Here is a 163,399-nt window from a genome sequence, read left to right as displayed (position 1 = left end):
CCGCCGGCACCAGCGGTAACACCGGAGGCGACGCCTAACCCACCAACCCACCACCACGACGCCCCCACACCGCGCGGCACAGTGACGTACCGCCGCGCGTGCACCGTGTCCGGGCCGTGATGGGCCGGCGAGAAGCACCCCGTATGACTGCCCGATGAGTCGATTGGTTCGACGACGCAGCCCGCAGGCTAGGGCCCCGCCCGCGTGGCACCGTGATGCGCAGCCGAATTTCATCTGCGAATCGTCCATTGGAAATTTTCAGTTTGACTAGTGGCGATGTCCGGGATCCAGGCTGTGGTGCACATCAGCACACTTCCGGGGGCCTGCACATCATGGAACTCAATCGCCGAAATCTGGTCGCGGGAACAGCAAGCCTGGGCGCGCTGGCGGCGGGCGGCCTCGTCACCTCCCCCGCCCACGCCCACCAGGGTGGGCGCCATGGTCGAGACCCCTCCGGACTGCCCACTGCACCGCGGACCCCCGCAGGCCGCCTGGCCCGTGACGAGAAGTACTGGCGCACCGTCGCACGGCATTTCCGCATGGACATGCCCGTCACCAACTTCGAGAACGGGTACTTCGGAGCGAACCCTCAGAACGTACGAGATGCCTATGCCCACGCCAACCGGACCATCCAGGAACAGAACTCTTGGTTCCTCCGCAACGCGTACGAGGAGCGCATCACAGATGTGCGGGCTCGACTGGCGGAAGCTGTCGGGTGCTCCGTGGAGGAGATCGCCATCACGCGCGGCGCTACGGAGGCGCTACAGGCCCTGATCGGTGGCTACAACAAGCTCAAGCCCGGTGACGCCGTGGCCTACGCCGATCTCGACTACGACTCCATGCAGTACGCCATGAAGTGGCTCAAGGACCGCCGCGGGGTGGACGTGATCGCCACCGCGATCCCGGAACCCGCGACGTACCAGAACGTGATCGATCATTACACCAAGCTGCTCCGGGACAATCCGCGGATCACATTGCTCCTGCTGACCCATATCTCCCACCGCACGGGTCTCAAGCTGCCAATCGCGGAGATCAGCCGGATGGCCGCGCAGCACGGGGTCGACACGATCGTGGATGCCGCGCACTCGTGGGGCCATGTGGATTTCAGCGTCAGGGATCTCGAGAGCCCCTTCGTGGGGTTCAATCTGCACAAGTGGATCGGCGCACCGCTGGGCTGCGGCTTTCTCTACATCAAGAAGGATCGCCTTCCCGATATCGATCGTCATTTTGCGGACGAGGACCACGACGCCGATGACGTGCGATCACGGATTCACACGGGAACCGCCAATTCGGCCAACTACCTGGCAGTCCCGGCGGCTCTGGACTTCCACCGAGCCGTGGGAGCCGCCAACAAGTTCGCGCGCCTGCAGTACCTGCGTGATCGCTGGGTGCACCAGGTCTTGGACGTGTCCAATCTGACCATCATGACTCCGGAGGATCGGCGCATGTACGGCGCACTGACGTCCTTCCGGATCGACGGGAACACGACCCGGGAACGCAGCGTGGCCATCACGGACTACCTCACCAAGGCGTGGGGGATATTCACGGTGCGTCGCGGCGGTGTGACGAACGGCGAGGTCATTCGTGTGACCCCCGCCCTGTACAACACACCGCAGGACAGCGACCGCTTGGCGCGGGCATTGAGGGCTGCCGCCAGGCGGTTCTGAAGCCCGTGGACCAAACGGTACCGGGACCGACGCGGCGTCGAGACTCGGACGAAGGCGTTCAGCCGGCCTGGGCCAGCTGTCCGCACAGCCGCTCGGCGGCCTCGCGCAACAGGGGCACGGCGCGGTCGCCGAAGTCCCAGTCCACGCGGGACGTGGGCCCGGACACCGAGATCGCAGTGGGTGTGGGTGCATCCGGCAGTGCCATGGCAAAGCAGCGCACGCCGATCTCCTGTTCCTCGTCGTCCACGGCGTAGCCGCGTTCTCGGATCTTTTCGAGATCGGCGAGAAGCTCGTCCACAGTCCCGAGGCTCTTCTCGGTGGGGGTAGGCATGCCCATGGACGCCACGATGGACACGACCTGCTGTTCGGGCAGGGTCGCCAGGATCGCCTTGCCCACACCGGTGTCGTGCACGTGGGCGCGCCGGCCCACCTCGGTGAACATGCGCATGGAGCGGGAGGACTGCGCCTGACCCACGTAGACCACCATGTGACCGTCCAGCACCGCCATGTTGGCAGACTCCCCCAGCTCGTTCACGAGCCCCTGCAGGACTGGTTGCGCGTAGGTGCCCAGTTGCAGGCCCGCCGCATAGCCGAGGCGGATCAGTCCGGGGCCCAGCGCGTAACTGCGGTTGGGCAGCTGACGCACGTAGCCCAGCGGGATCAGGGTGCGTAGCAACCGGTGGATGGTGGGCAGTGGAAGATCCGCCCGGGATGCGAGCTCGCTGAGGGAGGACTCCCCTCCGGACGCGGTGATGATGTTGAGCAGGTCGAAGACCCGCTCCACCGATTGCACGCCGCCCGCACTCTTGCCTTCGGCCATGGCCGTTCTCCCTCTGCTGCCGGAGCGATCACCGCCCCGCGTGGGGTCGCGTACGGTGACCGCAATGTGAAACAAGTCTCACGAAGACCTTGTCATGCCTCGTACTCTACGCCTAGGATTCAATTAATGAAATTTATTTTCCACAATACGGATAGGTAGCGGGCCACCGCGGTTCCGCTCGACTCGGAAGGAAACCCGTCACATGGCGGCTCCCCACCCCGGCTACTCCATGGTTCTGCGCATGGAAGCGCCCGCGACCTTCAACTCCACGAGTGAGATCACCACGGCGGCCGCCGCCGGTGCCCAGGTGACCGCACTGGACATCGTGGAGTCCTTCCCCAACAGCGTCGTCGTGGACATCCGCTGCAACGTGTCCAACGCCGAGCACCGGGACGAGATGCGCGACGCGCTCAACGCCCTGGACGGCGTCAAGGTCCACAAGATTTCCGACCGCACCTTCCTGATCCACCTGGGCGGCAAGATCGAGGTCACTCCGCGCGTGTCCCTGCGCAACCGTGACGACCTCTCCCGCGCCTACACACCGGGCGTGGCCCGCGTGTGCATGCCCGTCCGAGAGAGCCCCAAAGACGTCCGGCGGCTGACCGTCAAGCGCAACACCGTGGCCGTGGTCACGGACGGCACCGCGGTACTGGGCCTCGGTGACATCGGACCAGCCGCGGCCCTGCCAGTCATGGAGGGCAAGGCCGCCCTGTTCAAGGCGTTGAAGGACGTCAAGGTGGTCGTCTCCGGCGTGGGTGCCGCGGACGTGTTCATCGGCGTCTCCGCCCCCAATGTCCTGGACGGCAACGACATCGCGACCATGGCCGACGACGCCATCGTCTTCGCCATGGCCAATCCGGAGCCCGAGGTCCACCCCCGTGGAAGGTGCCGAGCACGCGACCGTAGTGGCTACCGGTCGGCCGGACTTCCCGAACCAGATCAACAGCGTGCTGGCCTTCCCCGGGCTGCTGGACGCGGGCGCTTGCGAGATCACCTCAGAGGTGCTCGCGGCCGCCGCGAGGGCCATCGCCGACTGCGTGCACGAGGACGAGCGCAACGCGAGCTTCATCATCCCCAGCGTGTTCGACCAAGAACGTCGCCCCGGCCGTGGCCGAGGCCGTGAAGTCCGTGGCGGAGGCCCCCCAGGCCGGCTGACGGGAACGACCGGGTGCGGCGGCGTCGTACCGAGTGCAGGGCCTGCCGCACCCGCAATGAGCAGTACAAACTACACCGAAAATCCAGGAGGCAACCCATGAGCATCACCCACAACACACCCGACAACATCCCCGCCGCGAACGAGATCCTCTCATCCGACGCCCTCGCATTCGTGGAGGCGCTGCACGAGAAGTTCGCGGACCGTCGTGAGGAGCTACTCGGCAAGCGCGAGACCGCCCGCGCGAAGGCCGCCGAGAGCGGCACCATGGACTTCCTCCCCGAGACGCGCGAGGTCCGGGAAGGCGACTGGAAGGTCGCCCCGGCCCCCGCAGCCCTGCAGGACCGGCGCGTGGAGATGACCGGACCGGCGTCGCCCGCGAAGATGGCCATCAATGCCCTGAACTCCGGCGCCAAGGTGTGGCTCGCGGACCTCGAGGACGCCGCCTCCCCCAGCTGGGCCAACCAGGTGGACGCGATCGCCAACCTGCGCGACGCCGCCCGCGGCACCCTGGGCTTCACCTCCCCGGAGGGCAAGGAGTACAAGCTCCGCGAGGACGTGCCCCTGGCCGTGGTGGTCATGCGCCCGCGCGGCTGGCACCTGCCCGAGTACAACATCACGGTCAACGGGAAGACCGGTTCCGGTTCCCTCACGGACTTCGGGCTGCACTTCTTCCACACGGCGAAGCAGCTGATCGAGAACGGCCAGGGGCCGTACTACTACCTGCCCAAGATGGAGTCCTACCTGGAGGCGCGACTGTGGAACGATGTGTTCACGTTCGCGGAGGACTACCTGGGCATCGAGCACGGCACCGTCCGCGCGACCGTGCTGATCGAGACCATCCCCGCCGCGTTCCAGATGGACGAGATCCTCTACGAGCTGCGGGACCACGCCTCCGGGCTCAACGCCGGACGCTGGGACTACCTGTTCTCCATCATCAAGTACTTCCGCGACGCCGGGGAGAAGTTCATCCTGGCGGACCGCTCCGCCGTGACCATGACCGCTCCCCTGATGCGCGCGTACACGGACCTGCTGGTGCAGACGTGCCACAAACGCGGCGCGTTCGCGATGGGTGGCATGGCCGCGTTCATCCCGTCCCGCAAGGATGAGGAGGTCAACCGGGCCGCCTTCGAGAAGGTCCGCAACGATAAGACCCGTGAGGCCAATGACGGCTTCGACGGCTCGTGGGTGGCCCACCCGGACCTCGTGCCCGTGTGCCAGGAGGTCTTCGACGGCGTGCTCGGCGAGAAGCCCAACCAGGTGGACCACCAGCGCCCCGACGTGGACGTGACCGCCGAGATGCTGCTGGACGTGCCCTCCGCGGGGGACCAGCGCACCGAGAAGGAGCTCAACGCCAACCTGTACGTGGCCATCCGCTACGTGGCGGTGTGGCTGTCCGGCAGCGGCGCGGTGGCCATCCACAACCTGATGGAGGACGCCGCCACCGCGGAGATCTCCCGCTCGCAGATCTGGCAGCAGATCAAGAACGGCGTGGTCTACACGGACACCGACAACACCGCCACGCGCGAGCTCGTCTCCGACGCACTGGACACGCAGCTCGAGGTGCTGCGCGGTGAGATCGACCAGGAGAACTACGAGAAGTGGTTCGTGCCCGCCGGGCGGCTCATCTCGAACATGGTGCTCAGGGAGGACTACCCGGCGTTCCTCACGCTGTCCGCCTACGACCTCATGGAAGGCAGCAAGTAACACCGGCGCACCTGGACGCCACCCCGGCCCCCGCCACGACCGCCCCGCGCGGCGGGGGCCGCACCCTCTCCGCCAGCGGGCTTCGGTCACCGCGCGGACCTGCTGCTCGCGGGCACGGACGCTGACCTCGCACGGTTCCTCCCCGGGGACTCAGGGACCCGCCAGCCCGTGCACACGTGCTACGTCCTGGCGGACCTCGTCACGGAGCGGACGCCCGCCGAGTGGGGTGCCGCGGCGTCGTCGGCGGCCGGGCAAACGGGTGGTCTCGCGGCCCTGGCTGAGCTCGCCGGGATCGACGCCTCGGTCGGTCGCACCCGATCTCGTGGCCCGCGTCCACAAGAAGCTGCGCACCGAACCGGTCGAGGACACGAACGCCTCCGCTTCCGGGTGCCTGCTCCCCCGTGAGCTGAAGGTCCACCGTTTGTTCGGCGAGCAGGAGACCACGCTGGCGATCGTGGTGGCGATGAGCAGCGCAGTGGTGGGCTTCTTCTCCAGCACCGTCCACTTGAGGAGGACGTTGATGCCGATGGTGGTGAGGTAGCAGATGCCACCCACCGTCAGGAACCGCATCTGACGTTTGCCCCGGGTGGTCGAGGTCGATCCGGTGCCGGCGGACTGCGTCGTGGTGCCTTCCCTGTCAACGTGTCAGGCCCGTGTTCAGGGGTGCTTTCAGCGGACGGGAGCGGCTCCACAATCTACACGGGGGCGGGACACGGCCCGTGCACGCACAACGCCCCGGACCGTAGTGGTCCGGGGCGTTGTGCGTGCTGCGCGGTTGCTCAGATGGTCTTCGCGTCGATCACGAAGCGGTAGCGGACGTCCGAGTCCACCACGCGGTCGTAGGCCTCGTTGATGTCCTCGGCGCTGATCAGCTCGATCTCCGCGGTGACACCGTGCTCGGCGCAGAAGTCCAGCATCTCCTGGGTCTCGCGGATGCCGCCGATGTTGGAGCCCGTGAGGGACTTGCGGCCGCCGATGAGCGAGCCCGCGCTGACCTCCAGGGCCTCGGTGGGCAGCCCCAGCAGGACCATGGCACCGTGCGGGCGCAGGGTGGCCATGAACTCCTGCACGTCTACGTGGGCGGAGACGGTGTTGATGATGACGTCGAACTCGCCCTTGTGGTTCTTGAGGGCCTCGGGATCCTCCTTGCGGGCGATCCAGTCGGTGGCGCCGAAGCGGCGGCCGTCCTCCTCCTTGGAGCGGGTCTGGCTGATCACGGTGACCTCCGCGCCCATGGCGGCGGCGAGCTTCACGGCCACGTGGCCCAGACCGCCCATGCCCACCACGGCCACCTTGGAGCCCTCGGTGACGCCCCACGTCCGTAGCGGGGAGTACGTGGTGATGCCCGCGCACAGCAACGGCGTGGTCGCGGCCGGGTCCAGGTTCTCGGGGATGTGCAGCGCGAAGGCCTCGGAGACGAGGATTTCGGTCGAGTACCCGCCGTCGGTGGGGCGCCCGTCGAAGCGGTCCTTGCCGTTGTAGGTGCCCACGGCCTTCGGACAGTTGTTCTCCTCGCCCTTCAGGCACCACTCGCACTCGCGGCAGGAGTCGACCAGGCAGCCGACGCCCGCGCGCTCGCCGACCGAGAACTTCGTGACCTCGGAACCGACCTCGGTGACGCGGCCGATGATCTCGTGTCCCGGGACCATGGGGAACTCGATCGGTCCCCACTCCTCGCGCACGGTGTGGATGTCGGAGTGGCAGATGCCGGCGAACTCGATTTCGATGCGGATATCGTCCGGGCGCAGGTCCCGGCGCTCGATGGTGCCCTTCTCCAGCGGGGCGTCGGAGGCGACGGCCTGGTAGGCAGCAACATTGGTAGTCATGGGCCGTGACTCTAGACCCCCGCCGTGGCCTTGTCACGTCACTCCTCTCACAGGGGACCATATCCGCAGACAGAACAACATGGACCCGGCCGTTGCTCGCCCAGCCCATCCTCGAATGCCCCACCGTGCGGGGCGTTTCGAGGAGCCGGGAATATCCGCGGACACCTCCCCGCTGTTATTGATGAGTTTCATCGAGATGAGTGAGGAGTCATCATGGCTTTCCGTACGGAGAATCCCGCCACCGGCATTGTGGAGCAGGAGTTCACCTCGGCCACCGATGCTGATGTCACCCGCGCGATCGAGCGCGCCGACACCGCATTCGCTTCCTGGCGCAAGACCCCGGCCGCTGACCGCGCCAAAGCGCTGGCCGGTGTCGCCCAGGCGTTCCAGGACCGCGGGGACGAGCTCGCGCGCGTGATCAGCACCGAGATGGGCAAGCCCTTCGCCCAGGCGCAGGGAGAGGTCGCACTCTCGGCATCGATCTACCAGTGGTACGCCGACCACGGCGAGGGCCTGCTGGAGGAGGAGAGCCTGGACGTGGGTGACGACGCCAAGTCCGTGGTCGTCGCCGAGCCCATCGGTGTGCTCATGGGTGTCATGCCGTGGAACTTCCCGCAGTACCAGGTGGCGCGTTTCGCGGCCCCGAACCTCATGTTGGGCAACACCATTCTGCTCAAGCATGCCTCCATCTGCGCCCGGACGGGTGAGCTGATCGAGGAAATCCTGCACGCCGCGGGTATCCCGGAGGACGCCTACATCAACTTGTTCGTGAGCACCGACCAGGTGACCACGATCATCGAGGACCGGCGGGTGCGGGGCGTGTCCCTGACCGGCAGCGAGGGTGCCGGTGCCGCGGTGGCCACCACGGCCGCGCAGAACCTGAAGAAGAGCGTTCTGGAGCTCGGCGGGTCCGACCCGCTGATCGTGCTCGACGACGTGGACGTGAAGGAGACCGCCACGACCGTGGCGACGGCGCGGATGAGCAACGCAGGCCAGGCCTGCAACTCGCCCAAGCGCATCCTGGTGCCCGCCGGCATGTTCGACGAGTTCGTGCAGACGGTCGTCGAGACCGTCGAGGGCATGCCGGTGGGGGACCCGCTGTCGGAGGACACCGAGATCGGCCCCCTGTCCTCCGTGCAGGGCCGCGACGACGCCGTGTCCCAGGTCGAGCGCGCGGTGGAGCAGGGTGCGACCCTGCACACCGGTGGTAGGGCTCTGGATAAGGACGGGGCGTGGATGTCCCCGGCGGTGCTGACCGGTGTGACCCGGGAGATGGATGCGTTCAAGGAGGAGATCTTCGGTCCGGTGGCGGTGATCTACTCCTACGACTCGGTGGACGAGGCGGTGGAGATCGCCAACGACTCCGACTTCGGTCTCTCCGGCTCCGTGTGGAGCAAGGATGAGGCGAAGGCTGAGGAAGTCGCGCGTCGTCTGGAGGTGGGCATGGCCTACGTCAACGAGCACGCGACGACGAAGGCGGGCCTGCCCTTCGGCGGCGTGCGCCGCTCCGGCTACGGCCGTGAGCTGGGCCGCTGGGGCTTCACCGAGTTCGCCAACACCAAGCTGGTGCGCGTCGCCGGCTGACACCCGCCCGGCGCCCACCACGAGAGAGGTTTGCACTATGGCTCGCATTACCAAGGCTCTGCAGTCCCTGACCGCACCGTCTCCCAAGCCCACTGCGACGGAGACGGCAGCGCGCCTGGCCCTGGGAGCGTTCATGTCCACCGCGGGCATATCCCACCTGACCTTTGCCCGGGAGGACTTCCAGGCACAGGTTCCGGACTGGTTCCCCATGGACAAGGACACCGTGGTTCTGGCCTCCGGTGTGGTGGAGATCGCCTTTGGTGCCGCACTGTTGGCGCTGCCCAGGCAGCGCGCAGCCGTGGGCGCCGGTCTGGCCGCGTTCTACGCCGCGATCTTCCCCGGCAACATCAGCCAGTACGCCGAGCGGCACGACGCATTCAATCTGGACACTGATGCCAAGCGGCTGGCCCGGCTGTTCGGTCAACCGGCCTTGATCGCCGCGGCCCTCCGGGCCGGGGGCTTCCCCCGGAAGTAGTCGGAAAGCGCAGGACGCGAGCCGACCTCACCGCCCGAACGGGAAACCCTTCAGGTCCTTCGGCAGAGGGTTCGCGTATGTGCGGACCTTGGAGGTCCTCAGCCCCAGCCACACCAGCGACTGCGCCACGGTGACCGCAGCAGCCACGCCGTCCGTCACGTGCACGCCGCACCACTCGAGCACGGCGTGCTCAAGGGCGGCCATCCCGCCGCAGCCGAGGACAACCACCTCGGCTGCGGCCCTGTTCGATGGCCCGCTGCGCTTCAGCGACGATCGTCTCGACCGCCGCGTTCTCATCCCGCTCCAGGTCCAGCGCGGAGGTGTTCGACGCCCGCACGGACGCGCAGCGCTCCATCAGCCCGGCCAGCCGCAACCGGTCCTCGATGAGCGGCACGGTGCGGCCCAGGGTGGTCACTCCCGGTGTAGCTGCGCCTCATGAAGATGGCGATGGAAGCGGCCGCCTCGGGATGTCCACGACGGGCTGGTCGAGGAGCTCCTGCAGACCTTCCCGCCGGTGCTCGCCGAACCTGGCCTGGATCACAGGGTCGAAGGGCGGGTCGTAGGTCAGCACCGCGTCCATCACCCCCCACCGCGGCGAGGTAGGACTCCACGTTCCCTTCGCACGACGACGCCGTGCTCCACCCTGCGGGGCGAGCGGGAGGCAGCCTGCGGCGGCGTCGTTGGGCGCGATCTCGTGCGAGACGCAGGGTCGGTGCGAAGTGGCGACCACGATGGCTTCACCGTGCTGGTCGCTGCACTCGAGCTCGCGCTTGGCGGTGACCAGGTAGCACCGGGCGCCCAGGTCGGCCCCAATGAACTACGAGAACTCGCCGACGGCCTGGAAGACGGGCAGCAGGGCGACCGCCAGAGAGGGCAGTATCGTGGGGACGAACGCCCCGATTGCCCGGGGGTCACGCCGCCGCGGTAGACGTACTCGCCGTCGTGGGTGTCCATGGAGAGCTGGGGCACGTTCACGCTGGAGCGGCGGATCAGCCAGTAGTCCACCATGATGATCCCGAAGAGCGACCAGAGCAGCGGCACCCAGCCCACCCAGGAAGCACACGATCACCACGGGCGAGGTGTAGAGGTTCCACGGCAGGATCAGCAGCGCTAGGGACGCGAGCACCTGCAGCGCGCCCACACCCAGGACCGTGAGCACCTGCCCCGCACCGAGTCCGAGGGCGAAGAGGCCGATGGCGAAGCCGTAGTTGCCCAGGGAGTGCACGTCGTTGGCCCTCATGGTGAAGATGCTGTACGCGCTCCACGTGCGCCCGTAACGGCTGGTGGGAGCGAGGTCCACGTTGTAGAGCCTGTCGCTCGTGTCCGAGCGCGGCTCGTGGGCGACGCCGGGCGGTGCGTGCGGGCGCCCGGGCTCGGGGCGCCCGCCCGCCTGCTCCGTGGTGCGAGGGAAGTCCTGGAGAAAACCGTGAGACGACGTCGCACCGTTCAGCTCCCAAATCTCACACCACGGGTTGACGCGCATCACACCCCGTCGATAACTTTTTCATTCATCAGAACTTGAATTTCACGTCATGGAATCAAGGCGTAAGAAAACGGGGCGGCCGCGCCACCGCCCCGGGGAGAGCCCACCGTGCGGTACACCGTGAACGCCTCGATCATGCTGACCGACCTGCCCGTGCTGGAGCGCCCCGCCGCCGTGGCGCGCGCAGGCTTCTCCGCGGTCGAGTTCTGGTGGCCGTTCCCCGCCACCACCCCGTCCGAGAGGGAGATCGAGGACTTCGCCCGGTCGCTGGAGGACGCGAACGTCCAGCTCACGGGCCTGAACTTCTTTGCCGGGGACATGCCTGCCGGTGAGCGGGGAGTCCTCTCCCACCCCACGCGCACGGATGAGTTCCGGCGAGGCGTGGACTCCCTGGTCCGCGTGGCCCGGGCCACGGGCTGCCGGGCCTTCAACGCCCTCCACGGCAACCGCCTGCCGGACGTGCCCGTGGCCGAGCAGGACGACGCCGCCATCGAGAACCTCCGGTACGCAGCGGACGCGGTCGCGGTCTTCGGCGGGACGGTCCTGGTGGAACCGCTCTCCGGCGCCTCGACGTATCCTCTGCGCACCGCAGCGGACGTCATGGCCGTGCTCGACCGCGTGAACTGCCCGAACGTGAAGCTGCTCGCGGACTTCTACCACCTGGCGGTCAACGGGGAGGACGTCGAGGCCCTGATCGAACGGCACGCCGCGGAGTTCGGGCACATCCAGCTCGCGGATGCACCCGGCCGCCACGAGCCGGGCACGGGCGATCTGCCGCTGCTCCGGTGGGTGGCCCGGGCCCACGAGCACGGCTACCACGGACCGGTGGCGCTGGAGTACGTCCCCTCCCAGGACGACCCCTTCGCGTGGCTCCCCCGCGACCGGCGCGCGTGAGGCCGCACGCTTGTTCGGCACACCGACGCCGCACAGCTGCGCACCGCGCGGCCGGGCCCCGAGCGGGCGGGCACGCCGGGCGGGTGCCACTTGAACAGGTGCCGAGCGAGCGCGTACCGCGCGGGTGGCGTTGTGCTGGAATGGTCCCGGAACCGGACATCCCCAGAAGGAGGGCACCGTGCGCGTCGTCGTGGCACCGGACAAGTTCAAGGGGTCGGTGACCGCCCACGAGGCGGCGGCCGAGCTTGCGGCGGGCATCGCCGAGGTGCGCCCGGACGCCGTCGTGGAGGTCCTCCCGGTCGCCGACGGCGGAGAGGGGACGCTCGACGCCGCCCTGGACGCGGGCTTCGAGCGCCACGACCTCACCGTCACCGGACCCGCGGGAGGTCCCGTCCCCGCCGCGTGGGGTCGACGCGGAGACGAGGCCGTGGTGGAGATGTCGTTGGCTTCGGGCCTCGCTGTCCTCCCCATCCAGGACGGCCGCCCCGTGCTCGCACCCCGCACCGCCACGAGCCGCGGCACGGGCGAGCTCGTGGCCGCCGCGCTAGATGCCGGCTGCACCCGCGTGCTGCTCGGCGTGGGCGGCAGCGCGACCACTGACGGCGGCGCGGGGATGCTCGCCGCGCTGGGGCTGCGCCTGCTGGACGTGAACGGCCGCGACCTGCCCACTGGCGGCGCGGCGCTCGCCGAGTTGCATCACGTGGATGCGGCACAGCTGCACCCACGCATCCGGGACGTCGAGTTCGTGCTTGCCGTGGACGTCGACAACCCTCTGCTCGGCCCGCACGGTGCCGCCACGGTCTTCGGCCCGCAGAAGGGCGCCTCCGAACGAGATGTCTTGGACCTCGACGCCGCCCTGGCCGTGTTCCGCGACCGCCTCGCGGACGTGCTCGGCGAACCGGCCCGCCAGGCCGCGGATGCCCCCGGCGCGGGGGCCGCGGGCGGCGTCGGATATGCGGGACTCGCGGTGCTGGGGGCGCGGCGCAGGCCGGGGATCGACGTCGTGCTCGACCTTGTGGGGCTGGATGCCGCCGTGGCCGGCGCGGACCTGCTGCTCACCGGCGAGGGCAGCCTGGACGAGCAGAGTCTCGGCGGGAAGACGCCGCTGGGCGTGCTGCACGTGGGGCGGCGCCACGGCGTGCCCGTGGTGGCCGTGTGCGGGCGCACCACCCTGGATGCCGCGACACTTCGCGAGGCGGGGTTCGCAGCCGTCCACGAACTGCGTGCGCTTGCAGCGGATCCAGAAACGTCGATGCGAGAGGCACCTCGCCTGCTCCGGGAGGTCGGTCGCCGCATCGCCTCGCAGTGACGGAGCTTTCCATTTCCACGGGCACTCGAGAGCGAGCAGCCCCTCACGCACCGCACCGCCCGGCCACGAGCGCCGGAACGCGCCAGCGGAAGGGCACCACTTCCATGAATGCCTCCCCGCAGCACGGTTCACCTCAAAAGAAGACCCCCGGCCCGGGGCGACCGCAGACCCGGAGGTCGACGAGGAGCGCGCGAACGAGCGGGTGCGGGCGACGGTGGAGCAGGCGCATGCCCCTGAACTCCGTGCCCGCCACCGTGAACATGCCCGCCTTGGAGTACGAGCGACTGTTCGCGGCGCAGAACGCGTTCGTGGACATCGGCTTCCGGGGCGGCGCCGTCCCCGGCAACAAGGAGGACCTGCGCCCCCCGCACGATGACGGCGTGTACGACTTCAAGTGCTTCCTGCTGCACTCCGGGGTGGACGAGTTCCCCCACCTGGAGGCGGACGAGATGGCGGAGGCGCTCGCGGAGATCAAGACGTTCAACTCGCTTCTGATCGTGCACGCGGAGGACTCCCGCACGATCGACAAGGCGCCCCAGCCCAACGGGGACGTGTACGAGAACTTCCTGAAGTCCCGCCCGCGCGGTGCGGAGAACATCGCGATCGCGGAGGTCATCGAGCGCACGCGCTGGACCGAGGCGCGCTCGCACATCCTGCACCTGTCCTCCTCGGACGCCCTGCCCATGATCGCCTCCGCCAAGCGGGACGGCCTGGACATCACCGTGGAGACGTGCCCGCACTACCTCACGCTGCTGTCCGAGGAGATCCCCGACGGCGCGACCGCGTTCAAGTGCTGCCCGCCCGTGCGCGAGGTCTCCACCCGGGAGAAGCTGTGGGAGGGTCTGTTGGACGGGACCATCGACTTCATCGTCTCGGACCACTCCCCCTCCACGCTGGACCTCAAGGACCTGGGCAACGGCGACTTCGGCGTGGCGTGGGGCGGCGTGTCCTCCCTGCAGCTCGGGCTGTCCCTGATCTGGACCGAGGCACGACGCCGCGGCGTGGGTCTGGGCCGCGTGTTGCAGTGGATGTCCACGCGCCCGGCCGAGCGCGTGGGTCTGCGCTCCAAGGGCCGGTTGTCCCTGGGGTACGACGCGGACATGGCCGTGTTCGCGCAGGACGAGAGGTTCGTGGTGAACGCCAAGGCCCTCAACCACAAGAACCCCATCACGCCGTACCAGGGCAAGGTGCTCTCCGGGAAGATCCGCAAGACCTTTGTGGGCGGCCAGGAGGTCGACTACCAGACCCCCACGGGTCGTCTACTCGGCCGCGGCCAGGTGTGAGCCGATCGCCGGATTGTTGACAATAGGCGGATTTTTTTCAATCATGAACCATGAACTCGTGGGATGAGACCGAGAATCATGGTTCCCCCGATCCGGTGTCCACGGATGCCGGATCGGGCTCCCCCGACGTCCGTGAGCCCCTCTTCTCCGAGCAGGAATACGCGCACCGTCTGCACCGCGTCCGCGAGAAGATGGCGCACCAGGGACTGTCCGCCCTGATCGTCACGGATCCGGCCAACCTCTTCTACCTCACCGGCTACGACGCGTGGTCCTTCTACGTCCCGCAGATGCTGTTCGTCCCCGCCGAAGGCGACATCCTGTTGTTCCTGCGCGAGATGGACGCCCGGGGCGCCTTTCGCACCTCCTGGCTGCCCGAACACCAAATCATCGGGTACCCCGAACGCTACGTGCAGCGCCCCCACCTGCACCCCTTCGACTGGGTGGCCTTCGCCCTGCGGCGCCGCGGACAGATCGCCCCGTCCGCGCACGGCTGCGTGGGCCTGGAGATGGACGCCCACTTCTTCTCACCCAAGGGCTACCGGGCCCTGGTCAATGCCATCCCCGAATGGTCGTTGGTCGACTGCTTCGAACTGGTCAACTGGGTTCGCTCCGTGAAGTCGGACGCCGAGATCCACTACATGCACGTGGCCTCGCGGGTGACCACCGCGGCCATGACCGCGGCGATCGACGCGATCGAACCCGGGGTCCCGCAGAACAGGGTGGCCGCCCGCATCGCGGCCGCCCAGGCGGAGGGGGACGGCGAGGCCTGGGGTGACTTCCCGGCCATCGTGCCCATGCTGCCCACCGGTGCGTCCGCGGACACACCCCACCTCACGTGGTCCGACCGTGTCCTGCGCAGCGGCGACGCCGTGGTGGTCGAGTTGAGCGGTGTGCACCGGAGATATCACGTCCCCCTGGCGCGCACCGTGACCCTCGGTCCCCCGAGCGATGCGATGGACCGCTTGGAGGAGGCGGTCGCCGACGGTCTGCGTGCCGTCCTGGACGCGACCGCCGCGGGCGTCCCCATCCGTGAACTGGCGAGCGCCTGGAACTGGAAACTGGCCTCGTACGGGCTCGAGAAGCCCAGCCGTCTGGGGTACTCCGTGGGCATCGGGTACCCGCCGGATTGGGGCGAGCGCACCATCAGCATCCGCTCCGAGGACGAGACGGTACTCGAGGAGAACATGACCTTCCACCTCATTTGCGGCATGTGGATGACGGGATACGGCTACGAAGTTTCGGAGACCATCCGAGTGACCAGCACGGGGGTGGAGACCTTCACGTCCTTCCCCCGCCAGATCATCAGGAAGTGAGCTCATGACCATGACCCCGCACGTCACCACCGTCCGGTCCCTGGACCCCTGCCCCACCGCGGGTGTCTCGGGACCGGCCACCCAGGGCCTGCTCCCGCTCGCGTCCCGCTCGGACGGGCTCGTGGGCTCGGTCATCGATTCGTCCACCTCGCTGCTGGCCGCCCAGACCCACGACATCGTGCGTTTCGCGATGGGCGCTCCCGCGGCGGAGGTGATCCCCACGGAGGAGTTCCGACGGATCGCCGGGGAGATCCTCACGGACGCCAGTTTCACGTACGGCGCCACCGAGGGTGAACCGGACCTGATCGACACGGTCGTGAACCACTTCTCGGACAGTGCCTCCGATCCGGAGCGCATCGTGATCACCTCCGGCGGGATGCAGGGTCTGGATCTCGCGTTCAAGCTGTTCGTGGACCCCGGTGACCTGGTGGTCGTGGAGAGCCCCACCTACACCAACGGTTCCGGCACGGCGCTCAGCTACGGCGCGGACGTCCTGGAGGTCCCCGTGGACGACGACGGCATGGACGTCGACGCCCTCGAGACGCTCGTGGCCGATACGGGCCGCACGCCCCGGATGATCTACACGATCCCCAACTTCCAGAACCCGTCCGGCACCACCCTGAGCGAATCCCGACGGCGCCGCCTGCTCGATCTCGCGCACACGTGGGGCGCCATGATCCTCGACGACGACCCGTACGGCGAGCTGCGCTTCTCCGGCGATCCCGTCCCCGGGTTCCGCGAGCTCAGCCCGGACGACCCCCTGGTCTTCTCGGTGCGCACGTTCTCCAAGATCCTGGCCCCGGGCCTGCGGGTGGGCTGGGTCGACGCCGATCCCCGGCTGCGCGAGCTGCTGATCGCCGGGAAGCAGGCCATGGACACGTGCGCGAACGTCCCTGCCCAGCACATCGTGGCCGAGTACATCGCCCGCGGCGGCTACGACGAGCACCTCGCCGGGTTGCGCACCGAGTACAAGCGCCGCAAAGAGGCCATGGACGCCTCCATCGCCGCCCACCTGGGCGATCGAGTGCGCACCACGGACCCGGACGGCGGCTTCTTCCTATGGGTCACCCTGCAGGGCGACGACGCACGGGTGCCCTCCTCGCGGTTGTTCGAGATCGCGTTGGCCGAGGGGGTCGCGTTCATCCCGGGCCCGGCGCTTTCACCCTCGGGGCGGTTCCAGGACGCGTTCCGGCTGTGTTTCGCCTCGAGCACCCCCGAACGCATCGAGGAGGGACTGCAGCGACTCGCCCGGGCCCTGGACACCGCCCGGGGAGAGCTCGACCGATAGCTCCGACCCGGCCACCTCGGCGCAGCGCCACCCGTTCGGACTGGATAAGGAGACCCATCATGAGCCACGACGGCGTGCGGTGCAGCCCGCAGGAGCAGGCCGTGCTCGACCTCATCGACACGGACGAGCTCGTGGACCTCACGTGCGCCCTGGTGAATGCCGCCGGCGAGAACCCCGGGGGCACCGAGGAGGACACCGCCCACGTCCTGGAGCGAGCAGCGAGCGAGCGCGGATTGACTGCTCGCAGCGACGTCGTGTCCCCCGGTCGGCCGAACGTGGACGTGGATCTGCCCGTGGGCGGTCCCGTGGCGGACGGGCCGGGGCTGCTGTTCCTGGGCCACTCGGACGTCGTGCCCGCGGGGCCCGGGTGGACGCGGGCGCCGTACGACGCGGTGGTCGACGGCGACCGGCTGTACGGGCGCGGGGCCACGGACATGAAGGGCGGGCTCGCCTCGGTGCTGTGTGCCATGGACGCCCTGCGCCGCTCGGGTGTGTGCCTGTCCGGACCCGTGAGGCTGTCGTCCACCGTGGACGAGGAGGACCTGGGTCTCGGGATCCGGCAACTCACCGCGCGGGGGCTGGGGCGTGCGTTCCTCGGCTGCGTGGTGGCCGAACCGACCGACCTGCAGACCGTGATCGCATGTCGTGGGGACGCGTACCTCGAGGTCGAGATCACCGGGGTCCCGGCGCACTCGGGGCGCCCCGCCGACGGGCGCAACGCGATCGATGCCGCGGCGGCCCTGCTGCGCCTGATCCGGCGGGACCACGAGGAACACGCCCGCCGCAGCGATCCGCTGCTGGGGTCGCCCACGTGGAACGTGGGCAAGATCGAGGGCGGCCGGGCCACCTCCATGGTGGCGCCGTCCTGTCACGTGTGGTTGGACCGGAGGCTCATGCCGGGTGAGGACCCCGAGCGCATCGTCGCCGAGCTGCGCGCGGCGGTGGACCGTGCGGGGATCACCGGCGACGGGATCTCCCTGGACGTGGAAATCACCATGTCCATGCCGGGTTTCCGCACCGACCGGGAGCACGAACTCGTCACCACCGTGCACGACGCCGTGGCGGACGCGGGCGGCGCAACGTCGATCGGCGGGTGGACGGCCGCGTGCGACGGCGGGTTCATCGCGCGGGACCACGGCGTGCCCACGGTGGTCATGGGACCCGGAGGACTCAACGACCAGGCGCACCAGGTGGACGAGTCCGTGAGCGTGGAAGAACTTTCGCAAGCGGCCAGGGCGTACACCCTGACCGCGTTGCGTCTGCTGTCCCGCTGAACGGACCGGCTACCGCCGGGCGACCACGGGCATCTTGCCCGTCTCCGGGATCTCCGTGCCGCGCAGGGACGCCCCCACGGTCTCCTTCATGAACTTGGCGGCGATCAGGCCGATCACGCATGCGCCCATCATGTAGAACGCGGGGATCAGCGGGTTGCCGGTCGCCTCGATGAGCGCCTCGTTGACCAGCGGGGCGGTGCCGCCGAAGATCGCCGTGGACACGTTGTAGGTGATCGCGAACCCGGCGTAGCGCACCTGCGTGGGGAACATCGCCGGGAACGTGGCGGAGATGCACGCCAACTGGGGGATGTAGAGCAGCCCCAGCACCGCGAAGCCCAGCAGTGCCCACCAGAAGCCGTTGGCCATGAGCATGTACATGGGGATGGACATCACGATCAGACCAATGAGCGAGAAGTACCACATGGGTTTGCGCCCAAGCTTGTCGGAGAGTTTCCCGGCGAACGGGATCACGAGCATCATGGCGAACTGCGCGATGAACATGATGGTCAGCACCGTCTGTGAGGACATCTCGGTCTGACCCTCGAGGTAGGTGGGCATGTAGCTCAGCAGCGTGTAGTTGACCACGTTCACGGACACGACCAACCCGGCCATGATCAGCATGGGCTTCCAGTAGGTGGTGACCAGTTCCTTGAGGGCCATGCCCGCGGATTCCTCCGAGTGGCCGGCTTCCTCGAGCTCCAGGAACACGGGCGAATCCGCCAGCTTGGACCGCAGGTACAGGCCGATCAGGCCCAGCGGGCCGGCCAGCAGGAAGGGGATCCGCCAGCCCCACTCCATCATGGCGTCGTTGCCCAGGGTCACCTCGCCCATCAACACGATCAGTGAACCCAGCGCGAAACCGCCCAGGGTGCCGAACTCCAGGAAGCTGCCCAGGAAGCCGCGCTTCTTGTCCGGGGCGTACTCGGCCATGAACGTGGCGGCACCGCCGTACTCACCGCCGGTCGAGAAGCCCTGGATCACACGCAGCAGCACGAGCAGGACGGGTGCCACGAAGCCGATGGTCGCGTGGGTGGGCAGGATGCCGATGCAGAACGTGGCACCGGCCATCAGGATGATGGTCAACGCAAGGATCTTCTTGCGTCCCAACCGGTCACCGAGCGGGCCCCAGAACAGTCCGCCCAGAGGGCGGACCAGGAACGACAGGGCGAACGTACTCAGAGCCAGCAGCGTGCCGGCCTCCCCCGGGAAGAAGTTCTGGGTGATGTACACGACCGACACGGCGTACACGCCGTAGTCGAACCACTCCGTGGCATTACCGATCGCGGAGGCGGCCACCGCGCGGCGCACGGTACTCGCGTCCGGTTCCGGGTGTGACGACGCCGCGGGGGACGTCATGTCGCGCGGGTCCCGCGATTCGTGGGGCAGATCGGATTGATGTTGCGAATTCATGGAAACCTCCATGGTGCAATCGGTGGGCGTCGGCGCGCCCGGGATCGGTCCGGCATCGAGAGATCATGGAGCCTGGCGGCCCGTGGACCGTTTGATTGTCGACAATCCTACCCATAGGCTGTGCGATACGTAAGACTTGGATGCGCGGACCTTCGGGTCTGCCAGGACCGGAGGCGGCCATGCCCGGCAATCTGCTGCGACCCGTGGTACAGGAAACCACCCCGTCCTTGTTGGCCCGGCAATTGCGTCAAGCCATCGGTGCGGGCGAGCTGGCCCCCGGCCAACAACTCAACGAGATGGAGTTGAGCCGCGCCCTGGGCGTGAGTCGGGGTCCGTTGCGCGAGGCCATGCAGCGCCTCACCCAGGAAGGCCTTCTGCTCAGCGTGCGCAACCGCGGGGTGTTCGTCACGCAGATCACCGACGACGACGTCCGGGACCTCTATCTCGCCCGCGGCGCCGTGGAGCGCGCGGCGGCCGCCCGGGTGATCACGACCGATCCGGAGGCTGCGGCACAGCGTCTGGGTGAGAAGGTCGAGGCGATGTCCCGGGCGATCGATCACGGGGACACCGCCTCGCTCACGGAAGCGGACGTGCAGTTCCACGCGTTGCTCGTGGAACTCTCGGGCAGTCCCCGTCTGATCCGCATGCACGACACCCTCATGGTCGAGACCCGCATGTGCATGACCGCTCTGGAGACCCGGTACGCATCGCACAGTTTCCGCCTGGAGGAGCACCGCGAGATCACGGAGGCCATCGGGGCGGGTGACGCTCCCCGCGTGGACACCCTGCTGCTCGAGCACATGCGCGATGCCGTGATGCGGTTGACCTCGAGCGACGACTGACCCGCCCCCCGACTCAGCCGCGCGGCACGGCCACGTACTTGTACTCGAGGAACTCCTCGATCCCCACGCGTCCGCCCTCGCGTCCGAGCCCGGACGCCTTGACGCCGCCGAACGGTGCCGCGGGATTGGAGACGATCCCCGTGTTCAGGCCCACCATCCCGACCTCGAGGGCGTCGCTCACGCGGAAGCTGCGATCCACGTCCTGGGTGAACAGGTAGCCCACGAGTCCCCACGGCGTGTCGTTGGCCAGCTCGAGCACCTCGTCCTCCGAGTCGAACGGGATCACCGGCGCCACGGGACCGAAGATCTCTTCACTCATCAGTTTGGAGTCCGGGTCCACCCCCTGCAGCACGGTGGGCTTGTAGAAGAATCCGGGCCGGTCGGGGCGGGAACCACCGCACTCCACGGTGGCGCCGCGGGCCACGGCGTCGTCCACGAGTTCCTGGACCTTGTCGAGCGCCTTGGCCTCCACGAGGGGCCCGACGTCGGTGCCGTCCTGGGCGCCGTCGCCCACCGAGAGTGCCCCGAGCCGTTCGGCGAGCTTGCGGGAGAACTCGCTCATCACCGAGCGGTGCACGAACAACCGGTTGGCCGCGGTGCACGCCTCCCCCATGTTGCGCATCTTGGCCGCCACGGCGCCGTCCACGGCGCGATCCAGATCCGCGTCCTCGAAGACGATGAACGGCGCGTTGCCACCCAGTTCCATGGAGGAGCGCATCACGTGCTGCGCCGCTTGTTCCAACAGCCGCACGCCCACCTCGGTGGACCCGGTGAAACTGACCTTCCGGGCGATCCCGCTGGCCATCCACGGGCCCACGACCGAGGACGCCTTCTTGGTGCACACCACGTTGAGCACCCCGCGGGGCAGTCCCGCCTCGATCAGGATGTCCACGAGGGCCAGCGAGGACAGCGGAGTGAGGTTGGCGGGCTTGAACACCATGGTGCACCCCGCGGCCACGGCCGGGCCGATCTTGCGGGTGCCCATGGCCAGGGGGAAGTTCCACGGCGTGACCAGGACGCACGGCCCCACGGGCTCCTTGGACACCATGATCCGGTTCTTGCCGTCCCCGGTCATGGTCTGATCACCGCCGATCCGCACGGCCTCCTCGGAGAACCACCGGAAGAACTCGGCGGCGTACGCCACCTCGCCCTTGGCCTCGGCGAGCGGCTTGCCCATTTCCGTGGTCATGACGAGCGCCAGTTCGTCCTGACGCTGCATGATCAACTCGTACGCCCGGCGGAGGATCTCGCCGCGCTCACGCGGCGGTGTGGCCGCCCACTGCTTCTGCACGCGCCCCGCGGTCTCGATCGCGCGCCGGGCGTCCTCCGGGCCGCCGTCCGCGACCGTGGCGATGACCTCCTCGGTCGCGGGATTGACGACGTCGAACCGGGCACCGGAGGCGGCCTCACCCCACTGGCCGTCGATGAACGTGCCCGTGCTGACCTTGGCCACCGCGTCGAGGGCGGCCCGGGAGGTGCGGTATTCGGTGGTGTGTGCGCTCATGAGGATTCCTTCGTCGGTCGTGGGTACGTGTCGGAGAGCGTCGGTGGGCCTGATCACGCGGTGCCCGATGGTTGGGGTCCGGTCGCTGCGGGCCCGGGGTCCAGGATCTGTGCGATGTGCAGGCCGCGAGCGCCGGGATCCACGTGGCCCACCTGCATCGCGCACGAGAACCCGTCCGTGAGAACGGCGGTGTCCGGTGCGGCCGCGCGCAGCGCCGGCGCCAGGGACGTCTCGGCCACGAGCATGCTGACGTCGTAGTGCTCGGCCTCGAAACCGAAGTTGCCCGCGACGCCGCAGCACCCGTTCGCCTCGCTCACCTCCGCCACTCCCGCGACGGCCAGGGCCCTGCGCTGGGTCGCTGGGCCGAACACGGAGTACTCGTGACAGTGGGTCTGGACCACGGCGCGCCGCGGTACCGGCGCGGCCGGTGGGGCCACGTGCCGCTCACCCGCCCACGATGCGACGTACGCGGCGAAACTCGTGACCCGGCGTGCCACCCGCCGCGCCTGTTCCGTGGGGACGAGTTCGGGCAGGTCCTTGCGCAGTGCTGCGGCGCAACTGGGTTCCACGACGACGATGGGGCGCTCGGACCCGTCGTCCAGCGCGGCCGCGGCGCGGGTCAGTAGCTTCTTGGCGGTGCCCAGTTGTCCCGTGGAGATCCAGGTCAGTCCGCAGCACACGTCCGCCGAGCACTCCAGTGCGTCCCCCGCCCCGGCGAGGACCCGCGCGGCGGCACCGGCCACCTCGGGCCGGAAGCCTCGGGTGAAGGTGTCCACGAACAGCACGACGTCCAGTCCGCCGGGCGCGTCCGCGTCGTGGGCCCCGGCGGGAGCCAGGACACCGGTGCGCGGAACGGGCCGAGCGGCGTCGTCGACCTCCCGGCGCCACTGCCCGGCGCGCGCGAACCGCGGCAGGGCACGGTGCGGGGTGAGGCCACCGAGGCGTGCGGCGAATCCGCCCAGCGGCGTGGCCAGGACCGCGTTGACGAGCGGTGCGATCCGCCCCGCGATCCCGAGCCACCGCGGCAGCCAGCCCAGGGAGTAGTGGGAGCGCGGCCGGATCCGACGCGCGTAGTAGTGGTCGAAGAACTCGGACTTGTAGGTGGCCATGTCCACCCCCGCGGGGCAGTCCGTGGCGCACGCCTTGCAGGAGAGGCACAGGTCCAGGGCCTCGCGGGCGTCCTGGGAGCGCCAGCCCTCGGCCACGGTCGCGGCGCCGCGGACCATGTCCTGCAGCACCCGGGCGCGCCCGCGTGTGGAGTCCTTCTCGTCCCGCGTGGCCCGGAAACTGGGGCACATCACGCCACCGCCGTCCGCGCGGCACCGCCCCACACCGATGCACCCCTGGACGGCGTGCACCCAGGGGTCGGGCTGGGCGTCCCGCCCCGATTCGCGGGCGGTCTCCGCGGCGCCGACCGGTTGCAGGTCGAAGCTCGTGCGCCACTGCCGGTCCGGGACACCCTCCAACGCCAGGTGAGCGTCGATCGGTGCCGGATCCACGATCGAGCCCGGGTTCAACAGCCCCTCGGGATCCCATGCGCGCCGGAACGCGGCGAAGGCCTCGAGCACCTCGGGCGAATACATGAGGGGCAGCAGCGCGGAGCGGGCCCGGCCGTCCCCGTGTTCCCCGGACAGCGAGCCGCCGTGGCGCACCACCAGGCGGGCGGCGTCCCGGGTGAACTCGCGGTACACCTCGCGGCCGCGTTCGGTGCGCAGGTCGAACGTGATGCGGATGTGCATGCACCCGGCGCCGAAGTGCCCGTACATCACACCGTCCAGGTCGTACTCGCCCATCAGCGTGCGCAGCTCGGCGAGGTAGGCGGCCAGGTTCTCGGGGGCCACCGCGGAGTCCCCCCACCCCGGCCAGGACTCACCTCCCGTGGCCAGCCGCGACGAGAGCCCCGCGCCGTCCTCGCGGACCCGCCACAGGTTCGCACGTCCCTCGGGATCCGCGACGGCGATCCCCTCCACCAGGCGGCCGTTCCCACCGAGTCGTGTGAGCAACTCGTCCGCCTGCCCGGCCACGGCTTCGCGCGTGTCACCGTCCAGGTCCACGAACAACCACGCATTGCCATCCGGCAGTCCCGTCACGGAATCCGGTCCGCGCCGCCACCGCATGGTCTCCACGATGGCCTTGTCCGTACCCTCCACCGCTGCGGGTGAGAACTCGAGGATCGTGGTCACGTCACGAGCGGCGTCGACCACGGTGTCGTACCCCAGGCAGACCAGCAGCGCGCTCGCGGGCTTGGGGACGAGCCGCATGCGCGCGCCCACGATCAACGCGCACGTCCCCTCGGACCCCACCAGGGCGCGGGCCATGTCGAAGCCCTTCTCGGGGAGCAGGTTCTGCAGGTGGTACCCGGACACCTGGCGCGGGATCCGGCCGAGCTCGAGCCGGAACGCCGCGAGGTGCTCACGGGCCAGCGCACGCAGCTCGCCGCTCAGCTCGCTCGCCCGCAGCACCGAGGCGCGGTCGTCGGGGTCCGTGGCGCGCAGTCCGGTCGCGGTGGCAGTGAGCCGTGCGCCGTCCGCGGTCACGACGTCGATCTCGACCGTGTGATCGCTCGTGCGCCCGTACCGCACGGAGTGGTTGCCACACGCGTCGTTGCCGATGGCCCCGCCCACCGTGGCGCGGTTCTTGGACGAGGGGTCCGGCGCGAAGGTGAGCCGCTGACCGGTCGCGGCCTCGACCTCGCGGATGAGGGTCGCAAGGACCACACCGGGTTCCACGGCGACCGTTCCCGCGCCCGGGTCGATCTCCAGGATGCGGTTCATGTGCCGCGAGAAGTCGACGACGACGCCGCTGCCCACCGCATTGCCCGCCATGGACGTCCCGCCGCCCCGACTGACCACGGGGGTGCGGGTGTCCGCGCACGCGCGCACCGTGGCCACGACGTCGTCCACGGTGCGCGGGAACACCACGGCCAGCGGACGCACGCGGTAATTCGAGGCGTCGTAGGCGTACTCGGAGGTGCGGCGCTCGGACGCGTCCACCTCCACACCCGAGCCGCGCAACCGGGAGATCACGGCGTGCTCGGTGACCGGCGCGGCCGTCATCGGCTCCCTCGGTCCCCGGTGGTCGCGCCGGACGGCGACGTGACGGCGGCCAGAGCGGCGTCGAACCGCTCGAGACCCTGCTCGATCTCGCGTTCGGTGACCACGAGCGCGGGGATCAACCGGACCACGTTGCCCGCGGGACCGCACGTGAGGGTGAGGAGGTCCTGGTCCACCGTGGCCTGCTGGACCGCCGCGGCGATGGCGGCGTCCGGTGACCCGTCCTCGGCGGTGAACTCGATGCCCTGCATCAGCCCCAAGCCGCGCACGTCCCCGATGACCGGGTAGCGGGTCTTGATCTCCTCCAGCCCGGCTCGGAGCTGCTCACCGCGCACCCGGGAGTTCTCGACCAGGCCCTCCTCCTCCACGACCCGCAGGGTGGCCACACCCGCCGCGGCGGAGACCGCGTTACCGCCGTAGGTCCCGCCCTGGGAACCGGGCCACCCCTGGGACATGAGCTCGGTGGAGGCCGCGATCACGGAGATAGGGAAGCCGGAGGCGATGCCCTTGGCCATGATCTGGATGTCCGGGGAGGCGGTGGAGTGCTGGTGCCCCCAGTACTTGCCGGTGCGGCCCACGCCGGCCTGCACCTCGTCGAAGATCAGGAGGATGCCGTGGCGGTCCGCCCGTTCCCGCAGTCCCTCGAGGAACCGCGGGGGCGTGGGGATGTAGCCGCCGTCCCCCAGCGCGGGTTCGATGAGGAACGCCGCGGTGTCCTGGGGCGCGGTACGTGTCATCAGCAGGTAGTCGAGTTCCTGCAACGCGAAGTCCACGGCGGTGTCCATGTCCCAGCCGTAGCGGTAGGCGTAGGGGAACGCGGACATGTGCACGCCGGCCATGAGCGGCGAGAAACCGGCGGAGAACTTGGTCCCGGCGGTCGTCAGGGATGCCGCCGCCACCGTGCGGCCGTGGAACCCGCCCTGGAACACCACGATGTTGGGACGACCGGTGGCCATGCGTGCCAAGCGGATGCCGGCCTCCACGGCTTCCGACCCCGAATTGGCGAAGAACAGGGAGTCCAACCCCGCGGGCAGCACCTCCCCCAGGCGCTCGGTGAACTCGAGCAGCGGCGGGTGCATCACGGTGGTGCACTGCGCGTGGATCACCTTGCCCACTTGTTCGCGTGCGGCCTCCACCACCCGGGGGTGGCAGTGACCGGTGCTGGTCACGCCGATGCCCGTGGTGAAGTCCAGGTACTCCCGCCCGTCGGTGCCGTGGATCCAACTCCCGGACGCGTGATCGACCACGACGGGAGTTGCCTGCTTGAGAAGAGGGCTCAGGGATGCCATGCGTCACATTCTCCGAGCCGGATCGAATGATTGTCAACAATCAGCGGATTGGCCTAGGGTGCGATGATGACGCAGCAACGTCCACTCGCCCAGCCCTCCCACGACATGCACGCATTCCCCGATGCACCCCGCGCCGAGGCCGGTCGTCCGACTCGCGATCACCGAGGGTCCGGTGACGACGACGCCGCAGCGCACAGGGCACGACGCCGCCCCCGCCTCGTGGTCCTCACCTCCCCCGACGCGCCTCCCCTACCCAATGCTGCACGCATCGAGGACATGGTGGAGGTGGTCTACACACACGCGGAGGATCTCGAATCCGCACTCCCCGGGGCCCGGGCGTTGCTGGTGTGGGACTTCTTCTCGTCGGCACTGCGGGACGCGTGGTCCGGCGCGACCGACCTCGAATGGATCCACGTGGCCGCCGCTGGCGTGGACTCGCTGTTGTTCGACGAGTTGCGCGCCTCGGACATCACCGTGACGAACGCGCGCGGCGCCTTCGACGTACCGATCGCGGAATTCGTGCTCGCGTCCGTCCTGGCCCACAACAAGCAGCTGCACCGCAGCAAGCAGCTGCAGAACGAGCGGACGTGGCAGCACCGCGAGCTGCAGCAGACCGGCGATCAACACGCCCTCGTGGTCGGTACGGGTGGGATCGGCAGGGCCACGGCCAGGCTCCTGCGGGCGGTCGGCCTGCGGGTCACGGGGGCCGGACGCACCGCCCGCGAGCACGACGAGGACTTCGGCTCGGTGGTCGACAGCAGCCGGCTCGCCGAGCACGTGGCCGATGTGGACCACCTCGTGCTCATCACGCCACTGACGGATGAGACACGAGGACTCCTGGACGCCGCGGTCCTTGAGCGCATGAAACCCACGGCGCACGTGATCAACGTGGGCCGTGGAGCCGTCGTGGACGAACCCGCACTACTGGACGCCCTGCGCGACGAACGCATCGCGGCGGCGTCCCTAGACGTGTTCGACCAGGAACCCCTCCCCCGAGACCACCCGTTCTGGAGGATGCCCACCGTGCACGTCTCCGCCCACATGAGCGGGGACGTTATTGGCTGGCGGGACACCCTGGCGGAACAGTTCGAGGCCAACGTGATCCGCTGGCTGCGCGGCGAGGAGTGGAAGAACGTCGTCGACAAGCAGCTGGGGTACGTGCGGGGACGCTGAGGCGGGGGCCACCCAGACGTATCAACCCTTCGGGAACGCTGGCCACACGGTGATGGCCGCCCCTGCACCACGCCGAGGCCGCCCCCGAACCCGGACCCTCGGACCCCGGATCCCGGATTCCGCAGGACATCGCAGGCACACCACACCGTTGTCATGTCCCGAGAAATTTGCCGTCCACCCCTTGACGCGTGATGTGGATGACAGAAGATTTCATATCTCGCATCTTCGCGCGCTGAACCACGCCGAACCTCAGCGCCGCAGCCCGTCCCCGACCCACGAGGAGCCCACATGTCACGCGAACTCTCCACCGGAGACCCCGCCCCCGCGCTGCGACTGACCGCCCACGACGGCAGCACCGTGGACCTTGCCGACGCCACCCACAGCGGCACCGTGGTGTACTTCTACCCCAAGGCCTTCACGCCGGGGTGCACCACCGAGGCATGCGACTTCCGGGACAACCTGGCCGCCTTGAAAGGCCAGGGCTACGACGTCTACGGCGTCTCCGGGGACGACCCCAGGAGCTCCAGCGCTTCGTCACCGAGTACCACCTGCCCTACACGCTTCTCTCCGACGCCTCCTGAACCGGGACGCGTCCCTCATACTCCGCGCGGGCAGTGGCCTCCTGGTCGCACGGTGACAGCGGCAGCCACCTCCGGGTGGCTGCCGTCCTGTCGTCTCCCGTCGGGTCGGCGCGAGGGCACGCCGCTGGATCACCGCGGGCTCCTGTTCGTCCCGTCATGACGACGACGCCGCGGGCCTGGCGAGGACGGCCCCGCCCCGCTCACGTCACCACGGCGCCGCGTGATCAGGCCCTGCGAGACCATCAAGTCGAACGCGACGTCGCCGGGCACGTGGACCTCGCCTCCTGGGTAGACGCGCTGCTCGCCTTCCTGCTGGGCACCCAGATCGCGGCGGTCCTGGACCCCGCGAACGTCACCCCTGCGCACCTGGAGCGCAGCTGACGGCGCAGCTGGCGCTCGTGCGCGTTTCCGCCGGGGCCACCGGTGGCGGGCAGGTCACGTACCCTACTGGGATGCGCTCGCCCCGCCCGCTTCCCGCCCGCCCCGACGACCACGACGACGGGCCACCGCCCGAGAGCCGCTACCAGCACCTGGACGACCAGGCCGTGCGCGCGTCCGCGGCCGCCCTGCAGCGCCGGATCTACTCCCGCTTCCCCCAGCGCAGCCTGTGGGAGGTCTGCGGTGAGCTGATCGCCCTGGTGGACGAGGTCACCGAGGGCGGTGGCATCAGCCGGCGCCGGATCCGCACCGCCCGCGCCCTGTCCCGGCTGGGCGTCCTGGTGGTGCTGCTCGTCTTCGGCACGGCCATCACCCTGGCGGCGCTGAGCATCTGGGCGGACCCGGACGCCCTCGGCCCGGTGGACTGGCTACCCCTGCTGGAGACGGTGGTCAACGACCTCGTCTTCGCGGGCATCGCCATCTTCTTCCTGCTCGCGGTGCCGCAACGCCTGGAGCGCGCCCACGTGCTGCGCGTGGTGCACCGACTGCGCTCGCTCGCCCACGTGATCGACATGCACCAGCTCGTGAAGGTCCCGGAGCGCCTGCCCGCCGCCAGGGTCTACACCGAGGACGCGCGGGAGGACGAACCGGCACTGACGCGCGCACAGATGACCCAGTACCTGGACTACTGCACGGAGATGCTCTCGCTCGTGGGCAAGACCGCCGCACTGTTCGCAGAGGACACCACAGACGCAGACGTGCTGGACGCCGTGGAGGGCATCGAGGCCCTCACCTCGGACATGGCGCGGAAGGTGTGGCAGAAGATCGCGATCATCCAGGAGCAGGGCAGCTGACCACCCACCGCGGGGGTGCCCGCCACGCCGTGAAGACCCGTAGAGCCGGGAGCACCACACAGGCCACGAGGCCCGCGACCGAGGAGCGGACCCCGAAGCCCAGGACGCACGCCAGCAGCACCATCCGACCGATGGCAGGTGCCCCCTCGCCGATGCCCGCGGCCACGAGCGCGGGACGCCCGAGCCGATGCAGCGGGCCGCGGGTCAGCGCAAGACCCAGGGAAAGGACGAACACGAGGGCTCACCGTGGCCACCGCCGTGAGGCCCAGGTGCTGCCAGCAGGCGGCGAGGAACTGCTCGGGGCGCCGGTCCAGAAACTCCCCCACGGGCCTGCCCCCCTCTCTGCTCGACACATCCAGACCCGTGGGCCAGGGCTCGGACGAGTGGTCAGGTTCGGTTGGCCGCCCGAGGGGCGACGTGGTGATTGCCCATTACAAGGTGGCTGCTTGTTGACATTGCATCCATGTTTCCGTCCGGATATACTTGCGGCAGTAACTATTTCTCAGGTAATGTGTTGAGTATTCCGGCGGCCTCCTGGGCCGTCCCCCGACAAGGAAGTGGTTCCCGTGTCCCTGCTCACCCAGCGCCCCGATCCCCGCAGCCTGCGCCGCCGCCCGGCGGACGACCTGCTCTCCGACGGCACCACCATGGGCGCCGTGGAGCTGCTCGTGAAGGACCTGGACGGGATGATCGCCTACTACTCCACCGGCGTGACCCTGGACGTGCTGCAGCACTCTGGGAACACCGCCGTACTGGGCCACGACGGCCGCATGGTCCTGCGCCTGCGCCGCGTCACGGACCTGCCGTCCTGGCGCCCGAACCAGGCGGGCCTGTTCCACACCGCCGTGCTCTTCGACGACGACGCCGCCCTGGCCCGCGCGCTGGCCTCGATGGCCCGTTTCGCACCGGGCACCTTCACGGGCTCCGCGGACCACCTCTACAGCCAGGCGTTCTACTTCACGGATCCCGAGGGCAACGGCGTGGAGCTCTACGCGGACCGCCCCCGTGAGACGTGGCAGCGCGAGGCGAACGGCCTGCTCAGCCTGGCCTCCAACTATCTGGACCCGAACGAGTTCCTGCGCACGAATCTGTCCCGGGAGGCGCCACAGCCGACCACGGCACCGGCCTCCACGCTGGGTCATGTCCACCTGCAGGTGGGCGACATTCCCACCGGGCGCGAGTTCTACGTGGACACGCTCGGCTTCGAGGTGATGAGCGACGCCGGGTCCGCCCTGTTCGTCTCCGCCGGCGGCTACCACCACCACATCGCTCTGAACACGTGGAACAGCGCGGGCGCCGGTCCGCGCGCCGCGTCCCTGGGCCTCGGTCAGGTCAACATCGACCTCCCCACCGGCGAGGACATCGCCGCGCTGGAGGAGCGCCTCACGGACCACCGCGTGGCCACCCGCCACGACGGCGCTGTGCTGCGCTTCGAGGACCCCTGGGGCACTCTCATCCAGGTCGCGCAGGCCCCCGAGCCGGGCGTCGCCTGACACTGCCCGCCCCGTAATGTCGGCTTGCTACAGTCGCCAGGGAAAAGGCCCCGACCGGCCACCACACCACCACCGCAGGAGGTTCCCATGAGCCAGCACGCACCCACCACCGCACGGATCGCCGGGATCGAGCAGGAGATCTTCCGGCTGAACCTGGGAGGGAACACGTTCGGGTGGACGAGCGACGAGCAGCAGTCCTTCGACGTCCTGGACACCTTCGTGGCCGCGGGCGGAAACTTCGTGGACACCGCGGACATGTACTCCGTGTGGGCCGAGGGCCACGAGGGCGGGGAGTCCGAGACGGTTCTGGGGCGCTGGTTCGCGGCGCGCGGCAACCGTGACTCCGTGGTGCTCGCGACCAAGACCGGTGCGCACCCGCAGTTTCGCGGCCTGGCCCACGACACCGTGGTGGCTTCCCTCGAGGCGTCCCTCGACCGGTTGCAGACCGGCTACGTGGACCTCTACTACGCACACTATGACGACGCGGACACGCCCATCGAGCAGCAAGTGGAAACCTTTCACGAGCTCGTGGATTCCGGGCGCGTGCACGCGGTAGGGCTGTCCAACTACTCGCCGCAGCGCATGCGCGAGTTCTTCACGGTGGCCCGCGAGCGCGGCATGGCGGTGCCCGCGGCCATCCAGCCGCAGTACAACCTGGTGCACCGCCGCGATTTCGAGCGGGACTACGCCGCGATCGCCCGGGAGTACGACGCTGCCGTGTTCCCCTACTTCGCCCTGGCCTCCGGCTTCCTCACGGGCAAGTACCGCACCACCGAGGACCTCGAAGGAGCGGCCCGCGAGCAGATGGCCCGGGAGTACGTCTCCCCCGAGGGTTTCGCGGTTGTGGAGGAACTGGTCTCCGTGGCGGACAGGCACCGCGCCGAGCCGGCCACCGTGGCCCTCGCATGGCTGCTCGCCAAGGGCGTCACCGCACCCATTGCTTCCGCATCCTCCGCCGCGCAGCTGTCCTCGCTGGTGGCGGCGCCCGCACTGCACCTGGGCGCGGACGACATCGCCGCACTGGACCGGGTGTCGCACCCCTTCGCGTGAGGGGGACGCTGGGTGCACGCAGCACACGCCGCGCGGCGGCGTCGTGATCGTGTCGCTGACAGCGGAACCGGCGGGGGCGCCCTTGCCAGGGAAAGTGCCGCGGTGCCACAGTGAAACCACGACCCAAGAGAAAGGACTCTCGACAATGGCTGAACTATCCGGCAAGAAGATTCTCGTTCTGGTGACCAACCAGGGCGTGGAGCAGGACGAATTGAAGGTCCCTCTGGAGAAGTTGCGGGCTGACGGGGCGGAGGTTACGGTGGCCGCCCCCGAGACCGGCGAGGTGAAGTCCCTCGTGGGCGACTGGGACCGGGGAGAGACCTTCCCCGTGGACCAGACCATCTCCAGCGTCAACGAGTCCGAGTACGACCTGCTCCTGCTGCCCGGCGGGACCCTCAACGCAGACGCCCTGCGCTTGGACCAGGACGCGCAGAAGACCGCCAAGGCCTTCGCGTCCTCCGGCCGCCCAGTGGCCGCCTTGTGCCACGGCCCGTGGCTGCTCGTGGAGACCGGCCTGGTGGACGGAAAGACCCTCACGTCCTACCCGTCAGTGAAGACGGACATCGTCAACGCTGGCGGCAACTGGGTGGACCAGGAGGTCAAGGTGTGCCCCGCCAACGAGTGGACCCTGATCACCTCCCGCGACCCCGGTGACCTGGAGGCCTTCGTGGGTGCGATCAAGGAGCAGTTGAGCATCTGACCCCGTCTTTGCACCGACGCACAGTGGGCCCCGCCGGATCCGGCGGGGCCCACTGCGTCGTTGGGGGCCGGGTGCGGTGGACCGCTGTCCGTGGGGGTGGTGTCGGGCCGGCGAGGGTGCCTGCGGATGAGAGTGTCGGCGGGTGCGCACACCATTTATGCTGCGCCGCGCACACCAGAGCCCCGATTTCGCCTCTTATCGCAGCACAGATGCCCCCTTGTCCAGGGCGGGTAGCGCCCGTTACCGGCCCAGCACCTCCCGCAGCGCACCCAGGATCAGCGTGACCGACTCCGGGGCGGCGTTCGGACCCATGAGCCCGATGCGCCACACCGTGTTCGTGTACTCCTTCACACCGGCGCCGATCTCGATGTCGTACTTCTCGAGCAGTTCCTTGCGCACCGCGGCCGAATCGACCCCCTCGGGCACCTTGACCGTGGTCAGCTCCGGCAAGCGGTGTCCCTGCGCCGCGAACAGTTCCAGGCCCATGGCCTCCAAACCGCCCTGCAGCGCGCGGCCGGCGGCCTCGTGACGCTCGCGAACGGCGTCGAGCCCCTCGTCGAGGACACGGCGCAGACCCGCCTCGAGGGACGCGACCATCGCCACGGGCGCGGTGTGGTGGTAGGTGCGACTGGAACCGGAGGCCTCCCCCACGTAACCGCCCAGCATGCCGAGGTCCAGGTACCACGAGCGCGGCTTCTCGACCCGGCGCTGCCACGCCCGCTCGGACACCGTGAACGGCGCGAGCCCCGGAGCCACGCCCAGGCATTTCTGGGTCCCGGCGTAGCCGATGTCGATACCCCACTCGTCCGCCTTGAGCTCGATGCCGCCGATCGAGGTCACGGCGTCCACGAGCAGCAGTGCGTCACCCTTGATCCGGCCCAGGGCGGCGATGTCCGAGCGCACGCCCGTGGAAGTCTCCGCGTGCACCGCCGCGATGATCTTGGGCGAGGGGTGGGCCGCGGCGACCTTCTCCGCGTCCACGGCTTCGCCGAAGGGGAAGTCCACGCGGATCACGTCCGCGCCGCACCGGCAGGCGACGTCGCACATGCGCTCCCCGAACAGACCGTTGACCGCGATCACCACGGGGTCTCCGGGGTTCACGAAGTTCACGAACGCCGCTTCCATCCCGGCCGAACCGGTCGCGGAGAGCGGAAGCGTACGGCGGTTCTCGGTGCCCCACACCGCGCGCAGACCGTCGCATGCACTGTCCATGATCTCCAGGAACTGCGGATCGAGGTGGCCCAGCAGCGGCCGTGCCAGCGCCTCGGTGGCTTCCGGATACGGGTTGGTGGGGCCGGGCCCGAAGAGGTGACGGATGAGGATCTGGCTCATGACTGGGTCTCCTTGCTGGCACCGCCGCGGCGGACCGGGGTTCGCCCGCGGAACGTGCGGGCCCATCGGACGTGTTCCGGGTTACGTCCAGCGTAGGCCCAGGGCCCCGGGCCGCGCGATTCACCACCCGGTGGGTATCACACGACGACGCCGCTCGGGTTCCGTCGTACATTACCCGGCGGCACACCTCAGTTCCCGCTGGGTACCACCGGGCGGCGTGGCAGGAAGATGGCGGCCAGGACGATCGCGATCACGATCAACGCACCGATGCACAGGGCCGCCCCGCCCCAGCCCGCGCCCGTGAACGCGATGCCGACGGCGTACCCCAGCGCGGAGGAGCCGCCGTAGTAGAAGAGCGTGTAGAGGGAGGACGCCTGGGCCCGCCCCTCGGTGGCCATGGCGGGAACCCATCCGTTGGCCACGGAGTGCGCCGCGAAGAATCCGGCGGTGAACACCAGCAGCCCCGCGACGATCACCGGCAGCCACGGGACGACCGTGAGCAGCAGACCGCCCAGCATGATCAGGGCCGCGGCGATCAACACGGGGCGGCGGCCGAAGCGATCGGCGAGGCTTCCCGCCCGCGCGGAGGACCACGTCCCGGAGAGATAGGCCAGGAACAGCAGGGACACCACGCTCTGGGGCACGTTGAACGGTTCATCCCCCAGGTGGAAACCGATGTAGTTGTACACCGCCACGAAACCACCCATGAGCAGGAACCCCTGCAGGTAGAGGGTTACCAGGCGCACGTCCTTGAGGTTGACCCACAGGTGCGCGATCATCCCCTGCTCCCCCGTGAGCCGCACGGGCTGGGGCGTGAAACCGCGCTGACGCGGGATCAACAGGATGAAGGTCACGGCTGCGGCGGCGGCGATCAGCGCGACGACGCTCGTCCCCACGCGCCAACCGAAGAAGTCCGCGAGCGGGGCGGCCACGATGCGCCCGGAGAGCCCTCCCAGACTCGTCCCGGAGATGTAGGTCCCGGCTGCCACGGCCCCGTAGCGCGGATTGACCTCTTCCGCGAGGTACGCCATAGCCACCGCGGGAATCCCGCCCAGAGCCACGCCCTCCAGGAACCGTAGGCCCACGAGGGATTCGAACGTGGGCATGACGTTGATGAGCACGCCCAGGACGGCGGCGCAGCTGATCGCGGCGACCATGGCGCAGCGTCGTCCCCAGCGGTCCGAGACGAGCGACCACGGGATCACCCCCACGGCGAGACCCAGCGTGGCGGTGGAGACGGCGAGCGCGGCCTGGGCGGCGTCGATGTCGAGGTCCTGGGCCATGATGGGCAGCACGCCCTGCACGGAGTAGAGCTGGGCGAACGTGGCCACGCCGGCGCACAACAGAGCCACGAGGATCCGCTTGTATCCCGGACTGCCCTTGTCGTACCCCTCCCACACCCTGCGTGACGATCCCATACCCGGGTGCACCTCCTGCTGCGACTGTCCTGCCCGGGCAGCTGCGTCTTCCCGGGCCCGGCCGTACCATGCGTGCACGACCTCGGCCAGGGTACGCCCGGTGCGCGCCCGGGCCCGGGCCGCTCCCGCGCGAGGTTTCCGTGCGGCGTCGTGCGGGAGTCACGCGGAAGCGGCGGCACCGCGCCCGGACACGACGACGCCCGCGTCCTCCCTCGGGAGGACGCGGGCGAACGGTCATTCTGGCGCGGGGCACACCGCTCCGCGGGGTGTCAGGAGCCGGCGACGGTGGAGGCGAGCCGCTCGAGGGACTCCTCCAGAACCTTCTCGCCGAAGAGCGGGAAGCTGATCTTCTTCGTCACCTTGGGGTTGGCGTGCTCCCACGAGTAGGTGAGGGTCACGGTGGTGGAGTCCGAGCCCTCGGGCTGCAGCTCGTACACCCATTCCCAGCCGTTGTCCTCCACGGAGGTGCCCTCGGGGCAGGGCTTCCACGCGATGAGCTTGTTGGGGTCCAGACCGGTGACGTGGTTCTCCGTCTTGTAGTCCCCGCCCATCATCTCGGCGTTCATGTTCATCACGAAGACGTCGCCGACGTTCTGGATGCGCTGGTCCGTGCCAGAGATGACGGTCCCGGAGGCGTCCAGGCTGGGGTGTTTGGCGGGCAGTGTCAAGATCTCGAAGATCTCCTCCGCCGGGGCGTCGATGAGACGGCTGACGGTGATGGACTTCTCACTCATGGCATACCTCCTGATTGACGATGCTGATGGTTTCTACGTTAGCCACGGGAGAGGGAGGCCCTTCAAGCGTTTTTGCGATGGGCGAAGCGGGCGCACGCCACTCCGATTCCTCCCGCGGCAGTGAGAGCGTCCGCAGGTGATGCGCGAACCCGAGCTCCGCACGTCCTTCGAGCCGCCCCGACGTCACCGCACGGATCCGGTCCGTGGCCTCGACCCGTGCGCCCACTCGGTGCAGTGCAGCCAGCAGGGCTTCGTCCTCGCTGCACGCCAGGGGCGGGAAACCGCCCGTGTGCTCGTAGAACGAGGCGCGCACACCCATGTTCGCCGCGTGGATGTGCGGGTGGCTCTCTACGAGCGTGTGTTCGCGCTGCCACAGCTCGTACACGTGCGGCGGGCACTCCGCCGGGTCCGGTTCCACGGTCCCGAGAATCGCATCCACACCGTCGCCCGCGCGCTGCACCTGGTAGCGCAGCCAGTTCTCGGGCACCATCGTGTCCGCGTCCGTGGAGGCGATCCACTCCGGGTCCGACGCCGCGAGCGCCTGCCGGGCTGCCGCGGCGCGCGCTCCCCCGGCGCTGTGCCATTGCCCCGAAACGATCTCCAGTCGGGCTCGGCCACCGTCCCGGTTCGACACCGCCCACGCCTGGCGCGCGCGCTCCACCGTCCGGTCCGTGCAGCCGTCCGCGGCGAGCACGACCGTGACCTCGACGTCGCCCGTCCCCACACCGCGCGGCGCCCCCCGCAAGGCCCGCATGGCATCGATTCGGGACGTGCCGGGAGCGGGCCCGGCGACGTCGTCGGCGGACGCCCACTCGGACCGTGCGAACGACGGATCATGACCCAGCCCCGCGATCGCACCGGCGACCGACTCGAGGCACCGGCCCACGCGGTCCTCTTCGTTGCACGCCGGGATGATCACGGCGATCCGGCGGATCATGTGTCCCCCGCGGGAACGGGCGCGAAGACCTCGATCACGAAATCGGTTTCGCGGTGGCTCAGCACCCCGCGCAGCCCGGGAGTGCGCCGAGCCTCGCGGTGGACGTCCGCGCCGTCGAGCGGCCAATCCGCGATCGGGTGCCGCCAGTGGCACAGCACGAGGTGCCCGCCGTCCGCGAGCGCCGCCACGCAGCGCCGCAACAGCTCGCGCCATTGCTCGGGCGAGCAGAAGTACCCCATTTCGCTCACCACGATCAGCTCTCGCGGGGACCAGTCCTCGTCCCAGTCGCGCGGCAGCACGGCGCTGACGAGTTCCACGTTCGGCACGCCCTTCCGTTCGAGCCGGGTGCGGGCGGCGCTCAGGGCGACGTCGCTTGCGTCCACCGCGGTCACGGAACGCGCGCGCCGGGCCAGTTCCACCGTGAGGGCGCCCGTGGAGCACCCCAGATCCAGGACGCTGCCGTAATGCTCCCGCGGCAGGCACGCGAGTAGCACGTCCCGTTTGCGCCGCTCGTACCACGAGGTGTCCACGGCCCAGGGGTCCGCGCTCGCGGTGTGCACACGGTCGAACACGGTCCGCTGATCGGGCGTGCCGAGCACGAAAAACTCGACCGAACGATCGAAGTGTTCGAGCACGTGGGGGCCTAGGAGCACTTCGTCCCCCCGCCGGTCGGACAGCGGCTGCACCTGGGTCACGTGGTGGGCCAGGGCGGAGCGCTTGGCGGCGCGAGCGGCGTCGTCCAGTGGGACCCGCACGAGCCCGCGCGGCAGGCGCGTGGGGGAACCCCAGTGCCAGAACCACACGGGGTACTGCAGGCAGCGCACCCCCCACGCCCCGGCGGCCGCGACGACCGTGCGGGCCAGGACCTCGTGGTCGGTGTGCCCGTCCTCCTCCCACGTGACGATCACCAACGGCTGCTCCCCCTGCTCGAGCCATTCGAGATGACGGGCCACCGGCTCGGACAGTTCATCCTCGGACAGGCCGCCGTCGGTCAGGGCGAGGTACTCCGGCGGGGTGTCCGTGCTGGTCAGGGTGTGCACCGCGGCGGCGAGCTCTTCGTGGCGCAATGCGGCCAATCGTTCGGGCGTGTGGGTCGGTGAATCCGGGTGGGAGTTCTCCCCCAGGGTCGCCACGACCACCCGCACATCCGCTCCCGCGTCCGCGAGCCGGTGCACGGTGCCGCCGGCCCCCAGGGTCTCGTCGTCCGGGTGGGCCGCGAACACGACGACCCGGTCCACGCCGGTCAAGTCCACCTCGGGGGCGCGGTGCAGAGCGCCGCAGCGGGCCCAGTCGGCCTCGGGCGTGCCCGGATCACGGTGGTCGAAGCTCACCACGGGGTCTCCTCCGACCCATCCTGGACCAGCTCCAGCAGGGTGCGTCCGAGGGCGGCGGTGTCCCGCTCGGCGTGGTCCTGGCGGATGTAGACCTGCAGGGACTCGACCCGCCGCACGTGTGCGGGGTCCCCCGTGAGCGGACCGGGCCCGGTGGCGCGGGAGACCACGCGGATCACGGTGTCGGCGGCGTCGGCCACCGTGCGGCGCACGCGCAACGCCCATGCGGCGCCGTGCTCACCCGTGGCCTCGCCGCGGTCCACCGCCGCGGCCGCACGGTCCAGGACGGCCTGAGCCGCGCCGAGCGTGAGGTCGAGCTGCCCGAGGGCGGTGCGAGCGGCGTCGTCGACGGGGCGTGCGGGGCGCACGAGTTTGCACCACAGCAGATCCGCGACGGACTGTGCGCCGCCGAGCCACACGGCCGCCACGCCCATCCCGCCCCACGCGAAGCCCGGGCGGGTCAGGTACCACTCGTCCGCGCCGAGCGGTTGCGCCGGAACGCCCCCGAAACGGACGGGTACCGTGACGACCTCGGCGAGACCGCGGGACGTCCACCCCGCGGCGGCTTCGGGCCGGAATCTCGGGTGGTCCGTGGCCACGACGAACGCCCGACGGTGTCCCGTGGGTTCCCCGACCTCGTCGGTGACGTGCGCGGTCACGACGGCGCGTGAGACGGAACCCGCGAGCGAGCACCAGGGCTTGGTCCCGGTCAGGGTCCAGTGCGGACCGTCGGCGGCGTCATCATCGGCCGAGTGCGCAGCGGACGACGGCGTGGCCAGCAACGGCTCGCCCGACCCCTCCGCGGCCCACACGCCCCACGTGTCGCGGTCGGTGATCAGGTCGGTGCGGCCCGCCTGGCGCAGGATGGCCAAGGCATCCAGGTGGGGTTCGATGATCCTCGCGTAGGCGAGGTCCATCCGACCCAGTGCGCTCAGCTCGCGCCACAGTTCACGCGTGGCGCCCTCACCCGGGGCGGGCAGGTCGCGTCCGAGTACGCGCGCCCGGCCCAGGGCGTGATCGACGAAGCGTTGCACGGCCCGGGGATCGGCCGGAGCCGCGGCGGGGACGGGAAGTTCTGGGTGGTCGGACACCCCATCAGCCTACGTGTCGGGGCGGACACCCACCCCACCTTTTCAGCGGTAGGCCACCTACCATGAGGGGAGTCGATCGAAGGGGACAAGGCATGTTCACGGTGGATCCCGCCGCTTCCACACCGGTGTACGAACAGCTCGTGGAATGCGTCCTGCGGGACGTCTCCTCCGGGGAACTCATGGTGGGTGACCGCATCCCACCGGTGCGCGCGCTCGCGTCCGAGCTGGGGCTGTCCGCGGGCACCGTGGCCAAGGCCTACCGGGAGATGGAGACCCACGGCGTGATCGAGACACGCGGGCGCAAGGGCACGTTCATCGCGCAGGGCCGGGACGACCGCGACGCCGCCGCGGCACGCGCCGCCGCCCGGTACCTCGACGAGGTGGCCGGGCAGCTGCACTACTCCCCCGAGGAGTGCATGGCGCTCGTGCAGCACGCGCTACGCGCCCGTTCGGAGGGGTGACAGCGGCGTCGTCGTCCATGCCTCGGACAACGACGCCGCCAACCTCACTTCTCGGCCTTGCGCCCCCCGTGCCGGACCACCAGTGCCAGCAGGAACGCGGCAAGGCAGAACACAGCGAGCAGGGTGAGCCCCACGAAGTAGGAGTTGCTCTCGGGGTCGTAGGTGGCACCCATGACCAAGGGCGGGAAGTAGCCGCCCAGACCACCGGCCGCGGCGATCACGCCGCCCACGGTGCCCACGTTCGCCGCCGGCGTCGCCCGGCCCACCCACGCGAACACGCCGCCGGTGCCGAGGCCCAGGAACAGTGCCATGAGCAGGAACAGCGGACCGTACACGTGCTCGCCGCTGGGCTGGAACGCCACGAGCACCGCGCACACGATGGTCCCGGCCAGGGACAGCAGCGTGATGACCTTGGGCCCGAGCTTGTCCGCGAGGGTGCCGCCCACGGGGCGGGCGATCACGGCCGCGACCGCGAAGCCCGCGGTGCGGGTGCCGGCGGCGGTGGGGTCGTACGAGTAGACGTTGGCGAGGTACGTGGGCAGGTAGTTGGAGAACGCCACGAACGCGCCGAAGACCACGGCGTAGAGGAAGCACAGCTGCCACGTGACCTTGAGCTTGAACGCCGCCTTCAGCTTCGGCACCACCGGCTCCACGGGGACGCCCGCGCGCGCCGGGGAGTCACGCAGCATGAGCCAGCACAGCACCGCGCTGACGGCCACGATCGCGGCGATGATCACGTGCGTCGTGAAGTACCCGGTGGCCGCCACGAGCCGCGGGGTGAAGAACGCGGAGACCGCGGTGCCCACCATGCCGGCACCGAACACGCCCGTGGCGAAGCCCTTGCGGTGGGACTCGTACCACGCGGAGCAGAACGGGATGCCGATCGCGAAGACCGTGCCCGCGATGCCCAGGAAGAACGCGACCACCACCAGCAGCGGGAAGTTGTGCATTCCCCCCACCACGCCGGTGAGCAGCACGAGCGGCGCGGTGACCCCCAGGATCACCGTGAACATCAGCCGCCCGCCGAACTTGTCCGTGAGCGCCCCCACGGGCACGCGGGCGATCGAGCCCACGAAGATGGGCATGGCCACCAGGATGGCCGTCTGCCCCGGGCTCAGGTGCATCTCCGTGGCGTAGCGCTTGGACAGCGGCCCGATCACGGTCCACGCCCAGAACCCCACGGTGGAGGCCAGGGTGGCCAACACGAGGTTCCTGAGCTGGCCCTGCTTCAGGTTCGGTGTCGCCGCGGCGACGGGGGCGGTGGACATGGTTCTCCTCGCTGGGTGCGGTGGGACAGGGCGGGTGTGGTGCTACTTGGCGCGCGTGGAACCGGAGCCTGTGGAACCGGAGTGCTCGCGCGGAGGGCGCGTGCGGCGTCGTGTGCTCGCGCGGTCCTGGGTGCCGATGGGCTCCCAGCCGCGCCGGTAGTTCACCGAGCCCGCGCGGAGCGAGTCCCCCCGGGAGCGGTAGACGATGTACGGGCGGAAGAGGTAGTGCAAGGGCGCGGTGAACGCGTGCACCAGGCGGGTGAAGGGCCACACGGCGAACAGCGCCATGCCCCACAGCACGTGCACGTGGAAGCTCGTGGACGCGGCGGCCATGGCGCCCACGTCCGGCTGCAGGATCCACAGCGAGCGGAACCACGGGGAGACCGTCTCGCGATAGTCCACGGTGGAGGGGTCGAACACGGAGAGCACCGTGGTGGCGAGCCCTGCCAGCAGGGCGCCCACGAGCATCACGTACATGAACTTGTCGTTGTTGGTGGTGGCCATGAACACGGGACCGGTCAGACGGCGGCGCACGATCAGCAGCACCAGGCCCACCAGGGTGCCCACACCGGCCACCGAGCCGATGGACAGCGCCAGGAAGTGGTACGCGTGCTCGGACATGCCCACGGCCTCGGTCCAGGACTTGGGGATCACCAGGCCCATGATGTGTCCCGCCAGCACGGCCAGGATGCCGAAGTGGAACAGCGGGGACGCGATGCGCAGCAGACGGGACTCGTAGAGCTGCGAGGAGCGGGTGGTCCACCCGAACTGGTCGTACTTGTAGCGCCAGATCAGCCCGCCCACCAGGGTCAGCATGACCACGTACGGCAGGACTCCCCAGAGCAGGATGTCGATCACGTTCACGGGTTTCCTCCGGTCATGGGCAGCAGGCGGGGGTCGTAGGCGTCCAGGCCCACTTCCTCGGTGGGCGGGCCGTAGCCGGCCATCCGGGCCACGGCGGACTCGTCCTCGGGCGAGGGCCCGGGCAGGGTGGAGCAGATCAGCTCCACCGCGCAGGCCTGGGGCAGCTCGTCCCGGACCAGCGCCAGGCGCAGCAGCTCCAGGGACGGGCGGTAGCGCTGCAGCAGCTCGAAGCCGTCCTCCGCGGAGACGCGCGCGGCGAACTCGAGCACCACGGGGAGGTGGTCCGGCAGTTCCTCGTCCCCGAACTCGCACCCGTGCGCGCGGTAGACCTGCTTGAACGCGGACAGCGCCTCGCCGCGGCGTCGGGTGTCCCCGTCCGTCCAGTAGGTCAGGTGCAGGCTGTGGCGGCGGGAGAGGTCGAACTCCTGGACGTACTCGCCCTGGATCTCCCGCAGGTCCGGCCCGCGCAGCCATGCGGTCAGCGGCGCGATCCGCTGCGGGTCCACGCCCACCTCTTCGAGCGCACTCTCCAGCAGCGGCAGCTGCGCCACGAGCTCCGGGCTCGGGTAGCTCAGCAGTAACCCGGCGCACTGGCGCACCACCGCGGAGCGCTGCGGCGTGCGGTCACGGTAGCCGGGGACCTCCACGGTGCCCTTGCCAGGCTTGCCCAGCAGGTTCGCGAGCAGGCCCATCACCGCGCCCCGTCCGCGCCGGCAGTCCCCTGGTCCGGACGGGAGCCGGGGTTCGACGACGTCGCCGCGAGGCTCGCCGCATCCTCCCCGGCCTCCGAACCCTGCCCGATCCGGGCGGGGAACAGGCCGGAGGGTGTGCCGTTGCCGTCCCAGTTCAGCAGGTTCACACGCCCGGCCAGCTGGTCGTTGCCCGTGGGGTCCTCCCCACGCTGGCGGGCCTTGAGCGCCGCGAAGTTCTCCACCGCCACGGGGGCGGGGCGCCCGGAGGCCTCCCCGAACACGCCGGTCTGGCCCATCCCGGGGCCGCCGTCCACGTCCAGGGAGCAGCCGATCTCCTCCAGGTTGTGGGCGTCCTCCACGTGGGCGGCGGGGATCACGTAGCGCTCGTCGTACTTGGCGATCGCCATGAGCCGGTACATCTGCTTGATCTGCGCACCGGTCATGCCCACCGCCTCCGCGATGCTCTCGTCCGGCTCGTCCCCGAGCGTGATGTCCCGCATGTACGCCCGCATGGCCGCGAGCTTGCGCAGCACGTCCGTGATCAGCTCGGTGTCCCCCGCGGTGAACAGCTCCGCGAGGTACTCCACCGGGATCCGCAGGGACTCGATCGCCCCGAAGAGGTTCTCCGGGTCCTCGCCGTCGTGGCCCTGTTCCTTGAGGAGGTCCACGATGGGCGAGAGCGGCGGCACGTACCAGACCATGGGCATGGTGCGGTACTCCGGATGCAGCGGCAGCGCCACCCGCAGGGTCTTGGCGAGCGCGTACACCGGCGACTTGCGGGCGGCGTCCAGCCAGTCCTCGGGGATCCCGTCACGCCGGGCGGCCTCGATGACCTCGGGGTCGTTCGGGTCCAGCATGAGGTCCAGCTGCGCCTCGTACAGGTCCTGCTCGTTCGGGGTCGCGGCCGCCTGGGTGACCTTGTCGGCGTCGTACAGGAAGATGCCGATGTAGCGCATGCGGCCCACGCACGTCTCCGCGCACACGGTGGGGATGCCCACCTCGATGCGGGGGTAGCAGAACGTGCACTTCTCGGCCTTGCCGGACTTGTGGTTGTAGTAGATCTTCTTGTACGGGCAGCCGGTGATGCACTGGCGCCAGCCGCGGCAGCGGTCCTGGTCCACCAGCACGATCCCGTCCTCGGTGCGCTTGTAGATGGCACCGGAGGGGCACGAGGCCATGCAGGAGGGGTTGAGGCAGTGCTCGCACAGCCGCGGCAGGTAGAACATGAACGTCTGCTCGAACTCGAACTTGATGCGGTCGTTCGCGTCCTTGCGCAGCTTCTCCACCACGGGGTCCAGGTGACCCATCTCGGTGGCGCCGCCGAGGTCGTCGTCCCAGTTCGCGGACCACTCGATCTTGGTGTCCTTGCCCGTGATCAGGGACTTGGGGCGCGCCACGGGGAAGTCGTCGCTCGCCGGAGCGTTGACCAGGTTCTCGTAGTCGTACGTCCACGGCTCGTAGTAGTCCTTCAGCTCCGGCTGCACCGGGGACGCGAAGAGCTGGGCCAGCTTCTTGAGCCGCCCGCCGGACTTGAGCTTGAGATTGCCCCGCTTGTTGAGCTCCCAGCCGCCCTTCCATCGGTCCTGGTCCTCGTAGCGGCGCGGGTAGCCCTGCCCGGGGCGGGTCTCCACGTTGTTGAACCACACGTACTCGGTGCCCGCCCGGTTGGTCCACGCCTGCTTGCACGTGACGGAGCACGTGTGGCAGCCGATGCACTTGTCCAGGGTCATCACCATGGCAACTTGCGACATCACACGCATCAGTACTGAACCTCCTGGGAACGTTTGCGGACCACGGAGACGATGTCCCGCTGGTTTCCGGTGGGCCCCATGTAGTTGAAGGCCCAGGACAGGTGGGCGTAGCCACCGATCATGTGGGTGGGTTTCACGAGGATGCGCGTCACGGAGTTGTGGATGCCGCCGCGCTTGCCCGTGGTCTCGGACTTGGGGACGTCGATCGTGCGCTCCTGCGCGTGGTGGACGTAGACGACGCCGGGCGGCATGCGGTGGGAGACCACGGCGCGTCCCACGAACACACCGTTGGTGTTCACGCACTCCACCCACTCGTTGTCCGAGACCTCGATGGCCTGGGCGTCCTGCGGCGCCATCCACACCGTGGTGCCGCCGCGCGAGAGCGAGAGCATGAACAGGTTGTCCTGGTACTCGGAGTGGATGGACCACTTGTTGTGCGGGGTCAGGTACCGCACGGCGATGGACAGCTCCCCCTTGTCGCCGAGCTGCGGCTCGCCGAAGAGCCGGTGCATGTCCAGCGGCGGGCGGTAGACGGGGAGCATCTCTCCCATGTCCTTGAGCCAGTCGTGGTCCAGGAAGAAGTGCATCCGCCCGGTCAGGGTGTGGAACGGCTTGAGGCGCTCGATGTTCACGGTGAACGGCGCGTACCGGCGCCCACCGGTCTCGGAGCCGGACCACTCCGGGGAGGTGATCACGGGCACCGGTGCCTGCTGGGTCTCCTTGAAGGTGATGAGCTTCTCCTCGGAGCCGCGGGCGAGGTCCGCCAGCGGCTTGCCCACCCGCTTCTCGAGGGTCTCGAAGCCCTGCGTGGCCAGCGCGCCGTTGGTGGTGCCGGACAGGCTCAGGATGGCCTCGGCCATGCGGGCGTCCGAGTCCAGGGCGGGCCTGCCCTCCGCCGCACCGGAGTCGAAGACGCCGTGCTGGCGGCCCAGCCGGTCCACCGTGGCGGAGACGTCGAACGTCACGTTCTTGGTGGTCAGCCCGAGCTTGTCCGCGAGCGGGCCGAGGGCCACGAACTTGTCCCCGATCGCCGTGTAGTCCCGCTCCACGATCTTCATGGGCGGCAGGTTTTTGCCCGGCACCGCGGGGATGTCTGTGCCCTTCCAGTCAGGGACGTGACCGCCCGGCTGGGCGATCTCCCCGGGGGTGTCGTGCTGCAGCGCGGTGGCCACCACGTCCTTGCGGGTGTCCAGGTGCCCGGCCGAGAGCCTGCCGACCTCGTCCGCGAGCAACTGGAACAGCTTCCAGTCCGTCTTGGCCTCCCACGGCGGGGTGATCGCCGGGGTGAACGCGTGCACGTACGGGTGCATGTCCGTGGAGGAGAGGTCGTACTTCTCGTACCACGTGGCCGCGGGGAAGACGACGTCGCTGAGCAGCGTGGAGGACGTCATGCGGAAGTCCGCGGAGACCAGCAGGTCCAGCTTCCCCTCGGGGGCCTCCTCCCGCCAGCGCACGTCCTGCGGCTTGGCCTGCGCGTGGTCCTCGCCGCGCACGCTGTGGTGCGTGCCCAGCAGGTGCTTGAGGAAGTACTCCTCACCCTTCGCGGAGGAGCCGAAGAGGTTGGAGCGCCACAGCACGAGCGTGCGCGGCCAGTTCTCCGGGGCGTCCGGGTCCTCGACGGCGAAGTTCAGCTCCCCGCTCTTGAGCTTCTGTGCGATCCACTCGGGTTCCGACGCCGCCTCGCCGCGTTCCACACCGGCGATCGCCGCGTCCGCGACGTCCAGCGAGTTCTCGTGGAACTGCGGGTAGAACGGCATCCACCCCAGGCGGGTGGACTGGGCCACGACGTCCGCGGTGTGCATGCCTCTCAGGTGACCCTCCGCGAGCGGCGACTGCAGGGAGTCGGAGGAGTACCCGTCCGAGCGCCACTGGTCCGTGTGCATGTACCAGAACGCGGTGCCGATCATGAACCGCGGGGGACGCATCCAGTCGTTCGCGGACGCCATGGCCGCCCACCCGGTGATGGGGCGGGCCTTCTCCTGGCCCACGTAGTGCGCCCAGCCGCCGCCGTTGCGGCCCTGGCAGCCGCACAGCATGAGCATCGCGAGGATCGCCCGGTAGGTGGTGTCACCGTGGTACCACTGGCAGATGCCCGCGCCCAGGATGATCATGGACCGGCCGTGGGACTTCTCCGCGTTGGCAGCGAACTCCCGTGCCGTGCGGATCACGGCCTCCGCAGGGACGGAGGTGACCTCCTCCTGCCACGCGGGGGTGTAGGGGGTGGCGGCGTCGTCGAGGCCCGCGGACCACTCACCGGGCAGGCCGTCGCGGCCCACGCCGTACTGCGCGAGCATGATGTCGAAGACCGTGGTGACCGTGCGCCCGGCCACCGTGGTGGTGGGAACGCCGCGGTGGATCACGGAGCCCACACCCGTGGGGTCCGTGAACGCGGGCAGCTCCACGGCGCTGACCCCGCCCTCGTAGCCCGCGGAGTCCGCCACGGACAGCGCCGGCAGGGTGTCCCCCAGGTCCAGGTTCCAGCGGCCCTCGTCCTGCTCGTTGTAGCGGAAGCCCATCGAGCCGTTGGGCACCACCGGGCGGTGGGTGTGCCGGTCCAGCAGCACCGTCTTGAACGCGGGGTCGGCCTGCCCCGCGGCGTCGTCGTCCCCCGCGGCCGCGAGGTCCTCGGCCGTCACGAACTTGTCCGGGACCACCGTGCCGTCCGCCCGCTGGTCCAGCGAGACCAGGAACGGGAGGTCCGTGTACTGCAGGACGTACTCCTCGAAGAACCGCACCCGGCGGTCCACGAAGTTCTCCTTGAGGATCACGTGGCCCATGGCCATCGCGAGCGCGGCGTCCGTGCCGGCCTGCGCGGGCAGCCACTCGTCCGCGAACTTGGTGTTGTCCGCGTAGTCCGGGCTCACCGAGACCACCTTGGTGCCGCGGTAGCGGACCTCCGCGAGCCAGTGGGCGTCCGGGGTGCGGGTCACCGGGATGTTCGAGCCCCACATCATGAGGTAGGTAGCGTCCCACCAGTCCCCGGACTCCGGGACGTCCGTCTGGTCCCCGAAGACCTGCGGGGAGGCCACGGGCAGGTCCGCGTACCAGTCGTAGAAGCTGTTCATCACCCCGCCGATGAGGTTGATGAACCGCGCGCCAGCGGCGTGGGAGACCATCGACATGGCGGGGATCGGCGAGAAGCCGGTGCAGCGGTCCGGGCCGTAGGTCTTTATGGTGTGCACGTGCGCGGCCGCGGTCATCTCCACGGCCTCCTGCCAGCTCGCGCGCACCAACCCGCCCTTGCCGCGGGCCTGCTGGAACTCGCGACGCTTGACGGGGTCGTTGACGATCGACTCCCACGCGAGCACCGGATCGTGGTGGAGCTGCTTGGCCTCGCGGTACATCTGCAACAGCACGCCCCGGATGTACGGGTAGCGCACGCGGGTGGGCGAGTAGGTGTACCACGAGAACGCCGCACCGCGCGGGCACCCGCGGGGCTCGTACTCGGGGCGGTCCGGACCCACGGAGGGGTAGTCCGTCTCCTGCGCCTCCCACGTGATGATGCCGTCCTTGACGTACACCTTCCACGAGCATGACCCCGTGCAGTTCACACCGTGGGTGGAGCGCACCACCTTGTCGTGGCTCCAGCGGTTACGGTAGAAGGCGTCACCCGCGCGACCACCCTCACGGAAGACGGCGCGGCCGTCCGGCGTCTCCTCCCAGCGGGAGAAGAAACGTCCCATTTTCAACAGCGCATCTGATGCCGGTCCGTCGATCCCGGCGGGGGTCTCGGTGGTTGCCATACCGGCATGCTAAGTCGATTTGGTATCGAAAATGCGTATTTTGTTCGGCGTGGCTCGGACATTGCGGTGAACCTGTGTGACGTGCGGGAATACGGCATATTTAGCTGGACTAATAAGCCTGGGTGCTGCCGCTGGTTCCCGAGGTTTTCTGGAGCGGTCTCGCGGTTCGCCGTCCCGGTCCCGACGGCGGCCGCACGGACGGTCCCCCAAGGCTGCCGGGCGATTCCCGACGGCGTCCGCGCACCGGTTCCCGGGGGCTCGCGAGGCAACCATGCGACGTCGTTCCCGGATGTCCGTGCGAACGGCTCCAGGCGCTCGCGGGTCGACCGATCGACGTCGCCCCCTCCCGGCCGACGGTGCCCGACCCGGTCGCGGAGGGCCGGGGCCCGCGCCCGTAGACTGGTGCCCCATGAAGTCGTTCGTCGCTCCCGTGCTGCTCGTGATCACCGCGCTCGTCCAGGCCATGGGCATCTACCCCTACGTCCAGGACGGCATCACGCTCACGGGGCAGCTGCTGTTCCCCATCCTCTTCGCGCTCGCGGCCATGTACCTGGCCCGCAAGGGTCGCCCCGGCGCGTTCGGCACGGCGCACATGGTCATCCTGGTGCTGTCCGTGGTCCTGGTGGTGCTGTCCCTCGTGGGCATGAGCCAGCAGCTCCCGTACTTCTACCCCACCATGATCCTGTACTACATCGCGTTCGTGCTCGTGGCCGTGGAATGCGCGCTGCGCATCGCCGGGTTGCCCAAGAAGTCGAGTGCCGTGGGTGCGGAGTCCGACGACGCCGCCCCCACCCACTGAGCCGTGCCCTCCTCCCCGAACGCGTCCTTGCAGCTGCCCTTCGACACCGTGGTCGTGGCAGGGGGCCGCTCCTCCCGACTCGGAGGCGCCCCCAAAGCCCAGTTGTCCTTCGAGGGCTCCACGCTGGTGGCCCACACGGTCGCGGCGGTGCGCCTGTTCGGCGCCGTGGTGGTCGTGGGGCCCGAGGATCCGCGGCTGCCGCCGGACGTATTACGCGCCCGGGAGGATCCGCCCTTCTCGGGACCGGCGGCGGCGGTGGCCGCGGGCGTCATCGTCCTGGACGGCGTGAGCGGACGTCACGAGTGGACGGCGGTGCTCGCATGCGACATGCCGCATGTCGACCGCGCACTGCCCGCGCTCGTGCGGGCTGCGCAGGACGTCCCCCCGGAGGTCGACGGCGTGATGGCGTTGTCCGACGAGGGCCGGACCGAGAACCTCGCCGTGCTGATCCGTTCTGCGGCGCTGAGCGCGGTGCTGCGCGAGGTGCCCACGGTGGACGTGTCCGTGCGCTCGGTGTGGCGTCATCTGACGCTGGGCTCCGTCCCCGTCCCCCACGCCAGCACGAGCGACGTGGATACATGGGAAGATGTGCGTAGATTCGACCTGCACTGAATCGCCACGTCGAGGAGACATCATGCCCGGACTTCCGCACCAGCACGATCCCACCGCTCATGAGGACGACGACCAGCGCGAGAACCGTTCGGCGGCGTCGGAACCGACCGTGCGCTGGGCCTCGTGGGACGAGGCCCGACGGATCGCCTACGGCACCCCGCACTCCCTCCCCAACATCCTGTTGCCGCTGGCGAAATGCCTCGACGAGATCCTCGCCGAGTCCGTGACCGCCGAGATGCCCGTGCCCCACTACCCCTCCGCCGCGGCGGACGGCTGGGCCGTGGCCGGGGAGGGCCCGTGGCGGATCCGCATGCCGCGCCCCGCCGAGACCGACGAGCGCCTGCTGCTGACCCTGCCCCCGGACCAGCGCATCCTCCCGGTGGTGGAGCTCACACCGGGTGAGGCCACCCACGTCAATGCCGGGGACGCCGTCCCGTTCGGGACCCGCGCGGTTCTCGAGGCCCACCGGGGCCACGTGGTCCCCGCCGACCCCGCGGCCCGCGACATGCCGACCGGTGAGCACGGCCGCGGACCCGAGGAGGGCGACACCCTCGAGGACGCCACACCCGCAGCGACCCTCGTGAAGAACCAGGACGTCCGGGCCGTGGGCGAGGAGATCGAGCAGGGGGACCTCCTGCTGCGCGCCGGTCGCAAGCTCAACCCCGCCCACCTCGGTCTCGCCGCGAGCGCGGGCCACGACATGCTCCCCGTACGACGCCGCCCGCGCGTGACCGTGCTGCTGGGTTTCGCCAACGTGGTCGAGGACGGCATTCCCGGCCCCGGTGAGGTGCGCGACGTCCTCGGACTGCAGCTGCCCGCCGCGCTGCGCGAACTGGGCGCGAACGTGGATCAGGTCCGGCGCGTGGCCGACGGCGCGGACGGAATGATCTCCGCATTCACGGAAGCCCCCATGGGTGCGAGCTCGCTGCTCGACGCCCGTGCGGAGATCGTGGTCTCCACCGGCGGCACGGGTCACGGGGAGGACGATCACGTCCGTAAGGCCCTCGAGGATCTCGGGGCCCACCTCATCATCGACGGCGTGGCGCAAGAACCCGCCCACGGGGTGATCGTGGCCCAGCTGCCTGACGACGGTCCCGTGGTGCTCGCGCTTCCCGGTTCACCGCTGTCCGCGATGACCGGTCTGCTAAGTGTGGGGCACGCCCTGATCGCCGGGGCCAAAGGTGAGGCCATGCCGTTCACGCGCCGCGTCACCGCGGGTCAGGACCTCGAGGCCACAGGCCGCACCCGCGTGATTCCCGCCTACCTTCAGGACGGCCGTGTGTTGCCGGAACCCACCGTGGGCCCCACGATGCTCTCGGGTCTCGCCCACGCGGATGTGCTCCTGGTGGTTCCGGAGGACGGCATGAGCGCGGGCCAAGACGTGGAGGTCATCCCCCTCCCCTGGCGGGGCTGAGGCGGGGGCGTCACGGGGTGGGCCTACGGGGTGCGTCCGGCCCGCCAGGGACTTTTGGGTGCCCTGACGCCCCCGCGCAATTTTCAGGCGCCGTGAGGCCATGGAGCCCAGCCGATGGTGGCTCCAGAGTAACTCGGAATTCGCGGGTGGCCTTGGAATGACTGATATGTCCAGGACGGCTTTGGAACGCCTGGGAGTTCCTCAGCGGCCCGGGCATGACTGAGAGTTACCGCGTGGCCCGGGGTGACTCATAAATTCGCCCGCGGGCGGGCACCGGGGCGGACCTCAGTTCACGGTGACGAAATAGACGATCGCCCCGATGATGAACGTCAGCGAGGCCAGCAGGGCGCACGACAGTTCCACCAGGATGCCCACGCCCATGGCCTTCGCGGCCACCCAGGATGTGCTCAGTGCGGTGTTGAAGTCTTTGTTGCGCACGGTCTCGGACAGCAGGAGCCCCACCACGAAACCGATGAACAGGCCTACCACGGGGATCACGAACATCCCGATCACCGCGCCCACCACACCGAAGAGCAGCGTGCGGTTCGGGATGGCCCGGCGTTTGAGCTTGCTGCCGGTGAGCACGAGACTCGCGGACATCCCCGCGAGGAGGAGCGTGCCGCCCAGGGCGAGCACGACCCACCCCTCAGGGGCACGCACCACGAACGCCCAGCTGATCAACCCGATCAACGCGGTGATGGAGCCCGGGAGCACCGGGACCACGATCCCCACGCAGCCGATGACGATGAGGACGGCTGTCGCGATGGTGGCGATAATGTCTGCGGTCACGCCCTCATCGTACGGGCAGGGCCGCTGACGAACGGCCCGCCGCGGCGGAACGCGGCGCGCGCGGGGGTCGTCATCGACTGCGCGACCCATGCACAACACCCGGTGGCACCAGTGGTTCCGCAGACCCATGGCCCGTGAACCGCGATCCGAACAGCGGTCCCCGTGGCGCTCCGGGCGGCGGTTCGGGCGGAACCAGCAGCCGCCTATTATGGTATTTCGTACACCAATTATGGAACGGATTCAGCGTGCCCCCCATCAGTGCCCCGCAGCGGCCCAGCACCTCCACCGCCCGCAGGGGCCGCTCATGGCACCGCACCGCGGGCAAGCCCGTGCGCTGGTGGCTCGTGGCCCTCGTGATCGTGATCGCAGCGCACCGGTGGATCCCGGACACCCGATGGCTCATGGTGCACATGGTCACGCTCGGGCTGATCACCACGTCCATCATGGTGTGGTCCCAGCACTTCACCGAGGCACTGCTGCACCACAAGCTCCCGGACTCCGGCCGTCCGCGGCAGATCGTGCGGATCTACGGGGTCACGGTGGGCACCGCCCTGTTGATCGTGGGGATGCTCGCGGGGTGGTGGTGGCTCACTGTGGCCGCGGCCACCGTGATCGGCGTGATGCTCACCTGGCACGGCCTGGCCCTGCTGGCACAATCGCGCACCGCACTGCCCGCGAGATTCGGACTCACCGTGCGCTGGTACGCCACGGCCGCGTTCTTCTTACCCGTGGGGGCGGTGTTCGGCACGATCCTGGCCCGCGACCTCTCCGCGACGTGGCACTCCCGGCTCCTGCTGGCCCACCAGGCCGTCAATGTCCTGGGTTTCGTGGGCCTCACCGTGTGCGCGACCCTGCTGACGCTGTGGCCCACGATCCTGCGCACCCGGATGCGCGACGACGCGGTGCGGTTGTCACGCATCGCTCTGCCCCTCATGGCCGCGGGCAGTCTCCTCGCTGCCGTGTTCGCGGTGCTCGGAACGGCCCCGCTCACGGCCGCCGCGTTGCTGCTCTACGCCGCCGGCGCGGCCACGGTGGGGTGGCTCATGCTGCGCACCGGGATGCAGCGCCGCCCCGAGGGTTACATGGGATGGTCCGTGGCCTCGGGCATCGCCTGGCTCGTGATGACCACGGTGCTGGCCGCGTGGCTCGTGCTGACCCGCGGGGTGGAGACCTCCGTGGCGCAGTCCCTCACGATCCCGTTCGTGGCGGGATTCCTGGTGCAGACTCTCTTCGGCGCCATGAGCTACATCCTGCCCTCGACCATGGGCGGCGGCCCCGCAACCGTGCGCGCATCTCTGGCCGCCATGAACCGTGCCGGGGTCTACCGCGTCACGGTCGCCAACCTGTGCATCGCGTTGTTCGCCCTGCCCGCCGGGGTCCTGCCCTCGTGGGTCCGCGCGCTCGTGTCGATCGTGGGGGCCGTGGTCCTCGCGGCCTTCATCCCGCTCATGATCTCCTCGGCCAAGGTGGCCATCGCCGCACGACGCCGCGCCGTCGCCGAACGCGCGGCCGGCACAGCACCCACGGACCGCACCGGGGCAACCGCTGCCGAGTCCTCCCGCCGCGGGATGGGAACGGCCACCCAGTTCCTGGCCGGGGTACTCACGGTGCTGCTCGCGATCGCGGCGGGGATCGCCGTCGCACCCCAGTCCGCGGGTTTCTCTCTCACGGGCAGCAACAGGTCGAGCGCGGAGGGCACCGGGGAAACCACCGAGGTCAGGATGCATGCCCAGCAGGACATGCGTTTCGACCCGTCCGAGATCCGGGTACCCCAGGGAAACCGCCTTGTGATCCACCTGACCAACGACGACCCCACCACGGTGCACGATCTCGTCGTCGCCAACGGCGCCACCTCCGGCCGCCTGGACCCGGGAGCCTCCGCGACCGTGGACGTGGGAGTGATCACCGACAGGCTGGAAGGCTGGTGCTCGGTGATCGGTCACCGCTCCATGGGGATGACCGTCGACGTGATCCCCGTGGACGCACAGGGCCAAGAGGTCACCGCCACCGGAACAGATGGCGCCCACGGTTCACACGGGCACGCGGAGAACACCGGAACGGACCCGGCGCAGGCGGCGGATCTCAACGCCGCCCCCGGTGAGGGTTTCACGACCCGTTCCCCCGAGCTGGCCCCCGCATCGAACGAAACCGTGCACCGGATGACGCTGGACGTCCAGGAAGTGGCCCGCGAGGTGGCCCCCGGCGTGACCCAGGACGTGTGGACCTACAACGGTCAATACATGGGGCCCACGCTGCGCGGGAAGGTGGGTGACACCTTCGAGATCACCCTGACCAACGGCGGCACCATGGGTCACTCCGTGGACTTCCACGCGGGGGACATCTCCCCCGACCAGGCCATGCGCACGATCGCCCCCGGCGAATCGCTCGTGTATCGGTTCACGGCCCTCCGTTCCGGGATCTGGCTCTACCACTGCTCCACCATGCCCATGAGCAGTCATGTCGCAGCGGGCATGTTCGGCGCGGTGATCATCGATCCCCCGAACCTGCCGAGCGTGGACCGTGAGTACCTGCTCGTGCAGAGCGAGACGTACCTCGCGGCCCCGTCCCCGGATCAACCCGGTCTCCCGGAGGGGGTCAACGCGGTTCTGGATCCGGAGAAGATCGCCGCGAAGCAACCCTCGTTCACGATGTTCAACGGCCATGCCACCCAGTACATGCACGACCCGCTCACGGCCCGCCCGGGAGAGCGCGTACGAATCTGGGTGCTCGCGGCTGGCCCGTCCGAGGGGTTGAGCTTCCACGTGGTGGGCGGCCAGTTCGACACCGTCTACGCGGAGGGCGCGTACCAGCTCTCTCCCGATGGACCCGGTAATCCCGGTGGGACGGGTGGCGCTCAGGCCCTGGATCTCGCACCAGCGCAGGGCGGCTTCGTGGAACTCCACTTCCGCGAGCCCGGGACCTACACGTTCGTCAATCACTCGTTCGCCGAGGCCGAGCGGGGCGCCCGGGGGCTGATCCGGGTCCAGGAGTGAGCGGGGCCCGGGCGACGTCGCATCGTCACCCGGACCCCCGGTCACGTCCCGACTCAGTCGGTCAGTGCGCTGCGCAGCGTCCGTAGCGCCACGGACAGTGCGGCGAGTTCGGCGCCGGCGTCTCCGCTGTCGGCCATGGACTCGATCTCGTCCAGGACCTCCCGCAACCGCTCGAGCCGGTCCGCGTCCTCCTGCTCCCACGCCTGGATCTTCTCCTGGGCGTTGTCCCCCGGGGAGTCCAGGGCCTGACCCGCGAGCGCCACGAGCGTGGAGTACAGGTCCTCGCGCATGGCGATCCGGGCCATGTTCTCCCACCGCGTGGTCTGCGGCAGGGCCGTGATCCGGTTGAGCAGGTTCTCCAGGCCGTAGCGGTCGAACAGGGCGAAGTACACGCGGGCGATCATCTGCACGGTCACGCCCTCGCCGGAACCCTGCGCGGTGTCGTCCGACGACGCCGCGGCGTCGCCGGGCTCGTACCCCGCGATGCCCTGCGCCTGGGTGAGCCGGGCGACGTCGAGCAGCGCGAACGCGTCGAGCAGTTCCGCCCATTCCACGGCGAGTGCGCGGGGCACGCCCTGGCGCTCGGCGAGCTCGGCCTCGGTCCGGGCGCGCTCGGCGGATTCCTCGCCCAGCAAGCGGTCGTTGCCGAAGCGCAGTGCCACGATGGGCCGGTACATCTCCACGAGCTCCTGGATTCCGGAGTCGGTGTCCTGGCGGTGCAGGAACCAGCGGACCACGCGGTCCAGCAGCCGCCGCATGCGCAGCGACATCCGGTTCCACAGCTCCAGGGGCACGTCCGCGTCCAGCTGGGCGTGGCGGGTGGCATAGCTCTCGAGCTCGAAGATCTCCATGGCCACAGTGAACGCGCGGGCCACGTCCACGAGGTCCGAACCGGAGTCGTCCACCACGCGGTACGCGAAGGCGATCCCGCCGTAGTTGATGATCTGGTTGGCCACCACGGTGGCGATGATCTCCCGGCGCAACGGGTGGGTGTCCAGCTTGTCATCGAAGCGCTCCCGGATCTGGGCCGGGAAGTACTGGGACAGCGTGCGGTGGAACCAGGGGTCGTCCGCGAGGTCGCTGTCCACGAGTGCCGCGGAGAGCTGGATCTTCGCGTACGCCGTGAGCACGGACAGCTCCGGGCCGGTCAGGGGCTGGCCCTGGGCGGCGCGCTCGCGCAGCTCGGAGTCGGAGGGCAGGAACTCCAGCTCCCGGTTGAGGTCCGCGTGCTCCTCCAACCAGTGCATGAGCCGGATGAACGTCTCGGTGAATTCCACACCGCGAGCGCGCTCGGTGGTCAGCAGGACGTTCTGGGCCACGTTGGTGCGGAGTACGAGTTCGGCGACCTCGTCCGTCATGGACTCGATGAACTCCGCGCGCTCGTCCGTGGAGAGCAGGCCGGCCTGGACCATGCCGTCCACCAGGATCTTGATATTGACCTCGCGGTCGGAGGACTCCACGCCGCCGGAGTTGTCGATCGCGTCCGTATTGACCAGGATCCCGTTCAGCGCGGCCTCGGTGCGCCCGAGCTGGGTGGCCCCCAGGTTGCCGCCCTCACCGATGACCTTGACGCGCAGGTCCTCGCCGTTGACGCGGATGGCGTCGTTGGCCTTGTCCCCGACCTCCTGGTTGGTCTCGGTGGACGCCTTCACGTAGGTACCGATGCCACCGTTGTACAAAAGGTCCGCGGGCGCGAGCAGCACCCTGCGCACGAGTTCCTGCGGGCTGAGCGACTCGACGTCGTCCTCGATCCCGAGCGCCTCGCGCACCTGCGGGGTGAGGGGCACGGACTTGTCCCGGCGCGAGTACACGCCGCCGCCCTCGGAGATCACGTCCCGGTCGAAGTCCTGCCACGAGGTGCGCCCGGCGGTGAACAGCCGTTCGCGCTCCTGGTAGGAGGCCGCGGCGTTCGGGGTGGGGTCCAGGAAGATGTCCCGGTGGTCGAACGCGGCGATCAGGTGGATGTGCTCGGACAGCAACATGCCGTTGCCGAACACGTCCCCGGACATGTCGCCCACGCCCACCACGGTGAACGCCTCGGACTGGGTGTCCACGCCGAGCTCGAAGAAATGGCGCTTCACGGACTCCCACGCACCCCGGGCGGTGATGCCCATGGCCTTGTGGTCGTAACCCACGGACCCACCGGACGCGAACGCGTCACCGAGCCAGAAGCCGCGTTCCAGGGAGATCGCGTTCGCGGTGTCGGAGAACGCGGCCGTGCCCTTGTCCGCGGCGACCACCAGGTAGGAGTCGTCGTCGTCGCGGCGCACCACGTTCTCGGGGTGCACCACGGTGTCCCCGGCCACACCGGAGGTCTCGGCCGACTCGCTCGCACCGCCCTCGGAGCCCGGGGTGGAATCACCGCGGGACGACGACGCCGTGTCCCGCGCGGTCCCGTCCTGCGCGGTGCCGGTCTCGGCCTCGCGCTCGATGTTGTCGGTGACGTCCAGCAGGGAGGCAATGAACAGCTTGTAGGCCTCCCGACCCTCGGTCAGCCAGCCCTCGCGATCGGTCGCGGGATCCGGCAGCTGCTTGGGGAAGAACCCACCTTTCGCACCCGTGGGCACGATCACCGCGTTCTTGACCATCTGCGCCTTGACCAGCCCCAGCACCTCGGTGCGGAAGTCCTCGCGCCGGTCGGACCAGCGCAGACCGCCGCGGGCCACCTGGCCGAAGCGCAGGTGCGTGCCCTCCACGCGCGGGGACCACACCCAGATCTCGAAGGCCGGGCGCGGTTGCGGGGCCGCGGGGATGGCCTCCGGGTCCAGTTTGAACGCCATGGTGGGCCGGCTCTGGAACACGTTGGTGCGCAGCGTGGCCGTGACCACGTCCGCGAGCGCGCGGAACAGCCGGTCCGCATTCAGGCTGGGGACCTCGTCGAGCACCCCGGCCAAGCGCTCCAGGGCGCCGTTGCGCGCCTCGTCGCGGGCGGCGTCGTCGTCGGTGAAGCGGGAGGGGTCGAAGCTCGCCGAGAACAGCTCCGCAAGCTCCTGGGTGGCCCGCGGGTAGTCCACCAGAGTGTCCGCGATGAACTCGAACGAGTTGGGGTAGTTCAGCTGCAGCAGGTAGCGCACGTAGGCGCGCAGCACGGCCACGGTGCGCCAGCCCATGCGCTCGGTGAGCACCAGGCGGTCCAGGCTGTCCGACTCGGAGCGGTTGGAGAGCACCGCGCACAGGGTGTGCTCGATGAGGTCCTCCGTCTTGGCGTCCTCGGGGCCCTGGGGGTCCACACCCTCGGGCAGCTCCACACCGAAGTCGTAGAGCTGGAACTCGCGCCCGTCCGCGGGGGTGACCGTGTAGGGGCGCTGGTCCAGCACGGTCAGGCCCATGTTGTGCAGCAGCGGCAGCAGCTCGGTGAGGGACAGCGCCTGGGTGAGGTAGATGTTCAGCCGGACCTGGCCGTCCGCGGTCTGCGCCACGCGCACCTCCGCGGGCAGGTCAGGGTCGCGGCCCCACAGCTCCTCGCAGCGCTTGAGGTCCTGGATGGCCTCCTCGATCTCGTAGTCCTCGCGGTACGAGCCCGGGAACGCGTTCTCCCACACGGGGCCCAGCGCACCGGCCTTGTCATCCTCGAACTCCAGGCCGATCGCCCGGCCCAGGGACTCGGGCCAGGAGCGCACCGCCGCGCGCAGGCGGGCTTCGAGGTCCTCGTGGTCGAAGTCCCGCACCTCACCCGTGTAAGGCAGCCGGATGCGGAAGAACAGGCGGGCCAGGGAGGAGGAGGTCAGGCGCACCTCGAAGTCGATGGCCTCGGCGTCGAAGACCTCGAACAGCTGGGCCTCGATGCGCTGGCGCACCGAGGTGTTGTAGCGGTCCCTGGGCAGGAACACCACGGCGGACATGAAGCGCCCAAAGGTGTCCTGGCGCAGGAACAGACGGGTCTGGCGGCGTTCGTTGAGCCCCAGCACACCCCCCGCGGTCTCGTAGAGCTTCTCCGCGGACATGTGGAACAGCTCGTCCCGTGGGTAGTCCTCGATGATGCCCATGAGGTCACGGGCGGAGTGGGAGTCCGGGAGGAAGCCGAAGCGCTCGACCACCCGTTGCACTTTCTCGCGCACCAGCGGGGTCTGCTGCGCCGGGACGGAGTAGGCGTGGCGGGAGAACAGCCCGAGGATCAGGTACTCGCCATCCACATCCCCGTTCTCGGCGAAGGTGCGCACCCCGATGTAGTCCAGGTGCTCGCGGCGGTGGATCGAGGAGCGGCGGTTGGCCTTGGTCACGAACACCACCTGGTGGTCGCGCGCGTGGGCGCTGCCCAGGCCCGTGAGCTTCTGGGCATGGCCCTCGGTGCCCTGCTCCCGCAGTAGCCCCAGGCCCGTGTCCGGTCGCGAGTGCAGCACGGCGTCCTCGCCGTCCACCTCGAGGTCGTAGCGCTTGATGCCCATGAACACGAAATTGCCGCCGCGCAGCCACTCCAGGAACTCCTGGGACGCGCCCACGTCCGGCAGCCGCGAGCCGTCCTCGAACGTGATGTCCTCCAGGGGCGCGAGGGAGTCGGCGATGCGTCGGGCCTGCTCCAGCATGGCCTCCTGGTCCTCCGCGATTCGGCGCACGTCCGCCACGAGGGCCTCGATGTGGCGTGCGAGCTCCCCGCGGGCCTGCTCGTCCAGGGAACGGTGCAGCTCCATGCGGATCCAGGACTCCACGGCGGTGTGTGAGCGCCCACCGGCGGCGCCGCCCACGAGCTCGTCCGTGATGGGGATCGAGGTGGTGTCCCCGGAGGAGACCGCGGAGATGTTGGGGACCTCCCCCAGGGATCTCAGCACGTCCTCGGAGTCACGTGCGGCGAGCAGCAGCGGGTGCAGCACGAGCTTCGCGCCGCCCCAGTTGGCGGCGATCTCCGTGGTCAGCGTGGACACCAAGAACGGCATGTCCGTGGTGACCATGTACAGCACGGTGTCCCCGTGGTCCTCCCGGACCTCGATGCACAGTTCGTCCGTCCGGCGGCTGCGCCCGACCTCCCGGTGGCTCTCCGCCCGTTCCGTGAGCACCTGCTGGTCCGTGCCCGCCATGTCCGCGTCCGGGACCGAGCGGTAGTACTCGTTGAGCCACGCCTGCTCTGCACTCCATCGCGGCCGCTGCCACACCGTGGGGATGGCCTGGGTGGTGGCTTGAGGAGAGGTCACTGCTGCATCACGCCTTAGCTGTCGTTGAGTTGGGATGTCACTCCACGGCGTGGCTCGTGGTGCCCGGTGGGGCACGGCACACAGACCTCCGCCGGACCGCTCGCCCCGGAACCCATGACGTCTGCCTAACCCACGGCCACACTGCCGCATGTTCCACCACCATAGGACCCCGCGAGCACCGGGACCAGACGCCGCGCGTGTTCGCGGGAGCGTTGCACGGCCCTACACTCATGCAGTTACGGTTTTCCCCTCGCACCCCGCCCACCGGCGACTGCGGGTGCCCGTGACCCCGCAGCCAGGGTGACCCCGCAGCCGGGGCGCAGGCCCGCCCCCCCCACGACAGAAAGCAGAGCAGTCATGACCAACGTGAACCCATTGGATGTGGTGGCGGACGCCGTCACCGCCGGGGAGGCCAAGGCCACAGCGCCCTCCGGCGCCCTCGTGCTGCGCGGCGTGCTGGGCGGTGCCGTGCTCGCGGCCACCACCTCGTTCGCAGTGTCGGCCACCGTGAGCTCCGGCTCGCCCGTGGTGGGCGCCCTGCTCTTCCCCGCCGGCATCACCATCGTGATCCTCATGGGCATGGAGCTGCTCACCGGCGGCTTCGCCCTGACCCCCATGGCCGCGCTGCGCGGACTCGTCCCGTGGTCGGCCGTGGCCCGGTACTGCCTGATGGTGACCATCGGCCACATCATCGGGGCTGCGCTGTTCGCCCTGCTCTACGCGGGCACCCTCACGGGCTTCGGCTCCCACGACGCCGGCGCGCTGGGCAAGAAGTTTGCCGACACCTCCGCGGCCAAGACCACTGCCTACCAGGCCATGGGCTTCGCGGGCATGGTCACGGTGTTCGTCAAGGCCGTGCTGTGCAACTGGCTCGTGGCCCTGGGCGTGTTCATGGGCATGGTCTCCAAGGACACCATCGGCAAGATCGCCGCCATCTGGCTGCCCATCATGGCGTTCTTCGGCCTGGGCTTCGAGCACGCCGTGGTCAACTTCTTCATGATCCCCATGGGCATGCTCATGGGCGCGGACGTGGGGCTGGGCGACTGGTGGATCTGGAACCAGATCCCTGTGCTGCTGGGCAACCTGGTGGGTGGTTTCGTCTTCACCGGACTCGCGCTGATGTACGCGCACCGTCCGGCCCGCACGGAGGCCACCGAGACCGCGGCCGCTCGCCCCGGCGCAGAGCAGTAGTCCGGTAGGTCGGTCAGGGGGCGGCAGCCAGCTGCTGCGTGGTCACCTCGACCACTTCCCCGTTCTGCAGGCTCGGCAGCTCGACCCCCAGGATCCGGCCCGCAGTCAGGCGGATGAACGTCCCGTGGGCCACGATCATCACGTCCTGCTGCGGGTACCGCGCGGCGATCTCGCGCAGTACCGCGATCCCCCGCTGCACCACGTGCTCGGCCGCCTCACCGTGCTCCTCCATGAACGCGTGCCGCTCGTCCTCTGTCATCCCGGTGCAGTCGTAGCCCTCCGCGTCCCCGAAGGAGCGCTCCGCGAGGTCCGCATAGGTCCCCGCCGGTGCGAGTCCGAGCTGCGCCCCGATGATCCGGGCCGTCTCCCGTGCGCGCTGCAGGGGAGAGGAGACCAGCGCATCCCAGTGTCGCCCCGACGCCGCGAGTTCCCGGCCCACCGCGCGGGCCTGTTCCCTGCCCGTGTCGTTGAGGGGGATGTCCGTGCGGCCCTGCAACAACCGTTGCAGGTTCCAGTCCGTCTGGCCGTGGCGGATCAGGGTCAGGGTCGTTTCGTTCACCCCACCAAACTACCCCGCGGGCACCCTGATGCCGCAGCGGCGTCGTCACCCTGTGACGCGGACGCGGACGACGCCGCATCCACCGCGGGTGCCGCTGGCCGGGGGTTCCGTCGCGAGGGCGGACGACGACGGACCGGCACCCCGCTCGGAGATGCCGGTCCATTGGAAGCTCTTGCCGCGGGCGACGCCGCGTAGCTCAGTGCGCGGGGCGCTCGTCCGTCTCGATGTCCACGCGCTCCTTGCGCAGGGTCTCCTCGATCACCTCGGTGCGCTCGACACGCTCGGCGACCAGTCGGACACGCTGGTACGGGACCCGCATGGTCTGCACCACGGGCTCGGTGCGGTACAGGATCAGTTCGTCCTCACCCACGGGCAGCTCGCGACCGTCCAGGAACGCCTGACGCTCCTCCTCGGTGATGGGGGTGCGCACCACGTTGGCCTCCTCCGAGGCGAGGGTGACCTCCTGGCGGACGGGCTCACTCACCACGTACTTGCGCAGCCGGGCACGGCCGGTGACCTCCTCCTCGCGGTTGATCACCAGACGCTCCTCGTGACGGATCACGGAAGCATGCTCGTCGTCCGGGGCTGCTGCGTGGCGGGGATCGCGCGAGTCCTGCCCCGGTGCGGTGTTCTGTACTGCCATCCTGACCTCCTGGGAGAGTGTGGTTTTGAGATTAGCAGCCGGGTTCCGAATCGGCCCACCATGTAGCATCCTTAGATTCTTACTGGGTCCCGGGAGGTTGATCTGATGAATTACTCGGATGACGGCAACGGTTATTTCACGCGTGCTCTGGACGCCGAGGACCGCGGTGAGCACGCCCTCGCGGAGACCGCGTACCGGCAGGCCATCGAGCTGTTCCACGAATCCGGCGACACCGCCAAGGAACTCGCCGCGTGCCACTACAACCTGGGCCACATCTACGTGGTCATGGAACGCACCAGCAAAGCCGTGGCGGAATACCGCACCGCGCTCAAGTACTTCTCCCAGCTCCCGGGCAGTGGCAAGCATAAGGCCCGCGCGCACCTGATCCTGGGGTCCCTGCTGGTCGAGACCGGGGAGTTGCGCGCGGCCGAGACCCAGTTGTTGGACGCCCTGGGCCAGTACCTGGACGCCCCCCACGAACCCCGCGACCAGGCCGACTGCTACAGCAACCTCGCACGGGTCTACCGCGAGACCCAGCGCAACGCCCAGGCCGTGACCGCGTACAACCGCGCCGTGGACTTCTACGAGGAGGTCCCCGATTCCCTGCGCGACCGCTCCGACTGTTTCACGGAGCTCGGAACGGTCTACGAGAGCACCGGCAAACTCGACGAGGCCGCCGCCGCGTTCGCCGAGGCCGCCCGCCTGCGCCGCGGCGCCGAGCAGCAGGGCGGGCGCCCGTGAGCACTCCCCTGATCTACGGGTGCATGACCCTGGGTGGCTCCTGGGGTCAGGAGTCCGTCCCGGCGTCCCAGTACGACGTCGCTCGCGAGGCCGTGTACGCCGCGCACCGGGCCGGGTTCGAACTCTTCGACCACGCGGACATCTACATCGGCGGCGCCTCTGAAACCCTGTTCGGTCGCATCCTGGCCGAGGACGCCCTGCTGCGGCGCGCGGTGCGGATCCAGACCAAGTGCGGGATCAAGCTGCCGGGTAACACCGGGCCCCAGGGCTCACCCGTCCACTACCGACTCGACCGTGACTCCGTGCGGTCCTCCCTGGAGGGGTCCCTGCAGCGGCTCGGCGTGGACCACGTGGAGCGGTTGTTCCTGCACCGCCCGGATCCGCTCACACCCCTGGGCGAGACCGCGCGGGCCCTGGACGAACTGCACCGTGAGGGCCTGATCGGTTCCGTGGGGCTGTCCAACATGACGCCGCATCACGTGGCCGCGTTCCAACAACTGTTGAGCGTGCCCGTGACCGCGGTGCAGATCCAGATGAGCCTGGCGCACCGCGATTTCGTGGAGTCCCAGGTGCTCGCCAATCACCCGGAGGGGACCGGGGTGTCGTTCCCCGGTGGGCTGCTCGCCCAGTGCATCGCGGACGAGATCGAGTTGCAGGCATGGGGTGCCATGGCCGGCGGGATCTATTCGGGTGCACCCGCGCCCGCGTCCGGAGCTACGTCCGCGCCGGCCGCCTCGTCCGGGGAGGACGGGATGGGCGGTGCGGAGACCGGGGGTGCGGCGTCGTCCTCCGGCGGTGCGAACGAGGATCCCGTACGGCGGACGAGCGCCCTCGTGGAGCAGCTCGCCCAGCGCATGGGCGTGTCCCGCGAGGCCGTGGTGGTGGGTTGGTTGCTGCGCCACCCGTACGGTATCCGCCCGATGGTGGGGACCTTGAACCCGCAGCGGATCGCCGCGTGCGCGCAGGCGCCGCGGGCCGCCGAGCTCATGACCCACGAGGACTGGTACGCACTGTGGACGGCGGCGCGGGGCCGTCCGCTGCCCTGATCCAGCCCCTGTCACCGCAGCCGTTCCGGCACGCACCGCGTCCGTGTGGGCCCGGGTGGCATATATGCGTCGTCATCAAACGGTGACCTTCCGGTGCTTGCTCGCGCACCCGCTTGGTGGATATTTTCTTCTGTAAAGCCGATGCGGCGGACTGCCGCGGGGCCGAAGAGGGAGAACAAGGCTATGGAGCATCGCTGGCTGACTCCGTTGCACGGGCATGTCGTGTGCCGCCCGGAACAGTTCGGGTACCGCACGGACCTGGGCGTGCTGGACGCACCGGCCGGGCGCTCGCTGCGAGTGGACGAGCACACGGTCGTGGAACTGCGTGTGGGTTCCTTGCACCACCAGTGCGTGATCACCCACGCCGGGGAGCAGTGGGTCGAGACCGTGGGTCTGTTCGAGGACACCGCAGCGCAACTGCCCACGCTGTGCAGCATCGCCCACCCCACGCCGTTCGCCTCGCACGTGGAAGTGGGCTGCACGGTCACCGAGCACTCCCCTCGCGGTCTGCAGCGGGAGCTCGCGCGCCTGCACGACACCCTGGATGCGGCGCCCCTGGCGGTGTGCGTCCAGGACACCGAGGACCCCGCGGCGGTCACCGCTGCCACGTGCCACGCGGACCCGGACTCCCACGCCGTGCTGTGGTGGACGTGGCGGGTCTTGCCGGAAAGCGGCCACATCCTGCGCACCCGCGCGCAGCTGCGGTTGCGGACCCCGGTGAAGCTCGCCGCCTGAGCGGCGTCGGCGCGGTGCGCGGGTGTGCGCAGGTCAGAACGGCGACGGCGCCGTATACGGTTCCAGCAGTTCGCGTTGTTCGGGGGTCAGGCGCACCACCGTGCGCGTGCTCGGGAGGTAGAACGCGAGCTGGGTCTGCGCGCGGACACAGGGAGCGCCGTCGGCGAAGTCGAGGATCTCGAATCCCAGGACCAGGGTGGCGGCCCGGGCGGAGACCACCCACACGCGCACATCCACGGAGACGTTGCGGTACGCCAGGGGGCGCAAGTATTTGACCCGGTGCTCGGCGATCAGCGCCTGGGTGCCCTCCGGGAGCACTGAGAACAAGGGGATCTTGGCCGGCAGGACCTGCTCGCCCGTGCCTACGGGGACGCCGAACGCGGCGATGCGCGCTTCCTCGAGCACACGGACGACCTCCACGTTGTTCACGTGGCCGTACGAGTCCATGTCCCCCCACCGGAGTGGAACCTGGCAGGTCATCGAACGTTCGAGGTGGTCGTTCGAGCGCATGAGCTGACTCCTTGGTGGGTGTTTACCGGTACGAGATGCAGAAGCCTCGGAAGGGGTTCCGCTGGATGAGATGATATCCGCGGCATTCCTGTAAAGCCCCACATCGGAAGGACATCCGTGGCACACGCGGCCCCCGGGCAGACCCTCGCCAAGAAGCGGCGGTGGCCCCTGCTGGTGTTGACCGTCCTGACGATCCTCGTGGTGCTGTGGCTCGCGGTGTGCCACGCCGTGCTGGACAACCCCCGCGTGGATCCGCCGAAACGATCTGACGCGGTGTTCGTGCTCGGACCGCCGGACACGTCCCGTATGGCCTACGCGGAGGACCTCGTGTTCAACCAGCACGTGGCGGACACGCTGGTGATCTCCGCCCCGGACCCCCAGCCGTACGAACCACCGCAGCTGCAGGAGTACTACTCGACCCGCCCGTTCTGCGCGCCCCGGGAGGGTGTGGAGGTGATCTGCTTCAAACCGGATCCGTCCACGACCCAGGGCGAGGCCATGGAGCTGCAGAAGCTTTTCGAGGAACGCGGGTGGGACACCGTGACCGCTGTGACCTTCACCCAGCACGTGCCCCGATCGCGGCTCATCCTCTCCCGCTGTTATCCCGGTGAGCTACGCATGTCCGCCGTGGACTTCCACATCACGGGCAAGAGCCTGCTCATGCAGTACCTGCACCAGACGGGCGGCTTCATCAAGGCCTGGCTCACACCGGGGTGCGATCAGCAGCTCCCCTGGAACCCCAAGTCTCTGGACTGACGCTTCACGCTCACGAATCGAGGGGTGGTGCGCGGACCCACCCACGCTGGTTCGGCAGGGCAGGACATGGCCCCACGCGGGTGACTGAGGCGCGGTGCACCGACCGTCGTGAACGGATGGCACGGGGCATGGACGCGCGGTGGTCGACTGCCGCGCACAGTGCGGATCCGAGCAGGTCGCCGAGGCGGCCTCCGCAGCCGCTTATGCAGGTCGGAACCGGTTCCTACCCTGGGGTCTGCTCCTTCCCCGAGGTCTTGAGAGGACCACCACCATGCCCAGGTTCCCCCGATGATGGGCCCCAGCCATGCCGCGTGCGGTGCAGCCGCGTGGGTGGCGCTGACCGGTACCTACACCGTGCACCTCGCCGACGTCTCCGTGCCGGTGGGTTTGGGGGTGATGCCCGTGGGCGACCCCGGCGTCATCACCGGCGCGCTGATCTGCGCCGGCGCGGCCCTGCTCCCGGATCTCGACCACCCCGGGGGCACGGTCGCCCGCTCCCTCCCGCCACTGTCCACGTGGGTGGCCCGGGCGGTCGGCAAACTCTCCGGGGGCCACCGCAGGGCCACACACTCGCTCGTGGGGCTGCTCCTGATCATCGTCCTCGCGCTGTTGTCCCAGCGCGCGTCCGTCCCCGTGGGGGACGCCCTGCGCTGGAACTCCTTCTCCTGGCCCGGGACGGAAGGTCAGGCGGGAGAGATCCCGGACGCCGCGGCGTCGTTACCAGGACAGGTGTGGCCCCTGGCGGCGGTGCTGTCCGTGCTGCTCATCGCGTGCGCGGTGAAGGTCCTGGCGTTCGTCCCGGACCGGCTCTCCCACGCGAACTGGATCGTGGGCATCCTGCTGGGGGCGTTCGTCGCGGCGAATCCCCCGCAGAACCCGCGCTGGTTCGTGGTGGCCGTGGGTCTCGGGTGCGCCGTGCACATGCTGGGGGACCTGCTCACGACCCAGGGGATCCACCTGTTGTGGCCCCTGCGCACGTCCCTGCCGCTGCCCACCACGTTCTACAAAGGCCGCTCGTTCGTGCGCTTCCCCGTGCTCGGCAACGCGGGCTCCGCCCGGGAGATCGCCCTGCTGGTCCCGGTGACGCTCTACGCGCTCGCCGGACTGTTCTGCGCCGGCGTCACGTGGGCGGGACTCACGGTGAGCATCTGAGGCGCCACAGCGCCGTCGCCCCTACCGGGAGTTCGACGGCGCCGCGATTCGCCAAACGTCGCACGCGTCAGGTATTCTTTTCGACGTTGCTCACCGGCGAATGCCGCGTGGAACAACGAGCGCGAGTGGCGGAATAGGCAGACGCGCACGGTTCAGGTCCGTGTGCCCGAGAGGGCGTGGGGGTTCAACTCCCCCCTCGCGCACCGCAAGAAGTCCCGTTCGACCGGAAGGTCGGGCGGGACTTCGTCATTCGCGGGCCGGTCCAAGGCAACCGTTATCCGGCGCTCCCCACCGGACGGCTCCGTAGAACCGAAGCCGACGGAGACCGCGGGAACCCTCCGTATCGATGGTGCGGCCGGCCCCTCGCGCCGCGGCCCCCGCTCAATCCTCGGTCAGTTCGTACCGGGTCCCGTCCGGGGCGCGCCTGAGCACTCCCGTGTCCACGGCGTGCCGGTGGAAGAACGCGGCGTCGAGCACGAACATCCGCAGCCGTTCGTTGAGCGCGGACTCCGCGACGGCTTCCCCGGGGCGCACGACCCGCCGGGCCACCGCGGCCACGACGTCGTCGACCCAGCGCACGGGCAGGCCCGGCACGCTGCGGATCAGATCCGCGCGCTGGCTGAGAAACTGCAGGCACCGGTCGTGTCTCTGCGCGGGGGCCGGGGCGTCACGCCCTCGTCCGGACCATGGGCGCAACACCCCGGGTGGCACGCCCCGGACGCACGGTGGTTGCCGTGCGTCCGGGGCACCGGTCGGGTACCGCTACCCCCGACTCACCGTGACCTTGCCGGTGGAGCGGTGCCACGTGGCCACCACACCGCGGGAAAAGCGCTGGGCCATACCGCCGGAGACGGCGTACTCGTCGGTCGCGGGGTACCCCCACGCGTGTTCGTGCCCGGCCTTCTGCCAGGCCGTACCGATCCCGCCGCTGAGCTTGATCACGCGGGTGCCCGTGGCCGGGGAGTACATGGCGCGGTAGCGGGCGTTGCCGTTGCGGAAGTCCTGGTAGGCGCCGCCGGGGATCTTGCGCTCCGCCATTACGGGATAGCCCCACCCGCGCTCCAGACCGGCAGCCTTGTAGGCGTTACCGATGCCGGTCCCCCACTTCACGGGGTGGGCGCCGGTCGCGGGGCTCCAGTAATACGTGTAGTTCTTCGTGAAGCCCTGGTAGACCCCGCCCGCGCGGCCCGTGGGCTTCTCCGCCGACGTCGGTTGCCCATATGTCCCCATCCCGCCCGTGGCGACGTAGTCGGTCCGGATGGCCCCGCGCAGCCAGGACGTCTGAGGGGTGCCCAGTGTGGCGGTCTGGCCCGTCGTCGTCGGTGCGGGCGGCAGCGTGGCCAAGCCCTGGGCGATCAGGCCCACGATGTCGTAGTCGTCGTGGTTGTAGCCCTGCAGGGTCTTGAGGGAGGTGCGGGTGAACCCGTCCGCCCGGAACCGCTTCATGCCCTGGGCTGCGGCGGCGGACGCGGACCACGTGGGCGGGTTGGTGCTGCCGGCCACGTCCTTGGTCCCCGCGTGCCACGTGATCGGGAGGGAGCGCACCGCGGCACTCGGCGCGGTCTGCATGCCGCTGGCACCGCCGCCGCCGATGATTGTCGCACCGCCGCCACGGATCCAGTTCTGCCGATCGGCCAGCAGCTCGTACGTGATGAACTCCGCGCCACCCGAGTAGCCGGCGAGCCACACGCGGGAGGTGTCCAGGTCGTAGGTCTTCACGAGGCTGTCCTTGAGCGCGCGAAAGTAGTCGCCGTTGCCGTCCGCGTCCTCCCACCACGTGATGCCGTTGGGCTTGAGCTTGTGGTCCGGGGAGATGGGGACCACCAGGATCATGTTCTTCTTGCGGGCCTGAGCGGCCAGTGCTGTGAGCGCGGTCCCTTGGGGGCTGTGCACCCAGGTCTCGCCGGGGTTGTCGTAGTCGCCGCCCAGGTAGAACAGCACACCCACGGCCTTCGAACGGTCGATGCCGTTCGTGTAGATGTGGTAGCTCGAGTTCTTGCCCGCGGCCTTGAAGGGTTTGTGATGGGCGGTCGCGGGAAGGGCGGGGGCCTGAGCCGCGTGCACGGGCGCCTCGGGAACCCGCGGCGCGGTCCGGACCGCGGGAACCGCGGGAGCGGCCACTGCGGGAGCGGCGTTCGCCGGGGCCAGGAGTGACGGGGAGAGCGCCAACGGGGACAGCGCCGTGACCACGGCGAGGGCCGCCGCGGGCACCACGGAGGAACGGAAGAAACGCATGGGGGCTGCTTTCTACATGGGGGGGTATTCAGTTGTGGCCCGCTCGGTCAGCTCATTCCGGGCGCAGCACTGGCAGAGCATCGGGGGAAATGCTCAGCCAGGTGAAGATCATGCCATCGGCGTGATGGAATTTTGCGAACGCGAAGCCCGTGCCGCGTTAATTTTTGGTGTCCCGGCCGCTCGCAGTCGTCGCCCCCCCCCACGACTGGCCGCCTGCGGCCGCCGATCCCGCCCCGATCAGCCCCTCATCCGGGTCACGGCGTCGGTGAGCTGCGCGTCTTCCTCCTCGGTGATCCGCACGCCCAGATCCCGGACCTCGGTCACGATCTCCGGGGCCGCCAGTTCCCGCTGCCGGGTCGGCCGCCCAGGGGTGCGCACGGTGGTGCCGTGTTCGGTCACGGTCACGTGGCCCCGTGGGGTGTGCTTCATGACCATGAGGTGATGGCGGAATATGGACTCCGCACCGGTTGAGGTCTGCAGGTGGCCCATCCGCACGTCCGCGGGGTGGATGGTGGACTCGTCCAGCACGTGTTCCATGGCCCCGTCCCGCTCGAACGACCACACGGGCCAGCCCTCGTCCGTGACCCGCCCGATCGAGAAGGTGCGGTCCCCCTCCACGCGGCGAGCGCCGTCGTCCAACGGGATGGGACCCGTGATGCTGAAACCGAAGCCGGGATCGCACAGGTAGCGTGTGCCGGCGAGGTTCACGAGCACGGTCATGTGGGTGCGGGGGCTGTCGAACGAACGCACGCGGCCCAGGGCGCGGCGCACGGTGAAGCCCAGCGTTTCCAGAACGGCCGCGAACAACTGCGAGTGCTCGAAGCAGTACCCGCCGCGGCGGCGTCGGACGAGTTGGTCCTGCACGGTCGCCAATTCCACCCCGGGATGCCGTCCGAGCAGCACCTCCACGTTGCTGAACGGGAACGTGAAAACATGGGCGCAGTGCAGCCGTTCGAGCAGGCTCAGGTCCCGCGGGGCGGCGGCGAGCTGCGCGGCGTCGACGTCCAATGCCGCGAGGTAGCCGGGGACGTCCACGTCCTCGATCCGCCACGGGGACGCGGGGCGTTCGTTCATCATGACCTCCGGGGGCACGGGAGCGGGCCGGTACGCGGGGCGCGGCAAGGTTGACCCGGCATCATGGTGACACACGACCGCACCCCGACAAGGACCCGTCATGCACCCGCACACCACGTCCCCGTCCCCCTCATGAGCCGCGCTCCGGGACGCGCCGCCGGCTGGACGTTGGGTCTGCTCGTAGTGCTGGCCCTCGTGGTGGGTGCCGTGTGGGCCGGTTCGGGACCGCTGCGTTCGATCGTGTCGAGTGCCCCTCCCGCACTGGGCAGGGCGGAATGCACGGTGACCACGCAGGACGGGGACGTCCCTCTGACCCGTGAGGAGGCCAAGGCCGCGACCACCGCCGTCGTGCGCGGTGCGGACGCCTCCGCAGTACCCGGCGTGGAGCCGACTGTCATGGAGCGTCTCATGCACGGCCCGCCCGACGACGCCGGGCCCAGCCTGCGCTGCCGCGGGCACAGCAGCGGGGGACTCGAGGCGCAGGAGATCACCCCCTCCGGGCTGACGCCCCGGGCCGAAGCGGTCCGGGACGCGATGATCGAGGTCTTCGGCCCCCTGAGCCTCGGCGGTTACGCCCCGGGCGGTGTGGGCCACGGACATGGCGAGAATTCCACGCACTACGACGGGCGCGCCGTCGATGTGTTCTTCCGCCCCGTGACGGAGGAGAACCGCCGGCAGGGGTGGCAGCTCGCGCACTGGCTCGTGGCCCACGCCGAGGACCTGGACGTCCAGTACGTGATCTTCGACGACATGGTCTGGGGTTCGCGCTCCCCCGCCGGGCGCTGGCACCCCTACAACGCGCCGCCGCCCGCGAACGAGATCCTGCGCCACCTGGACCACGTGCACGTGGACGTGGTGCGCGGGGAGCCCGCGTAGTCGTCGCGCACTCCGGCCCGATCCCGTAACGTGATGAACCAGCCCGCACGGCACCCGTTGCGGTCCGTCCCAGCGCAGGAGGACACCCATGAACGCTCACGTGGTGGTTTTCGGAGCCACCGGATACACCGGCCGCCTGGTGGTCGAGTCCCTCGTGGAACGGGGAGTGCGCCCCGTCCTCGCCGGGCGCCGCGAATGGCCCCTGAACCAGATGGCCTGCACGCTGGGCGGCCTGGACGTGCGGACCGCGGACCTGGCCGAGCCCGATTCCGTCCGCGCGCTGGTCTCCGAGGGGGACGTCCTGGTCACCACCGTGGGTCCCTTCGAGCGACTCGGGGACGTGGCCGCGGACGCCGCCGCGGCCCAGGGTGCCCACTACCTGGACTCGACGGGTGAGGTGGGCTTCGTGCGTCGGCTCCAGGAGCGCTATCCTGCCGCCGCGCCCGACGACGCCGCTGCACCGGGTGATGCGCCCCGCGGCACCATGCTGCCCGCATTCGGTTATGACTACGTGCCCGGGATCCTCGCGGGATCCCTGGCTCTGGAACGCGCCGGGGACCGCGCCGAGACCCTGCGGGTGGGCTACTTCGCCCCCGGGGCGGGCCCTACCGGGTTGAGCGGCGGGACCATGACCACCATGCTCGAGGAGCTGAGCAAACCGTTCCTGGTGTGGCGTGATCACCGGTGGCAGAAGCCGGGGCGGATACCGCGGCAACACACGTTCACGGTAGACGGGGCGAAGCGCAGTGCGGTGATGGTCCCCGGGAGCGAGATCGTGTTCCTGCCGGAGGCGTTCCCGGAGGTTGCGAACATCGAGGTGTTCAACGGGTGGTTCTCCGCGCCGGGGCCAGTCATGAAGGCTACGCTGCCCGTGATGGCCGTGGCCGGTTCCTCGTCCCTGGCCCGCAAGGCGCTCGGCAAGGGCATCACCGCCCTGACCGGGTCCGAGGGCGGGCCGAGCGCGAGTGAGCGGGCGAAGTCGTCCTCCCTGGCCATAGCAATGGTCACCGACTCCCGGGGCGAGACCGTGTCCGAGGTCCATGTGGCGGGTCCCAACGTCTACACGCTCACGGGTCACCTCTTGGCGGCCGGGGCGGAGCACGTGCTCAAGGACCGTTCACGGGCGCGCGGGGTGGTGGGCCCGCTGCAGGCCTTCGGCATGGAAGGCCTCGTGGAGCTGTGCGCTTCGGCGGGGTTGCGGGAGGTCAGCCCCGGGGCGGCTCGCTGACCGCGGTCGAGCCGCCTTCCACGTGAGGATCTGCCGATGACGACGCCCCGGTCGCTGAGACCCCGGACGACGGCGCTCCGCGCACCGCGGCGACGTTCCCCCGGTGGGTAGACACGGCGTCGTCGGCATCCGAGGACTCACGGCCGGCGGCATCGGAGGAGTGAACGTCGTCGTCGCCGTGCTTCTTGCCGAAGGGCAGCACGTGGACGATGCCCACGATGATGGAACCCCACACGATGCCCAGCACCAGGGCGCAGAACGTCTCCACGAGCCACGCGAGCGCGGGGCCCACCCCGGCCACGTGGTGCACTGACTCGCCCAGGTGGTGGACCCAGTCGTACACGGGGGTGAACCCGAGGTCGGCCATGCCCACCAGGATGATGTGCCCGCCCACCCACAGCATGGCGAAGACACCCACGATCGAGATCACGGACAGCACCGTGGGCATGGCCTTGACCAGGCCCCGGCCGAACTTCTGGGCGCCCTCGGAGTCCTTCTGGGCCAGGGCCAGGCCGATGTCGTCCATCTTCACGATCAGGGCCACGACGCCGTAGACGAGCACCGTGATGAAGATCGCCACCACGATCAGGATGAGCGTGCGGGTCAGGAACGGCTCGTGGGAGACCTCGTTGAGCGCGATCACCATGATCTCCGCGCTGAGGATCAGGTCCGTGCGGATCGCCCCGGAGGTGATCTTCTTCTCCGCCTCCGGACCGCGGTCCGCGGCGGGTTCGTTGGGGGTGTGCTCCTGGTGGGACAGGTGCTCGATCACCTTTTCCGCGCCCTCGAAGCACAGGTACGTGCCGCCCAGCATCAGCAGCGGCGTGAGCAACCACGGCGCGAACTGGCTCAGGATCAGGGCCACCGGCAGGATGATCAGCAGCTTGTTGCGCAGGGAGCCGATCGTGATCTTCTTGATGATCGGTAGTTCCCGCTTGGGGTTAACACCCTGCACGAATCGCGGGGCCACCGCGGTGTCGTCGACGACGACGCCCGCGGCCTTGGCGCTCGCACGCCCCGCCGCCCCGGCGACGTCGTCCACACTCGCGGCGGTCAGCTTGGCGAGTGCCGCGATGTCATCCAGCAGCGCAGCCAGTCCAGCGGCCATCAGGCTCCCTCAATCCATGTGCTCAGCCATCTCGATTAAGGACAAGCGTAAAGGGTGCCGCGGCCGGCGCGAACCACGAGCGGCATCGGCCCCTGTCCGAGGTGGTTCGCGCCTCGGTCGCCGAGACCGCTACGCGCGGTCGATTCCGCTGCGGTGCAGATCGGCCATCGCCTGTGCGACCACGACGGCGCGTTCGGGGCCCAGGACGTCCACGAACGTGGCCGTCATCGTCTCGGCCACGAGATCACGAACCTTCCCTGCCGTGGTGCGGCCTTCGGCGGTGAGCTCGAGGTAGACGACGCGCCGGTCCTCGGGACACGGGGCACGCCGGACCAGGCCGCGCTTGGTGAGCCGGTCCGCGACCTTGGTGAAACCGCCGGTGCTGAAGGCCACCTGACGGGCCAATTCGGCCATGGGCATGCGCTGGTGCGGGGTGCACGTCAGCCGCAGCAACGCCTCGGCCTCCGCGGCGTTCAACGCATGGGCCGCGGCCACCTCTCGGTGCAGGTTCTTGTTGGTGCTCTGGAACCCCTCGATCACCTGGCCCCACAGGGTCACGGGGTCCACCGCCTGGGCAGCGGTGTCGGCGTGCGCGGTCATGATCTCCCCTTTCGAGCCCTTCGAGCCCTTCGAACTCGTTGAGCTGAGGGATGATTTTACCTCGCCACGGAAACATTTGTCCAAGAATCTTCTTGCGCAGCCATTTCCAGCCTTGCACCCTGCCCCGCCCCCTTGAACGGACCCCGACCGCAAGTTAGCCTTGCGAGGAAGATATTTCCGTTCAAACAAGTTCATCTCCACCCGGACCGCCCCGTCGCATCCCGGACCCGCGCCGGGGGCCGCGACAGCAGCGTCGTCGACCCCGGCGAATACAGTCGGCGCACGAAACCACGAGGAGCCGCCATGACCGAGCAGGACCGTTTCTTCCTGGACAAGTCCGACCCCTCCAGCTGGCGGGCGGTCAACGCCTTCTCCCGCAAGGTCGGTGCCGCTGCAAAGGATGCGGGCACCCCCGCCTCGGTCGTGGAGCTGGTCAACGTGCGAGTGTCCCAGCTCAACGGGTGCGCGTTCTGCCTGGACCTGCACGTCCGCAAGGCCGAGGCTGCCGGGGTGACCGCGCAGCAACTCGCCGTGCTCCCCGCATGGCGTGACACCGTTCTTTTCAATGCCGTGGAACGGGCCGCCCTGATCATCGCCGAAACGGTCACCCTGCTGCCCGACGAGAACACGCGGCACGCCGAGCAGGCCGCGGCCCGGGAAGCACTGAACGACGAGCAGTACTCCGCCCTGCAGTGGACCGCGATCGCGATCAACGCCTTCAACCGGATCTCCATCCTGTCCGGACACCCCGTCCGTCCCCGTAAGACTGCGTCCGCGCCGGCCGGTGCGACCACGAGCACCGGAGGTGCGCGATGACCAACCTGGAACGCAACCCGCAAGAGGTCCTGTGCACCGAGGCGATCGGTGCCGGGGCGGCCCTGCTGACCCCGCGGGACGTGCCCCTGGGTGGCCCGCGGGCGATGACCGTGCGCCGCACCCTCCCCCAGCGCCATCGCAGTCTCATCGGCGCGTGGTGTTTCCTGGACCACTACGGCCCCGATCCCGTGGCGGACACCGGGGGCATGTCCGTGGCGCGCCACCCGCACACCGGCCTGGCCACGGTGAGCTGGCTGTTCACCGGCGGCATCTCCCACCTGGACTCCGCCGGGTACAGCGCGGACGTGCGCCCCGGGGAGGTCAACCTCATGATCGCCGGGCGCGGGATCTCCCACCAGGAGTTCTCCACCCCGGACACCACCACCCTGCACGGCGTGCAGCTGTGGTACGCCCTGCCGGACGACACCCGTCACATGGCACCGACCTTCGAGCACTACACGCCAGAGCCCGTGAAGAACCACGGCGCCGAGCTGCGGATATTCATCGGTGAGCTGGCCGGATCCACGTCCCCGGTGAACACCTACACACCCCCGCTGGTGGCCGCCGAGATCCTCATGGAGCCGGGAACGGAACTGGACCTGGACCTGGACCCGTCCTTCGAGCACGGGGTCCTGGTGGACACCGGGGACCTGAGCGTGAACTCGGCGCCGATCCCGGAGGACCACCTGGCCTACCTCCCCACGGGGCGGGACAGCGTGGTCCTAACCGCCGGTGAGAAGCCCGTGCGGGCCATGCTCCTGGGCGGGGAGCCCCTGGGGGAGCAGATCGTGATGTGGTGGAATTTCGTGGGCCGCACCCACGAGGAGGTCGTGGCCTACCGTGAGCAGTGGCAGGCCGAGATCGACCCCGAACCGGCCCCCACCCCAGAGTCCGGAACTTACTCGGACGGGACCCCGTACCCGCGCTTCGGCCCCTTTCCCGACGGTCAGCCCGCGCCACTGCCGGCCCCGACTTTGCCCACCGTCACTTTGCGACCCCGCGGCTGAGCCCGCCCGATCCCGCCCCGCCCGATCCCACCCAGGAGAGTCCCGTGGAAACCGAATCCGACATCACCGTCCGCCACAACGCCGATGGGCACCGCTACGAACTCCTCGACGGTGACGCGGTCATCGGCGAGGCGCACTACCTGCCGTTCGACGGCGCCGACGAGCCACAGCGGATCTTCTACCACACCACCGTCGACGACGCTTACAGCGGTCAGGGTCTCGCCTCCAAGCTCGCGCGGGGGGCCTTGGACGGCACCATCGCCGACGGGAAGACCATCGTCCCGGTGTGCCCCTACATCAAATCCTGGCTCGGCAAGCACGACGACTACTAGCCCCACGCCACTGCGGTCCGCCCGACGCACTTGCAGGCGTTGTCGGGGATGAATCGGTAACTTCTATCGGCGCCTCAGCACAGCCGCTTCCACTCACCCGTCCGCGGCGCCCAACACGGTCACGAGGAACTCGCTGTCCGGGGACCGGGGGCGTACGTCCCACCCCGCCAGGGTGAGTTGCGGTGTGAGACCCTCCGCAGCGGCGTCGGCGAAGAACTCCTCGGCGGAGTAGCCGCGCCCCGCGCCGAAACCGACCACCGCGCGGCCGTCCTGACCCAGGTGACTGCGGAAGCCGCGCAGCACGTCCCGCCGGGTGTTTTCCGCTAGGAACGTGACCACGTTGCCCGCGCACACGATGGCGTCGAAGGCGTCCCCGAGGTCCATGTCGGCCAGTACGGCGAGATCGGCCACGCGATACTCAGGGCCCGGGTAGTCCTGCCGGGCGGCGTCGATCAACTCGGGATCCACGTCCACCCCGACCACCCGATGCCCGGCCGCGTGTAGGTACCCGGACAGCCGCCCCGCTCCGCACCCGGCATCCAGGATGCGAGCGCCGCGGGGAACCATGGCGTCGATGAGCCGGGCCTCCCCCACGATGTCCTCCCCGCGCGCGGCCATGGTGCGGAACCGTTCGATGTACCACTGGGAATGCCCGGGGTTCCGAGCCACCTGGGCAAGCCACTTGTTCTGTTCCGTCATGAGGCCAGGCTATCGAGGTGCCGCCCCCTTGCCCACGCTCCGCGTGCCCGCCTCCGTGAACGGTCTGGGTAGGCTGACGATCGGCAGGCTCGTCGGCGAACAATGCTCGGAGGACAGACAGTGGCTGGACGTGGAGGCGTCTCGTGGCGGCTGCGCCTCGCGGCGCTGCGGTACCGATTCGAGGAGAGCCTGTTCCTCTATCCCGCCATCATCATGCTGGGCGGGATCGTGTTGGCAATCATCGCGACGTCCGTCGATCACGCCCTGGGGTACGACACCCACGTGCCGTTCACGCTGGAGATGAGCAGCAACGCGGCCACGTGGTTGCTGGCCACCGTGGCCGGGGCGATGATCACCACCGTGGGCGTGGTGTTCTCCCTGACCGTGGTCAGCCTGCAGTTGGCCAGCAGCCAGTTCTCCCCACGGGTCATGCGGTCCTTCATCCGGGACCGGCTGAGTCAGCGCGTGATCGGCCTGCTCGTGGCCACCTTCTTCTACTGCGTGCTGGCGCTGCCCAGTGTCAGCGGGGAGACCACGGACCCTGCGCCGAAGGTGTCGCTGACGCTCGCCGTGGTGCTGACGCTGATCACCGTGATCGGCATCATCGTGCACCTGGATCACCTGGCCCACGGGCTCTAGGTGGGCAACGTGGCCCGGGTCATCGCGGACGAGGGAGAGAAGGTGGCCGCCGCACTTGACGAAGTGCCCTCCGGGATGTGTGAGGTCGACCCCCGGGACTTCCACGATGCCCCCGATGACGCCGCGGTCATTCCCGCCACGCGCAGCGGATGGATCAGCCAGGTGGACATCCGCCAGCTCCTCGCGGCCGCCTCCCCCGACACCACCGTGCGCATGGACACCCGCGTGGGTGCTTACATCCACGCCGGTGAACCCCTGTTGACGGTGTGGCCCCGCCCCTCGGCCGCCAGCAGGAAGGGTCTCGCCGAGTCGATCGGCGTGTCCGACATGCGCACCACGCTCCAGGACGTCGACTTCTCCATCCGGCAGCTCGTGGACATCGGGCTGCGTGCCCTGAGTCCGGCCGTGAATGACCCCACGACCGCCGTGGAGGTCATCCTGCGGCTGGGGAGTCTGATGCGGACGTTGCTCATCACTCCACTTCCGCCCCCGGCGTTGCAGGACGGATCCCGCCGGGTGCTCGTCCAGCCCTGGAACCTCTCCCATGAGGAATACATCGCCCACGCCTTCGATCAGCTCCGGCAGACGTGCCTCGACCAGCCGGACGTGGCCGCCACCATGTTGCGGGGGCTGCGGATGCTGATCACCCACCTGCGGGACCAGGGGCACCCCGATCTGGTTCCGGCCCTCCAGCGACAGATGCAACTGCTGCTCGACGGGCTCGAAGCACAGAAGGACATACACCCCGAGGATCTACGCCACCTCCGCTCCCTATCCTCCGACCACACGGATCCCGCCGACCACAGTCGGTGACCCGCCCCCGCCGGGTTACGCACAGAAACCCGAGAACGGGCACTTCGTGACCCTCGATGTGTCCGCTGAGACCGGACCGAGGGAACAGTTCCAAGAGGCCTTCTACGGCACTGATTACATGTTCAATCCGCACGAATGGAAATTCATCACTCCGGCCGGGACCACGGCGAACTCGGTGGCATCAGCCGCGTCCTACATGTACTTGCCCGATGCAGAGCGGATCCCGGAGATGGGGCCCGCCGAGCGTGCGACCGGCAAGATCGTGTTGGACGTGCCCGCGAAAACGGAAACCCTGGTCTATGCGCCCGGTTTCGTGGACCAGGCCTGGGAGTGGAAGCTGTAGGCTCCATCCTTCGTGGTGCCCGCGCGTAGCGAACGCGCCACGACCACTGCACGACGACGCCGCCCGGGTTCCGCACACGAAGCCCGGGCGTCGTCGTACCCGCGGAGCGCACCCAACGCGGCGTCGGGCACTGCGCGGCGTCGTCGACCGGGCCCGACGACCTGTGCCACTCGGGCACCTCCGAGCGCAGGCCCGGACGGCTCCCGGGCACCTCCTAAGAACACGACGGAGCACTACGGGGTGTGTTTTCACACGTCAGGCGTAGCATGCCGATTGTTAGGTAGTCTTCTTTCCCTGCCGGACGTCCTTCTGACCATCCTTGGAGCCGCAATGCACTTGATCCCTCGCGAGCAGGAGAAACTGCAGATCGTCGTCGCCGCGGACCTCGCACGCAGACGCCAGGCCCGGGGCCTGAAGCTCAATTACCCGGAGGCCGTGGCGATCATCAGCTACGAACTGATCGAGGGCGCCCGGGACGGCCGCACGGTGGCGGACCTCATGAGTTGGGGGACCACCATCCTCGGCCGGGATGACGTCATGGAGGGTGTGCCCGAGATGATCTCGGACGTCCAGGTGGAGGCCACCTTCCCGGACGGCACCAAGCTCGTCACCGTCCACACCCCCATCCGATAGGCAGGAGACTCCCATGATCCCTGGCGAATACGTCCTGGCGGACACCCCCGTGGTGTGCAACGAGGGCCGCGACACCGTGGAGCTGGACGTCACCAACACCGGCGACCGCCCGGTGCAGGTGGGCTCCCACTTCCATTTCGCGGAGGCCAACCCGGCGCTGCGCTTCGATCGCGACGCCGCCCGCGGCTTCCACCTCGACATCCCCGCCGGCACGGCCGTGCGCTTCGAACCGGGGGACAAGAAGACCGTCCGCCTGGTGGCGATGGCCGGTGACCGTGCCGTGTTCGGATTCCGCAACGCCGTCAACGGCCCCCTGGACAGTGAGGAACGCTCATGAGCTTCGAGATGTCCCGGCAGCAGTACGCCGGTCTGTACGGCCCCACCACGGGGGACGCCGTCCGGCTCGCGGACACGGACCTGTTCCTGGAGGTGGAGAAGGACCTCACGAGCCACGGTGACGAGACCGTGTTCGGCGGCGGCAAGGTCATCCGCGACGGGATGGGTCAGGACGGCAACACCGTCCGCGACGGCGCCCCGGGTGACCTGGCCGTGGCGGACACCGTGATCACCAACGTGATCGTCCTGGACCACACGGGCATCTACAAGGCGGACGTGGGGCTGCGGGACGGACGGATCCTGGCCATCGGCAAGGCCGGCAACCCCAACATCATGGACGGCGTGGACGTGGTGATCGGTCCCGCGACCGAGGCCGTGGCCGGTGAGGGCCGCATCCTCACCGCCGGGGGCCTGGACACCCACATCCACTTCATTAGCCCCGACCAGTTCGCCACCGCCCTGAACTCGGGGATCACCACCATGATCGGTGGTGGTACCGGACCCGCGGAGGGCACGAAGGCCACGACCATCACGCCCGGGTCCTGGAACCTCGCGAACATGCTGCGCGCCGTCGAGAACTTTCCCATGAACGTGGGCCTGCTGGGCAAGGGGCACGCGAGTGCGGTGGAACCGCTGGCCGAGCAGATCAAAGCCGGGGCCATTGGGCTCAAGGTGCACGAGGACTGGGGCGCCACGCCCGCGGCGATCGACAACTCCTTGAAGGTGGCCGACCATTACGACGTGCAGGTGGCCATCCACACGGACACCCTCAACGAGGCCGGGTTCGTGGAGGACACGATCAAGGCCATCGACGGGCGGGTCATCCACACGTACCACACCGAGGGTGCCGGCGGCGGCCACGCCCCGGACATCATCAAGATCGCCGCGTTCCCCAACGTGCTGCCCGCCTCCACGAACCCCACGTTGCCGTTCACACGCAACACGGAGGAGGAGCACCTGGACATGCTCATGGTGTGCCATCACCTCAACCCGGACATCCCCGAGGACGTAGCGTTCGCGGATTCCCGCATCCGCCCGGAGACGATCGCTGCGGAGGACGTGCTGCAGGACATGGGCATCTTTTCCATCACGAGCTCTGACTCCCAGGCCATGGGCCGCGTGGGGGAAGTGATCCTGCGGACGTGGCAGGTCGCGGACAAGATGAAGAAGCAGCGCGGCAAGCTGGACGGGGACACCGAGCGCGGCGACAACTTCCGGCTCAAGCGCTACATCTCCAAGTACACGATCAACCCCGCGCTCGCCCACGGTGTGGGTGACTACGTGGGCAGTGTGGAGGCCGGGAAGTTCGCGGACCTGGTGCTGTGGGAACCTGCGTTTTTCGGCGTCAAACCGTTCATGGTGTTCAAGGGCGGGCAGGTGGTCTCCTCCCTCATGGGTGATTCCAACGGGTCCATCCCCACGCCCCAGCCCATGACCATGCGCGGTTCGTTCGGCGGGTTGGGTTCCGCGGTGCACTCCTCCTCCATCACGTTCATGTCCCAGGCGGCCGTGGACGCGGGCGTCCCGGAGCAGCTCGGTCTGCGGAAGACCGTCAAGGCGGTCCACGGCATCCGGTCCCTGCGCAAGTCCGACCTCGCGTTCAACGGCGAGACCCCCGAGCTGGACGTGGACCCCGAAACCTACGAGGTGCGCGTGGACGGCGAGAAGGTCACGTGCGAGCCCGTGGACGTGCTCCCCATGGCCCAGCGGTACTTCCTGTTCTGAGCCCACGCGGCCGCCGGCAATCCGCTGACGACGGTGCTCGGCGGGCACCCGGCGCCGCCAACCAGTCGTTACGGGCCCGTTGTTGCCGCCCCGGCACCGGCACCCCGAACAACCATTCCCGACACGTTCCCGACAAGGAGGATCTCGTGATCGTCGACCGCGTCCTGGGCAACCTGGCCGATCTGTCCCCCTCCGAACGGCAGGGGCTGCACGTGGAGAAGGTGGTGCTGCCCAGTTCCGAACTCGTGAAGCGGATCCAGCGCGTGACCACGGATCACGGCCGCACCCTGGGGTTGCGCCTGGACAGTCCGCGCGGCGCAGCCGGCGACCTCCAGGACGGGGACATCCTGCTCCGGGACGAGCGCGGCGTCGTCGTCGTGTCCGTCGAGGCCACGGACGTGCTCTTGATCGCCCCGCGCACCATCACCGAGATGGGCGTGACGGCGCACGGGCTGGGCAACCGGCACCTGCAGGCCCAGTTCTTCGACGCGTCCTCCGAATACGGCGCAGAGGTCATGGTGGTGCAGTTCGACCACACGGTGACCCAGTACCTGGACGAGCACGGCGTGCCGTACGAGCGGCAGGAACGCGTGATGCCGGTCCCGTTCCGCCACGCGGAGCACACGCACTAGTGGCCGGGGACGCGCAGGACTGGGCGGGTTCCCTGTTGCCGCTGCTGCAGATCTGCGATTCCGCGCTGCCCACGGGGGCGTTCGCGCACACGTTCGGCATGGAGACCTACCTGGAACGCGGCACCGTGTCGGACCAAGCGAGCTTCCAGGACTGGCTCGAACGTTTCCTCGACCACCAGCTCGTCTACGCGGACGGTCTGGCCGTGCGGCTCACCGCGGAGTTGTTCGCGGGGACGACGGCGAACGGAGCCTCGGCGGGCACGGCACCCGACTCCGACATCGACGCCGGCCTCGTCCAACTCGACGCCCTCATGTTCGCCCAGGCCCTACCGGCCCAGGTGCGACAAGCCGGGCTGACCATGGGACGCCGGCTGCTCGAGATCGGCACGCTGTCCCTACCCGGCCCGGGACTGGAACGCTACGCCCGCCTCGTGGCGGAGGGGACGTGCCACAGCCACCAGGCGATCGTGTTCGCGCTGATCGGGGTGGACCACGGTGTGCCCCCGGCAGCGGTCACGCAGGCGTTCCTGTTCTCCACCCTCACCTCGCTGACCCAGAACGCGGTGCGCGGGATCCCCATCGGGCAGAACGCGGGCCAGCGCACCCTGGGAGCACTGCGCCCCCGGGTCGCGGCCGCATGGGAGCGCATCTCCACGCTGGACATGTCCGATCTGGGCGTGGTCTCCCCGGGGTTGGAGATCGCCCAGATGCATCACGAAACCCAACGTGCGCGCATGTTCATGAGCTGAACCGCGCCACCGAACGTACGGAGGAATAAACCACATGACGGCAGTGAAGATCGGGATCGGCGGACCGGTGGGCGCGGGCAAGACCCAGTTGATCGAACGCCTCACCCGGGCGCTGAGCCAGGACATCTCCATGGCGGCGATCACCAACGACATCTACACGATCGAGGACGCCAAGATCCTCTCCCGCAACAGCGTGCTACCCCTGGACAGGATCGTGGGACTCGAGACCGGCGGGTGCCCCCACACCGCGATCCGCGAGGACACCTCCATGAACCAGGCGGCGATCGACCGGTTGGAGCAGGAGCACCCGGACCTCGAGGTCGTGTTCGTGGAATCCGGCGGGGACAACCTCTCCGCCACGTTCAGCCCCGAGCTCGTGGACTTCTCGATCTACATCATCGACGTGGCCCAGGGCGAGAAGATCCCCCGCAAGGCCGGCCAGGGCATGATCAAGTCCGATCTGTTCATCATCAACAAGACGGACCTGGCGCCGCACGTGGGGGCAGACCTCACGGTCATGGAGACCGATTCCCGCCAGTTCCGCGGGGACAAGGCGTTCTGCTTCACCAATCTGAAGACGGACGAGGGCCTCGAGCACGTGATCGAGTGGTTGCGCCACGATGTCCTCATGCAGGACCTCGCGTGAGCCCAGCCGCACCGGTGACCGACACGCACGCCTCCGCCGTGCCAGCGGTCACGCGGGACGACGCGTCCGAGTCGGCGTCGACGACCGCGGGGACAGCTGCGACCACACTGACTGTGGCGGCATCGGCGAACACGGTGACCGCGGCGTCGTCGTCCCCCGGAACTGCGCGAGAGACGTGGCGCGGTGAACTGGAACTGGGAATCACGGCGCGCCCGGGGCGTTCCGTGGCAACCCACCAGTTCCACCGCGGGGCGCTGCGCGTGCTGCGCCCGCACTACCTGGACGCGAGTGGGCAGGTGACCTACACGGTGGTCAATCCCGGCGGCGCGTACCTGGACGGTGACCGTTACCGCGTGGCCGTCACGGTCGGGGACGGCGCGGACCTGCTGCTGACCACCCAGTCCGCGACCAAGGTCTATCGCACCCCCGTGGGTCTTTCGACCCAGGAGATGACGGTGTGCCTGGGCTCGGGCGCGCGGCTCGAGTACCTGCCGGACCAATTGATCGCCTACCGGGACTCGCGCTACCGGCAGCACACGCTCGTGGACATGGACCCGTCCGCGACCCTGGTGCTCGCGGAGGTCGTCACGCCCGGCTGGTCCCCCACGGGCGAGCCGTTCCGCTACGACAGTGTCCGGTTGCGCACCGAGGTGCGGATGTCCGGGCGCCCCGTGGCGCTCGACAACATCCGTCTGGAACCCTCCGGGGATGAGCCGGGGTTTGGCGGTGTGGGCTCGTTTGAGGGGTTCAGCCACGTGGGTTCGCTGCTGGTCCTGGATTCCCGCGTGAACGACGCCGCTCTGGCAGCCGTCCGCGCGCTGCTCACCGAGCGCGCGGGGCACCTCCGTGGCGGCGCCTCCGCCCTGGCCGTGCCCGGGTTCGCGTTGCGTGTGCTGGGCAACTCGACGCAGGAGATCGACGAGCTGATCCTGGCCGCGGTGGCCGTGGTTCGTGAACGGTTCTTCGGCCAGGGGCCCGTGAACCTGAGGAAGTACTGACGTCCGTTGGAGGTAGAGATGACGCGCACCGGTGGAAGTACGGCGGTGACCCGCACGGCAGTGAGTGAGTGGAGTCTGCGCTCCCGGGTGCTCGCGACCCTGGGCGCGGTGGTGCTGCTGCATGTCCTCGCGCTGGGCATGTTGGGTGCCGGGGCCCTGGAGAGTTCCGTTCCCTTGTCCATCGGACTCGTGGTCACGTGCTACCTCACGGGGGTGAAGCACAGTTACGACTGGGACCACATCGCCGCGATCGACAACTCGACCCGCCGGTTCATCTCCCAGGGCAAGCGACCGGCGAGCGTGGGTCTCGCATTCAGCCTGGGGCACAGCTCGGTCGTGATCCTTGCGGGAGTCCTGGTGGTGCTCGGGGCCACGTTCGTGTCCTCGTTCATCGAGGAGGGCACCACCGCGAACACCGCGCTGGGGATCATCGGTGGCACGGTATCCGGGGTCTTCCTGCTGGTGCTAGGAACGTACAACGCCACCGCGAGCGTGCGGTCGTGGCGGCTGCGGCGCGCGGTGGCGGACGGGCAGCGGATCACGGAGGAGGACATGCGGTCCCAGGGGTTGATCGCCCGCGTCCTGGACCGGCCGCTGCAGCGGGTCAAGAGCCCGCGCAACATCTACGTGCTCGGTTTCCTCTTCGGTCTGGGTTTCGACACCGCGAGCACCGTGTCCCTGTTGATCATCACGGCGTCCGCGTCCGTGGCAGGGGTGTCCACGTGGACCCTGATCTCCCTGCCATTCTTCTTCGCCGCGGGCATGTGCCTGTGCGATTCCCTCAACGGACTGGCCGTGCTGCGCATGTACGGCTCCACGTGGCGCGATCCCGTGCGCAAACTCGGGTTCAACGCGGTGATCACGGGCATCTCCGCGGTCTCCGCCCTGTTCATCGCCTTCATCACGGTGGGCGCGGTGCTCAACACCGCGTTCGACCTGAACGATCCGCTCACCACTTTCCTGGCCTCCGTGGACCTGGGCCACGCGGGACTGTTGTTGATCGCGGGGCTGCTCGCGGTGTGGGGGATCTTCGCCCTGGTTCACCGCTCGTCGTGGCGGGCCTCCCCCGCCCTCCACTGACGGGAGCGCAGCGCCAGAACGGTCCACGTGACGAGCACGAAGGGCCACGTGTACGGCGCGACCCCCACGGCCGTGATGACCCACCACAGCGGCACGGTGAACGCGGCGGCCAGGACGGGCACCCCGATCCGCAGGATGCGAGACCCCCGCGCGGGGAACGCGACACCGAGCGCCACGGTCACGAGCAACGCGCCGTAGCCCAGCAACCCGGATGCGGCGGGGCCCTGCCCGATCCCCACGAACCCGGCGAGCGTGCCCACCAGGGTCCCGGCCGCCGCCCACACACCGGCCCGCCAGCCGGCGGCGAACATCCCCGCGAGCACCAACAGCCCGCCCAGCACGGAACCGCCCAGGATCACCTGGTGCGCTCCCCGCACGGCCCCGGCGAGTACGTCGTGCACGGGGGAGCCCAGGGGCACCACGGCTCCCTGGGTGCGTTCGAACGGGACCGCTATGGCCACCGCGATGCTGTTGACCAGGCAGAACGGCCCCGTGAGCAGCGGAAGGGATTCGGGCCACGAGAGCTTGGGGGCGCCCCACACGATCAGCGCGCAGACCGCCGAACCCGCGAGGGTCCACAACGCCGCGGGGATCCCGGGCCCGCACGCGAGCACCGCGGCACACCCCGTCAGCGCACCGTTGAACCCGTGCAATCCCTGGTCTACCTCTGCGGGGATCACCCCGGCTCGGCTCCGGGCCATGGCCTTCGCACCGACCCGTGAGCTCTCGGGATCGTGTCCCGGGATGCCACTCCGGGCCCGGGTCCCGCCCTCCCGGAGACGGTGCAGGCCCCGCGCGTCGTCCCACCCGGCGAGCGCCAGCGCACACCCTGCCTGGACCGCAGCCCCCGCGAGCGCGGCGAGCGCGAACCACGCGGACGCCACCGTCATGGCGGCGAGCGCGAACACCGCGGGGCCCCATCCGGCCTGCAGGAAGATCTGGCCTTGGGCCCGGACGATGCCGCGGAGGAAGTTCATACCCCTATCCTCCTACCGTCATCCCCAGGTCGCGACCCATGTCCCGGGTGCAGCACCCATGACATGCGCTACGGATCCCACGCGGTGCCACCCGGCGGCGCACACGCGGTTACCCTCGAACCACCGACCCCGCTCACCGGAAGCCGCCCATGTTGATCCTCATCGCCGCCCTGCTCGCCGTGCTCGTGGGTACCGTCCTGCAACGGGTGTCCGGCACCGGGGTGGGCCTCGTGGTGGCACCGGTGCTGTCCCTGATCATGGGTCCCGGCCCGGGAGTCCTCGCGACGAACGCGGCCACCACGTGCTCCGGTTTCCTGATCACCCTGTCCGTGCGCCGATTCGTGGAATGGCGGCACGCGGCGGTGCTGGTCGCGTCCGCCGTGCCCGGGATCGTGGCAGGAGCGCTCGTGGTGCGCTGGGTGCCGAGCGCGTGGTTGCAGGTGGCCGTGGGTGCGGTGGTGCTCGCGGGCCTCGCCGTCACGCGCTTCTCCCCCGCGACCCCCGAGCTCTCCCGCCGCAAGGCCATGGTCCCGGCCGGGGTGATCGGGGGATTCTTCAACTCCACCGCGGGTGTGGCGGCCCCCGCCATGGTGATCTACTCGCGCGTGACCCGCTGGGACCAACACCGGTTCGCGGCCACGATGCAGCCCGTGTTCATGTCCATGGGGGCCTTGTCGGTGGTCTCCAAACTCGCGGCCGGGGTGCACTTCGCCCTGCCCGTCCCCGCGCTCGCGGCCGTGGGCGCGCTCGTGCTCGCGGTCCTGGCCGGGATCGCGGTGGGGACCTGGCTGTCTCGCCACCTCACCAAGGCGACCGCGCAGAAACTGGCCATGGCGCTCGCGGCCGCGGGCGGCGTCGTCGTCCTGTTGCGCGGCGCGGCGACCCTGGTCCTCGGCTGAGCACGGCCGCCCCGCGACGACCCGGCATCACCCGCCGTACGGGCGCATTCGTCACGGGTCGACGACGCCGCTGCGCCGGCTACCGCGCGGCCGCCGCCTCGAGCGCGTCCAGGTCGCGCACCTCGTGCCGACGCCCGTAGGCCATGACACCCAGGCACAGGGCTGCGATCAGGGCGCCCGAGGCGAACAGCCACGGGTAGGACGTGAACCGGGCGATCAGTGCGAGGACCATGGGCACGAAGAAGCCCACGTAGGTCAGGGAGTAGAAGACTGCGGTGAGTCCCGCGAGGTCGTCCGGGCGGGCGATGCGTTGGACCTCCTGCAAGCCGGAGACCAGCACGAGGCCGTATCCGCAGCCCAGGACGGCGGAGGCCGCGAGGACCATCAGGATGTTCAGGGTCGCGGACGCGGCCACCGCGGTGAGCATGCCCAGGATCACCGCGACCATGCCCACGGCGAGCGAACGGATGGAACCGTCCCGGTCCAGGTGCCGGCCCAGGGGCTGGATGAAGAACCCGCAGCCCAGGCCCACCAGGCACATGAGCCCCGAGAACGCAATGCCGTAGTCCGGGCCCACGACGTCCGCCATGAGCGCCGGGAGGATCGCGTACGAGGACGCCGCGCATCCGAACACCCAGGGCGCGGACGGCGCCACCACGAACCAGAACCGGTGCTGACGCGTGGCCGGGATCTTCAGATCGGACAGGAGGGAGCCGTGCGGTGCGCTCGCGTGACGGGTCTCGGGTGCGCCCGCGACCAGCAGGACCGCGGGCAGACAGATCAAGAGGTTGATCACGTACGGCAACACGGTCTGCAGCGGGGCGAACTGGGCGAGCGTCGCCGCGATCACGGCACCCAGGGCGAAACCGGCCGTGAGCGACAGGGACGCCCTGCGAGCGCCCGAGACCCGCTCCGGGTGCTCCTCGTACGGCCGGTCGGAGAGCTCCTTGATCCACGAGGTCCCCACGGCCATGCCCAGTCCCAGGGCCAGCCCGGAGAAGACCCGGCCCACGAAGAGCAGCACCAGACTCCCGGCCCCCAGGGCCAACAGGATGCTGCCCACCATCGCCAGGATGGGCGCGGGGATCATCAGTGCCCGCCGCCCGTGCCGATCGGACAACGGCCCGCCGACCAACAGGGCCGGCACGATCCCCAGGACGTACGCGGCCAGGAGCATGTCCACGGCCACCTGCTCATAACCCTCCACCGTGCGGTACATGACGAGCAACGGGGTGAACTCGTTGCCACCCCACGCCACCGCCAACAGCGCCGAACTGACCCTCATCCAGGGCTTCACACTCATGACACGATCCCTTCGTACACGCGCTGCAAATGATCCGCCAACAGGGCCTCCACCCGTTCCACGTCCTTCTCCCGGACACCCGCCACGATGTTCGCGTGCTGCTCCAGGATCTCGTCGGAGCGCTCCTGGACCGTGCGCACCGCGGTGGCGATCAATCGGATCTGCCGGTCACGCAGCCCCTGGTAGAAACCGCTCAACAGACTGTTGCCCGCGGCCTCCACGAGAGCGGTGTGGAACGCGGCATCCAGCTCACCGAATCGCGGCGTGCCCGCAGCCTTTCGCTGCTGTTCCAGGAGGTCGGCGAGGGTGTCGGGCAGATCGGGATCCCCGATCGCCTCCTTCACGCTCGCGCATTCCACGACCCGCCGCGCAGCGAGCACCTCGCGGGACTCGTGCGGGCCCACCGGCACCACGAGCGCACCGCGCTTGGGGTAGAGCCGCATGAGCCCCTCCACCTGGAGCCGCAGGAACGCCTCACGGACCGGAGTCCGGGAGACCCCCAGCTCCATGGCGAAGACGCCCTCGGACAACATGTGCCCGTCCAACTCACCCGTGAGGATCCTGGCCTTGACGTGCTCGTACGCGCGCTCGGCCGCGTTGTACGCCATGGTGCTCCCTGTTCGACGTCGCTCCGGCCGGTTCCGTACCCGCTGGCACGGCCGCGTGCCCCGGGGTGTGGGGCGAGCGGCAACCCACCGCGATCAGTCCGCGGGTTGCATAGATACAAGCTGCATACTAGGTGTCGCACGTCATGCGGGCAACCGGGACGAGTGGCTCCACGGCGTCGTCGAACTTTGCTGCGCCGTCGCAATCCGTAGCGCGGTCCAACTCTGCCGATCCGAACCCACGGGCCGAGGCCCGTGCCGGATCAGTGCTCTATCCCGTACAACCGCCGGGCCCGGACGCGCGCCTCGTGGTGCACGGCGGCGTCGGGATTCACGAGTCGGTAGCACGCGAAACCCAGCAGCACGGCGATCGCGTGCCCGATGGCCGTCCATCCGAAGTCCAGGACCATTCCCCCGGCCGCCGCGGCCACGAGCCCGGCGGCCCACAGGAGCCTGCGGCGCACGGAACCGTGATAGGTGGCCAGCGCGGCGAACGCGAAGAACCCGTAGCTCGCGCCCACGTCGATCCGTTCCGGGATCAGGTCGGGGTTCGGGAAGGCCTGGGCCTCCCACATCTGCAGTGCCGCGGTGGACACGGTGGCACCCACGTGCCCGATCACGAAGCCGGCGAACACGCGTCGCCACCCGAAGCGATGTTCCCTGGGCGCCACGACCAGGGAGAACACGATCCACCACACCGCGAGCTCGATGGGTGAGACGTACATGGCGCTGCGCAGCAGAACGGTCACCGGATTGATGCCCAGCTCATGCAGACTCGTGGACTGCTCCACGAGGAACGCTCCCTCGCCGAGCGCGCCCTGCCGCTCGTGGACGCGCGAAGGCGCATGGTGGACAAGACCATGACCCGCTGGGACACGTTCCGCCCGTTCCTGCTGTGCTACTGCGTGCCCCTGCTGCTCTCCAGCCTGCTGTGCTTCTGGATACCCGTGGAGTACGGCGAGTACAAGACCGGAATCCACACCGAGGGTGCCACCTACTCCGCCGTCTGGTTCACCCGCAAGATGGGCCACGAGCAGCTACGCCCCGGTGAGGTCCCGGCTCCCGCGGGGACCCGCACCGACCGCCCCGGCCCCACGGCCCGGGATTCCCACCCCATGACCACCCAGGGCCCGTCCGTGCCGTCCGAGCGCGGCGACGGGTCCGGCCCGTCCACACGCTGATCCGCCATAATCGAGCGGGCCCACCGTTCCAGAGAGGAAACACCATGAAGATCACCGAAGCCAAGGTCATCGTCACCAGTCCCTCACGCAACTTCGTGACGCTCAAGCTCACGACCGACGAGGGTGTCACCGGGATCGGTGACGCGACCCTCAACGGCCGCGAACTGGCGGTGGCCACGTACCTGTCCGACCACGTGGCACCCCTGCTGATCGACCGCGACCCGGCAAACATCGAGGACACGTGGCAGTTCCTGTACCGCTCCGGCTACTGGCGCCGCGGCCCCGTGACCATGGCCGCGATCGCCGCGGTGGACATGGCCCTGTGGGACATCAAGGGCAAGGTGGCCGGCATGCCGGTGTACCAGCTGCTCGGTGGCGCCTCCCGCCGCGGGCTGTCCACGTACGGCCACGCCTCCGGGCGGGACACCGAGGAGATCTTCGACTCGATCCGCTCCGAGCAGGAGCACGGCTACACCGCGATCCGCGTGCAGTCCTCGGTCCCGGGGATCACCGCGCTGTACGGCGTGGCCGCCCAGCCGCAGGCCTCCGGCGAGCGCTCCGACTACCAGCCGGCACAGCGTGCCGCGCTGCCCGCGGAGGAGAACTGGGACACCCGCGCGTACCTGCGCCACATTCCGTCCGTCTTCGAGGCCGTGCGCAACGAGTTCGGCCCGGAGCTGCCCCTGTTGCACGACGGCCACCACCGCATGACTCCCATCCAGGCAGCCAAGCTCGGCAAGTCGCTCGAGCCCTACGACCTGTTCTGGCTCGAGGACTGCACCCCGGCGGAGAACCAGGAGGCCCTGCGGCTGGTGCGTCAGCACACCACGCAGCCGCTCGCCATCGGCAAGGTCTTCAACACGATCTGGGACATCAAGGACCTGATCTCCGAACAGCTGATCGACTACGTGCGCTGCGCGTCCACGCACTTCGGCGGGATCTCCCCGCTGAAGAAGGTCATGGACTACGCCGCGATGTACCAGGTCAAGTCCGGCTTTCACGGCTCCACGGACGTCTCCCCCGTGGGGTTCGCGGCGCAGCTGCACGTGGGCATGGCCATCCACAACTTCGGCCTGCAGGAGTACATGCCTCACTCGGAGAAGACCAACCAGGTCTTCCGTCAGTACAGGACGTTCGAGAACGGTCTGCTGCACCCCTCCGACACCCCGGGCCTGGGCGTGGAGATCGACGAGGATGAGGCGGAGAAGTACGAGTACACCACCGCGCACCTGCCCTACAACCGCCTCACCGACGGCACGGTGCACGACCGGTGAGCGGGGTGAGCACGGACATCGCACCGCTCGTGGTGGTCATGGGCGTCTCGGGGTCGGGCAAGACCACGATCGGCACGCTCGTGGCCCACGAGCTGGGTGTGGACTTCGTCGACGGGGACAGCCTGCACCCCATCGAGAACGTCCAGAAAATGGCCTCGGGCACGCCGCTCGACGACGACGACCGCTGGCCCTGGCTCGAGATCGTGGGCCGCACACTGCACGAGCGGGGTGAACAGCACGAGGGCATGGTGATCGCGTGCTCCGCGCTCAAGCGCAAGTACCGGGAACGGATCCGCTCGCAAGCGCCGTCGGCGTTGTTCCTGCACCTGGATGGGTCCGTGGCGGTGCTGACCCGGCGGATCGAGGGCCGCAGCGGGCACTTCATGCCGGCCACGCTGCTGCAGTCCCAGCTGGACACCCTCGAGCCGCTCGCGCAGGAGGAGGGCGGCTACAAGCTCGACATCGATCAGTCCGTGCCGGACATGGTGAACGAGGCGGTGACCAAGCTGCGGGCCATGGCGGCGGCGAACTCGTAGTCCGCGCCTTCGCGGTAAGCATCCGAAGCGTCCCCGGGTGCTCGACAGGGCACCCCGGGACGCTTCTTCGATGCGCGTGCCCGTCCGCGACCCGGGACGACGGCGCCGGGCCCGGCGCCGTCGTCAGCCTCGCCGGGTCGCCGGCATCGAACCGGTAGTCCCGCCCCTCACCCCCTGCGCAGCAGGACCGCGACCTCGTAGTGTCCGGTGTGGGGGAACATGTCCAGCAGTCGTGCTTCCACGGGCCGCAAGGACGGCATCCGGCCCAGGTCCCGCGCGAGCGTCGTGGCGTTGCACGACGAGTACACGACATGATCCACCGATGAGTTCTCGAGCCACGCACACAGGGACGCTTCCAGCCCGCGGCGGGGCGGGTTGACGATCGCGAGCTCCGGGGTGCCGGGCAGATCCGCGGGGGTCGCGGCGGCGTCGTCGGCGAGGAAACGCACGGAGCCCGGACCCTCATCCGGTAGCCCCATGGCGCGGGCGGTGTCCCGGGCGGAGGCCACGGCCTCGGCGGAGATCTCGGTGCCCACGACCTCGCGCGTGGGAGCGGCGACATGCAGCGCGAAACCCCCGACCCCGCAGTACAGGTCCCACACGCTCGCCGGGTCCACCGCGTCCACCCAGTCCGCGACCTGGCGGTACAGCTGCTCCGTGACCCGTGTGTTCGTCTGGAAGAACGAGCGCGGCCGGACTCGCAGGTCGATGCCGTTGACCGGCATGATCAGCTCGCCCTGCCGCGAGAGCAGGATCTCCTCGGCGCCCTCGATCACGGCCTTGTGCTCGGGCTGGATGTTCACGGAGAGCACGTCCGCGTGCGGCACGAGCTCGCGCAGCAGATCCGTGTTGTCCCGGATCTTGGCCAGCTGCCCGGTGCTGCGCAGCACGAACCGGATCATGAGCCGCCCGTCCGGGTTCCCCGTGACGATCAGGTGTTTGAGCTCACCGCGCCGCTTGGCCACGTCGTACGGCAACAGCCGCACCCGCGCGATGAACTCGGCGAGCGCGTGGATCGCGCGCGTCACGGGTTCGGGGTAGAGCGGGCAGTCGCGCAGGTCGACCCCGCGGCCCCCGCGGTCCAGGATGCCTAGGGTCGGTGCGCCGACCTTCCCGGCCACGACCATCTTGGCCTTGTTGCGGAACCCCGCCTCCACGGACGCGACCGGCTCGAGCCACCGCGGCTCACCGTGTGAGTCCACGAGGTCGCGCACGAGCTGTTGTTTGCGAGCGAGCTGCCGCGCGTAGGGCACCTCGATCACCGTGCAGGATCGGCACAGGTCCCGGTCGTAATATCCGCATTCCACCCGCTCGATTCTACGACGACGCCGCACGCGCCCCTTCCCCGCTCGGGCCGCCCACCCGCTGGTAATCCCGGCGGTATCGTGACAGCGTGGCACGGACACCGCCCCTTCCGCCCGAGGACCTGCCATGAGCACCCCACAACCCTCCCCCGCCGCGATGCGCGGCCGCAAGGACCCCGCACTGGGCGTCCGCCCGGTGGACTACACCTCGTGGCGCCCTTCCGAGCGGCAAGGGGACGCGGACGCCGTCGGCGATGACTCCGAACCTCGGGCCGGAGCAGCGCCGGACGGGACGCCTCGGTCAGGTCCCGGGCCCCGAACAGTTCCCGGCGCGGACGGCACCCGTGCTGTTCCTGCCGCGGGCGGGGCACCCAAACCGGGCCCCGGGCCGCGCACGGTCCCCGCCGGGGAACCCACCACGCCCATCGCGTCCGAAGCACCACGCGAGCTCACGGTGGACCCGCAGCTCGCGGAGTTCGTTCGCCTGTTGCGCGCGGGCATCACCCCCGACACCACTGCCCCCGAGCGTGCGTTCTACACCGTGGACTCCGATCTGTCGGGGGCCCCGGCGCTCGAGGTGCCCGCGGACGGCGTCGTCGTACAGGGCGTGTGGGACGTGAGCGAGAGCGCGCTGCAAGCCGTCGTGGCGGACCCCGAGGACACCTGGACCGCGGACCTCGGGCGCACCGACTACTACGTGCGCGGCCGGCTGTGCGTGCAGGTGACCCGGGCGGAGCACCGCGTGGTGGGGATCTACCGCAGCGGGTGGGCGATCGCCCGGCGCCCGGACGAGACCTGGGCGGACACCCCCGACTCCCTCGAGCACACCGGCGCGAAACCCGGGGGCAGCGGCACCCGCTATCCCACCAACCGCAGGGAACTGCTCGAACGGTTGCGCGGGGCGGGCTTCGAGGTCACCACGTCCGGGCCCACCCACGGGAAGATCACCCACCCGGACGTCCCCGGTAGGTTCCTGCCGTTCTCCTCGACGCCGTCCTCGCAGCGCTATGGCCGCCACGTGACCACCGCGGTGAAGCGGGTCTTCGGGATCGACCTGCGAGACCCCACGAAAACCCGGTAACTGCCCTAAGTACCCCCTAAAGGGAGGGCAGGCATTTCCCCTCGGGAACCCCGGAATCACGTGCCAAAGGCGTATGCTTTTGCACAGTTCACTCCGCCCGTCCCGGGGAAAATGGTTAGTCTGGGCAAAAGTTCGTCAGGGGGCAAGCGCGCCGAGGTTCTTGGGGAAGAACCGGACGCCCGCGGCGGAGACACGTATTACTTGGGGGATCATTCATGCTCACGTACTCGCAGCTGCGCCGTTCCAGGCCCGGCCACCGCTCACGCGTTCGCGAGGAGGACTCCGTACGCCACGGGTGGGTGCCTGCCGGGAACCGGTGGATCGCGGTGGACGTGCACGAACCCACGGCCACCGAGCGCGGCGGGACCGTCATCATCGTGGGGTCCCCGGGACGCGAGCGCGTGACCCTGACCCGCAGCATGATCCACACAGCCCGGGCGCTGGCCGCTCACGGGTGGCGTGTGGTGCGCCTCGACTGGTCCGGGACCGGTCAGAGCCCCACCGCCGAGGAAGCCGTGGACGCCGGACTGTGGGTCGACGACCTGACCACCGTCCGCGATTGGGCGAGCTCCCACGGTCCCGTCCACGGGGTGGGCTTCAGCCTGGGCGGCACCGTGCTCGCCGCCACCGAGGATCATGGCTGGGCCTCCCGGCTGGTGCTGGCCCCCGTGTCCGGTAAGCAGTGGGTGCGCCACCAGAGCGCACTGCGCCGCATGGGCGGGCCCGACCTACCGCCCCGCGTGAGCGAGGGCACGGAACTGATGAACCTGCAGCTGTCCTCGCACGGCGCGGCCGCGCTCAAGGCGCTTCCCGAGCCCGCGGACGGTCCCGATCGTCGGATCCGCATCCTGTCCGACGAAGAAGCAGGCGCACTCCCGATCAACGTGCACCCCCGCGCGGCTGCCGTCCCCGCCCGTCTGATCGCCACCGTGCGCACCGCGCTGGACGCCGCCCCGGCCGGGACGACGCCGGATGACACCGCTCGTCCCGACGGGGACGGCCTGGTCCCCGAGCAGGAAATCACCGTGGACGTGGCCGGGACACCCGTGGTGCTGCGGCGCTCGACCAGCGGGGCCGCCCGACGCCCGGCCATCATCACCGAGCCGGTGACCCGCGACCACGACGCCCCCGGGCTGGCGTTCATCTCCCCAGGTTCGGAGGTCATGGAGGCCTCCGGCGGTCTGTGGCTGCGCACCGCGCTGCTCGCGTCCGCGCGCGGCGCCGTGTGCTTGCTCGCCGAACGCTCCGACACCGGCGAGCTCGTGCGCTCGGACATCACGCAGGACTCCAACCCGTACGCGCACCACACGCTCACCGAGTCCCGGGAACTCGTGATGCACCTGAGCGAACTCACGGACGGTCCGCTCCTGGGGGCGGGCATCTGTCTGGGCGCGTGGGGCCTGGTGGCCTCGGCCCACGAACTGCCCGCAACCGTGAGCGAACGACTCACGCTCATGGTCATCAACAACGTCGCGTGGCAGCGGGCACCGTGGCGCTACTGGCGCCAGGGCCTGCGCGGCGGCCCCCTGGCCCCAACCCTGCCCGGGCAGGACGAGGCGGCAGCGCCGTCGTCCGCTCCCGCCGCCGACGACGCACCCGCCGGCTCCCGCTGGGATGCCGTCCTGGCCGGGCTCAACGCCTACGTGGGGACGACGGCGCGCACCGTGGTACGCGGCACCCGTCACCGCGCCCGCAACGCGTCACCTCGGGTCAATGCGCTCGCGGCCGGGGTGGGGGTCATCGACGTCCCGCAGCCCACGCTGCGCCGGCTCGCCAAGATCCCCGGACTCACGGTGGACGCGGTCTTCGGACCCGCCGATGCCAAGCACTGCGGGGTCACACCCCAGCGCCTGGGCCCGCGCAGCACGCTCACCGTCCTGGACCCGTTGGACCACTCGCTGTTCGCCACGGAATCGTGCCGCCGGATGGTGGATTACGTCCTGGCGTACGTACCCGAGGTGTGAACCGCGGCGCGTACGGGACAGCGGGCCGATGACAACCGCCGGCAAATGACTCAGGAGCCCCGCACGGGTGGCGTTGCCAGCACGTGCGGGGCTCTCTCGTCAATACGGCTCATGGGGCCGTCATGAGGTGACGCTTCACCCGGCCCGTTGAGAGATCGTCGGCTACTCGGACTCGGCGCCCACCGGAACCGATGGGACGCCCAGCGCCCGCACCCGCGCGGCCGCACGACCCTCGTCGGCGAGGGCTCCGCTGACCGGAACGTGCACCGTCTCACCCGGGAGCACATGGACGTAGCCGTCCTCGGCCACGGCCCCGCGGGGCAGGTCCAGGGCCACGAATCGCGCAAGTCCGAACGCCGTCACGGCCACCGACCACTCCCCCTGTTCCGTCCTGACCCAGTGAGCGTCGAGTCCCGGATCGGGTGCATCGTTGCGTCGCGGTCCGCCGGTCAGGTGGACGTCCCGGGCGAGCACGCGACCGGAGGGGTTCACGAGCTGGGCGGACACGGCGTCGTACTCCCGCTCGCCGAAACCGTACGCGTGGTCAAGGTCCCGGAACGTACCGTCCGCGAGGTCCGCGCGGATCACGGTCTCACCGCGCGCGGGCACCGTGACCGGGATGTCGAGGGGTTGCTGGCAGCCGCCGTGCACCGTGGCCACGGTCAGTCGCAGCGTGGCCGTGAGCGGGGTCGGGCCGTCGTTCCAGACATGGACGGGTAGTCCGTCGCCGCCGGCGGGGAGGAAGGACACGGCCACGGGCGCGCACGCCCGGCGCATCCCGTACCACGCGGCGGTGGGCCGCCCGGAAGCATCCAGGACACCCCACCCGGGCCCCGCGGCCATGGACAGCGCCGAGAGCACGAGCGCTCCCCGGCACGGCGAATCCCTGCTGCGCCACTGGGCGAAAGTCCGCTGGAACACGTGGGCGAGCGCGGCGCGCTCGTACTCGAGGCGCTCGACGTGACCCGTCCCTGCGCCGTCGGACGCGGGCTGCCCCGGGGTCGCCAGACCGGCGTCCGGATCGCTGTCCCGGTCCAGGAACAGCCGGTGGACATAGATCGCGGTGGTGTCCTCGAAGGTCCATTGCGCCCCCGGGTCGTGGGCCACACCGGCGCGCCACGCGTCCGCGGAATCCCCATCGTCCAGCGGACCGTCCGTCCCGAATTGCTCCCGCACCGCGGCGGGTTCCGGCGGCACCGCGAAGGCCAGCGCCTCCGCAGCGAACCGCACCCCGCGGGTCACCGCGTCCTCGAGCGGTCGCCCGTAGGCCCCCACCCCGAAGTAGTGGGACACGCCGTCGGCCGCGTCCGTGGGAGCGACGGTCGGCACCGACGACGACGACGCCCGCTCCCCCGAGGCCTCGCCCGTCTCGTACGCGTGCTGCGCGGCGTCCAGGTCCGCGTCCGAGCACGGAGAGGACGGGACGACCACCACGTCCGCATCGGCCTCCCCGACCGCGCGGGGAACGTCCCGCAGGACCACGTCCGTGCGCCACTGCTCGGCGGGCCGGCCCGCGAGCACGGGGGCCTGGATGACCTCGGTGCCCCCGGAGATCACGACCGTGGACGGATGAGAGGCCAACCGTGAGGCGAGGTATCGGACCTCGTGGCGCAGCCCGGCGCGCCACTCGGGATCATCCGGCGGGTCCTGAGGCCCCAGGGCCACGTCTTGCCAGACCATGAGACCCAGCTCGTCGCACGCGCGGTGGAAGTCCTCGGTCTCGTAGCACGCCGTTCCCGGGACGCGGATCATGGTGCTGCCGCCCGCGTGCAGGCGTTCCAGCACGTCGCGGGTGCGCTGCGGGTCCGCGGCCACCTCGAAGGGGTCCGCACCGGCCCACACGGCACCCCTCGCGAACACGGGGACGTCATTGATCCGCAGGGCCAAACCGCGATGGTCCCGGTCCCGCGGTTCGGCACACACCGACCGGAACCCCACGGCGTACGTGCATTCCCCCTGCCCGGTGCGCACCCGCACCCGGTACAGCGGTTGCTCGCCCATCCCGTGCGGCCACCACAGCGCGGGGTCGGGCACGGCCACGTCCACGGTGAACGTTTCGCGCGATGTGGCATCGGACGCGGTCACGACGCACTCGGCGGTCACCGGCTGCGCGTCCACCTCATAGGGAGGCTCCACGGTGATGTGTACGGTTTCACGCGCATGTTCCACCGCAGCGCCGCGGGCCACCAAAACATCCGGGTCCGCTGAGCATCCGACGCACGCCAGCTCCGCGGCCGCGCCCGCGCTCCCGGCCGTGTCCGCGCTCCCGGCCGTGTCCGCGTAAAGATCCGGGGTCGTACCCGTGGTCGGGCCGAGTTCCACGGTCACGACGCCGCTACCGTCCTCCCCGACCCGCGTGCGCACCGCGCGCGGTACGAGTCCGAGCGAGGGGTGGGGAGTGTCGTCGTCGGCGGCGGAAGAAGGAAGTGGGACAGCGCGCAGGCCGCCCCACGGACCCAGGACGGGCAGCGCACCGGGCCAGTCGATCGAGCCGATCAGCGGGGTGCGGCGCCACCGCAGGGAGCGGTCGGACACGAGCGGCGACAACCAGCGGGCGCGCGGCTTGCGCGGCACACTCACGGACGCCGTGGGCAGGACCCGCAGGGCGATCTCACACGGCCCGGACGGTAGCTCCACGATCACGTCCCACGGTGCGAAGGCACTATGGGACTCGTGCACGACCCGGTCCGCAACCAGCAGCTGCGCCACGGTGGCCACGCCCGTGGACATGAACCGGTGCCGACCACCGGCGGTGGTGACCCGGGTGCGGTACTCCCACACGGTGTCGGGACCGTCAGTGGCCAGCACGGTGGCCACGCGGTCCTCCCCGAGGGCGTCCCGCAGGGCACCGGACACCGTCCCCGGGACCCGCGCGGGAATCCCACGAGCGAGGGCATCGCCCGGGTCCTGCGACGGGTCGAGGCGCCGGAGCGTCCACGCGGCGTCGCGCACCCCGGTCACTCCCCCAGGCCCAGGGCCTCACGCACCGCGCGCATGCCCGCGGTGTGCCCGGCCACGAACGCCTCCGCGGACGAGTCGATGCGCGGTGTCCTGCCCGAGGCCGCCCGGGCGAGCTTGAACTGCAGGGCCTTGGCGGCGCCGGCGGCGGCATCGAACTGCTCGGCGGCCTCGATCAGCTGCTCCGCGTCCACGTCGCTCGGCCACTCCTGCGCACCGCGGGACAGGTACCGGCACGCGTGGGCGGCGAGCCCGGACGTGAGACCGGCCTGGCGCGTCGTCGCGAACGAGTACTGGTGGAAGTACTCCATGCCCCGCTCGGCGAGCACCGGGACGTGCTCCCGGATCGCGGCCACGAGCCGGTCGGCCGGATCGGGGCGCGCGGAATTCCCCGCCCCGGCATCAGGAGCGCGGCGCACGTGCCCCCGCGCGATCTCCACGGCGCGCTGCCACAGCGCCTCGGGCGCCAGGGACCGGATGCCGTCCAGGCGCACGAGTTCCACGTACGGGTACGGGACCCACCCGGAACCCACACCCGTGCCCAGCGCGTTGTCGAGGTCCTCCCCGTGCAGCACGTGGACACCGTCGTTGTGCAGGTAGACGAGTTCCCCCGCGACCGGATCCAGGCGCAACGGCACGATGGACGTCTTGGTATGGGCCCGTCCGTAGGACACGCCCTCGGTGTCCGGGAGGTGGTAGGCGTCCACCTCCACGATCAGGGCGTCCCCGCGGGACATCACCAGCTGCACGTGTTCGGCCAGGGGCCGCCACGTGTCGTACTCCCCCACCGTGAGGCCGTAGAGCGTCTCGAGGTCCTCCTGCCGGGGCTTGAGGAACTCCCACTGGTCCCCCAGGAAGTCCGCGCTGAACGCGGCCCCGAGCATGGGCAGCGGGTCCAACCCGAGGGTCGCGGTGAGACCGATCCACACGTCCATGTAGCAGTTCGTGGGTGACCACGGTTCCGCCGGGTCGTGCAGGACGGAGCGCGGTGCGTTCGCCACGGTGAGCGACTCGCACCCGCGCACCGCCAGGACCTCGTGGCCGAAGGGCTCCCGCACGGACGCGGTATCCGCCGGCCCACCGTGGTTCACGGTCACGGCGGTCATGGCAACCCCAGTTCCTGACGCACGGTCACGGGCCACGCGGCGGTGTCGAAACCGTGGCGCATGGCCAGGGCCAGGGCCACCCGCTCCAGACCGAAGCCGAAGCACGCGGAGTGGGCCACGGCACCGTCGGCGGTGTGCATGCTGAAAGCCTCGCCGAAGTGGTCCTCGTGCAGGTTCGCCGAGGCGATCGCCGTGGGGTGGCCCGGGTAGACCTCCGTGAGGATCTCGAACTTCAGCTGCGCCTCACGCTGACCCGCGCTGAGCAGCTTGCCCGCGCGGCCGAAGAACGGGTCGTTGGCGGTGTCCGCCTGGACCTCGAGCCCCAGGGAGCTCAGCAGGTTGGTCCCCGCCTCGAGCCACTTCTCGCGGTGCTCCCGGGCCTCCTGCGGCGTGCCCAGGCACACCGCCTCGAACATCCGGAAGGTCACGAAACGCATGGGGTCCGGGCTGGGCTCGTGGCGGTAACACTCGCCCACGAGCTCGAACACCGAGCCGTCCACCTGCGAGCCCTCGAGGTACGCGTACAAGGGGTGGCACACCGCGGGGACCAGCGCGTGGCCGGCCGGGGTGAGCTGGGCGGACCAGTCACCGTGTTCCTCGTACGTGGCGAGCAGCTCACGGTGGGCCTTGTTGTCGCCCTCGAACGCGGAGATGGTCCCGAGTAGTTGCGGGAAGGACGCAACGTAGTCGGTGCGCTCGAGCAACCGGGTCCCGTTGACCGGTGGGAAGCGCAACCGGCGCGTTCCCGCGTCCGGGGACAATCGTGCCGCGACCTTGCGGGCCGCCGCGGCGATGCCCTGCACGACGTCCTCGGCCTGCGGACCGAGCCCAATCACGCCGTCCCCGAGGGTGGGCAGGAACCAGCCGTGGGCCTCGAGGCCCCCGCGGAAGGTGTCCTGCAGCTGGGAGAGGTCCTGCGTGGTGTCCGTGGCGCTCATCGTTGCCCCCTGGAAACGAGTTGGAGTGTGGCGGTGTGGAGCAGGATGCGGTCGTTGTTGACCATGACCGAGGGCCCGATGCTGTCCCGGTACAACCGGGCCAGGCTCACGGGCGAACGATTGGCGAAAGCGGTGATGCCCACGATCACCATGGCGTCCCCCACGATCCGGCGCACTGCTTCCGCGCCCGAGACCTTGAGGGTGTTCATGGCGATCGCGAACTGCATGGACTCGGTCACGGCCGGATCGTCCCACGCGGCCTCGTAGCGGGCCACGCTCGCATGCACCACGTCCGTCATGGACTGCAGCTGCACCTCGAGTTCCGCGAGCCGCAGCGCGGACGGCGGTGTGGTCCCCGGGGTCTTACGCGCGGCCTTTTGCACCACGGACCGGGCGGTGAGCCCGGCCTGGGTAGCCATGCCCAACCACGCGGAGGCCCACAGGCAGTGGGCCGCCGGGAGCATGGTCTGCGCGGAGATCGTCTCGAACAGCACCGTGAACATGGCATCCGCGGGCGTGGTGGCGTCCAGCTCGAAGGACTCGGAGCACGTGCCCCGCATCCCCAGGGCGTCCCAGCCACGCTGGCGGTCCAGCTGCAGGTTCTCGGCCTCGACCACCAACAGCACCTGGTCGCTCGACGCCGCGTCCTCGCTGCGCCGCGCGGTCACCAGGATCGCGTCCGCGTACGCACCGTAGGAGATCACGGGGCAGCTCTTGTGCAGGGCCACCCGGCCGTCCTCGATCGGGCGCACGGCGCACGTGGAATTGCGGGTGTCCCCGCCGATCTGGGCCTCGGTCGTAGCGGAGGCCAACAACAGTCCCTCGGCGGCCACACGGCGGGTGTAGTCCCGCAGGAAGTCGGTGTCCGCGTGGCGGGTGAGGCACAGCACCTGGGAGTGGTGCATGGCCAGGATCATGGCCGTGGAGGTGCACTCCCGACCCACGCGCTCGAGCATCCGGCACAGCTCGGTGATGCTGTAGCCCAGCCCGCCATCCGCTTCCGGGATCGGCGCGGCCAACAGGCCCTGGGCGCGGGCCTCCTCGATGGCCTCCCGCGGGAACCGGGACTCCGAGTCCACCGCGTCCGCGAACTCGCGCGCCACGGCGGCCACGGCCTCCGCGCGCGCGGCGACCCGCTCGGCCCGGTCGGTGTCCTCGGCACCCCGCTGCGGGGTGTCGGTCAGTACTGCATGATCAGTCATTGTTGATCGCCTCCACGGCCTCGGTGATGGAGTTGATGGACGTGAACGTGGCCTTGGTCAGGCGCTCCTCGGGGAACTCGATGTCGAACTCGTCCTCCAGGCCCAGCATCACGTTCACGGACGCGTGGGAGGTCATGCCTGCGCGGTACAGGTCCGCATCCGCGGCGATCGTCCCGGCGTCCTCGGACAGCTTCCCGTGCTGGCCCAGCACGGAGCGGACGGTGGTCTCGATGGCGGTGGAATCCATGGGGTGAACCTCTTTCGGTTGATGTGGTGGTTTTCGATGTCCGCGCCCCGGGTGCCGGTCGGCGCGGTGGTCTGGCCTCCGGTCAGGGCTGGGGTGAGCGGATGGCCAGGGCCACGGCCATCGCGAAGCCTCCGTCGTGGGACGTGCTCACGCTCCACGCCCCGAGTCCGGCGCCGCGGGCCAGGCGGGCGGCCGTGCCCCGCAGTTCCACGCGAGGGGCACCGTGGGCGTCCGAGCGGATCATGATTTGGGGCCAGGCCACGGCGTCGTCGGCGCTCGGGCGCAAGACCTTCAGCACGGCCTCCTTGGCCGCGAAGCGCCCCGCCACGGACTCCGCCGCGAGCGGACGTCCGTCCGGACGCGTGAGGTCGGCGATCTCCTCGAGCGCGAACAGTGCCCGCAGGTACCGCTGCCCGCGCTGCGCGAGCGCTTCGGCCACGGGCGCGACCTCCTGCAGGTCGCAGCCCACGCGGGGTACGCCGACGACGCCGTCCCCTGCCTCGGTCCCGCGTGTCACGGCCACGGGCGCGCTCGTCATGACGAACTCCGTGAGGTCACGTCCTCGAATGCCGAGGGCACCGACGGCTGGGGCGAGGTGTGCTTCACGCCCACCCGATCGGCCCAGCGCCCGAGGGCAACCGTGGCCGCGGGGGTCCAGCACGGGAACTCGTGGCCGCCGTTGCACTGGCCCGCCTGGCCGTACTCGGTGTACTGGTAATCCACTCCCTGTGACTCGAGCTCGCGCGCCATGGTCACCGTGGTGTCCTTCAGAGCGGGTTCGATGTCCCCCTCCTGGCCGTTGCCCCGACCGGCGAAGAGTTGCACGTGGACATTCTTGAGCTCCCCGCTCCGGACCGCGGGATCGTTCGCACGCCACTGTTCCTCGGTCGTGACCGAGCCGTTGCCGAACACCGAATCGGTGCGGCCCGTGGCCTCCTGGGATCCCGTGGCGATCGTCTGCTTGGCCTCATCCGAGGACAGGTCCAGCAACCCGGACAGGCTCACGGCCTCACCGAAGAGATCGGGACGTTGCTCGGCGTAGCGCATGGCGCCGTACCCGCCCATCGAGTTGCCGATGATCACGCGGTGCTCGCGGTCCGCCCTGGTGGACAGGTGCTGATCCACCCACGGGACCACCTGGTCCAGGTGGAAGGTCTCCCAGTTCTGCGTGAGTTCCTCCTGGGACGCCCAGTCCGAGTACCAGCCCACCTTGCCCCCGCTCACGATGACAGTGATCACGGGCAGACCCTGGGTGAGCTGCTCGGCCTGACCCGCCTCGTACCACTGCAGGGCAGGGGACTCCGTGGCACCGCTGCCCGGGAGGAGATACACCACCGGGTACTTCTTCGCGGGGTCGTAGTCCTTCGGGGTGATCACCACCACCGAGTTGCGCCCGCCCGGGGCCTCGGCAGAGACCTGGTCCGTGCTCACCGCGAGTTCCGCGGCCCGCTCCGAGAGCCCCCGCGCACCCGTCACGGTGATCCCGTGGGACGGTTGCGTGAGTTGCTGCGGGTCCGCGAAACCCACCTGGGACAGCGCGGCGTCGTCGAAACCCAGGCTCTCACCGGAGGAGGACGGCGCGTGGTCGCCGGACCCGCCGGCCGCGCAGCCGCTCAGCAGCACGGCCGTGAGGGCGCACCCGGCGAGCGCGCGGGCGCTGCGTGTTCTCAGACGGCGCACGGGACGACCTCCTCGGCAGGTGAGGGGCTCAGGCCCAGGGCGGCGTCCACGATCTCGAGGGCCGTGAGGCGTGAGGCGTGGGCCTGGAGGGAGTGGTCCAGGGCGGGCACGTGGGCCACCCTGATCCGGCGGCCCTGGCGCTGCAACCGGGCCAGACCCTCCTCCCCGCGTTCCTGCTGGAAGAGCAGACCGTCCTCCGGCCCGAAGTAGAACGTGACCTCGGCGCCCCGGGACGCGTACTCCATGACCACCTCGGGAACGTTGGGGATGTTGCGCCGGCCCAGCACGAGCCACGCGATGTACGGCATGCGGCGGCGCACCCGGTCCTTGGCGCGCGTGCGCCAGCTCGTGGTGACCTCCACGTCGCTCATGGTGCGCAGCTGTTCCAGCACGGCGTCCACGTCCCAGTTGCGATAGAGCTTGTCGTAGTAGCTCTCCGCCGCGCGCCACGCCACGTTGTTGAGCACCACGCGGGTGGTCATGGCGCTCGTGGGCGGGGCCATGGCGACCAGCCAGCCGCCCACGCACAGCCCCACCCCGGTGACCTTCTCCCCGGTGCGCTCGGCCAGCCACGCGGCACCCAGGTCCAGGTCCGCCACGCCCTGCCCCGTGTAAGGGTTGATGTCCTTGACCTCGTCCAGGCCAGCGGCGTCACCGCAGTGGTGACGCTCGATGCGCAGCGCGGGGACACCGCGCGCGGCGAGTCGGCGTGCCTGCACGGTCCACAGTCCCGTGGGCCCGTCCTTGGGGTCCGCGGACGGCGGTGCGAGCACCACCGCGCCGGCCCCGGTGCCGTCGCGGCCCACGGGATGGGTGTAGGAGGCCGGCAAGTGGTCCGGGCCCAGCTCCAGCAGGTCCTCCTGGACCTCCGCGCCGAACTCCGCCACATGGAAGCACGCGGTCGTCGTGGGACGCCAGCCGCTCACGTCCACCCAATCCTCCCTGTGGGACGTGGTGGGGACGGAATCGTCCAGTCGACCCACGAGGGCGGCGATCGCCTCCGGGCTCGCCTTCGCGTAGATCGCGGCCACGCCGTATAACTTCTTGGCGATGCGCCGGTCCTCCTCGCGCACCGTGATCAGACCCGGGGTCTTCATCTTGCGGGGATCCGGTAGGGCGCGGATGGCCGCGGCTTCGGCGTCGGTGAAGTGTGCGCCGCCGATCTCCACGCCGTCGGGGACCTCGGGCGGCAGGATCAACCCGCTCGTGCGCCGCAGGCCCGTGTACTGGCGCATGTAGACGGCGCCCGAGACCGGTTCCCACAGCACGCGCCGATCGAACGGCAGGGGTGAGGTCGCGAGCACACCCGCACCGATGCGCAGCCCGATCCCGTGCACGGGCAGATCAGGTCCTACGAGCTCCCGCGCGGCACGGTGGGCCACCGCGAGGTCCTCGTGCCACACCTCGAGCGGGTTGCTCAGGGCCGGACGCGCACCGGATTCGGAGGTCCCGCTCCACGCCAGGCGGATCACGAGCCACCCGGATTCCGCGGCGCGCGCGGCCACGAGGCGCATGCTGCGGTGACTCACGACCTCCTCGCGCGCCAAGGCCGGCGCCACGATCACGGCGCCGCGCACACGATCGTCCGCGGGGCCGTGGACCCACGCGTGGATGGTGTGGTCGTGGTCCGTCAAGAAAGTTGCCTGCCCGGCAATACGCATGAAATCTCCCCCAGTTCTGCTCCGGTGCGCCTCAGCCGCGCCCCTTCGCACGTCCCCCGTGGTGATGGGTGCCCTCTCGAAGACCGGGCCCCACCCCGAAGTGCGGATCGATGCCCCGAACTCCGCGTCACTTTCGCGTTCCCCCGCGGGAGTCGTGCATGTTTGCACTCATAAAGCATAGCCAGGGAGACACCGGTCGTGACCGAGATTACCGTCCCCTAATGTGTGGTTTTACATCAAGATCACTGTTTTTCACGCTCCCACCTGAGGTGATACCCACGTGTACCTATATGAGCCCACACAGAATTGTCATCACTGTGGTGTTAGGTGCTTGTGCACACGATTATGATGGCAAACGTCGGCACACGCGGGATTCGTGTTTCGGCGACATTCACCGCTCCCGGTGGGACAGCCATGAGGCATTGCTGCACCACGTGGCGCGGAGGCGGACTGGGGAAGTCCGCCCATTCGGGAAAAGCGGCAGCGGCTGAGTTGCTCCGCTTTTCATGGGGGAGGAGAAAGCGTGGCAGCACGCGTCCTGATCATCGGACTCAACTATTCACCGGAACACACGGGCATCGCCCCGTACACCGCCGGCATGGCTCGCGCGCTGCGCGAGGAGGGATGGGACGCCCGGGTCATCACGGGTCTCCCGCACTACCCGCAGTGGCGCGTCCACGAAGGGTATTCGCACCGCCGCGCCGCGCACGAGGAGATCGACGGTGTACCCGTCCTGCGCGTGCCGCATCCCGTTCCCCACGACGCCGGACAGCTGCGCCGGCTGGGGATGGAGATCGTCTTCGGTCTGCGTGCCGCGACCGCCGCGTGGGGCGATCCCGACGCCGTCGTGGTCGTGAGCCCCGCCCTGTTCTCGTCCGCGATCGTGCGGGTGCGCGCCGCACTGAACCGCACGCCGGTGATCGCGTGGGTGCAGGACATCTACACCGCCGGGCTCACCGAGACCGGCGCGGCGAGCGGACCCGTGGCGCGCGTCATGCGCGGTATCGAGAGCACCTTCCTGCGCTCGTGCCAGGGGGTGGTCGTGATCCACGACCGCTTCTCGGACTACCTGCGCCGCGAGATGGCCGTGCCCGCGCGCCGGATCAGCACCGTGCGCAACTGGACCCACATCTCCCAGACCCCTTCGGTGGACACCGACGAACTACGGCGTCGTTTCGGGTGGGGCGCGGGCGACGTCGTCGTCCTGCACACGGGCAACATGGGGGCCAAACAGGACCTCGCGAACGTCGCCGCGGCCGCGGATGTGGCCGAGCGCACGGGAGCGCCGCTGCGGTTCGTGCTCGTGGGCGGCGGGCACCAGCGCCCACAGCTCGAGGAGCTGGCCCGGCGCACGCCGCGCTTCGAGGTCCTGCCCGGGGTCGACGACGAGACCTACGCCGGACTGCTGCGCGCCGCGGACGTCCTGCTGGTCAACGAACGACCGGGGCTCAAGGAGATGTGCGTCCCGAGCAAGCTCACGAGCTACTTCACCGCTGGCCGTCCCGTGCTCGCGGCCGTCGAGGCCGAGAGCCCGTCCGCCGCCGAGCTCGACGCCGCGGACGCGGGCATCCGTGTGGCGCCCGGGGATCCCGAGGCACTCGTGGCGGGCGCCCTGCAACTGCACGAGGAGTGGATCGCGACCGGCGGCGCCACGCACCGCGGCGGACGCCGCTACGTGCGCGACGTGCTCAGCGCCGGCGCCGCGGTCCGCGCCTTCAGCACCGCGCTGCGCGCACTGCTACCCACCGAGACCACCGCACCTGCGGCGGCACTGCATTCCTGATCGGCCGGGACACCCGTCCCGACGTACCACGTCACACAGGGGAGACCACTCATGACCAAGAAAGCACTCATCACCGGCATCACCGGGCAGGACGGTTCCTACCTCGCGGAGCTGTTGCTCGCCAAGGGCTACGAGGTCCACGGCCTGATCCGCCGCGCGTCCACGTTCAACACGTCCCGCATCGACCACCTGTACCAGGACCCGCACGACCCGCAGGCGCGGCTGTTCCTGCACTACGGCGATCTTTCCGACGCCGCCCGTCTGGTCACGCTGCTGGGCGAGATAGACCCGGACGAGGTCTACAACCTCGCGGCCCAGTCGCACGTGCGCGTGTCCTTCGACGAGCCCGAGCACACGGGTGACACCACGGGCCTCGGCACGGTCCGTCTGCTCGAGGCCGTGCGCCGCGCCGGGGTGAAGTGCCGCTTCTACCAGGCCTCCACGTCCGAGCTGTTCGGGGCCACTCCCCCGCCGCAGAACGAGGACACCCCGTTCTACCCGCGCTCCCCGTACGGCGCGGCCAAGATCTACTCGTACTGGATCACCAAGAACTACCGCGAGGCGTACGACATGTTCGCCGTGAACGGGATCCTCTTCAACCACGAGTCCCCGCGCCGCGGCGAAACGTTCGTGACCCGCAAGATCACGCGTGCCGTGGCCGCGATCGCGGCGGGCAAGCAGGACCTGCTCTACATGGGCAACCTGGACGCCGTGCGCGACTGGGGCTACGCGGCGGAGTACGTGGAGGGCATGTGGCGCATGCTCCAGGTGGACGAACCGGAGGACTTCGTGCTGGCCACGGGCCGCCCGTCCACGGTGCGCGAGTTCCTGGAGACCGCGTTCGAGCACGCCGGGCTGGACTGGGAGAAGCACGTCCGCTTCGACGACCGTTACCTGCGCCCCACGGAGGTGGACGCGCTCATCGGTGACCCGTCCAAGGCCGAGCAGAAGCTCGGGTGGAAGGCCACGGTGCACGCCCCGGAGCTCGCGCGGATCATGGTGGACGCGGACCGCGCTGCCCTGGAGTGCGCCGGTTCCCCGTGGATCGACACCGTGTCCGAGCGCATCTGGACGCCGGAGCACGCGGCGTGAGCGCGGACGTGGCGAACCGCCGGGACACCTCTGCCGGCCAGGAGCACTGGCCGCACACGGTGAGCGACCCGGCCGATGCCCGCACGACCGACGACGTCGCCTACACCCCCGGCGCGCTGGACCGCTCCGCGCCGTTCTACGTGGCCGGTCACCGCGGTCTCGTGGGTTCCGCCATCTGGCGTCACCTCCAGGACGAGGGTTTCGAGAACCTGATCGGTGCGAGCTCCCGTGAGCTGGACCTGCGGGACCGTGCGGCCGTGGAGGCGTTCATAGCCGAGCACAGGCCGCGCTACCTCGTGCTCGCGGCGGCCAAGGTGGGCGGGATCGGCGCGAACAATTCCCAGCCCGTGGACTTCCTGTCCGACAACCTGCGGATCCAGCTCAACATCCTGGACGCCGCGCGCACCGCAGGCGTGGAACGCGTGCTGTTCCTGGGCTCCTCCTGCATCTACCCCAAACTCGCGGAACAACCGCTGCGCGAGGACTCGTTACTCACGGGGTACCTGGAGCCCACCAACGACGCCTACGCGATCGCCAAGATCGCCGGCATCCTGCACGTGCAGTCGATGCGACGCCAGTACGGGCTGCCGTGGATCTCCGCGATGCCCACCAACCTCTACGGCCCCGGGGACAACTTCTCCCCGTCCGGCTCCCACGTGCTGCCCGCCATGATCCGCCGCTACGACGAGGCCGTGCGTGCCGGTGACACCGAGATCACCAACTGGGGTTCGGGTTCACCGCGGCGCGAGTTCCTGCACGTGTCGGACCTGGCCACGGCCTGCCTGTACCTCATGGAGCATTACGACGGGCCCCAGCAGGTCAACGTGGGCACCGGCGAGGACGTGACCATCAAGGAACTAGCCGGCCTCGTGGCCTCGGCCACCGGGTACGAGGGCACCACCTCGTGGGACACCTCCAAGCCGGACGGGACGCCCCGCAAGCTTATGGACGTCTCCCTGTTGCGTTCGCTGGGCTGGTCCGCCTCGATCGACCTGCCCACCGGGCTCGACGACGCCGTGGCCTGGTACCGCGCGCACCGCGAGCAGGCGCGGGGCGCCTGAGCGACGGGATGCCCCGCGTGATGCGGGGACACTCCGTGTCATGGGCGAACTCTCCGCATGATGCCGTGACGACCCGCGCGATGCGGGTCGTCACCGCCGCCCCGGGGGGGATGACCGCGGCGTGCCGACCGCAAATAGCATGGGAGCCCGGCGTTCAGAGCCGAGCGCCCTGCTCGAGAAGGCAGCCATGAACATCCACGCCTACGTGGTCGATCACGTCGATGCACCGTTCCGGTGGGAAGAACTCACCGTGGACGAGCCGGGTCCCGGTGAGGCGGTGGTTAAGATCGTGGCCACGGGCCTGTGCCACACGGACCTGAACACCTAAGCGGGCAAATATGCCGCTGCCGCTGCCCGGAGTGCTGGGCCACGAGGGTGCCGGGATCGTCACGAAGATCGGCCCGGGCGTGGAGAACGTGGCCGTGGACGAGTCCGTTCCCCTGGAACTCGCGGGCCCCCTCGCGTGCGGTATCACCACCGGGGCGGGAGCCGTGCTCAACACCGCGAACCCCGCCCCGGGTGAATCCGTGGTGGTCTACGGTGTGGGTGCCGTGGGACTCGGGGCCATCATGGCAGCCCACAATTCGGCCGCGGCCACGATCATCGCGGTGGACCTGCATGACTCCCGCCTGGAGCTCGCCCAGCGCTACGGGGCCACGCACGGGATCACCTCCCGGAAGGAGGACTCGCTGGAACGGATCCGGGAGATCACCGGAGGGGCAGCGGATTACGCCATCGAATGCACCGGTGTGATCGCCGTGCTTGAGGAGGCCATCGAGGCGGTGCTCACGCTCGAGTGAGCTCCGCCCGCCGCGCCGCGGGACGCCACGCGTCCACGCCCACGACCAAGCCCAGGATCGCGATCGCGAGCAGCATCGAGGCCGTCACGTCCGTGAGCCAGTGGTACCCCAGGTAGAGCCGACTGAACGCGACCACCCCGATCAACACCACCCCCCGCCGCGGCCACCCACCATCGGGTGAGCGGGGAGCGGGAGGGGCGCAGCGTCGTCGTACCCGTTGCGGCCTCAAAGGACGACGCCGCCGCGGGACCCGCCGCCGGTGACCGCGGGCTCGTCAAGGCGCCCGCGCAGGAAGGTGGACCGGCCGGTCGCCGGGGTCGAGGTGGACCGGCCGGTCGCCGGGGTCGAGGTGGTCATGGCGTCATGCTGCGTCCGCAGACCGGGAACGGGTTGTGCGTTGGCCCTACGCCACCAGGAGCCAGCAGCCCGCCAGCCCGATGGTCGAGAGGACCGCAGCCACCAGGAACGACCGCCACGGCGCACTGCGTCCCACCAGGACGTATGCGACGAGGACCACGGCGAACTCACGGATGACCAGCAGCGTGGCCGCGAGGTGCAGGTCGAACGACGCGACCCATGCGATCAGCGCACCGAAGACCACGCCGATCACCGGACCCACGAACGTCTTCCAGGCCGCACCGGTGCGCACGAGCAGCACGGAGGCCGCCCAGGACAGCACTACGGGGAAGGACACCATGGCGATGAACGGCACCATGGACATCGCGGGTTTCCAGTCGCCACCCAGCAGGGGCGTGAGGACCACGCTCGCCGTGAGGGCGATCAGCACGCACGCGAACGCGAGCATGAGTGCGCGCAGCAACAAATGGTCACTCGCGCTCCGGATCTCCTCCGGGGTCTCCTTGTCCGCAATCCCCACGCGCACCACGTTCGCGGTGGACGCGGCCAGGGCGTCCCCCGGGGCGCGGCCCACGGCGCTGCCCGCGGTGTAGGTACCGAGGACGGCGGTGCCGGCGAACACGGCCATGAACAGTCGCTCGGCCTGGCCCTGGAACCAGGACACCAGCGCGTAGCCGGACATCGTGCCCATGTCGGAGAGGATCGAACGCTCGCCCGGCGTGGAGTGCGGCAGGGGTTGGGTGTTACGGCGCGCACGGCGCCAGCACAGCAGGGCGAACATGCCCTCCGTGACGGCCAGCTGCAGGGCCGGGCCCAGCAGCGAGTGGGTCAGCACCAGGATGGTCCCGCCCACGAGCAGACCCACGAGGGAGGCCCGCAACTGCATCCGGGCCAGGGTCCCCCACTGGTTGGTGGCCTGCAGCGTGCCCACGTACAGCAGACCCAGGGCCCCGAAACCGGGCGCGAGCGCCACGGGCAGCACCTGGAAGAACTCGCCCCAGTTCTCGAGCGTCCCGTTGTGCAGCAGGAACAGCATGAGCCCGGTAAGGATCACGAAGGCCAGGACGGGCATGATCACCCGGTAGCGGTTCATGATCTTCATGCCCCCGGGTTCGGTCAGCACACGGATCACCGCGAACCGGGCCCCGGAGTCGATCGTGACCTGGATGGCCGTGTAGAGCAGGGTCACCACGTTGTAGATTCCCACGTAATGCGGGGACGTGAACGCGGCGAGCGTGAGGATCACGATCGCGGAGGACATCCGCGGGATCGCGCGCTCAATGAGCGACTTGATCTGGTTCAGCATGCCGGTGCCGGGATGAGGGTGGCGGCTCTCGCCAACTGACGCCGCGCGTAGTGCCGCGTCCCGGGGCGCACCCCGGCCACGATGCCCTCGAGCTGTTCCCGCGTGCCCCGGATGGATCCGGGGACCCCGCCATTGGCCTCGAGCCACGGCCGCCCGGAGGCGTGGGCCCACGCGGTCCACGCGCGCCGGATCTCGGGGTCGGAGACGATGCGCTCCAGGTAGGTGTCCGAACTCGACAGCTGGCTCTCACTCAACCGGTAGGCCACCACGGGGGTGGCCAGTTTCACGATCCGGGCCCCGGCGCGCAGGGCGTCGAGCCACAGGACGTAGTCCTCCGCGGTGTTGGGCCGCGCGTAGGCGTCCGCGGCCACGAGCGCCTCCCGGGTGGCGAGCATGCTCGAGTGGAACAGGGGGTTGACGAACGGCAGCAGCAGTCCGATCTCGCGGGTCGTGAGACTGCCCGGGTACCCGGGGCGCGGGAGCATCCCCCGCCCGAAGCGGATCCCCGTGCCGCACACGATGTCCGCGTGGCGCACGGCCCGGAAGCCCACCCGGAAACGCCACGGCAGGGAGATGTCGTCCGAGTCCATGCGGGCCACGAGCTCGCTGTCCGTGGACTCCAAGGCCCGGCGCATGCACGCCACGGTCCCCCGGTTGACGGCATCGGTCCGGACGACGACGCGGCGGTCCGTCACCCGGCGGGCCGCACGTTCGGTCTCGGCGTCCGGGCCGTCCACGGACACCACCAACTCCGCGTCCCGCGGCATGGCCCGCAGCGTGGAACGCATGGCGTTCTCCACGGTGGCGCCCGCCCGATAGGCGGGCATGATGACAGTAAGCCTGGGCATGGTGGTCCTCTTCCCCCGTCACCACATCCCACTCCACCCGTCGAGGCTCCCCGGAGTGAGAAATTGCTGACAAATTCTTTGTCATATAACCAATAGATCAACATGGAGGCTATCATGGTTACAGGCATCCGCGGCCCAGGGAGACGGCACACCGGTTTCACCCCCGGTATCATGCGGATGTAGCGGGCTGTAGGGGTTGTTTCCAGGGGGTTCTGCGAACCGCCCACGGGAATTTGCAGCCCGCGGATCGAAGTCAATCCTGTCCCCTAAACAGGGGTAATTAGATAAAGATTAGTCCACATTCAGGACGACAAATTTAATCAAAGGGGTGTGCTCTCGTCGGGCTGACGGGAGCACAGAGGAAATTGGGGGATCACGTGTCTTCACGTGCACGCAATACAGTTGCCAAATTCTTGGCCGTCGTCCTGAGCACCATCGTGCTCGGCGCGCTCGTCGGAGGGCTCGCGGCGGCGCTGCGACCACAGACCTACACATCGACCACCACCGTGATGGTGACCCCGGCGCAGAACCTGCCGAGCGGTCAGACCGAATCTGTGTCGCAGTACATCCTGAGCAACATGCCCACGTACAACAACCTGGCCATGACCTCGAGCGTGCTCAACGAGGCCGCGGATCACGACCGGAGCACGGACGACATCGCCAAGGACCTCTCCGTGGAGGTCCCCGCCGGCTCGAGCCTCGTGAAGCTCGCGTACACGGACACCAACGGTCAGCGCAGCGCGGCCATCGCCGATGACCTCGCGACCGGCCTGCGGGACTCCATCCGGCAGTTCTCGCCCCAGAGCGAGGGCATGTCCCAGGTGGACGTGGCCATCGTCCAGCAGGCGGAGGCCGCCACGTCTGACAACAAGCCCAGCGTGAAGCGTTGGGCCCTGATCGGCTCCGGGATCGGGACCGTGGCCGGCATCGCCCTGGCGCAGGCACTCGGACGGCGACCCGGCTCCCACCGGCACCCGTCCGGAGCCACCGCGGTGAACCACTCGAGCTACACGGCGTCGTGAACTGGCAGCGTGCCGTCACGTTGGACCGGGTCCCGGTCCTGACACTGATCCTCTTCCTGCTGGTCAGTTGGGCATCCACGGTGTACTTTCTGGACCACTCCGTCGTGACGATCCCCAGCCCCTTCACACCCGTGTGGGGTGCCTACGACCACGAGGACGCTGCGCGCCTGGTGTCCTGGGCGATCGCGGGGCTGATCCTGGCCCTGCTGGTCCCCCTCCCGGGGGCCACGGTCTCCTGGCGTTCGCTCATCCACACGGTGGGCGCCCAAGTGCGGTCACTGTCCTGGCTGTGGTTGTTGGTCACGTTCGGGACCCTGGCATTGATGATCCTCACCAAGGGTCACTACCTGCTGGAGGCGCCCCGGTACCTGGAGTTCGTGGCACCCGCACCACTGGTCTCGGCCGTGAGCGTGGTACAACCGGCGGCCGTGCTGGCGGCGGGGTTCCTGTCCGTGAAGCATCCCACGTTGGCACGGGTGGCCATGGTGTTGTGGCTCGTGGTCCTGTTCGCGTGCGCCACGCGGGTGTTCGCCGGCGTCATCCTGCTCTACATGGTGGGCAAGTTCCTGGCAGGCGGCAAGATGTCCTGGTTGGGCTGGCTCGGCACGGCGATCATCACCGTGATCCTGCTGCCCATCCCGCTCTACTGCCGTGAACTGAACATGCACGGGTTGATCCCCTACGCCCACGCGATGGAGAAGATCCTCCAGGACCCCGCGTTCTTCGGGAAGTCCCTGGTGACCACCACGAGCAGTTTCGGGTTCAGTGTCCCGCTGTTGATCTTCGTGAGCCGGCAGCAGGGGATCACGGCGTCGGACATGCTCATTTCGCTCAACCCCGGCCCGGGATCCATGGTGGGCTGGTACGACATCCTCTTCCACATGCGCGTCCACGAGTTCATCCCGTATTCCGCACTGGGTGAATGGGCCAGCTTCGGCGGGTTCGTGCTCCTGCTCTTCACGCTCGTGTGGGCCCTAGTGGTGCGTATCTGCCTCAAGAGCGTGGCGTCCAACCCCCACCCCACCATGGTGCTCTTCCTCTCCGCGGTGCTGGGTATGTCCTTGCTCATGGTCGTGATGATCACGCAGTACAACACGCGCGCCGTCAGTCGGATCGTGTCCATGATGATCCTGGTGACCGTCCTGGACCGGCTCGTCCGGCCCTGGACCGCGCGCTATCTGCAGCGCCGGTCCGCGCGGCTCGCGCGATGGCACCGCGCGGACGGGGTGCGTGAGGATGCAGTCATCGATGCGGGATGAGCGGGCCCCGTCACGGGGAGTCTCCGTCACGCGCCGCGGTTTGTTCGTCCTGACCGGATCCGCGGCGGTCCTGCTGGCCGCGTCCTGCGGGGAGGATCCGGACCGGACCACGTGGACGCGGGGCGCGGATTCCCTGCCCGACCGACAGGTCTGGGCGCACATGGTGCCCCAGGGGCTGCCGCTGAGCGAGGATCCGCAGACCCACTACGGCAGCGAGCGCCCACTCTTCCTCGCCCCGGCGGGCACGCCATACCCGCAGCTCGTGCAGTCGCAGCTCGACCAGGCCCGGGCCGCGGGTCTCACGGGGATGCAGATCCTGCTGCTGGAGGACGTCAATTCCGGTGACGACTTCGTCACCGACTGGATGGCGGCGGCGGACCCGACCTGGCAGGACGGGGCCCGCGGTTTCGCGGTCGCCGCGTGCATCCAGGCTACGTCCCGCTCCGGGGCCGAGTCCCTGATCAGGGAGTACGTGGCCGCGGCGAAGGACCGCCCGTCCGCCGCGCGGATTGACGACGCGCTGGTCGTGTGGGTCTACGACGCCCGTGCGCTGTCCCCCGACGACTGGCTCGCGTGCCGCCGCGGTCTCGAACGGGACGGGATCGCCGTCTACGTCGTGGCCGAGCTGCGCACCGCCGCGAGCCAGAACGACAATGCCTTCGACGCGGCCGCCGTGGACCCGTACGCCGGACTCTTCGAGGCGGTGTGGCTCTTCGACGACCACGACTTCATGATCCTTCCCGACGTCGCCCGCTGGGCCCGCGAGCACGACACCGCGTTCGCGGGCGGGATCCTGCCCGGGTACAACCGGGAGACCACCAACGGCGGGTACGTGGATGCTCGGGCCACCGAACTGTGGCGCTCCCAGTGGCAGCTGCAACGCGACGCCGGCGCCGGGTGGGCCACCGCGGTGACCTGGAACGACGTCGTGGAACGCACGGCCGTGCAACCGACCACCGACTGGGGCACCACGCGCGCGGACCTCACGGCCCACTTCGCGGCGCAGTTCCGCGGCGAGACCCCGCCCACCCGGGACCCCGTGGGATACGTGACGTCCCCCCAGTTCCTGATCGAGGGTCGTAACGTCCTGGCGGAGGGCCTGGTAATCAACCACGGCGCGGAGCCCGTCCGGGTGCGGGTGCGCGTCATCGCGCGGGACGAGCGAGACCTCGCGAGCTCCGACCCCGTCACGGTCGCCGCGGGCGAAGCCGGGGCGGCGGTGCTCGATCGCGGAATCGAGGCGGACGCCGGGAGCTGGGTGTACGCCGTCGTGGACGTCACGGACGGAACCGGGCGAAGACTCAGCAGCACCCGTGGGGCGCCGGTCGTCGTCTACGCGCCCGAGGACCCGGCCGTCCCGCAGCCCGCCCGCCGCACGTACTACTCGCTCGCCTCCGCTCGCAGCGCGGCGTTCACCGACCTCGTGGCGCCACCGCCCCGCGACGCCGACGCCCGGTCCCTCCGGCTGACGGCGCGCGAGCCCGTGCGCTCGCTCGAGGTGCTGCACAACACGTGGCCCGCCGGCCTCGCCGTGGGGCAGCAGGACGTGACGTACGAGGATCCGCCGCAGAGCATCGTGGGCGGGCAGGACGTCGCCACCCCGGCGCACGGCTTCACGGTCGCGCGCGCCGTCGGGCAGGACGGCAGCATCGCGTATTCCACCCCGGTGTACCGCCGGGACGACCCATGAGAAGACCGCCGAGGCACGCACCTCGGCACGCAGACCACGACCATCGCACCGCCATCGCGGTCCCGGGCAAGGGAGAGACCATGACACACACGACGAGACGCCTGGCCACCTTCACCGGCCGCGGCTACGACAAGGGCCGGGGAACGCTGCAGTGTGCCGCGTGGGCCCTCGTGGCGGAACCGCTGCAGCGGTCCGTCCTGTGCCCGCCGAGTGTACGCACCCGCATCCTGCGGGCCTTCGGCGCGCAGATCGGGGAGGGCACACTGATCCGCCACGACGTGCGGATCCACTGGCCGTGGAAACTGGCCGTGGGCGAGAACTCGTGGATCGGCGTGGGCGCATGGTTGCTCAACCTGGAGCCCATCACGATCGGATCGGACGTGTGCGTGTCGCAGGGCGCCATGCTGTGCACGGGCAGCCACCGCGCGGACGACCCGGCCTTCGAGTTCGACAACGCCCCCATCACCGTGGCCGACGGCGCATGGATCGCCCTGCGAGCCACCGTCCTGCGCGGCGTCACGGTGGGCGAGGGCGCCGTCGTGGGAGCCACCGCGCTCATCACGCGGGACGTCCCGGCCGGGGCGCGCGTGCTCGCCCCCGTGGCCACGAAGGCGTGAGCGGCATGCGGATCCTGCAGGTCGTCGCCCTGGTCTCGGGCACCAACGCGTACGGCGGGCCCACCACGGTGGCCCTCAACCAGTGTCGTGCGCTCGCCGACGCCGGACACGACGTGATCCTCGCCGCGACCGGCTCCGATCTGGGCGCGCCCCTCCCCACCGAACGCGACGGCGTGCGCACGCAGCTCTTCCGTCCCGTCCAGGCCCTGCCGGGTGCGGGTTTCGCGGGTCTCACATCGCCGGCCATGCTGTCGTGGCTGCGCCGGGTCGCGCCGACCGCGGACGTGGTGCACGTGCACACGGCGCGTGACCTGCTGACCCTGCCGGCCGCGTGGCTCGCGGAGCGCGCGGGCACCCGAACCGTCCTGCAGACCCACGGGATGATCGACCCGTCCGAGAATCCCCTCGCGGGGCCCCTGGACGCCCTGCTGACCCGGCGGGTGCTGCGGGACGCGCACCGGGTCTGCTATCTCACCCCTCAGGAGGAACAGGACCTCACCGAGGTCGCCCGCGGGCCCGTGAACCTCATGGAACTGCACAATGGGATGCCCGTATCCTCGCGCCCCCGCGTGCCGCGGGAAGACGACGAGTGTCGCGTGCTGTTCCTCGCGCGTCTGCAGGAGCGCAAGCGTCCGCTCGCGTTCGTGGCCGCCGCGCGATCCCTGGCCGAGCGGTTCCCGCGCGCCACGTTCACGCTCGTGGGCCCGGATGAGGGCCAGGGGGACGCGGTGCGCGCGGCGATCGCGGCCGCGGGCCTCGGCGAGCGCCTCACGTGGGCCGGCCCGGTGGACTCCGCGGGCGCGGCGCGGTGGATGGCGGAATCGGACGTGTACGTCCTGCCCTCCGTCCACGAGCCGTACCCCATGTCGGTTCTCGAGGCCATGTCCGCGGGACTGCCCGTGGTCGTAACGGACACGTGCGGGCTCGCGCCCACGGTCGCGCGAACGGGGTCCGGCGCGGTCGTGGACGACACTCAGCCATCCCTCGAAGATGCCCTCGCGCAGCTGATCGCCGATCCCGAGCGGCGACGGCGAGCGGGTCGGGCGGCCGCGGACACGATCGCGCGCGAGTACGGGATGCGCGCCGTCGTCGAGAAGCTGCTGGGCGCGTACCGGGACTGAGCGGACGGCGCGGTCCCGGAGGACGACGCCGCCGGGTCACCCCGCGCGCGAGCGCCGCGCTCGGGGGTGACCCGGAATGCTACGTCGTGAAACGGGGCGCCCGCGCCCCACCCCATAGGATGGACGGGTGAAGGCCTTACTGCTCGAGAACATTCATACCGACGCCGTCGACTCGCTGCGCAGCCGCGGCTTCGAGGTAGAGACCCGCAAGGGTGCCCTGGACCCGCAGGAACTGATGGCCGCGCTGGACGGCGTGGACCTGCTGGGGATCCGCTCCAAGACGCGCGTGACCCGCGAAGTGTTCGAGGCGCACCCCACCCTCAAGGCCGTGGGTGCGTTCTGCATCGGGACCAACCAGATCGATCTCACCGCCGCCACGGACACCGCCACGGCCGTGTTCAACGCGCCGTACTCCAACACGCGTTCCGTGGTGGAGCTCGCGCTGGGTGAGATCATCGCGCTGGCGCGTCACCTCACGGACAAGAATTCCGGGATGCACCAGGGCGTGTGGGACAAGTCCGCCAAGGGCTCCCACGAGGTGCGGGGCCGCACCCTGGGGATTGTGGGCTACGGCAACATCGGCAAGCAGTTGTCGGTCGTGGCGGAGGCCTTCGGGATGAACGTCTACTTCTACGACATCGTGGACCGCCTGGCCATGGGCAACGCGACCAAGTGCGATTCCCTGGAGCAACTGCTGAACACGGTGGAGACCGTGACCCTGCACGTGGACGGGCGCGAGAGCAACACCAACATGTTCGGCCGGGAGCAGTTCCGCCAGATGCGCCCCCGTTCCCTGTTCCTCAACCTGTCCCGCGGTCACGTGGTGGACATTGAGGCCCTGCGCGAGGCCCTCGTCTCCGGCCACCTGGCCGGGGCGGGCCTGGACGTCTACCCGTCCGAACCCAAGGTCGCCGGCGAGGCGTTCGAGTCCCCGCTGCAGGGGCTGCCCAATGTGATCCTCACCCCGCACGTGGGTGGTTCCACGGCGGAGGCCCAGGAGAACATCGGCGGTTTCGTCTCCGGCAAGCTCATCGACTACTGCCGCTACGGCACCACGAGCCTGTCCGTGAACTTCCCCGAGGTGCAGCTGGACCCCCACATCCACGGCACCCGGTTGCTGCACATCCACAGCAACCTGCCCGGCGTGCTGGCTCGCGTGAACGCGGTGCTCGGCGAGCACGGGATCAACGTGGACCGCCAGCAGCTCGTGACCAAGGGGCAGATGGGTTACCTGGTCACGGACTGCGGCAACGGTGTCACGGAGGACGTCGTGGCGGCCATCAAGGCCCTGCCCGAAACCATCCGGGTGGCCACGGTCAGCTGAGCCGCGCTGCCGTACGCTGGGATGACCGACCTTTTCCCCACAACGATGTGGAGACATCATGAGTCACCCGGCCGTACCCGGCGCGCACCTGCAGAACATGGACCCGGACCCTCACCGCGGTGAGGAGGTGGACTTCCAGTCCCCGGGCGAGCGGGCGGAGGCGGAGAAACCCCGCACCCGCACCGTGCGCTGGATCGGCCTGGCGGGCGGTCTGTTGCTCGCGGTGCTCGTCTACACCCTGATGCCGCAGGACGTTCCCCATGCCGCCCGGCTCACGGCCGCCACGGCCGTGCTCATGGGCGTGTGGTGGATGACCGAGGCCCTGCCGCTGCCCGCGACCGCCCTGGTCCCCCTGGTGGTGTTCCCCACGCTCGGCACGGACGTGAAGTTCGACGCCGTCGGGGCGTCCTACGGCAACAACGTCATCTTCCTGTTCATGGGCGGGTTCCTGCTCGCGCTCGCGATGCAGCGCTGGAACCTGCACCGGCGGATCGCGCTGCTCACCGTCAAGGTGATCGGTACCAAACCCACACAAATGATCGCGGGGTTCATGGTGGCCACGGGCTTCCTGTCCATGTGGGTGTCCAACACCGCGACTGCCGTGATGATGCTGCCGATCGGCGTGTCCGTGCTGCTGCTCGTGACCAAGATCGGTTCCGGTGCCGACGCCGCGCAGGGCACCTTCGCCGCGCCCGCCCCGGAGGAGATCGACCCCCAGGACAGCGAGGTCAAGGAAGAGATCGTCAAGTCCAACTTCGGCACCGCGCTGATGCTCGGGATCGCGTACGCGGCGTCGATCGGTTCGTTGGGAACGATCATCGGCACCCCGCCCAACACCCTGATGGCCGGCTACCTCTCGGACGCGCACGACATCACGATCGGTTTCGGTCAGTGGATGCTCGTGGGCGTGCCCCTGGCCGTGGTGCTGCTCGCACTGTGCTGGGTGCTGCTGACCAAGGTGTTGTTCAAGCCCGAGATCACCGAGATCCCCGGCGGCAAGGAACTCATCAACGACGAACTCGCCAAGCTCGGCCCTATGTCCCCGGGTGAGAAGCGTGTGCTGACCATCTTCGTGCTCGCCGCGCTGTCCTGGGTCTTCGTGCCGGTGCTCTTCGCGGATCCCATCATCTCCGACGCCGGCATCGCCATGGCCGTGGGGCTGCTGCTGTTCCTGTGCCCGGCCGGTGCGGCACCGGGCGTGCGCCTGCTGGACTGGGACTCCGCGGTCAAATTGCCGTGGGGCGTGCTGTTGCTGTTCGGCGGTGGCCTGGCCCTGTCCGCGCAGTTCTCCACCTCCGGGCTCACCGAGTGGATCGGCGAGCGCGCCCAGGGTCTCGGCGGACTGCCCGTGGTGTTGCTCGTGCTCATCATGGCCGGCGGCATCCTGCTGCTCACCGAGCTCACGTCCAACACGGCCACCGCGGCCACGTTCCTGCCCGTGGCCGGCGGTGTGGCCATGGGGATCGGCGTGGACCCCATGCTCCTGGCGATCCCTGTGGCGCTCGCCGCCACGTGCGCGTTCATGCTGCCGGTGGCCACCCCGCCCAACGCCATCGCGTTCGGTTCCGGGTACGTGACCATCGGGCAGATGATCAAGGGCGGGATCGGGCTCAACCTGATCGCCCTGGTCCTGATCACCGCCACGACCATGACCCTGGGCGTGTGGGTGTTCAACCTGGCGTTCTGACCCGCGGTCGCCCATCCGGCGACGACGGCGCGGCGCCGCCTTAGCAGGGTGACCGCAAGTGGCGTCGTCGTTCTCCCAGGCATACGACAGCGTGCGGCGGCACCCGACCGCAGAGGAAGGACCCCTGGACCCGCATGATGCGGATCCAGGGGTCCTTCTACTACATGTGTGGTTACTTCTTCTTGGCGACCCGGCCGCGCTTGACGGCCTTGGCGGCGTCCTTCTCCGTGCGGGCGACGGAGTTCTCCAACACGCCGGCATCGGACTCGATGTGCGAGCGCATGAACCACTGGAAGAGCTCGAGCCCGCGGACCTGGGCGATCAGCATGTCCTCGGTGATGGGATCCACGTCGCTGATGCGGGCCAGGGCATCCCGATGGTCGGTGATGACGCCGTCGTAGACGAGGTCCAGTGCCGCGAGGTGCTCCACGCCGGAGGCGCGCTGGACGTCGTAATCGTCCCACGTGCGCTCGGCCACGATGGCGCCGGGCAGACCGTTCGGCGGCACACCCAGGGTGGCCATGCGCTCGGCGAGCTCGTCCACGTACCCGCGGACCTCCTCGATCTGCGGGTCCAGCATCTCGTGGACGGAGATGAAGTTGGGACCCACCACGTTCCAGTGGGCGTGCTTGAGGGTCAGTTGCAGGTCGTTGAGCGCGTGCAGCCGCTGCTGCAGGATCTCGGCCACACCGTGGCCCTGCTCCGTGGTGAGACCCGGAACGGTGTAGTTGGCGTTCTTCGTGGATTTCTTGGCCATGACAACCTCCTCGTGGGGCGGTGGTCCCGGGGTGGAACCACACCATGCCGTCTTATTTTGATGTATTCAGAATAACAAGGACGCGAGCATTGCACCAGGGGTCACACGGGAGCCACCGCCCTGGGGCGCTCGTGGCCTCGGGGTGCCCGGGGGATCGGACCGACGGCGCTCTGGTCCCGGAGCGCCTCTACGGTGCGGCGGCACGACACCCCGCTGACGGAACGCGAGCGGGAATCTGCGAGCGGCCCGGATGCGGGTTGTGAACTCCGCCTGAACCGACCCCTCGACCCATCCCGCCGCGGACGCCGAACGGATCGGGGGTTTCCTGCTGAACTGGTTCCCGCCGCGCCACACCGAGAAGTTACGCCGGACCGACCGGGACACCGTGCGCACCCTGGGTGGTTACGTACGGGGCACCGCTGCGGTGGCGGTGATCGAGATGCTCGCGATCGCGGTCGGCTGTGGTTGCTCGGTGTGCCGCTCGCGGCCCCGCTGACCATGCTCGTGTCCCTGGGAGCGTTCATCCCCATCGTGGGCCCGATTGTCGCCGCAGCGCTGGCCGCTCTCGTGGCCCTCGTGACCACGGGACCGTGGGCCGCGCTCGTGGTGCTGCTGAGCATCGCGCTCGGCACGCTCGTGGACGGCGTCGTGGGCGCCGCCCTGGCGGTACCCCCTCACGGCGGTGGCGTGGTCCGTGGTCCAGTTGTGGCTGCCACGGCCCGGTCGGATTGGTGATCCAGCTCACGGGCTCTAGGGTGGAAGAAATACCTGAGACCTGGAGTATCGGATGAGTTCCTATCCCCATCTTCTGTCCCCGCTGCGCGTGGGGTCGCTGACCCTGCCCCACCGCGTGATCATGGGGTCCATGCATACCGGCCTCGAGGAGGTCCCGGGCGGTGAGCACGAGCTCGCGCGGTTCTACGTGGAACGCGTGCGCGGCGGCGCCGGGCTGATCGTCACGGGTGGGATCTCCCCCAACCCGGAGGGCGCTGCCCGCCGCGGCGGTGCGCACCTCAGCCGCGAGGACCAACTGGGCCCCCACCGCACGGTCACGGACGCGGTACATGGCGAGGGCGGGCTGATCGCACTGCAGCTGATGCACAGCGGACGGTACGCGATGCACGAAGACGCCGTGGCGCCGTCGCCCATCCGCGCTCCCATCAACAAGGTCACGCCGCGCGAGCTGAGTACGGCGGAGGTCGAGCGCACGGTCGAGGATTTCGCGAACGCCGCGCACCTCGCGCAGCGCGCGGGCTACGACGGCGTGGAGATCATGGGCTCCGAGGGATACCTGATCAACGAGTTCCTCGTGGCCCACACGAACGAGCGCACCGACCGGTACGGCGGGTCCGACGCCGCTCGCCGCCGGTTCGCCACCGAGATCGTCCGGCGCGTGCGCGAGGCCACGGGCCCGGACTTCCTCATCATGTACCGGCTCTCCGCGCTGGACCTCGTGCCGGACGCCCAGCAGTTCGCGCAGGTCCTGGAGCTCGGCCGGGAGATCGAGGCCGCGGGGGCGTCGATCATCAACACGGGGATCGGGTGGCACGAGGCCCGGATCCCCACGATCGCCACGAGCGTGCCGCCCGCGGGGTTCACATGGGTCAGCAGGGCACTGCGCGAGCACCTGAGCTTACCCGTGGCCGCGGTCAACCGGATCAACACCCCGGAAATCGGGGAAGCGGTGATCGAACGCGGGGACGCGGACCTCGTGTGCCTGGCCCGCCCGTTCCTGGCGGACCCGCAATTCGTGGCCAAGGCCCGCGCGCAGCGCCCCGCGGAGATCAACACGTGTATCGCGTGCAACCAGGCGTGCCTGGACCACACCTTCTCCGGCCGCCGCATGTCATGCCTCGTGAACCCGCGCGCGATGCGCGAGGACGAGCTGGTGCTGGGCCCCACGCGCACCGCGGAGCGGATCGCGGTGGTGGGTGCCGGACCGGCCGGGCTGGCCTTCGCGGAGGCTGCGGCGCAGCGGGGTCACCGGGTGACCCTGTTCGAGGAGCAACCGGAGTTGGGCGGCCAGTTCCAGTTGGCGCTGCGCATCCCGGGCAAAGAGGACTACGCCCACACCGTGCGCTACTTCAGCACGCGCCTGGCCGAGCTGGGGGTCACCGTGCGCACGGGGCACACCGCCACCGCGCAGGACGTGGCCTTCGCGGACCGCGTGGTCGTCGCCACCGGCGTGACCCCGCGCGTCCCCGGCATCCCCGGGGAGGACGGCCCCACGGTGCTCGGGTACAAGGACGTCTTGGCCGGCGCCCCCGTGGGTGAGCGCGTGGCGGTCGTCGGCGGCGGCGGGATCGGTTTCGACGTCGCGCACTTCCTCACGCACGACCCGCACTCCGACTTCTACACCGAGTGGGGAGTGGACCGCTCGCTGGAAGCGCGGGGCGGGTTGCTCGCCCCGGCGCCGTCGAAACCGAGACGGCACGTGACCCTGCTGCAGCGCAGCGCCGGTAAGCCCGGAGCGCGACTGGGCACCACCACGGGGTGGATCCACCGCGCCGAACTGCGCATGGCGGACGTGGAGTTCGTAACCGGGGTGCAGTACGTGCGGATCGACGAACAGGGCGTGCACGTCCTGGCGCCCGCGCAGCGGGATGCGTCGCAGACCGGCCACCCGGACACCGGGGACCGGATCGAACGGATCATCCCCGCGGACACCGTGGTGCTGTGCGCGGGCCAGGAACCCCGCGCCGAGCTCGCCCGGGAACTCGCGGGAGAGAACGGGGAGCGCCCCGTGCACGTGGTGGGCGGCGCGCACGTGGCGGCGGAACTGGACGCGAAACGCGCGATCCGTGAGGCCGTGGAACTGGCCGCGTCGCTGCCCTGATACGGCGTCGCAGTCACGACGCGATCACCGAGCGCCCCGCTGTCAGTGTGCAGCGGGGCGCTCGGTCAGCGGCTCATAGGGGCGTCCCCGGTGATCCGCCCCCGCCTCCTCCCCACGAAGCGACAGGCGTGGGTGGCAAGACGGTATGTAAGCGGCGCCCCGGGACGTCAGCGCGCGGTGACGCTGCCGTTCTGCACGTTGACCGTGTACTCCTTGTCCCGGTTGTCGATGTCGAGCTCGACTTCCCAGCGCACGACGTCGTCGTCCTCGTCCAGGGAGGCCTCGTCCAGCACCTTGGTGCCCGACTCGGACTCGGCGGACTCGAAGACCCGCTTGATCGCGTCCTTCGCGCCCACGGACGCGGCACGCAGCTCGGCCACGTCGTCCTCATCCGCGCGGCCGTCCGCACGGTCCTCCTGGACGTTCTTGCCCGTGCCGTCCACCGTGACCTGGTGGGCGTTACCGTCCGCGATCAGGTCCACCTCAAACTTGTCCGCGCGGCGGTCGTAGTCGATCTCCACCACGTCACCACCCTGGTGCTGGGCCAGCGCGGAGTCAACGGCGGCCAGCGCGGCCGCCTGCCCGCCGTTGACGGCCGGGCCGGACGCCGAACCGCTCGGGCTCGCGCTGCCGGACGCGCTGCTCATGGGCGAGGCGCTCTCGGACGGCGAGGCGCTGTCCGTGGCGGACGCGGTGTCGGACGGGGATGCACCGGTCGCGTCGGGCGTGGCCGCGTCCTGCGTGGTGCCGGTGGCCGCCGCGGTGGCGTCCCCGGCGCCCTGGGTCGCGTCGTTCTGCGCGGGGGCCTGGTTCTGGGTGGTGTTCCCGCAGCCCACGAGCAACGAGGCGCTCAGCAGTGCGGCGGAACCGAGGGTCAGGATCTTCTGGGGTCGCTTCATGGTCCCGAGTATCGCCCGCCCCGGGGGACCGGGTCGAGGGTCCGTCGGTAGAAGTCGCAGTGTGTTGACCACCCGCGCTGCACCGCGGTACGCCGCGACGCGCCGGGCCGGCCACCGCGTCCTGCCCGGCCGGGCGCGCTCCCAGCGGGATCACGCGCGCTGTCACCGCCCACTCAGCCTGTCCGGCTACTATTCTGAACACTGTCCATGACCGTGTGTACCGCCGCCCCCTGCGGTCGCACGCCGCGCAGCGCCACTGGCTGACCGAGGAAGGAGGCGGGATGGGTTTCTGGACCGGGCTGGAGAACGGGATCGAGAAGGTGGTCCGCACCGCCTTCACCGCGGGTTCTCGCAAGCGGGTCGAGGCCGTGGAGATCGCAAGCGCCCTGCGCCGTGAACTGGACCAGGAGTCCTTCACCGTTCCCGCGGGCCGCACCATGGCACCCAACGTCTTCACCGTGGAGTTCTCCGACGACGACTTCCCCCGGGCCCAGGAATGGGGCGTCCAACTGGCCGAGGAACTGTGCGACGTCGTCATCCGCCACGCGCGCTCGCAGGCCTATACCCTGCAGGGCGCGGTGCGCGTGAGCTTCACGCGCCAGTCCGAACTCGAGGCCGGCCACTTCGACATCCTGTCCTCGTTCGAGCGCACGAGCACACCGGAGGTTCCCGCGGACGCCGGGACCTCCGCGCGCGCACCCCAACCCCCGGCGCCCGCCCCGCACGCCCGCCCGCGCGATGACCAAGCCGCTCATTCGGCCGACGACAACGCTGCGGGCCACGTTCCCGGCGGCTATCACGACCCGGTCGACGACCAGGCCGGGTTGCAACCGGTGCCCGTGATCCAGGTGGGCGCCGAACGTTTCACGCTCAACGCGGACCGCGTGAGCGTGGGCCGCTCCGCGCAGGCGGACGTGACCGTGGAGGACACGGGGGTCTCCCGCGAGCACCTCGAAATCCGGCGCCAAGGGGACCATTTCCTGGCTGTGGACCTCGGTTCCACGAACGGTTCCTATGTAGACGGCCAGCGGATCCAGGGCAGGGCCCAGCTCGTGGACGGTTCCGTGATCACCGTGGGGCGCACCAGGTTGACCTTCCGACTGATGCTCCCGAGGGAGAGGCGCTGACGTGTCCGAACTGACCGTGACCCTGCTGCGCTACGGATTCCTGGCGCTGCTGTGGATCTTCATCGCCGCCGTGGTCTTCTCCCAGGCGCGTGACCTGACCGTGGGCGGCAAGGCCCGCGCGGCCGTGCGCGGTGGCCGCGAGAAACTGCGTGACGCCCGCGCACGGGAACCCCGCCAGGAGGCACCCCAGAACCCCCGCCCCGCCGCCCCCACCACCGGGGGTGCGCGTACGCGCGCGCAACAGCTCGTGGTCGTGGACGGCCCGCTCGCCGGGCGTAGCTTCCAACTGGGATCGGCCCCCGTGATGCTGGGCCGTTCCGCAGAGGCCACCATCCCGCTCGAGGACGACTACGCCTCGGGGCGCCACGCCCGCCTGTTCGCGCAGGGATCCAAGTGGTTCCTGGAGGATCTCGGGTCCACGAACGGCACCTACCTGCAGGACCAGCGACTGTCCCGCGCCACCGTGGTGGACCCGGGCGCCCGGTTCCGGGTGGGGCGCACCGTGATGGAACTGAGGCCGTAGCCCATGCCCATTGCTTTCCGATATGCTGCTCGCTCCGACGTGGGCCGGGCCCGTTCCAAGAACGACGACTCCGCCTACGCCGGCCGCTACCTGGCCGTCGTCGCGGACGGGATGGGTGGTCACGTGGGGGGTGACGTCGCCTCGGCCTCCGCGGTGATCGACCTGACCCACCTGGACCACGCCGGCTACGACGGCGACGCCGAGACCGTGCTCGCGGACGAGATCCAGAACGCCAACCAGAACCTCGCGAAACTCGTGCAGTCCAATCCACGGTTGGGCGGGATGGGCACCACCGTGACGTCCCTGCTGATCGACGGGGACGTGATCTGCGTGGCGCACATCGGGGACTCCCGCGCGTACCGGTTGTCCGAGGCCGAGGGTTTCGAGCAGGTCACTACCGACCACACGTTCGTCCAGCGGCTGATCGACGAGGGCCGGTTGCAGCCCGAGGAGGCCGAGACCCACCCCCACAAGAACGTGCTCATGCGGGTGCTCGGTGACGTGGACGCCTCCCCCGAACTCGAGGTGCGCACCGTGCGCCCGGCCGTGGGTGAGCGCTGGTTGCTGTGCTCCGACGGCCTCAACGCGGTGGTGAACGCTCAGACCATCGAGAACGTGATGCGCTCCACGGGGGATCTGAACCAGATCGTGAACTCTCTCGTGGAACTGACCCTGGACCGCGGGGCCCCGGACAACGTGACCGTGGTTGTGGTGCAGGTGGACGAGATCCCCCAGGGCAGCGAGGCCCACCCCATGACCGGGGAGAGCCAGGGGACCGTACCGGATCAGTCCCGCACGTCGGACGAGCAACTCATGAGCGAGTCCGAGGTGGAGCACTGGGACGGACCCATGGACTCCCCCGTGGCCGGCGGCGGCACCGACTACCGCGAACCCGGCTACCCCCACACCACATCGCAGCCCACCCAGTCCTCGGCCTCCGTGCTGCGCCGGGACCTGGCCGAGCGTCCCCACCTGCTCGTGGGTGCCGCGGCGAACGCGACCCAGACGGGGCGCATCCCTACCGTCTCGGACTCGGCGATCCAGCGCCGCGCCACGATGCTCGCGACCTCCACGCTGGACGTGACCACCGATCCCGCCGAGGTACGCAGCCTGTTGCGTCGCAAGGGTGACGACCCCGCGCGCGGGACCAAACGCCGTCGTGCGGCGTGGATCGTGGGCGTCGTCGTGCTCGCCCTCGCCCTGCTGCTCGGCGGGTGGGGTGCGCGCGCGTGGACCTCGTCCCAGTACTACGTGGGTGAGGACCGGGGTCACGTGGCCGTGTTCCAGGGGGTCTCGCAGTCCCTGGGTCCCATTTCGCTGAGCGAGTTGAGCGCGACCACCGAGATCCCCGTGGACTCCCTGTCCCAGTACGCGCAGGACCGCGTGCGCGCCACGATCCCCGCGGGCAGCCGCGAGGAGGCCGAACAGATCGTCGCGGACCTGGAGTCCTCGCGCGGACCCGAACCCCGCCCCACGGGCCGGGTGACGGTCACGACCCCCACACCGAACCCGTCCGCGAGCGCGTCGCCGAGTGGCTCGGCCACCCCGCGCACGTCCCCCGGGGGTGAGAACCGATGAGTTCGACCGTGAACGCCGCGCCCGAGCGCGGCACAGAGGCTCCCGTGCGCCCCAGGCCGCGGCGGATCACCGAGTTGCTGTTGCTGCTCGTGGCCCTGGCGATCGGCGTGGGCGCCAACATCCTGGTGGATCCCGAACGCGCCCAAGCGGATCCCCGCCACATCATCATGAGCGGCACCGTGCTGGGCGTGGGCGCCCTGCTGGTGCACGTGGTGCTGTGGATCCGGGCGCGCTACGCGGACCCCTACCTGCTCCCGCTGGCCGTGGCGCTCAACGGGCTCGGGCTGGCGATGATCCACCGCATCGACCTGTCCACCAACCAGAGTGCCGCCAACACCCAGGTGGTGTGGACCGGCGTGGCCATGCTCGCGTGCTGCGTGGTGCTGTGGTTGCTCAAGGACCACCGGCGACTGCGCAACGTCACGTACATCATGTTGCTGCTCTCCGCCGTGCTCCTGCTGCTGCCCATGATCCCGGGCCTCGGCGTGGAGATCAACGGCGCCCGACTGTGGATCTCGGTGGCCGGGCGAACGTTCCAGCCCGGTGAGATCGCCAAGATCACGCTGGCCATCTTCTTCGCGGGCTACCTCTCGACCAACCGGGACCTGATCCTGCTGGCTGGGCGCAAGATCGGCCCCGTGCGCCTGCCGCGGTTCCGGGACATCGCCCCCATGCTCGCGGCGTGGGTGATCGCGATCGGCGTGCTGGTGCTGCAGAAGGACATGGGTACCGCCATCATGTTCTTCGGCCTGTTCCTGGCCATGGTCTACCTGGCCACGGGACGCCTGGGCTGGATCGTGTTGGGCGTGCTGCTCATGGCCGTGGGAGGTTTCGCCGCGAGCCGCATGTTCTCCCACGTGGCCCTGCGCCTGGACGCGTGGCTGGACGCCTTCAACCCGGACGTCTACAACCGCTCCCCCGGTGGCTCGGCGCAGATCGTGCAGGGACTGTTCGGTCTGGCCTCCGGCGGACTGTTCGGTCAGGGCCTGGGTCAGGGGCGCCCGGACCTGGTCTCCTATTCCAATTCGGACATGATCATCACGGCGTTCGGTGAGGAGCTCGGGCTGATCGGGCTCGGCGCGATCCTGGTGATGTTCCTGCTCTTCGCGACCCGCGGGTTGCGCGCGGCCCTGGGTACCCGTGATGCGTTCGGCAAGCTGTTGGCCGCGGGCCTGTCCTCGCTCATGGTGCTGCAGTTGCTCGTGGTGATCGGCGGTGTCACGCGGTTGCTGCCGCTGACCGGTCTGACCACCCCGTTCATGTCCGCCGGTGGCTCGTCCCTGCTGTCCAACTGGATCATCGTGGCGATCCTGCTGGCCATCTCCCACAGCGCGCGGCGCCCCGTGGTCACCGGCCCCGCCACGGACGAGGACCTCGCGACCTTCGAGCGCCGCCTCCGCGCCCGCGAGGAACGCCGCGACGACGAGCGCACCCGCACCGACGGCGCCGACGCCGCCCCGGGCCGGGAGCCGGCCACGGAGCCCACCCCGTCGCTGTCGCGGACCACGTCCGTATCCCACGACGCCGCGGCGTCCCCGGGCGCGGCGGAATCGGCATCCGCGACCGAGGCGATCTCGCGGATCACGCATCGCTCGAGCGGTTTCGCCGGCTACGGTGCCACGCGCGCCTCCCGGAGCGACCGCACCGGGGGTGACGCGGCGTCGTCGTCCGGTGAACGCGGCGCATCCGGTGGCAACGCGCACGATCAGGAAGGGGGGACCCGGTGAACAAGGCGATCCGGCGCATGTGGCTCATGGCCGTGGCCATCATGGTGGTGCTACTACTGACACTGACGTACGTGCAGTTCTTCGCGGCCAACGCCCTCCAGGCCAACCCGTGGAACAACCGCACGCTGTATGAACAGTTCGGCCGGGACCGCGGCTCGATCCTCGTGGGCGGGAAGGAGATCGCTCGCTCCGTGCCCGCGGACGGCGACTTCGCGCACCAGCGCGTCTATTCGGACTCCCCCCTGTACGCGAACCTCACCGGGTACTTCTCCCTGGTCTACGGGGCCACGGGACTCGAATCCGCCATGGGTGACCAGCTCTCGGGCGCGTCCGACGACCAGTTCTACGACCGCGTGGTGTCCCTGTTCTCCGGGAACCAACCCAAGGGCGCCTCGGTGGAGCTGACCCTGGACCCCGAGCTGCAGCGCATCGCGTACAACGCACTGGAGGGTCACAACGGCTCCATCGTGGCCGTGGACCCCAAGACCGGCGAGATCAAGGCCATGGTCTCCCGCAAGAGCTACGACGCGAACGCCCTGTCCTCGCACGACACGAACCAGGTGGTCGCCGCAGCCCAGTCCCTGAACGCGGACCCGGACAAGCCGCTCGTGAACCGCGCGATCAGCGGGGACCTGTACTCCCCCGGTTCCACGTTCAAGATCATCGACACCGTGGCCGCGCTGGAGTCCGGAAAGTACACGACCGACACCACGCTGCCGAACCCCAACGAGCTCCCGCTCCCGGACACGACAGTTAGCCTGCCCAACTACCGCCAGGGCGGGTGTGCCGCGCGCTCCCAGGTGGACCTGCGCTTCGCGCTCGAGCAGTCCTGCAACACCCCGTTCGCGCACATCGCCATGGACCTGGGCCAGGACAAGATCCGCCAGACCGCGCAGAACTTCGGCTACGGCCAGAACCTGGACATCCCGCTGCAGGTCACCCCGTCCGTGTTCCCCGAGGACATGAACCAGGCCCAGCTCGCCCTGTCCTCGATCGGACAGTACGACGTCCGCACCACCCCGCTGCAGGTGGCCATGGCCTCCGCGGCTATAGCCAACGACGGTGTGATGATGCGTCCCAGCCTCATCAAGGCCGTGCGCTCCTCGGACCTGTCCGTGATCGACCAGTTCCAGGCCGAGCAGCTGCGCCGCTCCACGGACGCGGAGACCGCGGGCACCGTCAAGGACCTGATGACCTCCGTGGTCAGTAACGGCATCGCGTCCGGCGCGGCCGTGCCCGGCGTGCAGGTGGCCGGGAAGACCGGCACGGCGGAGATCGGCAGGGACGGATTGAACGATTCGTGGTTCACTGGATTCGCGCCCGCCGACGACCCCCAGTTGGCGGTGGCCGTGGTGGTCGAGGACGTGGACGTCACCACAGGGTCTTCCCTGACCAGCCCCAGTGCCCGGCAACTCTTCGAGGCGGTGTTGAACAAGTGAGACCATCGTCGAACACCACCCTGGGCGGTCGTTACGCCCTGACGGAACGAATTGCCATCGGCGGCATGGGCGAGGTGTGGAAGGCCAAGGATCAGGTCCTGGGTCGGATCGTCGCGGTGAAGATCCTCAAGGACGAGTACAACGGGGATCCCACGTTCCTGCAGCGTTTCCGGGCGGAGGCCCGTCACACCGCCCTGCTCAACCACCCGGGTGTGGCCAACGTCTTCGACTACGGCGAGGACGAGGGCTCCGCGTTCCTGGTCATGGAACTCGTGCCCGGCGAACCGCTGTCCAACATCATCGACCGGCAGAAGTCGTTGGACCCGGACACGGTCTTGAACTACATCGGCCAGACCGCCCGCGCCCTGGCCGCCGCGCACGCGCAAGGGCTCGTGCACCGGGACGTGAAGCCCGGCAACCTGATCATCACCCCGGACAACCGCGTCAAGGTCACCGACTTCGGCATCGCCCGGCTGGCGGACCAGGTGCCGCTCACGGCCACCGGCCAGGTCATGGGCACGGCCCAGTACCTGGCCCCCGAGCAGGCCACCGGTCAGACCGCCACGGGCTCCTCGGACATCTACTCCCTGGGGATCATCGGCTACGAACTGCTCGCCGGCCGGCGCCCCTTCACGGGGGAATCCCAGATCGCGATCGCCCTGGCCCAGGTCAACGACAACCCTCCCGCGCTGCCGGACTCCATCCCGGACCCGGTGCGCGCCCTCATCATGTCCATGCTCGCCAAGGACCCGGAGGAACGCCCGGAGAACGCGGGCAAGCTCGCCAACGCCGTGGATGCGCTGCGCCGCGGGGACGTCACGGCCGCGGTCACGATGGTCCCGGGGATGCAGCCATTCCTGTCCCAGGACTTCTCCGACGAGCAACCCACCGAGGCCATCGCACCGGTCTCGGGACCGAGCACCCGGCCCATGTCCGGGACGGCCGCCGCGGGAGTGACCGGTTCGGCCGCGGCCGCGGCCCAGCCGGACCCCAAGTACAGCGCCCACCCCTCTACCGCACAGTTCGACGCCGTGAACCGGCCACCGAGCTCGCAGCGCGGTTCCACCCCGCAGGGTGAGCGGCGCAAGACGTCCGTGTGGGCGTGGTTGTTGCCGCTGCTCGCACTTCTGGTGGCCCTGGCCGTGGCCGGGGTGTACTTCTTCTCCTCGCGGGACGATTCCGGCTCCCCCGCACCGGGCACCGTCACGTCCTCCACCGTGAGCCCCACCGCGAACACCGTGGTGTTGCCCGCCAACATGGTGGGCCGCGACGCGGACCAGGTCGCCTCCGAGATCACCGCCATGGGCGTGAACGTGGACAAGCGGCTGCAGCAGGGCACGGGTCAGGCGGAGAACACCGTGGTCTCCGTGGAACCCGCGGCCGGTTCGCGGGTGAAAGTCGGTTCCACCGTGGTGATGTACGTCGCGTGGACCCCGGGTGCCCAGACGACCCCGGGGGCCGGGACCGGGGGCACCGGTGCCACGCAGTCACCGCAGCAACAGCCCGAGCAGAACCAGAACACCCAGGCACCGCAACAGACCGCTCCCACCAACGGCGGGGGCAACGGCGCCGGTAACGGCGACGGCGCGGACAACGGCGGGGCCGGTAACGGAGCCACCAACGGCGCCGGGGAGACCGGCCAGAACGGGGCGAACACCCAGGCGGACACCGGTGCCCAGGGGACCACGGATCAGAGCGCCCGCTCCGAGGCAGGATCCGGGCAGTCCAACCCCGTGCAGGGCACCGGTGACGGGGCGCTCGCGGCTCCGAGCGCTCCCGGCAGCGGCGCGGGCGGCTGACACGCATGGGGACGTCGGGACTGCCGGATCTGATCAACGACCGGTACGAGGTCGGTGAGGTCATCGGCCGCGGTGGCATGGCCACGGTGCACGTGGGACAGGACGTTCGCCTGGGCCGCCGCGTGGCCATCAAGATCCTGCGTCCGGAACTGGCCGCGGATGAGACGTTCCACGAGCGGTTCCAGCGCGAGGCCCACGCCGTGGCGTCCCTCAACCACCACTCGATCGTGGCCATCTACGACACCGGGGAAATCCGCCCCCAGGGCCCGGACGGTGTCCTGCGCCCCTACATCGTCATGGAATACGTCCCCGGGCGCACACTGCGGGAACTCATGCACGGGCCGGGGGTCACTCCGGAACAGGCCATCGAGTACATGCTCGGCATCATGGACGCCCTGTCCTTCAGCCACCGCGCGGGGATCGTGCACCGGGACATCAAACCCGCCAACGTCAAGGTCACCCCGGACGGCAGCGTCAAGGTCATGGACTTCGGGATCGCGCGTGCCGTGGAGGACACGCAGGCCGCGCTGACCCAGTCCCAGGCCGTGCTCGGCACCGCACAGTACCTTTCCCCCGAACAGGCCAGCGGGGCCGCGGTGGATCCCCGTTCGGACCTGTACTCCGCCGCGTGCGTGCTCTTCGAGTTGCTGACCGGGCGCGCGCCGTTCGTGGGGGAATCCTCCGTGGCGATCGCCGCGCAGCACGTTCGGGACGCGCCGCCCGCGCCGTCGGCGGTGAACCCGCAGTTGCCGCCCGCCGTGGACCGGTTCATGGAGCGCGCCCTCGCCAAGGACCCGCGGGACCGGTTCGTGGATGCCGGGCAGATGCGCCGGGCCCTGCGTGAACTGGGCGGGCAACTGCCCGGCAATCTCGGGGCCACACAGCCCATCGACGTCACCCACACCGTCGATTCCCACACCAAGACCCTGCCCGCGGTGGGTGCCGGTGCCCCGGCCGCCGCCGTGACCGCCGCGGGGCGCAGCGAGGATGCCGAGCCCACCGTCTCCGCACAGTACGGCGGGTTCGACGACGACGCCGCGGCCGACGACCCAGCGCCCGTCGCCGCCCCCGCGTCCGCCTCCGCGCCGTACGAACAGCGCCGTCGCAGGCCCCTGTGGGTCGTGCCCGTGGTGCTGCTGCTCGTGCTCGCGCTGCTGGTCGGCGGAACCGTGCTGGGCGTGCGGTGGTGGCAGGACCAGCAGGTCGAACAGGTCGCGCAGGTGAGCGTCCCCCAGGTCACGGGGATGGACAGCACCACGGCGGAGAACACCCTGCGGGACGCGGGGCTGAACCCCACGTTCACCACGCAGCACAGTGACAGCGTGCCGGACAAGCACGTGATCAGCATGAGCCCCGCCGCGGGGACCCAGGTGGACCAGGGGTCCTCGGTGGCCGTCGTGGTCTCCGAGGGGCCCGAGAACGTGACCGTGCCCAACGATCTCGTGGGCCAATCCTTGGACTACGCCCGCCAGTCCCTGCAGCAGGCCGGCCTCACGGCGGGCCCGGTCAGCACGGTCAACAGCGCCACCGCGCCCCACAACGTGGTGCTCTCGACCGATCCCGGACAGGGCGCCTCGGTGGCCCGGGACAGCGCGGTCAAACTGCAGGTGTCCACGGGCAAGGTCACGGTCCCGGACGTCGTCGGCCGCAGCCGCGCGGAGGCCGAACAGGCCTTGCGGGCGGACGACGTGCGGCTCAACTACGACGTGGAGATCCGCGAGACCGAGGATGCTGAGGCTGGCACGGTGCTGCGGCAGTCCGCTCCCGCGGGGTCCTCCGTGAGCCAGGGGTCCACGATCACGCTCACGGTGGCCCGGAAGGTGACGCCCACGCCGAGCCCCACCCCGTCCCCGACGAACGAGGACGAGCCCACGGCGGAACCCACGACTCCCGCCGAACCCACGGATGCCGCACCGCAACCCACGCAGCCCCAGCCCACGAGTCGCCCCACCGCATCCCGCGGGGGCGACGGCTGAGATCGGCCGGGCCTTACTGTGCGGGGCCTTGTTTCGACGGACCTCGCTCCGACGGAGTGTGCGGTCCGGGTGCCTCTGACGGAACTGGTTCTCAGGCGGTCATGAGCGGGGACAACCCCGCGGCCGCCGCGGCGGCACCGTGCTGGCCCACTTCCTCGAGCCAGTTGCCGAGCATGAGGTAGCCACCCTCCGTGAGCACGGACTCGGGGTGGAACTGCACACCGTGCAGCGGGGCGGAGCGGTGCTTGAGACCCATGACCACCTGCCCGTCGTCGGTGGTCGCGGTGACCTTGAGGCAGTCCGGGACGGTGTCCGCGGCCACGGCGAGCGAGTGGTACCGGGTCGCGGTGAACGGCGACGGGACCGAGGCGAAGACGCTGTCCCCGTGGTGCACCAACTGGGACGTCTTGCCGTGCATGAGCTGTTGGGCGTGGCCCACGTGAGCGCCGTAGACCTCACCGAGCGCCTGGTGGCCCAGGCACACGCCGAGCAACGGTGTCCTGGTGTGCTCCGCCCAGCGGATCAGGTCCGCGCACACGCCGGCGTCCGCGGGGGCACCGGGGCCGGGGGACAGCAGGACACCCTGGTGTTCACCGGCGAGAGCGGTGGCCGCGGCGACGTCCAGGTCGTCGTTGCGCACCACGGTCGTCTGGGCCCCCAATTGCTGCAGATACCCCACCAAGGTATAGACAAAGCTGTCGTAGTTATCCACGACGAGAATCTTCACAGACACTCAAGAACTCCTGCGCGTTCACCAATTGACAGAACTCGCGCCAGTCTACGCCCGCTCGGGCGGATAGACTGAACGCCGATCTCGCGGCAGGAACCGGTCCCCGCCGCACCCGCGGGCCGCCACGGCCGCGCACCCACCCCCGGGTCACGCCCGGACGTGGTGCCCACGCAGCAGGAGGAAAGAACGCCAGTGTCTGAGCCCAAGAAGCGCTTCGGTCGATCCCGTAAGTCGCAGGACGACACACAGGACTTCGCCCTCACGGAACGGGACCGCGAACTCGCCGCCCTCGCGGCGGAGATCCTTCCCCGCAACAGCGCCGCCGCGTCCTTCGAGCGTTCTGCCGCGCGCAAATCCGGGTCCTCGGCCGTCTCCACCAAGGATGCGGCGACCGACCACGGTCTCGCCGACGACGCCGCTGCGCCCGGTACCGGGGATGCGTCCGGTGACCCGGCTGTGCCCGCTGGCAAGACGACGTCCGTCGGTAAGGGCCGGGCAGGGAAGAAGCGGGCGGCCGCGGCATCCGTGTCCGCTTCCGGGACCGCTGTAGCGAACGAATCCGGCATGAAAGGGGCCCGGGCCGGTACGTCCGGAGCGGACGCGTCCGGCGAGGCCGGGTCCACCGACGAGCCGGGCGTCGGCACGTCCGATACGAGCGAGGACGCGGAGACGCCCGCGGCGCGCAAGAAGCTGCAGCGGGACGAGCGACGTCGTGCGGCGAAGGCCGCCAAGGCGGAGAAGCGCGAGCGCCGGTCCACCGACTACCAGCCCACGCCGCTGTGGTACAAGGTGGTCATGATCGGGTTGATGATCCTGGGGCTGTTGTGGATCATCACCTACTACCTGTTCCAGGGCATGGTGCCCATCCCCGGGATCAGCGTGTGGAATCTGGTGATCGGGCTCGGGTTCATGCTGGCGGGGCTCATCATGACCACCAGATGGCGTTGACCCTGCCACCGATCCGCACTCGCGCCCCGCAGGAGGCCTCGTGAACACTTCCCCTCACCCCTCGTCACCCGATGACGGGCGGGGCGGCGGGCCCCCCGATCGGAACTTCCCGGACGACGACGCCGCTCCGGGGCCCCTGTCCGAGGCGTCGTCGCGCCGAGGCGCGAACGGAACCCGCCGCGAGGGGTACCGGATCAACCCCGCGCGTATGGAGGTGCGGGTGCGGCGCATCGCGCTCGTGGGACTCGTGCTCGTGCCGCTGATCTACTTCATCGTGCAGTCGTTGCGCTAGCCGCGCTCCTGCCCCGCGGAACGCAAGTGCCCCATCGGTCGGACAACCGGTGGGGCACTGTTCACGTGGGGAGCGAGTCGCTCGGGCGCGAGATGCTCAGGTGCGAGTCGTTCAGTTGGCGGACTCCGGAGCGGTGAACTCCACGTCCAGGTCGATGCGCACCTTGTCGGAGACCATGACCCCGCCGGCCTCGAGGGCGGCGTTCCAGGTCACGTTGAACTCCTTGCGGGAGATCGAGGTGGAGGCGGTGAAGCCCGCGCGGGTGGTGCCGAAGGCGTCCACGGCCACGCCGTTGAACTCGGCGTCTAGCTTCACGGGCTTGGTCACGCCACGCAGGGTGAGCTCGCCGGTCACGGTGCCCTCACCGTCGTTGAGCTCCAGGCCGGTGATCTTGTAGGTCATCTGCGGGTGGTTCTCCACGTCGAAGAACTCGGCCGAGCGCACGTGGTTGTCGCGGGTCTCGTTCTTGGTGTCTACGGAGTTCATCCCCACGGCCACCTGGCCGTTGGACTGCGAAGCGTCCTCGGCCACGTTGAGTTCACCGGAGACGTCGCTGAACACGCCGCGCACCTTGGAGATACCTGCGTGGCGGACGGAGAACGCGACCTCCGTGTGGGCGGGGTCCAGGGTCCAGGTTCCGGGGGTCATACCTTCGAGCGTGGTCATTCGTTTCTCCTTGGCATCGGGCGGGCCGTCGTCGGGCGGCCCAATTGGTTGCTTCGGAAACTAATTTACGACCCGCTGTTTGATGCGTCAACCTATTCTGGAGAAAACTTTGGGTGAACAGCGTCACACACGGCACGGCGAAGGCCCGCCCGTCAGAGGTGCAGGTCCAGCACCGAGCTGTCGCTGAGGCCGTGGAACTGCCGCTGGTGGTACACAAGCGGGCTGCCCGAGCCCTCTTCACCCAGGACCTCCACGACGGCGGCATTGAACACGAGCGCCGGCCCGGCCTTGATCCGCGCGAGCGGGATGGCCCTCAGCACGCGGCGCACCCCGAGCAAGCGGGGCTCGCCTGTGGACAGCGTGGTCCACTCCATGTCGTCCCCGAAACGGGGTGCACCCGAAATGGCGAAGGATCGTGCGAGTTCCACGTTGTCCGAATCCAGGAAATGCACCACGAAGGAATCGGCCGTTGCCACGACGGCCGCTGAACCGCGCTTGGCCTGCAGTGAGAAGCCGAGGATCGGGGGGTCGGCGGAGATGGAGGAGACGGAGGACGCCGTGAGGCCCACGGGGCCTTCCGGCCCGGCGACCGTGATGATCGCGATGCCCGCGGGATGCTGACCGAACGCGGACTTGAACCCTTCCGTCAGGCGCGGATCGCTGTGCAGCGCCTCCGTGGGGGCCACGAGGTCCACGGCATGTGCGGCGACCCGTTCTGCCTCACCTCCGGATGCCGGGACACCGTCCAACCCCTGGCCGGGGTCGGGGGTCTCGGGATCTGCTGAGGTGTTCTGGCTGACGCGGTCCGGCATGGTGGGTCCTCTCACACGGCTGTGTTCCCGGATCGGCGGTCCGGCCGCCGTTATCCGGACAGGCTAAATCCTGCCAGGCATCTCATGTCCAACACATGATTTCGTAGTCCACATTCTGGGCCACACGGCGCAATGAGACGTCACATTGGGGGGACACCACCACTGCGCACCGTGCGACGAGCGATCCCCCACTTCTCACCGTACGCCCACCCGCGGCCGGGATCACCCGATGCTCTTGTACTCCCTCGCGAAATGGATCAGGGGACGGTCCGCGGCACCCGCGTCCACCCCTCGGCCCATGGCCGTGACACGCCCCACGACCACCAGGTGGGTTGCCGCGGTGTGGGTGGACACGGTGTCCAGCTCGAACCAGCTCAGGCACCCGTCGATCACAGGCGTCCCCGTGCGCTCGGTGCGGTGGAACGGGACGGTGTCCAGCAGTCCGTCCACGGGGTTGCCCGGACTCGCGAGCCAATTCGCCACGGAGCGCTGATCCGCGTTCAGCAGGGACAGGGCCCAGGATCCGGAGCCCTCCACGGCCTCGCACATCCGCCCCATGTCGTACAGGCACACGAGCATGGTGGGCGGATCGTAGGAGACGTCCGCGAACGCCGTGACGGTGATCGCGTGGTCCTTGCCCCGGTAGCGCGAGCACACCACGCCCACCCCCACCGCGTGATCGGCGGCCAGGGTGCGATAGCGCTCCACCTGCACGCCCGTGGGGCTGGGATCCAGGGTCTCGTTCTGCATGACCCCAGTGTGTCATCGCGCCCGTCGCGGCCCCGGGTCCGAGCGGGGCACCGGTTCTCGTGGCCGAGCCGCGCGCAGACCCTCGCGTTCGAGCGGGGCGCCCGACCCCGTCTGCCGACAGACGGGGTCGCTCTCAGCACGTCAGCGCGCTCGCCGGTGTCCACCCGTCATGCGTAGCGTGATGTTCAACCGCCCGCCGTTCTTCAACCCCAGGTGCAGGCCACCCGTGCCGGGGAACACTTTGGGCACGCCGTGGAACGCGTACCGGGAGGGTCCGCCGAACACGAACAGGTCCCCCGAGCGCAGTTCCACGTCCCGGTACGGAGCCGTGCGGGTCTCGGTGTTGCCGAAGCGGAACGTGCATGTGTCCCCCAGGGACAGGGACACGATGGGCGCCGCCGAGAACTCGTCCTTGTCCTGGTGCATCCCCATGTGCGCGGCGCCGTCGTAGTAGTTGACCAGCGCGGAGTCGGGGACGAAACCGCGGACGACGTCCTCGACTTCGGGGACGCCCACATCTCCCGCGTCCACCACCCCGTACGCGTCCGCCACGGCCCGCGCACCCAGGTCCACGAGCCAGTCCGGCAGGGCCGCGACCTCCGCTCCCCCGGTGGCCCCGTAGCGGTAGGGGGTCCGATTCGCGCCGAGCATGACCGACTGCACGGACATCCGACCGCCGCCCGGCATCACCTGGTGACGCATGGGGGCCGAGCGCACCCAGTCACGGCACGCGGCCACGAGATCGTGCTGCCGGGCGACGGGGAGCCAATCGGGAACGTGCACGGCCCCGGGCGCGAGCACGGTGGGCTCGCGGGGGACGGTGAACAGCTCGGTGACCTCGTACTCGGCCATGCCCGTGAGCCTATGACCGACCCCCGACACCCACAACGCGCGCCGCCAGGCGCCGGCTGGGGCGATCCGAGCAGGGCGCCCCGAGAACTGAACCGGCAAGTCCGGGTCCGGTGGTGGCCCCGAGTCTGCCGGTAGGCGCTCCCTCATCCCGCTCCCCCGCTCATCCCCTCCCACCCCGGGCAACCCGTTCAGCACACCCGGGAGAGCAGCGGCCCGCGGAATATCGGGCCCCGTGAGCCCGTTATTCCTACAGCAAGTTTTCTCTGGAAAGGGTTTCATTCATGGCACTGCCCCTATCGGTCATCGACTTCGCCACCGTGCGCGAGAACCAATCGGTGGGTGAGAGTTTCGCGGATTCCGTGACCCTTGCCCGGCACGCGGAGCGGTTGGGATACACGCGGGTCTGGTACGCGGAGCACCACAACATGCCCACGATCGCGTCCTCCGCACCGGCAGTGTTGATCGCCCACGTGGCCGCGCACACGGAACGCATCAGGCTCGGTTCGGGCGGCGTCATGCTGCCCAATCACTCCCCGCTCACGATCGCGGAACAGTTCGGCACCCTCGCGGAGCTGCATCCCGGCCGGATCGACCTGGGGCTCGGCCGCGCCCCGGGGACGGATCCGCGCACGCTGCGCGCACTGCGTCGTTCCCCCGAATCCGCCGAGAGCTTCCCCCAGGACGTCAAGGAACTGCGGGGCTACCTGACCGGCAACTCACTCATCCCGGGCGTGCAGGCGATGCCGGGTGCGGGGACCGACGTGCCGCTGACCATCCTGGGCTCGTCCCTGTTCGGGGCCCAGTTGGCCGCGGCCTACGGGCTGCCCTATGCGTTCGCATCGCACTTCGCGCCGGACGCCCTCGTGGACGCCGTGGCCGCTTATCGGTCCCAGTTCCAGCCGTCCGAACAGCTCGCGGAGCCGTACGTGATCGCCGCGGTGAACGTGATCATTTCCGAGGACGCGCAGGACGCCGCCCGTCAGCGGGAAGCGACCCAGCGCTCCCGGGTCAAGGCCATGGTGGGCCGCGGCCGGGAGTTCACGGACGAGGAGATGGACATGGTCATGGCCTCCCCCGCTGCCGCCCAGATCCTGCACATGATCAGTTACACCGGCGCGGGCACCCCGGACACCGTGGTGGACTACCTGCACCGGTTCGCAGAACACGCTGATGCGGACGAGCTGATGATCTCCCCCACCGCCACGCGCCAACCGGACGTCCTCACAGCCATGGAGTTGCTCGCCGACAACTGGAACTGAGCGCCGGGCATCCCCGGGTACATCCATGCCCCGATAAAGCGCCCGGATCGCGATTCCGAGGCATTATCGGGACTCAGATGTTCGCCCGCCATTCCGCCCGTGAGCGGCACCCGCGAGCCGCCCGATCAGACGAGACGCGAGAGGAAGGCACCCAGAGCGGCGTCGTACTCCGAGGGGTTCTCCATGTTGGGCGTGTGCCCGCTCGCGGGGACCACCGCGAGCTCACCGTGGCGCAGCAGCTCGCTCATGGCCTGGCCCGCGCCGTTGTCGAACGCGTCCGAGTCCCCCACGATCACGAGCGCGGGCTTCTCCCACGCGCGCAGCGTCTCGGTGAAGTCGTTGCGTTCGGCGCGCCCGCGCATGGCCGCGGTGGAGCCCTCGAGCGGGGCGGCCCGGATCATCTCGCGCACGCGCTCGGCGACCTCCGGCAGCCGCTCCACGTTCTCCTCCGCGATCATCTTGGACAGCACGTTCTGCGCGTAGGTCTCCATGCCGTCCCGCACGATCCCGTCCGCCGCCACATGACGACGCCGCCGCCCCGCCGCGTCCTCGGACGTGGGCACCGTGTCGTTGATGATCAGCGCGCTCACCCGTTCGGGGCACGACGCGGCGATCTGCATGGCCACCTGCCCGGACATCGAGAAGCCCAACAGGATCACGGTCTCCAGGCCGAGCTCGTCCAGCAGCGCGACGATGTCCGCGGCGAACTCCTCGGTGTACACGATCCCCTCGGTGACCTGGGACTCGCCGAACCCGCGCAGGTCCGGGGCGATCACGCGCCAACCCTGCTCCGCGAGAGTCGTGACCTGCCCGTCCCACATGGAGCGGTCGTACGCGTGGCCGTGCAGCAGCACGACGGACTCGCCCCGGCCCTCGTCCGTGTAGGCCAGCTCGGTGTCGTTGACGTGGGCGGTGTGCGTGGTGAATGTCGATCGGCTCATGGGGCCATGATGTCAGGTGGGGTGGGCCCGGGAGCGGGTGATGTCAGGGATTCAGTCCACGCACCGCCCGCACGACACAGCCCGCACACGACGACGTCGCCCACCCCCGGAAAGGGAGCGAGCGGCGTCGTACCGGGAGCTCAGATCTCCGCGTACCGCACCACCGCGCGGCTCGCGATACCGGCGATCAGTGTGACGACCACGAGGCCGAGCGGGATGCCCCACCGTCCGAGCTCGTTCGCGAGGTTCAACCACAAGTCCGGCCAGGCCACGATCGCGGCGAGCAGACCCAGTGCCACGAGCACCACGGCCACGATCGAGATCACGGTCCAGATCACCCCGGCCGCGCGGTAGATCCCGCCGAAACTCATGCCCGCAAAGAGGCTCATGAGACTCAGCAGGAACAATGTCACGGCCACGATCAGGGGGTTGCCGTCACCCAGGGCGTGAATGGTGAGGAAACTGATCCCCAGCCCGAACCCGGTCGCGGCCTCCGCGGCCAGAATCACGAGACCCGCGGCCGCGACCACCAGGGACGTGATCACGAAACCCATGGCCGTGCCCGCCCAGAAGTTCCGGCGGGTGCTGCCGAACGCGAGCGCGCCGGCGAAACCCCGGTTGGCGGTCAGCGCGCCGTGGGAGATCAGGAAGCCCGGGAGGGCCCAGAACACGGCCAGGTTGGCTTGGAATCCGTCCTGGACCGGCTGCGGTAGGGGCAGACCGGTGCGGATGCCGATGATCAGCCCGATCACGACCGTGAGGATCGCGACCAGGACCAGGATGGCCGGGGCCACCACGAAGGAGTTGAGTCGGTTGGTCAGGTACAGCGCGAGGTTCCGGCGGGCGTACTGCATCACACACTCATTTCTGCGTCGTCGGTGCCGCGCATGCCCCGCGCGGCCACGAGTTCCTGCAAGGTGACGGGTTCCAACGAGACATTGGCGGCGTCCGCGCGGCGCCGGTCCTCAGCGGTCGCGGTGCCGTCCACGGTGACGGAGAGGATGTTGCCGAGTCGGTACTCGCGCAGGACCCTGCGAGCGCCCACGACGTCCCGGACCACGGGTTCGAGTCCGCGCAGCACGAACGCGCTGTCCCGGGCGTCGTCGATGTCCGCGTCCACCGTGACCCGGCCGTCCTCGATCATGACCACGTTCTCGAGCAGGTCGGACACCTCGTCGATCAGGTGCGTGGAGAGGATCACGGTGCGCGGGTGTTCGGCCATGGCGCGGGCGAACTCCTCGTAGAACAGGGCGCGGTGCCCGGGGTCGAGCCCCAGGTACGGCTCGTCCATGAAGGTGAACGGCGCCCGCGCGGCCAGCGAGATGACGATCGCCAGCGCGCTGCGCTGCCCGCGGGAGAGCTTGGTGGTGCGCGTGCTCATCGGCAGCTTGAACCGGGGCGCCAGGCGCTCGGCCAGGTCGGTGTCCCACGTGGGGTAGAACGTGGGCAGGATGCGCAGCAGGGAGGCCGGGGTGTCGTCGTCGTGGAACTTCTGGTCCTCGTGGACGAAGCACGTGCGTTCGAGCAACCGCGCGTTCTCCCGCGGATCCTCACCGTCGATCAGCACCTCACCGGAGCTGCGGAACGTGTGATTGAGGATCACGGACATCAGCGTGGTCTTACCCACGCCGTTGGCCCCGAGCAGCCCGTGCACCCGATCGGGCGCGAAATCCACGGTGATGTCCCGCAGCACGTGTTTCTTGCCGAAGGACTTGTTCAGGTTCCTGATCCGGATCCCCTGCCCCGGCGCGCTCTCACGGTGATCCGTGTGTCGTACGGGAGAACTCATGGCGAGACCTTTCTGATGAGTGCGACCATGTCGTCGAGTGTGAGTCCGAGCCTCCGGGCCTCGGCCACGGCGGGTTGGATGAAGTCTTCATGGAACGCCTCCCGGCGCTGCGCTCGCAGGATGTCCGGGCCATCCGCGGCCACGAACGTCCCGATCCCACGACGCCGCTCCACGACTCCCTGATCCACCAAGCGTCCCAGAGCTTTCCCCGCCGTCGCGGGGTTGATGCGGTAGAACGCGGCGAGTTCGTTGGTGGATGGCACCGCGGAATCCACCGGGTAGTTGCCCTGGAGGATGTCGTCCGCGATCTGGTCGGCCAGGACCATGAAGATCGGGCGACCGTCTTGTTTGGGTGTCATGGAGAACTTCCAGCTCCTTGGTTCATTACTCTACTAATGAACCACATAACCGGCGAGGCGGTCAAGGGTTCACGGATCGGATCAGGACGAGAACGACGACGCCGCCCGCCCCCGTGAGGGGACGAGCGGCGTCGAGCGACCGGCCGGGGTCAGACCGGGCGCACCGCGGCCCACCAGATGAGCAGCATGGTCACCAGGAAACCGGTGAGGTAGTTCAACCACAGGAAGGTCTTCCATCCCGCGTTGGCCCGCCCGGAATCGGTGTCCGTGACACCGCTGAAGCGCAGCACGTTGAGCAGGTACGGCACCGCGAGCAGTGCGGCGAGCTGGCCTGGCCACTCGGTGAACATCATGAGCCCACCCGCCAGGGCGTACAGCAGCGCGGCCACCCACACGGTGGGCCGGGCCCCGAGCACCGTGGCCACGGACGCGAGTCCGCCCTCCCGGTCCGGGACCACGTCCTGGACCGCGCCGAACATCTGGGAGGCCATGCCCCACAGGAAGAACCCGATGAGCAGCGCCCACAGTCCCGGTGTGAACGTGGCGCCCGCCAGCGTCAGGCCGTAGACCGCGGGCGAGACGAAGTGGGTGGCACTCGTCATCGCGTCCACGAACGGGCGTTCCTTGAACCGCAGCCCGGCCCACGAGTACGCCACCACGGCGAACAGCGAGACCGCGAGTACCGCGATGGACACCCAGTTGCCCGTGGCCACCGCGTAGCCCAGGAGCACCAGGACGAAGGGCACCGGGACCAGGCACGAGGCCAGCAACACGGGGCGTTGCGCGGCACGGTCCACCACGGCACCCTCCACGCCGCCCTTGCGGGGATTGCGCAGATCGGACTCGTAGTCGAAGACGTCGTTGATGCCGTACATGGCCAGGTTGTAGGGCACCAGGAAGAACACCGTGCCGAGCACCACGAGCCACCACGGGATGCCCCTGGTCAGCAGCACCGCCGCGGTGAACGGGTACGCGGTGTTCACCCAGCTCAGGGGGCGCGAGGCCCAGAAGAGCTTACTCAGCACGGACTCCCCTTTCCTCAGCCTCCGGCGTTCGGGCACCGCGAGCGCCGCGTCCGTCGTGCGACCCGCGTCCGTCGCCGGCACGACGTTCTTCACGGGCACCGCGTTCTTGGCGGACACCACCGAGCAACAACCACAGCGCCGGCAGCAGGAGCACCCCCGCGAACGGGTACGCGAAGTCCTCGAGCGGGGCCAGTCCGATCTGCACGCCGGAGATGTTGTGCTCCGTGTAGGTCATGATCCCGGCGGCGATCATGAGGTTGTCGAAGATCGCGGTGAGCACCCCGAGCAGCACGAAGGACGCCACCAGGGATCCCCAGAACAGCCCCCGCGGCCGCCGCACGAGCACGGCCACGAGCAGCACCACCGCCGAGATGCCCAAGAAGATGAAGTTCACGCTCCAGTACGTCACGCTCCGTGACCTCCTCGCAGTTCGGACGACGCCGCCGCGGTGCCCCGCCGGTCGCGCAGCCACCGCCACAGCACGGGTGCCCCGAGCACGTAGATCATGGTCTGGTAGCACAGGAATGCCAGGAAGAAGACCTCTTCGAGGGGCAGTTCGGGGGCCACCAAGATCCCCAGGGTCAGCGAGTTCTCGCCGTGCCAGAACAGCCCGTTGACGATCCCCACAACGTCCCACGCGAGGAAGAACAGGACCCCCACGACGAGCACGAGCCACGCCCGCAGTTTGTGCCCCGACCAGAAGTAGAGGTTCCACCGCCGGTCGATCAGCGCGTAGCACCCCAGGAACACGAGCAGCATGAGCAAATACATCAGGACACCCCGCTGTCCTCGCGGATGGCGTCCCACACCACCTGGGATGAGATCAAGCACATGGGCACGCCGATCCCCGGGCGCACCGAGGACCCCGCGTAGAACAGGCCCCGGATCCCGGGATCGGTCACACCGGGGCGCAGCATCGCTGACTGACCGAGCGTGTGACCGGGGCCCAGGAGGGAACCGCGCCACGCGTTGAACTGGGCGACGAAGTCCCCCGGCCCGTACGTGCGCCGCACCACGACCCGGGACTCGAGATCCGGGATCTTCGCCCAGCGGGCCAGTTGCGCCACGGCCGCGTCCGCGACCCGCTCGACCTGTTCCGAACCCGGTTCGTGGCGTTCCGGCGTGCTGATCCCGCCGCGACCCCACTCGGGGACGGCCGGTGCGGGCACCAGGATGAAGAGGTTCTCGTCCCCCTCGGGCGCAGTGGCGGGGTCCGTGGCCGACGTCATGGACACGTAGATCGAGGTCTCCTCCGCGAGCTCCCGCCCGGTACCGATGCGCGCGAAGTTGTCGTCCCAGTCCGCCGTGAACAGCAGGTTGTGGTGGGCCAATTGCGGCAATTTCCCCCGCACGCCCAGGCACACGAGCACCCCGGACGGCCCCGGGTCCCGGCGCTTCCACCGCGATTCCGGGGCCCGGTACCGCTCGGGCAGCAACCTGGTCTGGATGTGGTGCAGGTCCGTGGCACCCACCACGAGATCGGCGGGCACGGTGGTCTCCGCACCGTCGGCCGCCGTCCGCGGCGCATTCGAGGCCGATGACGTCGCACGGTAACGTACGCCGCGCACGGAGCCGGCCGAGCGACGTCGTGAACGGGCGGCAGCCACCTGGGAACGCACGGAGCGCGGTGCCCGCTCGACGTCGATCCCCGTGACGGTCGCCCCGGTCACGATCTCGACCCCGGCCGCGCGCACCAGCTCGGCCATCGCGTCCACGAGCGCGCTGAACCCACCCACGGGGTACTGCACTCCGTCCGTGAGATCGAGGTGACTCATGAGGTGGTACATGGCCGGAGCACTCGAGGGCGAGGCGCCCAGGAACACCGCGGGGTACCCCAGGATCTGGCGTTCCCGCGGATCGGTGAACCGCTGGTCGATGTAGCCCTTCATGGACCGGGTCAGCAGTGTGCCGAGCCGCGGGAGGTTCTTGAGCACCTGCGGGGTCATGAGCTCACGGGGGTGCGCGAAATCCGTGTAGAGAAAGTACTTCTTGGCGAGCTCGTAGACCTCCGCGCCGGAGTCCAGGTACATGCGCAGCGCACGGGAGGATCCCGGGTCCAGTTGCTCGAACAGTTCCTCCGCGTGCCCGCTGACCACGTCCGTCGGTGGCTCGTCCAGGTGCTCCTCGAAGAACGTGCGGTAGCCCGGGCTCAGGGTGCGCAGGTCCAGTTCTGCTGCGGCGCTGGAGCCCATGAGCCGGAACCACCGGTCGATGACCTCCGGCATGAGGTACCAGCTGGGGCCGGTGTCGAACGAGAAGCCCTCCGCGGACCACCGCCCGGAGCGCCCACCCAGGATGTCCTGTTGTTCCAGAAGGGTCACGCGGTGCCCGTCCTGGGCGAGCAGCCCCGCCGTGGCCAGGCCCGCGAAACCGCCGCCGATCACCACCGTCCGTGTCATCGTGTCACCACCGAATCCGAGAGGGAGCGCGCCGCGATCCGCAGTTTCACCGCGGTGGGCACGCTGATGCGTTGTCTGGTCAGTTCCCGCGCGGGGACGCGTTCGATCCGCCGGGACAGTTCCGCGAACAGTCCGTGCGCAATCAGGACTGCCCGGCGAGCGCGCCGGTCCAGGGCCAGGATCCCGGGCATCGCGGCGTCGAGATCCGCATTGAGGTCCGCGAGCAGCTGCGCCTTCTGGGTCTCGTCCAAGTGGGCGGGGTCCGCGCCCGGGAAATACGTGCGACCGAGCTGGTCGTGGTCCGCCCCGAGGTCACGCAGGAAATTCACCTTCTGGAAGGCCGCTCCCAGCCGACGGGCCGTGGCCCGCAGCATGTCCCGCTGCTCAGGGGTGTCCGCCCGTGTGCCGGGCATGTCCATGAACACCTCGAGGCACATGAGTCCCACGACCTCCGCGGAACCGTAGATGTACGACTCGAGCGACGCGCCGTCGTGCTCGGCCACGTCCAGGTCGGCGCGCATGGACGCGAAGAACGGTTCGGTCAGCTCCCGCCCGAAACCGTGACGGCGGGCGACGTCCGCGAAGCCGTGGATCACCAGGTCCGTGGCGAATCCCGTGGCCAGGGCCGAGTTCACAGCCGCTTCGTACCCGTCCAGGGCGGTGCGCACGCGGGCGGCTTCGAGGCCCGCGGCGCCCGCGGTGCCGTCCACGACCTCATCCGCGACGCGTACAAGCGCGTAGATCCCCGCAATGTCCCGGCGCACGGCGGGCGGCAGAGTGCGGCACGCCAGCGAGAAGGAGGTGGAGTACCGGCCGATGACCGACCCGGAGGCCGCGAGGGCCGTGGCGGTATACAGGCGAAGCGACGAGAGGGGCGGCGCGTCCGAATCCGGCATGGGGGTCCTCACTACGAGTGTCTGTTCAGGACGTGGTGGCACAGCGCGACGAGCTGATCGCGCTGCGCCGCGGGCAGGGGCAGTTCGTCCAGGGTGGTCCGGGCGCGGTCCACGAGATCCGTGGCCAGTTCCACGGCCACGTCCTTGGCGCCGGAGGCCGTGAGCGCTTCCCGCGCGTGATGCACCGTGGTGCGTTCCGCCGCGAGGTCCCTGAGGACCCGGCGGACCGTGGGTACCCCCATCCCGTGGGCGGTGAGCACGGTGGCCTTGCCCGAACGTAGATCCGCGTCCACCGATTTGCCGGTCAGTCCCGGGTCACCGAACGTCCCCAGGACGTCGTCCACCACCTGGTACCCCACGCCCAGCATGGCGCCGGCCTGGGCCAGCCGCTCCGCGACGTCCGCGGGAGCACCCGCGAGCAGTGCGCCGGCCCGCAGCGGGGCCTCGAACGAATACGTGGCGGTCTTGAGCCGCTCCATGTCCAGGATGTCCTGCACCCCGGGGTGCTCGGCGCCGAAGCGATGCAGGGACAACAGCACGTCATCCAGCTCCCCGGCCGCGGAGGCGGTCACGGCGTCGAACACCACGTCCGCCACGGCGCGACACCGCGCGAGGTCCGATGCGCACGTGGTCGCGAGCCGCAGTGCCCCCGCCAACAACAGGTCCCCCGCGAGGATCGCCGCCGAGGCCCCCGCGTGTTCCGCTTCGTGCTCGGGTGCGCCGGCGCGGGCCGCGTCACGGCGGAACAGCTCTCCCACCGTGGGCATGCCCCGGCGCAGCCAGTCGCGGTCCACCACGTCGTCGTGGACCAGCAGGGCCGCGTGCAGCATCTCGAACGACGCCGCCAGGCGCACGCACTCGGGGTCCGGCACCTCTGTCTCCCGGTCGCCCGCCGTGTGGTTCCCGTCTCCGGCCGCATCGCGCACACCCGGCGTCTCCTCGGCATCCCCGGCGTCCGGCGCGACGAGCGGGTCAGGCGCGCTCGATCCATCCCCCGCGCCCCCGGCGAAGGAGGACCACGCGATCCACGTCAGTCGCGGCCGGATGAGCTTGCCGCCCACCATATGCTCGCGCACCCGCTCCCACAGCACCCCGAAACCCGGGCTCGTGGGAACTCGATTCGCGGGGGCCGCGAAGAACGCGTCCAGCTCTTCCCCCACGGCGGTGCGGAAACGGCACCAGGCGGCGTCGTCGACGGGGGCGACACTCGGGGAGGCCCCAGGATCGGCAACGGACGGGATCCCGGGAGCCGCTCGGTGGGATTCACGGGACCGGGCGGTGCGTACGCGTTCGGTCATGACCCACCCGCCCCGGGATCGTCCTGGGACGCCTGGTCCGCGCGCCCGCGCAAGTCTTCCAAGTACTCCTCCAGACGGGACTCGGTACCTCTCAGAAACCGGAGGACGGCCTCACGCCCGGGCTCATCCAGGGCGTCGAGCTCGTCCTCGACCATCCCGATTACCGGCACGACGTGCTCCCGGGTCCGCTCCCTGGACGAGGTCACCGCGCGCACAGTCATCCGGCGTCGATCCCCCTCCACGGGCTCCCGGACCACGTGACCCGCGCGCACCAGTCGGTCCACCACCGCGGTCGCGGAGGCCGTCGTGAGGTGCAGCGCGTGAGCCAGTTCCGTGGGCCCCATGGAATGGACTATGAGCATGGCCATGGCCGCGTAATCGGTTCCCTTGAGCCCCAAGATGCGGCGGATCTCGTACGCGATCTCCGCGTTGAGCACGACCACCCGGCGCAGCGCACGCGACTGCGGGCTCACCGGCCCGTACCACGTTGCACTGCTCTCCATCGCGTCCCTCGCGTTGTGGATAACTAGACAATCTAGTAAACATCATGCTGCACGTGCGGGGGACGTGTCCAACCATGTCACGCGGGTGGAAAACGTTGTCCGCACCTGCCTTGTAGCAGTCATCGGCCGAGAACGCCCTGTCCTCAGCGGGTGATGGACGCGCCCCGTAGTGTCACATCAGACTGCGCAGGGCCCGTAGGACCGCCCCGCCGTAACCACCGTCGAACCTGATCGCATGCACCAGCAGCGGCGGCAACTGGTACCACGGCACCCGGTCGTGCCAGCCGTCCGCGAGGGGGTAGGCGTCGTCGTACGCCGCGAAGCATTCCCGCCCGAAACCGCCGAAGAGCTGCATCATGGCCAGGTCGTACTCGCGGTGTCCGTAGAACGAGGACGGATCGATGAGCCAGTTCGTCCCGTTGCGATCCACCACGCGGTTGCCTGCCCACAGGTCACCGTGCAGCAGGCTCGGGGGTTCGGGAGGGCCCGCGAGTTCGTCCGCTCGCGGCGCCAAGCGCGCCAGCAGGTCCGACGCCGCGGGGTCCAGGTGTCCCGCGTCGATCGCCGCGCGCAGCAACGGCTCGATGCGGCGGTGTAACAGGAAGTCGGCCCAGTCGTCCGTGGGCGTGAGATCCACCGGGAACGAGCCGATGCGTTCCGGCAGCTCCGCCGAGAGCCACCCGACGTGCGGGGCTCGCGCGCGGTGGATGGCCGCGAGACCAGCACCCATGCTGCGTTCCGTGGCACGGTCCTGCCGTCCGGGACCCTCGTCGATCCACTCGAGCACCAGGGCCTCATCGCCCACGTGATGCACCCTGGGCACCCGCACCTCGGCGGGGGCGACGGCGCGCAGCGCCTCGAGTCCCGCCGCCTCCAACGCCAACACACCCGCCGGGGCACCCGGCATGGTCTTGGCGAACAGGGGCCCGTCCGGGGTCTCGAGCCAGTAGGCGCGGGCGGTGTCCCCGCCGCTCAGGGGACGGGCATCGCTCACGCGCAGGTCCGCGACAATCTCACCGGGAAGCTCATCGATGGTGGCCATGCGTCTTGTCTACACCATGCCGCACTGCGCACCACCCCGGACGACTCGGTGGCCACAGTGGAACGCGTGGTGGACGGGGACACCCTGGACGCCACGATCGCGGGGAAGTCCACGCGGGTGCGGCTGCTGAACATCAATACCCCGGAGGTCGCGCGGGACGGTCAGCCCGGCGAGTGCCTCGCGGACGAGGCCACGGCCAAGCTTGAGGACCTACTGCCCAAGGGATCCACGATCCACCTGGACTACGACGTGGAACGCACGGACCGCTACGGCCGCACCCTCGCCCGAGTGACCCGCGACGACGACGGGTTGAACGTCAACCAGGCACTCGTCAAGGCGGGCCTGGCAACGCCCATGACCGTGGGCGCCAACAGCACGTACCGGCGAGAGATGGACAGCGCGTACAACGTCGCCCAGGCCATGCAGGTCGGTTTCTTCGACCCGAAGCAGGACTGCGCGCCGCCGGGGGAATCCGCATCCCCCGGCACCACAACTCCGAGCACCGCGAGCCCGAGCGCGACGCCGAGTCCCACCTCGTCCTCCACGCCCACTCCCACGCCGACGCTCGAGGCGCCTCCCGCGGTCGTGGAGGACGAGGTCGCCGTGGGCGATCCGGCACCCCAACCCAATCCCGCTCCGCAACCGAACTACAACTACAACCCCGCCCCCGCGCAGCCCGCGGCACCTCAGCTACCGGCCGCGCCCCGGGTACCTGCTGCCCCGCAGCTGCCGGCGGCACCCCACGTGCCCCCGGCTCCCGAGAGTGATGGCGGTTATCCCGGTTACACCGGCCCCCGGTGCTACGAACCGGGAGGAAAGGTCTGGCACCCATGCTGAGTTGCTGATGACACGCCAAGGCGCGCCCACCCGGTCGGTTGACCGGGTGGGCGTCCCTGTTTTTCGCCGCGCTTTGGTCACGCGGGTGCACCGGCGAGCCGCCGGATGCACGGCGGCCCGAACTCAGGGTTCGTGACGACCGGGGTTGGCGGTCGCGCTGCGCAAGGGGGACGGCGTCGTCGTCGGAGCGGGTGCCTGCGAGGACGCGGACCCGCCCGCGGCCGGCGCCGCGGCTATCGAGCGCGAGACCCAGTTCTCGGGTCCCAACTCGGGCATCTTCATGTCCTGCACGTCGTGGGGCAGGATGACCACGGCAGGGCCCAGGTGCCCCCGTGCGGTCCATTCAGCCCGCTTGGGAAGACGAGCGCGGCGGGAGGCCGGCGGTTCCGTCATCGTTCGTGGGCCTCGTCACGAGGCTGTGCTACGCTCGCTCGTAACAAAGGATCATGAGTCCCGGTGCGAAGCTCTGGCTAACCGGGCGGCAACCCTCCAGCTGTAGTGGGGTGCCCCAGATGAGGATCCGGCCGCCGCGCAACCGCGTGGTCGGCAAGTACGGCGCTCGGAGCTCATCCTCCGGCGTCCTAACGCCGGAGGATTTTTTATATGCCCGCACCCCTCGCAGCGTCAGAACCCGCGCCCGTGACTGGCCCGCCCACGAGGACGTCCTGGCTGGTCCGGCGCCCGCGCCGCTCCACGCTTGTCTCGTTCGAAGTGTTCCCGCCGCGGCCCACCGCGGACCCGGACACTGTGTGGCGCAACATCGACGCCATGGCCCAGGCCGGGCCGGATTTCTTCTCGGTCACCCACGGTCACGCCGGCCATCACGGCGTCTCCCGCGAGGCGCTGCGCCACCTGCGCCGCACGACCAAGACCCCGGTCATGGCGCACTTCACGTGCGGTGGCACGGACCGCGCGGGTCTTGAGCGCGCCGTGGACCAGTTGCTGGACGACGGCGTTCGCGACCTCCTCGCGCTGCGCGGCGACCCGCCCCTGGGTACCGGGGAATGGCGGACCCCAGCGGGTGGCCTGGGCCGGGCCTCCCAACTGGTGGAGCTGATCCGGGACGTCGAACGACGTCGCTTCGGCACCGGGTTCCGCCCGGGTCAGCGACCGCTGTCCGTGTCGGTGGCGTGCTACCCGTCCCCCGCACGAGGCCGCGACTTCGAGGCGGATCTCGCGTCCCTGTGGGACAAGCAGGAGGCCGGCGCGGACTACGCGATCACGCAGGTGCTCTACGAACCCGAGGACTACGCCACGTTCCTGGAACGCGCGCGCTCGGAGGGCATCCACATCCCCGTGGTCGCCGGGCTCATGCCGCTGAGCAACCCTCAAAGGTTGCAGCGCATGACCGAGATCACCGGGGTCCGGGTCCCGGAACGCCTCACCCGGTTCCTGCGCGCCGACACTCCCGAGGAACTGCGCCACCGAGGGGTCGCGGCCACCCTGTCCCTGATCGACGACCTCATGGATCTGGGCTGCGCCGGTTTCCACCTGTACACGTTCAACCGCCCCGAGGCGGCGCTGACCATCCTGGAGCACCTGCGGGTCCGGGATGCCGCACGCGAATACCGAGGCCGCAGCCCCGCGGCCTGACCTCCGCACCAGCCCCGACCGACCCGTGAACCGATCGTGTTGGCTTCGACCGCCACATCCGGGCAGGCCGAAAACCGTTCGTAGCGGCACCACCCACGCTGACGTTCCCCTTACCCCGCCGCGCCGGAGCACACCCGTTGCCGCGGCTCATCACACCCCCTAACCGCCATACCCCACACCAGCTCCGAGGAGTTCCCATGAGCACCCAGCCCGTCCCGTTCCCCGCCGCCACGATCCTGGGCTACCCCCGCATCGGCCCCGACCGCGAGCTCAAGCGCGCACTCGAGTCCTATTGGAAGGACCCGCAACAGCACCCCGCCACCACCGTGCTGGACACCCTCGCCCGGTTGCGTGAGCGCACCGCCACGCGATTGTCCGAACTCGGCCTCACCACGGATCACGCGGTGCCGTCCGAGGGGTTCGCGGTGGACCACGTCCTGGACACGTCCCTGGCGCTAGGCGCGGTTCCCGCGCGGTTCATCGCGGACGGCTACGAGCCCGCCGCCCCGGACACGCCCCGCGGGATCGAGCTGATCACGGCGTTGTCCCGCGGCACCGATCGGTTGGAGCCGCTCGAGATGACCAAGTGGTTCGACACCAACTACCACTACTACGTACCCGAGATCGGCCCGGACACCCCGTTGCGTGCGAACCCCGAGAGCCTCGTGTCCCGCTACCGGACCACCCTCGGGACCACCGGGATCACCACCCGCCCGGTCCTCGTGGGCCCCGTGAGCCTGCTCTTGCTCTCACGCCCCGAGACCACCGATGCCGTCGCAAGTCACCCCCTGCAGCGCCTCGACGACGTCGTGGCCGAATACGCCGCGATCCTGCGAGCCCTGGCTGAGGCCGGCGTCGAATGGGTGCAACTCGACGAGCCGGCCCTCGCCGCGGACGGGTGGAGCGTGGAACGCACCGAACTCGTGGCCGCCCTCGAGAGCGCCTACACCCAACTTTCGAACGAGCAACAGCGCCCCGCGATCCTCGTGACCGTGGGCTACGGCGATGCCGGCGAGGACGCCCAGCTCGCCCTGGCCCACACGAACGTCGACGCCCTGGCCATCGACCTCGACCGCGGGGACGTCCCCGGCAAGAAGGCACTCGAGGCATGGGGCGAACGCCCCGTCGTGGGCGGCGTCGTGGGCGGACGCACCGTGTGGCGCACCGACCTCGCGCGCGCCGTCGAGACCCTGGACCGGCTGCGCGCCGCGGCCCGCGGGCCGGTGGCCGTGGGCACCGCGACGCCGCTGCTGCACGTCCCGCACGACGTCGCCCGCGAGACCGCACTGGATCCGGACGTCACCAGCTGGGTCGCGTTCGCGGACCAGAAGGTGACCGAGGTGGTCGGGCTCGCGCGCGGCGTCGAGCACGGCTGGGATGCCATCCGGGACACCCTGGACGAGGACGCCACGATCCGCGCGGCCCGCGCCGAGCACCCGGCAACTCACAAGGCCGAGATCCGCGAGCGCACCGCCGCGGTGCAGGACGCGGACCGCCAGCGCGCGGACGCCGAACAGCGCCGCGCTGCCCAGCGCGAACGTCTGCGCTTGCCCGTGCTGCCCACCACGACCATCGGATCCTTCCCGCAGACGCCGCAGATCCGCAAGACCCGGGCGGACCACCGCGCGGGGCGGATCACGGAGGCCGAGTACACGGACGCGATCCGCGCGGAGATCGCCCACACGGTGCGCGTCCAGGAGGAACTGGGGCTCGACGTCCTAGTGCACGGCGAACCCGAGCGCAACGACATGGTGCAGTACTTCGCGGAGGGCCTGGACGGTTTCGTGACCACGCAGCACGGCTGGGTGCAGTCCTATGGATCGCGCTGCACGCGCCCGTCGATCCTGTTCGGGGACGTCTCGCGCCCCGCGCCGATCACGGTGGACTGGACCTCGTACGCGGCGTCCCTGACCGAGCGCCCCGTCAAGGGCATGTTGACCGGGCCGGTCACGATCCTCGCGTGGTCCTTCGTGCGCGACGACGCTCCGGCCGCCGAGGTCGCCGACCAGGTCGCACTCGCCCTGCGGGACGAGATCGCGGATCTCGAGCGCGCGGGAACGCCCGTGATCCAGGTGGACGAGCCCGCGCTGCGCGAGCTGCTGCCGCTGCGGGCGGCCGAGCGCCCGGCGTACCTCGAGTGGTCCGTGGGGGCGTTCCGCCTGGCCACGGGCGGGGCGGCCACGGACACCCAGATCCACACCCACCTGTGCTATTCGGAGTTCGAGACCGTCCTGGACGCGATCGACGCCCTGGACGCGGACGTCACCACGCTCGAGGCGTCCCGCTCCGGTTCGGGCATCGTGACCGGGCTCGCGGCATCCGACTTCCCTCGGGACGTGGGTCCCGGCGTGTGGGACATCCACTCGCCCCGGGTCCCCACGTTCGAGGAGCTCGCGGGGCGCATCCGCCACGCGGCGCACGAGATCGGCGCCGAGCGCGTGTGGGTTAACCCCGACTGCGGGTTGAAGACCCGCGGCTGGCCCGAGACCGAGGCCGCACTGGACCGGCTGGTCGCCGCGACGGTCACCGTGCGCGCGGAACTCTCCGCCGACGACGCCGCTCGGACGGCCGGCGCGCCCGCAGGTGCACCGGCGAACGTGGACCCGAACGACGCGACGACCGTGTCCGGGAGCGTCACTGTCGCCGCGTCGTCGACCCCTGCCGCGGATACTCCGGCGCAGCGCTGATTCACCCGTAGGAAACGTCCACCCGGTGGCCGCCGCCGCGCGGCCACCGGGTGGACCGAGGAAGGAAGAAGACCATGACCGCAGCCACCCCCGCTCCGCTGGGCACGCCCATCGTCCGGCCCATCCACCACAGTGCCGCGTACGCGTTCGAGACCCTGGCCGACGCCCGCGAGGTCTTCGCCCAGCGCGCGAGCGGTTTCACCTACGCCCGCACGGGTAATCCGAACGTCGCGGCGCTCGAGGCCGAGGTCGCGCGGCTGGAGGGAGGGGAATGCGCGGTCGCGACGTCGTCGGGACAAGCCGCGGTGAGCCTCGCTTTGCTCACGCTGACCGGGCCCGCGAAGGACGCGCACGTCGTCGTCTCCTCGCGGATCTACGGCGGGACGGTGGACCTGCTCACGGACACCCTCGCGGACACGGGCCTGGAGGTCACGTTCGCGGATCCCCGCGAACCGCAGCAGTGGGAGGATGCCCTGCGCCCCGGCACGCGCGTGTTCTTCCTCGAATCCGTGGCCAATCCGCTCACGGAACTGCCTGAACTCGAGGCGATCGCGGAGATCGCGCACCGCAACGGTGTGGTCGTGATCGTGGACAACACCGTGGCCACGCCGCACCTCTACACTCCCGGGCGCCACGGTGCGGACCTCGTGGTGCACTCGGCCACCAAGTACCTCTCGGGACACGGCGGGCCCCTGGGCGGTGTGCTCGTGGACACCGGGTCCTTCGACCCCACCGAGGACCCCGAACGGTGGCCGTGGCTGACCCGCAAGCACCACCGTTGGGGGGACCGTTCCCCCGTGGAGGTCTTCGGTGCCCGGCGTGCGCTGCTGGGTGTGGCCCGGTGCAAGTACCTCAACGACCTGGGCCCGTGCATGGGCGCGACCACGGCCCACGAGATCCTGCAGGGCATCACGACCCTGGGTGTGCGCGTGGAACGCCAGTCCGCCACGGCGGAGCGACTCGCCCTCACCCTGGCCGAGCATCCCGCGGTGGAGCGTGTCCACCACCCCCGCTTCGGGGATCCGCGACAGCAACAGCTGCGGGAGACCGGAGGCTACCGCGGGGTGGGCGGCGTGTTCTCGATCGACCTCAAGGGAACCCCGGAACAGGTCGAGCATGCCGTGAACTCGCTGCGTCTGATCAAACTCGCGGCCAACATCGGTGACGTCCGCACCCTCGTGGCGCACCCCGCGAGCATGACCCACTGCCGCCTCACGCCCGAGCAGTTCCGCGCGAGCGGGATCACCGAACGGACCCTGCGCGTGAGCGTGGGGCTCGAGGACGAAGCCGATCTCACGGCCGATCTCTTCCAAGCCCTGTCGGTCATCGCCCCCGCGCACGCACCGCAGCCCCGCTCGGCATCGACCACCGCGGCCCACTGAGCTGCCCGCACCCCCCGAAGGAGACCACCCCATGATCCGCACCGACACCCGCCTGCCTGGACTCGCCACGCGCGCCATCCACGACGGCCAACAGCCCGACCCGACCACCGGCGCCGTGGTCCCGCCCATTTACCAGACCTCCACGTTCGTCCAGGACGGCGTGAACCAGTTCCGCACCGGGGGCCACGAATACAGCCGCGGTTCCAATCCCACACGCAACGGTTTCGAGGAACAGCTCGCCTCCCTCGAGCAGGGCACCCGGGCCTTCGCGTTCGCCTCCGGGATGGCCGCGGAGGACGCCTTGTTGCGCGCGGTCCTTGCCCCGGGGGATCACATCGTGCTCGCCTCGGACGTCTACGGCGGCACGTTCCGCCTCGTGGACCAGGTGCTGTCCAAGTGGGGTATCGAGCACGGCTTCGTGCCGTCCGCCTCCGCGTCCGACGCCGCGGAGACCGTCCTCCCCGGACGCACCAAGGTCCTGTGGCTCGAGACGCCGTCCAACCCGTTGTTGCGCGTCGCGGACATCGCCGCGTGGGCGCAGGTCGCCGACGACGCCGACGCCCTCCTCGTCGTGGACAACACCTTCGCGTCCCCCGCCCTGCAGAACCCGCTCGTGCTCGGCGCCCACGTGGTCGTGCATTCCACGACCAAGTACATCGGCGGGCACTCGGACGTGCTCGGCGGTGCCGTGGTCGTGGGTGACACCGAGTGGCGGGGTCAGCCGCTGTCCGAGCTCATCGGGTTCCAGCAGTTCGCCGGGGGCGCGGTGGCCGGCCCGTTCGACTCGTTCCTCGCGGCCCGGGGGTTGAAGACCCTCCCGCTGCGCATGGAACGGCACTGCTCGAATGCGCTGGAGGTAGCCCGCTTCCTGCGCTCACGCTCCGACGTCCTGGAGGTCAACTACCCCGGTCTCGAGGAACACCCGCAGCACGAGCTGGCTGCACAAACCCTCACCGGCGGATTCGGCGGCATCATCTCGTTCCGGCCCGCCGGGGGCATCGAGGCCGCCCACGCGTTCGTGCGCGAAACCGAGATCTACAACCTCTCGGTGAGCCTGGGGGGTGTAGAGTCCCTCGCGTGCGTGCCCCATAGCATGACCCACGGTTCCCGGGTGGGCACCCCGTACGAGGTTCCCGAGGATCTGGTGCGCCTGTCCGTGGGGATCGAGGACATCGAGGATCACCTGGCGGACCTGGACCGGGCGCTCGGCGCAGCCAGGTGAACCGGTCCTGACCCGGAAGAGGGACGCGTCGACCCGGACCCGGGACAGGGGACCGTCGATCTTGGCCCGGGACAGGGGACCGTCGATCTTGGCCCGGGACAGGGGACCGTCGATCTTGGCCCGGGCAGGTGGCCCCCGAGAATGCAGCCGTCGGCCACCTGCCCGGTGCAACTGACCGAAACGACCTGCGCAGGCCGCCCCAGAGGCAGACGCGCGGGATCCTCGGAGTCAGTCCCCGCGCAGCCCCGCGATACTCAGCTTTTTCATCTCCAGCATGCGTTACCCGCGTTGATGAGGACCACGTGGTAGTCCCCGATCCGCAGATCCGCGGTGAGCAGTTCGCCGGCGAACGTCTGCTGGAAATCGGGCACCCCCTCCGACGGATACCGGGACGAACCGGCGAGCGTGCAGTCCGGCAGGGCGTTCCGGTAGAACGCGACTGCCTCCTCCGCGGCGCCCTGGCACCACACATGCGGGATGATCTTTTCTGCATGGGATCCCACCTCGGGGTCGGTGATCGGTGCGGGGTCGCTCCGGGCGGGGAAGCGCGAAGCGTCACTTACCCCGCAGGATGCGGTGCCAATAGATCCAAGGAAGGCCCCAGCGGTCGAGGAGGAACGTGGACCTGCGTTCCTTCCGCGGGTCGAACACCTTGCTGCTGGGCTTGGGGGTGCCGTCCGCGGTGAACTCCGCCAGCACCAGCGTGCGGCGGGAGACGGTGAACGGACTCACGGTGTACCCGGAGTACCGGGCAGTGGCGGGCTGCCCGCGCAGCGCGGACAGGACGTTCTGCGCGACGACCGGTGTCTGCTTCCGCAGCGCACCACCGGAACTGGAGCCCGGGGTGGCCGCGATGTCCCCGAGTGCCCAGACGTTCTCGTACTGACGATGACGCAGCGTCCCGGGATCCACGTCCACGAACCCGCGCGCTCCCTCGGTGGAAAGGCCGCAATCCACCAGCCAGTCCGGGGCGATGTGCGGGGGCGTGAGGTGCAGGAAGTCGTACGAGATGTCCTCCGTGACACCGTCGGATTCGATCGTGATCGCGCTCGTCCCCGAGTCCACCGACCGGACACGGGTGCGCGTGCGTAGCTCGATCCCGTAGTCGTCAATCGCCCGTTGTAGTTCATCGTCCACCACGGGGACGCCGAAGATCGTGTCTTCCGGGACGGTGAGGACCACCCGCATGTCGTCCAGTACACCGCGGCTGCGCCACAGATCGCACGCCATGTAAAGAATCTTCTGGGCAGCCCCCGCACACGGGCACGTGGTGTCGGGCATCGTGAACACAGCGGTCCCCGAGGTGGCGGCGTCCACGAGTCGCCACGTCTTCGGGGCGAGATCGAACAGATAGTTAGTGGACGCGTTCTCGGACAGGACGGCCTCAGCCGATCCCGGGATGAAGTCCCAGTCGGGACGCGAGCCGGCGGCGAGCACGAGCTGGTCGTAGCCGATCGTCGCGCCGCTGCCCAGGGTCACCGAGGAGAGTTCGGGATGGACCCGTGTCACGACGTCGCGCACCCAGGTGGATCCCTCCGGCATGACTTTGCTTTGCTCCCGCCGTGCATCGCCCAGGGTCGCCAGGCCGGCTCCCACGTAGGACAAGAGCGGGCGGTAGAAATGCTCCGAGCGGGGCTCAACGATCACGACGTCGCTCTCGCCCTTGCGATTCAGGCGCGAGGCCAGGGCGATCCCGCCATTGCCACCGCCCACCACGACGACGCGCGCTCGGTTCGGAGGCTTCACAGCTGCTTCAACGACCATAGCCCCAGACACTACAGCGTTCCGGCGTGTTAAATGGTGGGAGGCCGCGCCCCCTAAGGGGGTGCGGCCTCGACCACTTCTTTCTTTCATGTTAATCCCGGCGGTGTCTTACTCTCCCACACCCTTCCGAGTGCAGTACCATCAGCGCT

General features: G+C 69.7%; 150 protein-coding genes, 1 tRNA gene, 2 pseudogenes and 1 riboswitch. Of the genes and pseudogenes, 81 read left to right on the top strand and 72 right to left on the bottom strand.

Annotated features, from left to right (window positions below):
* The first annotated feature begins 332 nt into the window (after nt 1-332).
* A complete protein-coding gene (locus RF646_RS09605; RefSeq protein ID WP_368835838.1) occupies nt 333-1,667 on the top strand; it encodes an aminotransferase class V-fold PLP-dependent enzyme in 1,335 nt (444 codons plus the stop codon).
* A 58-nt stretch (nt 1,668-1,725) separates the two neighbouring features.
* On the opposite strand, the gene RF646_RS09600 is transcribed toward RF646_RS09605, so the two are convergent.
* Entirely contained in the window at nt 1,726-2,487 is a 762-nt protein-coding gene (locus RF646_RS09600; protein ID WP_035964809.1) for an IclR family transcriptional regulator, read from the bottom strand.
* A 202-nt stretch (nt 2,488-2,689) separates the two neighbouring features.
* On the opposite strand from RF646_RS09600, the pseudogene RF646_RS09595 reads away from it, so the two are divergent.
* Both RF646_RS09595 and aceB read left to right on the top strand, forming a co-directional pair.
* Nucleotides 2,690-3,642: pseudogene (locus RF646_RS09595) on the top strand (malic enzyme-like NAD(P)-binding protein).
* Between the two features lie 97 nt (nt 3,643-3,739).
* Nucleotides 3,740-5,347 carry a malate synthase A gene (gene aceB / locus RF646_RS09590; protein WP_162230070.1) on the top strand — a complete coding sequence of 536 codons (1,608 nt, stop codon included), beginning with the start codon at nt 3,740-3,742 and terminating at the stop codon, nt 5,345-5,347.
* 150 nt (nt 5,348-5,497) lie between these two features.
* Here aceB and RF646_RS09585 read toward each other — a convergent pair whose 3' ends face one another.
* Nucleotides 5,498-5,917, bottom strand: coding sequence for a GtrA family protein (locus tag RF646_RS09585; protein WP_368835837.1), 420 nt, complete (start codon nt 5,915-5,917; stop codon nt 5,498-5,500).
* Between the two features lie 209 nt (nt 5,918-6,126).
* On the bottom strand, nt 6,127-7,173 hold the full coding sequence (locus tag RF646_RS09580; protein ID WP_064847457.1) for an NAD(P)-dependent alcohol dehydrogenase: 1,047 nt from the start codon (nt 7,171-7,173) through the stop codon (nt 6,127-6,129).
* Between the two features lie 213 nt (nt 7,174-7,386).
* Between RF646_RS09580 and RF646_RS09575 the strand changes: the two genes are divergently transcribed.
* A complete protein-coding gene (locus RF646_RS09575; protein ID WP_368835836.1) occupies nt 7,387-8,757 on the top strand; it encodes an NAD-dependent succinate-semialdehyde dehydrogenase in 1,371 nt (456 codons plus the stop codon).
* A gap of 37 nt (nt 8,758-8,794) precedes the next feature.
* Entirely contained in the window at nt 8,795-9,232 is a 438-nt protein-coding gene (locus RF646_RS09570) for a hypothetical protein (protein ID WP_052160891.1), read from the top strand.
* Nucleotides 9,233-9,259: 27 nt separating this feature from the next.
* On the opposite strand, the gene RF646_RS09565 is transcribed toward RF646_RS09570, so the two are convergent.
* The 3 genes from RF646_RS09565 to RF646_RS09555 form a co-directional block, all read right to left on the bottom strand.
* Complete coding sequence (locus tag RF646_RS09565; protein WP_167318860.1) at nt 9,260-9,436, bottom strand: hypothetical protein; 177 nt, start codon at nt 9,434-9,436, stop codon at nt 9,260-9,262.
* The gene (locus RF646_RS09560; protein WP_167318861.1) at nt 9,423-9,647 is read right to left on the bottom strand and encodes a hypothetical protein; all 225 of its coding nucleotides are present in this window, start codon (nt 9,645-9,647) and stop codon (nt 9,423-9,425) included. Before RF646_RS09560 ends, RF646_RS09565 begins: the two co-directional genes overlap by 14 nt.
* A gap of 402 nt (nt 9,648-10,049) precedes the next feature.
* Complete coding sequence (locus tag RF646_RS09555; protein ID WP_206069150.1) at nt 10,050-10,718, bottom strand: hypothetical protein; 669 nt, start codon at nt 10,716-10,718, stop codon at nt 10,050-10,052.
* A 105-nt stretch (nt 10,719-10,823) separates the two neighbouring features.
* On the opposite strand from RF646_RS09555, the gene RF646_RS09550 reads away from it, so the two are divergent.
* From RF646_RS09550 to RF646_RS09525, 6 genes are all read left to right on the top strand, one after another.
* Complete coding sequence (locus RF646_RS09550) at nt 10,824-11,609, top strand: hydroxypyruvate isomerase family protein (RefSeq protein ID WP_159450029.1); 786 nt, start codon at nt 10,824-10,826, stop codon at nt 11,607-11,609.
* 178 nt (nt 11,610-11,787) lie between these two features.
* Nucleotides 11,788-12,918: a glycerate kinase gene (locus RF646_RS09545; RefSeq protein WP_368835835.1), complete on the top strand. Its 1,131-nt coding sequence runs from the start codon at nt 11,788-11,790 to the stop codon at nt 12,916-12,918.
* A 227-nt stretch (nt 12,919-13,145) separates the two neighbouring features.
* On the top strand, nt 13,146-14,201 hold the full coding sequence (allB, locus tag RF646_RS09540; RefSeq protein WP_368835834.1) for an allantoinase AllB: 1,056 nt from the start codon (nt 13,146-13,148) through the stop codon (nt 14,199-14,201).
* Nucleotides 14,202-14,251: 50 nt separating this feature from the next.
* Nucleotides 14,252-15,514 (top strand): M24 family metallopeptidase, encoded by a 1,263-nt coding sequence (locus RF646_RS09535; RefSeq protein ID WP_368835833.1) that lies wholly within the window; start codon nt 14,252-14,254, stop codon nt 15,512-15,514.
* Between the two features lie 4 nt (nt 15,515-15,518).
* Nucleotides 15,519-16,802, top strand: a complete 1,284-nt coding sequence (locus RF646_RS09530; protein ID WP_368835832.1) for a PLP-dependent aminotransferase family protein — start codon at nt 15,519-15,521, stop codon at nt 16,800-16,802.
* Nucleotides 16,803-16,861: 59 nt separating this feature from the next.
* The gene (locus tag RF646_RS09525; RefSeq protein ID WP_085106495.1) at nt 16,862-18,076 is read left to right on the top strand and encodes a M20 family metallopeptidase; all 1,215 of its coding nucleotides are present in this window, start codon (nt 16,862-16,864) and stop codon (nt 18,074-18,076) included.
* Between the two features lie 9 nt (nt 18,077-18,085).
* Here RF646_RS09525 and RF646_RS09520 read toward each other — a convergent pair whose 3' ends face one another.
* On the bottom strand, nt 18,086-19,432 hold the full coding sequence (locus RF646_RS09520) for an MFS transporter (RefSeq protein WP_064847480.1): 1,347 nt from the start codon (nt 19,430-19,432) through the stop codon (nt 18,086-18,088).
* A 233-nt stretch (nt 19,433-19,665) separates the two neighbouring features.
* On the opposite strand from RF646_RS09520, the gene RF646_RS09515 reads away from it, so the two are divergent.
* Nucleotides 19,666-20,328 carry a GntR family transcriptional regulator gene (locus RF646_RS09515; RefSeq protein ID WP_368835831.1) on the top strand — a complete coding sequence of 221 codons (663 nt, stop codon included), beginning with the start codon at nt 19,666-19,668 and terminating at the stop codon, nt 20,326-20,328.
* Between the two features lie 13 nt (nt 20,329-20,341).
* Here the strand turns inward: RF646_RS09515 and RF646_RS09510 are convergent, their stop codons facing one another.
* Genes RF646_RS09510 through RF646_RS09500 form a run of 3 tightly spaced genes read right to left on the bottom strand, consistent with a single transcriptional unit; the run spans nt 20,342 to nt 26,174 of the window.
* The gene (locus RF646_RS09510) at nt 20,342-21,832 is read right to left on the bottom strand and encodes an NAD-dependent succinate-semialdehyde dehydrogenase (RefSeq protein ID WP_085106496.1); all 1,491 of its coding nucleotides are present in this window, start codon (nt 21,830-21,832) and stop codon (nt 20,342-20,344) included.
* Between the two features lie 53 nt (nt 21,833-21,885).
* Nucleotides 21,886-24,888: an FAD-binding and (Fe-S)-binding domain-containing protein gene (locus RF646_RS09505; RefSeq protein ID WP_368835830.1), complete on the bottom strand. Its 3,003-nt coding sequence runs from the start codon at nt 24,886-24,888 to the stop codon at nt 21,886-21,888.
* The gene (locus RF646_RS09500) at nt 24,885-26,174 is read right to left on the bottom strand and encodes an aspartate aminotransferase family protein (RefSeq protein WP_368835829.1); all 1,290 of its coding nucleotides are present in this window, start codon (nt 26,172-26,174) and stop codon (nt 24,885-24,887) included. Before RF646_RS09500 ends, RF646_RS09505 begins: the two co-directional genes overlap by 4 nt.
* 66 nt (nt 26,175-26,240) lie before the next feature.
* Here RF646_RS09500 and RF646_RS09495 point away from each other — a divergent pair, with 66 nt between their 5' ends.
* The 4 genes from RF646_RS09495 (at nt 26,241) to RF646_RS09480 (ending at nt 29,160) form a co-directional block, all read left to right on the top strand.
* Complete coding sequence (locus RF646_RS09495) at nt 26,241-27,347, top strand: D-2-hydroxyacid dehydrogenase (protein WP_368835828.1); 1,107 nt, start codon at nt 26,241-26,243, stop codon at nt 27,345-27,347.
* Nucleotides 27,348-27,635: 288 nt separating this feature from the next.
* Nucleotides 27,636-28,088 (top strand): peroxiredoxin, encoded by a 453-nt coding sequence (locus RF646_RS09490; RefSeq protein ID WP_368835827.1) that lies wholly within the window; start codon nt 27,636-27,638, stop codon nt 28,086-28,088.
* Nucleotides 28,085-28,309 (top strand): hypothetical protein, encoded by a 225-nt coding sequence (locus RF646_RS09485; RefSeq protein ID WP_144998457.1) that lies wholly within the window; start codon nt 28,085-28,087, stop codon nt 28,307-28,309. The genes RF646_RS09490 and RF646_RS09485 overlap by 4 nt, the downstream gene beginning before the upstream one ends.
* A gap of 71 nt (nt 28,310-28,380) precedes the next feature.
* Entirely contained in the window at nt 28,381-29,160 is a 780-nt protein-coding gene (locus RF646_RS09480; protein ID WP_144998459.1) for a hypothetical protein, read from the top strand.
* Here RF646_RS09480 and RF646_RS09475 read toward each other — a convergent pair.
* Nucleotides 29,138-29,395 (bottom strand): hypothetical protein, encoded by a 258-nt coding sequence (locus tag RF646_RS09475; protein ID WP_144998461.1) that lies wholly within the window; start codon nt 29,393-29,395, stop codon nt 29,138-29,140. The genes RF646_RS09480 and RF646_RS09475 overlap by 23 nt on opposite strands.
* A 331-nt stretch (nt 29,396-29,726) precedes the next feature.
* Here RF646_RS09475 and RF646_RS09470 point away from each other — a divergent pair, with 331 nt between their 5' ends.
* The 3 genes from RF646_RS09470 to RF646_RS09460 all read left to right on the top strand — a co-directional run bounded on the left by RF646_RS09470 (nt 29,727) and on the right by RF646_RS09460 (nt 32,403).
* Nucleotides 29,727-30,653, top strand: a complete 927-nt coding sequence (locus RF646_RS09470) for a VOC family protein (RefSeq protein WP_368835826.1) — start codon at nt 29,727-29,729, stop codon at nt 30,651-30,653.
* A gap of 87 nt (nt 30,654-30,740) precedes the next feature.
* Nucleotides 30,741-31,703, top strand: coding sequence for an aldo/keto reductase (locus RF646_RS09465; RefSeq protein ID WP_368835825.1), 963 nt, complete (start codon nt 30,741-30,743; stop codon nt 31,701-31,703).
* A 145-nt stretch (nt 31,704-31,848) separates the two neighbouring features.
* Nucleotides 31,849-32,403 (top strand): type 1 glutamine amidotransferase domain-containing protein, encoded by a 555-nt coding sequence (locus RF646_RS09460; RefSeq protein ID WP_368835824.1) that lies wholly within the window; start codon nt 31,849-31,851, stop codon nt 32,401-32,403.
* 240 nt (nt 32,404-32,643) lie between these two features.
* Here RF646_RS09460 and RF646_RS09455 read toward each other — a convergent pair whose 3' ends face one another.
* The 6 genes from RF646_RS09455 to RF646_RS09430 all read right to left on the bottom strand — a co-directional run bounded on the left by RF646_RS09455 (nt 32,644) and on the right by RF646_RS09430 (nt 39,246).
* Nucleotides 32,644-33,735 (bottom strand): alanine--glyoxylate aminotransferase family protein, encoded by a 1,092-nt coding sequence (locus tag RF646_RS09455; RefSeq protein ID WP_206479213.1) that lies wholly within the window; start codon nt 33,733-33,735, stop codon nt 32,644-32,646.
* 188 nt (nt 33,736-33,923) lie between these two features.
* Nucleotides 33,924-35,153: an MFS transporter gene (locus RF646_RS09450; RefSeq protein ID WP_167318873.1), complete on the bottom strand. Its 1,230-nt coding sequence runs from the start codon at nt 35,151-35,153 to the stop codon at nt 33,924-33,926.
* A 269-nt stretch (nt 35,154-35,422) separates the two neighbouring features.
* On the bottom strand, nt 35,423-35,887 hold the full coding sequence (locus tag RF646_RS09445) for an SRPBCC domain-containing protein (RefSeq protein WP_085106507.1): 465 nt from the start codon (nt 35,885-35,887) through the stop codon (nt 35,423-35,425).
* A complete protein-coding gene (locus RF646_RS09440) occupies nt 35,880-36,824 on the bottom strand; it encodes a glycosyltransferase family 2 protein (protein WP_085106508.1) in 945 nt (314 codons plus the stop codon). Before RF646_RS09440 ends, RF646_RS09445 begins: the two co-directional genes overlap by 8 nt.
* Nucleotides 36,821-38,155 (bottom strand): PIG-L family deacetylase, encoded by a 1,335-nt coding sequence (locus RF646_RS09435; RefSeq protein WP_368835823.1) that lies wholly within the window; start codon nt 38,153-38,155, stop codon nt 36,821-36,823. Before RF646_RS09435 ends, RF646_RS09440 begins: the two co-directional genes overlap by 4 nt.
* The gene (locus tag RF646_RS09430) at nt 38,152-39,246 is read right to left on the bottom strand and encodes an acyl-CoA dehydrogenase (RefSeq protein WP_368835822.1); all 1,095 of its coding nucleotides are present in this window, start codon (nt 39,244-39,246) and stop codon (nt 38,152-38,154) included. The genes RF646_RS09435 and RF646_RS09430 overlap by 4 nt, the downstream gene beginning before the upstream one ends.
* A 92-nt stretch (nt 39,247-39,338) precedes the next feature.
* Between RF646_RS09430 and RF646_RS09425 the strand changes: the two genes are divergently transcribed.
* Complete coding sequence (locus tag RF646_RS09425; RefSeq protein ID WP_068468289.1) at nt 39,339-39,707, top strand: GntR family transcriptional regulator; 369 nt, start codon at nt 39,339-39,341, stop codon at nt 39,705-39,707.
* Between the two features lie 44 nt (nt 39,708-39,751).
* On the opposite strand, the gene RF646_RS09420 is transcribed toward RF646_RS09425, so the two are convergent.
* From RF646_RS09420 to RF646_RS09400, 5 genes are read right to left on the bottom strand one after another with little or no spacing between them, the layout of a single operon-like run.
* A complete protein-coding gene (locus RF646_RS09420) occupies nt 39,752-40,975 on the bottom strand; it encodes a nitrate/nitrite transporter (protein WP_368835821.1) in 1,224 nt (407 codons plus the stop codon).
* Between the two features lie 42 nt (nt 40,976-41,017).
* Nucleotides 41,018-41,839, bottom strand: coding sequence for a respiratory nitrate reductase subunit gamma (narI, locus tag RF646_RS09415; RefSeq protein ID WP_368835820.1), 822 nt, complete (start codon nt 41,837-41,839; stop codon nt 41,018-41,020).
* Nucleotides 41,836-42,531, bottom strand: coding sequence for a nitrate reductase molybdenum cofactor assembly chaperone (gene narJ, locus RF646_RS09410; protein ID WP_368835819.1), 696 nt, complete (start codon nt 42,529-42,531; stop codon nt 41,836-41,838). The genes narI and narJ overlap by 4 nt, the downstream gene beginning before the upstream one ends.
* Nucleotides 42,531-44,291: a nitrate reductase subunit beta gene (narH, locus tag RF646_RS09405; RefSeq protein WP_145011151.1), complete on the bottom strand. Its 1,761-nt coding sequence runs from the start codon at nt 44,289-44,291 to the stop codon at nt 42,531-42,533. The genes narJ and narH overlap by 1 nt, the downstream gene beginning before the upstream one ends.
* Nucleotides 44,291-48,025, bottom strand: coding sequence for a nitrate reductase subunit alpha (locus RF646_RS09400; RefSeq protein ID WP_368835818.1), 3,735 nt, complete (start codon nt 48,023-48,025; stop codon nt 44,291-44,293). The genes narH and RF646_RS09400 overlap by 1 nt, the downstream gene beginning before the upstream one ends.
* A 409-nt stretch (nt 48,026-48,434) precedes the next feature.
* Between RF646_RS09400 and RF646_RS09395 the strand changes: the two genes are divergently transcribed.
* The 3 genes from RF646_RS09395 to RF646_RS09385 are packed head-to-tail and all read left to right on the top strand — an operon-like array spanning nt 48,435 to nt 50,850.
* On the top strand, nt 48,435-48,824 hold the full coding sequence (locus RF646_RS09395; RefSeq protein ID WP_239321675.1) for a hypothetical protein: 390 nt from the start codon (nt 48,435-48,437) through the stop codon (nt 48,822-48,824).
* A gap of 3 nt (nt 48,825-48,827) precedes the next feature.
* The gene (locus RF646_RS09390; RefSeq protein WP_368835817.1) at nt 48,828-49,436 is read left to right on the top strand and encodes a molybdenum cofactor guanylyltransferase; all 609 of its coding nucleotides are present in this window, start codon (nt 48,828-48,830) and stop codon (nt 49,434-49,436) included.
* A gap of 22 nt (nt 49,437-49,458) precedes the next feature.
* On the top strand, nt 49,459-50,850 hold the full coding sequence (locus tag RF646_RS09385) for a molybdopterin molybdotransferase MoeA (RefSeq protein WP_368835816.1): 1,392 nt from the start codon (nt 49,459-49,461) through the stop codon (nt 50,848-50,850).
* Between the two features lie 285 nt (nt 50,851-51,135).
* Here the strand turns inward: RF646_RS09385 and RF646_RS09380 are convergent, their stop codons facing one another.
* Nucleotides 51,136-51,639: a DUF456 domain-containing protein gene (locus tag RF646_RS09380; protein ID WP_368835815.1), complete on the bottom strand. Its 504-nt coding sequence runs from the start codon at nt 51,637-51,639 to the stop codon at nt 51,136-51,138.
* Nucleotides 51,640-51,884: 245 nt separating this feature from the next.
* Between RF646_RS09380 and RF646_RS09375 the strand changes: the two genes are divergently transcribed.
* The gene (locus tag RF646_RS09375) at nt 51,885-54,632 is read left to right on the top strand and encodes a multicopper oxidase domain-containing protein (protein ID WP_368835814.1); all 2,748 of its coding nucleotides are present in this window, start codon (nt 51,885-51,887) and stop codon (nt 54,630-54,632) included.
* Nucleotides 54,633-54,685: 53 nt separating this feature from the next.
* On the opposite strand, the gene RF646_RS09370 is transcribed toward RF646_RS09375, so the two are convergent.
* Nucleotides 54,686-59,758, bottom strand: coding sequence for an NAD-glutamate dehydrogenase (locus RF646_RS09370; protein WP_368835813.1), 5,073 nt, complete (start codon nt 59,756-59,758; stop codon nt 54,686-54,688).
* Between the two features lie 357 nt (nt 59,759-60,115).
* Here RF646_RS09370 and RF646_RS09365 point away from each other — a divergent pair, with 357 nt between their 5' ends.
* Nucleotides 60,116-60,949 (top strand): formate/nitrite transporter family protein, encoded by an 834-nt coding sequence (locus RF646_RS09365; protein WP_368835812.1) that lies wholly within the window; start codon nt 60,116-60,118, stop codon nt 60,947-60,949.
* Nucleotides 60,950-60,962: 13 nt separating this feature from the next.
* Here RF646_RS09365 and RF646_RS09360 read toward each other — a convergent pair whose 3' ends face one another.
* Entirely contained in the window at nt 60,963-61,508 is a 546-nt protein-coding gene (locus RF646_RS09360; protein ID WP_167318881.1) for a histidine phosphatase family protein, read from the bottom strand.
* A gap of 196 nt (nt 61,509-61,704) precedes the next feature.
* Entirely contained in the window at nt 61,705-62,151 is a 447-nt protein-coding gene (locus RF646_RS09355; RefSeq protein WP_064845575.1) for a YsnF/AvaK domain-containing protein, read from the bottom strand.
* Nucleotides 62,152-62,256: 105 nt separating this feature from the next.
* On the opposite strand from RF646_RS09355, the gene RF646_RS09350 reads away from it, so the two are divergent.
* The 3 genes from RF646_RS09350 (at nt 62,257) to RF646_RS09340 (ending at nt 64,673) form a co-directional block, all read left to right on the top strand.
* Nucleotides 62,257-62,892 carry a tetratricopeptide repeat protein gene (locus tag RF646_RS09350; RefSeq protein ID WP_368835811.1) on the top strand — a complete coding sequence of 212 codons (636 nt, stop codon included), beginning with the start codon at nt 62,257-62,259 and terminating at the stop codon, nt 62,890-62,892.
* Entirely contained in the window at nt 62,889-63,938 is a 1,050-nt protein-coding gene (locus RF646_RS09345) for an aldo/keto reductase family oxidoreductase (protein ID WP_085106521.1), read from the top strand. The genes RF646_RS09350 and RF646_RS09345 overlap by 4 nt, the downstream gene beginning before the upstream one ends.
* Before the next feature lie 183 nt (nt 63,939-64,121).
* Nucleotides 64,122-64,673, top strand: a complete 552-nt coding sequence (locus RF646_RS09340) for a DUF2617 family protein (protein WP_064845577.1) — start codon at nt 64,122-64,124, stop codon at nt 64,671-64,673.
* A 33-nt stretch (nt 64,674-64,706) separates the two neighbouring features.
* Here the strand turns inward: RF646_RS09340 and RF646_RS09335 are convergent, their stop codons facing one another.
* Nucleotides 64,707-65,183 (bottom strand): acyl-CoA thioesterase, encoded by a 477-nt coding sequence (locus RF646_RS09335; protein ID WP_368835810.1) that lies wholly within the window; start codon nt 65,181-65,183, stop codon nt 64,707-64,709.
* A gap of 117 nt (nt 65,184-65,300) precedes the next feature.
* Between RF646_RS09335 and RF646_RS09330 the strand changes: the two genes are divergently transcribed.
* From RF646_RS09330 to RF646_RS09320, 3 genes are all read left to right on the top strand, one after another.
* On the top strand, nt 65,301-65,939 hold the full coding sequence (locus tag RF646_RS09330; RefSeq protein ID WP_368835809.1) for a YdcF family protein: 639 nt from the start codon (nt 65,301-65,303) through the stop codon (nt 65,937-65,939).
* 288 nt (nt 65,940-66,227) lie between these two features.
* Nucleotides 66,228-67,091 carry a metal-dependent hydrolase gene (locus RF646_RS09325; RefSeq protein ID WP_085106523.1) on the top strand — a complete coding sequence of 288 codons (864 nt, stop codon included), beginning with the start codon at nt 66,228-66,230 and terminating at the stop codon, nt 67,089-67,091.
* Between the two features lie 119 nt (nt 67,092-67,210).
* Nucleotides 67,211-67,294, top strand: a tRNA-Leu gene (locus tag RF646_RS09320).
* Nucleotides 67,295-67,472: 178 nt separating this feature from the next.
* Here the strand turns inward: RF646_RS09320 and RF646_RS09315 are convergent.
* The 3 genes from RF646_RS09315 to RF646_RS09305 all read right to left on the bottom strand — a co-directional run bounded on the left by RF646_RS09315 (nt 67,473) and on the right by RF646_RS09305 (nt 70,403).
* A complete protein-coding gene (locus tag RF646_RS09315; RefSeq protein ID WP_368835808.1) occupies nt 67,473-67,685 on the bottom strand; it encodes a DUF2087 domain-containing protein in 213 nt (70 codons plus the stop codon).
* A 168-nt stretch (nt 67,686-67,853) separates the two neighbouring features.
* A complete protein-coding gene (locus RF646_RS09310; RefSeq protein ID WP_368835807.1) occupies nt 67,854-69,326 on the bottom strand; it encodes a hypothetical protein in 1,473 nt (490 codons plus the stop codon).
* Between the two features lie 237 nt (nt 69,327-69,563).
* Nucleotides 69,564-70,403: an arylamine N-acetyltransferase gene (locus RF646_RS09305; RefSeq protein ID WP_368835806.1), complete on the bottom strand. Its 840-nt coding sequence runs from the start codon at nt 70,401-70,403 to the stop codon at nt 69,564-69,566.
* A gap of 129 nt (nt 70,404-70,532) precedes the next feature.
* Here RF646_RS09305 and RF646_RS09300 point away from each other — a divergent pair, with 129 nt between their 5' ends.
* Nucleotides 70,533-71,276 (top strand): hypothetical protein, encoded by a 744-nt coding sequence (locus RF646_RS09300; RefSeq protein ID WP_368835805.1) that lies wholly within the window; start codon nt 70,533-70,535, stop codon nt 71,274-71,276.
* An 88-nt stretch (nt 71,277-71,364) separates the two neighbouring features.
* Nucleotides 71,365-72,504, top strand: coding sequence for a trans-acting enoyl reductase family protein (locus tag RF646_RS09295; protein ID WP_368835804.1), 1,140 nt, complete (start codon nt 71,365-71,367; stop codon nt 72,502-72,504).
* On the opposite strand, the gene RF646_RS09290 is transcribed toward RF646_RS09295, so the two are convergent.
* Nucleotides 72,482-73,612 carry a DUF808 domain-containing protein gene (locus RF646_RS09290; RefSeq protein WP_368835803.1) on the bottom strand — a complete coding sequence of 377 codons (1,131 nt, stop codon included), beginning with the start codon at nt 73,610-73,612 and terminating at the stop codon, nt 72,482-72,484. The two genes, RF646_RS09295 and RF646_RS09290, sit on opposite strands and share 23 nt — an antisense overlap.
* A gap of 129 nt (nt 73,613-73,741) precedes the next feature.
* Entirely contained in the window at nt 73,742-74,212 is a 471-nt protein-coding gene (locus tag RF646_RS09285; RefSeq protein WP_368835802.1) for a MarR family winged helix-turn-helix transcriptional regulator, read from the bottom strand.
* A 303-nt stretch (nt 74,213-74,515) separates the two neighbouring features.
* Between RF646_RS09285 and RF646_RS09280 the strand changes: the two genes are divergently transcribed.
* From RF646_RS09280 to RF646_RS09270, 3 genes are read left to right on the top strand one after another with little or no spacing between them, the layout of a single operon-like run.
* Nucleotides 74,516-75,028, top strand: coding sequence for a carboxymuconolactone decarboxylase family protein (locus tag RF646_RS09280; RefSeq protein ID WP_368835801.1), 513 nt, complete (start codon nt 74,516-74,518; stop codon nt 75,026-75,028).
* Nucleotides 75,025-76,035, top strand: a complete 1,011-nt coding sequence (locus tag RF646_RS09275; RefSeq protein ID WP_368835800.1) for a pirin family protein — start codon at nt 75,025-75,027, stop codon at nt 76,033-76,035. The genes RF646_RS09280 and RF646_RS09275 overlap by 4 nt, the downstream gene beginning before the upstream one ends.
* Nucleotides 76,036-76,079: 44 nt before the next feature.
* Nucleotides 76,080-76,367, top strand: a complete 288-nt coding sequence (locus RF646_RS09270; RefSeq protein ID WP_368835799.1) for a GNAT family N-acetyltransferase — start codon at nt 76,080-76,082, stop codon at nt 76,365-76,367.
* 93 nt (nt 76,368-76,460) lie between these two features.
* Here RF646_RS09270 and RF646_RS09265 read toward each other — a convergent pair whose 3' ends face one another.
* A complete protein-coding gene (locus tag RF646_RS09265; RefSeq protein ID WP_368835798.1) occupies nt 76,461-77,066 on the bottom strand; it encodes a class I SAM-dependent methyltransferase in 606 nt (201 codons plus the stop codon).
* A gap of 102 nt (nt 77,067-77,168) precedes the next feature.
* Here RF646_RS09265 and RF646_RS09260 point away from each other — a divergent pair.
* From RF646_RS09260 to RF646_RS09215, 10 genes and pseudogenes are all read left to right on the top strand, one after another.
* A pseudogene (locus tag RF646_RS09260) lies at nt 77,169-78,518 on the top strand (DUF2254 domain-containing protein).
* A 46-nt stretch (nt 78,519-78,564) separates the two neighbouring features.
* Nucleotides 78,565-78,861, top strand: coding sequence for a hypothetical protein (locus tag RF646_RS09255; protein ID WP_368835797.1), 297 nt, complete (start codon nt 78,565-78,567; stop codon nt 78,859-78,861).
* A 330-nt stretch (nt 78,862-79,191) separates the two neighbouring features.
* Nucleotides 79,192-79,494, top strand: coding sequence for an urease subunit gamma (locus RF646_RS09250; RefSeq protein ID WP_035964916.1), 303 nt, complete (start codon nt 79,192-79,194; stop codon nt 79,492-79,494).
* Between the two features lie 13 nt (nt 79,495-79,507).
* On the top strand, nt 79,508-79,831 hold the full coding sequence (locus RF646_RS09245) for an urease subunit beta (protein WP_085106537.1): 324 nt from the start codon (nt 79,508-79,510) through the stop codon (nt 79,829-79,831).
* Complete coding sequence (ureC, locus tag RF646_RS09240; protein WP_144931617.1) at nt 79,828-81,555, top strand: urease subunit alpha; 1,728 nt, start codon at nt 79,828-79,830, stop codon at nt 81,553-81,555. Before RF646_RS09245 ends, ureC begins: the two co-directional genes overlap by 4 nt.
* A gap of 146 nt (nt 81,556-81,701) precedes the next feature.
* Entirely contained in the window at nt 81,702-82,187 is a 486-nt protein-coding gene (ureE, locus tag RF646_RS09235; RefSeq protein WP_368835796.1) for an urease accessory protein UreE, read from the top strand.
* Nucleotides 82,187-82,936, top strand: a complete 750-nt coding sequence (locus RF646_RS09230) for an urease accessory protein UreF (RefSeq protein ID WP_368835795.1) — start codon at nt 82,187-82,189, stop codon at nt 82,934-82,936. The genes ureE and RF646_RS09230 overlap by 1 nt, the downstream gene beginning before the upstream one ends.
* A gap of 34 nt (nt 82,937-82,970) precedes the next feature.
* A complete protein-coding gene (ureG, locus tag RF646_RS09225; protein ID WP_085106540.1) occupies nt 82,971-83,582 on the top strand; it encodes an urease accessory protein UreG in 612 nt (203 codons plus the stop codon).
* Nucleotides 83,579-84,580, top strand: coding sequence for an urease accessory protein UreD (locus RF646_RS09220; protein ID WP_368835794.1), 1,002 nt, complete (start codon nt 83,579-83,581; stop codon nt 84,578-84,580). Before ureG ends, RF646_RS09220 begins: the two co-directional genes overlap by 4 nt.
* Nucleotides 84,581-84,640: 60 nt before the next feature.
* Nucleotides 84,641-85,660, top strand: a complete 1,020-nt coding sequence (locus RF646_RS09215) for a nickel transporter (protein ID WP_240918984.1) — start codon at nt 84,641-84,643, stop codon at nt 85,658-85,660.
* Here RF646_RS09215 and RF646_RS09210 read toward each other — a convergent pair.
* Complete coding sequence (locus tag RF646_RS09210) at nt 85,621-86,637, bottom strand: urea transporter (RefSeq protein ID WP_368835793.1); 1,017 nt, start codon at nt 86,635-86,637, stop codon at nt 85,621-85,623. The two genes, RF646_RS09215 and RF646_RS09210, sit on opposite strands and share 40 nt — an antisense overlap.
* Before the next feature lie 149 nt (nt 86,638-86,786).
* Here RF646_RS09210 and RF646_RS09205 point away from each other — a divergent pair, with 149 nt between their 5' ends.
* The gene (locus tag RF646_RS09205; protein WP_368835792.1) at nt 86,787-87,536 is read left to right on the top strand and encodes a TSUP family transporter; all 750 of its coding nucleotides are present in this window, start codon (nt 86,787-86,789) and stop codon (nt 87,534-87,536) included.
* A 79-nt stretch (nt 87,537-87,615) separates the two neighbouring features.
* Here the strand turns inward: RF646_RS09205 and RF646_RS09200 are convergent, their stop codons facing one another.
* The 3 genes from RF646_RS09200 to RF646_RS09190 form a co-directional block, all read right to left on the bottom strand.
* Nucleotides 87,616-88,839, bottom strand: a complete 1,224-nt coding sequence (locus tag RF646_RS09200) for an MFS transporter (RefSeq protein WP_144931627.1) — start codon at nt 88,837-88,839, stop codon at nt 87,616-87,618.
* Nucleotides 88,836-89,447 carry a GntR family transcriptional regulator gene (locus RF646_RS09195; RefSeq protein WP_368835791.1) on the bottom strand — a complete coding sequence of 204 codons (612 nt, stop codon included), beginning with the start codon at nt 89,445-89,447 and terminating at the stop codon, nt 88,836-88,838. The genes RF646_RS09200 and RF646_RS09195 overlap by 4 nt, the downstream gene beginning before the upstream one ends.
* Nucleotides 89,448-89,707: 260 nt before the next feature.
* On the bottom strand, nt 89,708-90,235 hold the full coding sequence (locus RF646_RS09190) for a rhomboid-like protein (protein WP_368835790.1): 528 nt from the start codon (nt 90,233-90,235) through the stop codon (nt 89,708-89,710).
* Here RF646_RS09190 and RF646_RS09185 point away from each other — a divergent pair.
* From RF646_RS09185 to RF646_RS09175, 3 genes are read left to right on the top strand one after another with little or no spacing between them, the layout of a single operon-like run.
* A complete protein-coding gene (locus RF646_RS09185; RefSeq protein ID WP_368835789.1) occupies nt 90,212-90,625 on the top strand; it encodes a hypothetical protein in 414 nt (137 codons plus the stop codon). The two genes, RF646_RS09190 and RF646_RS09185, sit on opposite strands and share 24 nt — an antisense overlap.
* Nucleotides 90,626-90,669: 44 nt before the next feature.
* Nucleotides 90,670-91,899: a D-mannonate dehydratase ManD gene (gene manD / locus RF646_RS09180; protein WP_368835788.1), complete on the top strand. Its 1,230-nt coding sequence runs from the start codon at nt 90,670-90,672 to the stop codon at nt 91,897-91,899.
* A 5-nt stretch (nt 91,900-91,904) separates the two neighbouring features.
* Nucleotides 91,905-92,435 carry a gluconokinase gene (locus RF646_RS09175; protein WP_239321268.1) on the top strand — a complete coding sequence of 177 codons (531 nt, stop codon included), beginning with the start codon at nt 91,905-91,907 and terminating at the stop codon, nt 92,433-92,435.
* 167 nt (nt 92,436-92,602) lie between these two features.
* Here the strand turns inward: RF646_RS09175 and rlmC are convergent, their stop codons facing one another.
* Nucleotides 92,603-93,742, bottom strand: coding sequence for a 23S rRNA (uracil(747)-C(5))-methyltransferase RlmC (rlmC, locus tag RF646_RS09170; protein WP_085106547.1), 1,140 nt, complete (start codon nt 93,740-93,742; stop codon nt 92,603-92,605).
* Between the two features lie 124 nt (nt 93,743-93,866).
* Between rlmC and RF646_RS09165 the strand changes: the two genes are divergently transcribed.
* Both RF646_RS09165 and RF646_RS09160 read left to right on the top strand, forming a co-directional pair.
* Nucleotides 93,867-94,820: a hypothetical protein gene (locus tag RF646_RS09165; RefSeq protein WP_240505614.1), complete on the top strand. Its 954-nt coding sequence runs from the start codon at nt 93,867-93,869 to the stop codon at nt 94,818-94,820.
* 215 nt (nt 94,821-95,035) lie between these two features.
* Complete coding sequence (locus RF646_RS09160) at nt 95,036-96,784, top strand: alpha/beta hydrolase (RefSeq protein WP_368835787.1); 1,749 nt, start codon at nt 95,036-95,038, stop codon at nt 96,782-96,784.
* Nucleotides 96,785-96,946: 162 nt separating this feature from the next.
* Here RF646_RS09160 and RF646_RS09155 read toward each other — a convergent pair whose 3' ends face one another.
* The 8 genes from RF646_RS09155 to RF646_RS09120 form a co-directional block, all read right to left on the bottom strand.
* A complete protein-coding gene (locus tag RF646_RS09155; protein ID WP_368835786.1) occupies nt 96,947-99,736 on the bottom strand; it encodes a glycoside hydrolase family 2 protein in 2,790 nt (929 codons plus the stop codon).
* 5 nt (nt 99,737-99,741) lie between these two features.
* On the bottom strand, nt 99,742-100,848 hold the full coding sequence (locus RF646_RS09150) for a DUF1839 family protein (RefSeq protein ID WP_368835785.1): 1,107 nt from the start codon (nt 100,846-100,848) through the stop codon (nt 99,742-99,744).
* Nucleotides 100,845-101,786 carry a hypothetical protein gene (locus tag RF646_RS09145; RefSeq protein ID WP_368835784.1) on the bottom strand — a complete coding sequence of 314 codons (942 nt, stop codon included), beginning with the start codon at nt 101,784-101,786 and terminating at the stop codon, nt 100,845-100,847. Before RF646_RS09145 ends, RF646_RS09150 begins: the two co-directional genes overlap by 4 nt.
* Entirely contained in the window at nt 101,783-102,988 is a 1,206-nt protein-coding gene (locus tag RF646_RS09140; protein WP_344223599.1) for an acyl-CoA dehydrogenase family protein, read from the bottom strand. Before RF646_RS09140 ends, RF646_RS09145 begins: the two co-directional genes overlap by 4 nt.
* Complete coding sequence (locus RF646_RS09135; protein WP_064845610.1) at nt 102,981-103,235, bottom strand: acyl carrier protein; 255 nt, start codon at nt 103,233-103,235, stop codon at nt 102,981-102,983. Before RF646_RS09135 ends, RF646_RS09140 begins: the two co-directional genes overlap by 8 nt.
* Nucleotides 103,236-103,317: 82 nt before the next feature.
* Nucleotides 103,318-103,773, bottom strand: a complete 456-nt coding sequence (locus RF646_RS09130; protein WP_368835783.1) for a holo-ACP synthase — start codon at nt 103,771-103,773, stop codon at nt 103,318-103,320.
* Entirely contained in the window at nt 103,770-104,915 is a 1,146-nt protein-coding gene (locus RF646_RS09125; protein WP_368835782.1) for an alpha/beta hydrolase, read from the bottom strand. Before RF646_RS09125 ends, RF646_RS09130 begins: the two co-directional genes overlap by 4 nt.
* Nucleotides 104,903-106,549 carry a hypothetical protein gene (locus RF646_RS09120; RefSeq protein WP_368835781.1) on the bottom strand — a complete coding sequence of 549 codons (1,647 nt, stop codon included), beginning with the start codon at nt 106,547-106,549 and terminating at the stop codon, nt 104,903-104,905. Before RF646_RS09120 ends, RF646_RS09125 begins: the two co-directional genes overlap by 13 nt.
* 550 nt (nt 106,550-107,099) lie before the next feature.
* Between RF646_RS09120 and RF646_RS09115 the strand changes: the two genes are divergently transcribed.
* From RF646_RS09115 to RF646_RS09095, 5 genes are all read left to right on the top strand, one after another.
* Nucleotides 107,100-108,359 (top strand): glycosyltransferase family 4 protein, encoded by a 1,260-nt coding sequence (locus tag RF646_RS09115; protein WP_144998517.1) that lies wholly within the window; start codon nt 107,100-107,102, stop codon nt 108,357-108,359.
* A gap of 51 nt (nt 108,360-108,410) precedes the next feature.
* The gene (gmd, locus tag RF646_RS09110) at nt 108,411-109,451 is read left to right on the top strand and encodes a GDP-mannose 4,6-dehydratase (protein WP_035964951.1); all 1,041 of its coding nucleotides are present in this window, start codon (nt 108,411-108,413) and stop codon (nt 109,449-109,451) included.
* Between the two features lie 59 nt (nt 109,452-109,510).
* Nucleotides 109,511-110,512, top strand: coding sequence for a GDP-L-fucose synthase (locus RF646_RS09105; RefSeq protein ID WP_186317211.1), 1,002 nt, complete (start codon nt 109,511-109,513; stop codon nt 110,510-110,512).
* Nucleotides 110,513-110,633: 121 nt separating this feature from the next.
* A complete protein-coding gene (locus RF646_RS09100; protein ID WP_197493074.1) occupies nt 110,634-110,840 on the top strand; it encodes a hypothetical protein in 207 nt (68 codons plus the stop codon).
* Nucleotides 110,841-110,850: 10 nt separating this feature from the next.
* Nucleotides 110,851-111,312 (top strand): zinc-binding dehydrogenase, encoded by a 462-nt coding sequence (locus RF646_RS09095; protein WP_368835780.1) that lies wholly within the window; start codon nt 110,851-110,853, stop codon nt 111,310-111,312.
* Here RF646_RS09095 and RF646_RS09090 read toward each other — a convergent pair.
* From RF646_RS09090 to RF646_RS09075, 4 genes are all read right to left on the bottom strand, one after another.
* Nucleotides 111,299-111,448, bottom strand: a complete 150-nt coding sequence (locus RF646_RS09090; protein WP_167318909.1) for a phosphatase PAP2 family protein — start codon at nt 111,446-111,448, stop codon at nt 111,299-111,301. The two genes, RF646_RS09095 and RF646_RS09090, sit on opposite strands and share 14 nt — an antisense overlap.
* Nucleotides 111,449-111,537: 89 nt before the next feature.
* Nucleotides 111,538-111,669: a hypothetical protein gene (locus RF646_RS09085; protein ID WP_260850651.1), complete on the bottom strand. Its 132-nt coding sequence runs from the start codon at nt 111,667-111,669 to the stop codon at nt 111,538-111,540.
* 46 nt (nt 111,670-111,715) lie between these two features.
* Entirely contained in the window at nt 111,716-112,975 is a 1,260-nt protein-coding gene (locus RF646_RS09080) for a lipopolysaccharide biosynthesis protein (protein ID WP_064845616.1), read from the bottom strand.
* Nucleotides 112,969-113,823: a glycosyltransferase family 2 protein gene (locus tag RF646_RS09075; RefSeq protein WP_368835779.1), complete on the bottom strand. Its 855-nt coding sequence runs from the start codon at nt 113,821-113,823 to the stop codon at nt 112,969-112,971. Before RF646_RS09075 ends, RF646_RS09080 begins: the two co-directional genes overlap by 7 nt.
* Before the next feature lie 413 nt (nt 113,824-114,236).
* Here RF646_RS09075 and RF646_RS09070 point away from each other — a divergent pair, with 413 nt between their 5' ends.
* The 7 genes from RF646_RS09070 to RF646_RS09040 all read left to right on the top strand — a co-directional run bounded on the left by RF646_RS09070 (nt 114,237) and on the right by RF646_RS09040 (nt 122,543).
* The gene (locus RF646_RS09070; protein WP_368835778.1) at nt 114,237-114,845 is read left to right on the top strand and encodes a YveK family protein; all 609 of its coding nucleotides are present in this window, start codon (nt 114,237-114,239) and stop codon (nt 114,843-114,845) included.
* A complete protein-coding gene (locus tag RF646_RS09065; protein WP_167318912.1) occupies nt 114,842-116,104 on the top strand; it encodes a hypothetical protein in 1,263 nt (420 codons plus the stop codon). The genes RF646_RS09070 and RF646_RS09065 overlap by 4 nt, the downstream gene beginning before the upstream one ends.
* A 40-nt stretch (nt 116,105-116,144) precedes the next feature.
* Complete coding sequence (locus tag RF646_RS09060) at nt 116,145-117,794, top strand: hypothetical protein (protein ID WP_368835777.1); 1,650 nt, start codon at nt 116,145-116,147, stop codon at nt 117,792-117,794.
* 80 nt (nt 117,795-117,874) lie between these two features.
* Nucleotides 117,875-118,411, top strand: a complete 537-nt coding sequence (locus tag RF646_RS09055; protein ID WP_368835776.1) for a putative colanic acid biosynthesis acetyltransferase — start codon at nt 117,875-117,877, stop codon at nt 118,409-118,411.
* A gap of 5 nt (nt 118,412-118,416) precedes the next feature.
* Nucleotides 118,417-119,532 (top strand): glycosyltransferase, encoded by a 1,116-nt coding sequence (locus tag RF646_RS09050; RefSeq protein WP_368835775.1) that lies wholly within the window; start codon nt 118,417-118,419, stop codon nt 119,530-119,532.
* Between the two features lie 127 nt (nt 119,533-119,659).
* The gene (gene serA / locus RF646_RS09045) at nt 119,660-120,856 is read left to right on the top strand and encodes a phosphoglycerate dehydrogenase (protein WP_368835774.1); all 1,197 of its coding nucleotides are present in this window, start codon (nt 119,660-119,662) and stop codon (nt 120,854-120,856) included.
* 58 nt (nt 120,857-120,914) lie between these two features.
* The gene (locus tag RF646_RS09040) at nt 120,915-122,543 is read left to right on the top strand and encodes a DASS family sodium-coupled anion symporter (RefSeq protein ID WP_368835773.1); all 1,629 of its coding nucleotides are present in this window, start codon (nt 120,915-120,917) and stop codon (nt 122,541-122,543) included.
* Nucleotides 122,544-122,715: 172 nt separating this feature from the next.
* Here the strand turns inward: RF646_RS09040 and RF646_RS09035 are convergent, their stop codons facing one another.
* Nucleotides 122,716-123,300: a Dps family protein gene (locus RF646_RS09035; protein WP_368835772.1), complete on the bottom strand. Its 585-nt coding sequence runs from the start codon at nt 123,298-123,300 to the stop codon at nt 122,716-122,718.
* A 474-nt stretch (nt 123,301-123,774) separates the two neighbouring features.
* Between RF646_RS09035 and RF646_RS09030 the strand changes: the two genes are divergently transcribed.
* Nucleotides 123,775-124,035: a hypothetical protein gene (locus RF646_RS09030; RefSeq protein WP_121544250.1), complete on the top strand. Its 261-nt coding sequence runs from the start codon at nt 123,775-123,777 to the stop codon at nt 124,033-124,035.
* 52 nt (nt 124,036-124,087) lie between these two features.
* A complete protein-coding gene (locus RF646_RS09025; protein WP_368835771.1) occupies nt 124,088-126,136 on the top strand; it encodes an FAD-dependent oxidoreductase in 2,049 nt (682 codons plus the stop codon).
* 167 nt (nt 126,137-126,303) lie between these two features.
* On the opposite strand, the gene RF646_RS09020 is transcribed toward RF646_RS09025, so the two are convergent.
* The gene (locus RF646_RS09020) at nt 126,304-127,035 is read right to left on the bottom strand and encodes a hypothetical protein (protein ID WP_368835770.1); all 732 of its coding nucleotides are present in this window, start codon (nt 127,033-127,035) and stop codon (nt 126,304-126,306) included.
* 281 nt (nt 127,036-127,316) lie between these two features.
* Between RF646_RS09020 and RF646_RS09015 the strand changes: the two genes are divergently transcribed.
* Genes RF646_RS09015 through pknB form a run of 7 tightly spaced genes read left to right on the top strand, consistent with a single transcriptional unit; the run spans nt 127,317 to nt 137,204 of the window.
* A complete protein-coding gene (locus RF646_RS09015) occupies nt 127,317-128,162 on the top strand; it encodes a DUF3662 and FHA domain-containing protein (protein WP_167318918.1) in 846 nt (281 codons plus the stop codon).
* A 1-nt stretch (nt 128,163) separates the two neighbouring features.
* A complete protein-coding gene (locus tag RF646_RS09010) occupies nt 128,164-128,685 on the top strand; it encodes an FHA domain-containing protein (RefSeq protein ID WP_131333633.1) in 522 nt (173 codons plus the stop codon).
* Nucleotides 128,686-128,688: 3 nt separating this feature from the next.
* Nucleotides 128,689-130,263, top strand: coding sequence for a PP2C family serine/threonine-protein phosphatase (locus RF646_RS09005; protein WP_368835769.1), 1,575 nt, complete (start codon nt 128,689-128,691; stop codon nt 130,261-130,263).
* Nucleotides 130,260-131,990 (top strand): FtsW/RodA/SpoVE family cell cycle protein, encoded by a 1,731-nt coding sequence (locus RF646_RS09000; RefSeq protein ID WP_368835768.1) that lies wholly within the window; start codon nt 130,260-130,262, stop codon nt 131,988-131,990. The genes RF646_RS09005 and RF646_RS09000 overlap by 4 nt, the downstream gene beginning before the upstream one ends.
* On the top strand, nt 131,987-133,429 hold the full coding sequence (locus RF646_RS08995; protein WP_368835767.1) for a peptidoglycan D,D-transpeptidase FtsI family protein: 1,443 nt from the start codon (nt 131,987-131,989) through the stop codon (nt 133,427-133,429). The genes RF646_RS09000 and RF646_RS08995 overlap by 4 nt, the downstream gene beginning before the upstream one ends.
* Complete coding sequence (locus tag RF646_RS08990) at nt 133,426-135,228, top strand: protein kinase (RefSeq protein WP_368835766.1); 1,803 nt, start codon at nt 133,426-133,428, stop codon at nt 135,226-135,228. Before RF646_RS08995 ends, RF646_RS08990 begins: the two co-directional genes overlap by 4 nt.
* A 5-nt stretch (nt 135,229-135,233) precedes the next feature.
* Nucleotides 135,234-137,204 (top strand): Stk1 family PASTA domain-containing Ser/Thr kinase, encoded by a 1,971-nt coding sequence (gene pknB, locus RF646_RS08985; RefSeq protein WP_368835765.1) that lies wholly within the window; start codon nt 135,234-135,236, stop codon nt 137,202-137,204.
* A 91-nt stretch (nt 137,205-137,295) separates the two neighbouring features.
* Here pknB and RF646_RS08980 read toward each other — a convergent pair whose 3' ends face one another.
* Entirely contained in the window at nt 137,296-137,937 is a 642-nt protein-coding gene (locus tag RF646_RS08980; protein ID WP_368835764.1) for an aminodeoxychorismate/anthranilate synthase component II, read from the bottom strand.
* 189 nt (nt 137,938-138,126) lie between these two features.
* On the opposite strand from RF646_RS08980, the gene RF646_RS08975 reads away from it, so the two are divergent.
* Both RF646_RS08975 and RF646_RS08970 read left to right on the top strand, forming a co-directional pair.
* On the top strand, nt 138,127-138,882 hold the full coding sequence (locus tag RF646_RS08975) for a cell division protein CrgA (protein WP_368835763.1): 756 nt from the start codon (nt 138,127-138,129) through the stop codon (nt 138,880-138,882).
* A 40-nt stretch (nt 138,883-138,922) separates the two neighbouring features.
* Nucleotides 138,923-139,174 carry a hypothetical protein gene (locus RF646_RS08970; protein ID WP_144998563.1) on the top strand — a complete coding sequence of 84 codons (252 nt, stop codon included), beginning with the start codon at nt 138,923-138,925 and terminating at the stop codon, nt 139,172-139,174.
* A 111-nt stretch (nt 139,175-139,285) separates the two neighbouring features.
* Here RF646_RS08970 and RF646_RS08965 read toward each other — a convergent pair whose 3' ends face one another.
* The 4 genes from RF646_RS08965 to RF646_RS08950 all read right to left on the bottom strand — a co-directional run bounded on the left by RF646_RS08965 (nt 139,286) and on the right by RF646_RS08950 (nt 142,254).
* Nucleotides 139,286-139,840, bottom strand: coding sequence for a YceI family protein (locus tag RF646_RS08965; protein WP_144998566.1), 555 nt, complete (start codon nt 139,838-139,840; stop codon nt 139,286-139,288).
* Between the two features lie 152 nt (nt 139,841-139,992).
* Nucleotides 139,993-140,652 (bottom strand): flavin reductase family protein, encoded by a 660-nt coding sequence (locus tag RF646_RS08960; RefSeq protein WP_368814856.1) that lies wholly within the window; start codon nt 140,650-140,652, stop codon nt 139,993-139,995.
* A 222-nt stretch (nt 140,653-140,874) separates the two neighbouring features.
* On the bottom strand, nt 140,875-141,402 hold the full coding sequence (locus tag RF646_RS08955; protein WP_368835762.1) for a flavin reductase family protein: 528 nt from the start codon (nt 141,400-141,402) through the stop codon (nt 140,875-140,877).
* Nucleotides 141,403-141,543: 141 nt separating this feature from the next.
* The gene (locus tag RF646_RS08950; protein ID WP_064845637.1) at nt 141,544-142,254 is read right to left on the bottom strand and encodes an alpha-ketoglutarate-dependent dioxygenase AlkB; all 711 of its coding nucleotides are present in this window, start codon (nt 142,252-142,254) and stop codon (nt 141,544-141,546) included.
* 281 nt (nt 142,255-142,535) lie between these two features.
* Between RF646_RS08950 and RF646_RS08945 the strand changes: the two genes are divergently transcribed.
* Entirely contained in the window at nt 142,536-143,513 is a 978-nt protein-coding gene (locus RF646_RS08945; protein WP_368835761.1) for an LLM class flavin-dependent oxidoreductase, read from the top strand.
* A gap of 125 nt (nt 143,514-143,638) precedes the next feature.
* Here RF646_RS08945 and RF646_RS08940 read toward each other — a convergent pair whose 3' ends face one another.
* From RF646_RS08940 to RF646_RS08885, 12 genes are all read right to left on the bottom strand, one after another.
* Entirely contained in the window at nt 143,639-144,454 is an 816-nt protein-coding gene (locus tag RF646_RS08940) for an alpha/beta fold hydrolase (RefSeq protein WP_144998575.1), read from the bottom strand.
* A gap of 140 nt (nt 144,455-144,594) precedes the next feature.
* Complete coding sequence (locus tag RF646_RS08935; protein ID WP_368835760.1) at nt 144,595-145,308, bottom strand: hypothetical protein; 714 nt, start codon at nt 145,306-145,308, stop codon at nt 144,595-144,597.
* On the bottom strand, nt 145,308-146,243 hold the full coding sequence (locus tag RF646_RS08930; RefSeq protein WP_368835759.1) for an ATP-binding cassette domain-containing protein: 936 nt from the start codon (nt 146,241-146,243) through the stop codon (nt 145,308-145,310). The genes RF646_RS08935 and RF646_RS08930 overlap by 1 nt, the downstream gene beginning before the upstream one ends.
* Nucleotides 146,240-146,602, bottom strand: coding sequence for a GntR family transcriptional regulator (locus RF646_RS08925; RefSeq protein WP_064845642.1), 363 nt, complete (start codon nt 146,600-146,602; stop codon nt 146,240-146,242). Before RF646_RS08925 ends, RF646_RS08930 begins: the two co-directional genes overlap by 4 nt.
* 149 nt (nt 146,603-146,751) lie before the next feature.
* On the bottom strand, nt 146,752-147,627 hold the full coding sequence (locus RF646_RS08920) for a prenyltransferase (RefSeq protein ID WP_085106584.1): 876 nt from the start codon (nt 147,625-147,627) through the stop codon (nt 146,752-146,754).
* On the bottom strand, nt 147,617-148,036 hold the full coding sequence (locus RF646_RS08915) for a lycopene cyclase domain-containing protein (protein WP_167318924.1): 420 nt from the start codon (nt 148,034-148,036) through the stop codon (nt 147,617-147,619). Before RF646_RS08915 ends, RF646_RS08920 begins: the two co-directional genes overlap by 11 nt.
* Nucleotides 148,033-148,398 (bottom strand): lycopene cyclase domain-containing protein, encoded by a 366-nt coding sequence (locus RF646_RS08910; RefSeq protein WP_085106586.1) that lies wholly within the window; start codon nt 148,396-148,398, stop codon nt 148,033-148,035. Before RF646_RS08910 ends, RF646_RS08915 begins: the two co-directional genes overlap by 4 nt.
* Nucleotides 148,398-150,026 carry a phytoene desaturase family protein gene (gene crtI, locus RF646_RS08905; protein WP_035964988.1) on the bottom strand — a complete coding sequence of 543 codons (1,629 nt, stop codon included), beginning with the start codon at nt 150,024-150,026 and terminating at the stop codon, nt 148,398-148,400. The genes RF646_RS08910 and crtI overlap by 1 nt, the downstream gene beginning before the upstream one ends.
* Nucleotides 150,023-150,922: a phytoene/squalene synthase family protein gene (locus RF646_RS08900; protein WP_098053666.1), complete on the bottom strand. Its 900-nt coding sequence runs from the start codon at nt 150,920-150,922 to the stop codon at nt 150,023-150,025. The genes crtI and RF646_RS08900 overlap by 4 nt, the downstream gene beginning before the upstream one ends.
* A gap of 11 nt (nt 150,923-150,933) precedes the next feature.
* Nucleotides 150,934-152,220: a polyprenyl synthetase family protein gene (locus RF646_RS08895; protein ID WP_368835758.1), complete on the bottom strand. Its 1,287-nt coding sequence runs from the start codon at nt 152,218-152,220 to the stop codon at nt 150,934-150,936.
* Nucleotides 152,217-152,723: a MarR family winged helix-turn-helix transcriptional regulator gene (locus RF646_RS08890; RefSeq protein WP_368835757.1), complete on the bottom strand. Its 507-nt coding sequence runs from the start codon at nt 152,721-152,723 to the stop codon at nt 152,217-152,219. The genes RF646_RS08895 and RF646_RS08890 overlap by 4 nt, the downstream gene beginning before the upstream one ends.
* Nucleotides 152,724-152,895: 172 nt before the next feature.
* On the bottom strand, nt 152,896-153,765 hold the full coding sequence (locus tag RF646_RS08885; RefSeq protein WP_085106589.1) for a fructosamine kinase family protein: 870 nt from the start codon (nt 153,763-153,765) through the stop codon (nt 152,896-152,898).
* Nucleotides 153,766-153,813: 48 nt separating this feature from the next.
* Here RF646_RS08885 and RF646_RS08880 point away from each other — a divergent pair, with 48 nt between their 5' ends.
* Complete coding sequence (locus tag RF646_RS08880; protein WP_206479149.1) at nt 153,814-154,602, top strand: thermonuclease family protein; 789 nt, start codon at nt 153,814-153,816, stop codon at nt 154,600-154,602.
* A 123-nt stretch (nt 154,603-154,725) separates the two neighbouring features.
* Here the strand turns inward: RF646_RS08880 and RF646_RS08875 are convergent, their stop codons facing one another.
* Nucleotides 154,726-154,995 carry a hypothetical protein gene (locus RF646_RS08875; RefSeq protein ID WP_121544252.1) on the bottom strand — a complete coding sequence of 90 codons (270 nt, stop codon included), beginning with the start codon at nt 154,993-154,995 and terminating at the stop codon, nt 154,726-154,728.
* Between the two features lie 49 nt (nt 154,996-155,044).
* A riboswitch (SAM riboswitch) is annotated at nt 155,045-155,161 on the top strand.
* A 44-nt stretch (nt 155,162-155,205) separates the two neighbouring features.
* On the opposite strand from RF646_RS08875, the gene RF646_RS08870 reads away from it, so the two are divergent.
* From RF646_RS08870 to RF646_RS08855, 4 genes are all read left to right on the top strand, one after another.
* Nucleotides 155,206-156,195: a methylenetetrahydrofolate reductase gene (locus RF646_RS08870; RefSeq protein ID WP_368835756.1), complete on the top strand. Its 990-nt coding sequence runs from the start codon at nt 155,206-155,208 to the stop codon at nt 156,193-156,195.
* 197 nt (nt 156,196-156,392) lie between these two features.
* The gene (gene metE, locus RF646_RS08865) at nt 156,393-158,882 is read left to right on the top strand and encodes a 5-methyltetrahydropteroyltriglutamate--homocysteine S-methyltransferase (RefSeq protein ID WP_144998584.1); all 2,490 of its coding nucleotides are present in this window, start codon (nt 156,393-156,395) and stop codon (nt 158,880-158,882) included.
* 74 nt (nt 158,883-158,956) lie between these two features.
* A complete protein-coding gene (locus RF646_RS08860; RefSeq protein WP_193519948.1) occupies nt 158,957-160,264 on the top strand; it encodes an aminotransferase class I/II-fold pyridoxal phosphate-dependent enzyme in 1,308 nt (435 codons plus the stop codon).
* A gap of 31 nt (nt 160,265-160,295) precedes the next feature.
* The gene (locus RF646_RS08855; RefSeq protein ID WP_144931685.1) at nt 160,296-161,486 is read left to right on the top strand and encodes a cystathionine gamma-synthase; all 1,191 of its coding nucleotides are present in this window, start codon (nt 160,296-160,298) and stop codon (nt 161,484-161,486) included.
* A 263-nt stretch (nt 161,487-161,749) separates the two neighbouring features.
* On the opposite strand, the gene RF646_RS08850 is transcribed toward RF646_RS08855, so the two are convergent.
* Together RF646_RS08850 and RF646_RS08845 are read right to left on the bottom strand one after the other, a co-directional pair.
* Nucleotides 161,750-161,989 (bottom strand): VOC family protein, encoded by a 240-nt coding sequence (locus RF646_RS08850; RefSeq protein ID WP_159450032.1) that lies wholly within the window; start codon nt 161,987-161,989, stop codon nt 161,750-161,752.
* 52 nt (nt 161,990-162,041) lie between these two features.
* Nucleotides 162,042-163,232, bottom strand: coding sequence for an FAD/NAD(P)-binding oxidoreductase (locus RF646_RS08845; RefSeq protein ID WP_368835755.1), 1,191 nt, complete (start codon nt 163,230-163,232; stop codon nt 162,042-162,044).
* Nucleotides 163,233-163,399 lie beyond the last annotated feature (167 nt).

Source organism: Kocuria sp. CPCC 205261 (assembly GCF_040981025.1).
In the GTDB taxonomy this organism is placed as follows: Bacteria; Actinomycetota; Actinomycetes; order Actinomycetales; family Micrococcaceae; genus Kocuria; species Kocuria marina.
Note: the sequence above shows the minus strand (reverse complement) of the source record. Positions and strands in the feature narration are given on the sequence as shown.

Excerpts from the sequence above, each read along its gene's own strand:
- RF646_RS08925 (WP_064845642.1), bottom strand. The coding sequence starts at position 146,602 with ATGACACCCAAACAAGACGGTCGCCCGATCTTCATGGTCCTGGCCGAC.
- RF646_RS09285 (WP_368835802.1), bottom strand. The coding sequence starts at position 74,212 with ATGACCGCGCACGCCGACACCGCTGCCCAGGCGGTGGACCCCGTGACC.
- RF646_RS09325 (WP_085106523.1), top strand. The coding sequence starts at position 66,228 with ATGATGGGCCCCAGCCATGCCGCGTGCGGTGCAGCCGCGTGGGTGGCG.
- RF646_RS09025 (WP_368835771.1), top strand. The coding sequence starts at position 124,088 with ATGAGTTCCTATCCCCATCTTCTGTCCCCGCTGCGCGTGGGGTCGCTG.
- RF646_RS09520 (WP_064847480.1), bottom strand. The coding sequence starts at position 19,432 with ATGACGTCCCCCGCGGCGTCGTCACACCCGGAACCGGACGCGAGTACC.
- RF646_RS09200 (WP_144931627.1), bottom strand. The coding sequence starts at position 88,839 with ATGAGTGTGAAGCCCTGGATGAGGGTCAGTTCGGCGCTGTTGGCGGTG.
- RF646_RS09500 (WP_368835829.1), bottom strand. The coding sequence starts at position 26,174 with ATGGCATCCCTGAGCCCTCTTCTCAAGCAGGCAACTCCCGTCGTGGTC.
- RF646_RS09165 (WP_240505614.1), top strand. The coding sequence starts at position 93,867 with ATGAGCACCCCACAACCCTCCCCCGCCGCGATGCGCGGCCGCAAGGAC.
- RF646_RS09005 (WP_368835769.1), top strand. The coding sequence starts at position 128,689 with ATGCCCATTGCTTTCCGATATGCTGCTCGCTCCGACGTGGGCCGGGCC.
- RF646_RS09530 (WP_368835832.1), top strand. The coding sequence starts at position 15,519 with ATGACCATGACCCCGCACGTCACCACCGTCCGGTCCCTGGACCCCTGC.
- RF646_RS09195 (WP_368835791.1), bottom strand. The coding sequence starts at position 89,447 with ATGGCGTACAACGCGGCCGAGCGCGCGTACGAGCACGTCAAGGCCAGG.
- RF646_RS08945 (WP_368835761.1), top strand. The coding sequence starts at position 142,536 with ATGGCACTGCCCCTATCGGTCATCGACTTCGCCACCGTGCGCGAGAAC.
- RF646_RS09485 (WP_144998457.1), top strand. The coding sequence starts at position 28,085 with ATGACGACGACGCCGCGGGCCTGGCGAGGACGGCCCCGCCCCGCTCAC.
- RF646_RS09150 (WP_368835785.1), bottom strand. The coding sequence starts at position 100,848 with ATGACCGCCGTGACCGTGAACCACGGTGGGCCGGCGGATACCGCGTCC.
- RF646_RS08870 (WP_368835756.1), top strand. The coding sequence starts at position 155,206 with ATGCCCGCACCCCTCGCAGCGTCAGAACCCGCGCCCGTGACTGGCCCG.
- RF646_RS08960 (WP_368814856.1), bottom strand. The coding sequence starts at position 140,652 with ATGCCGGACCGCGTCAGCCAGAACACCTCAGCAGATCCCGAGACCCCC.
- RF646_RS09265 (WP_368835798.1), bottom strand. The coding sequence starts at position 77,066 with ATGACGGAACAGAACAAGTGGCTTGCCCAGGTGGCTCGGAACCCCGGG.
- RF646_RS09130 (WP_368835783.1), bottom strand. The coding sequence starts at position 103,773 with ATGACGAGCGCGCCCGTGGCCGTGACACGCGGGACCGAGGCAGGGGAC.
- ureC (WP_144931617.1), top strand. The coding sequence starts at position 79,828 with ATGAGCTTCGAGATGTCCCGGCAGCAGTACGCCGGTCTGTACGGCCCC.
- RF646_RS09290 (WP_368835803.1), bottom strand. The coding sequence starts at position 73,612 with ATGGCCGCTGGACTGGCTGCGCTGCTGGATGACATCGCGGCACTCGCC.
- RF646_RS09535 (WP_368835833.1), top strand. The coding sequence starts at position 14,252 with ATGAACTCGTGGGATGAGACCGAGAATCATGGTTCCCCCGATCCGGTG.
- RF646_RS08860 (WP_193519948.1), top strand. The coding sequence starts at position 158,957 with ATGACCGCAGCCACCCCCGCTCCGCTGGGCACGCCCATCGTCCGGCCC.
- RF646_RS09295 (WP_368835804.1), top strand. The coding sequence starts at position 71,365 with ATGAACGCTCACGTGGTGGTTTTCGGAGCCACCGGATACACCGGCCGC.
- RF646_RS09185 (WP_368835789.1), top strand. The coding sequence starts at position 90,212 with ATGCAGACTCGTGGACTGCTCCACGAGGAACGCTCCCTCGCCGAGCGC.
- RF646_RS09035 (WP_368835772.1), bottom strand. The coding sequence starts at position 123,300 with ATGGCCAAGAAATCCACGAAGAACGCCAACTACACCGTTCCGGGTCTC.
- RF646_RS08950 (WP_064845637.1), bottom strand. The coding sequence starts at position 142,254 with ATGGCCGAGTACGAGGTCACCGAGCTGTTCACCGTCCCCCGCGAGCCC.
- aceB (WP_162230070.1), top strand. The coding sequence starts at position 3,740 with ATGAGCATCACCCACAACACACCCGACAACATCCCCGCCGCGAACGAG.
- RF646_RS09465 (WP_368835825.1), top strand. The coding sequence starts at position 30,741 with ATGAGCCAGCACGCACCCACCACCGCACGGATCGCCGGGATCGAGCAG.
- RF646_RS09575 (WP_368835836.1), top strand. The coding sequence starts at position 7,387 with ATGGCTTTCCGTACGGAGAATCCCGCCACCGGCATTGTGGAGCAGGAG.
- RF646_RS08955 (WP_368835762.1), bottom strand. The coding sequence starts at position 141,402 with ATGCAGAACGAGACCCTGGATCCCAGCCCCACGGGCGTGCAGGTGGAG.
- RF646_RS09085 (WP_260850651.1), bottom strand. The coding sequence starts at position 111,669 with ATGACCACCTCGACCCCGGCGACCGGCCGGTCCACCTCGACCCCGGCG.
- RF646_RS09280 (WP_368835801.1), top strand. The coding sequence starts at position 74,516 with ATGACCGAGCAGGACCGTTTCTTCCTGGACAAGTCCGACCCCTCCAGC.
- RF646_RS09525 (WP_085106495.1), top strand. The coding sequence starts at position 16,862 with ATGAGCCACGACGGCGTGCGGTGCAGCCCGCAGGAGCAGGCCGTGCTC.
- RF646_RS09440 (WP_085106508.1), bottom strand. The coding sequence starts at position 36,824 with ATGATCCGCCGGATCGCCGTGATCATCCCGGCGTGCAACGAAGAGGAC.
- RF646_RS09160 (WP_368835787.1), top strand. The coding sequence starts at position 95,036 with ATGCTCACGTACTCGCAGCTGCGCCGTTCCAGGCCCGGCCACCGCTCA.
- RF646_RS09570 (WP_052160891.1), top strand. The coding sequence starts at position 8,795 with ATGGCTCGCATTACCAAGGCTCTGCAGTCCCTGACCGCACCGTCTCCC.
- RF646_RS09145 (WP_368835784.1), bottom strand. The coding sequence starts at position 101,786 with ATGAGCGCCACGGACACCACGCAGGACCTCTCCCAGCTGCAGGACACC.
- RF646_RS09300 (WP_368835805.1), top strand. The coding sequence starts at position 70,533 with ATGAGCCGCGCTCCGGGACGCGCCGCCGGCTGGACGTTGGGTCTGCTC.
- RF646_RS08940 (WP_144998575.1), bottom strand. The coding sequence starts at position 144,454 with ATGAGCCGATCGACATTCACCACGCACACCGCCCACGTCAACGACACC.
- RF646_RS09075 (WP_368835779.1), bottom strand. The coding sequence starts at position 113,823 with ATGCCCAGGCTTACTGTCATCATGCCCGCCTATCGGGCGGGCGCCACC.
- RF646_RS09420 (WP_368835821.1), bottom strand. The coding sequence starts at position 40,975 with ATGTCCACCGCCCCCGTCGCCGCGGCGACACCGAACCTGAAGCAGGGC.
- RF646_RS09335 (WP_368835810.1), bottom strand. The coding sequence starts at position 65,183 with ATGCGCTCGAACGACCACCTCGAACGTTCGATGACCTGCCAGGTTCCA.
- RF646_RS09510 (WP_085106496.1), bottom strand. The coding sequence starts at position 21,832 with ATGAGCGCACACACCACCGAATACCGCACCTCCCGGGCCGCCCTCGAC.
- RF646_RS09310 (WP_368835807.1), bottom strand. The coding sequence starts at position 69,326 with ATGCGTTTCTTCCGTTCCTCCGTGGTGCCCGCGGCGGCCCTCGCCGTG.
- RF646_RS09365 (WP_368835812.1), top strand. The coding sequence starts at position 60,116 with ATGACCAACGTGAACCCATTGGATGTGGTGGCGGACGCCGTCACCGCC.
- RF646_RS08895 (WP_368835758.1), bottom strand. The coding sequence starts at position 152,220 with ATGACCGAACGCGTACGCACCGCCCGGTCCCGTGAATCCCACCGAGCG.
- RF646_RS09205 (WP_368835792.1), top strand. The coding sequence starts at position 86,787 with ATGTTGATCCTCATCGCCGCCCTGCTCGCCGTGCTCGTGGGTACCGTC.
- ureG (WP_085106540.1), top strand. The coding sequence starts at position 82,971 with ATGACGGCAGTGAAGATCGGGATCGGCGGACCGGTGGGCGCGGGCAAG.
- RF646_RS09000 (WP_368835768.1), top strand. The coding sequence starts at position 130,260 with ATGAGTTCGACCGTGAACGCCGCGCCCGAGCGCGGCACAGAGGCTCCC.
- RF646_RS09490 (WP_368835827.1), top strand. The coding sequence starts at position 27,636 with ATGTCACGCGAACTCTCCACCGGAGACCCCGCCCCCGCGCTGCGACTG.
- RF646_RS09460 (WP_368835824.1), top strand. The coding sequence starts at position 31,849 with ATGGCTGAACTATCCGGCAAGAAGATTCTCGTTCTGGTGACCAACCAG.
- metE (WP_144998584.1), top strand. The coding sequence starts at position 156,393 with ATGAGCACCCAGCCCGTCCCGTTCCCCGCCGCCACGATCCTGGGCTAC.
- RF646_RS09515 (WP_368835831.1), top strand. The coding sequence starts at position 19,666 with ATGCCCGGCAATCTGCTGCGACCCGTGGTACAGGAAACCACCCCGTCC.
- RF646_RS09605 (WP_368835838.1), top strand. The coding sequence starts at position 333 with ATGGAACTCAATCGCCGAAATCTGGTCGCGGGAACAGCAAGCCTGGGC.
- RF646_RS08965 (WP_144998566.1), bottom strand. The coding sequence starts at position 139,840 with ATGACCACGCTCGAAGGTATGACCCCCGGAACCTGGACCCTGGACCCC.
- RF646_RS09395 (WP_239321675.1), top strand. The coding sequence starts at position 48,435 with ATGAAGTCGTTCGTCGCTCCCGTGCTGCTCGTGATCACCGCGCTCGTC.
- RF646_RS09080 (WP_064845616.1), bottom strand. The coding sequence starts at position 112,975 with ATGCTGAACCAGATCAAGTCGCTCATTGAGCGCGCGATCCCGCGGATG.
- RF646_RS09040 (WP_368835773.1), top strand. The coding sequence starts at position 120,915 with ATGAGTCACCCGGCCGTACCCGGCGCGCACCTGCAGAACATGGACCCG.
- RF646_RS08855 (WP_144931685.1), top strand. The coding sequence starts at position 160,296 with ATGATCCGCACCGACACCCGCCTGCCTGGACTCGCCACGCGCGCCATC.
- RF646_RS09455 (WP_206479213.1), bottom strand. The coding sequence starts at position 33,735 with ATGAGCCAGATCCTCATCCGTCACCTCTTCGGGCCCGGCCCCACCAAC.
- allB (WP_368835834.1), top strand. The coding sequence starts at position 13,146 with ATGCCCCTGAACTCCGTGCCCGCCACCGTGAACATGCCCGCCTTGGAG.
- RF646_RS08885 (WP_085106589.1), bottom strand. The coding sequence starts at position 153,765 with ATGGCCACCATCGATGAGCTTCCCGGTGAGATTGTCGCGGACCTGCGC.
- RF646_RS09355 (WP_064845575.1), bottom strand. The coding sequence starts at position 62,151 with ATGGCAGTACAGAACACCGCACCGGGGCAGGACTCGCGCGATCCCCGC.
- manD (WP_368835788.1), top strand. The coding sequence starts at position 90,670 with ATGAAGATCACCGAAGCCAAGGTCATCGTCACCAGTCCCTCACGCAAC.
- RF646_RS09275 (WP_368835800.1), top strand. The coding sequence starts at position 75,025 with ATGACCAACCTGGAACGCAACCCGCAAGAGGTCCTGTGCACCGAGGCG.
- RF646_RS08890 (WP_368835757.1), bottom strand. The coding sequence starts at position 152,723 with ATGGAGAGCAGTGCAACGTGGTACGGGCCGGTGAGCCCGCAGTCGCGT.
- RF646_RS09400 (WP_368835818.1), bottom strand. The coding sequence starts at position 48,025 with ATGGCAACCACCGAGACCCCCGCCGGGATCGACGGACCGGCATCAGAT.
- RF646_RS09600 (WP_035964809.1), bottom strand. The coding sequence starts at position 2,487 with ATGGCCGAAGGCAAGAGTGCGGGCGGCGTGCAATCGGTGGAGCGGGTC.
- RF646_RS09495 (WP_368835828.1), top strand. The coding sequence starts at position 26,241 with ATGACGCAGCAACGTCCACTCGCCCAGCCCTCCCACGACATGCACGCA.
- pknB (WP_368835765.1), top strand. The coding sequence starts at position 135,234 with ATGGGGACGTCGGGACTGCCGGATCTGATCAACGACCGGTACGAGGTC.
- narH (WP_145011151.1), bottom strand. The coding sequence starts at position 44,291 with ATGCGTGTGATGTCGCAAGTTGCCATGGTGATGACCCTGGACAAGTGC.
- RF646_RS09445 (WP_085106507.1), bottom strand. The coding sequence starts at position 35,887 with ATGAGTGAGAAGTCCATCACCGTCAGCCGTCTCATCGACGCCCCGGCG.
- RF646_RS09245 (WP_085106537.1), top strand. The coding sequence starts at position 79,508 with ATGATCCCTGGCGAATACGTCCTGGCGGACACCCCCGTGGTGTGCAAC.
- RF646_RS09135 (WP_064845610.1), bottom strand. The coding sequence starts at position 103,235 with ATGGATTCCACCGCCATCGAGACCACCGTCCGCTCCGTGCTGGGCCAG.
- RF646_RS09210 (WP_368835793.1), bottom strand. The coding sequence starts at position 86,637 with ATGAACTTCCTCCGCGGCATCGTCCGGGCCCAAGGCCAGATCTTCCTG.
- RF646_RS08910 (WP_085106586.1), bottom strand. The coding sequence starts at position 148,398 with ATGTATTTGCTCATGCTGCTCGTGTTCCTGGGGTGCTACGCGCTGATC.
- RF646_RS09425 (WP_068468289.1), top strand. The coding sequence starts at position 39,339 with ATGTTCACGGTGGATCCCGCCGCTTCCACACCGGTGTACGAACAGCTC.
- RF646_RS08875 (WP_121544252.1), bottom strand. The coding sequence starts at position 154,995 with ATGACGGAACCGCCGGCCTCCCGCCGCGCTCGTCTTCCCAAGCGGGCT.
- RF646_RS09350 (WP_368835811.1), top strand. The coding sequence starts at position 62,257 with ATGAATTACTCGGATGACGGCAACGGTTATTTCACGCGTGCTCTGGAC.
- RF646_RS08930 (WP_368835759.1), bottom strand. The coding sequence starts at position 146,243 with ATGAGTTCTCCCGTACGACACACGGATCACCGTGAGAGCGCGCCGGGG.
- narJ (WP_368835819.1), bottom strand. The coding sequence starts at position 42,531 with ATGGGCCTGCTCGCGAACCTGCTGGGCAAGCCTGGCAAGGGCACCGTG.
- RF646_RS09305 (WP_368835806.1), bottom strand. The coding sequence starts at position 70,403 with ATGATGAACGAACGCCCCGCGTCCCCGTGGCGGATCGAGGACGTGGAC.
- RF646_RS09055 (WP_368835776.1), top strand. The coding sequence starts at position 117,875 with ATGACACACACGACGAGACGCCTGGCCACCTTCACCGGCCGCGGCTAC.
- RF646_RS09585 (WP_368835837.1), bottom strand. The coding sequence starts at position 5,917 with ATGCGGTTCCTGACGGTGGGTGGCATCTGCTACCTCACCACCATCGGC.
- RF646_RS09015 (WP_167318918.1), top strand. The coding sequence starts at position 127,317 with ATGGGTTTCTGGACCGGGCTGGAGAACGGGATCGAGAAGGTGGTCCGC.
- RF646_RS09385 (WP_368835816.1), top strand. The coding sequence starts at position 49,459 with ATGCCCGGACTTCCGCACCAGCACGATCCCACCGCTCATGAGGACGAC.
- RF646_RS09095 (WP_368835780.1), top strand. The coding sequence starts at position 110,851 with ATGCCGCTGCCGCTGCCCGGAGTGCTGGGCCACGAGGGTGCCGGGATC.
- RF646_RS09580 (WP_064847457.1), bottom strand. The coding sequence starts at position 7,173 with ATGACTACCAATGTTGCTGCCTACCAGGCCGTCGCCTCCGACGCCCCG.
- RF646_RS09340 (WP_064845577.1), top strand. The coding sequence starts at position 64,122 with ATGGAGCATCGCTGGCTGACTCCGTTGCACGGGCATGTCGTGTGCCGC.
- RF646_RS09565 (WP_167318860.1), bottom strand. The coding sequence starts at position 9,436 with ATGGCCGCCCTTGAGCACGCCGTGCTCGAGTGGTGCGGCGTGCACGTG.
- RF646_RS08900 (WP_098053666.1), bottom strand. The coding sequence starts at position 150,922 with ATGCCGGATTCGGACGCGCCGCCCCTCTCGTCGCTTCGCCTGTATACC.
- RF646_RS09050 (WP_368835775.1), top strand. The coding sequence starts at position 118,417 with ATGCGGATCCTGCAGGTCGTCGCCCTGGTCTCGGGCACCAACGCGTAC.
- RF646_RS09480 (WP_144998459.1), top strand. The coding sequence starts at position 28,381 with ATGCGCTCGCCCCGCCCGCTTCCCGCCCGCCCCGACGACCACGACGAC.
- RF646_RS08935 (WP_368835760.1), bottom strand. The coding sequence starts at position 145,308 with ATGCAGTACGCCCGCCGGAACCTCGCGCTGTACCTGACCAACCGACTC.
- RF646_RS09505 (WP_368835830.1), bottom strand. The coding sequence starts at position 24,888 with ATGACGGCCGCGCCGGTCACCGAGCACGCCGTGATCTCCCGGTTGCGC.
- RF646_RS09140 (WP_344223599.1), bottom strand. The coding sequence starts at position 102,988 with ATGACTGATCATGCAGTACTGACCGACACCCCGCAGCGGGGTGCCGAG.
- crtI (WP_035964988.1), bottom strand. The coding sequence starts at position 150,026 with ATGACACGGACGGTGGTGATCGGCGGCGGTTTCGCGGGCCTGGCCACG.
- gmd (WP_035964951.1), top strand. The coding sequence starts at position 108,411 with ATGACCAAGAAAGCACTCATCACCGGCATCACCGGGCAGGACGGTTCC.
- RF646_RS09450 (WP_167318873.1), bottom strand. The coding sequence starts at position 35,153 with ATGGGATCGTCACGCAGGGTGTGGGAGGGGTACGACAAGGGCAGTCCG.
- RF646_RS09250 (WP_035964916.1), top strand. The coding sequence starts at position 79,192 with ATGCACTTGATCCCTCGCGAGCAGGAGAAACTGCAGATCGTCGTCGCC.
- RF646_RS09020 (WP_368835770.1), bottom strand. The coding sequence starts at position 127,035 with ATGAAGCGACCCCAGAAGATCCTGACCCTCGGTTCCGCCGCACTGCTG.